This is a genomic window from Pseudomonas sp. SA195, assembly GCF_054131565.1.
In genome coordinates this window covers 336,397-567,082 of sequence record NZ_CP096392.1, presented here as the reverse complement: position 1 = coordinate 567,082, position 230,686 = coordinate 336,397, and the positions used below count along the sequence as shown (strand labels likewise).

Sequence of the window (230,686 nt, the reverse complement as noted above, 5' to 3'; positions counted from 1 at the left end):
GCAAAACGGGTCGAGGCGTTGACCATCACCGAGGCGGAATCGACCTCGGTAATGAAACGCCGCGCGTCGCTGAAATGCTCGGTGACGATGGCGTCGGTGTGCTGCGAGCCGAAGCGGTTGATGTGTTCGATGGCCTCGTCCAACGACGAGACGATGCGGATCGCCAGGATGGGCGCGTTGTATTCGGTGGCCCAGTCCTGCTCGCTCGCCTCCAGCACGTCGGCGCCGAGCAATTGCCGGGTATTCGGGCAGCCACGCAGTTCGACGCCCTTGTCACGGTAGATCGCCGCCAGCGGCGGCAGCACACGAGGCGCGATCGCGGCGTGTACCAGCAGCGTCTCCATGGTATTGCAGGGCGCGTAGCGCTGGGTCTTGGCGTTGTCGGCGACGCGGATCGCCTTGTCCAGGTCGGCGGCCTGGTCGATGAACACATGGCAGATGCCGTCCAGGTGCTTGATCACTGGCACTTTGGCGTCTCGACTGATGCGCTCGATCAGCCCCTTGCCGCCCCGAGGCACGATGACATCGACGAATTCAGGCATGGTGATGAGGGCTCCGACCGCGGCACGATCGGTGGTCTCGACGACCTGCACCGCGGCAGCCGGCAATCCGGCCTCGGCCAGGCCCTGCTGAATGCAACGCGCGATCGCCTGATTCGAATGGATGGCCTCGGAGCCGCCACGCAGGATGGTGGCATTGCCTGACTTGAGGCACAGGCTGGCGGCATCGATGGTCACGTTCGGCCGCGATTCGTAGATGATGCCAACCACGCCGAGCGGGACGCGCATCTTGCCAACCTGGATGCCGGAGGGCAGGTAGCGCATGTCGCGAATTTCACCGATCGGGTCTGGCAAGGCTGCAACCTGGCGCAGGCCTTCGATCATATCGTCGATGCGAGCCGGGGACAGCGCGAGGCGATCGAGCATGGCCTCATCCAGACCGTTCGCGCGCCCTGCCTCGAGATCCCGCCGGTTGGCATCGACCAGGGCTTCACGCGCCGCGTCGAGCGCCGTGGCCGCTGCTTGCAAAGCACGATTCTTCTGCGCAGTAGTGGCACGTGCAAGCACACGCGACGCCTCGCGCGCGGCGCGACCGAGGCGGTTCATGTAATCGAGTACGGACTCGGTCATGGTCTAGCTGGCCTGGCTCAAGGGAAAGCCGCGGATTATAGCCACCATCAAGGCCCGCGCCCAGCGGCGTCCGGCGAAAGGCAGTATCCGCCCTGCCAGCCACGCCTGCTCGGCGCCGCTATGATGCCCGTTTGAAACCTGGCTGCCGGAAGCCCGGTCGAAACCCTCTCGGTCGAAGGAAACCACAAATGCCCGAATGGCTTGCGCCACTGATCAATTGGCTCGCCGACAATCCGCAATGGCTTGGCCTGAGCCTGTTCCTCGTCGCGTGCCTTGAATGCCTGGCCATCGTCGGGCTGCTGATGCCCGGCACGGTGCTGGTGTTCGCCATTGCGGTCCTGGCCGGTAGCGGCGTGCTGACGCTGGGGGAAACCTTGCTGCTTGGGTACGCCGGCGGGCTGCTGGGTGACCTGCTGTCCTATGCGCTGGGCAGGCGCTACCACCAGAACATCCGCAGCATACGGGCGCTACGCAACCACCCGGAGTGGCTGACACGGGCGGAGGTGTATTTCCAACGCTACGGCATCGCGAGCCTATTGGTTGGTCGCTTCATTGGCCCTTTGCGGCCCATGCTGCCGCTTACCGCCGGCATGCTCGACATGCCCTTCGGCCGTTTTCTGTTGGTCAGCCTGGTCGCCGCAGCGGGTTGGTCCATGGCCTACCTGTTGCCGGGCTGGACTGCCGGTGCCGCTGTGCGCTTGCCGCTACCGGAAGGCTTCTGGGGCGAAGCGGGCATCGTCTTGGCCGGGCTGCTCCTACTGATCGGGGCCGTGGTGCACTGCAGCCTGCACCGGGTGCGCTGGGTAACTCCGCTGGCGGCGCTGCTGAGCGCGGCCTTGTTGATGGGTCTTTTCATCGGCTGGCCCTACCTGGAAGCCTTTGACGAGGGGCTGATGGCCGTGGTGCAGGGCGAGCGCAGCCCGGTCTTCGACCGCTTCATGGTGATCGTAACCCGCGCCGGCGACTTCAAGACTCAGCTATGGGCCGCGGTGCTGCTTGGTCTACTGCTGCTCGCGACGCGACAGTGGCGTGCTGCTGTCTTCAGCATCGCCACGCTGCTCGGCACGGCGCTGGCAAATGGCGCGCTAAAGGCCACCTTCGCCCGGGTGCGCCCGGAGATCCTGCTCGAGCCGCTGCACACGTACAGCTTTCCCAGCGGGCATAGCTCGGCGGCGTTCGCCTTCTTTCTCACCCTTGGGGTGCTTGCCGGGCGAGGCCAACCGCCGCGCCTGCGGCTGGCCTGGGTACTGCTGGCGACGCTGCCTGCAACAGCGATTGCCTTGTCACGCGTGTACCTGGGCGTGCACTGGCCGTCCGACGTCATTGCCGGCGCCGTGCTGGCCTCGACCTTCTGCGCCTTGAGCCTGACCCTGACCCAGTGGCGCTCGCCGATGAGTGCCCTGTCGCCGCGGATCTGGTGGCTGATCCTGCCTTCGACGCTCGGCCTGATCGGAGCGTTCGCGCTCTGGGCACTGCCTGGCGCGATGCTGCTCTACCGCTATCAATGAGTGCCGCTAGGCTTCCTCATCCTGCAATTGCTCGAGCCACCCCTGAATGCGCTCCAACAACGCATCGGTGGTATCGAGCTGAAGCAGCTCGACCTTCTGGTCCGGTTGGAAGGGCAGCAGGTAAGCCAGTTGATGCCCCAGAGAACGCTGCCCGTGCGCCATCCCACCCATGCCCAGCGTCCGCACCAAGGGGTGTTGCCCGAGCGCTTCCAGCAACACGGCAAGATCGGCATGCTCCGCCTCGAGCGGCGGGTCTTCAGGCTCGTCGCGCCAGGCGACATCCGCCACGATAAGCTGGTCGCGCTGCACCTCGGCCGGGCCCACGTCGAAGCGCCGACCGCCTTCGACGCGAATGCCGAGCAGGCCGTTGGGCTGTTGTTGCCAGTCGCGAATGAGCGCTTCGCAGCCGACCTGGGCATAGGCGCGGGCGGCATCGCCTACTTCACTCCCATCGACGATGCGCACGACGCCAAACCCGTGCCCGGCCTTCATGCAGCGGCTGACCATGTCCAGGTAGCGTGCCTCGAAAATCTGCAAATCCAGCGTACAGCCGGGAAACAGCACGGTATCGAGTGGAAACAGCGGCAGCTTCATGCGTTCTCCTTACAACAGCAGCGTGACGACCAGCGGCAACAGGACCGCGGTCATTACGCCCATCAGACTCATCGCCAGGGCGGCGAACGCCCCACTCTCGTCACTTTCCTGCAGCGCCTGGGCCGTGCCGACGGCATGCGCGGTCAACCCCAGCGCCATACCCCGCGCAGCCGGATTGCTCACCCGGCACATACGCAACAAGGTCGGACCGAAAATCGCCCCGAGGATACCGGTGATCATGACGAACACCGCCGCCAGCGCGACGATGCCGCCGATCTGGTCGGCCACCAGCATGGCGATTGGCGACGTCACCGACTTGGGCGCGAGCGTCATCAGGATCACCCGATCCGCACCGAAGCCCCAGGCAAGCGCCATCCCCAGCGCCGTCGCAACCGAACCGGCAATCAGCAGTGTCAACATGATCGGTGCGAACAGTTCGTGGATGCGCCGCAGGTTCAGGTACAGCGGCACGGCCAGCGCGACCGTCGCCGGGCCTAGCAACACGGTCAACATTTGTGCGCTCGCCCGGTACTCGGTGTAACTCAGGCCACACAGCACCAAGATGCCAATCACCATCAACATCGAAACCAGCACGGGTTGCAGGAACACCCAGCGCGTGCGCTCGTAGGCCGCGAACGCCAGCTGGAACGCCGCCAAGGTGATCGCCACGCCAAACAGCGGATGATGGATCACCGCCTCCCAGGCCGCTTGCCATTGCAACGGAATCATGCGCGGCCCGCCTTGCGTTGCTGGCGGCGGACCAGCGTCTGCATCAACCAGCCTGTGAAAACCAGCGACACGACCAGCGACACGACGAGCACCCCGACGATTGCCCAGAAGTCATCGAGGATCGCCTCGGTGTACGCCATCACACCGACCGCCGGCGGCACCAGCAACAGCGGCAGGTAGCGCAGCAGGCTGCTCGCGGCAAGCTGCAGCGACTCGCCCGCCTCGCCGCGCGTCAAGAGCGCGAGAAACAGCAAAACCAGCCCGATGATCGGGCCCGGCAACATGGGCAACAGCAGCACATTCAACGCTGTGCCAAGCAGCTGGAACAGCACCAGCCAGGTTAAACCGCGTAGCAGCATGCAAGCCTCCAGGTAACGAAGCGCGATTATAAGCATCCGCTCGCCGAACACCCCGCTCAAACGCAGCGACGGCCTATGCCACGCCATTCGCGATGCCCATGCTTGGTTGCCTTGCCGCGACGTGCGTGCTGATCTAGCAGAACACCTGTACGACCACCCCGGAGGCCGCATGCCGCAAGTACCCGCCGCAACGCTCAAGGACTACATTGGCAAGGAGCTCGGGCGCTCCGAATGGTTCACCGTCGACCAGGCTCGCGTCGACCAATTTGCCGAATGCACGGGCGATCACCAGTTCATCCATATCGACCCGGAGAAGGCGGCGCAGACGCCCTTCGGTGGCACAATCGCGCACGGCTTCCTGTCGCTGTCCTTGATACCGATGCTCATGGGTGACCTACTGGTCACGCCTGAAGGCACGCGGATGGGGGTCAACTACGGGCTCGACAGCCTGCGATTCATCCAGCCAGTGCGCGTGGGCTCGCGCGTGCGCCTGGCGGTGACACTGCTCGACGCCTACGAAAAGAACCCCGGCCAATGGCTGCTCAAGGCACGCGTCGTGATGGAGATCGATGGCGCCGACAAGCCGGCCTACATCGCCGAAACGCTCGCGCTGTGCATCACCTGATCCCACAAGCCGCGCCTTGCAGGGGCTGGCGAGCTTTGGGGCATACTGCGCCCATCTTTCTCGCTGGATCGTCGTATGCGCCGCCTGCTTCCCATGACCCTGATTTCCCTGCTGGCCGGCTGTGGTGACGGCGAACCACTGCTGCCGGCCGATGGCGTGCTCCCCGACGGTGGTCGCTACCGCGGCGAGATCGTCGACGGCCTGCTACAGGGCGAAGGCCGAATTGACTACCCCAACGGCAGCTATTACCAGGGCCACTTCGTAGAGGGCCGCTGGTCCGGCCCCGGCATCTGGCAGGCCGCCAACGGCGACCGCTACGAGGGCGAGTTCAAGGTCGGTTTGTTCGATGGCCAAGGCCGCTTCAGCTACGCCTCCGGTGGCGTCTACGAAGGCATGTTCCGCGCAGGGACCTTCAACGGCAAGGGTCGCTACAACGAACCGGGGCTGAGCTACGAAGGTGAGTTCAAGAATGATCTCTACCATGGCATCGGCACCCTGAGCACCGATGATGGCGTGGTCTACCACGGCGCTTTCATCGAAGGCCAACCCCATGGCGAAGGCAGCCGTAGCGACGCCTCCGGCACGCTCAGCGGGACGTTTATCGACGGCCAAGCAACTGGCGCGGGCGAGTTCACTGGCAGCACAGGCGAGCGCTACGCCGGCCACTTCGACAAGGATCTGTTCCACGGCCGAGGTCGTTATGAGGATGGCGAAGGCAACAGCTGGGAAGGCGTCTTCGAGCGCGGCGCCCTGACAGGCGAGGGGCGCTATGTCAGCGCGAACGGAACGCGCTACGACGGCGGCTTCCAGGTCTGGCAGTATCACGGGAAGGGCCGCCTCGAGCGAGCTGACGGCAGCCGCTACGACGGCGGTTTCAGGCACGGCCAGTTCGACGGCGAGGGTACGTTGACCGAAGCGGACGGGCGCGTACAGCAAGGGCTTTGGAGAGACGGCCGCCTGCGACGCGACGGCGAGGGCAACCGCCTACCCGACCCGCTGGAGCTCGGCCTGCTTGCCCAGGGCCAACTGCTGCAGAAGGCATTGAGCGCGGTGCCGCCCTCCACACCCGCAGCGGAGCTCTACAGCCTGACCTTTGCTGGCGATGGCCAGCAGAGCGTATTCCTGCGTGAGGTTGACTATGTCGACCAATTGCTCGCCGAGCGCTTCGCCGCGCACGGCCAGATCAGCCTGGCCAACCACCGCGACCACCTCGCCGATCGTCCGCTGGCTACGCATGAGAACCTGGCCCGCGCGATCGAGACCCTGGCCGAGCGCAGCGGCCCGGAGGACTTGCTGTTCATCTACTTCACCAGCCACGGATCGGCCGACCACCAGCTCGCCGTCGACCAGCCACGCTTGGCCCTCGAAGACCTGCCGGCCAGCGAACTGGCGGAACTACTGGCGCCCCTGCAGGGGCGCCACAAGATCCTTGTCATCTCGGCGTGCTATTCGGGCGGATTTATCGAACCGCTGAAAAGCCCGGATACATTGATACTCACCGCGGCGCGCGCCGACCGCGTGTCGTTCGGGTGCAGCGAAGAAGCGGACTTCACCTACTTCGGCCGCGCACTGTTCGCCGAGGCGCTGCAGCAAACCCGCGACATCGTCGAAGCGTTCACGCTGGCGAAGGCCAGGGTTGCCGAACGGGAACAGGCCGACCACTATCAAGCTTCGGAACCGCAGATTTGGGCGCCGCCCAAGGTCGTCGAGCACTGGCGCCAGTTGCAACCCAGGCAGCCGGCAGTAGCCGACTGACCACCACAGGAAGCAGTCACAGGAAACCTCACCATGTATTTGACGCCCCAGCGCATTTTGCTTGCCGGCGCCACCGGACTGACCGGCGAGCACCTGCTCGACCGCCTGCTCAACGAGCCCACCGTCGACTGCGTTCTGGCGCCCACGCGTAAACCGCTCGCCGAACACCCTCGCCTGCAAAACCCGATCGGTCCGCTGCAGTCGCAGCTTGGCCAGCTGGAGGGGCAGTTCGATACAGCCTTTTGCTGCCTGGGCAGCACCTTAAAAGAAGCCGGCAGCGAAGAAGCCTTCAAGGCCATCGACCACGATCTGGTGATCGCCTTTGCCCGTCGTGCCCGCGAACTCGGCGCCCGTCATCTACTGGTGATCAGTTCGCTCGGCGCCAATCCGGACAGCCCAATCTTCTACCTCAAGGTCAAGGGCGAAATGGAAGCCTCGCTGCGCGCGCAAGGTTGGCCCCAACTGACCCTTGCGCGCCCGGCCCAACTGCTCGGCCCTCGCATGGAAGTCCGCCCGATGGAGCGGCTGACCGCCCCGCTGTCCTACCTGCTGCCCGGCAAATACCGCGGTATCTCTGCCTGCACGCTTGCCCGCTCACTCTGGCGCCTCGCGCTGGAAGAGGGCGAAGGCACACGCGTGGTCGAATCGGATGAGCTGAGGCGGTTGGGGAAATAGACCCGTTCCGGAGCCGAGCGGCTGGAGGAGCGGTACAACGCTGAGCGTATCCCTGCGTTAGGCAGCGCCGCTCGCCCAACGCGCCATACGAGCCGGCTGTGCTTCATTAAGGCGCGGGCATAGCCTGGGGCCCGGCCTTCAGCCCTTGATGAAATGCTCGCGATAATGCCGCAGCTCGGCGATCGACTCACGGATGTCGTCCAGCGCCAGGTGGGTTCCGCCTTTCTTGAAACTGGCCAGCACGTCCGGCGCCCAGCGCGCGGCGAGCTCCTTCAGGGTCGAGACATCAAGATTGCGGTAGTGGAAATACGCTTCCAGCCTCGGCATGCGCCGGTAGAGGAAACGGCGGTCCTGGCAGATGCTGTTGCCGCAGATGGGGGACTTGCCCTTGGGCACCCATTGCTCGAGGAAGGCCAGCGTCTGCGCCTCGGCTTCCTCCGTAGAAATGCGGCTTTCACGCACCCGCTGGGTCAGGCCCGAACCGCCGTGCTGGCGAGTATTCCATTCATCCATCCCGGCTAGCACTTCGTCACTCTGGTGAATCGCGATGACCGGGCCTTCGGCCAGCACGTTGAGCTGGCTGTCGGTGACGATGGTGGCCATTTCGATGATGACGTCGTTGTCCGGGTCGAGGCCGGTCATTTCGAGGTCGATCCAGATCAGGTTCTGCGGGCTCTGCATGGTGTGCTCCTTGGCTGTGTCTCGCAGTTTAGCCGTTCGCACCCGGAGCGTCAGGTGCCCCTGTCCGCCCGGGCTGCCAGACCAGCAAACGCGAATGGCGCAAGTCATTGACCTGCAGCACCTCCTCGGCCGGCACGCCCGGTACCTCGAAGCTATTGCTGATCAGCAGCGCGCCCGGGTGCATTTCCGCGCAGGCCTTTTCCCACAGGCGCGGCATTGGCGCCGGCGAGAGAAAGCAATAGACCGCATCGTATTCGCCGAGCGGCTCCTGCCATAGGCTGCGAAACCGTACCCGGCAGTTGCGCCGTGCCAGGCACCGCAGCCAGCAGATCAGGAAGGGAAGCGGCGCGGTCTCGACCCCAACGAAACGCGCCGCCGGGTAGGTCCCGGCCAGCCGCAGCAGGCTGCCGCCGACACCGCAGCCGAGGTCGACGAAGGCAAAGCTTTCCGGCAGCCGCGCCAGACGCTCGGACAACACCTGCTCAGTCGCCGGCCCGGTGAGGTAGAGCGGCACGCGCTCAACCAGCGCATTCCAGTTGAGTAGCAGCAGCACCGCGAAGCCGAGCAGCAAGACCCAGGGCGGCAAGGCGTGAGCCTGCATCAGAACCAACGCAGGGACGAAGACGAAGTTGATCGGCAACCACCATCCCGATAGCCCCAGGCGGCGGCCAACCAGCGCGGCCAGCACGCCCTGTACCAAGGCGGCCATCAGCAGGGTGACATGCATGCCGAACAAGCGTGCGGCAGTGAACAGCAGCAACCAGCAGACCACGGCCGCAACCAGATGACTGGCCAACGCCACGAGTGCAGGGATTCGAACGGGAGCCTGATTCGCCATGGACCTTAACAACCAAGAACGCGACGCCTGAGTCTAAACCGCTGTGACTGCCGCTGCGCAAACCACCAGATATCAGCCCGCCTCGGCATCCACCGGGCGACGCGCCCCGCAGGCCGCCACGATCAGCATGCTAGACTCGCATCCCTTTCCACCCTGGGCTTCACATACATGGCCAAACGCCAACTCAACCGCCGACAAAGCTGGCGCATCGAGAAAATCCAGGAGGAGCGCGCCGCTCGCGCGGCACGGCGCGAGTCCCGCGCCATCGATGAACTCGAAGGGGGCGACCTCGGCCCGGAGCAGACCGGCCTGGTCATCGCGCATTTTGGCGTCCAGGTGGAAGTCGAAGCCCAGGACGGCGACCAGCGCGGCCAGGTGTTTCGCTGCCACCTGCGCGCAAACCTGCCCGCGCTTGTGACTGGCGATCAGGTCGTCTGGCGGCCAGGCAATCAAGGCATCGGTGTGATCGTCGCGCAGTTGCCGCGCCATTCGGAGCTGTGCCGGCCCGACACTCGCGGCCAGCTCAAGCCGGTCGCGGCGAATGTCGACCTGATCGTAATCGTCTTCGCGCCGCTACCCGAACCCCACGCCAACCTCATCGACCGCTACTTGGTCGCCGCCGAACATGCCGGTATCGCGCCGCTGCTTCTGCTCAACAAGGCTGACCTGATCGATGCGCACAACCAGCCCGCGCTCGACGCGCTGCTTTCGGTGTACCGCACACTCGGTTATCCGCTGTTGGAAGTGTCTGCCCACGACGGGGCGGGCATGGACGCGCTCCGGCAGCGGCTCGACGGGCAGGTCAGCGTGTTTGTCGGGCAGTCGGGAGTGGGCAAGTCGTCGCTGGTCAACAGCCTGCTACCCGGCGTGGATACTCGCGTCGGTGCGCTGTCAGAGATGACCGGCAAAGGTACGCATACCACCACGACGGCTCGCCTGTTTCATTTCCCTGGCGGTGGCGAGCTGATCGACTCACCGGGCATTCGCGAGTTCGGCCTCGGCCATGTCAGCCGTGCGGACGTCGAAGCCGGGTTCATCGAGTTTCAGGATCTACTGGGACGCTGCCGCTTCCGTGACTGCAAGCACGACCGCGAACCGGGCTGCGCCCTGCTCAAGGCACTCGAGGAAGGCCGGATACAGCCGCAGCGCATGCAAAGCTATCGGCACATCATCAGCGGGTTGCAAGCACCCGAGTATTGATCGACCTCGGCCGCCTCACTCGCCAGGCTGGTCGAACTTCAAGACGCCGCCCTCGAAAATATTCAGGCGCTCGCGTAACTGCTCCGGTTGCAGCGGGTCGCTACCCGCCGCGGGCGCAAGCGCACCGGGCACGGCCGGCGGCGCGGGATTGGGCGCTGCGCCCGCCGGCGGTGCAGCCTCGTCGGTGGCTTCGGACTGCTCACCTTCGATGTTGCGCTGCGCCTTCTTGGTCAACACGAGGATGTCGATGCGGCGGTTGACCGGATTCAGCGGATCTTCGCGATCGAACAGCGCCGACGACGCGTAACCGACCACACGAGCGATCTGGTCTTCCGGATAGCCTCCGGCGACTAACGCACGCCGCGCCGCGTTGGCACGCCCGGCCGACAGCTCCCAGTTGCCGAACTCGCCCCGCCCGGAATACGGTTTGGCGTCGGTATGGCCGCTGACGCTGATCTTGTTCGGCACGGCGCGAATGGTGTCTGCCATCGCCAGCAGGATGTCTTCGAAATAGGGCTGCAGTTGGGCGCTGCCGAGCGCGAACATCGGGCGGTTCTCAGCATCCATGATCTGGATGCGCAGCCCGTCCTGGGTGATCTCGAACAGGATCTGATCCTTGAAGCGCGTCAGTTCCGGATTTTCGTCAACTTTGTTCTGCAACTCCTGCAGCAGCAGTTCCAGGCGTTCCTTGTCGAGCTGCTCGGCCAGGTTCTCGACCTGATCTGGATTGATGCTCGCCTCGGTCTGCTGCGGCTGCTCGTCGACCTGCTCGTTGAGCGTACGGTCCGGGGCAGGCGTGGGCGTACCGCCCAGGTCGATCACGTAGGGGCTAGCACTCTCGGTAAAGCCAATGGGGTCCTGGAAGTAACCGGAGATTGCGCGCTTCTGCTCGGGCGTGGCCGAACTCATCAGCCACATCACCAGGAAGAACGCCATCATGGCCGTCGCGAAATCGGCGAAGGCGATCTTCCAGGCACCGCCATGGTGACCGGCAGCGGATTTCTTGACCCGCTTGACGATGATTGGTTGGTTGTTGTCCATCGCTGTTCTTAACTACCGCGCATGGCTTGTTCGAGTTCGGAAAAGCTCGGCCGATGGGCCGGCAGGAGCACCTTGCGGCCAAACTCGACGGCCAGTGTCGGCGGCATCCCCGACGCGGAAGCAACCAGGGTTGCCTTGATGCTTTCGTAGAGGTTCAGCTCTTCCTTGGCGTCGTGTTCGAGGGCGGCGGAAAGCGGGCCGAAAAAGCCGTATGACGCGAGAATCCCGAGGAAGGTACCGACCAGCGCGGTCGCAACCTTTTCGCCGATCTCAGCGTTGGTCGCCGACGCCAGGATCGACATCGTGATCACGATCCCGAGCACCGCCGCGACGATACCCATCGCCGGAAGGCCGTCGGCGATCTTTGCCACGGCATGCGAGGGGTGCTCCAGTTCTTCCTTGAGGCCGGTAAGCTCCATGTCGAACAGGCCTTCAAGTTCGTGCGGGGCCATGTTGCCGGACGACATGATGCGCAAGTAATCGCAGACGAAGGCAGTCATGCGCTCGTCCTTGATGACGGAGGGGTATTTGCTGAAGATCGGACTGGCCTTGGGGTCCTCGAGGTCGGCCTCGATGGCCATCATGCCCTCGCGCCGGCTCTTGTTGAGGATCTCGTAGAGCATCCCGAGCACTTCGAGATAGAACTTATGGGTGAAGCGATGCCCGAACATCTGCAGCGATTTCTTGAACACGATCTTGGTCGTGCTGCCTGGGTTGGCCTGCAGAAAGCCGCCAAGGGCCGCGCCGCCGATGATCATGACCTCGAAGGGGTGAATGAGTGCCCCTAGCTTGCCGCCGGACAGGATGAATCCGCCAAGCACACTGGCGAATACCACGATGATGCCGATAATTTTTGCCATAGATAGGTACGTCTAAAACCTGGTCACGGAGGGGTGCCTGAACGCGCAGCAGATTGCCGCACAGGGCGCCGGGCGGGCAGATCGAAAGAATTGTTCGGGTTATCGGAACTTTTGCGCCAGACTAAAGGCCATCCCGATGAAATGCTAGTTCGGCGACCTCATGACCACGACCCCGCTACCCCGCACGCTGCCGGCCTGGATCAAGGCGCTAGACGCTGTCGTGCTGCCTGCCGATGCCAATGCCTACGCCCAGGTTCAACGCGGCCTGCGTGACAGCAGCAAATCAATGCGGCAGATATCCGAGTTGATCCAGGAAAGCCCGGTGCTGGCGCTGAACGTTATCCGCGAAGCGAACCAGGATGCCGCCGCGGCGAACAAGCCCGCCGAAAGCCTGGAAATCGCCTTGAGCCGCATCGGGCTCAAGCGTGCCGAGGCGTTGTTCCAGCGCGTTCCCGCAGCCAAACCCAAGGACATCCCCGCGCCGCTGCGGCAGCTGTTGCTGATTAGCCAGCACGCAAGCCAGCAGGCCAACGGGCTGTTCGCCGCTCGCCTCGCCCGACTGTGGCAGGAAATCCACTGGAACAGCCTGCTGTTTCTCTCGCCGATCTGGGCGCTTGTCGCAGCCCAGCCAGCGCTGCTCGACGCCTGGGAGCAGCGCGTGTTGGTCGGTGGCGAACCAGCACCTAAGGTCGAGCAGGAACTGCTCGGCGTGCCGCTGCTGGATCTGTGCGTCGCCGTGGCCGAACACTGGGCGCTGCCGGGTTGGATCGCCCTCGGCTACCGGCTGCTGCGCGAGAACCGGCGCCTGTTGATCAAGGCTCTGCACATCGCGCGCGACAACGAACACCCACTGCACCAGCAGCAGATGCTCGACGCCGACGCCGAGCTTCGGCGCTGGCTGACACTGCCCAGCAACACCATCGTGCTCGCGAACGGGCTCGCCCTGTCGTCGCACCACAGCTGGAATGGCATCCATAGCCTGCGCTGGCAACGCCTCGCAGGGCTTTACCTACAGGTGCCGCTGGGCGAATTGCAGCAACTGGTCCACCAGCAGGCCACGACCAGCGCCCAGGCAATCGGCCCTACCGATCTCTGGCACCCAGCGCAGGGGCTACTCTGGCCCTGGGAAAGCCGCTTCCAACAAGCACGCAAGGTCGAGTCTGCCCCCTCCCCTGCGCAGGCGCAGCAATGGCGCGATCTGTGCCGCGAGCTGCTGGCCGATCGGTCACCCTACAGCAACGTGCTGCAATTGAGCGCGACGGCCGGGCGGGCGCTCACGGCGGCAGGGTTGTCACGCGTGTTGGTGATGCTGGTCGATCGTCGCCAACACCGACTCATCGCCCAGCACGCCAACGGCCTTCCGCAGGCTGCGGTCCACGCCACCTTCGATCCCGAGCAGAGCCAGGTGCTGCGGCGCTTGCTGGAAAAGCCCGCCCTGCTCCGCCTGAACCCAGCCAACGTCGCGCAGTTCTCCGCCATGCTGCCGGGAACGCTCAAGAGCCTGTTTCCCGGTGAGCACGTGCTGCTTCGCTCGGTCGGCCTGGACGGGCGCGTGGTGATGCTGGTCGTCGCCGACCAGGCCAACGCCCCCTTGAGCGACAGCTCGGTGCAGGCCTTCGGCAAAACCGTGCAATGCATCGAGCGGGCCCTGGCCACGTTCAGCAAGCGCGGCCGCTAGCTTTTTCGCTAGACTGCGTGCTTTCAGATCAGCCGAGGCTCGACGTGTCCGCCTTCTCAAATCTGCCCCTGGTGATCGAACCGGCCGAGCTGGCCGACCGCCTCGATGCGCCCGAACTCATCCTGGTCGACCTGACCAGCGCTGGGCGCTATGCCGAGGGCCACATCCCCGGCGCCCGCTTCGTCGACCCCAAGCAGACTCAGCTCGGCCAGCCGCCCGCACCCGGCCGTGCACCGACTCGGACTCAGCTCGAGGCGCTGTTCAGCACCCTGGGCCATCGGGCCGATGCGGTCTACGTGCTATATGACGACGAAGGCGGCGGCTGGGCGGGGCGTTTCATCTGGCTGCTCGATGTCATCGGGCATCGCCGTTACCACTATCTCGACGGCGGCCTGCATGCCTGGCTGGCGGAGGGCCGGCCGCTCTCTCGTGAAATTCCCGCGCCGGGCAGTAGCCCCGTCGAGCTGACGCTGGACGACGCGCCGACTGCCAGCCGCGAATACATCGAAAGCCGCCTTGGCGCCGACGACGTGGTGATCTGGGACGCGCGATCGCCGCAGGAATACCGGGGCGAGAAGGTACTGGCGGCACGCGCTGGTCATATCCCCGGCGCCGTCAATTTCGAATGGACGGCGGGCATGGACCCCGCGCGCGCCATGCGCATCCGCGAGGACATCGCCGAGCAGTTGCTGGCGCTCGGCATCAGCCCCGATAAAGAAGTCATCACGCACTGCCAGACGCACCACCGGTCAGGCTTTACCTACCTGGTGGCGAAGGCGCTCGGCTACCCACGAGTCAAAGGATACGCCGGCTCCTGGGGCGAATGGGGCAACCTGCCCGACACCCCGATTCAGCAATGAAAAGGTCACCCATGATAGATCGCTTGTTCGTCATCAGCCAATACCTGCTTCCGCATCACCTGGTCTCCCGCGTCGCCGGCTGCCTCGCCGAATGCCGCCTGCCCTGGGTGAAGAACACCTTCATCAAGGCATTCATCCGTCACTTCGGGGTGCCCATGCATGAGGCGCAAGTCGAGGAACCCACGGAGTACGAGCATTTCAACGCCTTCTTCACCCGCGCGCTGAAAGACGGCGCCCGCCCGCTCGACCCGACACCCGGCGCCATCCTCAACCCTTGCGATGGTGCCATCAGCCAGCTCGGCACGATCGAGCAGGGCCGGATCTTCCAAGCCAAAGGCCACAGCTACAGCGTGATGGAACTGCTCGGCGGAGATCACGAACGCGCGGCGCCCTTCATGGGCGGCAGTTTCGCCACGGTTTACCTCTCACCAAAGGACTATCACCGTGTGCACATGCCGGTCGCGGGCACGCTGCGCGAGATGGTCTACGTGCCCGGGCGGATTTTCTCGGTCAATACCGTCACCACCGAAGGCGTGCCAGAACTGTTCGCGCGCAATGAGCGCGTGGTCTGCCTTTTCGATACCGAGCATGGCCCGATGGCAATGGTGCTCGTCGGCGCCATGATCGTCGCCAGCATCGAAACGGTCTGGGCTGGGCTGGTCACCCCGCCTAAGCGCAGCCTTAAAACGGTGCGCTACGACGAGACCGCTCGCGCGCCCATCCAATTGGCCAAGGGCGCCGAAATGGGTCGCTTTAAACTGGGCTCGACGGTCATTCTCCTGTTCGGCCCCGAGCAAGTCAGCTGGGCCACGGAACTGACGGCCCTGAGCCCTGTTCGCATGGGAGAGAGCCTGGGCCAGGTGACTACCGCCGCAGGCCTGATGGCAGACGAGCCAGCGTAACCCTGATCGGCACCAACGGTCAGTTGCGACTGACCCGACCGGACAGGTCCGCTATGATGCAGCGCATGATTGCACAATGACACTACAGGACAGGCTTGAGCACAGGAGTGCTGCTAAAGTTTCAAGAGGCCTGACGCCACAGGCCAAATCGCGGAGTTTGTAGCGTGGAAAACCACAGCCAACCACTGCTGTTGCGCGTGCCGAAGCCTGATCGGCAGGGGTTGTCGTTCTGCGAGCCCACGGTGCGCGACCTCAAGCGCTGGCTGGGGGGCCTGCCCAAGGCGAACCTCGGCGAAACCGCGCGCCTGCTCTACCAGGCCATGCTGGAACTCAACCAGCTACGCACCTCGAATCAGGGTCGCCTGCAGCTGCTCGAGGTCCTCCGCCCGGAAATCCATTACGTTTGCCGTCAACTCGAACGCTACTACCTGAACCAGCCCATCGTGCTCAGCGAACGGCCGCGCAAGGTCGCCAGCCTCTGCCAGGCGCTGCAAAACCACCTGGCGATCGGCTACAAACTGATTGCCGTCGACCTGGCGTCGCAGACCGGTCGCGATCGATTGCCATTGCTGACCATTGCACTTCAACGCGCCATCCATACGCTCTGCGCGATCCTGGTCCGCTCCACCCAGCTGTACAACCCGACGCCCGATGGGCTATGGCTCGAACTACATCAGCTGTACGCCATCGCCGTAGAGCAAGGCGTACACCGCACCGTCGTACGCGATGACCTGGCGTACCAGACCGAAGGGCTGAGCGCCGAACAGAGCTACATCGTCGCCCTGATGATGGGCAGCGCGCGCTGCAACCAGATGCGCCAGCAGAATATCGCTCGCCTCGCCGAGGTGATGGAGCCCTGGAGCCGGCTCGTGCGGCTACAGCCGGTCCAGCAAGGACCGACGCTATTTGCCGTCTCCACCCGCACCGACGCACCACCGCGCTATCGCTCGATGTTCAGCACCGACGAGCTGCCCTATTTGCTGGGCATCGACCCGCAGCAACTGGTCGAATCCCTGCGCAAGCATTTGCATGCCACCCCGGACACCCGCCCGCCGCCCGGCCTGGTGATCCCGGATGGGCTCAGCCTCGACCTCATGCAGCATGTCAGCGCGGCCTGGGGTGATGTCTCGGAGCGCAGCTTCCAGCGGACCTCCGCGCAGGGGCACGTCGACCTCTGCATTGGCATGACGGCCCTGCACTACTTCCTCTCTGGCCGGCGCCTGTTCGCTGACCTGCTCAAGCGCCCCGAATCCACGCGTTCGGCCGTCTTCAAGCTGAACAACGCCGCGCCGGACGTCTGGTCTACCGCTTTCGACGCGACGTCCAGCTCGGGCATGGAGCTGCTGCCGACCGAGCACATCGAGTTCGTCTCAACCACCGAGACCCGCTCCGATTCGGAAGACCAACCCGCCGAGTGCCCGTACCCTACTTACCGGGTCCAGCTCGTCAACCACAGCCCTGGCGGCTTCTGCCTGTCCTGGCCAGACGACGTGCCCGCGCAGCTTCAGACCGGTGAATTGCTTGGCCTGCAGGACGGCAACAGCCAGGCCTGGAGCATCGCGGTGGTCCGCTGGATCCGCCAGGTCCGTGGGAGCGGGCCGCAAATGGGCGTCGAGCTCATCGCGCCGTACGCCCAGCCGTGCGGCGTGCGCCTGCTGCGCAAGGTCGACCAGGGCAGCGAGTATCTTCGCGCCCTGCTGCTACCGGAAATTCGAGTCATCTCTAGGTCCGCGGCGCTGATCGTCCCGCGGCTGCCGTTTCAGGAGGGCCAGAAGGTTCAGGTCAACCAGAACGGCGAAGAGCATCGCGCCATGCTCGGCCATCGCCAGGCGAGTTCGAACAGCTACAACCAGTTCGAGTACCAGCTCATCGGTGCCTCCACGGACGCTCAGGAGACCCCGGTCACAGCCCGGGGAAGCCAGCCTGCTAGCGGGATTGAAGATTTTGACTCGCTCTGGAAGTCGCTGTAGATTGCGGCTCACCGTTTTCTAGCCCTACGCGCCGCCCGGGGCGCGTTCTAAAGCTGCAGTCCATGGCCCCGCAAAAAAAGACCATCCGCCTGCTGATCCTTGAAGATTCGCAGAATGAAGCCGAGCGACTCGTCAGCCTGTTCCGCAATGCCGGCCAGGCGACGCGGGTTCATCGACTCACGTCTAGCGAAGACCTGGTCGATGCGCTCCAGCAGACCTGGGACCTGTTGATCACTGCGCCTGCCAGCGAGAACCTGGACCCCAGCGAAGCCATCGCCGCGGTGCGCAAGCACGGCAAGGACATCCCGATCATTCAACTGATCGAGGGCAACGATGCCGAAGCTATCACCGAAGCCTTGATGCTCGGTGCCCAGCGCGCACTCCCCCAGGGTGAGGACGAGTGGCTGGTACTGGTCGCCAATCGCGAACTGGGCCACCTGGACGAACGCCGCGCACGCCGGTCCGCCGAACTGGCCCTGCGCGAGGCGGAGAAGCGCTGCCAGCTGCTACTGGAAAGCTCGGTCGACGCCATCGCCTATGTTCACGACGGCATGCACATCTACGCCAACCGCGCCTACCTCGAGCTGTTCGGCTACGAGGATGTCGAGGAGCTGGAAGGCATGCCGATGATCGACCTCATTGCTTCCTGCGACCAGGCCGACTTCAAAAGCTTCCTGAAGAACTACCAGAGCATGCAGGGCAGCGCCGAGCTGAACTGCGGCGGCGTGCGTGCCGATGGCGGTAACTTCAAGGCCAGCATGCATTTCTCCCCCGCCAGCTACGATGGCGAACCCTGCATCCAGGTCGTGATTCGTGCCGAAGGCGACAATGCCGAACTGGAGAAACTGCGCGAGATCAGCAGCCAGGACTTGGTCACCGGGCTGCACAACCGCAACCATTTTCTCGAGCTGCTCGACAGTGCCGTGGAACGCGCGGTCAATGCCGGCCAGCGGGGCAGCCTCGCCTACCTGCGCGTCGATCGTTTCGCCAGCCTGCAAGCCGACATTGGCCTGGGCAACTCCGATCGCGTGCTCGCCGAACTTGCGCAGATGCTGCGTACCCAGTTCGAAGGCAAGGCGCAACTCGCCCGCTTCGGCGACGACGCCTTCGCCGTGCTGGTTGCGGACGCCACGCCGGGCCAGTTGGAACAGCCTTTGGCCGCCTTGTTGCGCAAGGTCGAAAGCCACCTGTTCGAAATCGATGGCCGCACCGTCCAGGCAACGCTGAGCATCGGTGTCGCCGCGCTGGACGAGCAAACCGCCAAGGCGCGCGAAGTGATCGATCGAGCCCATCGCTGCGCCGAAGAGCTGACCGACGGCAACGCACTGAACATCTACAATCCAGCCGACGAACTGGCGGCCGCGGCCAACCGTGGCGAGGTGATCGCCATGGTCCAGCAGGCGCTGGAACAGAACAGTTTCCGCTTGCTGTTCCAGCCCGTCATCAGCCTGCGCGGCGACAGCCATGAGCACTACGAGGTGCTGCTGCGCCTACTCGACCCACAGGGCGTCGAGGTGCCACCCGGCGAGTTTCTCGGCGCTGCGAAAGAGGCCGGCCTGGCCGCCCGCATCGACCGCTGGGTCCTGCTCAACTCGATCAAGCTGCTCGCCGAGCATCGCAGCAAGGGACATAGCACTCGCCTGTTCCTTCATCTGTCGAGCTCCAGCCTGCAGGACGCCACACTTCTGCCCTGGCTGAGCGTGGCCCTTAAAGCTTCACGCCTGCCGCCGGACTCGCTGGTGTTCCAGATCGACGAAAACGATGCGGTGGCCTATCTCAAGCAGGCCAAGGCACTCGGGCAGGGGCTGGTCGCGCTCGGCTGCCGCTTGGCCTTGAGCCAGTTTGGCTGCGTGCTCAACCCGTTCAATGCACTCAAGCACCTCAACATCGACTTCGTGAAGATCGATGGTTCCTACACCCAGGACCTGAGCCACCAGGAGAACCAGGAAGCGCTGAAGGCGTTGCTGGCCGAACTGCACGAGCAAGGCAAGCAGACCGTGGTTCCGTTCGTCGACAGCGCCACCGTGCTTGCCACGCTCTGGCAGGCGGGCGTTGGCTACATCCAGGGGCAGTACCTGCAAGGCCCCAGCCAGTCGATGGACTACAACTTCTCGTCCGACGACGAATAAGCGCAACGCGCAAACGAAAAGGGCGCCAACCAGGCGCCCTTCTCGTCACTCAGTCCAGCCCTTCGCGGTCTCGGAAACCCAGCAGATACAAGATACCGTCCAGACCAAGAGTCGAGATGGCCTGCTTGGCGGACTGTTTGACCAGCGGCTTGGCCCGGAAAGCGACCCCCAGGCCAGCCAGGCCAAGCATGGGCAGGTCGTTGGCCCCGTCGCCCACCGCGATGGTCTGCTCGAGCCGCAGGCCCTCACGCTCGGCCAGATCACGCAGCAAGTCAGCCTTGCGCTGGGCGTCGACAATCGGCTCCTGCGCAACACCGGTCAGCTTGCCATCGACGACCTCCAGTTCATTCGCGTAGACATAGTCGATACCCAACCGAGCTTGCAACTGGCGAGCAAAGTAGGTGAACCCACCGGAGAGGATCGCCGTCTTGTAGCCCAACCGCTTGAGCTCGGCGAACAACACTTCAGCCCCCTCGGTCAGGCGCAGCCCGGCGCCGACCTCAGCCAGCGCGCTTTCCGGCAAGCCCTTAAGCAGGGCGAGACGCTCCCGGAAGCTCGCGCGAAAATCCAGTTCGCCACGCATCGCACGCTCGGTAATCTCAGATACCTGCTCGCCAACCCCAGCCACTTTGGCCAGCTCGTCGATGACTTCGGCCTCGATGAGCGTCGAGTCCATGTCGAAGACAGCCAGCCGGCGGTTGCGGCGAAACACCGAGTCCCGCTGGAAGGCGATGTCGACGTTGAGCTCCTGGGCCACGCTCAGGAATTCGGCACGCAGCGCCGCGGTGTCGGCAGGCTCGCCGCGCACGGAAAACTCGATGCAGCCCTTACTCGCGTCTGCTGGCACGTCCAGCGCCTGGCGACCGGAGAGCCGGTCGATGTGATCGATGTTCAAGCCGTACTTGGCCGTGATCGAGCTCACCCGCTGCAACTGCTCGGCAGTGACCTTACGCGTCAACAGCGTAACGATGTGGCGAGGCTTGCCCTGGCCGGCCACCCAGTGCCGATAGTCGTCCTCTGCAACCGGGGTGAAACGCACCTGCTGATCCAGCTTGTAGCCGGTAAAAAGCACGTCCTTGAGCACCGATGAGGCTCGCTCGGTATCGGGAATCTCGACCAGGATGCCGAACGAGAGGGTGTCATGGATCACCGCCTGGCCGATGTCGAGAATATTAACGCCGCCCTGGGCGAGCACGCCGGTGATTGCCGCGGTCAGGCCCGGGCGGTCTTCCCCGGTGATGTTGATCAGGACGATTTCGCGCAAGGCGCAGCTCCCATGGCAAAGAAGGCCGGCATTCTACAACAGCTCAACGGCGCGCCGACCCACCCGCACGGCAAGGCGTTGCAATTCGTCAGCTATGGACACGAGACCTTCAGCCCCCACCTCGGTTTCCGTATACTGCGCGGCACTTTCCTCAAGAGTAGAGCCGCGCTCTGTGAACCGGCCCGCATCCGTCAAACCCGACAACTTCTTCCTGCTGATCTACCGGGCCTTGCGCCAGCGACGTGTTCCGCTGGTGCTGCGTGTGGCCAGCCATACGCTTCTGCTGGTTGCCCTGGCGCTGATCATCTATGCCTGGGTCATGGGCATGCAGTTCAAACACGCCATGGAACAGCAGGCCGACGCCCTCGGCCAGAGCCTGATGACGCAAACGGCTGCCTCGGCGACCGACCTGCTCGTCGCGAATGACATCCTCAGCCTCAACGTACTGCTGAGCAACCTGGTAAAGAACCCACTGGTAGCGCACGCGGCGATCTATAGCGTCGACAACAAGGTGCTCGCCGAATCCGGGGCGAGGCCCCAGCGCAACCTGCTCGGCGACGAGGAAGGGCTCTACTCGACACCGATCAGCTTCCAGGAGGTGATTGCCGGCCATCTGCGCATCAACCTCGACATGTCCCAGTTCCAGCAGCCGATGACCATCAGCCTGCAGAGCATGGGTTTGCTGAGCCTGATACTTCTTGCCCTGACGCTGACCCTGAGCATGCGCCTGGGGCGGCAGCTTTCGCTACCGCTGATGCAGCTTCGCCTGTGGCTGAGGGATCCGGACGACCCCGCGCCCGGTGCCGGCCGACAGGACGAGATCGGCGACTTGGCGCGTCAGCTACAGGCGCGGCTGGTACCGGAAGCACCCGAGCCGGAGATCGAGCTGGACGAAAGCCTGCAGGATCTCTACTCCGCCCATTTCGACGTCCCGTCGAACGCATCGAGCGTCGATTCCGAGACGCTCGAACACGACGACATCGCCGTTGCCTTCGATCACGAGGACCGCACGCCAGCGCTCTCCGACGACGAGGTGTTCGACCCGTTCGACGACTCACCGCCGCTCGGTGTGGATCATCCGACGCCGCAACCGGCGACGACAGTCGCCCCCGCAACGCCTGCTGGCAAGAGCGGCGTGTTGGCCATTCAGCTAGGCGCCCAGGAGCAGCTGCGCCGCTTGCCGCGTGAACGGCTGACCGACTTGCTGCAGCGCTACAGTGTTTGCCTGCAACAAGCCGCCACGCTCTATCAAGCCGAACTGCACACACTGGCCGATGGCAGCAGCCTGATGCTTTTCCACAGTCAGGACGACGAGCAGAACTACCTGACGCACGCACTGTGCTGTGGCGAGCTGATGCGTGCGCTGGGCCACGCCCTGCAGATCGAGGTCGCAGACAGCGGCATCACGCTGCATCTCCAATTAGGCCTGACCCAGGGCGATCAGCTCTACGACCTGAGCCAGGGCGACCTGTTGCTCAGCGCGCCAGCGCAGGCCGCGCTGGCCCTGTCACAGCACAGCCGCAACCTGCTGTTGGTCGAGCGCACCATCGGCGAGGACGAGTTGATCTGTCAGCGCGCACGTATCCGCCCGATCGCCAGCCCCGAGGGCGCCTGCTGCGTAGAACGTCTACTGGAACCCTATCCTTCGCTGCTGGAGCGCCAACTGGCGCGCATGCATGAGCTGCGCAGCCGGCCCTGAGCGGCCACCCTTGAATGGTAAGGAAAAGCGCTGCGGGTTCGCCGCAGCGCGTGGATCAGAAGCGGAACACTTCCAGATCGGTCCGAATCGGCTCCACCGCCGGAATGGTCGGCGGGCTCGATTGGGTCTTGCTTGGCGCCTTGGCTGGGCTGCGCTTGGCCGGAACCTTGGCCACCAGCATCGGCTCGACAGCAACCGCCATCAGCTCGCTCAGACGTTGCAGCAGCAGGCTTTGTGCATGAACCTGATCGGCGGTGGTGCCGGCATGCTCCTCCTGCAGGCGAACCAGGCGGCTGCCGAGGCGCTTGCCTTGCTTATCCAAGAGACGCCACTGCGCTTCCAGCACAGCCGGGTGCTGCGGGCCTGAATCCAGGCGGGTGATTTCCAGCTCGATCTGCACGTCCGGCGCAAACCCTTTGCTGCCTGGGCTCAGCTCCAGACTCTGGGTCTTGAGCTGCCACGCCAATTGGCGCAACAACAACTGATCGATGTCGCCTTTCAGGCTTCCGGCCCAGCGCGCACGCTGCGCATCCTCGGCCAGGCTGCCATCAGGCAAACGCTGCAATAGCGCATCGCGCTGCAAATAGTCGGCGAGCGTTACCGGCCCCAGCAGTACCGACGGGCCCTCGGCCTTGGACGGCACTTCCACGGCACCGTTATCCAGACGATACATGGGGACCGGTTGCTGGGTGATGCAACCGGCGAGGCTGGCGCAGGCCAGCAGCATGAAGGTTGTGGAGCGCAGCACGTTCGTTCTCTACCTCACACCGCAAGGGCAACGCGCTCGAACGCGGTAATCGCTCAGAGCGCCTCGCGTAACCGCGGTGCATGACATTGCCACCGGCTGCTAAGCCGAGGGCAGGTGAATTTCGAAGGACGGTATCTTCCGTGAAACCGCGGCCAGAAGCCAGCCTCCCGCCAAAGCCGGATCAGCCTGCCGACTCGACCTGCAGGGCATCGACACGCTGGAAACCGCGCGGCAGCTTATTCCCACGCCGCCCACGCTCGCCCTTGTAGTGCTCCAGGTCGTCTGCCCGCAGCGACAACGTGCGCTTGCCCGCCTGGAGAACCAGAGTGGCGCCTTCCGGCAGGATGGCCAGATCGGTGAGGTATTCCTCACGGCTCGCCACTCGATCACCCGGAATACCGATGATCTTGTTGCCCTTGCCTTTACCCAGCTGCGGTAGATCGCGCACGGGGAACACCAGTAGGCGGCCTTCGGTGGTCACGGCAGCAAGCCAATCCTGGTCACGGCTGCGCAACGGCCGGGGCGCAACGACCCGGGCACCAGCAGGCAGCGACAGCAACGCCTTGCCGGCCTTGTTCTTGGCCTGCAGGTCTTCCCCTCTGACGACGAAACCGTAGCCGGCATCGGACGCGATAACGTATAGCGCCTCGTCATCCGGCAACAGCACGCATTCGAAACTGGCGCCGGGCGGCGGCGTCAGACGGCCGGTCAAGGGCTCGCCTTGCCCCCGCGCGGAAGGCAGCGAATGAGCCGCGAGGGAATAGCTGCGGCCGGTCGAATCGATGAACACGGCGTACTGGTTCGACCGCCCCACAGCTGCGGCGCGGAACCCGTCGCCGGCCTTGTAGGACAAGCCCGTGGCATCGATGTCGTGACCCTTGGCGCAACGCGCCCAGCCCTTTTCCGAAATGACCACCGTCACGGGCTCGGATGGCAGCAGCTCGTTCTCCGACAGGGCGCGCGCTTCGGCACGGGCGACGATTGGCGAGCGGCGGTCGTCGCCATAGGTTTCGGCGTCTTCCAGCAACTCCTTGCGCACCAGCTTCTTCAATTTGGTTTCGCTGCCGAGCAGCGCCAGCAATTTCTCACGCTCCTTGGCCAGCTCGTCCTGCTCGCCGCGGATCTTCATTTCCTCCAGCCGCGCCAGCTGACGCAGACGGGTATCGAGGATGTAGTCGGCCTGCAGCTCCGACAGTTCGAAGCGCGCCATCAGCACCGGCTTGGGTTGGTCCTCGGTGCGGATGATATGGATGACCTCGTCGAGGTTGAGGAAAGCGACGAGCAAGCCCTCCAACAGGTGCAGGCGCTTCTCGACCTTATCCAGGCGGAACTGCAAGCGACGGCGGACCGTGCCGATGCGGTAGGTCAGCCACTCGCTGAGCAGAACCTGCAGGCTTTTCACCTGCGGCCGGCCATCGAGACCGATGACGTTGGTGTTGACTCGGTAGCTGGATTCCAGCTCGGTCGTCGCGAACAGGTGCTGCATCAGCTCGTCGGCATCGACCCGGTTGGATCGCGGAATGATGACAATCCGGCAGGGATTCTCGTGGTCGGACTCATCGCGAAGGTCCGCGACCATCGGCAGCTTTTTCGCCTGCATCTGCGCGGCAATCTGTTCGAGCACCTTGGAGCCGGACACCTGATGCGGCAGCGCGGTGACGACAATGTCACCGTCCTCGACGCGGTACACGGCGCGCATGCGCACGGAGCCGCGTCCGGTTTCGTAGAGTTTGAGCAGGTCCGCCCGCGGCGTGACAATTTCCGCCTCGGTCGGATAGTCCGGGCCCTGGATGTGTTCGCAGAGCTGCTCGACCGTCGCTTTGGGCTCGTCAAGCAACCGCACGCAGGCGGCAGCGACTTCGCGCAGGTTGTGGGGCGGTACATCGGTGGCCATGCCCACCGCAATGCCCGTAGTGCCATTGAGTAGAAGGTTCGGCAGGCGCGCCGGCAAGGTAACCGGCTCATCGAGCGTGCCATCGAAGTTCGGACCCCAGTCGACCGTCCCCTGCCCCAGCTCGGACAGCAACACCTCGGAATAGCGCGACAGCCGCGCCTCGGTATAACGCATGGCGGCAAACGACTTGGGATCATCCGGTGCACCCCAGTTGCCCTGCCCGTCGACCAACGTGTAGCGATAGCTGAACGGCTGCGCCATCAGAACCATGGCCTCGTAACAAGCCGAGTCGCCATGCGGGTGGTATTTACCGAGCACGTCACCCACGGTGCGCGCGGATTTCTTGTGCTTGGAGTCGGCGTTCAGGCCGAGCTCGCTCATCGCATAGACGATGCGCCGTTGTACCGGTTTGAGCCCGTCGCCAATGTGCGGCAGCGCGCGGTCCATGATCACGTACATCGAGTAGTTCAGGTACGCCTGCTCGGTGAAGTCGGCAAGCGAGCGGCGCTCCACGCCGTCCAGGCTCAGGTCTAGGGTTTCGCTCATGGTCGATCCGTGGCGTGTTGGCGCAGCACCAGGGTGCCGGCGCGCTGTGTGAATTCAAGTTGTTTGAGAGCGCTCATGCCCAGCAGGACCTGGTCACCCTCGAAGCCCGGCGCGACGATCGCGCGTACGCGCTGTAGGCGAATCTCGCCCAGGCTCAGGCTCGCAAGCTCGGTGCGGTAACCAGTGGTCTGGCCGTTGGCGGTTTGCAAGGCGACCGGCGCACCACGCGGCAGGCCGAGGCGCTCGGCGGTGCTCATCGGGATGGCGACGTCGGTGGCTCCGGTGTCCAGCAGGAAAGTCACCGCCTCGCCATTGATGAGCCCGTCGACGACGAAATGCCCTTGGACGTTGCCTTCAAGGTGGACCTCGATCTCCTGACCGTTGACCACCGACACCGGCTCACGGTTGGGGTTGTAACGGCCCTGCTCCCACTCAGCGAAAAACCGGGTCGCCAGGAACAGCCCCGCGCCCCAGGCCAGCACCAGCATGACGCGGCCAGCCCGACGGCCGGCGGGCTGGCTCACTGCTTGGCACCCCAGCCACCCTTTGGCGCGGCGAGGCGCCACACGATCGGGCGCTGCTCGCCATCGGCGCGGGTGAGCTGGTTGTTGTCGATGCCGATCCAGGCGCTTTCCTCGTCGATCCACAGCGCCTCGGCATTGCCGAACGGCGTGTCGTAGCGACGGGTATCGGCAAGTGCCGTCTGGGCATAGGACCAACAGCGCTCGACAGCCCCGGTATCCAGCCGACGCCGGCAGATCTGGTGCGGCACCGGCTCGAGCGTGTACAGCTTGCCATTATGAAAGGCCAGGCCGGAGAACCTCAGCGGCTGCTCGTCTTCTTCCATGGCGGATGGCGGCGCTTCCCGACCGCCCTCTGACATCAGGACGCAACCGCCCGTGCATTGCCAGCTGCTCTGATTGTGGTGCATCACCAAGAGGCCGCGCCGGCTGTGCTCGGCCGCCAGCCACAGACGACTCGCCTCCGGGTCGACCGTGATGCCCTCGAACATGGCGTTGAATCGCAGCAGCATGCCGCTGGCGCGCGCCTGGCGGATCAGGCTGTCCGGCAGTTTCAGCCACTCTGCGGTGCCGGCTGGGTTGACCCTGAGCACCGCCGCATAGGCCTCGCTGACGAGATAGCGGTTACCGAGCCGGTCGCAACTCAGCCCCTCGAAATCCATCTTACCGCCGCGGACCAAGCCGGTAATCAGCGACCGCATGCGCGTGCCCCACGATAAGCCTGTATCCGGCGGCGGCGGCAACTCGAAGCGCTCGGCTTCGGCGCGCCAGATGCTTTCACCGGAGTCGAGGCGATACAGCCCGGTATCGTCCCGGTCCGAAATCGCCCAGAACGCATCGCCGCACCAAGCCATACCGGACAGGTGCCCGGCGTCCATTCCCTCGACAGCGTGCTCGCTGACGAGCGTGAGCTCCGTCGGCAGCTCAGCCGCCAAGGCCGGTGCCACCAGTGCCATGCAGAGCGCGAGGCGTGCCACCCAGCCCGCCGTCACAGCAGGACCTCCGCCAAATTGCCCTTGGACTCGAGCCAGGTCTTGCGATCGCCTGCGCGTTTCTTGGCCAGCAGCATGTCCATTACCTCGCGCGTACCGTCGAAGTCGTCCAGCGTCAGTTGCACCAGGCGGCGGGTATTGGGGTCCATGGTGGTTTCGCGCAACTGCGGCGGGTTCATCTCGCCCAGGCCCTTGAAACGCGTGACCTGCGGTTTGCCGCGGCGCTTTTCTGCCGCCAGCCGATCGAGGATGCCGTCGCGCTCGGCCTCGTCCAGGGCGTAGAAGATGTCCTTGCCCAGGTCGATGCGATACAGCGGCGGCATCGCGACATAAACATGCCCGGCGTCGACCAGCGGCCGGAAGTGCCGCACGAACAGCGCACAAAGCAGCGTGGCGATGTGCAACCCATCGGAGTCGGCATCGGCGAGGATGCAGATCTTGCCGTAGCGCAACTGCGCCAGGTCGGTCGCGCCCGGATCGACTCCGATCGCCACCGCAATGTCGTGGACTTCTTGGCTGGCCAACACCTCGCCGCCGTCGACTTCCCATGTGTTCAGGATCTTTCCGCGCAGCGGCATGATCGCCTGGAATTCCTTGTCGCGCGCCTGCTTGGCCGAGCCTCCGGCCGAGTCCCCTTCGACCAGGAACAGCTCAGCACGCATCGGATCCTGCCCGGCGCAATCGGCCAGTTTGCCGGGCAGCGCCGGCCCCTGGGTGATGCGCTTGCGCTCGACTTTCTTGCTCGCCTTCAGGCGGCGCCCGGCATTGCTGATGGCCAGTTCCGCCAGTTGCAGGCCGAGCTCAGGGTGGGCGTTGAGCCACAGGCTGAAGGCATCCTTGACGACGCCCGAGACGAACGCGGCGGCCTCACGCGAGGACAGCCGCTCCTTGGTCTGGCCGGAGAACTGCGGTTCCTGCATCTTTGCCGATAGCACGAAGGCGATCCGCTCCCAGACGTCCTCGGGCGCGAGCTTTACGCCCCGTGGCAGCAGATTGCGAAACTCGCAGAATTCACGCATGGCATCGAGCAAGCCCTGGCGCAGGCCGTTGACGTGGGTGCCGCCCTGCGCCGTCGGGATTAGGTTGACGTAGCTCTCCTGTACGCTGTCGCCGCCCTCGGGCAACCACAACAGCGCCCAATCGACCGCCTCCTTGTTGCCCGCCAGGCTGCCGCAGAAGGGCTCGTCGGGAAGACGCGCGAATTCGCTGACCGCATCGACCAGATACGAGCGCAGGCCATCCTCGTAGTGCCACTCAACCTTCTCGCCGGTGCTCCTGTCCTCGAAGCTGACCTTAAGCCCCGGGCAGAGCACGGCCTTGGCCTTGAGGACATGTTTGAGCCGGCTGATGGAAAACTTGGCAGAATCGAAGTACTTCGGGTCGGCCCAGAACTTCACGCTGGTGCCAGTGTTGCGCTTGCCAACGGTGCCGATGATGTCCAAGTCGCTGGCCTTGAAGCCATCGGTAAAGGCCATCCGGTACTCGTTGCCATCGCGCTTGACGGTGACTTCGACGCGCGTCGATAGGGCGTTGACCACCGAAATGCCGACGCCATGCAGGCCGCCCGAAAACTGGTAGTTCTTGTTGGAGAACTTACCCCCGGCATGCAGCTTGGTGAGGATCAGTTCGACGCCCGACACACCCTCCTCGGGATGGATATCGACCGGCATGCCGCGGCCATCGTCGATGACCTGCAGGGAATTGTCCTCGTGCAGGATCACCTGCACAGAGCTGGCGTGGCCCGCCAGTGCCTCGTCGACACTGTTGTCGATGACTTCCTGCGCCAGGTGATTGGGGCGTGAGGTATCGGTGTACATCCCCGGACGCTTGCGCACCGGGTCAAGACCGGAGAGGACTTCAATGGCTTCTGCGGTATACGACATGGGCGTCTCGTGATGTCCTTATGAGTCGGAAAGGGCGAGGTCGGCAAAGCACGCCGGATCGAAGCCGGCAAAGGCGAGCAACGCAGGAATACGATCGGCAAACCCCTGAAAACCGTGGTCTCCGCCGGCCTGGATGCGCAGCGCGCAACCCCGGTAGAAATCCACGGCGTGCCGATAGTCGAGGGTTTCGTCTCCGGTCTGAAGCCAGACCTGGTAACGCTCCGCATCGGCCGGCGGCTGCACCTCCAGCTCCGCTAGCGCAGTAACGTGATCCTGGGTCAGCTGCCAGACCTCGCCGGTGTAGAGGTTGGTTTGCGGCCCTAGGTAGCCATCGAAGCGCCGATGCGGGTTGACGGCCGGGTTGATCAGCAGTGCCTTCAGGCCATGGCGCTCGGCAAGGTGGGTCGCATAGTAGCCGCCAAGCGAGCTGCCGACCAGCAACGGGCTGCCCAGCTCGTCGATGGCCGCCTCCAATTGCGCAATGGCTTCACGCGGATGGTGATGAAGCGCAGGGACCCTGAGCTGCTCGCTCGCTGCCAGCTGCAGCAGCGCCTGCGCCAGCTGACGCGCCTTTTGCGACAGCGGCGAGCTATTGAGGCCGTGCATGTAGAGGATGGTAGGTCGCTCGCGAGTCATGCTGGTTCGCTGATTGCCAAAGGACGGGAAAGGCTACAAGGCGAGACGCGAGGGCTGCAAGCGGCCCGATAATCGGCTTGGCATTCGCACCCGCGATGCGGGTGCGCCTGCAGCGCCTAGTAACCCTTGACGCTGTAATCGACTTCGAAATCGATGCCAACCACCCGCGACACGCCCGTCTCCAAACGACCATCAGCGTGCAGCCGCAGCCAGCGATAGCCGGGCGCCAGAGTGTCCACGTCGAAATCTGGGCTGCCCGGCGTGAATTGCACGCCTGTCGAGGGCGTCGCCAGCAGGCGCACGTCTTCGCGGGTGGCGTCGAAGGCCTGATGGATGTGCCCCCACAGCAGGGCCTTCACACCGGGGTGCCGATCAACCACGGCGAACAGCTCGTCGCGATTGCGCAGCCCAATCTTGTCCATCCACTGACTGCCGATGGTGACCGGATGGTGATGCAGGCAGATCAGGTGATGGCGATCAGGTGCCTCGCTCAGGGCGCGGTCCAGCAGGGCCAGTTGCTCCGCGCGCAGCATGCCGTAAACCGAGCCGGGCACCAGGGTGTCGAGCATGATTACGCGCCAGGCGCCGATATCCAGTACGGGGCGCATAAGATCCGTGTCGCGGCTGGCCTCGCACATCGCGTCGAGTTCGTCATGGTTGCCAGGGCACCAGCGGACCGGCGCCTGGATGCGCTCGGACAGGGTGCGAAAACGTTCATAAGATGCCAGCGAGCCATCCTGCGACAGGTCGCCGGTCGCCAGGATCAGGTCGACTTGCTTCTGCTCGGCGAGCACCAGGTCAACGACGCGCTGCAAACTGTCGGCCGTATCCATGCCCAGCAGCTTGCCGCCGGGGTTGCCGAACAAGTGGCTGTCGGTCAACTGCACCAGCAGTACCGAGTCTTTTTCAGCAATAAGGGGCGCAGCAACCACGACCCGTCTCCTTTGGCGAATTCGCGGAAGAATTATGGTGGCTCGCCGTGACGGGGGTAAACCGTGCGATGCGGGCATGCATCACAGATCAGCTTGCAAACGAGAATCATGGCACGTGGCCATCAACTAACCGATCACAGAACGTCGGTCAGAGAACAGGCTCCAACTCGTGTCCGCAGGCCAGGCAATGGCCGAGCCACTCACCGAGAAACAGGTTGAGCTGGTTCTTCTCATCAGGTTGGTGCATCTGCGCGTTGGGGTAGCTATAGATGCCCCGGAAGCGACGAGCGTTTTGCGCACTGACCACCTCCGCCATGCGCGCGTCGTGATAAACGCGGACTTCCATCTGCGGCACCGGCAGCCAGGGAAGGCAGTCCTGCTGGCTGATCTGCACGGTAGTGGTGTAGGGGCAGCATTCCAGGACCCGAAGCGCCAGCACGCCGATCAGCCGATCCCCCTGGCTCATGGCAATACGCCGCGTATCGGCCTGGCTGCGCATGTCGGGCAACAGGCGCATCAGTCGCAGGTAGTTCGCCTCGCAGGCGGACTGCAATTCGCGCAGATCCACCCGATATCGCTCGCGGGTTCGCCTCATGTCCACGCCCCCCTGATTTCGTCCCGGTTCAACGCCAGCCACTGCAAGGCGATGATGGTCGCGGCATTATCGATCCGACCATCGCGCAACGCATCGAGCGCGGCGCTTAGCGGCCAGACCGCCGCCCGGATATCTTCACCTTCTTCTTCGAGCCCGAAGATGCCGCCGGCATCGGTACTGTCGCAACGCCCTACGTACAGATGAATACGCTCGGTGCTGCCGCCAGGCGACGGGTAGTAGGCGGAAACTGGCCAGAGTTCGCCTATTTCAAGGCCGGCCTCCTCAATGGCTTCACGGCGGGCCACTTCTTCGGGCTGCTCGTCCTTGTCGATCAGCCCGGCCACGGTTTCCACCAGCCAGGGGTTGTCTCCCCTGGCCATGGCTCCGACGCGAAACTGCTCCACCAGGACGACTTCGTCGCGCTGCGGATCGTAAGGCAACACACATACCGCATCGTGGCGGACGAACAGCTCGCGCTCGATTTCCGCACCCATGCCGCCGCGGAACAGGCGATGGCGCAGTTTGAAACGATCCAGATTGTAGAAACCGCTAAAGCAGCGCTCGCGTCCGAGGATCTCGACGTCGCCTGCTTCAGCTTTGAAAATATCGTTCATGTACGACTCACATTTCGGTTTTGATCCTGCGCGCCCGGCCCAGGAGAAAGCTGCAACCGTCACACTGTGAGCGGTCTCTGATCTTCATGCTAGCGTGCCCTTGCATCAGGCGCAGCCCTCTGCAGACCACTCGCATGCTGAAAAATGCCCGAGCGGGCGCTGGCGAACTTCAAGGCCTGACCACACTCGAAACCGCACCTTACGACTCTGAGCCATAAGATCACATCATGTCGCTTCGTAACGCCCTGCCCCTTCTCACGCTCGGCCTGCTGCTGGGCGGTTGTCAGCATATCTTCACGCCCCCGCAAGCCGAGGTTCGCCAGGTGCTCAGCGAGCAGCGCCCCGAGGGATGCCCTCCGTCGGACGACAGTTGCCCGCTGGTCAACATCGATACCCAAATCTTCGCCGACGAGCCGGCGCTGAACACGCTCATCGATAATCGCCTCCGGCAGATGACGATCAACACGCCGGACGCCACCCTGCCCGCCTCGCTGGAGACCTACCAACAGCAGTTCTTGCAACACGCAGAGGCTGGATGGAGCAGCTACCTGCAGGCCAAGCTGATCGACCAGCACAACGCGCTACTGGTCGTCGAGCTGTCGAGCTATCTCTATACGGGTGGCGCGCACGGCATGCCCGGTCGCGGTTTCATCAACTACGACCGTGAGCGGGACCGAGAGGTGAAATTGGCCGACGTGCTGCTGCCGGGCAAGGAAGGCGCCTACTGGCGTGTCGCGGCGCTAGCTCATCAGCAGTGGCTGCTCGCCAATGAGCACGATGCTGCGTTCAGCCGGCAATGGCCGTTCCAGCAGACCACAAATGTCGCCCTTCTCAAGGATCGGGTAATGCTCAAATACGATGTCTACAGCATCGCGCCTTATTCGAGCGGCCACCCGATCCTTGATATTCCCTATGCGGAACTCGAGGGCATCCTGAAACCGGCCTATCTGCCCTAACCCGGAAGCGAAAAGGCCGCCCATTTCGGGGCGGCCTTTCTAGCCGGTCACACCTGCTTGTAGATCAGCGACCCCTGATCCTTGAAACGCTCGGCCTGCTCGGCGAACCCGGCCTCGATGGCCTTCTGCTCGTCGGTCAGACCGTTTTCGGCGGCATACTCGCGCACCTCCTGAGTGATCTTCATCGAGCAGAACTTCGGCCCGCACATCGAACAGAAGTGCGCGACCTTCGCCGATTCCTTCGGCAGCGTTTCATCGTGGAAGGCACGTGCAGTGTCCGGGTCGAGGCCGAGGTTGAACTGGTCTTCCCATCGGAACTCGAAGCGCGCCTTGGACAGGGCATTGTCCCGAATCTGCGCGCCGGGGTGCCCCTTGGCAAGATCCGCTGCGTGAGCGGCGATCTTGTAGGTGATGATGCCGGTCTTGACGTCATCCTTGTTCGGCAGCCCCAGGTGCTCCTTCGGCGTGACGTAGCAGAGCATGGCGCAGCCGAACCAGCCGATCATCGCGGCGCCAATGCCGCTGGTGATGTGATCGTAACCGGGGGCGATGTCGGTGGTGAGCGGGCCGAGGGTGTAGAACGGCGCTTCGTCGCAGCACTCCAGCTGCTTGTCCATGTTCTCCTTGATCAGGTGCATCGGCACGTGGCCGGGGCCTTCGATCATGCACTGCACGTCGTGCTTCCAGGCGATCTTAGTCAGCTCACCGAGGGTTTCCAGCTCGCCGAATTGCGCGGCATCGTTGGCATCGGCGATCGAGCCCGGGCGCAGGCCGTCACCCAGCGAGAAGCTGACGTCGTAGGCCTTCATGATTTCGCAGATGTCGTCGAAGTGGGTGTAGAGGAAGTTTTCTTTGTGATGCGCCAGGCACCACTTGGCCATGATCGATCCGCCGCGGCTGACGATGCCGGTTACGCGCTTGGCGGTCAGCGGGACGTAGCGCAGCAAGACGCCGGCGTGGATGGTGAAGTAGTCCACGCCCTGCTCGGCCTGCTCGATCAGGGTGTCGCGGAACAGCTCCCAGGTCAGGTCCTCGGCGATGCCATTGACCTTTTCCAGCGCCTGATAGATCGGCACCGTGCCGATCGGCACCGGCGAGTTACGGATGATCCATTCGCGGGTCTCGTGGATGTGCTTGCCGGTGGAGAGGTCCATCACGGTGTCCGAGCCCCAGCGGATGCCCCAGGTCAGCTTGGCCACTTCTTCTTCGATGGACGAGCCAAGCGCCGAGTTGCCGATGTTTCCGTTGATCTTCACCAGGAAGTTGCGGCCGATGATCATCGGCTCCAGCTCCACATGGTTGATGTTGGCGGGGATGATGGCGCGGCCGCGGGCCACTTCCTGGCGGACGAACTCGGGGGTGATCTCCTTCGGGATGGCTGCACCAAAGCTCTGCCCGGCATGCTGCTCGGACAGCAACCCCGCTTCGCGCGCCTCGGCGAGCTTCATGTTCTCGCGAATGGCTACGTATTCCATCTCGGGCGTGATGATGCCCTTCTTCGCGTAGTGCATCTGGCTGACGTTGTGCCCGGCCTTGGCGCGGCGCGGGTTGCGCACGTGAGCGAAGCGCATGGCTGAAAGCTCGGCATCGTTGAGGCGACGCTGGCCGAATTCGGAGGTCAGCCCCGGCAAACGTTCAGTGTCACCGCGCGCTTCGATCCAGGCGCTGCGCACGTCAGCCAAGCCTTTGCGCACGTCAATCTGCACATTGGGATCGGTGTAGGGGCCAGAGGTGTCGTAGACGGTTACCGGCGGATTGATTTCGCCACCAAAGGCGGTCGGCGTCACGTCCAGGCTGATCTCGCGCATCGGCACGCGGATGTCCGGGCGCGAGCCATGAACATAAATTTTCTGCGAGCGTGGAAAAGGCTGGATCGATTGCTGGTCGACCTGGGCCGACTCGCTGAGGTTTTGTTGTTCTGCACGCATCAGGCTAGCTCCTAGAAAATTGTCGGAGCGAACCTGAACACACGGCGGATCAAGGGCATCGGGGCACCGCCATGGCGGTGAGAGACTCGCCGGATCACGGACGAGGACATCTTGTTCCCTACGCAGGCCTTAACCTGATCAGGTTCAACGGGATCCGGAACTTTCCGATCTCAGCCTTCGCTTCAAGGCACCCCGACAAGAACGGGCCCGAGTCTAATCAAGAGCGACGGGGAAAGCCACGTTGGCGGCCACACCGCACGACCGCCGGGTCATATTTTCAATGCGGCAACCCCTGTCGCCCCCTTGCCGAACATGTGCCGTCAGGCTGCTTGACCGGCCACCAGACCGCGCATAGCCTTGCCCATCACTTCGCTTCAGGGAAAGACGCACATGCTGCGTAGACTCACGCTGGCACTCGCCGTGACCGCCGCCTCGTCAGGGCTGGCGCTGGCCCAGAACGCACCGCCTGTTTCCGCCCGAACCGACCTGCTCAGCGTCTATCGCCAAGCCGTGGAGAACAACGCCGACCTGGCCGCGGCGCGTGCACAATTCAACGCCGCACAGGAAATCGTGCCCCAGGCACGCGCCGGGCTGCTGCCGAACCTCAGTGCCAATGCCGAAACCAGCAGCACCCGCACCGACGTCGATACGAGTGCCGGGGCGCGCTCGCTCGAGCGCAGCGGCACGGTCTACCAGGCTACGCTAAGCCAACCGATCTTTCGCGCTGACCGCTGGTTTCAACTCCAAGCCGCCGAGGCAGTCAGCGAGCAGGCCGCCATCGAGTATTCCATCGCCGAACAGGACTTGATCCGTTTGACCGCGCAGGCCTACTTCGCCGTGCTGCGCGCGCAGGACACTTTGGCCGCAGCGAAGGCTGAGGAATCAGCCTTTCAACGCCAACTCGACCAGGCAGACGAACGCTTCGACGTGGGGCTTTCCGACCGTACCGATGTGCTTGAGGCACAGGCTGGTTTCGACACCGCCCGCGCGAATCGCCTGCTTGCACAACGCCAGGTGGACGATGCGTTTCAAGCGCTGACCACGCTGACCAATCGCCAATACCTGGCACTTGAAGGCATTGAGCACAGCCTGCCAGTGATGCCGCCCGTACCCAACGACGCCAGCGCATGGGTCGACACGGCCGCACGGCAGAACCTCGATCTGCAAGCGGTCAACCAGGCCGTCGTCGCGGCCGAGGAGACCTTGCGTCAGCGCCGCGCCGGCCACGCGCCGACGGTCGATGCCGTCGCGCAGTACAGCCGCGGCGACAACGACACCCTGGGATTCACCAATACCGGCAGCCCACGTTATACCGGTGACGTCGAGCAGCGCAGCATCGGCCTGCGCTTGAACATTCCGCTTTATAGCGGTGGGCTGACCAGTTCCCAGAGCCGTGAGGCCTATCATCAGCTCTCGCAAACCGAGCAACAGCGCGAGAGCCTACGCCGCCAGGTGGTCGAATCGACGCGCAACCTGCATCGCGCGGTGAACACGGATGTGGAGCAGGTGCAGGCGCGCCGGCAGTCGATCATCTCCAACCAGAGCGCGCTGGAAGCCACCGACATCGGCTATCAGGTCGGCACGCGAAACATCGTCGACGTGCTCGACACCCAGCGCCGGTTGTTCGCGGCGGTTCGCGACTACAACAATGCCCGCTACGACTACATCCTCGACAGCCTGCGCTTGAAACAGGCAGCTGGCACACTCAACCCGGGCGACCTCGAGGACTTGCAACAGTACCTGAAGCCGGACTACGACCCGGACAGCGACTTTCTCCCGCCCGACCTGTCCGAAAACGTCGGCCGCCCGGTACGGATCGACTAATCGACGATAGCGGGCTTGCCCGCCTTGCCCAGCTTGGCTGCCGGCACAAGCTGGGAGTCCAGGCCCGCCAGCAAGCGATCCAGTGCACCCTGATTGTTACGCAACACCTTGAGGCCGGCTGCGCGCGCCTGCTCCGTCCGCTCCTCGTCCCTCCAGAAGGCGTCGACCAGCGCCGCCAGCTCGTGCGCACTGTTGACCTCGCCCAGCGCACCGGCCTCACGCATTTGTGCGGCGATGTCGAGGAAGTTGAACAGGTGCGGGCCCGTCACCACCGGCTTACCCAGCGCGGCGGGCTCGAGCAGGTTGTGCCCACCGGTCGGTACCAGGCTACCGCCGACGAACGCCACATCCGCCAGGGCAAAGAGAAACAACAGTTCGCCCATGGTGTCACCCAGCAGCACCTGCGTCTCACCGTAAGGGGCCTCGCCCTGCGAGCGGCGAACCGTGTTGAAACCCTGTTTGCGGCAAAGCTCGAACACCGAGGCGAAACGCTCCGGATGGCGCGGCACCAGGATCAGCAAAGCGTGCGGATGCTCGGCCAGGAGCTGGCGATGAGCCGCGAGTAGGATTTCATCTTCCCCAGTGTGCGTGCTCGCACCGATCCAAACCGGTCGCACCTGGGCATCCCATTGCTGGCGAAGCTGCGCGGCGCGCACGGGCAGCGCCGGGTCAATGCTGAGGTCGAACTTGATCGATCCCGTCACCTCGACCACAGCGTCGGGGGCACCGAGCTTCCGAAAGCGTGCGGCTTCGGCTTCGGTCTGTACCGCAATCAGGCTCAGCTCGTCCAGCATCGGCGCGGTCAACCGCCCAAGCCGCGCGTAGCCGCGCGCCGAACGCTCCGACAGGCGGGCATTAGCCAGCACCACAGGAATGCCGCGACGTGCGCATTGATGAAGGTGGTTGGGCCAGAGTTCGGTTTCCATCACGACTGCGAGCCGCGGCTTTAACCGATCTAGCAAGCGCGCCGCCGCCCAGGGCAGGTCGTACGGCAGGTAGCAATGCTGCACCGTGTCGCCAAAGAGCGCACGGATCCGCTCCGAACCGGTCGGCGTCATGCAGGTGACTGTGATAGGGAGATGCGGATGACGCGCTTGCAGGGCGCGAATCATCGGCGCTGCGGCGATGCTCTCGCCAACCGACACCGCATGAACCCAGATGCCACCCGGCTGGTAGGCCGGCATATTCAGCGCGAGGCGTTCGCCGATCCGTTTCGAATAGGCCGGAGCCCGGCGAGCACGCCACAGCAGGCGAACCAGGATGACGGGCAGAGCAAGGTGGAACAGGAGCGTATAGAAGGTACGATTCATGACCGCGGAGCTTAGCAAGGCGTCGTGGCGCCGGCCACCGCGTACGAGCGCAGCGCGCCTATCGCTCGGGTGGTGAGAACTTCACGCGCCGCCAACAGCCGAATGAACGGCGCCCGCAGCCAACCGGAGACGTTATGACTGGCTACATCTACCTCGCCATTGCCATCACGGCCGAAGTGATCGCAACCACCTCGATGAAGGCGCTGGCCGGGTTCAGCCGCCCGCTGCCACTGATCCTAGTGATAGCCGGCTACAGCCTGTCGTTCTGGATGCTCAGCCTGGTGGTCAAGACCATTCCGGTGGGGATCGCCTATGCGATCTGGGCCGGGCTGGGCATCGTGCTGGTGAGCCTGGCTGCCGCCTTCATCTACAAGCAAACACTCGACCTGCCGGCAGTGCTCGGCATGGCGCTGATCGTCGCCGGCGTGGTGGTTATCCAGTTATTCTCCAGCAGCACCGGACACTAGCGTTCCGCTGCATGGCCTTCGGCTCGGCTCGAATGCCTCACGCAAGCAGGCGCTATACTGCGCGCCCGATCATTGAACGAGGCGCGTCCATGTCCGAGTCCCTGAGCACCGATATCCTGATCGTCGGCGGTGGCGTTGCCGGCTTGTGGCTGAACGCTCGCTTGCGCCGGCTGGGCTATTCAACGCTGCTGGTGGACCGGGGTGTGCTGGGCGGGGGGCAGAGCGTCAAGTCTCAGGGCATCATTCACGGCGGCACCAAGTACGCGTTGAGCGGCGCGCTGACTGGCGCCTCGGAGGCAATCTCCGACATGCCGCGACGCTGGCGCGAAGCGCTTGAAGGCCTGGGCGGGCTGGATCTGAGCGGCGTTCGCCTGCTATCCGATGCTCATTATTTGTGGTCACCCGGTACCCTGACAGGCAATCTCACCAGCTTCTTCGCCAGCAAGGCCGTACGCTCGCGGGTCGGCCAGGTCAAAGGCGATGAACTGCCCGCCGCACTGCAGCACCCGCGCTTCAAGGGCAAGGTTTACCGGCTCAGCGAACTGGTGTTGGATGTTCCGAGCCTGATCCAGCGCCTGGCGCAGCTTGCCGGCGACGGTCTGCTCAAAGCCGAACACATTGAACCGCTGAAGGAGCATGGCGAACTGACCGGGTTGATGGTCGATGGTCGCGCTATTCGCGCACAGCGCATCGTGCTGACCGCCGGTGCAGGCAACGCCGAGTTGCTAGCCGCACTAGAACTCGAGCAGCCCGCGATGCAAAAGCGGCCGCTGCACATGGTCATTGTCAAAGGGGCCGCGCTGAAGCCGCTCTATGCGCATTGCCTCGGTGGCGGCACCAAGCCGCGCATCACCGTGACCAGCCACCCGGCCGAGGATGGTGAGTGGGTGTGGTACCTGGGCGGTGATCTGGCCGAAGCGGCAGGGGTTGCCCGAGACGAAGCCGCGCAGATTGCGGCAGCACAAAAGGAACTGGCTGAGCTGCTGCCCTGGATCGATCTGTCGGCAGCGAAATGGGCCACCTTGCGCATCGACCGCGCCGAGCCGGCTCAGTCCTCACTCGCGCGGCCGGACAACGCTTTTCTCGCCGAGTCGGGCCGGTTGCTGGTCGGCTGGCCGACGAAGCTTGCACTGTCCCCGGATTTCGCCGATCGCGTCGAGGCCGCGCTTGCGCGAGACGGTATCGAACCGCAACCCCATCCAGCCTTGCCCGCGTTGCCGCGCCCTGAAATCACCAAGCCGTTCTGGGACGGGCTCCTCTGATGACTGCGACCCTGCATCCGTACTATCGCCCGCTCGGCAGCACCGGACTGAACGTCTCTCCGCTGGGCCTGGGCACCGTCAAGCTCGGCCGCGATCAAGGCGTGAAATACCCCAGCGGCTTTCGCATTCCAGACGACGCCCAGGCGCGCCAGTTGCTGGCGCTGGCGCGTGACCTTGGCATCAACCTGATCGACACGGCGCCGGCCTATGGTGTCAGCGAGGAGCGGCTCGGCCCGCTGCTTGCCGGCCAACGCGAGGAATGGGTAATCGTGAGCAAGGCCGGCGAGGAGTTTATCGATGGCCAGTCCCAATTCGACTTCTCACCGGCGCATACACGGCTGTCCGTCGAGCGCAGCCTGACACGATTACGTACCGACCGCATCGAGCTGGTGCTGGTGCATTCGAACGGCAACGACGTAGACATCCTTCGCCACAGCGGGGTGTACGAGACCCTCGCTGACCTCAAGCGCGAAGGCAAGATTCTCGCTTATGGCCTATCCGGCAAGACGGTCGAGGGCGGGCTGTTGGCGCTCGAGCAGGGCGACTGCGCCATGGTTACCTACAATCTCAACGAGCAGGCCGAGCGCCCAGTCATCGACTACGCGCAGGCACACGCCAAGGGCATCCTGGTAAAAAAGGCCCTTGCCAGCGGCCACGCCTGCCTGACGTCGGGCGACGATCCGGTGCGGCTGAGCTTCGAGCAGTTATTCGCGCATCCCGGTGTCGCAGCGGCGATCGTCGGCACCATCAACCCGAAACACTTGTCCGATAACGTGCAAACCGCTGCATCCGTACTAGCCAGACAACAATAAGCACGGCCGAACGAGCCAGGTGAGCAACGCGGAAGACAGGCATCCCCACCGGCTATCAGCCGGCGGCCCCGATGCCCTGTTCCCACCCGATCACCCGGCCTGAACAGCCGCCACTGCCAGGAGGAGCCGAATGCCGCGCGTACTGATCCGCAAGAACCCCACCGCATTCAAGACGCTCCCGTTGCTCGTCGAGGCCAGCCCGGAAGGGTTGCGCTACCAAAGCCTCGGCCGACCGCTCAACTTTGGGGAAATGCTGGAACGGCGGCGCCCCGTCGCCGTCGACGACCCCGCACGTTTCAGCGTCGAACTGGCCAACCTGGGCGTCTCGGTACGCCTGACGCTCGTCTGGCAAGGCAAGGAATACTGGGTATTGGTTCGCCAGCAGCGCGCGGACCGCGGCGATGTGGTCCTTAAACTGATTTCTGGCTACGTACCAGCCCACGAACTGGCCCTGCCGCTACTGACTGCGATTCAGGAGGTTGCGGAGGAATGTCTGCTGGAAACGCCAGAAGGTTGGCTGGCCGGGCGCTTCGGCGACACCTGGCTGCCGGCCCCGTACCTCGGCGCGCTGCATTATCGTGAGGCGGTGCACTTCAACCTTGCGTCACTGTCCGGCTCGGCACGCCCGGTTCAGTGCGGCCAGATGACATTGATGGAGCGCCCGCGCGCCTACGTGCACCTGCCGACCGCGTCACTTCAGCTGGTTTACGACATGCGCCTCGAACTGCCCAAGGAAACCCGCGAGCTGAGCCTGTTCCACGTCGATGAACGCCTCGAAGATGGCAAGCTCGTGGCGCGCCTAGAGCGCCGTCGCCCCGATCTCTATTTGGTGCCATTACAGGATGGGCGGCCGACGCCAGCGCTCTTTACCTTGCTACGGGGCCAGCCGGTACCGGCGGCAACGCGAGGCCTCTGGCTATCGGAAAGCTTCGCCGGGCAGGATGACTGGGTGGTGCGCGCCGAGCGCACGAGCTGGCGCGACTGGGTCAACTCGCTCGCCGCGCCAAGGTGAGCGCCGAGCAGTGTCAGCGCGTGCGGATCTTCTCGACGATTGCCGTGGTGGAACTGTTCTCGACCAGGCCCAAAACCCGCACCTCACCGCCATAGGCCGTGACCAGATCGGCCCCAACGACCTGATCGATGCCGTAATCGCCGCCCTTGACCAACACGTCAGGGCGCACTTTAGCAAGCAGGTTCTCGGGCGTGTCTTCGGCAAAGCAAACCACCCAGTCCACCGCGCCAAGCCCCGCCAGAACTGCCATGCGTCGATCCACGGAATTGATCGGGCGCCCGGGCCCCTTCAGGCGGCTGACCGATCCGTCGTCGTTAACCGCGACGACCAGGCGATCACCCTGAGCACGCGCTTGCTCCAGGTAGGTCACGTGACCGGCATGCAAAATGTCGAAGCAGCCATTGGTGAACACGATTTTTTCGCCGTCGGCGCGTGCATCCTCGATAGCGGTCAGCAATTGCTCCAGCGTCATCACACCCCGTTCGGAACCTTCCTCGCGCTGCACCGCGCGACGCAGCTCGGGGGTACTGATGCATGCTGTGCCCAGCTTGCCAACCACAATGCCCGCGGCCAGGTTGGCGAGCGCCACAGCCTGAGGCAACTCCTCACCCGCCGCCAGCGCCGCGGCCAAGGTGGAAATCACCGTATCGCCCGCGCCGGTAACATCGAACACCTCCCGGGCGCGAGCCGGCAGGTGCAATGGTGAATGATCGGGGCGCAGCAGCGTCATGCCGTGCTCTCCGCGCGTAACCAGCAGAGCGCCCAGCTCGAGCGCATGCATGAGCTCCGCGCCCTTGGCGACCAGCTCCGCCTCATCGGCACAAGGCCCGACGATCGCCTCGAACTCGCCGAGGTTGGGCGTGATGACCGACGCCCCCCGGTATATCTCGAAATCCTTGCCCTTCGGGTCGGCGAGCACCGGGATGCCACGCGCTCGCGCTGCCTTGATCAGCGCCTGATGATTACGCAGCGCACCCTTGCCGTAGTCAGACAGGATCAATACTTTGACGCCGTCGAGCAGCCGCTCAACCTCCGCCAGTAGCGCGCCGGCATCCGTGGCGAAGGGCTCCTCGAAGTCCATCCGCAACAACTGCTGATGACGGCTCATGACACGAAGTTTGATGATGGTGGGCTGATCTTCGATCGATTGAAAATGCGCCCGGACGCCCGCTGCCGCCAGACTGTCATGCAGACTCTGCCGCGCCTCGTCCACTCCGGTTACGCCCACCAACGACGCCGGCGCTCCCAACGCCGCAATGTTGAGCGCCACATTGGCCGCGCCACCCGGCCGATCCTCGACCTGATCAACCCGAACCACCGGCACCGGCGCCTCCGGCGATATCCGTGAGGTACCGCCATGCCAGTATCGATCGAGCATGACATCGCCAACCACCAGAACAGCGGCTTGGTCGAAACGGGGCATGGAGAGTTTCATGGGGGCTCCGGGTCAGAATCAGCGTCAGATTTTAAAGGATATAGCAGCGGCCGACTTGCTGGGAGACGCGGCTGCGAACGTTCCGCACCTCACCATCACTGGTTTGACTAGGGTGTAACGCTTGTTTCCTGAAAATCGGTGGCATGCAACCGAGCATATGCGCCATTGGCCTCAAGCAACTCGCTGTGGGTGCCTCGCTCCACGATACGGCCATCTTCCATCACTAAAATGAGATCTGCCTTTTCGATGGTGCTCAAACGATGAGCAATCACCAGCGTAGTCCGGCCTTTCACGACATGATCAAGCGCGCCCTGAATGTGGCGCTCCGATTCGGTATCGAGCGCAGAGGTCGCCTCATCGAGAATTAGCACCGGCGCATCTTTGAGCAAAGCACGAGCAATCGCTAGTCGCTGACGTTGTCCACCTGACAGCAGTACACCATTCTCGCCAACTAGCGTGTCGTACCCCTCCGGCATTTTCTCGATGAACTCATTTGCATAGGCATCGGCAGCAGCACGCTGGATGTCGTCGAGCGGCGCGCCGGCTAGGTCGCCGTATGCGATGTTGTTGGCGACGGTGTCGTTGAAGAGCGTGACATGCTGCGTAACGAGCGCAATGTGGCGACGCAAGTTACGCAATTGATACTGCTCGATTTCTAGCCCATCCAAAAGAATCTGGCCGTACTCGTGGTGATAGAAGCGTGGAATGAGGTTGGCCAGGGTCGATTTGCCGCTTCCTGAACGGCCAACCAGCGCAACCATTTGACCCGGCTCGACCTTAAACGAAACATCCGAAAGCACCGGCTTCTCTGAGCCCGGATACACAAAGCTCAGACCGCGCACTTCGAGCCGGCCGCTAATACGCTCTCGGCTTGCAGTGCCATCGTCACGTTCGGGCGCTTCGTCCAGCTGCTCGAAGATGCTTTCCGCCCCCGCTACGCCTTTCTGAATTGTGGAGCTGACTTCTGACAACTGCCGAATTGGTTTGGGAAGTAGCCCCGCCAGCGTGATATAGGCAACGAGATCACCAGCCGAAGCGTCCCCCCGGAGCAACAGCACCAGGAACATCAGCATAGCCATGGCGCTGTAGATCACCAATTGCAGGCTGGGTGTATAGATAGCATTCGTCTTGACCATGCGAAGCTGCTTGGCAGTGTTCTCCTGGCTGGCGCCAAGAAACCTACCTTGCTCATAGCTCTCGCCGCCAAAACTGCGCACCACGCGATAACCCTGAATGGTTTCGGATGCAACATGGGTCACATCGCCCATCGCCGTCTGGATCTTCTTGCTCTGCTTGCGGAATTTCTTGCTGGCGCTGGCAACCATAACTCCAATCACCGGCAGGATAGCTACCATCACCAACGTTAGCTTCCAGTTCATCCAAAGCAGCGTGGCGAAGAGAAACACTACCGTCATTCCTTCCCGAACAACTACCTTAATGGCATCGGTAGCGGCCCCGGTGACCATGGTCACGTTGTAGGTGATTCGAGAAATGAGATGCCCTGAATTATTACTGTCGAAATACCGATTGGGCAGTGTAAGCAGGTTATTGAACAACGCCACCCGCAGATCATGAACCAGCCCCAGCGAGACCTTTGCGAGAAAATAATTACCGAGGAACGACCCAGCCCCTTGTATCAAAGCGATCAGCACGATCAGCATCGGCACCGCCTGAAGCAGCTTCAGCTCGGCCAGCCAAGCGTAGTCCTGCAGCCGAGGAACCTCGGCGAAAAGGCTAGCGTCCGGGTTATTCAATCCGTCGACAAAAAACTTCAGCATGTAGCCCAGCATCGGCTGGGTAGAAGCGAAGAGCAAAAAGCCCAGAAGGCTAATGGCGAAGAGGCCCCAATATGGCGCCACGTAGCGCAGCAATCGTAGATAAACCTTAAAACTAGATTGCTGGGTAGAATTGGCCATTCGGCGAGCCCTATGAACAGCTAGAGGAAAAGATGCGGATTGTATCAGCGGACGAACTTGAATACTGGCTGGCCCATGGGCAGGTCATTGAAAGAGACGCACGCGGGCCCAAGGTTATCGCGCTTGCCGAAGGAGACCTGCTTAAGATTTTCCACACTCGCAAACATCCATTGCTGGCTCGTTATTCACCACCCGCTCAGGTATTCGCAGGGAATTGCGCGCGCTTACTTGAGCTTGGTGTGGCAGCCCCGGTTGTTACTGAGACTTTCTGGCTAAACCGGTCGGTCGGATTGAGCGGTTGCCTGTACGAACCCCTGCCAGGCCGCTCACTGGATGCTTTGATTCAGCAGCCGGGCTTTCTGGCGGCCACCTTAGCGCCCTTGGCCGATTTCATCCTGGATTTGCATCGGAAAGGTATCTACTTCAGGTCGCTGCATCTCGGCAACATTCTCGAGGTCGAGAGCGAGCGTTTCGGACTTATTGATGTGCTGGACCTGCAGTTCCGGCGCGCGCCGCTGAACAGGCGGCACGTGGAACGCAATTTCATACATTTGCGCAGCTACCTGCAGCGTCGGAAAATCGAGTTTCCATTTGACCAACTTCTTGAGATCTATGCTCAGCGGGCTGGCATGAAGGACTTCAGTCTTTCCTAACGCGTGGAGCCTGAAACACTGAGCGGAACATTGGCGCCAGCAGCTCGCTACCGCGCAAGCTTAGGTGGTCGTCATCATAGTAGAGCGGTTTATCGTCAATCGCGCCGGGGCAATATCCAGCCTTACACAACAACGGGACCGGGTCGAGCAGCTGCACTTTACAGGCATCGCGTGCCTCGTCCTGGACGCCCCGAACGAACCCGTGGCGTTCGTCATATCGCTGCATCTCGATACCTATTTCACGTTTACGGCCGATGAGAATGTCGCGGGCCAAAGCGTTAGGTACGTTGACCGGCATTTCTGGAACAGGCCTGACAACGTAAAGCGGACGGGTTTTGGCAATGCTGCAAACAGTTTCCAAATATTGCTGGCGAAACTCCTGCAGATACGCCTCGGCAGGCTCATTGTAGAGATGGCTGAAGTAGTACTCGGGTCGTCCGCCCAGTGGGTCTGCCTCCCCTGGCGAGTCGCCAAATACGTAAGCAGAGGTACGTAAAACGAGAATTGCTGGGACTTGAGGGTGAATGCCCGGCAAATCCTTGGCCACCCAGTCCTGCACCGCCTGGCATGCCTTCCCCGTATCGCCGTCCTTGCGGGCACCAAACACTACCAAACAGCCGGCATGACCACGGAATAGCACGCTTCCCTCTCCGTTGGCGCTAGCGGCCGCCTGAACGACGTCTGCCACAGCACCGGCATGGCTATCACCAATCAAAACGGCCCGAACCGGACCGGAGCCGAACACACATGTTTCGTCACCTTCTGTGCAGGCTGTCAGACGTTCTGGATGACTGCTTTTTTCCTGCTCCATCCGCGCGACAGCCTCAGGAAGGCGATAAGGGAAGTCGTGTTTACGGATGACCTGTGCCGCGACGGAGGTCGCCATAACAAGCGCTACAAGCGTAACAATCGACCTGGGCCGTCCATACACCCCCAGATGATGCCTACCCGGCTCCTCGATGAAACGGAACGAAAGATGGCCCATCACACAAGCACAGGCGATGCCTGCCAGCACCCAGCCAACCGAGTCACTTCGCTCGAAATAGGCAAGGATCACTACTACAGGCCAATGCCAAAGGTATATCGAATAAGATCTGTCGCCGATCCATTGCATTGGGTAGAAGGTAAGTGCTCCACAATGAGAATTGGCGGCAATAATTAGAACCGCCGCTCCCACCGGCAGCAGGGACCAGGGCAAAGGCCATGACAGGCTTGAGTCGAACTGCAGCACGGAGGCGCCAAGCATAAATAGGCCCAGCCAGCAAAGCGCTGGCCGTGAAGTGGAAGCCCGCGCGCTCGTGCTCCAAGCGTAGACCAGCCCCCCGGCAGCCATTTGCCATGCACGGCTCGAAAGGGTGAAAAAGGCCTTCTCCGGTTCGTTGAAGCTAAGCCAGGCAGACCAGCACAACGACCCGAAAAAAATCATCAAGACAGCAAGCATCAACCATCTGATGCCGAACATGCGCGAGACTGCCAGGAGAATGAGCGGGTAAAGAAGATAAAACTGCCATTCGACCGATAGCGACCAGGTGTGCAACAGCCACTTCTGCTCTGAAGCTGCGTCGAAGTAACCGGCTTCTCCGAGATACCGGAGATTGGAAGAAAAGAGGACGCTGTCTCGTGCATGTTTTCCGAGCGTCTGGTACTCCGATGGCATGAGTAGAAACCACCCCAGCACTAGAACACCAATGGCCACCACGAGCAAAGCGGGGATGATGCGGCGGGCACGAGCAAGATAGAACGAAAGTATTGAAAAGTTCGACTCACTCACGCCACGCACGATGATTCCTGTCATCAGGAACCCGGAGATAACGAAGAACACGTCGACTCCGATGAACCCACCTGCGGCCCAACTAAATCCGAAGTGATATAGCACTACAGCCAGCACAGCCAGAGCGCGTAGCCCGTTGATATCGCTCCGAAAGCCGCTCCGCAAAGCCATCACATCTGATGTCCAAATGGGCCGCGAACGAATGCCGCTCCGTGGGAAGATCTCACTGGCATTTCCCTCACTCCCGGGAATTCAAAATGAAACGCTGGGGAGAGAAACGCAAGGTGAGCAACAATGGCAACCAGAAAGCAAACCACTCGATAGTTGGCCGAATCAGCGGAAGCCGACCATTGGTGGAGAGGCAACCTATACCGAATACAAACCAGAATATAAAAATGCCCGTGGCTGCCGGCAAAGCATCCCTGCGTACGAACACCGCCCAGAGCAGCGCCACTGCTAACGCCCCACCTAAAAGACCGCCAACACGAACAATCTCGATAAAGCTGGAGTGGGAATGCGTAACTACGACCCCCGGGCGGATCATGATATCGGCATCTCTACCGAATCCCTGGCCGATTAAAATGTCGCTTTCGATCTGGCTGAAGGCGGCGGACCAGATATCCATCCTGTAGTTGGGTTGCGCGAAACGCTCGGCGAGCGGGCCGGCAAGATCGAACAGCACCAAGCCAACGGCTGCAAAGAATATAAGGCTGGCCCATAGCACCAGATCTTCCCGAGCTCGCCGATAAAGAGACATCAAGGCCAGAACGCCCCCCAAGGCAACGAGTGGGCCACGGCTTTTCGTCAGCAGGATCATTACGAAACACAGAAGCATCAGAATGACGAGTAACACCTGCTTGCCACGCGCGGATACCGGGAATCGCCACCAAGCGATAAGCACCGTCAAACCTAAAACGATCGCAGAAGAAATAGGGTTATCGTCGCCCCATCCCGCCATTTTTTCAAACGAGAAACGCCCCAGCGCTAAGTTAGCTGAATTGTCTAACCGGCCGAACAAGGCTATGGCATAAACCACCGCTGCAGCAGCGCCTACGACCAGCAACCAGTTCAGCACGTGATCTACAGTAATATCCTGTCGCGCCGCTGCATCTATCACCAAAAGCAAGCACATCAGATACATCGAGTACTTCAATGCATCATCTATCGTCGATGTACCAGACCAGAGCGACGTGGCAGACATGTAAATAAGGAAGGCGCCTAGGGTGATCAACTCAACGGACTTAAGCCGATAAAGTTCGAGCAAGCGAGGTACGAGAAGCAACCCTGGTATACCGACCAGCAGATAAAACAGGGTTTTTTGGCCGCTTGAATCCAGAAAATAGAAAGCTGCCAGGTATAGAAAAAGCCCGGCAATCGCCCAGCGATCCAACCCGGTACAAAGTATTTTCTTGACACGTCCAATTTTGGGTGAGGATGGCAGATAAGGCTGTTCAGTCATCTCGGAGCAGTTCCCGCTGCGGGCAAGCGATGGGGCAAAAAATGAGTCTCAACGTCCAGCCCCGCAAGCAGACGCTCAAGGTGCTCGACTGTACTTGTAAGACCTGCGATTCCATTGGCGAGATGATATTCAGCGAAGGCTCGAGCCTTGAGAGCAGAGGCGTTTGGCTCAAGGGCGCGAACGCGTTCCGATAGTAGCTCAATGTTCTCGATGCGCGGCCCGAAGTAGGCAGCCTGAGAGAAGATGTCCTTTTGCGCCCCGACGGCGACGTAAAGAACCGGGCGCCCGGCCAACGCCGCCTCGATCACCGCGTTCGACATGATGTTCACCACGACTCTTGATCTCGCCAGCGCCTGCGCCAGTGAAACCTCGGCAGACAAGACCTCGACATGATCTAGCTCTGACGCAGCCTTACGCCAGAAGACGCCCCGACTACGTGGGTGCAATTTAACCATCACGTGATAATCGGGATTCCCGCGCGACCATTCGCGCAGCAACGCATAGGTCTTCTGAAAGTCAGGCTGCTTCTCTTTATCCGGCCCGACACCCAGAACCAACAGCGCCTTTAGCGTAGGGTCTGCCGCAGGCAGGTCGTAGGCCTGATCAACCATGTGTGATCCGGATAAAACGACTCGTGTATCACCGAATCGAAGCCGCCGCGCCTTGAGGGCGTCCAGCGAGCTTCGTCCGAACGCGAAGTAGTAGTCATAGTCGTTCATCCCGAGGCGCCGTGAAGCCTCGACCGTCGTGGCGTGAGCTAGGTGGACAAGGAGGCGTTTTCGACGATTCAAGGAAAGCCTGAGGAACGGACTGTACAAGCTGCCGTTGCGGTCATTCAACAAAATGCTCGGCTGATACCGCTCGACTAGCCACTCGGCATAAGCTGCGTAGCCGAAGTAGCGCATTGGTACAGGTTCCGGAGGTCTGACCAGCTTCCGGTCAGCCAATATCTCAGCGGCAATAGGCAGTGCGGTCTCGGTCAAGTCATGCCCGCGGCCTCGAAGGGCTTCCATGAAGCGCTGCTTTCGTCTGTAACTTATTACCTTTTGTGAGGATTGCAGCAGCAGAAACCGACATGGCTCGGTTACGACCGTCGGACTCAGCAACTGCTGGGCCCGGACGCCAAACAGCCAATCGATCAATGCGTCACGCGCGAAACGAAGCGCGCTGCCCAAAGGCCCGTGCCGCTCGCGCAGCAGATACCAACGATATCGGTCTAAAGCCTTGGCTTTGGCCCGCCAGCAAGAACCTTCAGTCTCATTCGACACCGGGTAACCTCAGCGAAAGGCCTGAACGAAAGGCAATGTCCAGAAACATTGCCGCGCGCTTGAATCAGAAAAACGCGTCGTCAGCGCGTGCTTCAGGGCGGCTGTTTTTCCATCGCCGCCGCCGGAGCTGAGTGCAACTAAAGCAGCGGCCAGAGATCGATAATCGCCTAGAGGAAAAAGCTGACCTCCTTGCTCTACTACTTCTCGCCCGCCACCGCAATCGGTACAAACCACTGGCAAGTCTGCGGCCATTGCTTCAAGCAGCACCATGCCGAAGGGCTCGTGGTCTGACGTCAGTGCAAAAACGTCGAACGCCCTGAAATATCGGCGGCCATTATCTATTTGGCCAAGGAAGCGAATCCGTTCCGTTAAGCCAAGTTCTGCCGCGAGCGCTTTCAACGCCGACTCAAGCGGGCCGCTGCCCATGACGGCCAGCAGGCAGCCCGAGGGAAGCTCAGGCAAGGCCTGCGCAAAGCCGCGAATAAGCGTCGCCTGATCCTTGTCGCGATGGAGCCGGCCAACGTTCCCTACGATCCAGGGATCAGCGGGTAGGCCCAAATAAGCCCGAGCTGATGAGCGGTCTACCAGCTCGGCTTGCACTGCGGGAAGGTTGATGCGGTTGTAGAGCGTCTGGATGCGGTCGCCTGGCCAGCCGGGTAAACATGCCCTAATGTCATCGCGAACAGCGTCGGAAACGCCCAGCAATAATAGGCGCTTGCGAAAGCGGTTGATGAATAGACGTCGAGAAAGCCGATCATAATCGCCAAATGCATGATGCACGCTGATAACGGGCAACGAGGTACCAAGCAGAGCGACGTAGGTCGGCTTTGACCGATGAGTTATACAAAAAACAAAATGGTGGCTTAAAGCGATGCGTCTAATCTTTCGGACCGCAGCCAGCTTCAGGCCACGTACCGCTTTGCTGTCGTACCCTAGAAACAACACCTCATCGGAGGCCGAACCGCGCGTAACCTCGTCGCTCGGAGCTCCGGTCAGGTAGACGGTACACACTTTATAGGGCGTGCCTGCAAAAAGTGCGGCGTACTGACGTGCGCAATCCAGAAACGGGCCCTCGTAGCCGTGACAGAGCTGCAGCACCCATTTTTCAGAAGCTGTCATACCAGCCCTTTTCGTCCTTGACCACGAGGATATCTTCCATGATCAAGTACTGCAGGTCGGAGCCATAGAACATATCTAACGCATCAGTGGGCGAGCAAACCATAGGCTCGCCGCGACGATTCAGGGAGGTATTCAGCGAAACACCATTGCCCGTCAGCTTTTCCAATTCGAGCATCAAATCATACCAGCGTGGATTGTGTCGGCGCTCCAGAACCTGCGCACGCGACGTGCCGTCCTCGTGCACCACTTCCCCTACACGCTCTTTCCAGCCTTCGTTGACTTCGAACGTGAACGTCATGAAAGGGCTAGGATGGTCGACCTTCAGCATCTGCGATGCCACGGTGTCGAGCATCGATGGACAGAATGGTCGCCAGCGCTCACGGAACTTGATCTGCTCGTTAATACGATCGGCTACGCCTGGGACACTTGGACACCCGATGATTGACCGGCCGCCAAGCGCTCGTGGGCCAAATTCCATACGCCCCTGGAACCAGGCTACAGGGTTGCCGTCGACCATGATCTTTGCAATACGCTCTGCGGTGTCGGTTATACGTTTAAATGCAGGCTTGTTCGGATGCCGAGCGCACGCGGCGATGACATCTTCATTCGTGTAAGACGGCCCGAGATAGACGTGCTCCATCTTCTCGACAGGGACGCCATGTTGATGAGAAACATACGCGGCGGCACCAACTGCTGTGCCAGCGTCCCCGGACGCGGGTTGCACGAAAAGCTCCTCGACCTCATCCCGAGCAATGATTTTCTGGTTGAGTTTGACGTTCAATGCGCAGCCGCCAGCAAATGCAATTTTTCCGGTCTGCTTGATGATGTCCCCAAGATAGTAATCCATCATCTGCAATGCGAGCTTTTCAAACAGTGCTTGCATGGCAGCGGCATAGTGGATGTAAGGATCATCGGCCACATCGCCTTCTCGCTTTGGGCCCAGCCATTCGATCAACTTGGGTGAGAAGTAAAAGCCCTTTCCCTTTTCCTTGTATCGGCGGAAGCCGATAACGTTGGCGTATTCGGTATTGATGGTCAGCTCACCATTCTCGAATTTGGCCAACCGGGAGAAATCGTATTTAGCCGCGTCACCATAAGGCGCCATGCCCATGACTTTGAACTCGCCATCGAGCATCTCGAAACCGAGAAATTCCGTAATCGCGCCGTAAAGCCCACCTAGGGAGTCTGGATCGTAGAATTCCTTGATCTTGTGAATCTTGCCGTTTTCGCCATAGCCGAAAAAGGTTGTCGCATATTCACCTTTCCCATCTATACCAAGGATGGCAGTTTTTCCCTGGAAACCCGAGCAGTGATAAGCACTTGACGCATGCGCAAGATGGTGCTCGACCGATTGGATCTTAACTTTCTTCAAGTCGAACCCGAGCTGTTGCAGGCACCACTCGATGCGTTTTTTGTACCGGTGATAGCGCCGATTACCCATCAGGATGGCGTCGAGCGCACGGTCCGGCGCGTACCAGTAACGCTTGGCATAATGCCAGCGCGCCTTCTCAAAGATGCTGATCGGAGCGAAGGGAATAGCAACCACGTCGACATCGGACGGCTTGATACCCGCTTGCTCTAGACAGAACTTGGCGGACTCGTAGGGCATGCGATTCTTGGCATGCTTATCTCGTACAAAGCGCTCTTCTTCTACGGCTGCAATTAGCTTGCCGTTGATATACAGGGCTGCGGAAGGATCATGACTGAGTGCGCCAGAAAGGCCGAGTATCGTCAATGCCACGGTAGTGCCTCTTAATTTTCTATATGGGTGCCGGGCACCGCGGGTAAGCGTTGGTCAAGCAGCCGATGCAGCGCGCTATCAGAAGGCCAATTGCGAAGGAAGCGTGCCCGGTCGCGGGCGTAAGCCCGAGAGAAACTTGCATCGCCTCGATGCTGCCGAACGGAGTCCAAATCAATCAACATCCAGCGCCCTTTTTCCCAGAAAATATTGTGCCCCTTCAAATCCCCATGACTGATTCGCTCACGAATCAACGCAGCGAACAATCTATCGAGAGCGAGCAATTCACATTCTGGTGGAGCCCCGTCCAAGTGGGGCTGGAAGCGGGCAATTATATCGTCTCCAGTCAGTAGTTCGGTAACCAACCACGCTCGGCCACGCATCCATAGCCAACGCTGCTCTTTCATCGCGAGCGGCCGCGGTGTGGGAACTCCTAGAAAGTTGAGCCGATTACCCTCTACCCAACTATGCCAAGCACGGCTGGGCCGCCAGAAACGTTTCAGCCAATGCACCGGGCTTTTGATGTTGTATCGTTTGATCAGTACAGCCCGCTCACAGAGCTCGACACGCGCAACCGTCGCACTCCCGCCATTTTTGTAGAGCTGACCCGACTCGATCAGTTGATCTGGATCGGGTTCGAGCTCACTCAGCAGGTCAGCTTCTTCACGTCGTGCCGCCAGTGCTCTAAAAGGCCCGATGCTGACTTGAAACAGGCTGCAGTCGCGCACTGTCTTTTTAAGATAGTCATCTAGCCGCCAGGAGCGTCGTATTCTTGTTTCACGAAGCAGCGTTTCAAGGGGCAGTGCATGCGTGTTGTTGGCCATTAGATAAGGAACGAGCATGTCTTCCAGAAACGGCTCAAGCGCAGCAGGCAGCTGTGCAAAGAAAACCCCTAGATTCTTTAGAACAAGATTTCGCGATAGCGGTTTTCCTGGCTCTTGCGCTTTCACACCCCCGCCATCGACCACATGCAGAATACCTTGAGAGACGATAAAGTTTTCGAGGTGGAGGTCGTCCTGCCAGAGGCCGCGCAAGTGCATCTCTGCGATCAACGTGAGCGCGTTACTGAGAACTGAGTGTTGACCTACAGAAAGCGGAGCTTCGGCCTCCACTGCCCGCCAGCTATCCCATAGGCTCTGAGAACCTTCGAGGAAATCGAATAGCAACCATCCTCCCTGGCCGGCAACACAACCACTCGAGAGCAGCGCTGGTGTCGGCATCTGCTGGTTGACTAAAAGCGCGGCGCCGTCACGCTCTCGGATGAAGTTTTTCTCGGCCTTGCCGCCGACCATCAGCTTTGCCAACACCAGCCGGCCGTCAAAGTTTGCGCGACAAACGTACCGCTGCGCAGGAAGCACACGTAGCCAACGTTCAACTTCAAGCACGCATGTTTCGCCCAAATCGACAGTTAACGGCAGTCCAGGCTCGCGTCCTGCGCTTGCTAGATCAGAGAGCTTCATGCGCGATACCGACAGCTGTTGCGCAAAGCCGTCTTTCCAATGCGCGCGTGCCAGCAAACCATCGCCCGCTCTGAACCGAATATCGAGCCAGGGTGATCGAACGCTGGGTCTTCGATCATGATGAAGATGGTCATTCTCGCCCCAGAAAATAAGACGTTATCTGGCGGATTCGTTGCTTATCTTTGCTATTCAGCCTACTGCGCTGAACATATTGAAGATAGAAGCGCAAACGTTGAGTTCTTGTCAGCTGGTACTTCGCGACCTTGTCCAGGCACGCCAGGTCCTTGACAATCCGACGGGTCAGAAAAGGCCCATGCCAGAACGAGCCCGTGGGGCAGTCGATGAGAAACAGCCGCTGCTGCTCATCCACCAGCAGATTTCGCCATTTGAGGTCGTTATGCGCGAATCGGTGCAGGTGAAGCATTCGCGTCGCCTCGGCGATCTGCCGGCTGACAACGTTGACCCATTGCCTGTCGCCGAGACGCGGGTCGTTCGATGACGCCAGCTGCGCCAGATCTTGCGTGCCGGGTAACTCCCGGGTGATCAAGGCACCACGCCCAAACGAAGCGCCGTTTCGCTCCAGGCCATAAGCAACAAGCGGGGCGGTAGGAATACCCCAGCGTTTAAAAAGCTTCAGGTTCTGCCATTCAGCTTTGACGCGTGGCCTTCCGAGATAGCGACGCAAGCCTTTGCCTGCACCTGTATAACGTTTGACATAGTAATGAATGCCGCCGCGCTCGATACGGATAACCTCTGATAGCGGGTCGCCGCTTATACGCTCGCCAGTGAGCGCGAATACTGCGTCCAGGCTGCCGAAATCCCTGGCCAACTCTTCGTCCTGAGCTGACTCCAATACCCAACAACCGGCCATCAGTACTGACGCTCAAATCGATCAAGCACCTTCGGGATGCGCCAGATAGGCACAAATGGCCGCCAGCAGTACCGACCCGCAATCTTTACGCTGACCAGCGGGGCGATTACTTCATTCCGAGGATCGAAACCCGGCCGCCATACGAACGCCTTGTTGCGCCGCGTTATGGTGACCGTTGGAAGCCCGATGAGCGAGGCGAGATGACCACCGCCCGAGTCATTACTAATAACCGCCTGCCGACTCGCCAGATGATTCAACAACTCACCGACGGTTGGAAAAGACCGCACCGGGAAAGACGTTACATGAGTAGCGATTTTCTCTTTTTCTGCGGGCAGGCACAGAAAGTCTACCTCCCAGCCTCTACTCCGAAGCCGTTGACCTAACCAGACAAAGCCGCGCAATGAATAATTTTTGCGAGGCTCCGGCGTTGTCGGGAATATCGAGACGGACCGGGACCCACCCCGTTCACGTGCAACCTTGACTTCAACTTGCCTATCACAGCCAAGCCCGAACGCACTTTTGGCGTAGTCATCAACCCACTGGGCCATGTTCTTACCCGTCCGTGAGTCAAGACAGAACGGACGGGACGCATCGGGATAGACCTGGCCGCACACCTCAGTATTTTGGGGGCTCAACCCTAGAGTCTTAGGCAGTTTTTTTGCTGAGACGATCGCAACATTACGGCTGGCGATCGCCTTATCACCAGCCGAAACACGGTTAAGCCATCCGACGTAGCTGATTACCAGATCGAACGCAGAGGCCAGGTCTATAAGATCCACCGCATCGCTTGTACGGATGTCCATCCACGGAAAATGAGGCTGAGTGGATTGGGCAAGCGAAGAAAACAAGGTGACCTGAGCGCCATTACTACAAAAAATCCAAGCGAGGCGTATATAAAGCGTGACGTCGCCCAGGGCCGGGCATGGAACGATTGCTACTTGCCGACCTGCAAATGACTCGACTGAGCATGACCCCTGGGGGTGGACTCGACTCACAATGCCCCTCCATAACGCAGTTTGCGGCCGTACAGGCGCTGCGCCTTACGCTCAAGACGGGACAACAATGCGGCCTCCTCCTTAAGGATGATGCGCAATGGTTGACGAAAGTAAGCGCTTATAAAACGCAGCTTATCCCGCTCAGTCAACCCGATAGCCAAAGACGAGAAGTACAACCCCGCCAGATCCTTGTCGCGCCAGCGCCGCGGTGTTTCGCTACGAACCTGCGCACGATGCAGATCAATCACTGAAAGTCTGAAATCCTGCGCCTTGACGGGCTTGTCCGTATGCAACAAAAAGTGGCAGATATAGCAGTCGCGATGATTGACACCGGCGCGATGCATCGTGCCGGTCATGTGAGCAACTTCTGCGATCAGCGCTCGTTTGAGCACGGGGTCCGGAGGATTTTCCAGCCAGCCAGCCGAGTAGTCTTCAAGGCTGACCGTAGGTGCCAATTCCTCGGTGATGATGAACGAATGCTGGCTGGCCGGGTTGCTGCCGCGCTCACCGTAGGCTACGGCGGTCATGGTCGGTACGCCGACCTGATGCAGGCGCTCCAGCGCGCGCCACTCCTGCCCGGCACCGAGTACCGGCAGCTTGGCGGTGCTCAGATTCTTGAAAATCTCGCCCCAGCCTATGCCACGATGGATTTTGACGAAGTAACCGCGGCCGTCCACCTCGGTGCGCAGGGTGCGCCGCGCTTCGAGCTCGCGATAGACCTGCCCGTCCAGCCGTTCCACCGCCTCGAAGGGGTCACGGCCGGCCCAGCGCGAGCGGAAGGGCTCACCAAGAACAAGCTTCATGCGCGCTCCGCCAGAATCACGTCAGCCGCGCGCTCGGGCATGCTGTAGAGGTCGGCCGTATCCGCATAGGCCAGAGCGTTGCGCGCCCAGCGGCTACGCTGCACGTCGTCGGCGAGCATGTCGGCGAGCGTCCGGTCGAGACTGGCCTGCTGGTAGGGGCTGGGCACCACCTGGCCAGCGTCAGCATCGGCGATGTAGTGGGCGTATCCGCAGACATCCGTGACCAGTACAGGAAGGCCAGCGACGAGCGCCTCCAGCAGCACGGTGCCGGTGTTTTCGTTGTAGGCGGGATGGATCAGCAGATCCGCCCCAAGCAGAAACCGCGGTATATCGCTGCGCCCCTTTAAAAACTCCACCTGGCTGGCAATCCCCAACGTACGTGCCTGTAGCTGGAACGGCTTGGGGTCGTCCTGACCAATGACGAACAGACGGGTCCGCCGCTTCAGCTCGCGTGGCAATGCCGCCAAGGCCTTGAGGCTGCGGTCGACGCCCTTGGTCTTAAAGCCTGAGCCAATCTGCACCAGCAGCAACTCGTCGCTGCCCAGTTCGAACTCGTCGCGAAATGCTTGGCGCATCGCCGAAGCATTCGCTGGCGCGCGCCGGTCTTGGGCAATACCGGGCGGCAAGAGGTGAAAGCGTTCCAGCGGGGTCGCGTAGTGCTTGATGAACAGCGGCTGCTGGACCTCGGAAATCATCAATATCTCGGTATTGGACCGCGGCTCGAACACCGCACGCTCGTATTCAGCGAAATGCTTATAGCGGCCCCACCGCCGATAGATCGGGTTACGCAGCGTCTGCGCCTTGTCTTCGAAACAGGGGTCGGCGGCGTAATACACGTCAAGCCCGGGCATCTTGTTGAAACCGATCACCCGATCCACCGGCCTCTGGGCCAGATCCGCCTCGACCCATGCGGTGAAGCGCTCGTTGCGGGTGTGGTTGAACAGCGCTTTGACCGGCGCGATCAATACGTCGAAACCGTCCGGCTGATCGCCTTCCCAGATCATTGCATAGACGCGAATCTGGTGGCCGCGACGCTGGCATTCCAGCGCGATACGCATGAAGTCGCGCTGCAATCCGCCAAAAGGAAAATACTTGTAGAGAATGAAAGCCAGCTGCATCAGGCTGTCTCCGACGACCGCAACAGGGCCTTGAGTTCGCTGGCGACGCGCTCAGCTGGCAGCGCGTCGAAGCAGGGTTTGTGGCGGTCACCCTTGCCGGCGTTCGGCCCGGGTGCGCAAAGGTGGACCTGAGATCGCCCGTAGGCGCCGACGCGGCCCGGCAGGGTCGGGCCGTAGAGCGAGAGGCTCGGTACGTCTAGCGCTGCAGCGAGGTGGCCGAGGCCCGTGTCCACCGCGACGCACGCTCGGGCTCCGGCAATGACTTTGGCAATGCCCCCCAGGTTGAGCCGCGGCAATACCGAAACACCGGGCAGCCCGTCGGCAATTTGCTCGGCTCGGGCCTGTTCCTCGGCGTTGCCCCAGGGCAACCGGATGGCCCAGCCGAACTCGACCATGCGCTCGGCCAGCTCGCGCCAGTTACGCTCAGGCCAATGCTTGCTCGACCAAGTGGTGCCATGCAGGAACAACAGGTACGGCTGCTCGCCGGGACAGGCGAGCTGGCTACGATCCAAACCGTAGTCGCCGATCGTCTGGGGTGATGCATAGCCCAGAGCCTGGGCAAAAAGTTGACGGACGCGCTCGAGGGCGTGCTGGTCGCGCGGTACGGCGTAGCGACGATCGTAGAAACGTGCGGCCATCGGCTCGCGTGCAGAGTCCCGATCCAGGCCCGCGACCGGCGCCGCGACGTGGCGCGTCAGAAACGCGCTCTTGATTAACCCTTGGGCGTCGATCACCAGGTCGTAACGGGCTTCCCCCAAGCGCGCCTTGAAGCGCTTCCACTCACCCGAGCGCCAGGTGCGCAGCGGGTGTTGGCGCCAGCGGCGAATGGCAACCGGAATGACCTGAGCCACAGCTGGGTGCCAGGCCGGGATCTCGGCGAACCCCTCCTCCACCACCCAATCGAACTGGATGCCCGGCAATGCGCGCGCGGCATCGGTCAGCGCCGGAAGGGTGTGAACCACATCGCCCAGCGAAGAGGTCTTGACCAGCAGCACCCTCACTCAGCGCACCTCGACCGACTGCGGCGTCAGGCGCTCCAGCGCCTCGATGACTGCACGGGGCTTGAGGTCGCGCATGCAGTTATTGTGACCAAAACGGCAGGTGCGTTCGAAACAGGGGCTGCAATCGAGCCCGAGGCGTACGATTTCGACGTGGTCGGACAGCGGCGGGGTAAACGCAGGGGAAGTCGAACCGTAGACGGTAACCAGAGGTCGTCCCAGCGCCGCGGCCACGTGCATCAGCCCGGAATCGTTGGAAACCACCGCATCGGCGCAAGAAAGCAGGTCGATGGCTTCGGCCAGACTCGTTTCACCCGCGAGGTTCTGAGCCTCCTCGCGCAACCCAGGAATCAGTCCCGTCAGAATTTCCTCGCCCACGGCGTGGTCATTCTTCGAACCGAACAGCCATACCTGCCAACCTTCGCGAATTCTCGCCTCGGCGACCTTGGCAAAGTACTCGGCCGGCCAGCGCTTGGACTCACCGAACTCGGCACCAGGGCAGAGGGCCAGCACCGGTCGATCGAGCGCCAGGCCGAACCGCACCAAGGCTGCGTCACGACTCTGCTCGACGATTTTCAGCGAGGGCTTGGGATAAGGCTTGGGCAGTTCGGCGCCGGGTTCGTAGGCCAGCGCCATGAACCGCTCGATCATCAGCGGATAGCGCTGCTTGTCCAACTTACGGATATCGTTGAGCAGGCCGAAGCGCATTTCGCCGCGCCAGCCAGTCCGCTTCGGGATGCCTGCGAAAAATGGCACCAGCGCCGATTTGAGCGAGTTGGGTAAAAGAATGGCCTGATCATATTGGCCACGCAGGCCTTGTGCGATGCTGCGCCGCGTCGCCATATCGAGCACGCCATGCCCGACAGGAAAGCTCAGCGCCTCACGAACCTCGGGCATCCGTTCAAGGATCGGCCGGCTCCACTCCGGCGCCAGCACGTCGATCTGGCAATCGGCGTAGCGCTGTTTCAGGCAGGCGAACAACGTCTGCGCCATTACCATGTCGCCGACCCAACTGGGACCCACGATGAGGATATTCATAATCAAAGCCGCTTGAGGCAAAAGGCTGGAGGTTGCACAGAGAAGCGTCTCGCCAGCCCCCAGCCCAGGGCCTTCAACCTACCAGCGTCCGCCAGGCGGCGTGCGCGTCGGTCTTGCCGGAGACGAGATCGAAATACGCCTTCTGGACGCGCTCGGTCACTGGGCCACGGCGGCCGATGCCGATGCTGCGGCCATCGACTTCGCGAATCGGCGTGACTTCGGCAGCCGTGCCGGTGAAGAAGGCCTCGTCGGCGATGTAGACCTCATCGCGGGTGATACGCTTCTCGACCACTTTGATACCCAGCTCGTCGGCCAGGGTCAGCACAGTGGCGCGGGTGATGCCGTTGAGGCACGCAGTGACCTCGGGGGTATAGATCACGCCATCCTTGATGATGAAGATGTTTTCGCCCGAGCCCTCGGCCACGTAGCCTTCCGGGTCGAGCATCAAGGCTTCGTCAGCGCCGCCAGAGATGGCTTCCTGCAGGGCCAGCATCGAGTTGATGTAGGCACCGTTGGACTTGGCGCGGGTCATGCTGATGTTGACGTGGTGACGGGTAAAGGAGCTGGTGCGAACCTTGATGCCCTTTTCCAGCGCCTCGTCGCCCATGTAGGCGCCCCAGTGCCAGGCTGCGACGATCACGTGCACTTTCAGGCCGCTGGCGCGCAGGCCCATGCCTTCAGATCCGTAGAAGACCATCGGACGGATGTAGGCGCTTTCCAGGTTATTTTCGCGAACGGCGGCGCGGGTGGCCTCGTTAATTTCTTCCTTCGAATACGGCATCTTCATGTTCATGATGTGCGCCGAATCGAACAGGCGATCGGTGTGCGCCTGCAGACGGAAGATTGCGGTGCCGGCCGGCGTGTCGTAGGCGCGCACGCCTTCGAAAACGCCCATGCCGTAATGCAGGGTGTGAGTCAGCACATGGGTGGTCGCGTCGCGCCACTGAACCAGCTCACCGTCATACCAGATCACGCCATCACGATCGGCCATCGACATTGTTGCCACCTCGGAATTCGATAAATGCTGTTTGCAGACGAGTCAGGCAAGCCCCAGTTCGCGCCAGATACGCATCACGGCACGTCGCTCGTCATGAAATTGGTCCCCACTCACCACGCCAGGCAGGTTTTGCAGTGATTGCCGGTGGGCCGCTGCACGGTAGGCCTTGTAGGCATCTTGCAACAGCCGCACCTCATCGCCGGTCATCAATCCGGCCTGCTCCAACCCATCGAGAATGCGGATGTTATCGGTATAGCGCAGCAGTTGCGGATGCTGGTGCGACCACGCCAAAGCCGCGTATTGCACCATAAATTCGATATCGACGATACCACCGGCATCCTGCTTGAGGTTGAACTCGCCGTCGGGCAGGAAGGCGCTGTCGGCCGTGCCGGCCTGGGTGGAACGGGTGCCGAGATTGTCGCGCATCTTGGCACGCATCTCGCTGACCTCACTGCGCAGCTGTTCCAGATCACGGGGCTGCCCCAGAACCGAAGCACGGACCTTTTCGAAATCTGCCCCTAACTGAGGGCACCCGACGAGCACCCTGGCACGCACCAACGCCTGATGCTCCCAGGTCCATGCCTCCCCGCTCTGGTAACGCTCAAAAGCGCCCAACGAGCTGACCAGCAACCCGGCGGCACCGGACGGCCGCAGTCGCATGTCAACCTCGTAAAGCTGGCCGGAGGTGGTCTGGGTAGTCAGCAGGTGAATGATGCGTTGCCCCAGGCGAGTAAAGAATTGCGCCCCATCGATGGGCTTGCCGCCATCGGTTTCGGCATTCGGATCACCGTCGTGAATGAAGACCAAGTCCAGATCCGAGCCGTGACCGAACTCAAGACCACCGACCTTGCCGTAGCCGACGATGACGAAGGCCGGATCACAAAGCGAACCGTCGCTACGCCGCGGCTGGCCGTGACGCGCGACCGTATGCCGCCAGGCCAGCGCCAGCACTTCTTCGAGAATCGCTTCTGCCAGCCAAGTCAGATAGTCGCTAACTTTCATCAAGGGCAGCGTGCCGGCGATCTCCGAGGCGGCGACGCGCAGCCGATGCGCCAACTTGAAGTGGCGCAGGGCTTCCATTTGCTGTTCGAGATCGTCTTCAGGAATTCGCGCCAACCGCTCACGCAGTTCGGACGCCAATTCAGGCGCCTGCGGCGGGCTGAACAGGCGCCCCGCGTTGAGCAACTCATCCAGCAACAGCGGGAAGCGAGTGATCTGCTCGGCGATCCACGGGCTGCCCGCGCAAAGCTCGAGCAGCCGCTGCAAGGCGCCAGGATTTTCGGTCAGCAGCACGAGATAAGCCGAACGCCGTGCCACCGCCTCGACCAGTGGCATGACGCGCTCGAGTACCAGGTCCGGGTCGTCCTGCTCTACCGCTTGTGCGAGCAGCCGTGGGATGAAGGCGTCCAGCCGTTCGCGGCCAAGCCGCTGCATGGTACGCACCTGATTTCCGCTGCGCAGCGCGGCAAGGCGCTGACAGGCGCCCTGGCCGTCGCGAAAACCGGCATCGGTCAACTGGCGGCAGGCGTGCTCCTCATCCCAATCCTGCTCCCAAAGCGGCAGCCACTCGCCACCGACGAGCGTTTCGCCCTCGGCTTTCTCGTCCTCATCCGGATCGGCAATCACTTGCTGGAAATGCCACGCCACGCGCCCACGCCAATGAAGCAATTTCTCGTGGAATGCCTCCCAGTGATCGAAGCCCATGATGAAAGCGACACGATCGCAGTCGATCGCGCTGTCCGGCAGCATTTGCGTCTGACGGTCATCGATGGCCTGCAGCGCATGCTCGGTATAGCGCAGAAATTCATAGGCCTCGCGAAGTTCGTCGACCGCCGGCGCAGGCAGATAGCCCTGGCCCGCAAGCGTAGTCAGCACCTTTAGCAGCGGCCGCTGCTGAAGGCTCAGGTCACGGCCGCCATGGATCAATTGGAAAGCCTGCGCGATAAACTCCACTTCGCGAATACCACCGGAGCCCAGCTTGATGTTGGCCGCCATGCCCTTGCGCCGGACTTCTTGCTGTATCAGCTGTTTCATGGTGCGCAGCGCGTCGATCGCCGAGAAGTCGAGATAGCGCCGGTAGACGAAGGGGTGGAGCATTTCGAGCAGCACCTTGCCTGCCGACTGATCGCCACCCACTACGCGCGCCTTGATCATGGCGTAGCGTTCCCAGTCGCGCCCTTGATCCTGGTAGTACTGCTCCAGCGCATTGAAGCTCAGCACCAGCGAGCCGGACGAGCCATAGGGCCGCAGGCGCATGTCGACGCGAAAAACGAAACCGTCGAGTGTCGGCGCATCGAGCGCCTTGATCAGTCGCTGACCGAGGCGGATGAAGAATTCCTGGTTATCCAGTGAGCGTTTAGCGCCAACGGTTTCGCCACCTTCTGGATAGCCGAATATCAGATCGATATCCGAAGAGAGATTGAGCTCGCGGGCGCCGAGCTTGCCCATGCCGAGGATGACCATGTGCTGCGGCTCGCTGCTACGCCGCCCGGTCGGCACGCCGAACTGCTCGCAGTGACGCGTATAGAGCCAGGCGTAGGCCAGGTCGATGCAGGCGTCGGCCAGATCCGAAAGGTCGCCGCAGGTTTCGGCCAGGTCAGCCTGGCGCGTCAGGTCACGCCAGACGATACGCACCTGCTGGCGGTTGCGGAAACGCCGCAGCCGTCGCGCCAGCTCGTCCTCGTCGCTGCAATCGGCCAGCGCTTCAGCGAGCGACGCCCGCATCTCGCCACTCTTCAGCGAACGCTCCAACAACCCGGATGAGGCCAGCCCCAGCAGCATCGAAGGATCTCGACTAACCTGTTCGCTGACGAAATCACTGGCGGCGCAGACCCGCCCGAACGCCTCGCGCCGTGGCTCGGGCCAAGCGATGAACGCATCCACCTCCTGCGCCGATGAGTCGCGCAGCGCATCGAGGAACGTCTCCTCGGCACGACTGACCAAAGAATGGAGCGAGGTGGGCAGCGCAACCAGCGGTGGCAGACTCATAGGGCTCCTTAGCGAACGATTGGCTACAAGACAGCGAAAGTATCGAGCCAGAGCCCTGGAACCCAAGCCAGCCAAGCCAGCGGGGTCGCTGCGCATGTAGTTTTACTACGAATGATTGTTACAGGGGGCTGAATCAAGAGCGGTTTTGTAGTAAAACTACAGGGCCCGGCTCTACCCCCGGCATCATATCCAAGAACATATACGCACCGGCCCACAAAGCCGGCAGCGAAGTCAGGCAACCGATTCTGGAAGCCTTTCCGCCCTGGAGCAAGCCATGCAAGATCTCGATCCCGTCGAAACCCAGGAATGGCTGGACGCCCTCGAGTCAGTCCTCGACCGAGAAGGTGAAGACCGCGCCCATTACCTCATGACCCGGATGGGGGAACTGGCCACCCGTAGTGGTACTCCCCTGCCCTACGGCATCACCACCCCGTATCGCAACACCATCCCTGTCACGCGCGAAGCCAAGATGCCCGGCGACCTGTTCATGGAGCGACGCATTCGCTCCCTGGTCCGCTGGAACGCGCTGGCGATGGTGATGCGCGCGAACATGAAGGACCCGGACCTGGGTGGACACATTTCCACCTTTGCCTCCAGCGCGACGCTCTATGACATCGGCTTCAACTACTTCTTCCAGGCTCCAACCGAAGAACACGGCGGCGACCTGATCTATTACCAGGGTCACGCCTCGCCCGGCATCTACGCTCGCGCCTTCCTCGAAGGTCGCCTGACCGAAGACCAGATGCTCAACTTCCGCCAGGAAGTCGATGGCCAAGGCCTGTCGAGCTACCCGCACCCGCACCTGATGCCGGACTTCTGGCAGTTCCCGACCGTATCCATGGGTCTGGGTCCGATCACCGCGATCTACCAGGCGCGTTTCATGAAGTACCTGGAAAACCGCGGCTTCATTCCGAAGGGCAAGCAGCGCGTCTGGTGCTTTATCGGTGACGGCGAGTGCGACGAGCCCGAAACCCTCGGTGCCATCTCCCTGGCCGGCCGCGAGAACCTCGACAACCTGGTGTTCGTCATCAACTGCAACTTGCAGCGCCTGGACGGCCCGGTTCGAGGCAACAGCAAGATCATCCAGGAACTGGAAGGCGTGTTCAAAGGCGCGAACTGGAACGTCAACAAGGTCGTTTGGGGCCGCCTGTGGGATCCGCTATTCGCTGCCGACGAAGACGGTCGCATGCAGCGTCGCATGGACCAGGCCATCGACGGCGAATACCAGAACTACAAGGCCAAAGATGGCGCTTATGTGCGCAAGCATTTCTTCGGTGCCGATCCGGAGCTGCTCAAGCGCGTCGAGAGCATGTCCGACGAAGAAGTCTGGAAGCTCAACCGTGGCGGCCACGACCCCTACAAGGTTTATGCGGCCTATCACCAGGCGGTCAACCACAAGGGCCAGCCGACGGTCATCCTGGCCAAGACCATCAAGGGCTACGGCACCGGTGCCGGTGAGGCGAAGAACATCGCCCACAACACCAAGAAAGTCGATATCGACAGCCTGAAGAAATTCCGCGATCGCTTCGATATCCCGGTCAACGATTCTCAGCTGGAAGAGCTGCCGTTCTACCGTCCGGCCGAAGACAGCGCCGAGATGAAGTACCTGCGCAAGTGCCGTGAAAAGCTCGGCGGCTCGTTGCCGCAGCGTCGGCCGAAGAGCTTCAGCATCCCGACGCCGCCGCTGGAAACCCTCAAGGCGGTACTCGACGGCTCCGGCGAGCGCGAGATTTCCACCACCATGGCCTTCGGCCGGATTCTCTCGCAGCTGGTCAAGGACAAGGACCTGGGCAAGCGCATTGTCCCGATCCTCGCCGACGAGGCGCGTACCTTCGGCATGGAAGGCATGTTCCGCCAGCTGGGCATCTACTCGCCTGTCGGGCAGCTGTACGAGCCGGTCGACCGCGATCAGGTGATGTACTACCGCGAGGAAAAGGACGGCCAGATCCTGCAGGAAGGCCTCAACGAAGCCGGCGCGTTCTCCTCGTTCATCGCGGCAGGTACCGCCTACAGCAACTACAACCAGCCCATGCTGCCGGTCTACATCTTCTACTCGATGTTCGGCTTCCAGCGCATCGGCGACCTGGCCTGGGCGGCGGGCGATGCCCAGACCCGCGGCTTCCTGCTGGGCGGTACCTCAGGGCGCACCACGCTCAACGGCGAAGGCCTGCAGCACGAAGACGGCCACAGCCACATTCTGGCCAGCACCATCCCCAACTGCCGCAGCTATGACCCCACCTACGGCTACGAGCTGGCGGTGATCATGCATCACGGTATGCACGAGATGATGGAGCAGCAGAAAAGCGTCTACTACTACATCACCGTGATGAACGAGAACTACCAGCAGCCGGCCATGCCCCAAGGGGTCGAGGACGGCATCATCAAGGGCATGTACCTGCTCGAGGAAGCCAAGGGCGACTTCAAGCACCGCGTGCAGCTGCTGGGCTCGGGCACCATCCTGCGTGAAGTGCGCGCGGCGGTGGACATCCTCGCCAAGATGGGCGTCGGCGCCGATGTCTGGAGCGTCACCAGCTTCAACGAACTGCGCCGTGATGGCCTGGCCGTGGACCGCTGGAACCGCCTGCACCCGACCGAAGAACCCCGCAAGAGCTACGTCGAGCAGTGCCTGGAAGGCCGTGAAGGTCCGGTAGTGGCCTCGACCGACTACATGAAACTGTTCGCTGATCAGATCCGTCAGTGGGTGCCTTCGCGCGAATATCAGGTGCTGGGCACCGACGGCTTCGGCCGCAGCGACTCGCGCGCCAAGCTGCGTGATTTCTTCGAAGTCGACCGTCGCTGGGTGGCCGTCGCCGCGCTGCAGGCTCTCGCCGATCGCGGCGCCATCGAACGCAAGGTCGTGGCCAATGCCATCACCGAGTTCGGTATCGACCCCGAGAAGCGCAATCCGCTGGATTGCTGATGCGTGCGCACAGGAGAACCTATTGTGAGTGAAACCATACGCGTACCCGACATCGGCAGCGGTGAGGGTGAAGTAATCGAGTTGTTCGTCAAGGTCGGCGACCGTATCGAGGCCGACCAGAGCATCCTGACGCTTGAATCCGACAAGGCCAGCATGGAAATTCCGGCGCCCAAGGCGGGCGTCGTGAAGGCCTTGAAGGTCAAGCTCGGCGACCGCCTGAAGGAAGGTGACGAGCTACTTGAGCTGGAAAGTGAAGACGGCCAGAGCAGCGAGGCACCGGCGCAAGCCGCTGCCGAGCCAGCCGGCGCAGCAACCGGTGGGCCAGCTGATGAAGCTGAAGTCCCAACGCCTCCGGGCGACGAGAATCCATCAGCATCCGCTGACGAAGGCGAGTCGCAGGAGATCAAGGTTCCGGACATCGGCTCCTCCGGCAAAGCCAGCGTGATCGAAGTTTCAGTGAAGCCCGGCGACACCATTGCCGCCGAGCAAGCGCTGATCACCCTCGAGTCCGACAAGGCCAGCATGGAGATCCCCTCGCCCGCCGCAGGCGTGGTCGAGAGCATCTCGGTCAAGGTGGGGGATGAAGTCGGTACCGGCGATCTGATCCTGATCCTCAAGGGCGAAGCAGCAAGCAAACCGGCAGCAGCCAGCAGCGCGCCGCAAAGCCAACCGAAGGAAAAGCTCACCGAACAGGCCGCCGAAGCACCGGCCGAAGCGGCTGGCGAATCCGTCGAAGAGGTTCGTATTCCAGACATCGGCTCCAGCGGCAGCGCCAAGGTCATTGAAGTCATGATCAAGGCCGGCGACAGCGTTGAAGCCGATCAGTCGCTGATCACCCTCGAGTCCGACAAGGCCAGCATGGAAATCCCGGCGCCAAAAGCAGGCGTCGTGGAGTCGTTGTCGATCAAGGTGGGTGACGATGCCAAGACTGGCGATCTGATCCTGACCCTGAAGGTCAAAGGCGCAGCGCCAGCGAAAAAGGCCGAGCCCAAGCCGCAGGAAGCCGCACCGCAGCAAAAGGCCGTCGCGCCCAACAAGCAGGGCGTTCCGGAAGCCAAGGCAACGGCGACCCCCGCTCCGGCCGTAAGCGGCCCGAGCAAGGCCGGCACCAAGGTGCATGCGGGCCCAGCCGTGCGTATGACCGCACGTGAGTTCGGTGTCGAGCTGGCTGACGTTCAAGGCACTGGCCCGAAGGGGCGCATCCTCAAGGAAGACGTCCAGGCCTACGTCAAGAACATGATGCACAAAGCCAAGCAGGCGCCAGCCGCCGGCGCGGCGGGCGGCTCGGGTATCCCAGCGGTTCCGGAAGTGGACTTCAGCAAATTCGGTGAAGTCGAAGAAGTCCCGATGACACGCCTGATGCAGGTCGGCGCCGCCAACCTGCATCGCAGCTGGCTCAACGTGCCGCACGTGACCCAGTTCGAGTCCTCGGACATCACCGAGCTGGAAGCCTTCCGCGTTTCGCAGAAGGCGGTCGCGGAGAAAGCCGGCGTCAAGCTGACCGTACTGCCGCTGCTGCTCAAGGCGTGCGCGCATCTGCTCAAGGAGCTGCCGGAGTTCAACGCCTCGCTTGCGCCAAGCGGCAAGGCCGTGATCCGCAAGAAGTACGTCCACATCGGCTTCGCCGTGGATACACCGGACGGCTTGCTGGTTCCGGTCATCAAGAACGTCGACCAGAAGAGCCTGCTGCAGCTGGCCGCGGAAGCGGCGGAACTCGCCGAGAAGGCACGCACCAAGAAGCTGTCACCGGATGCCATGCAGGGCGCCTGCTTCACGATCTCCAGCCTCGGCCACATTGGCGGTACCGGCTTCACGCCGATCGTCAATGCGCCGGAAGTGGCGATCCTCGGCGTTTCCAAGGCGACCATGCAACCGGTATGGGATGGCAAGGCGTTCCAGCCTCGCCTGATGCTGCCGCTGTCGCTGTCCTACGATCACCGCGTCATCAACGGGGCCGCAGCCGCGCGCTTCACCAAGCGCCTGTCCGAGCTGCTCGCGGACATCCGCACGATGTTGCTGTGAGTCGTTGACCATGAAAAAACCCGCTTCGGCGGGTTTTTTCATGCTGGGGCGATGCGTGTCGTCAGCCCTTTTGCATATTGCGCAGCAGGAACGACAAGGCTTTGGCCAGCTCCTCGGCGCCCTGAGGGTCGCGCAGGATGGTCAGCCAAGGCTCTCCGTCGCTGGAATTACCGAAGGTGCAGACCAGCCCCTGGGTCGGGCATCGGTATTGCAGGTAAGGGTCGACACCAAAGACGCTCAGGCTACGGTTTCGGACGGCCAGATTGCCGGAGGCATCACGACGCTCTTCGCGAATGCGCAGCTCGCCGGGCTGCCCCACGTCTAGCCGGTAATCGAGGTCATGCGGATCAGGTTGGCCGACTTGATAAGACGCCCGCAGGCCATAGGTTTTCAGCAACGCATTGGTATGCGCGAGCAAGGCCTGGCGCTCATTGGATGTCAGGTAAAGCGACTTCAGCTCAGCGAGGTATCGAGCAGGTTCGTCAGACCCCAGGGTGTTGGTTTCCGCCGCTTTTAGCTGCTCGCCGGCGACGAGCAGGAGCGAGACCATCAGGAAGTTCAGTAGCCGACTTGTCAGTCCCTGCTGCATGATGCACCCTTGTGATAATTAATGTTATTTAGCCATCGCTTTGCCAGGAAACGCGCCTAGATTGGGCCTGGCAGAGCGATTCCCGCAGCATACTGGAAGCAAACCGCTCGATGAAAATACATACCGATGCCGCCAGCCGTCTGGCGACCGAGGTTGTGACGCAGTTGCCAGTGCCTTCCAGGCTCGGCATGCTGCGCTTCGAGCGCCTAAATGAATCCAGCTGGGCGCTGCTTTACCTGGACCCCGCCTGCGAGCGCTACCTAGGCCAACCGGCCCAAGAGCTGTGCTCTCTGATCGACTCACCCTACGCCAGCCTGATGGAACCCCAGGCCCGGCTGCAGCTGCACGACATCATCCAGACACAACTGGCCGACCTCGGTCATTACTCGGTCCGCTACTGCATTCACGCCGCGAACGGCATGCTGGATTTGCTCGAAATTGGTGAGCTCTGCCAGCAATATGGCCGCGAAGTCGTGTGTGGCTACCTGATCGTTGAGCAACACAGCGCCGTCTCGCCTGCGCTCGAGATCGAGAACGCAAAGCTTAGATCATCCCTGGAGTTCTACCAGCAGGCCCAGGACGAACACCTTGAGCACTTGATCCGCTCACGCGCCCAACAGAGCTTGATCGTGCGGCTGGCACGCCACCGTTACAGCTCGCCCGACCCACAGCTCGAGGCCGCCCAACTGATCACCCGAGCAGCGAGCGAAGCCTATGGCATCGCACGCGCAGCAATCTGGCATGTCAATGGCAGCCAGCTCGAAGCGATCGCCGCGTATCGGCGCGATACCAACAGCCACGAATACCCAGGCACGCTCGATACCACGACGTGCCCCCGGTATCTGGAGGCGCTCCATGCCAGTCGCGCCATCGACGTTCAAAATGTCGTAGACGACCCGCGTACTCAGGAGCTGGTGGAGCACTTCTTCAAGCCCCGCGGCATTACCTCCATCCTCGACGCGACCATCCGTGTCGGCGGTGAAGTGATCGGTGTGCTCTGCCTGGCGCATTCAGGGTGCGCCCGAGCCTGGCACACCGACGAGGTGGCGTTCGCTGGCGAGCTGGCCGACCAATATGCGCAGGTACTGGCCAATCAACAGCGACTAAGCGCCACTCACACGCTGCATTTGTTCCAGCGGGCGGTGGAACAGAGTGCCAGCGCATTCATCCTGGTCGACCGTGACGGTGTGGTGGACTACGTCAACCCCAGCTTCACCTCCATTACGCAGTTCTCCGCCGAGGAGGTACGCGGCCGGCGGCTGGCAGACCTGACCGCCCTGGAGAACCTCAGCGAGCTGCTCTTCGACACCTCATCCGCGCTGGCCAACAACAACAGCTGGCAAGGTGAGTTCCGCAGCCGCCGCAAGAATCTCGAGCCCTACTGGGGGCAGTTGTCGATCTCCAAAGTCTTCGGCGAAAGTGGTGAGCTCACGCACTACATCGGCATTTATGAAGACATAACGCATAGCAAACTGGCGCAGCAGCATATCGAGCGCCTGGCCTACACCGACAACCTGACCAACCTCGGAAACCGCCCCTTCTTCATACGCAGCATTGAAGAACGCTTCGCGCGCAATGCGAGCCCCAGGCTGTGCTTGCTGCTGGTGGACATTGACAATTTCAAGCGCATCAACGACAGCCTGGGTCACCAGACCGGCGACAAACTCCTGACCAGCCTGGCCCGTCGCCTGCGCAACAGCCTGAACCGTGACAGCGTCCTGGCGCGCTTTGCCAGCAACGAGTTCGCCCTGCTGCTCGACGACATGGATCTCGACGAAGGCCATCGGCTGGCGAATCAAGTCCTGCGCATCCTCGACAAACCGCTCTTCGTCGATAAGCAGCTGATCACCGTCAGCGCCTCACTGGGCCTGGCGTGCGCGCCGCTTCACGGACGCGACCCGGAAACGCTGATGAAGCATGCAGGTCAGGCGCTGCACAAGGCCAAGGCCAACGGCAAGAACCAAGTCCAGGTCTTTACCGAAGCGTTGCATGCCGAGGCGAATTACAAGCTGTTCGTCGAGAACAACCTGCGGCGTGCGTTGGTGCAAAACGAACTGGAGATCTTCTACCAACCCAAGCTCTGCCTGAGAACCGGCCGCCTACAGGGGCTCGAGGCACTGCTGCGTTGGCATCATCCGGAAAAGGGCATGATCCGCCCGGACCAATTCATTAGCGTTGCTGAGGAAACCGGGCTGATCATCCCGATCGGCAAATGGGTGGCGCGCGAAGCCTGCCGCATGAGCAAGCAGCTGGCCGCGCTGGGCAATGGCACCCCGCACATGGCGATCAATCTCTCGCCCAAGCAGTTCTCCGACCCCGAGCTGGTCGACTCCATCGCCCGCGTGCTGGCAGAGGAAGGTCTACCGCCTGAAATGCTCGAACTCGAACTCACCGAGAGCCTGCTGCTGGAAGCCACTGACGAGACCCGCCAGCAACTGATCGGCCTCAAGGCGCTGGGCGTCACGCTGGCGATGGACGACTTTGGGACCGGCTATTCGTCACTCAGCTACTTGAAGAAATTCCCGATCGACGTGATCAAGATCGATCGCAGCTTCATCAAGGACATCCCTGGCAACCAGGACGACATGGAAATCACTTCCGCCGTGATCGCCATGGCCCGCAACCTGCGCCTGAAAGTCGTGGCCGAAGGAGTCGAAACGCCCGAACAGCTCGCCTTCCTACGCCAGCACCGCTGCGATATCGGCCAAGGTTACCTGTTCGATCGGCCAATTCCCGGCAATACCCTGCTCGCCAGTCTCGGTCGCTATCCACGCTGGGCCTAACCGCTCGTTCATAGAAAAGCGCTTTGGTTTATCGCGCCGTTGGCCTAGGCTTTCAGGCAGCCTTTGGACTTTCGGATCGAGGAACCCACATGACCCTGCGCTCGCAAATTCTCGTTCACAAGCAGGCGCTGCCCGACCAGACCCAGGCGCTGCCCGGCCGCGCCACGCCGATTCCAGTGCCCGATGCGCACTTCGTCAATGGCCATCCGCTGCAGCCACCCTTCCCAGCGCACCTGCAGCAAGCGATTTTCGCCATGGGTTGCTTCTGGGGGGCAGAGCGCCGCTTCTGGGAGCTACCCGGTGTCTGGACCACAGCGGTTGGTTACGCCGGCGGCGTAACGCCGAACCCCACCTATGAAGAGGTTTGCTCCGGGCTTACTGGGCATACCGAGGCCGTGCTGGTCGTCTTCGACCCGCAGCAGGTCAGCTACGCCACGCTGCTCAAGCGTTTCTGGGAAGCACACAACCCGACTCAGGGCATGCGTCAGGGTAACGACATCGGCACTCAATATCGCTCGGCCATCTACTGCCTCGATGATGACCAGTTACAGCAGGCACGCACGAGCGAAGCCGCATTCCAGACAGCGCTGAATGCACAAGGCTTCGGTAGCATCACCACGGAGATCGAAGACGCGCCGACCTTCTACTATGCCGAGGCCTACCATCAGCAATACCTTGCCAAGAACCCGGGCGGCTATTGTGGTCTGGGTGGCACAGGCGTCTGCATGCCAGCCTGAACGGTGCGCGTCGACGCCATGGCGTCGACGCGCTAGCTAGTACCATCGGGTTAAGCATTTGGCCGCAACGGCGGCACAAAAAAGAAACCCCGCGTAAGCGGGGCCTTTGCAGACTGAATCCTGACATCCGTGATCTACGCCATCCTGGCGTCGGTCCACTGAGCGTTCCTGTTGTTTGACTGCGCTTCCATACGCCCCTGTCCTGGCAAGCAGACTACTCAGCGCTCCATGGAACCTGTAGTAGCCAACTGCACCACGCTTTGTAAGCAATTGCTTACAAACGAACCGTCCATGCTTCAAGTTTGTAAGCAATTGCCCATAGCGTAGGCTGCTTTATGACCGGGCGTGATGGCGCATTGTTCCCTTCGATGGCGAATTAATTTCAATTTGCCTCTACAGGTTAAGTCGTTAGAACTGCTCCGCCTGCAGAAAATAGAGTGATTCGCTGCCTGCTTTCACCGACGCTGCCAAGGAATGAATCCGCGGCAGCAGGCGTGCAAAGTAGAAGCGTGCCGTGCCGAGCTTGCTGACATAAAAATCATCATGGTCCTTGCCCTGCGCTGCGGCGGCCATTTGCGCCCACATGAAGGCGTAGGCCGTGTAGCCAAACACCTGCAAATACTCGACCGACGCAGCGCCGATTTCGCTGGGGTTGTTGCGTGCGCCGTCGAGCACGAATTCAGTGAGATCGTCGAGGACACCAAGCGAGGCTTCGAGCGGGGTCACGAACTCAGCCATCTCGCTGCCGGCCGAACGGCAGAAGCGTCGGATGTCATCACCAAACACCCTGTACAGGTCTCCGCCACTGCCAACGACCTTGCGCCCGACCAGATCCAGCGCCTGGATGCCGTTGGTGCCCTCATAGATCTGCGTAATGCGGCAGTCGCGAACGAGCTGCTCCTGGCCCCACTCACGAATGAAACCGTGTCCACCAAATACCTGCTGGCCGTGAATGGTCGATTCCAACCCCATGTCAGTGAGAAAGGCCTTGGCCACGGGCGTCAGCAGCGCGACCAGCGCCTCGGCTCGCGCACGGGCGTCGACATCCTCACTGAACTTCGCGGTGTCGAGCTGCATCGCGACGTAGGTGGAGAAGGCGCGCCCTCCTTCGTTAAGCGCTTTCATGGTCAGCAGCATGCGTCGCACGTCAGGGTGCACGATGATCGGATCGGCGGCCTTGTCCTGCGCGACCGGGCCGGTCGGCGCACGGCTCTGGATGCGCTCGCGGGCATATTCGATCGCGCTCTGGTAGGAACGCTCACCGGTTGACAGCCCTTGAATTCCTACGCCCAGGCGCTCGTAGTTCATCATGGTGAACATGGCCGCCAGGCCCTTGTTCGGCTCGCCAACCATCCAGCCGGTGGCGCCGTCGAAGTTCATCACGCAGGTGGCTGAGGCCTGAATGCCCATCTTGTGCTCGATCGAGCCGCAGGCCAGGCTGTTGCGCTCGCCCAGCGAACCGTCTTCATTCACCATCACCTTTGGCACCAGGAACAGCGAGATGCCTCGGGAGCCCGCCGGTGCGTCCGGCAGTTTTGCCAGCACCAGGTGGATGATGTTCTCGGTCAGGTCGTGCTCCCCACCGGTGATGAAGATCTTGGTACCGGTGACCTTGTAGCTGCCATCGGCCTGCGGCTCGGCCTTGGTGCGGATGATGCCGAGGTCCGTGCCGGCATGCGGCTCGGTCAGGCACATCGAGCCGGCCCAGACACCCGCGTACATATTCGGCAGATATCTTTGTTTCAGCGCTTCGCTGGCATGTGCGTAGATCGACAGGCAAGCGCCGGAGGTGAGCATCGGATAAAGACCGAAGGCAAGGCTGGCAGAGTTCATCATCTCTTCGACCTGCGCCGAGATCGCCTTCGGCATGCCCATGCCGCCGTAAGCCGGATCGCCGCCAACGCCGACCCAGCCACCTTCGGCATACAGTCGGTAGGCTTCGGGGTAGCCCGCCGGGGTGGTCACCGCGCCGTCCTGCCAATGGCAGCCTTCTTCGTCGCCGCTGCGGTTGAGCGGGGCGATAGTGCCGGCCGTGATCTTGCCCGCCTCTTCGAGGATTGCGTCGGCGGTCTCGGCGTCGACCACTTCGGCCAGCGCGGGCATGGCGCGCCAGTGGCTCGGGGCGTCGAACACTTCGTTGAGGACGAACCGCATGTCGCGAAGGGGTGCCTTGTAGTCAGCCATGGGAAACCTCGCTGGGACTGTCACCGACCGGTGTGGCCGTTTGCTAGACAGCGAGTCTAGCCGACGCCTCGAGAGGGCCGAAGCGTCTGTTTGTGACTAGCGGGTTCCGCCGACGAGCCGACGTCAGGCATGGAAAAAGCCCGCATGAAGCGGGCCTTTAGGCAGGGCGTGATCAGGCGCTGAAGTGTTCTGCGGGCAGCTTCATCAGGCTCTCGCTGCCGGCGTCTATCGCTGCCAGGTGCGCGCCGGTGCGCGGCAGCAGGCGCTTGAAGTAGAAGTCGCAGGTGGCCAGCTTGGCTTCGTAGAAACCGGGCGCCTCCGTGCCCTGCTCCAGCTTTCGTTGCGCGACAAGGGCCATGCGCAGCCAGAGGTAGCCAAGCACGAAGTAGCCGCAGTACATGAGGTAGTCGAGCGCGGCCGCGCCGATTTCGTCAGGGTTCTTCATCGCCGCCATGCCGATGCGGGCAGTAACTTCGCCCAGCTGCTTGTTCAGCCGTGCCAGTTCGGCAACCTGAGCGCCGAGAGCCGCGTGGCCTGCGTTCGCTTCGCAAAATTTATGGATTTGCTTGGTAAAGCCCAACATCAGCTTGCCCTGGCTACCAAGCACCTTGCGCCCGAGCAGGTCGAGCGCCTGGATGCCGTTGGTGCCCTCGTAGATCGGCGCGATCCGCGCGTCGCGCATCAGCTGCTCCATACCCCATTCGCGGATATAGCCGTGCCCCCCGAAGACCTGCATGCCGTGGTTGGTGACCTCCAGGCCGGTTTCGGTCATGAAGGCCTTGCAGATCGGCGTGAGGAAAGCGAGCAGGCCTTCCGCCTCCTGGCGCTTGGCCTCCTCCGGGCTGTGCAACTGATCGAGCAGTTGTGCGGTGAAATAGGCGAGCGCGCGGTTGCCCTCGTTGAACGCCTTCATGGTCAGCAGCATGCGACGCACATCGGGGTGCACGATGATCGGATCGGCAGGCCTGTCCGGCGCCTTGGGGCCGGTCAGCGAACGCATCTGCAGACGTTCGTTGGCGTATTTCACCGCGCCCTGGTAGCTCGCCTCACCATTGCAAAGACCCTGCATGCCGGTGCCCAGCCGCGCGTGGTTCATCATGGTGAACATGCAGTTCAGCCCCTTGTTCACCTCGCCAATGAGAAAACCCTTTGCGCCATCGAAGTTCATCACGCAAGTGGCCGACGCCTTGATACCCATCTTGTGCTCGATCGAACCGCAGGTGACACCGTTGCGCTCGCCGATGCCGTCACCGGCAGGCATGAATTTGGGCACGATGAACAACGAAATGCCCTTGGTGCCAGCCGGCGCATCGGGCAGCTTGGCCAACACCAGGTGCACGATGTTCTCGCTCAGGTCGTGCTCGCCGGCGGAGATGAATATCTTGGTGCCGCTGACGGCATAGCTGCCGTCGGCCTGCGGCACGGCGCGGGTCTTGATAATGCCGAGGTCGGTGCCGCAGTGGGGCTCGGTCAGGCACATGGTTCCGGTCCAGCGGCCTTCGGTCATCTTGGTCAGGTAGGTCTGCTTCTGCTCGTCACTGCCGTGCGCACCGATGGCCGCCATGGCGCCGTGAGTCAGGCCTGGGTACATGCCGAACGAGGTATTGGCCGAACCGACCATCTCACCGATGACCAGCCCCAATGAATGCGGCAAGCCCTGCCCGCCGTAGGCCGGGTCAGACGCCAAGCCCATCCAGCCGCCTTCGGCATATCGGCCGAAGGCTTCCTTGAAGCCCTTCGGTGTGGTGACTACCGTGTCCGCGTGATGGCAGCCCTCTTCGTCGCCGCTGCGATTGAGCGGCGCCAGCACCTGTTCGCAGAACTTCGCGCCTTCCTCGAGGATGGCGCTGACCATATCAGGCGTGGCGTCATGAGCGCCTATGGCGACGTAGCTGCTGGCGAAGTCGAAGACCTCGTCGATCAGAAAGCGCATGTCGCGCAGGGGGGCCTTGTAGTCGGGCATGGGTTTCTCCAGGACGGTTCGCATACATCGTGGCGCCACGCTACGTCTGGAGCCCTGTCACGCCAATGACCGTGCAGGCGCTGAATGCGACGTCATAACCGCTAGCTGTCAGCTGCAGCCCGCTTGGCGGTACGTACGGCACCGCGGCGGTTTTCACCGTGACAGCGAACGCAGTTGCGGCCAGCGCCCTTGGCGCTATAAAGGGCCTGATCGGCCTGCTTGATGACCTCATCGGGACTGCGCTGCGTCGCAAGCCGCTCGGCAACCCCGATGCTGACGGTGACCGATACCGGAGTTGTCGATGCACCCGTGCGGCGCTGACGCCCCTGTTCGGCATCCCTGGGCCGTCGAGCCTTGTCCCGCAACTGCAGCGGATAGTCCTGTACCGACTGCCGTACGGCCTCAAGATGTGGTAGGCAATGGTCGAGATCGCGCCCGGGAAACACCAGCGCGAATTCCTCGCCGCCGTAGCGATAGGCGCGCCCTCCACCGCCGACACGCCGCAGCCGGCTTGCCACCAGCCGCAGCACCTCGTCGCCGACGTCATGCCCATGGGTATCGTTGAACGCCTTGAAACGGTCCACGTCGACCATCGCGATGACGTATTGCCGCCCAAGTCGCTGCAGCCGCTCGTTCAGGGCGCGACGGCCCGGCAGGCCGGTCAACTCATCCCTGAAGGCCATCTGGTACGCCTCCTGCGCAATCGCGACGACCAGCGCAAGCATCATCAAGCTACACAGGATATTGAGCGCACCGGGCCGGCTGAATACCTGCGGCAGCATTAGCAACAAACCAAGCAACGCAACCCAATGCGCGGCGTGCGACGGGCGAGGCCAGCGAACGTACTGCGCCAGAATGCCCAGCCAGGCCGCCAGGAAAACCGGGTAGGCCAGTTGGATCAACTGCAGCCAGTCCGTCTGTAGCGCAGGCCAGCGAACCGTTACCAACCAGTCGTGCAGGACCTCGGGGAAGCGGCGAGCAAGCGCCAGCGCCGACACCGATACAGCGAACAGCACGGCGAGGCGCGCCAGCCCGTCCTGCAGCAGGTGCGTCCGCTCGCGCCATAGGGCGAACAACCCGTACAGCGCAGGCAACAGCAAGCTGCAGAGGTGGAAGGTCAGCGCCGCGCCTGGTAGCAACGTACCCGTCAAGCGGTAGTGGTCGGCCTGAGTGTCGAGCAAAAAATAAACAAGGTAGATGACAGCCAGCAGGAAAACTTCACGTATTCGCCCATAGGCAATGCAGAACGCACCTCCGAGCAACAGCAGGACGGTCGGCAGCACATTGAATAGCGACGTGAAGAACTCGTTCAGGTTCGGCTGGCGCGCAGCCACGCACCCACCGGCGAGCAAACCCAGCGGTGCATAGAAGTGGCTAAGACGTGGAGGGCTCAGGCGAGGCAAGACGGCTCCGGTAATGCCGCGACGTTGGTTGGTAGCATTTTGCCTACTCTTTGTGACGTCCACACCCAGCACGATGGAATTCGCCTGACCGTTGATCTCGCAGGCATAAAAAAAACCGCTGCCGAAGCAGCGGTCTCGTCAACGCTCAAGCGCCTCAGTAAGCGAGCTCGAAGTGCGCCTCGTCCATGTCCATCAAATTGTCGGCACCGGACAGCATGGCTTCGACATGTGTCCGGGTGCGCGGCAGGATGCGCTGGAAATAGAAGCGAGCCGTCTGCACCTTGGCGGCGTAGAACCCGTCGGCGTCTTCGCTGGCCGCGATCTTGGCACTCGCCAGGCGAGCCATGTCGGCCCAGAAATAGGCCAGGCAGGCATAACCGCAGTACATCAAGTAGTCGACCGACGCGGCGCCCACTTCTTCGCGGTTTTTCATGGCAGCCATGCCGACCTTCATGGTGACGTCGCCCCACTCCTTGTTCAGCTTGGCCAGCGGCTCGACGAACGATTTGATCGCCTCGTTACCCTCGTTGGCCTGGCAGAACTTGTGCACGACCTTAGTAAAGCCTTTCAGCGCCTCGCCTTGCGTCATCAGTACCTTGCGGCCGAGCAGGTCCAGCGCCTGAATGCCGGTGGTGCCTTCGTAGAGGCAGGAGATGCGGCTGTCGCGCACATTCTGCTCCATGCCCCACTCGGCGATGAAGCCATGGCCGCCGTAGATCTGCACGCCATGGTTGGCCGCCTCGAAGCCGACTTCGGTCATGAACGCCTTCGCGATCGGCGTCAGGAACGCCAGCATCGCATCGGCGGCCTTGCGCTGCTCTTCGTCCTGGCTGCGCTGGACGATATCGACCTGCTTGGCAGCGAAGTAGAGCATTGCACGGTTGCCTTCGGCGAAGGCCTTCATGGTCAGCAGCATACGGCGCACATCAGGGTGAACGATGATCGGATCCGCTGCCTTTTCCGGCGCCTTGGGCCCGGTCAGCGAACGCATCTGCAGACGCTCACGCGCATAGCGGATACCGCCCTGGAAGCCGATCTCGGCATGCGCCAGACCCTGCAGGGCAGTGCCCAGACGAGCAGTGTTCATGAAGGTGAACATGCAGTTCAGGCCCTTGTTCGGCGGGCCGATCAGGAAGCCGGTTGCGCCGTCGAAATTCATCACGCAGGTCGCGTTGCCGTGGATGCCCATCTTGTGCTCGATGGAGCCGCAGCTCACGCCGTTGCGCTCGCCCACGCCGCCTTCGGCGTTCGGCAGGAACTTCGGGACGATGAACAGGGAGATGCCCTTGGTGCCTTCCGGCGCATCAGGCAGCCGGGCCAGGACGATATGGACGATGTTGTCGGCCATGTCGTGCTCGCCAGCGGAGATGAAGATTTTGGTACCAGACACTTTGTAGCTGCCATCGGCCTGGGGCTCGGCCTTGGTACGCAGCATGCCGAGATCGGTGCCGCAGTGCGGTTCGGTCAGGCACATGGTACCGGTCCACTCGCCGGACACTAGCTTGGTCAGGTAGGTCTGCTGCTGCTCGGGGGTACCGTGCTCGTGCAGGGTGTTCATCGCGCCGTGGGACAGGCCCGGGTACATGCCCCACGACCAGTTGGCTTCGCCGACCATTTCGCTGATGGCCATGCCCAGCGATTCCGGCAGGCCCTGCCCGCCATGCTCGACGTCATGGGCCAGGCTCGGCCAGCCGCCTTCGACGAATTGCTGATAAGCCTCTTTGAAGCCGGTCGGCGTCTTCACACCGCTTTCGCTCCAGGTACAACCTTCGGTATCGCCTACGCGGTTGAGGGGAGCGATGACCTGTTCGCAAAACTTGGCGCCTTCGTCGAGAATGGCGTTGACCATGTCCGGGGTCGCGTCTTCACAACCCGGCAGACTCTGATAATGCGCCTCGTAGCCGAGCAGTTCGTCACGTACGAAGCGGATATCGCGCAAGGGGGCCTTGTAGTCAGGCATAGCGTAAACCTCAGCGGTAGGTTCAGGTGACTGGCAGATCAGCCACGCTCGATTTTGGAGTGGACCTCCGGCACGCCCGGCAGGTCAAACAGGCGTTTGAAACATACGTTTAGGCCTAGGCGATGTCAAGCAGCGACCCTCATGCCGTTCGTCGGCATGATTCGTTCAATATAGGCTTGGATGCCGGGGCTGAGAGCGCCCCGTGAAACCGGTCATGACGACCGGTAGGGTTAGGCAGTGGTGTTGACTAGGGTGCCGAGCACTTCATCGGCAGTCTGCAGCATCCGAACGCCGGCGCGCGCCTGATACTCCCCCACCTTCAGCTGCACCAGCTCCTCGGTCAGCTCGACAGTCTCGGCGACCGCTTGGGAATTTTCACTGATAGGCAGCTCGGCTATGGCTGTTGCGGCACCGTCGACGCGCTGTTGACCGGCTTGGAAGGCTGACAGGCCCGCGCCCAGCAAGTTGCTCGTAGTGATCTGCATGGAATCAATCTCGCTGATCGGGATGGGCTTCATTGAAGCAAAGCCATCATCATGACGCCAGTTCTACGTCGTTATAAGCCGCGACTCTTTATTACCTTGACCACGTCTATTCAGGAGAAGCGCCATATCCAGATAACCTGCCACCTCAGCGGGGCCCGCCACCGGTAGACGCGGCACGATCCCCAGGCAGGGTGCCGCCAGCCGCTCGGCGAGGGTCTGGAGGTTCTCCTGCAGGCGTGACGTGTCCGGATCGACAACGTTAGCCACCCAGCCGGCCAGCTTTAGCCCGTCATGCTCGATGGCTTCGGCGCTGAGCAGCGCATGGTTAATGCAGCCAAGGCGAACGCCGACCACCATGATCACTGGCAACTCGAGCGCGCGGGCAAGATCGGCGAGCGTTTCGACCCCATCCAGAGGGACGCGCCAGCCGCCGGCACCTTCAACCAGCGTAAAGTGTGCTTCCAGCGCCAATACCTGGCGGACCGGTTCGAGCAGCGCATTCACGCTCAGTTCGACGCCCGCCTCGCGCGCCGCTAGGTGCGGCGCGATGGCAGGCTCGAAAGCGAGCGGATTGACCTGCTCATAGCGCAGCGGCAGCGTGCTTTCGCCGAGCAGGGCCAGGGCATCGCTGTTGCGCAGGCCGTTTGCCGTCCGCTCACACCCGGACGCGACCGGTTTGGCTGCTGCCGTACTCAGCCCGGCAATGCGCGCAGCATGCAGCAAGCCCGCCGCGATGGTGGTCTTGCCCACCTCCGTATCGGTGCCAGTCACGAAATAAGCCTGATTCATCTACTGCTCCTTGCGCATCACACCGTAGACGACCTGGTAAGTCGCGGGCAGGCCCGCGGGTTGCCGGAAACGCTCATAGGCTTCGACCAACGCACGGATGCGTGCACGCCCAGTCAGGCCGCCTGGGCGCCCAGGGTTGAGATTGTGCGCGCCGAGCGCCTTGAGTTCGTGCGTGAGCTGGCGCAGCTCGGCGAAGTGCAGCACGCGCGGCTCGACGACGAGGCATTCGACCCGAAGCGGCGCTTCGCCACAAAGCTGCCGATACTGCTCGACATGGCGGAACCGGTTGACGTGTGCGAAGCCGTCAACGGCCTGCCAGCTGTCGCGCAATTCCTGCAGGGTGCCGCTGCACAGGCTACTGAACGCCAGCACTCCGCCAGGGCGCAGCACACGCGCCGCCTCGCGCAGCACCGCCTGAAAGTCGGCACACCATTGCAGCGCCAAACTGGAGAAGATCAAATCCGCCGACGCCTCGCGCAGCGGCAGGCACTCGGCATCGCCTGCGATGAAGTGCTTCGCGCCACCCAGCCGCCGCGCATGGCGCAACATGCCTTCAGCAATATCGACGGCAAACCCTTCGCATGCAGGGAAGCGCTCGGCCAGGCCGCGGGAGAAATGGCCGGTTCCGCAACCCAGGTCGACCCAACGCTGCACCTGCAGGTCACTCGGCAAGCGTTGCAACAGCCCATCGCCAACGGCACGTTGCAACGCCGCGACGGCATCGTAACTGCCGGCAGCCCGTGAAAAAGAAGCGGCGACCTGATGCTTATCGGGTAGCCCCGTCGATACGGCTTCCCGCTCGGTCATGGCCCGGCGCCTTGGATCACGCTAAGCATCAGGCTTGCAACTTCATCGGCACGCTCCAGCGGCGCGGCATGGCTGGCGTCGGCGATCAATTCGGCCCGGGCGCCCGGCATCCAACGCCGTACAGCATCGCAGGCGCTGGCCGGCACCAGCGCATCGTGGCTGGCGAACAGGTGCAGCTGGGGGCCGAAGTAGCCATGCAGGGCGTCGCGCCCATCCAGTTGGGCCAGCAATTGCAAACCCGCATCCAGCACCTCGACGGGCGATTGCGCCTGGCTGACCTGAAGCTGGCGCGCCAGGGTGCGTGGATCGAACCCGCCACGGCTGCAGAGCATGCGGAACCGCTTGAGGGTCTCCTCCGGGTCGAGGCGAAAGGCTTCGTGGAAGGTATCGAAGATCTCGGCATCCATCGCCTCCGGCCATTGCGACCGGGCGCGAAAGCAGGGATTGCTGGCCACGGTAACGAGCCCGCGACAAGTGTCGATGCGGCGCGCGGCCAGTTGAGTCGCGAGCATGCCTCCCAGCGACCAGCCACCGAGCCAGCTGTCGGTGGGCAACCTGGCGTCCAGCTCATCGAGCCAAGCGTTGGGATCGGCCAGATCGGGCAGCGGCTCGACCGAAACATCAAGGTCCGATGCCTGTTCGCCCAAGGCATCGCAGAGCGGCTGTAACGCCGCCGGACCGAATGCCCATCCGGGCAGCAAAATCAGCTGATCACGCATCCGCTTGTGGCTCCTCGGCCGTGGGATTCCAGCATTCGGCCAGGACATCCAGCAGTCGTTCCACCTGCGCCTCGGTGTGCGACGCGCTGAAGGTCACCCGCAACCGAGCACTGCCAACCGGCACCGTAGGCGGGCGAATCGCGCCGACCAGGACGCCGCGTTCGCGCAGCGCCGCAGACAGCGCCAGGGCGCGCTCGCTGCTGCCGACGAGAATCGGCTGGATGGGCGTCGGGCTGTCCATGAGCGTCAGGCCGATCTCGGCCGCGCCCTGACGGAAGCGCGCGATCAGTTTATTCAGATGATCTCGGCGCCAGCCCTCGGTGCGCAGCAGCTCCAGGCTTTTAAGGGTGGCGCAGGCAACCGCCGGTGGCTGGCTGGTCGTATAGATGTACGGCCGGGCGAACTGGATCAAGGTCTCGATCAGCTCGTCGCTGCCCGCGACGAAGGCGCCAGCGGTGCCGAAGGCCTTGCCGAGCGTGCCGACCAGTACCGGCACCTCAGCCATCCCCAGTCCGAAATGCTCGACGATGCCGCCACCGGTTTTGCCCAACGGACCGAAGCCATGGGCGTCATCGACCATGACCCAGGCGCCTCGGGCGTTTGCGGTGGCGCACAGCGTCGGCAGGTCGGCCAGGTCGCCATCCATGCTGAATACGCCGTCGGTGACCACCAGGGTATTGCCGGTCGCCTTGTCCAGGCGCTTGGCCAGGCTGTCCGCATCGTTGTGCAGGTAACGGGAGAAGCGCGCACCGCTGAGCAGGCCGGCGTCGAGCAGCGAAGCGTGGTTGATGCGGTCTTCGAGCACCGTATCGCCCTGCCCCACCAGCGCCGTGACGGCGGCCAGATTGGCCATATAGCCAGTGGAGAACAACAAGGCGCGCGGGCGGCCGGTGAAGGCAGCCAAGGCCTCTTCGAGCTGGTGGTGCGGCGTACTGTGCCCCATGACCAAGTGCGAGGCACCGCCGCCGACGCCCCAGCGTTCGGCACCCTGCTGCATGGCGCGGATCACGTCAGGGTGGCTGGCCAGCCCGAGATAGTCATTGGAGCAGAACGCTAACAACTGTTCGCCATCGACCGTCACCTCCGGCTGCTGCGGTGTTTCCAGCAACGGGCGATGGCGATAGAGATGGGCGGCGCGGCGCTCGGAGAGACGTGAAGCGAGATCGAACGGCATGGCAGAGGAGCTTATGTAGGAGCCAGCTTGCTGGCGAACCTGTAGCCGCAGGAGCTTCGCGGCCACAGGGGTCGTGCTAATCAGGCCGACGCGGCGTCGTAAAACAGCTTGCTGTCGCGCTGCTCGACCAGCGCCTGCTCGATGGCGGCCTGGTGCACTTCGTCGTCATGCTCTTCGCGCGCTTCGGGTTGAATGCCCAGGCGCTTGAACAGCAGCATGTCCTTGTCAGCTTGCGGGTTGCCGGTGGTCAGCAGCTTTTCGCCGTAGAAGATCGAGTTGGCACCGGCGAGGAAGGCCAGGGCCTGCATCTGCTCGTTCATCTGCTCGCGCCCGGCAGACAGGCGAACGTGGGACTTGGGCATCATGATCCGCGCCACGGCGAGCATGCGAATGAAATCGAAGGGATCGACGTCCTGTTCCTCGGCCAGTGGCGTGCCCTTGACCTTGACCAGCATGTTGATCGGCACCGACTCCGGGTGCTCGGGCAGGTTGGCCAGCTGAATCAGCAGGCCGGCACGGTCGTTCAGCGACTCGCCCATGCCGAGGATGCCACCGGAGCAGATCTTCATCCCCGCATCGCGGACGTAGCTCAGCGTCTCCAGACGGTCGGCGTAGGTGCGGGTGGTGATGATGTTGCCGTAGAACTCCGGCGAGGTATCGAGGTTGTGGTTGTAGTAATCCAGGCCTGCAGCGGCCAGCGCCTTGGTCTGCTCCTGATCGAGCTTGCCAAGCGTCATACAGGTTTCCAATCCCATGGCTTTCACGCCCTCGACCATCTTCAGGACGTAAGGCATGTCCTTGGCGGAGGGGTGCTTCCAGGCGGCACCCATGCAGAAGCGCGTCGAGCCGATGGCCTTGGCTTCGGCAGCCGCATCGAGCACCTTCTGCACTTCCATCAGCTTTTCTTTATCGAGACCGGTGTTGTAGTGACCTGATTGCGGACAGTATTTGCAGTCTTCGGGGCAGGCACCGGTTTTGATCGACAGCAATGTCGAAACCTGAACGCGGTTGGCATCGAAGTGCTGGCGGTGCACGCCTTGAGCCTGGAAGATCAGGTCATTGAAAGGTTGCTCGAAGAGCGCCTTGACTTCGGCGAGGCTCCAGTCGTGACGGGTAACGGAAGCGGTGGTGGCGCTCATAAGCAATCCTTGTAATTAATAGCGGCTCGGCGGCCTGGCACGGATGCGAAATGGTTAGCCAAGCGCGGAAAGCTGTCAACCAGGAAAGGAAGCATGGTTTACCAATGGTTAAAAATTAATCACTCATGCGCGCTTTGTGACGGCGCCTGCGAGTTCGGCCAGTCGGTGTGCGGCCCTTGCGAGGGCGACCTGCCCTGGCTAAATGGGTGCTGCAGTATCTGCGCGCTGCCGCTGCCCGCCTCGGGGATGGTCTGCGGTGAGTGCCAGAAGCGGCCGCCCAGTTTCGATCACGTCGTCGTACCGTGGCGTTTCGCCTTTCCGGTCGATGCGCTGATCAGCCGCTTCAAGCACCGCGCGCAATGGCCGCTTGGCCGGGTACTGGCCGAGCAACTTGCCCGTCACTTGCATCACGCGTTCGATGAGGGCCTGCCTCGCCCACACGCACTGGTTACCGTTCCGCTAGCCCGAAAACGCCTGCGCCAGCGCGGCTTCAACCAGGCCGGCATGCTGGCCGATTGGCTGGGGCGCGCGCTGGCCCTGCCGGTCGAGCACGACACCCTCAGCCGAACGCTCGACACCGCCTCACAACAGCAACTGGACGCGGCCAGCCGACGGCGCAATCTGCGCCAGGCGTTCGCGCTCACTGCGCCGGATGCCCTGACCGGGCGGCACCTGGCGATCGTCGATGACGTACTGACCACCGGCGCCACCGCCGAGGCGCTGGCCAGAGTGCTCAAGCGCGCCGGCGCAGCGAGGGTGGATGTCTATTGCCTGGCCCGTACACCGAAACCCGGCGAATAGCCTTCGCGGTTGTGCATGCACGCCAGTGCAATACACTGGCTGCCCGCCTACGGAGCCGACCATGAGCCACCCCTTCGACACACTGACCCCTGACCTTGTGCTCGATGCGGTGGAGAGCACCGGGCTGCTCAGCGATGCGCGCGTATTGGCGCTCAACAGCTACGAAAATCGGGTTTACCAAGTGGGCATCGAGGAAGAATCGCCGCTCGTGGCGAAGTTCTACCGGCCGGGCCGCTGGAGCGATGCCGCGATCCTTGAAGAGCATCGGTTCAGCCAGGAATTGGCCGAGCGCGAAATTCCTGTCGTCGCCCCGCTTGCGCGCGACGGCCACACCCTCTTCGGACATGCCGGCTTTCGCTTCGCGCTTTTTCCCCGCCGTGGCGGGCGTGCACCGGAGCCGGGCAATCTAGACCAGCTATACCGGCTCGGCCAACTGCTGGGCCGCATGCACGCCGTGAGCGTGAGCCAGCCCTTCCAGTATCGAGAGACGCTGGATGCCCAACATTTCGGTCACGCCTCGCTGGCCACGCTGCTGGACGGTGGCTTCGTACCCAAATCGCTGCTACCTGCCTACGAGTCGGTCGCCCGGGACCTGTTGAAGCGCGTCGACGACGTATTCGCCCGAACCGATTTTCAGCCGATCCGGCTGCATGGCGACTGCCACCCCGGCAACATCCTGGCGCGGGACGATGCCTTCCATCTCGTCGACCTGGACGATTGCCGAATGGGCCCCTCGGTACAAGACATCTGGATGATGCTCGCCGGCGAGCGTCACGAGCGCATGGCGCAACTGTCTGAACTCGTCGACGGCTACAGCGAATTCCATGATTTCACCCCGCGCGAGTTGCCGCTGATCGAGGCCTTGCGTGCCCTGCGCCTGATGCACTACAGCGCCTGGCTCGCCCGCCGCTGGGATGACCCGGCATTCCCGATGAGCTTTCCCTGGTTCGGCACCGAACGGTACTGGGGCGACCAAGTACTGATCCTGCGCGAGCAAATCGCAGCGCTGCAGGAAGAGCCGCTGAAGCTGTTTTGAGCTAGAGAGCCAAGCCCAGAACCCGGACTGGCCTCGTAGGGTGGATCACACGTCATCGATCCACCACTGGCGTCACGTTGAACGTAAGCGCGACATTCACCCCGGCCTAGCTCACCCTGTAGGAACCAGCTTGCTGGCGATCAGGACAACCCAGCGACTCCCAGCCTCGATAGCCTCTGATCGCAAGCAAGCTCGCTCCTACCAAAGGCGAGAGGCGCGGCCCGGATTCCGGCTTCACCCAAGCGAATCGCTTGCTGAAGCACGCTCAGCCGTTACTTCTCTTGCACCAGCCAATCGAGCCGCCAGCCGCCCTCGGTCTGGCCGAGCAGCTTGGCCAGCCAGGGCAACAGTTCGCGCAGTTCCTCTTCCAGCCCCCACGGCGGATTGCTGATCGCGAGACCAGAGCCGTTCAATCGCAGCGCCTCGTCGGTAGGATGGACGAACAGCTCAGCGCGCAGCAGCTTCGGCGCACCACTGCGTGACAGGTCCTGATAGAACCGCTTGAGCTGACGCTCATCCTTGATCGGGTACCAGATCACGCCGATTGTCTGGCGCATGCGGCCCAATGCCTCTTCGAGCGCCTGGACGCAGCGGCTCAGCTCATCAGCTTTTTCGAACGGCGGATCGATCAGGAGCACAACACGTTTCTCGGCCGTCGGCATCAGAGCCCGGGGCACGTGCCAGCCTTCGCCAAGGTGCACGGCGACGCGACGGTCGCCGGCCATGTTGTCCTTCAGTAGGCGGCCATCCTCGGGGTGCTTTTCGTTGAGGTGCAGCCGGTCCTGCGGGCGGGTCAGGCGTCGTGCCAACTCCGGCGAGCCAGGGTAGTAGCGCAGTTCGCCATCGCGGTTGAGTGCGCGGACCGTCTCGAGGTAGCCCGCCACCGAAGCCGGCACGTCATCGGCCTGCCACAGGCGCGCGATGCCTTGCAGCCATTCGCCGGTGCGGCTGGCCTGGTCGCCAGCCAGGTCATACAGACCGACGCCGGCATGGCTATCGAGGTAGGCGAGCGGCGCCTCCTTGCGTGACAACAGGGCGAACAGGCGGGACAACACGAGGTGTTTGACGACATCGGCATGGTTGCCGGCATGAAAGGCGTGGCGGTAGTTCATCGGGTACTCCTGAAGAGCGCACAGTCTAACCGTGCGGCGCCCCGATTCGCAGGGGCGCGCGGCACGCCCCGATGCCGAACCTCGACCGGCGGCTGCTACAGTGTGGGGCCCGCCCAAGCAGCCCGAGGAACCTCGATGGACATCCGCGACCTTTTCCAGATCAGCCTGCCGCTCATCCAGGCGCCCATGGCCGGTTCGCAGAACCATGAGCTCGCGGCGGCCGTCTCCAATGCCGGCGGACTGGGCTCGATTCCAGCGGGCATGCTCGATGCGAACCTGCTCGACGCCGAACTGACCGCCATGGGCGCCCTCACCCGCAAGCCCTACAACGTCAATTTCTTCTGCCATCGCACGCGCCCCGCCGACCCGGCGCGCAACCAGGCTTGGCTCGACCTGCTGGTGCCCTATCTGGCGGCGCATGGCATCGAGCCGACGAGCATCCCGGATGGCGCCACGCGCCGCCCCTTCGACGCGGCGATGGCCGAGGTGGTGGAGCGGCACCGGCCGGCGGTGGTCAGCTTTCACTTCGGGCTGCCCGACGAGGCATTGCTACAGCGCGTCAGGGCGACCGGAGCCAAGGTGCTGTCCAGCGCCACCACGCTCGAAGAAGGCCGCTGGCTGCAGGCGAAAGGCGTCGATGCGGTGATTGCGCAGGGGCTGGAGGCCGGCGGCCACCGCGGGCTGTTCCTGAGCGATGACCTCGACGGCCAGGTCGGCACCTTCGCGCTGCTACCCCAGTTGGTCGCCGCGCTGGACCTGCCCGTGATCGCGGCCGGCGGGATCGCCGATGCGCAGGGCGTCGCGGCCGCGCAAGCGCTGGGCGCTGCCGGCGTGCAGATTGGCACGGCTTACCTGCTGTGCGACGAGAGCCGCGCCAGCCCCCTGCACCGCCAGGCACTGCAGAGCCCTGGCGTCGAGCAGACGGTGCTGACCACACTGTTTTCCGGTCGTCCGGCGCGCGGCATCGTCAATCGCCTGATCCGCGAACTCGGCCCCCGCCCGGCCGCGGTGCCCGCCTTCCCGCTGGCCGGCAATGCCATCGCACGCCTGCGCAGCCAGGCCGAGCCCGCCGGCGTGAACGATTTCTCGCCCCTTTGGGCCGGGCAGAACGCCAGCGGCTGTCGGGCCATTGGCGCAGCGCGCCTGACCGCTGAACTGGCTGCGGGGTGGCGACTCTGAAGATGCCCGCCAGGCGTCGGCGCCGGACTCGACTGGCGCGCCGCAGGGCGTAGACTGTGCTCACCTGCAGATGGAAGGACCGGTATGAGCCTGTTGACCAACGCACTCGTTTTTCTCGCCACCCTGGCCGGCATGGAAGTCTTCGCCTGGTGGGCACACAAGTACGTGATGCACGGCTGGGGCTGGGGTTGGCACAAGTCGCACCACGAGCCGCGCAGCGGCTGGTTCGAGAAGAACGACCTCTATGCGGTGGTGTTCGCTGGCGTGGCGATCGGGCTGATCGCCCTCGGCACGGCAGGTTATCACCCGCTGGAATGGATCGGCGCCGGGATGACGGCCTACGGCTTTCTCTATTTCGTCGCCCATGACGGGCTGGTCCATCACCGCTGGCCGCTGCGCTACGTGCCGCGCAACGGCTACCTCAAGCGGCTGTATCAGGCGCACCGTCTGCACCACGCGGTCGAAGGCAAGGAGCGCTGCGTGTCCTTCGGCTTTCTCTACGCGCCGCCGCTGCCGGTGCTCAAGCGCCAGTTGCGCGAGCTGCACGACGGGCCGCTGCGCAAGGCGAGCGCTAGCGAGGACGTCTCCAGAGATCGTCAGGACGCGGCCTGACCTGCATCCGCCGCGAGGCCAGCGCCAGCACTCCGCCCCCCAGCAGGAACTGCAGCTTCTGCCCTTTGCTCGTCGACACCCGCGCATCCCAGGCCGCCGCGCCGCGCGCTTTCACCTCGACGCCGATCTGCCGGTAGACGCCATGGGCGGTGGCGATCGACCAGGCCGAGCGTAGCGGTAGGTCGCGCAAGCCCTGAGACGCCGACTGATAATAGGGCTCGGCCAGATCCACCAGGCGCGCCGCCAGCGTCGCCAACGCGGCACGATGCTGAGGCAGCGCGACCTCGGCCTCTGGAATACCCACCTCCGCCAGCCACTCGGCCGGCAGGTAGACGCGGCCGATCTGCGCATCCTCGACGATATCGCGGGCAATGTTGGTCAGCTGAAAGGCCAAGCCCAGATCACAGGCGCGATCCAGCGTCGGCTCCGCCTCGGCGCCCATCACCCGCGCCATCATCAGGCCCACCACGCCGGCAACGCGGTAGCAGTACAGCAGGGTGTCGTCGAGGGTCTGGTAGCGGTAGCCCTGCACATCCATGCGAAAACCCGCCAGATGCTCCAGCGGATGGGCCTTGGGAATCCGGTGCCGCTGGATCACCTGCTGGAAGGCGGCGAACGCCGGATCGGCCATCGGCTCGCCAGCGTAGGCGCGCTCGGTGAGGTCCACCAGCTCAGCCAGTCTCGCTTCGCCGGTGGCGCGGTCGCCTTCGACCTGACCGTGGCCCAGCGTCTGCCCGTCGATCACGTCGTCGCAATGACGGCACCAGGCGTAGAGCATCACCGCGCTCTGGCGGGTGCGCTCGTCGAACAGCTTTGCCGCGGCGGCGAAGCTCTTGGAGCCGACATTGATCGCCTGAGTGGAGTGATCGATGACCTGATCGTTCATCCGGCCTGCCCCTTCAACATGAAGTCCTCCAGCATCAGCCCGGCGGTGGCCTTGGCCGAACCGACGACGCCCGGCACGCCGGCACCCGGGTGAGTGCCGGCGCCGACGATATAGAGGTTGGGAATCACGTCGTCGCGGTTGTGCGGGCGGAACCAGGCGCTCTGGGTGAGGATCGGCTCCAGCGAAAACGCCGACCCGAGATGGGCGTTGAGCTCCTCGCGAAAATCCTGCGGCGTGAAGATCCGGTGAGTCACGAGATCGCCACGCAGCCCCGGCATGTAGTGCCGCTCCAGGTACTCGAAGATGCGGTCGCGGTACTTTGGCCCCTCCTCCGCCCAGTCGATATCCGCCGTGCCCAGGTGCGGCACCGGCGCCAGCACGTAATGGCTGGCGCAGCCTTCCGGCGCCAGCGAAGGATCGGTGACGCAGGGCGCGTGCAGGTAGAGGGAAAAGTCGTCTGCCAGCGTCTCGCGCTTGAAGATCTCGTCGATCAGCTCGCGGTAACGCGGGCCGAAGCACACCGTGTGATGCTGCAGGTGCTCATGACGGCGCTTGAGGCCGAAATGAATGACGAACAGCGACATCGAGAAACGCTTGCCGGAAAGCCGTTTGGCCTCATCGCGACCACGCTCCTCATGCCCGAGCAGCTGCTTGTAGGTGTTGACCACATCCGCGTTGGAAGCCACCGCATCGGTGTCGAAGCGGCGACCGTCACCGGTGATCACGGCCTTCGCGCGTCCAGCCTCCAGCTCGATCCGCGCGACCTCGGCGTTCAGCTCCAGCCTGCCGCCCAGATCCTCGAACAGCCGGACCATCCCCTGCACCAGCGCCCCGGTGCCGCCGCGGGGAAACCAGACACCGCCCTGGCGCTCCAGGGCATGGATCAGCGCGTAGATGGACGAGGTCTCGAACGGATTGCCGCCGACCAGCAGCGAGTGAAAGGAGAGCGCCTGGCGCAGACGGTCGTTCTCCACGAACTTGGCCACCATGCTGTACACGTTGCGCCAGGCCTGCAGCTTGGCCAGCTGCGGCGCGACGCCGATCATGCTGCGAAACGACAGGAAGGGCACGGTGCCGAGCTTGACGTAGCCCTCCTCGTACACCGCCCGCGAATAGGCGAGAAAGCGCTGATAGCCGGCGACATCCTTCGGGTTCAGGGCATGGATTTGCCGGTCCAGCTCGGCCTGATCATTGACGTAGTCGAAGCTGTAGCCGTCCTCCCAGCACAGCCGGTAGAAGGGGCTGACCGGCAGCAGCTCGACGTAGTCGGCCATGCGCTTGCCGGTGCCAGTGAAAAGCTCATCGAGCGCCGGTGGGTCTGTAATGACGGTTGGGCCGGCGTCGAAGGTGAACCCCTGATCCTGATACACATAGGCGCGTCCACCCGGCTTGTCGCGCTTCTCCAACAACGTTGTCTGGATGCCTGCGCGCTGCAAACGAATCGCCAACGCCAAGCCGCCGAAACCGGCGCCGATCACCACCGCCCGCCTGGGCGCACTGCCTGTTGCCTGGTTCATCGTGTTTCCTTGTGCAGATCGCTGGCGGCCAGCGCGCGTAGCGCTTCGCCCACCGGCACGGGAGGTTTGCCCGAGACGATGCGCAATCGGTCCCAGACGGTCAGGTCGGCTGCGTAAAAGCGCTGAATCAGCGGCTCTCGCAGGCGGTAAAAGCGCTGCATCACCGCCCAGCGACGATCCGCTGTGCCGGCCATGAACAGCATGCGATTGAGCTGGCGAAAAAAGCCGCGCCGCCGCCATTGCAGCGTTGAATAGTCGCGAACCGAGGTAAACAGACTGCCTGCATCCCAGCGATCGAGCCGTACGAGATGGTCGGCCAGGCGCACCGCATCGGGTAGCGAATAGCCCGTCGTTGGGTGAAACAAGGCCGCCGAGAGCCCGCTTTGCGGTACGCCTCTCGCCTCTTCCCAAAAACCCGCGATATCGCCAGACAGCACGATAGGCAGCACGCCTTGCTCTTCGCGCAGTACCTCGCGGATTGCCCAACCGCGGCTCTGCGCGTAGCGCACGATATTTTCACGCAGCGTATCGGGCGCCACCTGATCGCCGTCGGCGTAGTAGGTGTCCTCGATCAGCAGGCTGTCGGTACTGAGCGGCAATACGTAGATGAAGCGATAGCCGTCGTGCTGGGAGACGCTGGCATCCATGATGATGGGCGCCAGCAGGCCATGGGGCTGCTGTAGGCGCAGCTCCTGGCCAAGAAACTTCTGGAAGCCCAGCGCAAGCCGCGCGCTGCGACGCACGCCGCGCCCGTCGATCACAGCGCCCGCCGCTAGCGTCTGCCCGCTGGCCAGCCGCACGCGCCGCGGCTCCACCGCCACCACCTCGCAGCCCAGAAGAACCCGCTGACCCAACTCGTCCAGCAGATGTTGATGAAAGCGCGAGGAGAAAATGCTTGCGTAACCACTGCCCAGCTGACGCCGTAACTCGGGAAAGATCACCTCGTAACCCGGCCAACGATGCGCCACCAGCGGTGCCAGCCAGGCGTGCTGCTCGGCCATGAGGTCATGCTCATGGAACGACCAGGTGTGATTGCCGCCGAGGGTCTCGCCCTGTTCGAGGATGAGCACGCGCAGATCCGGCCGCTCCTGCCGTAGGCGAAGGGCGAGCAGACCGTTGGCCAGGCCGCCGCCAACCAGGATCAGGTCCGCGTCAGCCATGCTCGGGCCTCCGAACAGGAAGCGATTCGACGGCAAGCGCCGCCTCGATCAATTCGGCGGCACGTGGCGCACCGCCAGCCGCCCGCACTTCTGAGCCGAGGCTGCCCGCGCGCTGGGAGAACCCCGGTTCGCGCAATAACCGGCGTAGGGCCACGACGATGCGTCGTCGGCTGGCCAGCCGTGGATCCAGTTTGAGCCCGACGCCGGCATGCACCACTCGCGCCGCCACGCCGGGCTGATCGAACGCGATCGGTAGCGCCAGGCTCGGCACACCCGCCTCCAGCGCATCCAGCACGGTGTTCAGCCCCGCATGGGTAATCAGCGCATCAGCGCGAGCCAGCACGGCGCGTTGCGGCGCGAAGTCCGTGACCCACCCTGCACCGGCCTTGAGCAAGCGGCTCTCCTGCGCGCTCCCCAGCCGGCCGCAATGAGCGATGAGCAGTTGCACGTCGAGCTCTCGAGCGGCTTCGGCGATCCGCTCGAACAACGCAAAACGGTCGCCTTGTAACGTGCCCAGGGAGGCGAATACGAAGGGGCGGCCATGACTAACCGGCACATCCAATGCGGGCTCGTCGGCCAGCGACGAACGCAGCGGGCCAACGCCATGAAAGTGAGCGGGAAGTGCGGTACGCGGAAAATCGAAGCCGGGCGTGGTCTGGCTCAGTTGCAGCATCGGCGACAGGCACTGGTCCAGGCGCTGACGCGGCGGCAGGCCGAAAGCCGCGGCGTAGCGCGCGATGACCCGTGCGTGCGGCTGCATGGCACGGTCGTACACATTGCTGCTGTGCAGGTTCAGCTGCTCGCCCCAAGGGGTGGACCGATAACGCCACGGCATCACGGGCAGCGGCACCAGCGCTTCCCGGTTGACCGGCAATGCGCAGGCCACCGAGACGAAGGGCAACCCGAGGTGTTCGGCAAGCAGCCCACCTGCTGGCTCCATCTGGTCGGCCAGCAGCGCCTCGGCGCCGATGGAACGCAAGAGCGCCGGTGCGTCGCGGCAGTACATCTCGGTTGCCTCGGCCATGTCGGCGATTACCCGGCGAATCCCCCAAGGCCCTCCGGGGCGCGCGGCGCGGTTGACGATAGCCGCCAGCGAGCCCGGCGGATGCGAGCCGGCGCCCACCTGGGCAAAGCCGACCTGCGGGTGGCGCAGCGCCTGAGCGACATCCGCCTGCTGCACGAAGGTAACCCGATGGCCTCGGCCGATTAACTGCGCGGCGATGGCCTCCATTGCACGCAGATGGCTATGGAATGGCGGCGCGACAACCGCGAAATGCGTCATTGAGAAACCCTCGACCAGAGACCCACTGCGGACAGCCCGCGCATCAGAGGGCGGTCGGGTCGAAAGCCGGCAGCAGCGGCGCCTGCGCCAGCGCCACCAGGTCGGGCGAACCGGTGCAGAAACAGGCGATTCGCAGCTGCTCGATCATGATCTGGAAATGCTCGACCACCGCTTCCGGCCCGACCAGCGCCGCATCCAGCACGCCAGCCGCCTGGCCGACGAGGTCGGCACCGAGGCGGATCGCCTTGGCCACATCGATGCCATCGCGGATGCCGCCCGACGCGATCAGGTAGGCGTCCGGGCACGCGTGCCGTACGCCAGCAATCGCCTGGGCACTGGGGATTCCCCAACCGGTGAACGCTTTGGCGATCGCCCGCTGACGGGGGCTTTGCGTGCGCTCCGATTCGACCGCGGCCCAACTGGTCCCACCGGCCCCGGCGACATCGATCACCGATACGCCGGCCTGGAGCAGGCGCAGGGCGACGGCTGGCGAGATACCGGCCCCGACTTCCTTGGCGATCAGCGGCACTGGCAGGCGCAGCGCCAGCGCCTCGATTGCGGCGAGCACACCGCGCCAGTCACGATCACCACCCACCTGCACGGCCTCCTGCAAGGGATTGAGATGAATGATCAGCGCGTCGGCTTCGATCATGTCGACGGCGCGCTGCGCTTCGTCGATGCCATAGCCGGCGACCAGCTGCGCGGCGCCGAAGTTGGCTAGCAGCGGCACCGAAGGGGCGAGCTGCCGCAACTGTCGGGTCAGGCCCTGGTCCGCGCCGGTTTCCAAGGCAATGCGCTGCGAGCCGACCCCGAGCGCTATGCCCAAGGCTTCGGCGGCTTCGGCCAGGTGGCGATTGATTTGGGACGCGCGCGCTGCACCGCCAGTCATCGAGCTTATAAGCAGCGGCGCAGAGAGTGTCCGGCCGAACAACACGGCACGAATATCGACGTCCTCGAGACGCAACTCCGGCGCCGCGCAGTGCTCGAACGTCAGGGCGGCGAAGCCCGAGTCCACTGTGGAACAGGCGCGGCGCGGGTCGAGAACGATGTCCAGGTGATCATTCTTACGTTCCGCAATAGTTTCTTTGCTCATGCAGCGCCTCGTTCGATGACCTTATGTGGACGGGTGTGGTCATTAAAAGTGCCAAGACTTATACACGCTGTACAGGTATTGTCACGATATCTAATGAAAAACGATACAGGAGGTCGTCATGGCCATCGCTTTGCCGAACACGCAACACGACTTCGAGCGGACAGTCAGTGAGCTGCGTGCACAGGTCGATGAACGCCTTGGCCAGTGGCTGCCGCTTGCACCCCAACAGGATGCGATCGCTACTGCCATGCGCGACGGCACCCTGGCACCGGGCAAGCGAGTCCGCCCGCTGCTGCTCCTGTTGACCCTGAAAGACTTGCAGCCGGGCGCTCCCGCCTCGGACGCCGGGCTCGACCTGGCTTGTGCGTTGGAAATGGTTCACGCCGCCTCCCTGTTTCTCGATGACATGCCCTGCATGGACAACGCCGAGTTGCGCCGAGGTCGCCCGACCATCCACCGCCAATACGGTGAAGACGTCGCTGTGCTCGGCTCCGTCGCGCTGCTGAGCCAAGCCTTTGGCATCGCCGCCTCGGCTGGTGCCTTGCCCGCCTCGACCCGCAACCAGCTGGTTCGCCTGCTGGCTCAGGCCACCGGCGCCCAGGGCTTGGTGCGCGGCCAATATCACGACCTGCGCGAAGGCCAGCGTTCTCGTCCGTTGGAAGCCATCGCGCACACCAACCGCCTGAAGACCTGCCCGCTGTTCACCGCAGCCGTCGAATCCGCTGCTCTGATGGCCGATGCCAGCGCCAGCTGTACGCGCCACCTCACGGGGTTCGCCACTGAGCTGGGCCTCGCCTTCCAACTGCTCGACGATCTGGCTGATGGACTCAGCTCCCAGCAGAGCGGCAAGGATTCGGGCAAGGACGCGGGCAAGAGCACTGTGGTCGCGCTACTCGGACCGGAAGCGGCCCGCCAGCAGATCGAAGAGCACCTGGCACGCGGCGATCAGCATCTGGTCGAGGCGGGCATCGGCGAGGGCCACCTCGCTCAACTACTCGATTTCTTCGCGACACGGGCACGCTGAGGCCCCGCCGAGCAAGCTGCAGAAAGCGCGACTGTGCCGCTCCATCACCCGAATGTATGGTGCTAGGCAGTCCGCTTGACGCGTCCTTAGACTCGAGCGCATGTACACGGAGGATTTTCCATGCCCGAGACTTTGCTCTGCCCGCGCAACCTGGCCTTCGAACTCTACGAAGTGCTCGATGCCGAGTCGTTGACCCAACGAGAGCGCTTCGCCGACCACAGCCGCGAAACATTTGACGCCGCGCTCGACACGGCACGCAGCATCGCCGCGGAATTGTTCGCTCCGCACAACCGCAAGGCCGACGAAAACGAGCCTGAATATCGGGACGGCGAAGCATTGTTGATCCCTGAAGTGAAGCCCGCCGTCGACGCGTTCATCGAAGCCGGCTTCCACAACGCCTCGCGCGGTTTCGACGAAGGCGGCATGCAGCTACCGAACCTGCTATCCCGGGCGTGCTTTGCGCATTTCCAGGCGGCCAACATCGGCACCTCGTCTTACCCGATGCTGTCGATGGGCGCCGCGCATCTGATCGAGGTGTTCGGCAGCGATGAGCAGAAACAGCGCTTTCTGCAGCCGATGATCGAAGGCCGCTTCTTCGGCACCATGGCGCTGACCGAACCGCATGCGGGCTCGTCCCTGTCGGACCTGCGCACCCGTGCCGAGCCGGCCGGCGACGGCAGCTACCGGCTGAAGGGCAACAAGATATTCATCTCCGGCGGCGACCACGGGCTGTCGGAAAACATCGTGCACATGGTGCTGGCCAAGCTGCCGGACGCACCGCCCGGCGTGAAAGGCATCAGCCTGTTCATCGTGCCCAAGTTCCTGGTCAACGACGACGGCAGTATCGGCAAGCGCAATGACGTGGTGCTTGCCGGTCTGTTCCATAAGATGGGCTGGCGCGGCACAACCAGCACGGCGCTGAATTTCGGCGATCACGGCGAATGCGTCGGTTACCTCGTCGGCGAGCCCCACAAAGGCCTGTCGTACATGTTTCAGATGATGAACGACGCGCGGATCGGCGTGGGTATGGGCGCCATCATGCTCGGCTACGCCGGCTACCTGTATTCGCTCGATTATGCCCGCGAACGTCCGCAGGGCCGCCTGCCGGACGGCAAGGACCCGACCTCGGCACAGGTGCCGATCATCGAGCACACCGATGTACGGCGCATGCTGCTGACGCAAAAGGCCTATGTCGAAGGCGCGTTCGATCTGGGGCTGTACGCAGCCCGCCTGGTCGACGAAGAGCAGACGGCGACAACCGAAGAGGCGCGCAAGACGGCACACGAGCTGCTCGACCTGCTCACCCCCATCGTCAAGTCCTGGCCGTCTGAGTTCTGTCTCAAGGCCAACGAGCTAGCCATTCAAATTCTCGGCGGCCACGGCTATACCCGCGAATACCCGGTGGAACAGTACTACCGCGACAATCGCCTGAACCCAATCCACGAGGGCACCCACGGCATTCAGTCGCTGGACCTGCTCGGCCGCAAGCTGATGCAGAACGGCGGCGCCGCGCTGCGCCAACTGCTTGGCCTGATTCAAGGCACGTGCGGGCGCGCTCGGGAGTTCGGCTCGCTCGACGCGCTGCGCCAGCCGCTGGAGACACTGGTGGCGCGCCTGACCGAAGTGACCCAGGCGCTGCTTGGCGACCTCATGGCGGGCAAGGTCAACTTGGCCCTGGCCAATTCGGCGTTGTACCTGAAGGTGTTTGGCCATGCGGTGATCGGCTGGCGCTGGCTGGAACAGGCGATACATACCGAACAGGGACTGGCGAAGGGCAACGCGGCCGACGAGGACTTCTACCGAGGCAAGTTACAGGCCGCGCGCTACTTCCTGACGTGGGAAGTGCCGGGCTGCCATCACGAACTGGCGCTACTGGCCGAGCGCGACGACACCTGCCTGGCGATGCAGGCGTCGTGGTTCTGATCCCCTCCGCGCGGATCGGCTGACCGGAAGCCAGCCGATCCGACACGCCTGTCGCTGCGTCAGGCATTTTTGACAGCGCGTCAAATCAGCGGGTTAGAATCGCTGGCATGCAGCCTGCATAGACTGCCAGCTAGCACTAACCCGGAGCGCGCGTTTGGATATTGGCCATATCAACCAACTGTTTTTCATCGGTGCCCTGTTGGTGGCGGCCAGCATCCTGATGAGCTCGTTGTCGACACGCCTTGGCGTGCCGATCCTGGTCATCTTTCTCGCCGTCGGTATGCTCGCCGGTGTCGACGGCATCGGCGGCATCGTTTTCGACGACTACTCGCTCGCCTTTCTTATCAGCAACCTGGCGCTGGCCATCATCCTGCTCGACGGGGGTATGCGGACCCGCGCGGCGACCTTCCGCGTTGCACTCTGGCCGGCGTTCTCGCTGGCCACCGCTGGCGTCGTGGTCACCTCCGGCCTCACCGGCCTCGCCGCCGCCTGGCTTTTCGACATACCGCTGATGCAGGGCTTGCTGATCGGCGCGATCGTCGGCTCGACCGATGCGGCGGTGGTGTTCAACCTCCTTAACGGTCGCGGGCTGAATGAACGCGTCGGCTCGACGCTGGAGATCGAATCGGGCAGCAACGATCCGATGGCGATGTTCCTCACCGTCGCACTGATCGACATGATCGCCTCGGGCCAGACGGGCTTCGGCTGGGGCTTCTTCCTCAACCTGGTACAGCAGTTCGGCATCGGCACCCTGCTGGGCCTCGGCGGCGGCTGGCTGCTGTTGCAATTGATCAACCGCCTCTCGGTCGCCGACGGCCTCTATCCGCTGCTGGCCGTGGCCGGCGGCATCATGATCTACGCGCTATCAGGTGCCATTGGCGGCAGCGGCATCCTCGCGGTCTACGTCTGCGGCCTGCTGTTGGGCAACCGGCCGATTCGCAACCGCCACGGCATCCTGCACATGTTCGATGGCCTCGCCTGGCTCAGCCAGATCGGCATGTTCCTCGTGCTCGGCCTATTGCTCACACCCAGCAACCTGTTGCCCATCGCCCTCCCTGCGCTGGCGCTGTCGCTGTGGATGATCCTCTTCGCTCGTCCACTCGCCGTGTTCATCGGTCTGTTGCCGTTTCGCAGTTTCCAATTGCGCGAGCGCCTGTTCATCTCCTGGATCGGCTTGCGCGGCGCAGTGCCGGTGATTCTCGCCGTGTTTCCGCTGATGGCCGGGCTGGAGAATGCACAGCTGTTCTTCAACGTGGCGTTCTTCATCGTGCTGGTGTCGCTGCTGCTTCAGGGAACCACGCTGACCTGGGCCGCGAAGAAGGCCAAAGTCGAGGTGCCGCCCTCGCCTATGCCGATATCCCGCGCCGGCCTGCAGATCCATACCACCAGCCAGTGGGAACTGTTCATCTACCGACTCAACGCCAAAAAATGGTGCGTTGGCGCGGCATTGCGTGAGCTGAAGATGCCAGCCGGTACGCGCATCGCGGCACTCTTTCGAGGCCGTGCGCTATTGCACCCTTCCGGCAGCACCCGCCTGCAGGTGGATGACATTCTTTGTGTGATCGGTCATGAAGAAGATCTGCCGGCCCTCGGCAAGCTGTTCAGCGAGGCGCCAGAACGCGGCCGGGACATGCGCTTCTTTGGTGATTTCATCCTTGAAAGCGAAGCCGAGATGAGCGCACTGGCCGCGCTTTATGGCCTCAAGCTCGGCGACATCGATGGCCGAATGCAGATCGGCCAATTCATTGCAGAACGTGTCGGCGGTAAACCCGTCACCGGCGACCAGATCGAGTGGAACGGCCTTATTTGGACCATCGCCGCCATGGAGCACGGCCAGGTGCGCAAGGTCGGCCTGAAGTTTCCGGAGGGCAACAAGCCCGGCCCTTCGCTGCACTTCTGACGCGGCGAGCAAACGGGCCCCGCCAGCACCGAGCGGGGCTTCCGATCTATGGACTCGCCTCGCCCTGTCGCAGCCCTTAGACTCGCACTCTTTTTTCATACCTCGATGCGACCCATGGCTCCCTTGCGCACCTTTCTCCTGGCGACCCTGCTCGCCCTCGTTCCCGTATCGGGCTTCGCCCAATCCGTACCCGGCCTGACCGGCAGCCAACCTGCCGAAGAAGAAGCCAAGCCGGCCCAACCGAGCGCCAGCGAGCGCGCCAAGGGCTTCGAGGAACAGGCCGCGGCGGCCACGAAGCGACTGGCTTCAGTGAAGGCCGAGCTGGCCAACGCGCCCAAGGAGATCAGCGAATCGCAGCGCGATCTGGCGAAACTCAAGGCCAGCGACGCGACGGACCTGGCCGGCAACCTGGCCAAATTGAAAGTACCCGCGCTTGAACAACGGCTGGACGAACGCGTCGCCGAACTGTCCGCGTGGCAGGCCGCACTGACGGCCGCCAACAGCATGATCATCAGCGCCCAGACCCGCCCCGAGCGAGCCCAGGCCGATATCGCCAAGTTCCAGACTCGCATCGACGAAATCAACAATCTGCTCAAGGGCGGCCGCGAAAACGGTAAGCCAATGAGCGACGAGCGCCGGGCCCTGTTGAACGTCGAAAAGGAATCGCTCATCGCACAGATCGAGCTGCGCCGAAGCGAGCTTGCCGGCAACAGCCTCTTGCTCGACCTTGGCGTAGCGCGACGCGATTTGCTCTCCGAGCGTATCGCCCGTGCCGAACGCGAGACCATGGCGCTGCAGACTGCAATCAACAACAAGCGCCGGGAGGAATCCGAACAAACGGTCGCCCAGTATTCGTTGAAAGCCGAGAAGGCGGGGTCGGACAAGCTGCTACCCGCCGAAACCGAGGAGAACCGCAAGCTATCGGGCTACCTGCTGCGGGCTACGGAGCGCCTTAACGACCTCACCCAGCAAAACCTGCAGACCCGGCAACAACTCGACACCCTCAACCAGGCAGATCAGGCACTCGAAGAACAGATCGCTGTGCTCGAAGGCAGCCTACTGTTATCGAAGATCCTGTACCAGCAGAAACAAGCCCTGCCGCAACTGAGCCTAGACAAGGATCTCGCCGACGAGATTGCGGACATTCGCCTGTATCAGTTCGAACTCAACCAGCGCCGCGAAACGGCCGGCGACATTGCGGGCTATGTCGAGGAGCGACTGGCCAGCCAACCAGCAGGCGAGGTCACACCGGAGCTGCGCAGCGCCCTCACTGAGCTCGTGCGCACCCGCAGCGAATTGCTCGACCGGCTCAATCATTCGCTCAATGCGCTGCTCAGTGAATCCATCACCCTGCAACTCAACCAACGGCAACTGCAGACCAAGGCCGCGGCCTTGCGTGAGACGTTGGACGAGCAGATGTTCTGGATCCCAAGCAACAAACCGCTCGACCTGGACTGGTTCAAAAGCGTCCCGACCCTGCTCGATCGTCAGCTGCGTGCAATGCCCTGGAGCTCGGTATTCGAAGCGCTCGGCGCAGGTTTGTTGGAGCGCCCCCTGTTCTTCGTCCCGCTTCTGCTGCTAATTGGCCTGTTGCTGTGGCGCCGCGAAGCGATCAACGCCAAGCTCGACTCGCTCAGTGCAGACATCGGGCATTTCCGCAACGACAGCCAGCTGCACACCCCTCTGGCCCTATTGCTGAACCTGTTGCTGGCGCTGCCTGGCGCACTGTTCCTCGCCCTGTGCGGCTACCTGCTTCAGATGGACGGCCGGGGGCAGAACATCAGCCTTGGCGCGGCTTTCTACCAGATGGGGCAAGCCTGGCTGGTGTTCTACAGTGCCTACCGGATGCTCTCACCCAACCGCGTCGCGGAAACGCACTTCGGCTGGTTCCGCCCGCAGGTCACCTTCCTGCGCAACGAGATTCGCCGCCTGGGTCTGGTCGTCATGGCGCTGGTCGCGGTCGTGGCCATTGCAGAACATCAACCTGGGAGCCTCGTTGATGACGTGATCGGGATCGTCGTGGTGCTGGTGTGTTTCGCCATGATGAGCTGGCGCCTGACCCGGCTGTTGTTGAAAGGCCCATCGAGCCACAACGCACCGCCCTTCCGTCGTTTTATCGGGCTGCTGTTCAGCATCCTGCCGCTGGCATTGATCGTGGTGGTGGGCTTCGGCTACTACTACACGGCGCTCAAGCTGACCGGCCGCCTGATCGACACCCTCTACTTGTTGCTGGCCTGGATCGTCATCGAGGCCACGCTGATCCGCGGCCTGACCGTCGCGGCGCGGCGGCTCGCCTATCAACGCGCCCTGGCCAAACGTGAGGCCCAGGCCGAAGAGACGTTGGATACCAGCGAGTCCGCCGGCGAGGCCGGGCTGGATATCGAGCAGGTCAATCAACAGTCCCTGCGTCTGACCCGCCTGGCGATGTTCGGCTTGTTCTTCGTGGTGCTCTACTGGGTCTGGTCGGATCTGATCAGCGTCGTGTCCTACCTGGATAACGTGGTGCTCTACGAATTCGTCAGTGGCTCGGGCGATACGGCTGCAACCAACGCCATCACGCTGAACAACCTGCTCGGCGCGCTGCTGATCGTCGCCATCACGATTGCCGTGGCGCGCAACCTGCCCGGCTTGCTGGAAGTGGTGGTGCTATCCAAAATGCGCCTCGCGCAGGGCAGTGCCTATGCCACAACGACACTGCTGTCGTACTTTCTGGCCGGCATCGGCATCGTCTCCACCCTGTCGACGCTCGGCGTCAGCTGGGACAAGCTTCAATGGCTGGTCGCGGCACTCTCGGTCGGCCTCGGTTTCGGCATGCAGGAAATCTTCGCCAACTTCATTTCCGGCCTGATCATCCTGTTCGAGCGGCCGGTGCGCATCGGCGACGTGGTGACCATCGGCAACCTCTCCGGCACGGTAAGCCGCATCCGCATCCGCGCCACTACCATCACTGATTTCGATCGCAAGGACATCATCGTCCCAAACAAGACCTTCATCACTGGCCAGTTAGTGAACTGGTCCCTGAGCGATACCGTTACGCGCGTGACGATTAGAGTTGGCGTGGCCTACGGCTCGGATCTTGAGCGCGTGAAAGCGCTGCTTTACAAGGCCGCGCAGGACAACCCTCGAGTGCTGAAAGACCCGGAGCCGCAGGTTTTTTTCCTCACATTCGGCGAGAGTACACTCGACCACGAACTGCGCATCCATGTGCGAGATCTGGGCGACCGCAACCCGGCGACCGACGAAATCAATCGCTACATCGATCGCGAGTTCAACAAGGCCGGCATCAACATTGCGTTCCGCCAGGTGGACGTGTTCCTGAAAAACCTCGACGGCAAAGTACTGCAGCTCGGCGCCACCCCCCGGCCAGCTACGCCGCCCGCCGACGGTCAGGCCTGAGGAACGTCACCCTCGCGGCGGCCTCCAAATTCATGCGCCCATAATTGGGCGCTATTGCTCATAACGCCGGAGCCCTCGTGAAGACGCTCACCGAACTCGACTTCGACAACCGCTTCGCCCGCCTGGGCGATGCGTTCTCCACCGAGGTGACACCGCACCCGCTGGACAACCCGCGATTGGTCGTCTCGAGCGAGGCAGCCATGGCTCTGCTCGATCTCGATCCGGAGCAGGCCGCCGAGCCGTTGTTTACGGAGCTTTTCGCCGGCCACAAGCTCTGGAGCACCGCCGAGCCGCGCGCCATGGTCTATTCCGGCCACCAGTTCGGCAGCTACAACCCGCGTCTCGGCGATGGCCGTGGCCTGCTGCTTGGCGAGGTGCGCAATGAGGCCGGTAAGCATTGGGACCTGCACCTGAAGGGCGCAGGCTTGACGCCCTATTCACGGATGGGCGACGGGCGCGCCGTGTTGCGTTCCTCGATTCGCGAATTCCTGGCCAGCGAGCACCTGCATGCCCTGGGCATTCCCAGTTCCCGGGCGCTGTGCGTCACCGCCTCGGACACGCCCGTCTACCGCGAGCGCCCGGAACAGGGCGCGATGCTGCTTCGCCTGGCCCCGAGCCATGTGCGGTTCGGCCATTTCGAGTTCTTCTACTACACCCGTCAGCACGAGGAACTGCGGCTCCTGCTCGACCACGTGATCGCCTGCCACTTCGCTGATTGCCTGGAGCACCCGGAACCCTACCAGGCTTTTTTTCAGCAGGTACTCGAGCGCACCGCCGCGCTGGTCGCCCGGTGGCAGGCCTACGGCTTCTGCCACGGCGTGATGAACACGGACAACATGTCGATCCTTGGCATCACCTTCGACTTCGGGCCCTACGCCTTTCTTGACGATTTCGACGCGCGCTTCATCTGCAACCACTCCGACCACGCCGGCCGCTATTCCTACGAGAACCAGGTACCCATCGCGCATTGGAACCTCGCCGCCCTTGCCCAGGCGCTGACGCCTTTCATCGACGTCGAGCAATTGCGCCATACGATGGAATTATTCCTGCCGGCATACGAACGGGAATGGCTCGACCTGATGCGAAAGCGCCTGGGCTTCGAGATGGCCGATGACGGCGACAAGGCGCTGATTCAACGCTTGCTGCAACTGATGCAGGGCAGCGCCATCGACTACACCCGGTTCTTTCGTGAACTGGGCGACCGGCCGGCGGAGCAGTCGCTGGCCCGCCTGCGCGAGGATTTCATCGACATCCGCGCCTTCGACGACTGGGCCGCCGATTACCGCGCCCGAAGCAATCGCGAGAACGGGGATTCCGAGGCGCGCCGGACACGCATGCATGCCGTCAACCCGAAATTCATCCTGCGAAACTACCTCGCCCAGGAAGCGATCGCAGCGGCCGAAGCCGGCGACTACGCGCCGGTACGCGACCTGCATGCCGTGCTCAGTCACCCTTTTGACGAGCAGCCCGGCCGTGAGCGTTACGCCGAGCGCCCGCCGGAGTGGGGCAAGCACCTGGAAATCAGTTGCTCATCCTGACGGGACGCCTGCGCAAATTGCTGCGCAGCACGGCCGCTGTAGCGACCCGACGCGACGTGCAATGCCCCGCCTCGACTGGCCTGGCGATCACCTGCGCAACAACTTGCACAGCTCAAGGCAGAATGTTGCTCAGCAAAATGTGAGCAGTCGCGCATCAGCGTGATCATGAACTCGCGGAAATTATCTAACTTATTGTTTACAAATGATTTTTTTGGACTGGCACGCCGCTTGTATTCCTGTTGAGGCCAATCCGGCATTCAACAAGGCAAGGAGAGCGTTCATGCCAACACCCGCGTATCTGTCCCTCGAAGGCACCAAGCAAGGCCTGATCACCGCAGGCACTTTCACCGAGGACTCGGTCGGCAATATCTTCCAGGAAGGACACGAAGACCAGATCCTGGTGCAGGCCTTCCAGCACCAGGTCATCATCCCGCGCGACCCGCAGTCGGGTCAGCCCACCGGCCAGCGCGTGCACAAGCCGCTAATGATCACTAAGGTGTTCGACAAGTCGTCGCCGCTGATCTTCAACGCCCTGACCTCCGGCGAGCGTCTGAACAAGTGCCGCCTGGAGTGGTACCGCACCTCGTCCACCGGTACCCAGGAGCACTACTTCACCATCGAACTGGAAGATGCGGTCATCGTCGATGTGCAGTCGCGCATGCCCAACTGCCAGGACCCGAACATGTCCCACTTCACCCACCTGGAAGACGTCTACTTCACCTACCGCAAGATCGTCTGGACCCACGAAGTCTCCGGCACCTCCGGCTCCGACGACTGGCGTGCCCCGATCGCCAGCTAAGACCAAGGCGACGCGCGGCACCCAAGGCTTCGGTCCGGCACGCCCGGCCGAAGCCTTTTTGCGAAGCAGTAGTACAAATCCGAACCGCGGCACCGCAATGCGCGACCCAGCGCACCGCACGACGGCCAGCGCGTGGTACATCAGAGCCCCTCGCGCGCCCTGGCGCACCCAAGGACGGAACCAGGAGGAACACGGATGTTCGCCCCCGCCAACCAACCTCATTTTTCTCTGCAGGTCGAAGGCTTAGCGCACGACCTGCAGGTGCTCGCCTTTACCGGTCGCGACGCCATCAGCGAGCCCTACCGCTTCGAGCTGGAGCTGGTCAGCGAGCGCCCCGACCTGGACCTCGAGGATCTGCTGCAGCGCTCGGCCTACCTCTCGTTCGACACCGAGGGCGCTGGCGTACACGGGCACATCCACCAGGCCGCACAAGGCGAATCCGGCAAGCGCCTGACGCGCTATCACGTAGTCCTCATGCCGCGCCTCGCCAACCTGGCCCGCCGCACCAACCAGCGCATCTTCCAGCACCGCTCGGTGCCGCAGATCGTTACTCAGGTGCTGGAGGCGCACGGCATTCTCGCCGGCGACGGTCATCGGTTCGATCTGGGGCCGGTGGTCTATCCCGAACGCGAATACTGCGTGCAGTACGACGAAAGCGACCTGCACTTCGTCCAGCGCCTCTGCGAAGAAGAAGGCATTCACTATCACTTCCAGCACAGCCCCAGCGGGCATGTGCTGGTTTTCGGCGACGACCAAACGGTCTTCCCGACGCTCAAGCCAGTCGCCTACCAACAGGACAGCGGGCTGGTCGCCGACGAAACCGTCATCAAGCATTTCGGCGTCCGCTTCGAAACCCGCACAGGCCGCATCACCCGCCGCGACTATGATTTCGAGAAGCCCCGCCTGACGCTCGAAACGACGGCGCAAGGCAACAGCCAGCCGGACCTCGAGGACTACGACTACCCGGGCCGGTTCACCGACCGCGAGCGCGGCAAGCAGCTGTCCCGACGCGCCGTGGAACGCCACCGCCACGACTTCGAACAGGCCGAGGGCGACGGCGACCACCCTCGGCTCGCCAGCGGCCACTTCCTCCCGCTCCAGGCGCACCCCCGCAGCGACTGGAACCAGCTCTGGCTGCTCACCGAGGTGCTGCACGAAGGCAAGCAACCGCAGGTGCTGGAAGAGTCGATCACCAGTGATATGGCGCTACGCCGGTCGGCAGCCTCGTCCCATCGGGGAGAAGGGGAAACAGACGACTCGTTCCAGCAGGGCTACCGCAACCGCTTCACCGCAACGCCGTGGGCCGTCCCCTATCGCCCCTCCCTGCGCCATCACAAGCGCCGCATTCTGGGCAGCCAGACCGCGGTGGTCACCGGCCCTGCAGGCGAGGAGATCCACTGCGACAAGTACGGCCGGGTCAAGGTCCAGTTTTTCTGGGACAGGGAAGGCCAAGCCGACGACAAGACCAGTTGCTGGTTGCGCGTCAGCTCAAGCTGGGCCGGCGACCGCTACGGCGCCATCGCCATCCCGCGTGTCGGCATGGAGGTGCTGGTCACCTTCCTCGAAGGCGACCCCGACAAGCCGCTGGTCACCGGTTGCCTGCACCACGCCGAACACGTCGTGCCCTACGACCTGCCGGCGAACAAGACCCGCTCCGTCTTCAAGACGCTCAGCTCGCCCGGTGGTGGCGGGTATAACGAACTGCGCATCGAAGACCGCAAGGGCGCCGAACAGATATACATCCACGCCCAGCGCGACTGGGACGAGAACATCGAGCACGACCAGAAGATCCGCGTCGGCCACGAGCGCCACGACACCGTCGAGGCCAACAGCTACAGCGAATACCGCGCCGAAGAACACCGCACCACCCACGGCGACCGCAAGACCGACATCCGCGCCAACGACCACCTCATCGTGGGCAACAGCCAACACCTGAAGATCGGCACCGGCCAGTTCGTCGAGGCCGGCAACGAAATCCACCTCTCCAGCGGCCTCAAGGTCGTCCTCGAAGCCGGCAGCGAACTGACCTTCAAGGCCGCAGGTAGCTTTATCAAGCTCGACGCCAGCGGCGTGACGCTGGTGGGACCGGTGATCCGGGTGAATTCGGGTGGTAGTCCGGGTAGCGGCACTGGAGCGGCGCCGATATTGCCGGGCGCGGTGAAATCGGCGGATGCAGATAAAGCCGGTGGGCTGTTGATTCAAGCACAAAAGCAGGCCTTGCAGCGCAAGCAACCTCTGTGTGCCATCTGCGAAGCTGCAAAGCAGGAGGCCGCTCATGTCGACCCATGATTCGCTTAGTTTGCCCTCGGACTTGCCCTGGGACTCGCCGGCTTACTTGCTACTCGACGGTATTAGCGTTAAAAACCTGCCCAAGCGGCTCTACGAATGGGCCGAGTCGCCAGACTTCGACGTCGTTTATCTGGAAACACCATGGGCTGAGTTGAGCGATGTCTCGCCTTGCCTTGTACGTCTTGGCGGGGAGCACGACACGGCACTGGCTGCATTTGAAAGAAACAGCCACGAAGAATGGGGCTTCCTGCTGTTCAGTCATGCCGATAGGGATGCGCTGCTAAAACACCTGCGCTGGTTGGTCTGCGTCAGTCATCCATCGGGAGAAAAGTTGCTGCTGCGTTTGGCCGACCCAGCCGTCATGCATGCCCTACTGAACCAAGCTACACAAGATAACGATGCAACGTTTTTTGGCCCGATCGAGCAAATCGTCGCTGCTGATCGCACCGAAAGCGCCTGGCATCGACATCAGCGGCCTAGCTCAACGTTCATCACACAACAGGATCGCCCCTATCAACTGTCCGATAAGCAATTGGACAGCCTTGGTGATGTGGCTTTTCGCGGCATCCTGATCAGCCTCGACGGGCACATGCGCGACTATTTCCCCCATTACCAATCCACACTGAACCCAACCCGGCGTTGGCAACATTTGCGCGCCCTGGCGGAACGCGCCTACAGCTTGGGTTTCAACAGCGAATACGACATCACGCTCTACGCCAATATCTTCGGACTGCTGGGCGCCGACGCGCTGGATAGGCACCCGGACATTGCCAGCCTGGTGAACCAATTTTCCTCGCTCGCACCCACTCAGCGGATCGAACAGGCAGCGGATCTGGCCTATGCGCGCGCCTCGTCAGCGAAAAGGACTTCCTGATGACTGCAAAGAACCCCAACTTGGCCGACAAGACCAAGAGCGACGCCAAAAGCCCCATCGGGGCCTGTCCGCTGATGAAGAACAAGGTGCAGCTATTGCCCCTGCGTTACGGCCTGGTTGAGCGTCTAGACCCGTCGGCGGCCCTGAGCCTGCCGTATCGACTCAAATCGAGGCCGCTGGGCATCCGCCTGATTCGTGATGGCTGGTTGTACGTGATCGAAAACGAAACCGGCTACCTGCACGAATACCGCGTCGAAAAAGGTCTCGTAAGCAAATTCGTTTGGACGGGTACAGAGGCTGCAAAGGATAAGAGGCAGGGGCAGCTGGCGGAAAACAGCCTGGTTTTCGCACGTGGCAGTACGCTGCATGTGAGCTTTTCAGACGTTCAGTGGACAGCCTTCAAGTGCTCACAGATGTTGAAGAGCCGTAAGGAACGCGAGCACTTCATGCAACGGGTGGATCTTTCCAGGGCGACTTGTGCTGATGGCGGAGAGCATCTGCTCACCAGCCAGCAGGCTGAGAAGTGGTTGGCCGAAGTGGCAGAGCAGCCGTCTGGCAGCACACCGCCTCCGGGTACCAATCCGCACGAAGGCCAAGACTACGTTTGGGAAAGCGCCCCGCTGTATAAAAAAACCACCATCGGCCTGGTCAAGAAACAACTGCTCCCCATCTACGAACATGACCACCTTTACCTGGTATTCAAGGACAGCCTGGGCGTCATGCAGGATCTGGCGGAGGAACAGGACGCCGTGGTTGGCTGGATCGAAAAATGGATTCAGCAGAGCCGCAACGACCTCAAGTACAGCATCGGCAGTTACATCGAAACCCTGATGGTGGTGAACGACGATACGGCCAAGCGTGCCGGCACCCGTGGTGCTCTGTTCGAAAAAACCACGCCCGCGCAGCGCCAGACGATTTACGACTACCTCAACGCCCGCAATGACCTCAAAGGCATTCAAAGCAGCAGCCCGGCGACAGCTCATTACCCAGGGCGAGGGTTCGATGCCAAGACGCGAGCTGCTAGGGCGGATGTCGCGGCCAAGAAGCAGACTATGCAGAAGGCATTAGGTGAAGATCTCTACGCCGAGCTGGAAGATGATATCGAAGCACTAGAAGACCAGTCTGATGCCACGCTGGAAGGCAAAGGCCTGGGCGCGCGAGGCATCCATGACCTCGTGCGCCACAAGGAGATGCGGCAATACCTCGAACAGGAGCGTGCTCACCTAAAACGTTGGAATGCGCGCCTAGACCGCATCACAGAGGATCGCGTCAAGCTGTTCACCGCAACCGAATATCACCGCAGCGCCTGGTACTTCGACACTCAAGTGCCGGACCAGCTGATGAAAGCTCTGATTATTGAGCAAAATTGCGTGCGCGACCTGTGTCGTACCGAAGACAGCCTCAAGGCGGTCGGCGAATACTTCCACAAATATCCCTATTACATACTGCCTGCCTTCGCCAGCCGGCTGGATTTGAATTTCCTGACGGGCAAATCAGGGGACCTAATCAAATGGCTCGACGATGCACGCAACCTGAAAAGCAGCCTCGGCGATGCCCAGGTTCGCCTGCAGGAAATCCACACCCTGCTGGGCAACCATTGGACCAACAGCCTTGACCTCAATGCGGCAGCCCAAGCGGCCAGCCACGCCGCCAACGCTGCCTATTCCCCAGCCGTAGCGCTGCGCCTGCAGGATTGGCTGGCGGGCGTGCAAAGCAAGCTGAACAGCCCGGACCTGAAAGCCCACCTGGATAAGCTCGGCGCCTACAGCAACCGAGCGCACCGCCTTGGCAACTTGGCAGCGCTGAAGGCGCACGGCGCCAACTTGCAGGTGGCCACCGAACAGGATGTCAGCCTGTTCAAGTCGCGCCTGACGACCCTGATCCAGCTGATGGATAGCGAAGATCAATTGAAGGCCCAGCGTGACCAAGCCAAGACCGACAGCAAGCGGAGCACGATAAGCGAGGCCGAACGGCAAAACGCCAAGGTGCAGAGGCAGCAACTCAATCAGCAATTGGCCATCAATCGCCAGCAGCGCATGGCGCTGGTCAATCAGATCCAGGACAGCGTGATCGTTACCAGCACCGTCCAGGTCGGCTTTGTCGGCGTCAAACTTAAATTGGATGCCTCCCAGCAAAGCCTGCTTAACGAAGAAATCCGCCGACTGCGCTTGGGCCCGCTGGGCGCCTACGGCGAGGCGGGGGGGCATATGGCCGCAGTTAAAAGCAGTGCGTTGCCGTTACTGGCACTGTTTCTTCAGGCGCGGAATTTGGGGGATGCGTGGGATACGTGGATTTCACACGCACAAAAAGGCTCTGCTACAGCAAAAGATAAGATTATTTTTGCTGGAGCCATATCGGCCCCAATAGCATCAGCCTTTTCGGTCTATCAAAATGCACATATCGCACTGGTGGATAGAGCTTTTAAATCTATCGTGGCTAGTTCAGCTGGAAAAGGAGGGATGCAATTCGCCGTAAAGCTGGGCAAGTTGGGACTCGGTCTGGGGGTGGTGATTTCTCCATTAGCCCTGCTGGCCTCTGCGGGTACGTCTTGGAGCAACTGGAATAAATGGCTGGATGCTACGCGCACGGGCACGGCTAGCGAGCAGGCCGGTGCTCTGATGGCTCTGGCCGGCGATACGAGCAGTACCGCAGTCAACGTGGCAATCACGGCCAAGGCATTCGCCGAATTCGGCGGCCTGATGATGGAGGCCTCACGCGCCGCCCCAGGTCAGCGTGTCGCGGTTATGGGCAGTGCCTGGGCCACGCGCGGTGTGCGCTTCCTGAGTTTTTCCGCACGCCTGACGCCTTGGGGCCTGGCCGCCACCGCTTTGCAGTTTGGAGGCGAGGCGCTTTACAACTATGCCAATCTCGATGATCAACAGCGCTGGATGCAGGGCTGCTGCTGGGGCCTGGACAGTCAGGGGTGGGACTGGCCCACCCATGCGCAAAAGCTGGCCGAAGCCACCATGCGCCCGCAGGTCAGCGATAAAGGCACGCTCAAGCGCCCGCTGGATGGCGAGCCGATTCGGCGCCTGGTGCTCAGCCTGCCCGGTATTAGCCTGGCCAGCTTGCGTCAGCACCCGTTGCGTCTGACCGCCGAGTGGGACTACCAACGAGGTTGGCCCGCGCAGGATGTTGGTGCACAGGTGTGCAATTCCCTGACCCTACTCAGTGATAACCCGCTGACCCTGGCCCTCGATATTTCGCCTGACTGGGTCGGCGCACAGTCGCACTTACGCTTGCGCCTGGCCGTCCAACCCGAGCTGGCCAACAAGCCGCTCAAACACGACGATGCTTACCTGTACTATGCCGTACCGTTGCACCCGAGTGCCGCGCGCGAGCCGATCAAAGGCTGGACCGCAGTTGGCCCAACGCGCATAGCCCCTCAGTGGCTCGCCATCACCCCGGAGTTCCTGCATGCCTCAGGATAAATATGACCGCCTGCCCCATACGGGAGATTTCGAGCGCGAAAATGGTACTGAAGTCTTCTACCTGTCGCCCAAGCCAGTGCCCACTGGAATGCCGGCGCTCAGTGGTCAGCAATTACAACAGGAGAGTAATGAGATATTTTTGGATATAGGAGCAGGTCAGGCTAACGTTGAATTTGCCGCACGTTCCTACTTTGGCTCAATCATGACTTTGGTCATTTTTTTTTCCTTATTCAATATTTTTTCGGCATCAACATCTTTTTATTATGGATGGCCTTTTTGGATATCCCTACTAGAGAATGCCGTGAATCCTTATATGTGGGGGTTCACCGGATTTATTGTCTCTCTAGCTATATTCAACATGTTCCGCATCATCCGCAATATCAGCGCCCGTTCTCCCATTCGCTTCAACCGCCAGCGCCGTGAAGTCGCTCTGGTGTTTCGAGGTGAGGAGCCCGTTTATGTCCCCTGGGAAGAGGTGATCGCCTGCGTCTCCGCCAGCCGCATTATCACTCAGTATGCGGTGATGCCCAGCTTTGCCCTGATGCTCGGCCTGCGTAACGCCGAAACAGGTGTCGTCTATTGGGTCACCATTCCCGGTGGCAACCTGGGCTTGGTAGTTAGCGAATGGGAGGCCATTCGGGTCTATATGGAGCAAGGGCCTGCAGCGCTGCCAACGCCCTTGTTGTCGGATGAGGAATTCCAAGAAGGCACCGTGGCCTACTTCCAAATGTGCCGTCAGGTATATCGCAAGGAACACTGGTGGATACGCTATGCCTTCGGCTTTCTGCTGATCCAATTTTGCAGTGGCTGGACCTTGCCCTGCCATATCGCCCAATGGGTCAAGCGCCGCCCTAAAGCCGTGTTCCCCCAGGAAGTGTTGGACTGGTCGAAGCCCCTGCCCCTCGACCAATACGCCAAGCCCAGCCAGGCCTTGCTCGAGGAAAGCGCAGCCGTGCGCAAGGCCTACGCCCAGGGCCGAACCATGCTCGATTACTACCAGGCAAAATTCAGCGAAGAGCCAGAGGTCCCCGTGGCAGCTACGGAGTAAGCGCCGGGGCTACGCGTATGGCCCCGAACCGCCAGATCTTCCCGGCAGGACTTGAAGTTCCTCGCCCCTCACTCCGGCACCTCCACACACACATGAATCGCATCGTGCCGCCAGTACTCCACGTCGCAATCAATCAGTCGATCGTGCTGGTCGCGGTTGAGCCGGGTGATGCGTAGGGCTGGGCTGCCGGGGGCGGTGCGCAGGGTTGAGGCGGCTTCGGGGTGTAGGGCGGTGGGGACCATGTCGAAGCGGACGCGGCCGTAATGGATGCCGTATTCGCTGGCATAGAGCTCAGTCAGCGAGCGGGTCAGGTCGAAGTCGAGGATGCCCGGGAAATAGCTGGGGTTCAGGTAGTGTTCGACGTAGAGCACCAGACGACCGTCGATGCGCCGCGCTCGGCGGATCTGGACGACGCCGGACAACGCCGGCAATCCCAGGCGCGCGCAGATGTCTGCGGCGGCGGGCACCAACCGCGCCGATAAGACTTCGGTCGCCGGAATTCGCCCTTGCTCGTTAACCATGGCGTGGAAATGGCTACGCACCAGCGGGTTGTAGGCGATCCGAGGCGGCGAGACGAACCAGCCGCGGCGATCCTCACGGTAGATCAGCCCCTGTGACTCGAGTTGGCCCAGGGCTTCTCGCAGGGTGATGCGCGTGGTGGCGAAGAGCTCGCTGAGCTTGCGCTCGGACGGCAGTTGCCCGCTGGGCGGCAGCAAGCCATGGGCGATCTGCTCCTGCAGTGATCGACAGATCGCCGTAACCGCCCGAGGTGCCTCGTCGCGCATCAATATCTCCTCCGCTGGGCTAGTCCAGTACTGGAACAGAGCCTCTGCTCTCGTTATCTCGACCGTAAACACCGTTCAGGCTAGGCAAGCCAAATGACCGCCGCATGACATTGGCACAGAAAAACGCAGCCCGCCGCGGTTACTTCGAACCGTTCAAGCGTATCGGCGAATTTCATCAGCCCACGCCAGGCAAGGTTTTCAGCCTGAGCTAGGCTTGCTACGGCACTCCTGTCGCGGTGTCGCTCCACCGGGCGGCGGCGGAGGCAACGACATCAAATTGTCATTTGCATCCCCTAGATTGGCTCGAAATCGTGCTGATGTAGACCAACGACCTGCGAAAGGAGCTTCTGATGAAACGACTGCTGCTGGCATCACTGCTGGGATCGGCGATTGCCCTGGCGACATCGGCGAACGCCGCACAAACGGACCTGAAAGGCCTCGAAGAGGCGGCGCGCGCAGAAGGTGAGGTCAACAGCGTCGGCATGCCGGACAGCTGGGCCAACTGGAAAGACACCTGGCAGGATCTGCAGAACAAATACGGCCTCAAGCACATGGATACCGACATGAGCTCGGCCCAGGAGATCGCCAAGTTCGCTGCGGAAAAGGATAACGCCACGGCCGACATCGGCGACGTCGGTGCCGCGTTCGGGCCCATCGCTGTTCAGCAGGGCGTGACGCAAGCCTACAAGCCGAGCACTTGGGACCAAGTCCCCGACTGGGCCAAGGACAAGGACGGCCACTGGCTGCTGGCCTACACCGGCTCGATTGCCTTTATCGTTAACAAGCAGCTAGTCAAGGAGGCACCGACGTCCTGGGCCGAGCTCAAGAACGGCAAGTACAAGGTCGCCATCGGTGACGTCAGCGCCGCCGCCCAGGCCGTGAACGGTGTGCTGGCAGCCGCCATCGCCAACGGCGGTGACGAGACGAACATCCAGCCGGGCCTGGACTATTTTGCCGAGATCGCCAAGCAGGGCCGCCTGTCCCTGTCGAACCCGACGATCCAGACGCTGGAGCGCGGCGAAGTGGAAGTCGGTGTGGTTTGGGACTTCAACGGCCTGTCCTACCGCGACCAGATCGACCCGAGCCGCTTCGAAGTGCTGATTCCCTCTGATGGTTCGGTGATTTCCGGCTACACGACCATCATCAACAAGTGGGCCAAGCACCCCAACGCCGCCAAGCTGGCGCGTGAGTACATCCTGTCCGACGCCGGGCAGATCAACCTTGCCAAGGGCAACGCAAGGCCAATTCGTGCCGAGCATCTGACCCTGCCGGCCGAGGTGCAGGCGAAACTGCTGCCCAACGAGCAGTACGCCAAGGTCCGGCCCATCAAGGACGCAGAGGCTTGGGAAGCCACCTCCAAGGCTCTGCCGCAGCAGTGGCAGGAAAACGTGATCATCGAGATGGAATGACCGGAGGCGGGAAGCCAGCGGCACCAAGGAACAGGTCAGCTCGCGAGTGCGCTCGAAGAGCGGCACTCGCGAGCGATGACCCGAAAGCGTTCTCTCTACAGCAGGCAACCGGCAGGAAACGCAAGCATGGGCAAAGCCATCCTCGTCATCCTTGACGGCCTCAGCTACGAGGTGGCCGAGCACGCCCTCGGGCACCTGCAGGCCTATTGCATGGCCGGGCGCGGCGCCCTGTACCGGCTGCAGTGCGAACTGCCGGCCCTGTCCCGGCCGTTGTACGAGTGCATCCTGACCGGCGTGCCACCCATCGAGAGCGGCATCGTGCATAACGATGTGGTGCGGCTGTCCAACGAGCGCAGCGTTTTCCACTACGCTCGCAAGGCGGGGCTGACCACGGCGGCTGCGGCCTATCACTGGGTCAGCGAGCTCTATAACCGCGCGCCGTTCCACGCCGCGCGCGACCGTCACAGCGAGACCCCCGAGCTGCCGATCCAGCACGGGCATTTTTACTACGAAGACCATTACCCCGACTCACACCTGCTTGCCGACGCGGAAGGTCTGCGGCTGCGGCATCGCCCCGACTTCCTGCTGGTGCACCCGATGAACATCGACGACGCCGGCCACAGGCACGGCCTGGATTCGTCTCAGTACCGCAACGCGGCGCGCCGTGCCGACGTTCTGTTAGCGGAGTACCTGCAGCGTTGGCTGGATGACGGCTATCAGGTGCTGGTCACAGCCGACCACGGTATGAACAACGATCGCTCCCACAATGGCCTGCTGCCGGAGGAGCGCGAAGTGCCGCTGTTCGTTCTCGGCTCGGCATTCAGCCTCGATACCGCCGCGCGCCCGAAACAGACCGAGCTGTGCGGCACGCTGTGCGAGCTGCTTGGCGTAGCGCATGACAAGCCCGCGTGCCGGGAGCTGCTGAAATGACCGCGCCACTGGAGAACAACCTCAAGACCGCGGCCATACGCGACCATGCCGCTCCGGCCGCGGTGGGTCGCAGACCTGCTCGTGGCAAACAGCTGGCGCTGCTCTGCCTGCTGCCCTTCGCGCTGTTCTTCTTCGCCTTCCAGATCGCCCCGCTGCTGTGGGTGACGGTCAACAGCCTGAACACGCCCGAGGGCTGGGGACTGGCCAATTTTCAGAAGATCTTCGGCTCGAAGTTCTACCTGCAAGCGATCAAGCACAGCCTGCAGATCGCCTTCTGGTCGAGCCTGTTCGGCATCGTCATCGCGATTCTGGGGAGTTACTCGTTGCGTCAGGTCGACTCCAAACTGCGCGACTTCGTCATGGCTTTTTCCAACATGACCAGCAACTTCGCGGGCGTACCCTTGGCCTTTGCGTTCGTCATCCTGCTCGGCTTCAACGGGGCGCTGACCATCCTGCTCAAGCAGGCCGGGATCATCGAGGACTTCAACCTCTACTCCAAGACCGGCCTGATCGTGCTCTACACCTATTTCCAGATTCCGCTGGGCGTGTTGCTGCTCTATCCCGCGTTCGACGCGCTGCGCGAAGACTGGCGCGAGTCGGCATCCTTGCTGGGCGCGGGAACCTGGAGCTACTGGCGCTACATCGGCCTGCCGGTGCTGACGCCCGCGTTGCTCGGTACTTTCGTCATCCTGCTGGCCAACGCGCTGGGCGCCTATGCCACCGTCTATTACCTCACCACGGGCAACTTCAACGTCTTGCCGATCCGCATCGCGGCGATGATTTCCGGGGATATCTCGCTGGATCCGCACATGGCCAGTGCGCTGGCGATGGTGCTGGTCGGGCTGATGGCAGTGATTACCGTGGCGCACCAGCTGCTGCTGAAGAGGAGCTACCATGCGAGCCGCTGAAGCCCGGCGCGGCCAGCTCTACCACCGCATCGTGGTGTGGTTGCTGTTCCTGATCCTGCTGCTGCCATTGGCAGCGACCTTTTTCTATTCGATCGCCAGCAGTTGGTCAGCGACCATCCTGCCGGACGGCCTGACCCTCGACTGGTACCTGCAGCTGTGGAGCGACGAACGCTTCCTGCGCGCCTTCGGTCAGTCCCTGCTGGTCTGCTTTGGTGCCCTGGCGCTGGCGCTGGTGCTGATCCTGCCGCTGCTGTTCGTGGTGCACTACCACTTTCCGAAACTCGACGGTCTGATGAACATCCTGATCCTGCTGCCCTTCGCGGTACCGCCGGTGGTGTCCTCGGTCGGGCTGCTGCAGCTGTACGGCTCCGGGCCGCTGGCGATGGTCGGTACGCCGTGGATACTGATCGGCGCCTACTTCACCATCACCCTGCCCTTCATGTACCGCGCGATCAGCAACAACCTGCAGGCAATCAACCTGCGCGACTTGATGGACGCCGCCCACCTGCTCGGCGCCAGTACCTGGAAGGCAGCGTTCCTGGTAGTGCTGCCGAACCTGCGCAAGGGCCTGATGGTGTCGCTGTTCCTGTCGTTCTCGTTTCTGTTCGGTGAGTTCGTCTTTGCCAATCTTTTGGTGGGCACGCGCTACGAGACCCTGCAGGTTTACCTGAACAACATGAAAAACAGCAGCGGTCACTTCAATAGCGCGCTGGTGATCTCCTACTTCTTCTTCGTACTGGTGTTTACCTGGGCGGCGACCCGGTTGAATCGAGAGCGTACCGCCTGAGCGCGTAGGTCGTTTGGTAAGGCTGTGCGGCCGAGCCTGACGTGCGTGTCTCGCCAGGTCGAGCTTCTTCAAACCGATCCATGCCACCGCAGCGGCACTTCGAGACAGGAACCCTCATGAGCTACCTTTCCATTCGCGGCCTGCACAAATCCTTTGGTGAGACCCAGGTCTTCAGCGACATCCACTGCGAGATCACCAAGGGTGAGCTGATCACTCTGCTCGGCCCGTCCGGTTGCGGCAAATCCACCCTGCTGCGCTGCATCGCCGGGCTGACCGAGGTAGACGGCGGGCTGATTCTGCTCGATGGCGAGGATCTGGTGCCGCTGGCGCCGCAAAAGCGCCAGATCGGCATGGTATTCCAGAGCTACGCGCTGTTCCCCAACATGACCGTGGAGCAGAACGTCGCCTTCGGCCTGCGCATGCAGAAAATCGCCCGGGACGACAGCGCGCGACGGGTCGCCGAGGTGCTGGAGATGGTCGAGCTCAACGATTACGCGCGGCGCTACCCCAGCCAACTCTCAGGCGGCCAATGTCAGCGTGTCGCTCTGGCGCGCTCGTTGGTCACGCGCCCTCGCCTGCTGTTGCTCGATGAGCCGCTATCGGCGTTGGACGCCCGCATCCGCAAGCACCTTCGCGAACAGATCCGCACGATCCAGCAGGAGCTGGGACTGACGACCATTTTCGTCACCCATGACCAGGAAGAGGCGCTGACGCTTTCCGACCGCATCCTGCTGATGAATGCCGGCCGCATCGTCCAGAGCGCCGATGCCGAAACCCTCTACACCGCACCGGTGGACGCCTTCGCCGCCGGTTTCATCGGCAACTACAACCTGCTCTCCGCCGAAGTCGCCACCCGCCTGCTGCAACGTCCGGTCAATGTACAGGTGGCGATTCGGCCTGAAGCCATCGCCTTGCTCAACACAACCGAAGGCAACACCGGCATTGCAGCCGTGATCAAGAGCCATAGCCTGCTCGGCAACGTGATCCGTTACCGCGTCGAAGCGCGCGACGTCGAACTCTTGGTCGACGTGCTCAACCGCTCCTCGGCCGATCTCTATCCCCAGGGTCGTCAGGTAAGCCTTACCATCGACGCTTGCGCAATTCACGAGGTGGCTTGATGGCCCTGGCAATTTTCGACCTGGACGAAACCCTGATCGACGGCGACTGCGCCAGTCTTTGGTCCCATGAAATGGCCAAGATCGGCTGGGTGGATGGGGAATCCTTCCTGCGCAAGGATGCCGAGCTGATGGCCGAGTACGCCTTCGGTCGGCTGGCGATGGAGGACTACATGACGTTCAGCCTGGCGCCGCTGGTCGGCCGCACGGCCGAAGAGGTCGACCACATCGTTGGGCCCTTCGTCGAGGACGTGATCGAGCCGCTGATCTACAGCGACGCCATGCGCCATATCGCCGAACATCGCAAAGCCGGCGACCGCATTCTGGTGATTTCCGCGTCGGCGGAGTTCCTCGTCGGCGCGGTTGCCGAGCGGCTCGGAATCAACGAGGTTTTGGCCATCCAGCTGGAAGAGCAGCACGGCTTCTACAGCGGCAACACCCGTGGCGTGCTGACCTACCGTGAAGGCAAGGTGACGCGGTTACGCGAGTGGGCCGAAGCGGCAGGCGAGTCGCTGGACGGCGCGCACTTCTACTCCGACTCGATCAACGACCTGCCGCTGCTCGAACAGGTGGCGCATCCGCACGTGGTCAATCCCGATCCGCTGCTGCGCGAACAGGCCGAGGCCCGGGGCTGGCCGGTGCTCAGCTGGGCCTGAGTCGCGACCGGGGCTGCATCAGCCCCCAGCTGTCAACGGCAGCGACACCCGGAAGGTCGATCCCTGACCTTCTTCACTTTCAACCGCAATGCAGCCCTGGTGCGCCCGGACGATCTGCTCGGCAATAAACAGGCCCAAGCCTAGGCCCGCGCTGCGTTCGCTGCCCTCGGCGCGTTCGAACTGGCAGAAGATACGTTCAAGGCTCTTCTGGCTGATGCCGATGCCCTGGTCCTGCACTTCGATCCAGGCCTGTTCGCCCTGTTGGCCCACTGAGACCTGTACCGGTTTACCTGCGCCGTAGCGCATGGCGTTGGTGAGTAGGTTAGCCAGCACCTGCTCGATACGAAATTCGTCCCATATGCCAACCACCGGTTCGGGGCGTTGGAATATCAGTGCGCAGCCGCTCGCTTCCATCTGGGGGGCGAAATTTTCGACCACGTTGGCGACAAGATGGCACAGGTCGACGCGCGTGGGTTGGATCGACAATTTCCCGGTACGAATGCGTGACACATCGAGCATGTCGTCGATCAGTCGAATCAGGCTTTGCACCTGCCGCTCGTCCTTGTCGACCATCTGCCGCAGCCGTTCTTCGCTGAACGCCGCAAAGTTGTTGCGGGCCAGCTGCAACTTGCGCAGCTGCACCTCGAGGATAAGCGTGTTCAGCGGTGTCTTCAGTTCGTGCGAGACGATGGACATGAAGTCGTCGCGCATGCGCACGGCGTCTTCAAGTTCTGCCTTGGTGCTGCGCAGCTCGTCGAGCAGCACTTCCTGCTCCCGGCGGCTCTGTTCGAGCGCCTCGAGCTGACGGGCCATGCGCTTGCGGTTGCGGTACAAGTCGACGAACACGCTGACCTTGCTGCGCACCGCGTGGGTGTCGAGCGGCTTCTGCATGAAGTCGACCGCACCGCTTTCGTAACCTTTGAACGCGTAATTCAGCTCCCGACCCGCGGCGCTGACGAACACGATGGGGATCTGTTTCGTGCGTTCGGTGCCGCGCATGAGTTCGGCCAGCTGGAAACCGTCCATGCCGGGCATCTGCACGTCGAGAATGGCCAGCGCGAACTCATGGCGCAGCAGTAACTCCAGCGCCTGCTCGGCCGACTCGGCCTGGTGCACACGCAAGCCCGGCGCCTTGAGCAGGGCGTCGAGTGCCAGGAGGTTCTCCGGCAGGTCATCGACGATCAGCAGGTTCGCTTCGTCCATTCGGTCAGGCATGGGTCACTCCAGTTCGCGCAACAGTCGATGGATATCGCGCAAGGGCAAAATGAAATCCGGCGCAAAGCGCTGGAGTGCTGCACGGGGCATGGTAACGACTTCGGCTTCGTCAGGGTCTTGAACGATGGTCAAGCCGCCTGCCTGGGCAATGGCCTCGAGCCCGGCGGCGCCATCCTCGTTGGCGCCGGTCAGCAGGATACCCGCCAACCGTTCACCCCAGGCATCGGCTGCCGACTCGAAGAGCACATCGATCGAGGGCCGGGAAAAATGCATCGCGTCGTCTTGGCTGAGCGAAAGGCTCAGGTCGGGCTCGACCAACAGGTGGTAGCCCGGTGCGGCGAAATACAACGTACCGCCGCGCACGGGTGCCTTGTCCGAGGCTTCCTGAACGGCCAGCTCCGTCTTGCGCCGGAAGATTTCGACCAGCTGCGTGGGCCCGATTGGCGGCACGTGCTGGACCACCAGCAGCGGCAGGCGAAAGCGACGAGGCAAGCCGGCGACGAGCACGCTGAGCGCCGCCAGCCCGCCAGCCGATGTGCCGATCACCACGGCATCGATCGGCCGGCGGCGCAGCGCGTCGAGAACCTCGACTGAAGTAGACGTCATGATTTACGGAACACCCGTTCCTGCTTGTCGAACGCCTCGAAGCGATCGGCGTACCCGGAAAACTCCACCGTTTCCTTGCTGCCGAGCCCGAGAAATCCACGATGGCAAAGTGATTCGTGAAACAGACCGAAAGCTCGATCCTGCAGCGGCTTGTTGAAATAGATCAGCACGTTGCGACAGGAGATCAGTTGCGTCTCGGCGAAGACACTGTCGGTCGCGAGGCTATGGTCGGCGAAAGTTACCTTTTCTTTCAACGACTTATCCATGATCGCCGCATCATAGGCGGCGGTGTAGTAATCGCTGAGACTGCCTTTGCCGCCGGCTCGCTGGTAGTTGTCGGTGTACTGGCGCATGTGCTCGATGTTGAAGATGCCCTTGCGTGCCTGATCCAGCGAGCGCGGGTTGATATCCGTGGCGTAGAGGATGGTGCGTTCGAGCAGTCCTTCCTCCTTGAGCATGATCGCCATCGAATAGACTTCCTCGCCCGTGCTACAGCCTGCGATCCAGATTTTTAGCGACGGATAGGTACGCAGCACGGGCACGACCTGCTCGCGCAGGCTCAGGTAGTAACCCGGGTCGCGGAACATCTCGCTCACGGGAATGGTGAGGTACTGCAGCAGCTCCATGAACGCCTGCGGATCGTAGAGGATGCGCCGCTGCAGAGCCGACACGTTTTCACATTGCATCTGCTTGAGCGCTAATAGCACGCGGCGCTTGAGCGAGGCGCTGGAATAGTCGCGAAAATCGTAGCTGTAGCGCAGGTAGATCGCCTCGATCAGCAGCTTCAGCTCAATGGCCAGCATGCGGTCCGGCATGTCACAGCAGCTCCACTTTTGGCAACCACACCCGGATCAGCGAAAACAGGCGGTCCAGGTCGATGGGCTTGGCCAGATAATCATTGGCACCAGCGCGCAGGCAGCGGTCCTGGTCGTCCTTCATGGCCTTGGCGGTGACAGCGATGATCGGCAGTTTGGCCAGGCGCGGATCCTTGCGGATTTCCTGCATGGCGGTAAAGCCATCCATCTCCGGCATCATGATGTCCATCAACACCAGATCGATGTCATCTACGTTTCGCAGTTGGGCGATGGCTTCATGGCCGTTGCGGGCAATCTCGATCAATGCGCCCTTCTGCTCGAGCGCGCTGGTCAAGGCGAAGACGTTACGCACATCGTCATCGACGACAAGGATCTTGCGGCCCTCGAAGGCCTTCTCGCGGCTGCGCACGCTCTTGAGCATCTTCTGCCGCTCGGGCGGCATGTCTGACTCGACCTTGTGCAGGAACAGCGTGACCTCATCGAGCAGGCGCTCGGGCGAGCGAGCGCCCTTGATGATGATCGAGCGCGAATATTTCATCAGCGCGGCTTCCTCATCGCGCGTGAGGTTGCGCCCGGTGTAAACGATCACCGGCGGGAACGAGCAAATCTCCTCGTGAGCCATGCGTTCGAGCAGTTCGTGGCCATCCATGTCGGGCAGCTTGAGGTCGATGATCATGCAGTCGAAGACGGTATGACGCAGTAGCTCCAGCGCCTTCTCGCCGAATTCAACCGCAGTGATCTCGACGTCCACGTCCTCGATCAGCCGTGACACGCTCTCTCGCTGACGGGCATCGTCCTCGACCAGCAGGATGCGCTTGACCTTCTGTGCCAGCTTGGCTTCGAGCCGACCGAAGACTTCCTTCAGGTCCTCGCGGGTAGTTGGTTTGGTCGCATAGCCGATTGCGCCCATCTGCAGCGCAGCCTCTTTGCGATCCTCAACCGACACGATGTGAACCGGGATGTGCCGTGTGACGGGGTTCTCCTTGAGCCGCTCGAGCACGGTCAGCCCGGAATGATCCGGGAGGCGCATGTCGAGCAGGATCGCGTCAGGGCGGTACTGAACCGCAGTATCGAAGCCGTGATCAGCATTCTGTGCGATCAGGCAGCTGTACTTCAGCTCATGAGCCAAGTCGCGAAGAATGCCGGCGAACTGCGGCTCATCTTCGATCACCAGCACCGACCGCTCGCTGAACGGAAAGGCATCACGATCATCTGGCACGGTCGATAGCGAAGGCGCCTGTGCAGGTGCCACGGGCGTGGCGGCAACGGGTTCGGCCACCGCGATGTCGGCAGCAAGGGGCTGGACTTGCTGGCGAGAAGGCGGCAGCGGCGCCGCTTCCGCCGGTTCAATCTCCTCGGGCGGGGTGTAGTGCTCAGGCACGACAAGCGTGAAGACGCTGCCCTTGCCCGGCTCGCTGCTGACCTCGATGGTGCCGCCCAGCAGGTGCGCCAGCTCGCGTGAAATGGACAACCCGAGACCGGTGCCGCCATAGCGGCGGTTGGTGGTGCCGTCGGCCTGGCGGAACGCCTCGAAGATCACCTCGTGCTGGTCCGCCGGGATACCAATGCCGGAATCCTGTACGGCAAAGGCGATTCGTTGCTCGTCGTGGCGCGCGACCTTGAGCGTGACCGAACCCTTCTCGGTGAACTTGAATGCGTTCGACAGCAGGTTTTTGACGATCTGCTCCAAGCGCTGGCGGTCGGTGTAGAGGCTGGACGGCAGGTCGTCCGTCAGCTCTACGTTGAACTGCAGCGACTTCTCCAGGGCCTGCGCCAGGAACAGGCTCTTCAGCCCGTCCATCATCCGCGACAGGATCAGCAATTCAGGCCGCACGTCGAGCTTCCCGGCCTCGACCTTGGAAATGTCGAGGATGTCGTTGATCAGGTTGAGCAGGTCGTTACCGGCCGAGTAAATCGAGCGCGCGAACTGCACCTGGTCGTCGTGGAGGTTTCCGTCCGGGTTGTCTGCCAGCAGCTTGGCGAGAATCAGCGAACTGTTGAGCGGCGTGCGCAGCTCGTGGGACATGTTGGCAAGGAATTCGGATTTGTACCGGCTGGCGCGCTGCAGTTCTTCAGCACGCTCTTCGAGCATCTCCTGCACTTCCTGCAGCCGATGGTTCTTCAGGTCCATTTCGTCGCGCTGGCGGGCAAGCTCCTCGGTGTGCTCGGCGAGCTGCTCGTTGGTCTGCTCCAGTTCGGCCTGCTGCTCCTCCATGTGCGCCTGCGACTCGCGCAGTGCGTTGGATTGCTCCTCAAGCTCCTCATTCGCGGCACGCAACTCTTCCTGCTGCACCTGCAATTCTTCGTTGAGTTGCTGGGTCTCAGCCAGCATGCGCTGCAGGCGCTGGCGATAGCGCGCCGCCTCGATGGCCGAGCCCATGTTGTCGCTGATGCGCCTGAGCAGCTCGCTATCCTCTTCGCGCAATGGGCGCAAAAAGCCGATCTCGAGCACGCCGTTGAGCATGCCGCTGTCCTCGACCGGAACGATGAGAACCGCTCCGGCATCCGTCTCGCCCAGCGCCGAGCTGACTTTCAGGTAACCGGTCGGCACCCGCTCCAGCATCATCGGCCGGCGTTCGAGGGCGACCTGCCCGACCAGCCCCTCACCAAATTCGAGGTTGCGAGCGGCATGCAATTTGTCGCTGTCCCACGCGAACTCCGCGACACGCTGAAGTTTGCCTTCCTGAGCGACGTAAAGCGCGCCGACCGAGGCGCCGAGATAGCGCGAAAGGAAATTGAGGATGTTCTGGCCCAGCGCTGGCAGCGTCTGCTCACCGATGATGGCTTCGCTGAGCTGGGTTTGCCCGGCGCGATACCAGGCCTGCTTTTCAAGGGCAGCGGCATGCGCCCGCTGCTGCTCCAGCGACTCGGCATAACTGTCTGACAAGCTGTACAGATCGCGCCTGCCGAAATAGGCCAACAGGCCGCTAAACAACAGACTGAGCGCCAGGAAACCACCGATCAGCGCGGTAGTGACCATTTCCGTCGTATCCGTTCGATCGGCACGTATCTGGCGCTCGTACGCGATGAACTCGTTGAGTAACCGCCTCTGCTCTTCCTTGAGCTGCAGGCCGCGCTTGCTGCGAACGTAGTCGACCACGGACTCATTTTGCGCACGGCGGGAGATCGCCTCTTCGGCAAAGGTCACCCACTGATCGTGGAGCATGCCCACCCGCTCGGCTCTGTTGAGTTGAACAGGATCCTCGTTGGCGTAGCTCTTCAGGTTCTGCAGCTGCTCAGCGAAGACCGGGAGCTCGTTCTGATAGGGCTCGAGAAAGACCTCTTCGCCTGCGATCAGATAGCCGCGCATCGAGGCTTCCATGTCGGCGACGACCTTCAGCATGTCATGCGCATACGCTACGCCAGCGACTGACCGCTCGACCCACTGCCCGACGTTCAGCAGGTAGTACACGATGGCACAGAAGAAAAATGCGCTGAGGAAACCGAACCCCAGCGGGACGGCCACGTTGCGATTGAGGATGCGCCGAAACTCGTTCTGATCGATGAAGGTGTCGCCCATCTGGTTTCCTTTCCGGACCGCCCTATGGCTGTCGCCCACGGCAAAAAGGCCGGCGGACCCGAGGTCCATTGCCGATCCCGACATGTTCTGGTTTTTTCGCGTGATTTAGGCCGCACACGCAAGGTGACCCGGCACTCTACACCGGCTCGCTGTTCAGCACAAAAAGCCCGGCTGAATGGCCGGGCTTAGATACAACGAAGGTGTGCGCTATCGGCGGGCGATCACCCAGACCGCGTGAATGATGCCGGGGATGTAGCCCAGCAACGTCAGCAGGATATTCAGCCAGAACGCGCCGCCCAGACCGACCTGCAGGAACACGCCCAGCGGTGGCAGCAGAATCGCGATGATGATTCGGATCAGGTCCATGTTTTACGTTCCCCCTCGCATGCGGTAATGCCATATGGCTCTGTCAAATCGACCTGCGCCGCTGAAAGGGGTTCCTTGCCACGCCAGCCCCGCTGCACTAGTCGGGGTTGCGCGGGTCGTCGCGCCGGGGCTTGCGCTTGCGCTGGATGTTGATCCACGAAAGCACTGCCAGGGCGATCATCAGGCCGGCCAGGTTGAAGGCACCCGCCAGCAGGTAGCCCAGCCCGGCGATCGAGCAGGCGACCAACCCGACCCAGCTCACGTAGCCCATCACCGTGCGGACGGGGTTTTGTTGCGGCGCCATTAGGCCGTCCTCCCTCGCATGCGCTCGAGCTCCTTGGCATCGTGGCTGCAAAACAGCGTGACTTCATCCTTGCGCTCCAGCGAGAGCGTCCAGAGCCGGTGCTGATTGGCCAGCCGTGCCGTGCGGTCGACTTCCATCATGCGCTGATAGAAGCGAAGCCCAGGCGTGCAGTGGCGCTCGGTCTGGCCAACTTCCTCTCGATAGAAGTAGGCATCGCCGGCATGCAACAGCCAGCCATTGCCCGTGTCCAGGGCCACGCCTGCGTGCCCGTGTGTATGGCCAGTGAGCGGAATCAGCATGATTTCTGGCGGCAGGCCGCGTAACGCCCGGACAGCCTGAAAGCCGAACCAGATGTCACCGCCTGGCTCGTAGAACTGCCAGTGACGCACCGCATCCCACTGGCTGGGCCGGTAGCGTCGGTGGCCGAGAAAGCTCCGCGTCGAGCGCGCCGCGTCCATCTCACGCTGCAGCACATGTACCTGTGCCTCGGGAAAGTCCTCCAGCCCGCCAGCATGGTCGAAATCGAGATGGGTCAGCACGATGTGGCGCACGTCAGCCGGATCGAAGCCGAGCTGTCGAACCTGTTCCAAAGCGGTATAGCGGCGTTCGAACTGGATGTTGTTGAAGGCAATGAAAAAGTGGCTGAGCCGTTTGCGAGGCTCCAGCACGTCGCAGGTGCCGAACCCGGTATCGACCAGCACCAGCCCGTGGGCGTCGGTTTCGACGAGCAGGCAGTGGCAGACCAGGCTGGCGGTCAGCCCCTGGCTGAAGCCGTCGAACAGCTTGCCGCCGACCGGGCACATGCAACCGCAATTGAGGTGATGAACGCGCATGATGGACTCCTCGCGGCCGCAACCCCGACGGCCGCCGACCGAATTGTCGTTCTGTACTCATTGTGAGGCCCGGGCCCGCTACAGAGTTCAGGCCTTCGGCCCGTCGGGCCATGCCCCACGACTCGACTATGCTCAAGGGACGCACGCGACTCGTGTCGCTCACCCGCTCGCCGGAGGGCCCTTACCGATGCGCTGCCCCTTCCGCCCGCATACCTGGCTGCTGCTCCTGCTGTTGATCTTCAGCGGGACAGCCCTCAGCGCAGCGCCCGTAACCGTGTTGCGAATCGACGGCGCAATCGGCCCGGCCAGCGTGGATTACCTGACCAGGGCGCTGGAGCGCGCCCAGCTCGACGAAGCGCAGTTGGTCGTGCTCGAGCTCGACACGCCCGGTGGGCTCGACGGCGCCATGCGCGAGATGATCAAGGCCGTGCTTGCCAGCCCGGTCCCCATTGCCACCTACGTCACCCCCAGCGGCTCACGCGCGGCCAGTGCCGGGACCTACCTGCTCTATGCCAGCCATGTCGCGGCCATGGCGCCAGGCACCAACCTTGGCGCGGCGACACCCGTCCAGCTCGGCGGCACGCCTGGCAAGGCATCCGACAGCCCGGATGCCGACGCCAAGGACGAAGACGGCGCCATGGCACGCAAGCAGGTCAACGACGCCGCGGCGTACATCCGCGGGCTGGCGCAGCTGCGCGGACGCAATGCCGACTGGGCCGAGCAGGCGGTGCGGGAGTCGGTCAGCCTGTCGGCGCGCGAAGCCCTGGAGCGTGACGTCATCGATTACATTGCCACCGACCTCCCCGACCTCATGACGCAACTGGACGGCAAGACGCTGCAGACCCGCACCGGCGAACGGACGCTCGAAACGGCCCAGGCGAGCCTGGAACGGCACGACCCGGACTGGCGGGTACGCCTGCTGGCCGTGATCACCAACCCCAGCGTCGCCCTGATCCTGATGATGATCGGCATCTATGGGCTGATCTTCGAATTCACCAATCCCGGCAGCGGCGGAGGCGGCGTCATTGGCGGGATCTGCCTGCTGCTTGCGTTCTACTCACTGCAACTGCTGCCGGTCAATTACGCCGGCGTGGCGCTGATCCTGCTAGGGCTCGCGTTCATGATCGCCGAAGCCTTCGTACCCAGTTTCGGCGTGCTGGGCCTGGGCGGCATCGCGGCGTTCGTGGCCGGCGCGGTGATCCTGATCGACACCGAGGTCCCCGGCTTTGGCATCCCGCTGGCCTTGATCGGCACGCTCGCCGTGGCCAGTGCATTGCTGCTCTTTCTGATTGTCAGCATGGCGCTGAAGGCGCGTCGGCAGCGCCTGGTCAGCGGCGACGCGAGCCTGGTCGGCAGCCTCGCTCAGGTCACCGGCATTCGCGCCGACGACTCGGCCTGCGGCTGGATCCAACTGCAGGGGGAACACTGGCAAGTGCACAGCCCGACGCCGCTGCGGCCGGGCCAACAAGTGCGCGTCGTGGGCAGGCGCGGGCTGCAACTGGACGTCACGGCGGCCGACGAGCCGCCTCCTGAAACGAGGTGATCCATGGGCTTTGAAATGAGCTTCATCGCGGTACTGGTGCTGCTGATCGCGATTCTCGCATCGGCTTTTCGCATCCTGCGCGAATACGAACGCGGCGTCGTGTTCCAGCTGGGGCGCTTCTGGAGGGTCAAGGGCCCGGGGTTGATTCTGGTGATTCCCGGTCTGCAGCAAATGGTACGGGTCGACCTTCGCACCCTGGTGCTGGACGTCCCCACGCAGGACGTGATCTCGCGTGACAACGTCTCGGTGAAGGTCAACGCGGTGGTCTACTACCGCGTCCTGGATGCCGAAAAGGCCATCATCCAGGTCGAGGACTATCATTCGGCGACCAGTCAGCTGGCCCAGACGACTTTGCGTGCCGTGCTCGGCAAGCATGACCTGGACGACATGCTCGCCGAGCGAGAACAACTCAACAACGACATCCAGCAGGTGCTCGACGCGCAGACCGATGCCTGGGGTATCAAGGTCGCCAACGTGGAGATCAAGCATGTGGACCTCGACGAGTCCATGATCCGCGCCATCGCCCGCCAGGCCGAAGCGGAACGCGAGCGGCGGGCCAAGGTCATTCATGCAGAGGGCGAACTGCAGGCGTCGGAAAAACTCATGCAGGCCGCCGAGATGCTCGGTCGCCAGCCCGGCGCGATGCAGCTGCGCTACATGCAGACGCTGAGCAATATCGCCGGCGACAAGAACTCCACCATCGTCTTCCCGCTGCCCATGGAGCTGCTGCAGGGCCTGGGCAATCTCAACAAGAAATCCGAATAGAAGGTTCTATGCCGCCGCGTCTCGTCGCTTCAACCGTCCGTCTGTCGCTGCTCGCCGTGCTGGCGATCGCCCTGGCCGCCTGCGCGGCCTTCAGCCCGCGTGATCCGCTGAACGTGCAGGTTGCAGGCGTCGAGCCACTGCCCGGCGAAGGGCTGGAACTGCGCATGGCGGTCAAGCTCAGGGTGCAGAATCCCAACGACATGGCGCTGGAATACAACGGCGTGGCGCTGGATCTGGAGGTCAACGGCCGACGCCTGGCCAGTGGCGTCAGCGATGCCAGCGGCAGTGTGCCGCGTTTCGGCGAGACGGTGCTGCGCGTGCCGGTCACCATCTCCGCCTTCTCGGCCGCACGCCAGGCACTGGGCCTGGCCGAGCACATTGGCCTGGACGAGGTGCCCTACGTGCTACGCGGTAAGTTGGCTGGAGGGCTGTTCGGCACCCAGCGCTTCGTCGAGCGCGGCACCCTGGATCTCCAAGGCGCGCTGCCCAATCCCTATCGGCGATAGTGCCGGGGCGTCCAACGGACTTCTGTACGGTGGGTTGCCTGAACTTCGAATGGTCGATACGCCCGATCGCGAGCGAGCCCACTCCTACGAAGAGCACGAGAAGTCGGTTAAATCACGATTGCTATACCCAGCCGCGTCCGTAGGAGCCAGCCTGCTGGCGATCCGTGCCTCACGCCTACCGCAGAACCAGGCGCTGGCGTGCCGTCGCCTCGGCCCAGACGCTGTCGCTCAATCCACACGGCACTGCCCCGCCCGGCATCGGTGCGCTTCGTGGCTCGGGTCTTCCTGCATGAGCTTGCGGGTGACGCCGTTGGTCCAGCCAAAGCCGTCCTGCAGGGGGTATTCGCCGCCGCCGGCATGCTCGACGCAAGGCCTGAGCACGTATTTCTCGACCAGCTTGCTCTCGCGCTCGTAGAGGTGCGAAACGATGCTCAGCCAGCGCTCCTCGATCTGCAACGCCAGGGCGTCGTGACCGTAGCGCTGCAGGCCACGAATCGCCATCCACTGCAGCGGGGCCCAGCCGTTGGGGCGGTCCCATTGCTCGCCACTGCCGCTCACCTCGGTGGTGGACAGGCCACCCGGCGCCAGCAGACGGTCACGCACCACATCCGCGACCCGCGCCGCCTGCTGGTCGCTGGCCAACCTGACGAACAGCGGCGTGACGGTCGCCGCCGTGAGGTTGTCGCGCGCGGCCTGCAGCGTCCAGTCGTAGTCGAAGTAAGCGCCGCGCTCGTCGTGCCACAGGTAGCGGTCGATCGCCGCCAGTCGCGCCTCGGCGTGCGCCCGAAAGGTCTTGACGCAGCCTTGCCAGCCCTTGACCTCACTGAGCTGGGCAATCTTGAGCTCCAGGTAGTACAGAAAGCTGTTCAGGTCGACCGGAATGATGTTGGTGGTGCGAATGCTCGACAACCGGGTCGGGTCGCCCAGCCAGCGCGAGCTGAAATCCCAGCCGGATTCGGCACCCGCGCGCAGGTCGCGATAGACCTCGTGCGCCGGCCGGCTGGATGAGCGCGCCGTTTCGATGTCCTCCAGGTAGGACTCCTCGCGCGGGGTGTCGCGCTCGTCCCAGTAGCGGTTGAGCACGCTGCCATCGTCCAAGCAAACGCAGCGCCGGTGCGTCTCGCCAGGGCGTAGTCGGTCGGCCCCTTCGGTCCAGAAAGCGTGCTCCTTGAGCAGTTGTGGCAGGTAATCACTGGCACGGTGTACGCCGCTTTCCTCGAACAGGTCGGTCATCAGGGCGAAAACGGGGGGTTGCGAGCGGCTCAGGTAGTAGGAGCGATTGCCGTTGGGCACGTGCCCGTAGGTGTCGATCAGGTAGGCGAAGTTGTCCGCCATGGCGCGTAGCAGCTCGCAATGCCCGCTTTCATCGAGGCCCAGCATGGTGAAGTAGGAGTCCCAGTAGTACATCTCGGTGAAGCGGCCGCCCGGCACCACGTAATCGTGCGGCAGCGGCAGCAATGAGGAATGCGGTGGGTGAAGCTTGGGATGACGAGTCAGCACCGGCCAGAGCCGGTCGATGTGCTCGGCCAGGGAGTCGTTGGGGTTGGCGACGAATTCCTTGGGCGGCATTTCGAACACGCTGAAGTGGTCATTCACGAAGGCGACCAGATCGAAATCCGGCTCATGACAGCGCGCCCGATAGTTGTCGAGAATCCGTTCGGGGTCGATGCGCGGCGCGCAGTCGACGAAGGTTTTGCTGTCCTCGAAGACGCGCCCGGTCTGCACCGCGACGAAAAGTTCCTGGTAGCGATCGGCCGGGGTCAGGGTATCGGCAGCCGATACGCTGTGGGTGTCGTAGTCGAAGAGGCCTTTGCGGGTGTCGGTCATTGTTCGCTGTAGTTCCATAGCAAGCCGCCGTCGACCACGAGGGTCGCGCCGGTGATGTAGTCGGCATCGTCAGAGGCGAGAAAGGCCACCGCACCGGCCACATCGCGCGGCTGGCCGAGCCGATTGGCGGGAATGTTCTGCAGCAGCGCGCCGAGTTTGTCCGGCTGGTTCATCAGGTCGCGGTTGATCGGCGTCTCGATGGCGCCCGGCGCGATGTTGTTGACGGTAATGCCCAGCGGCGCGAGCTCGATGGCGATGTTGCGCATCAGCATCTTCAAGCCGCCCTTGCTTGCGCAGTAGGCGGTGAAATTGGGATGCGGCAGCTCTTCGTGCACCGAACTGTTGTTGATGATGCGGCCTCGGTGCCCGCAGTCGCGTACATGGCGGGCAAAGGACTGAGCGAGAAAGAAAGGTCCGCGCAGGTTGATGTCGAGCACCTGGTCATAGTCCTCTTCGCTGGCGTCCAGGAATGACGCATGCGTCTGCACGCCCGCGTTGTTGACCAGAATGTCGAGGCGCCCCATCTGCTCGACGGCCTGCTCGACCAGACGCCGGCAATCGGCGACGACGCCGACGTCCGCCGGAATGAAGCAGGCGCGGCGGCCCAAACCCTGGATCTGCGCGAGCGTCTCGTCCGACAGCGCATTCGCTTGGCGGCTGTTGAGGACCAGGTCCGCGCCCTCCTCGGCCAGCCGCAAGGCGATGCCGCGGCCGATCCCCTGCGTACTGCCCGTGACCAGCGCAACCTTGTTCTCGAGCTTCATTCGGCACCTCGTCATGGGTCGATTACCTGTTCTGACGGGTCGCTGGCCGTTGCGTTCACGCCTGGGTTTTTACAGATGCTTCAGGGACTGTCCGGGCGGTCAGCCAGGCAGACAAGCGCAGGCGGCAGGCGCACAATGGCCGGCTTTCCAACTGCCTTCGTTTCAGGACATCCATGGCCACCGCCGATCTGCGCAAGGGTTACCTGCTGGGTCTGACGACCTTCAGCATCTGGGGCCTGTTTCCGCTGTACTTCAAATCCATCGAGCAGTACGCGGCACTTGAGATCGTCACCCAGCGGGCGATCTGGTCTGCGCTGTTCGGCACCTTGGTGCTGATGATCTGGCGCCACCGCGGCTGGTGGCAGGAACTGCTCGCCCATCCCAAGCGAATCGGCGTGCTGATGATTTCCAGCGTACTGATCGCCAGCAATTGGCTGATCTACGTCTGGGCGGTCAACCACGAGCACATGCTCGAGGCGAGCCTCGGCTACTACATCAATCCGCTGGTCAACGTGCTGCTCGGGCTGATCGTTCTGCGTGAACGGCTGCGCCCGTTGCAATGGCTCGCGGTCGGCATGGCGGCAGCCGGCGTCTCGCTGCAGCTGATCACCCTCGGCGACTTCCCCTGGGTGTCGATCGCCCTGGCGCTGAGTTTCGGCAGCTATGGCCTGCTGCGCAAACAGGCGCCGGTTGCGGCACTGCCCGGTTTGGTAGTGGAAACTTGGCTGCTACTACCGGTCGCCCTTGGCTGGTTGTTTTTCTTTGGCAGCGGGCCCAGCACCGAATGGGACTTTTGGACGACGCCCGAGTCACTCTGGCTGGTGGCGGCCGGCCCGGTAACGTTAGTCCCGCTGCTGTGCTTCAACGCCGCCGCCCGGCACCTGCCCTACTCGACGCTGGGCTTTCTGCAGTACATCACCCCGACCCTGCTGCTGATCCTGGCCGTTTGGATGTTCAACGAACCCTTCCCGGCCGACCGCCAGGTGGCGTTCATTTGCATCTGGGCCGGCCTGGCCGTCTACAGCTACGACATCTGGCGGACGCTGCGCAAAAGCCCTGCGCGCTAAGGCGAGTCAGCCCGCCGGCTGCAGTTTGAGCTCCACCATCAGGTCATCGGCCAGCGTTTCCAGGTGGCCCTGAAGCTCGTCCAGTGACAGCTCGGCGGGCACAGCGAGCAGCGCGTCGGCGTGGAACAGCAGCTCGTTGGTCATCGGCGCCGGCAACACGTCGGTGTCCAGGCTTTCGAGATTGACGCCGTGGCTGGCCAACAGCCGTGTGATGTCGCGGACGATGCCGGTGCGGTCGTTACCCACCAACTGCAGCTGAATCATCCGCCAGCTACGCTCGGGCGCATCCCCGCTGGCCGCGACCAACACTCGGATGCCCTGCTGCTCCAGGCCGTGTAGCGCCTCGATCAGCCCAGCGTGCGCCGCAACCGGCACCGCCACCCGCAGGATGCCGGCAAACTGCCCGGCCATCCGCGACATGCGGCTCTCCAGCCAGTTGCCGCCGTGCTCGCTGATGCACTTGGCGACGCGCTCGACCAGCCCGGGCTGATCCTCGGCAATGACAGTAAGTACGAGATGGTCCATCGGTGGCTCCTCTTCGTGTAGGCCCGGCGATCGACCGAGCCACTCAAGTATGGCCGGCAAGCCTCTGGGCCGCCCGCGCCAGGCAAACGACAAACTACCGCGTTCGGCGCCCGGATGCCCGCCTGATCCGCCTCGGCAATGCGCTGATGGACGCAAATCGGCTGTCAATTCGGCGGACTGATTTTCCAAACGGCTTCATGTAGTATCCGGCGACCCGAACTACAAGAAACCAATCGTCCGTTTCGGATTGATGAATCAAGTGAGGCGAGAGATGACTGAGCGCGTTGAAGTGGGTGGCCTGCAGGTTGCCAAAGTCCTTTACGATTTCGTGAACAACGAGGCGATTCCCGGCACTGGCGTGGATGCTGATGCCTTCTGGGCCGGCGCTTCCAGCGTCATCCACGACCTGGCGCCGAAGAACCGCGCGCTGCTGGCCAAGCGTGACGACCTGCAAGCACAGATCGATTCCTGGCACCAGGCCCGCGCCGGCCAAGCCCATGACCCGGTGGCCTATAAGGCCTTCCTGCAAGACATCGGCTACCTGCTGCCGGAAGCCGACGATTTCCAGGCCACCACCCAGAACGTCGATGAGGAAATCGCCCGCATGGCCGGCCCCCAGCTGGTCGTGCCGATCATGAATGCGCGCTTCGCCCTGAACGCGGCCAATGCCCGCTGGGGCTCGCTGTATGACGCGCTTTATGGCACCGATGCCATTACCGAAGAAGGCGGCGCGACCAAAGGCCCAGGCTATAACGAGGTTCGCGGCAACAAGGTCATCGCCTACGCACGCGCTTTTCTCGACGAAGCCGCGCCGCTGGAAACCGGCTCGCACGCCGACGCCATCGGCTACCGCATCGAAGGCGGTAAGCTTGCCGTCGCCCTGAAGGACGGCAGCAGCACCGGCCTGCAAAATCCCGCCCAGCTGCGTGGCTTCCAGGGCGATGCTCAGGCGCCAATCGCGGTCCTGCTCAAGCACAACGGCATCCACTTCGAAATCCAGATCGACCCCACCAGCCCCATCGGCCAGACCGATGCCGCTGGCGTGAAGGACGTGCTGATGGAATCGGCCCTGACCACCATCATGGACTGCGAAGACTCCATCGCCGCGGTCGACGCTGACGATAAGACCCTGGTCTACCGCAACTGGCTCGGCCTGATGAAGGGCGACCTGGTCGAGGAGCTGGATAAGGGCGGCAAGCGCATCACCCGCGCCATGAACCCGGACCGCGTCTACACCCAGGCCGACGGCAACGGCGACCTGACCCTGCACGGCCGCTCGCTGCTGTTCATCCGTAACGTTGGCCACCTGATGACCAACGACGCCATCCTCGACAAGGAAGGCAACGAAGTGCCAGAAGGCATCATGGACGGCCTGTTCACCGGCCTAGCCGCGATGCACAACCTCAAGGGCAACACCACCCGCGCCAACAGCCGCACCGGCTCCATGTACATCGTCAAACCAAAGATGCACGGTCCGGAAGAAGTGGCGTTCGCCACCGAGCTGTTCGGCCGCGTCGAGGACGTGCTCGGTCTGCCGCGCAATACGCTGAAGGTCGGCATCATGGACGAGGAGCGCCGCACCACGGTCAACCTCAAGGCCTGTATCAAGGAAGCGCGCGAGCGCGTGGTGTTCATCAACACCGGCTTCCTCGACCGCACCGGTGATGAGATCCACACCTCCATGGAAGCCGGCCCGGTCGTCCGCAAGGCGGCGATGAAGGCTGAAAAGTGGATCGCCTCCTACGAGAACAACAACGTCGACGTCGGCCTGGCTTGCGGCCTGCAAGGCAAGGCTCAGATCGGCAAGGGCATGTGGGCGATGCCCGACCTGATGGCGAGCATGCTCGAGCAGAAGATCGGCCATCCCATGGCTGGCGCCAACACCGCGTGGGTTCCGTCGCCGACCGCGGCCACGCTGCATGCGATGCACTACCACAAGGTCGATGTCTTCACCCGCCAGGCCGAACTGGCCAAGCGCGAGAAGGCGTCGGTCGACGACATCCTTACCATCCCGTTGGCGCCGAGCACCGACTGGAGCGAGGAAGAAAAGCGCAACGAGCTGGACAACAACGCCCAGGGCATCCTCGGCTACGTGGTCCGCTGGATTGACGCCGGCGTCGGTTGCTCCAAGGTGCCGGACATCAACGACATCGCGCTGATGGAAGACCGCGCCACCCTGCGCATTTCCAGCCAGCACATGGCCAACTGGCTGCGCCATGGCGTGGTCACCAAAGACCAGGTCGTCGAAAGCCTCAAGCGCATGGCGCCGGTGGTCGACCGCCAGAACGCCGGTGACCCCACCTACCGCCCACTGGCGCCGGACTTCGACAACAACGTCGCCTTCCAGGCCGCGCTGGAGCTGGTTCTAGAGGGCACCAAGCAGCCCAACGGCTACACCGAGCCGGTCCTGCATCGCCGCCGCCGTGAGTTCAAGGCCAAGAACGGCCTGTAACGCGATCGAAGCCCAGAAAGCCGCCCTTCGGGGCGGTTTTTCTTTGTCTTCGTTTTTCGAGTCCGACGCTCGCCTGCCCGCCCTGGCCTGCTGGCGACTAGACTTACGTCCAATGTGCCACGCCTGACCTGCGGCCCACCATTGGCCGCAAAAAATGGAAGCCAACCATGAGCAAAGCCGATGCGTTCGCCGCTGCAGGCAAGACTGCCGTGCTGCAGAACATCCACGGGACCATGGAATTCCTGCGCAAGTATCCGCCGTTCAATCAGATGGAGCCGGGGCACCTGGCCTATCTGGTGGAGAACTGCCAGCTGCGCTTCTACAGCGCTGGCGACTGCATCATTTCGCCCGATGACGGCGTCGTTGAGCACTTCTATATCGTCAAGCAGGGGCGGGTTCACGGCCAGCGCCCGCACACCAGTAAACGCGGCACCGACACTACATTCGAAGTGATCGTCGGCGAATGCTTTCCGATGGCCGCGTTGATGGGCGAGCGCGCCACCCGCACCGGCCATTTCGCCGCTGAAGACACCTTCTGCTACCTGTTGAACAAGCCGGCGTTCGTCAAGCTCGTCTCCAAATCGGCCTCGTTCCGCGATTTCGCCATGCGCGGCGTCAGCAGCCTGCTGGACCTGGTCAATCAACAGGCGCAGATGCGCGCAGTCGAGAGCTTGGGTGAGCAGTATTCCCTGGAAACACGGGTCGGCGAGCTTGCGTTGCCCCATCCGGTTTCGTGCCAGCCGACGATGCCGCTCGCCGAGGCGGTCGGGCTGATGCATGAAAACAATGTCGGCAGCGTCGTCATCACGGACGAGGCGTTGCATCCCCAGGGCATCTTCACGCTTCGCGATCTACGCCGGGTGATCGGCACCGGCACGACCGACCTGACGGCTCCGATCGCCGGCTTCATGACACACGATCCCTTTCACCTGCCGCCGGACGCGACGGCCTTCGATGCGGCCATCGCGATGACCGAACGTCACATCGCGCATGTCTGCGTGGTCGAGGACGGGCTGCTGCGCGGTGTGATATCCGAACGTGATCTGTTCTCGTTGCAACGGGTCGACCTGGTACATCTGGCGCAGGCGATTTCGCACGCCGATCGCGTCGAAACGCTGGTGATCATTCGCAGCCGCATCCTGCAACTGGTCGACAACATGCTGGCGCACGGCGCCTCGTCGACACAGATCACCCACATCATCACCCTGCTCAACGACCACTCGGTCTGCCGGGTGATCGAGTTGGCCATCGCCGAGCTGGGGCACCCCGGCGTGCCTTTCACCTGGCTGTGCTTCGGCAGCGAAGGCCGCCGCGAGCAGACGCTGCACACTGATCAGGACAACGGCATCCTTTTCGAAGCCGAGGACGCTGCCGAAGCTGCCCATATTCGTGGCCGGCTGTTACCGCTGGCCGAACGCATCAATCGGGATCTGGCGACCTGCGGCTTCACCCTGTGCAAAGGCAACATCATGGCCAGCAACCCGGAGCTGTGCCTGTCGCGCCAGGAATGGCGTCGCCGCTTCGGCACCTTCATCCGCGAAGCGACACCTGAAAACCTGCTTGGCAGCACCATCTTTTTTGACCTGCGCGCAGTGTGGGGCCCCTGCGAAGGCTATGAGCAGCTTCGGGCCTTTCTGTTGAGCGAGATCGCGGATAACCGGCTCTTTCAGCGCATGCTCGCTGAGAACGCGCTGCGCCATCGCCCGCCCGTTGGGCGGTTCCGAGATTTCGTGGTGTCGCGAAAGGGGGATAGCAAGGCGACGCTCGACCTCAAAGTGCAGGGCCTGACTCCATTCGTAGATGGCGCGCGCCTGCTCGCGTTGAGTCACGGCGTAACCACCTGCAACACGCTCGATCGTCTGCGCCAGCTGGTAGCCAGCGGCGTGATCGATGATAAGGATGGCGCGGCCTATGAAGAGGCCTACCATTTCATTCAGCAAACCCGCATGCAGCAGCATCAGCAGCAGGCTCGTCAGGGGCAGCCCTATTCCAACCGTCTCGACCCGGATACGCTCAACCATCTGGATCGCCGCATCCTGCGTGAATCCTTCCGCCAGGCCCAGCGCCTACAGAGCAGCCTAGCGCTTCGCTATCAGTTATGAATATGCCCTGGTTCAAGTTGAATGGTCCGGCCCTGGACCTCGAACAGCTGCAGCGCCGCGACTCGCTGCCTGTGCCCGCTCCGCTCGGCACCTGCGCGCTATGCGAGCAGCGGCTGGTCGTGCTCGACCTGGAAACCAGCGGGCTTGACCTGCGCAAGGACATCGTCCTGTCCATTGGTGCGGTGGTAATCGAGGAAGGCGGCATCGACCTGGGCAATCAGTTCGAATCCACCCTGCTGCGCCCGTCGCAGAAGGTCAGCGAAAGCGTGCTGATCCACGGTATCGCCCCAAGCGAGCTCGAGGCGGGCGATGACCCGGCGGAGGCTCTGCTCGACTTCATGGAGTTCGTCGGTGAGAGTCCGATCCTGGCCTTCCACGCCCCGTTCGACCAACGCATGCTGACCCGGGCATTGAAGAAAACCCTGGGCTACAAGCTGCGCCACCCCTTTCTCGACGTGGCCGAACTGGCGCCGATGCTCTGCCCGGACAACCGCCCGCGGCAGAACGGGCTGGATGACTGGTGTGCGCATTTCGGCCTGCACGTGATGCAGCGCCACCACGCCAGCGCGGATGCCCTGGCGACGGCCGAACTGGCACTTATCCTCTTCAGCAAGGCGCACCGGCAAGGTGTCGACAGCCTGCAGACCTTGACCCAGCGCCTGGCCAACTGGCGGCAACGGCAGCAGGCGAACTTCATGTAGGCCTAGCCGGCGCGGCTCGACTTTCTCCTCCCCGGAAACGAAAACGGCGCCCACCCTAGTCAGGATGAGCGCCGCAATCGCGCGTGGGCTGACGCCCACGCAACCGTCGCTACGTTACTGGCCGGTTTCGCAGAGCGCCCTATACAAGGGGCCCGCTGCATCCAATGTGGTCAGGCTGTCGGCCTTCGCCTCGCCAGCATCATTGAGCTGAAACATCGCGTGCTCAGTGCAGATCGCTTGGTAGGGCGCACTCTTCACTGTCGATATCAAGTGCTCCTTCTCGAAGCGATACAGGACGAACCGCGCCACACGCCCCTGCGGCGTGTCCTGAATCTGGGCGTTGGCCTTGTCCAGCACCGTGTACGCCATCGGCATGGGGTAGGCCAATGTCCACGGCCGCCACAGCATACTGCCGTCTTCGCTGGATACCACGACCGCGCCTTCCGGTAGCCGTGCTTGCTTGGCGTCGAACCAGCTGTACTCGTAATAGACGGTATAGCCGAGCATGCCCAGGCCGGCAAAGACTGGAATGATCCACTTCGGCAGCCGCTTTCGAGTCAGAGAGCGCAACAGCAATGCGATCCCTGCCCCCGCCACAGCGGCGACAATTGCAGCGATGAGATGCCAGATCATAAAAACAGCTTCCTTAAAAAAGTCGGGCTTCCAGATGGAAGCCCGACTTTACTTCGGTGTCAGGCCAGGCCTGACGGTTGGCGCATTATCAGTTAGTGATCAAGCGCAGCACCAGCACCCTTGGGCGTACGGACGCTCTCGACCAGGTCCTGAATCTCCTGCGGCGGAGCCTGGGTAGCCATCGAGACGGCGTAGGCGACCGCGAAGTTCAGGATGGCGCCCACGGCACCGAAGGCCTGCGGGGAGATGCCCATCCACCACTGATCCGGCGTGTTGGCGAGGCTGTTGGTGCCAGGGATGAAGAACCAGCCCAGGTACAGGAAGATGTACACGGCGGTACTCACCACACCGACCAACATACCGGCGACGGCGCCTGCGCTGTTCACGCGCTTGGAGAAGATACCCATCATCAGCGCCGGGAACAGGCTCGCTGCCGCGAGACCGAACGCCAGGGCCACGACCTGGGCCGCAAAGCCCGGTGGGTTGAGGCCCAGATATGTCGCGAGCAGGATGGCGGCGGTCATGGAGATCCGCGCGGCCAGCATTTCATTCTTCTCGCTGATCTTCGGATTGATGAGTGTCTTGATCAGGTCGTGACTGATGGCCGAGGAAATCGCCAACAGCAGACCCGCGGCAGTGGACAGTGCAGCAGCGATCGCACCCGCAGCGATCAGACCGATGACCCAGCCCGGCAGGTTGGCGATTTCCGGGTTGGCCAGAACGATGATGTCATTGTTCACGGTCAGCTCGTTGCCGTTCCAGCCACGCTCTTGAGCGGTCGGAGTGAAGGTAGCGTTCGTGTCGTTGTACATCTGCACCCGACCATCGCTGTTCTTGTCTTCCCACTTGATCAGGCCGGTACGCTCCCACGTCTGCACCCATTCCGGACGATCTTCGTAGCGGATCGCTTCGGCGGTGGGGCCTTCTGGGTAAATGGTCTGGACCAGGTTCAGGCGCGCCATGGAGGCAACGGCCGGAGCGGTCAGGTACAGCAGGGCGATGAAGATCAGCGTCCAGCCGGCAGACCAACGGGCGTCAGCCACCTTCGGTACGGTGAAGAAGCGGATGATGACGTGCGGCAGACCAGCGGTACCGATCATCAGCGACAGGGTGAACAGGAACATGTTCAGCTTGTTGTCGATGTCAGCGGTGTAGGCCGTGAAACCAAGATCAGTGACAACCTGGTTCAGCTTCTCGAGCAGCGGCATACCGGACTCGGTGTGCGTGCCGAACATGCCGAACATCGGGATCGGGTTGCCGGTCAGTTGCATGGCGATGAACACCGCCGGGATGGTGTAGGCAATGATCAGTACGATGTACTGAGCCACCTGGGTGTAGGTGATACCCTTCATCCCGCCGAACACGGCGTAGGCGAACACGATCGCGGCGGCAATCCAGATACCGGCGGAATTGCTCACTTCCAGGAAGCGAGAGAACGCCACACCCGCACCGGCCATTTGGCCGATTACGTAGGTCACGGAAATCAGGATCAGGCAGACAACAGCAACCAGGCGTGCGCCACGACTGTAGAAACGGTCGCCGATGAAGTCCGGTACGGTGAACTTGCCGAACTTGCGCAGGTAAGGCGCAAGCAGCATGGCCAGCAGCACGTAGCCACCAGTCCAGCCCATGAGGTAGACGGAGGTGGCATAACCGCCGGAGGCGATGATACCGGCCATGGAAATGAAGGACGCTGCGGACATCCAGTCGGCTGCGGTCGCCATCCCGTTGGTCACGGGGTGAACGCCACCACCGGCGACGTAGAACTCTTTAGTCGATCCAGCGCGAGCCCAGACCGCGATCCCGATATAGAGCAGGAACGAGGCGCCCACGAACAGCATATTGATCCAATACTGGCTCATTCTGGTTACTCCTCAACCCCGAATTCCTTGTCCAATTTGTTCAGCCGCCACGCGTAGTGGAAGATGATCAAAATGAACGTAATGATGGAACCCTGTTGAGCGAACCAGAACCCCAGGTCAGTCCCCCCGACCGGGATACCCGCCAGCAAAGGGCGCAGAAGAATGGCGAAGCCATAAGAGACAAGAGCCCATACCACCAGGCTCCACGTGATAAGGCGAACATTCGCCTTCCAGTACGCAGCAGCATTTGTTTTGTCGTCGCCGTCGGCCATGACGTTCTCCGTCTTATTGTTATTACAGAGTGATGGAAACCACAGCCTGAATTTAGCAAGGTTGCGCACTCGAAAGTAAGCCCCGACTTTAGTCTGACAAGCGCTCTGGATCGCATGCCGAGCGGCCTTGCAGAGCCCTGCGAAGGCCCGCTTCTTGGCCGGCCCGAACGCGCTTGGAACGCCAAGCCAGGCGCGACTTGGCGGTCACGCCCCGAACCGTTGGCCAGGCAGTAGCGGCCTGGCCTCGAAAAGGCGCAGGTGTCGATGATCCATAAATAGAAAACATGTCGAATCAGCGGCGGCAACGCAATTCGGGATAACACTTCACAGAGCACGTTAATTTAATATCGTGACAATTAAACTTTACACCTAAATATTTGAATAAATTACAAGCCACTCAAACTAAACGATGCTTTTTCGTAAAACACCATTCACGTATAAGCGCGCGCGGGCCGATGACTAATTGGAGCCAATGAACCACCCGCACAAAGGTGCAAGTGGTTTCAAACTGCCAATAAGCTCAGCAGGCGGGGCGGCCCGCGGTGTATTTCTGGGCGGGATCGATTGCGGCTTCGAGGTCTCGGATAGCCGTGGCGCCGATCAGCAGCGGGTAGCGGAAGTGGCTGCGATCGGTCAGGTTGACTTCGGCTTCGCGTAGCTGATCGCCAATGCATAGCTGCATCTCGACCACTGGCCGCTCGGCCACGTCGGGGCCGCGCTCGGCATCGGTGTCATCATCGGGATCGGCCTTTTCCTCGGCGCGCGTCTTGATCTCGGCAATGCGTGCCAGCCGGTGCTCGAACAGGGTGTCGTCCGCACCTTCGACGGCCAAGCGAAATCTCACCCAGTCTTCGCCATCACGCTCGAATCGCTCGATGTCCCGCGCCGACAGGGAGGCAGTCATCGCGCCGGTATCCATCTTGGCCTTGAGTGTCTTGCCAAGGTCTTCGATCTTGACCTGTTCATATCGACCGAACAGGGTTGGCTCAGCGGCCATGGCGGGAAGGGTCAACGCACTCAACAGCAACAACAAACGGGACAAAATCGCCTCCTGATTCAGTATTGACCTTCCGTGGGACCGACCGTCGCCACCATCCGTTCCGCCCGCGCTGCCGGGGTTCAGGCGGCACGCCTCGAGACCACCCGCCTGTTAGACTGCGCGTCACTTTTTTACGCAGACCACGACCGTGCCCAGTACAGCCTTCGCCACTCTTCCCCTCAGCCCCGCCACGCTGGCCAATCTGGATGCGCTCGGCTACGCCGAGATGACGCCAATTCAGGCGCAAAGCCTGCCGGTCATGCTCAAGGGCATGGACCTCATCGCGCAGGCCAAGACCGGCAGCGGCAAGACGGCCGCCTTCGGGATCGCATTGCTGGAGCCGCTCAACCCGCGCTATTTCGGCTGCCAGGCACTGGTGCTGTGCCCGACGCGTGAGCTGGCTGATCAGGTCGCCAAGGAACTGCGCCGGCTGGCACGTGCGGCAGACAACATCAAGATTCTCACCCTTTGCGGCGGCGTCTCTATCGGCCCGCAGATCGGCTCGCTGGAACACGGCGCCCACGTGATCGTCGGCACACCGGGGCGCGTCCAGGAACACTTGAAAAAGGGCTCCCTCAAACTCGACGGCCTTAACAAGCTGGTCCTAGACGAAGCCGACCGCATGCTCGACATGGGGTTCTATGACGCCATTGCCGAGATCATCGGGCAGACCCCAAGCAAGCGGCAGACACTGCTGTTTTCGGCGACCTACCCCGCCGGGATCAAGCAGCTGGCATCGACCTTCATGCGAGACCCACAGCAGGTCAAGGTCGAAGCCCTGCATGACGATGCGCAGATCGAGCAGCGCTTCTACGAAATCGATCCCGTGGATCGCATGCAAGCGGTCATTCGTGTCCTTGCGAGCTTCCGCCCGGAGACCTGCGTAGCCTTCTGCTTTACCAAACAGCAATGCCAGGAACTGGTTGATGCCCTTACGGCAAAAGGCATCTCGGCCATGGCATTGAACGGCGACCTGGAACAGCGCGACCGCGACCAGGTGCTCGCCATGTTTGCCAACCGCAGCCTTTCGGTATTGGTCGCCACCGATGTGGCCGCCCGGGGCCTCGATATCGACGCGCTGGATATGGTGATCAACGTCGAGTTGGCACGCGATTCAGAGATTCACATTCACCGCGTGGGGCGTACCGGTCGGGCCGGCAAGAAAGGCATCGCTATCAGCCTCGTCGCCCCGGCCGAAGCCCACCGCGCCCAGGCCATCGAGGATCGACAAAAGGCACCGCTCAACTGGCAGCCGTTGAGCGAACTGAAAGCCCAGCCAGGGGAGCCGCTGCAGCCGCCCATGGTTACGCTGTGCATCGGCGCCGGCCGCAAGGACAAGCTGAGGCCCGGCGACATCCTCGGTGCGCTGACGGGCGATGCGGGAATTCCCGGCAACCAGGTCGGCAAGATTGCGATCTTCGATTTCCAAGCGTTCGTTGCCGTCGAGCGAGCGGTCGCCAAGCAGGCTTTGAATCGCCTCAATGCGGGCAAGATCAAGGGACGCTCGCTGAAAGTTCGCACGCTTTAAGTCAGTCGAGAATTAACGAGCCTGCCGGGTCCTCGTGCAGGCTCGCTGCGAAACGGATTGCCCGTTCCGTAGAGCGGTTCGCCTCGTTCTAGGCATCGAAGCGAGCGGCGAGCCGGACGACATCCTTGTCGCTCGGTTCGCCAAAGCGTGGGTTACAGAGAGCCGCGCGCCCAGGGACCCCAGATCGCGAAGGTGATGCCCGGGGTCTGGATGTTGACGAACAGGAAGTGCCCGGTCGGGTCGAAGCAGGCACCGCAGAATTCGCGGTTGCGGTAGTCGCCACCGGAGACCTTCTTGCCCGCCGCAGCGGCCTGGACGTCATCGAAGACCACATTGTTCTTGGCAAAAATGTAGGCCTCGCCCGCGTCTGTCAGGCCCAGCAGTCGTTCACCGAAACCGTACATATCCTGCACGCCGCCACCGTCTTCGCAGAGCAGCACGCCGCCTCGCGGGCTGACTGTGACGTTATCCGGGTTATTGGCAATCTCCGCGTCGGTCGAGGCGAAGATGCAGGTCAGGCGATCGGTCGCCAGATCATGCACCCACACCGCGCCGCGCCCGTAGCCAGCGCGGCCCTGAGCGTCGGTGCCGGCGCTGGTGTCGACGATGTAGAGCTTGCCTTCACTGAACCAGATGCCTTCGCCGCGGCTCATGCTCAGCCCGCCAGAACGACGCGACTGGGCGAACGGGCCGCTGCCTTCGGGCTGCGGTTCGAGGTCCGGGTTCGCGATTTCGACCCACTCGAGCTGGTAGCTGTCACCCTGGCTGGGTGCGTGCAGGTCGACCAGGTCGCGGTTGCGTACCCGCGCGGCCTGGAGAATACCGCCAGCGGCCAGCGAACCTGGCTGCTGGCTGGCATCGGTGGGGATATAGCGGTAGTAGCCCGCGCGGTTGCGGGCATCTTCGGTCAGGTAAACATAGCTGTTGCGCGGGTCGACGGCGACCGCTTCGTGGGCGAAGCGCCCCATTTGCACGATCGGCTGGCCGGTGGTCAGCGCCGGGTCAGCGGTAACTTCGAAGACATAGCCGTGCGCACGACCACCCACGCTGCTGTAGTCGGCTGTGGTTTCCTCGCAAGACAGCCAGGTACCCCAGGGCGTGACGCCACCCGCACAATTGGTGCGAGTGCCACCCAGGCTGGGCACGGTGCGCACCGGCTGGTCGATGCCGCGAGAGAAATACAGGTTGGTAGTGCCGCCGGCCGGGCGCTGGCCATTCGACAAGGTGACACCGTCATAGATGCCGTTGGCTTCGATCAGGTTGCCGGTGCCGGCTTCATGGTTGCGTACCAGCACGATTTCCGGGCCTTTGGCGCCGCGGCGCACGCCGATGACCCCCATCCCGTCGTGAGAGGTGGGTACTGGTTGGCCGTTCTCCATCATGTCGCCGGTCCAGGAGAAGCTCTTGTACTGGAAACCGTCTGGCAGCTGCAGCAGTTGAAGGCCTGTAGACAGGTCCCGCGTCGGGCGCAGCGGGCCGTAGCTGCTGCGCACGACGCCAGCGTTGCGGCCCTGGGCATTGCGCGCGGCGAAGGCCTGCAACGTACCGAGGAACGGGGTGGTAGCGACTACAGCGGCAACGGCGCCACCCTTGAGCAGATTGCGGCGGCTGGCATCATGTTCACGGTTCATGCGGTGTCCTCTGTTTATAAGTTTGGTGGGAGGGGCGGCATGAATGAAGCCAGTCAAATACGGCTATTCGATGAACATGCGGTTTCGTTCCGGTGATACGGGACCAACGGTCGGTATAAGCTTTGCTGCGTTCGTCGTGACGCCGTCATCTGAACCGCGTCCAATCCGTTTCTCCATCAGCCGCCCGGACCCTCCCATGCGTTCACCCTCGCTCAGCCACTCCCTGCGGCGCCTCTGGGCACAGGACAAGTTCGGCTACAGCCTGCGGGTCGCCATCGCGCTCGCCTCGAGCATGGGCCTCAGCTGGTATATGGCCGAGCCATCGATGGTCATTCCGCTGTTCCTGGGGATCATCGCAAGCGCCCTGGCGGAAACCGACGACAGCTGGCTGGGCCGGTTGTCCGCGCTGCTGGTAACACTGTTCTGCTTCAGTATCGCGGCCGTGTCGGTGAAATTGCTGTTCCCCTACCCTTTGCTGTTCGCCGCCGCCATGGCTGGGGCCACGTTCTGCCTGGTGATGCTGGGCGCGCTCGGTGAGCGCTATGCGACCATCGCGCAGGCAACGCTCATCCTCTCCATCTACAGCATGATCGCCGCCGACCAGCGCGGCGGCGAGGTGCTTCACCCCTGGCGAGATCCGCTGCTGCTGCTCGCTGGGGCAGCCTGGTACGGTCTGCTATCGATCGCCTGGAACGCTCTTTTCGCCCATCAGCCGGTGCAGCACAGCCTGGCCCGTCTCTATCGCGAGCTGGGCCAGTACTTCAAGTTGAAGGCCGCGCTGTTCGAGCCGGTGCGCCAGCTGGATGTAGAAGAGCGGCGCCTGGAGCTTGCCCGGCAGAACGGCCGTGTCGTCAGTGCGCTGAACGCGACGAAGGAAACCTTGCTGCACCGCCTGGGTAACGGCCGCCCGGGCGTGCGCATCAACCACTACCTGAAGCTGTACTTCCTCGCACAAGACCTTCACGAGCGGGTCAGCTCGTCGCACTATCCCTATCAGGCTCTGGCCGAGGCGTTCTTTCACAGTGACGTGCTGTTTCGCTGCGGCCGCCTGCTGCGCCTGCAAAGCGTCGCCTGTGCCGAGCTGGCCGGGGCCGTCCAGCTGCGTCAGCCTTTTCGTTACAGCGAGGCGAATGCCCAGGCGCTGGCGGATCTGGAGGCCTCCCTCGAGCACCTGCGCTTGCAGAGCAACCCGGCCTGGCGCGGGCTGCTGCGGTCGCTACGTGCGCTTTCCGGCAACCTCGCCAACATGCAGCGCCAGCTGGCGAGCGCGAGCAATCCCGATGCGCTCGAAGGTGAGCAGGACAGCAGCCTGCTCGATCGCGACCCACAATCGCTGCGCGACGCGCTCGGCCGTATCCGCCTGCAATTGACGCCCACCTCACTGCTGTTTCGCCACGCCCTGCGCATGAGCGTCGCCCTGCTGGCTGGCTATGCGGTGCTGCACACCATCCACCCGGAACAGGGCTACTGGGTGCTGCTGACGACCGTTTTCGTCTGCCAGCCGAACTACGGCGCGACGCGGATCAAGCTGGTGCAGCGCATTACCGGAACGGCACTTGGGCTGGGCGTCGGCTGGGCGCTGTTCGATCTCTTCCCCAGCCAGCAAGTGCAAGCGCTGTTCGCGGTGATCGCCGGCGTGGTGTTCTTCGCCACGCGCAGCAGCCGCTACACCTTGGCAACCGCGGCGATCACTCTGTTGGTGCTGTTCTGCTTCAATCAGGTTGGCGACGGGTATGGCCTGTTCTGGCCGCGCCTGATCGATACGCTATTGGGTAGCCTGATCGCCGCCGCAGCGGTGTTTCTCATCCTGCCGGATTGGCAAGGGCGACGGCTCAACCAGGTGGTGGCGAACACGCTCGCCCGCAGTGCCGACTACCTGCGGCAGATCATGGCGCAGTACGAGAGCGGCAAGCGCGACGACCTCGCGTACCGCCTGGCCCGGCGTAATGCGCACAACGCCGATGCGGCGCTGTCGACCACACTGGCGAACATGTTGCTCGAGCCTGGCCATTTTAGGAAGGAGGCCGAAACCGGCTTCCGGTTCCTGATCCTCTCGCACACGTTGCTCAATTACCTCTCGGGCCTGGGCGCCCATCGCGAAAGCCTGCCGGACGATGCCCGCGACGAGCTGCTCGAGGATGCCGCGGCGCGCCTGGCCGGTAGCCTGGATGAACTGGCGAAGGCGCTGCAGGAGAACCAGACGGTCGCCGTCTACAGCGAGGCGGAGGAAGCGCTGGCCCAACAATTGGAGCAAGCGCCGGAAGAGATGGATGACGCACACCGGTTGTTGCAGACGCAACTCGGCCTCATCTGCCGACAACTCGCACCCTTGCGAGGTATGGTCGCCCACCTTCTACGCCAAGCGCCGCCGTAGCGTCAAGGCAGCTGTGCCGGCACCGGAAGGCCGTGGCGAGCGAAAATCGCCGCGTAAGTGCCGTCTTCAAGCATCTCGCCCATCTCATGGTTGAACGCCTCGATGATCTGCGCCTGATATGGATGGTTTTTGCGCACCACGAGCGACAGGTCCAGCGCGAGATATTCGCCGGGGAGAAAACTCAGCTGATCGCTGACATCCGCCAGTTCGCGATCGAAATGAAACTGCGCAGTGCGTTCATCCTCGAGGGTCAAATCCACGCGGCCCGCCACGAGCATGCGCGCCGCCTGCAGGAAGTTGGTGGTGTAGCCGATGCTCAGTCGAGCGTTGTGGGTCAGCTCCTCACCGTAGGCATAGCCGCGGTTCAGAGCGATAGCGTAGCCCTCCAGGCTGTGGAGTCCGTCCGCCGGGACGTCGTCCTCGGCACGCTGTACCCATCGCATGCGGTTGGTCAGGAAGGGGCGGGATACGGCTGTGAAACGAGCGCGGCTTTCGGACGGCCACCCATTGATAAGGTCGTAACTCCCGCTTTCCAGACCCCGCAATGCCCGCTCCCATGGCACTTCGGTATAGCGCACCTCATAACCGGCCCGCCCCAGTGCAGTCGTGATCAAATCCACGGACAGGCCGGAATGAAGCAGCCTCTGATCCGTATACGGCGGCCAGGCATTGCCCGCCAAACGCAGCACCTCGGCAGTTACCGAGGTGCTGCCCAGCAATGCAATGAGCAACAGCACCTGCATTTTTACCCTCACGCCGAAACCTCATGGCAAATGGCCGCTCTCATGAGCAAAGCACATGAAGCGGCGTTGAAGCAGTCGATCCGCTAGCCGGCTCGCGCCGTTGCTGCAGTTGTACTGAGCCCGGAGTACCATGCCGCGTTTTCCAGACCTGACCGAGGTGGCCGTGTTGCAAACGGATGTGGTGATCATAGGCGCGGGCGCGGCAGGTCTGATGTGCGCGTTCACGGCGGCCGCCCGTGGGCGCGGGGTGCTGCTGCTCGACCACGCGAACAAGGCCGGCAAGAAAATTCTCATGTCCGGCGGCGGTCGCTGCAATTTCACCAACCTCTACACCGAGCCGGCCAATTTCCTTTCCGGCAACTCGCACTTCTGCAAGTCCGCGCTGGCCCGTTACACCCAATGGGACTTCATCGACCTGGTCAGCCGCCACGGCATCCCGTATCACGAAAAGAAACTCGGCCAGCTGTTCTGCGACAACAAGGCCAGCGACATCCTCGGCATGCTGCTCGATGAGTGTCGCCAGGCCGATGTCGACCTGCGCCTGGATACAGCGGTGACCGGCATCGAGCAGGCTGCGGACGGGTTCCATCTGCAGAGCGACGTCGGCGAAGTTGCTTGCCAGTCGCTGGTGATCGCCACCGGTGGATTGTCGATCCCGACGTTGGGGGCGACTGGCTTCGGGTATCAGGTGGCGCGGCAGTTTGGCCACAACGTGCTGCCGACCCGTGCCGGGCTGGTTCCTTTCACGATCACCGAACCGCAGCTCAAAGCCATGTGCGAAGCGCTGTCCGGGACCTCCGTTGAGGACTGCCTGGTAAGCTGCAACGGTCAGAGCTTTCGCGAGAACATCCTTTTCACCCACCGCGGTCTCTCTGGCCCAGCCATCCTGCAGGTGTCGTCCTATTGGCGGCCGGGCGATACCGTGGAAATCAACCTCCTGCCCCACCTCGACCTGCCCACCTGGCTCGACTCGCAGCGCCAGGAGCGGCCGAACACTGAGCTGAAGACGCTGCTGGGCGAATTGTTCACGCGCAAGATGGCCACACTGCTGGCCGAATACTGGTTTGAGTCGCGGCCGCTGAAGCAGTACACCAAGGCGGAGCTCGACGCCGTTGCCGGTCAGCTCGCCTGCTGGCAATTGGTGCCGGCAGGCACGGAGGGTTACCGCACCGCGGAAGTTACGCTGGGCGGGGTGGACACACGTGAGGTGTCGTCGAAAACAATGGAATCGCAAAAAGCGGCTGGGCTGTATTTCGTAGGCGAGGTGCTGGACGTAACCGGGCACCTCGGCGGCTTCAACTTTCAATGGGCATGGGCGTCGGGCTACGCAGCTGCGCAACACGTCTGAACCTGCTGAAGCCGAATAAGCGCCCGGCCTATTCGTTGGACAGGTTGGACGGCGGCGAAACCTCGCGCGGGCCGGCCGGGTCGGTCGCGGTGTTCTGGAATTCCTGCTGGTTGCGCTCGTTGTTCTCCATTGCGGAACGCTCGTCGTCCGGTGAACAGGCCGCTAGAGCCGCAGCAATGGGTAGCGCCAGTGCGGCAGCATATAAACGCTTAGTCATCTAAATCCTCCTCGGATTGAGGTGCGGCGGCTGCGACACCTCATGCGGTGAGCGGTTACTGGGCTGCGCCCGTTCCGGTACCGGTGGTGTTCGGCGCAGTACCTGCCCCAGACTGGGTGCCTAAGCCACTGCCGTTGTCGGCGGGAGCGGTCTCCACATCACCCGCCGCTTCCGTGCCTGCGTTGATCCCCGTGGTGCTACCGGTGCTGGTTTCCGGGCTGGCGTTGGCGCCGGAGCCGGTGGTACCGGAATTGCTTGGCGGGGTGCCAGTGGCCGGAGCGGCGGGCTGCTCGGTGGTCGGCTGCGGCGGTGTCGCCTCACGCTCACGTTCTTCGTCCGGGCCGCAACCAACAAGTAGCAGGCCTAGAAGAGGGGCAGACAAGTAAGCAAGACGCATGGAAACCTCCAACAGAAATAATCGAGCCGGCGTCTGAGCCGGCAGCGTTCGGATCGATCGATCCTCTGTGAAAGTTGACCGTGCGACAGTGTTTGAGTGCCCGCCCTGCTGGCGCCGTCCGCCCGACGGTCCCTCGGGGCTAGGGCAGCACCTCTTCCACGCCACGACGCTCGTTCAGCGATCCGAAGCGCACCTGCAGCTCGCCGGCGGTGCAGGGCTGGGCGAACAGATAGCCCTGCGCATAGCCGCAACGCTCCTCGCCAAGAAACCTGAGCTGCGCGACCTGTTCCACGCCTTCGGCCACCACGGTCAACCCGAGGCTATGGCCGAGGCCGATAATGGCTCGGCTGATCACCGCAGCGTCCGCATCGTCCGGGACGCCGGCGATGAAGCTGCGATCGACCTTGAGGATGTGCAGCGGGAAGCGTTTGAGATAGCCGAGCGAGCAATAACCGGTACCGAAGTCGTCCAGCGCCAGACGCACGCCGAGGTCGGCGATGCCATGCAGCGCGGCGAGCATTTCGTCGCACTGCTGCATCAGCAGCGTCTCGGTGATCTCCAGTACGAGATGGGCCGGTGACAGCCCGGTCTCCTCCAAGACCCGGGCGAGGCGGCGCGTGAAGTCCGGCTGCTGCAACTGGCGAGTCGACAAATTGACCGAGCAGTGCAGGTCGGGCTGCCCTTCGGCCTGCCAGCGGCGCACCTGTGTACAGGCCTCGCGGAGCACCCACTCGCCCACCCGAACGATCTCGCGCGACTCTTCAAGGATCGGGATGAACTCTTGCGGGCCCACCAGTCGCCCGTCATGGCACCAGCGCAGCAGGGCTTCGACACCTGCCAGGTATGGCCGACCGTCCACGATGCGGCAAATCGGCTGGTAATGCAGCGCGAACTCGCCCCGTGCGAGCGCGGGGGCCAGGGCGCTTTCCAGTTCGAGTCGGCGCTGCGCGGTGCTCTGCAGACCGTCGTGATAGAGCGCGAACTGGTCTTTGCCGGCACCCTTGGCGCGATAAAGCGCAAGGTCCGCAGCCTGCAGAGCGTCCAGCGGCTTGCCGTCGCGCTGCAGCGGCGCGATGCCAATGCTCGCACTCAATGAGAGGGTGCGTTCGCCAATCATCAAAGGGCGACGCAAGGCGTTGAGCATTCGCTGAGCGACCCGCTCGGCATCGCTTGCGCAGGCCAGGTCGCCAAGCAATGCGACGAACTCGTCGCCGCCGAATCGCGCCAGATGGTCGCCCGGGCGAATGCAACAGGCCAGCCGCTTGGCCACTTCCACCAGCACCTGATCGCCGACGCGATGGCCAAGGCTGTCGTTGATCAATTTGAAACGATCCAGATCGACGAACAGTAATGCCGATGCCCGGGTGCCACCGCGCTGCTGCAGTGCCTTGAGCAGCTCGTCCAGGTGTAGCCGATTGGCCAGGCCGGTGAGTGAATCATGTCGAGCGGCGTGCTGCAGGCAGCTCTCGGCGACCTTGCGCGCGCTGATATTGGTCTGCGAGCCAGCCATGCGCCGCCCACTGCGTGCCGATTGCTCGACCACGCCGCGCACCAGCACCCAGAGGTAATCGCCGCACTGGGTGCGGATGCGGTATTCGTGGGCCAGCGCGTTGGTCCAGCCATTCAGGTGCGCGCTGATGGACTCCCGCAGGCCGGCCAGGTCGTCGGGGTGGACGCGAGAGAACCAGCTATCGCTGGTGTATTTCGCCGCTGCCGGTATACCGAGCATGGCCGTCCAACGCTCGGACAGGTAGAGCTGGTCATCGTCGATGTGCCAGTCCCAGATGCCGTCTTCGGTGCCGCGCAGGGCTCGCGCCAGCCGCGCCTCGCTGTCTTCGAGCGTTTTGCGCTGCGCCATGGTGTAGGTGTCGATCGCCAGAATCATGTCGAAGAAGACGACCTTGAGCAGGCTGTCGAACGCTTCACGCCCGGGCGCGTCGCCGATCAGCGACGCGGCCATTTCGCCTAGGTAGAGTCGATAGGCGCCCATATACCATTCGAGGTCTACCCCGACGCGCTGGTGCACCAGCCCGACAAGCAGGCGGTCGTCCACGTAGCTGCGCTCGTAGGGCCCACTCCAAAGCCGATGGTAATACTCCTGCTGCTTGCGCTTGAGACGAGCCAGGCGCTGTGGGTCGGACAGCAACCCGGCCGGCACGTCGAATCGGCCCATGTGTTCGTATAGCCGCTCGATAAACTGCTGATGCGCCTGTTCAACCGCCGCTGCGTGGCCGTTGAGGCGCTGCGTGTCGGCTTCGTTCCATTGCAGAAAGCGCTTGCGCGTTTCTATGGTCTCGGCATCGAGACCCATGCGATCGAGCACCGCCTTTATTTTGTTGTCCATGGCCACCCCGTCGAACCGCTGCTACCGCCTGTAGGCGACCAGCCATGTGACCAGACACCAACAGATAGCACTAAGCCATTAAGCGTGGCAGCACGGCGGGACTGGATTATTGATACAGGTCAGCGGGATGTAGCGAGGTCGGCGAGCGCCGAAATCAGGCGGGGCAACTGCAACAATCGGGCGGGTCAAGCGAGACCCGCCCAGGCATTCACGCCGCGTTGCGTGCGTTGAACTCTTTCTTCAGGCGGGTCTTGAGCTCAGCCATCTGCTGGCCCATCTCTTCGAGCTTGCTCTTGTCGAACAACTCGCGCGCCTGCGGGAACATTTCCTCTTCCTCTTCCTCGATGTGGTGTTCGAGCAGCTCCTTGCACACTTTCACGCGGCCCGTGAATTCGTAGCTCGCCGGATCGGTTGCTTTCAGGTCAGGCAAGACCAGCGCATCGACGGTCCGATGCTCTTCCTTGGCCTCGTGAAACATCCGCAGCTCCTCCTTGCCGCCGGCTTCCTTGTAGGCCGGGTAGAGAATCTGTTCTTCGATCTGGGTGTGGATGGAGACTTCCATTTCCAGCTTCTGCAGCAGCTCGGTACGCGTCTTGACGGCGCGTTCGGTGCTGTCGCTCAGGCGGGACAGGATGTCTTTGAGGGTCTCGTGGTCTTCGATCAACAGGTCGATGGCATTCATGCGGGCTTCCTCATCATTCATCAGGGGTGCTGCCCAGGCTCTACGGACTGGTGCATGCGTTGCTGCCGACGGCAGCGTCAAGCGGATGCGAGGCCCACCGGGTGAGCCTCGCAGGCAAGTCAGGCGTAATCGTAGGTGGGCAGGCCGGTGCGGCTCTGGCTCTGAAGACGCGCGATAGCGGGCGACATGCCGGCTTCGAGGGCGAGGTCACGGCGGATCGAGCTGACCACCCATTCGAGCTGGATGTTGGTCTGCGTCTGCCCTCGGGACAGGGCGCGCCTGATGATGTCCCGATCGTCGTTGCGCAGCGTGAGCAACAACCCGCCATCCGGGCGGGGCTTGGTGACTACTTCGAATTCGGGGAACGCGGCAGCGAGAACTTTATCAGCGGCAATCATTATTGTTACTCCGGTTATGTTTCCAGCGTACGGTGCTGGAGCACCGTTCGTGCCAACCGGAGCGAATAGCCGAGGCCACTAAAATCAGTGACTTACGTCACATAATGGCAATATGTTTGCATGCAAAACGCATGAAGAAGCCGGATACGGCATGCATTCTGCTTTGCCCTGACGAAGGCTCTGGGATGCGGGCTGGCCGCAACCGAAACGGCTGAAGCATCCGGCATGGGATGTCCAGGCCGGCGCCGCGAGCCCTTCAGAGCCCTGTGCCAGCCAACGCTCGCTTTCGCCATACGCTGGCCAGCCAGGGCTGCTGGTCGCGCGGTAGGCCGGCGGGCCGGTAGTAATGTTCCAACTCGATGAACCCCGCTGCGATCATGCAGCGCTGCCAAGCTGGCCAGTCGTACCAGGCACCGTAGCGCGCACCGCTCCACCCCTCTTGATTCTCGCCGCGCGGGTTCGAGGCGAAGAGCACGCCCTCAGGTCGCAGTGCCGCATGCAGGTTGCTCAAGACCGCACTCAATTCTCGGCTTGGCACATGGAACAGGACCGCGTTGGCGAAAATCCCATCGAACGATGCCGCGGGCAGGTCCAGCGCCAGGAACTGCTGGTGAAGCACTTCGCAACCGGTCGCCTCTCGGGCCATACGAACGAACGGCTCCGCGCCGTCGAGCCCGACCGCAACGTGCCCTAGCGCCGTGAAGGTCTTCAGGTCGCGCCCCGGCCCGCATCCCAGATCGAGAATGCGATACGGTGGCTCGCCACGGATATGCCGCAATAACGCCTCGATGTTCTGGCTGACATCGTGATCGCGCGTGCCCTCGCGAAACGCGTCGGCGTTGGCACGGTAGTCATCGAGCGTACGTTCGGTGATTTCCCGGGTGCTCGGTTCTGGCATGTTTCAATCCTCAAAAACGGCATTGCCTGGCAATTCTCAACGAGCGATTGACGGATGGTCGACGACCCTGAACTTGCATGGGGCTGGGAAGCTCAAACCCCTCGCCTAGAGGTTCGCGTAGTATCGTCAGCGATCCGCCTCTGAAACACGCCGAGTAAAGCTCCAATGAGCCACGTTGCCAAAGTCGTCCTGCTCGTTGAAGACGAGCCCCACATTCGCGCCCTGTTGGCCGATTACCTCGCCAGTGAAGGCTATCAGGTGCTGGAAGCGGCAGACGCCACCGAAGCCTTCGATATCCTTGCGACCAAGCCGCAGCTCGACCTGCTGGTGACCGACTTCCGGCTGCCCGGCGGCGTGTCAGGCGTGATGATCGCCGAACCGGCGCTCAAGCTGCGTCCGGACATGAAGCTGATCTTTATCAGCGGCTACCCGATCGAGATCTACGAGTCGGGTAGCGAAATCGCCCTCTCCGCGCCGATCCTGGCCAAGCCCTTTTCGCTCGACACCTTGCGCGATCAGATCCGCCAGCTGCTCGCCTGACCCGCCTATCCCCATAACGCAACGAGCCCGCACAGGGCGGGCTCGTCGTTGTTAGCGCGATGAATCAGCGAACCTTGGGGTCCAGCTCGCCGCTGGCATAACGCTGGAACATACCTTCCAAGGAGATCGGCTTGATCTTCGAGGCATTGCCGGCGGTGCCGAAGGCCTCGTAACGCGCGATGCAGATGTCGCGCATTGCAGTTACGGTCTTCGCCAGGTACTTGCGCGGGTCGAACTCGCTGGGGTTCTTGGCCATGAATTCACGAATCGCGCCGGTGGACGCCAGGCGCAGATCGGTGTCGATATTGACCTTGCGCACGCCGTACTTGATGCCTTCGACGATCTCTTCGACCGGCACGCCGTAGGTTTCTTTAATGTCCCCACCGTACTCGTTGATGATTTTCAGCCACTCCTGCGGGACCGAGGAGGAGCCGTGCATCACCAGGTGGGTATCGGGGATGCGCTGGTGGATTTCCTTGATGCGCTGGATCGACAGGGTGTCGCCGGTCGGCGGCTTGGTGAACTTGTAGGCGCCGTGGCTGGTGCCGATGGCGATCGCCAGGGCATCGACCTTGGTCTTTTTCACGAAGTCGGCCGCCTCTTCCGGATCGGTCAGCAGCTGGCTGTGATCCAGGGTGCCTTCGGCGCCGACGCCGTCTTCTTCGCCGGCCATGCCGGTTTCCAGCGAACCCAGGCAACCCAGTTCGCCTTCTACCGACACACCACAGGCGTGGGCGAAGGCAACGGTCTGCTGGGTCACGCGGACGTTGTATTCGTAGTCCGACGGCGTCTTGCCGTCTTCCTTCAGCGAGCCGTCCATCATCACCGAGCTGAAGCCCAGCTGGATCGAGCGCTGGCAGATGTCCGGGCTGGTGCCGTGGTCCTGGTGCATAACGACAGGGATATGCGGGAATTCTTCCACCGCGGCGAGGATCAGGTGGCGCAGGAACGGCGCGCCAGCGTATTTGCGAGCGCCGGCCGAAGCCTGGACGATCACCGGGGAGTCGGTCTTGTCGGCCGCTTCCATGATGGCTCGCATCTGCTCGAGGTTGTTCACGTTGAAAGCCGGCACGCCATAGCCGAATTCGGCGGCGTGGTCGAGCATCTGGCGCATGCTGATGAGTGCCATGGTTTCCTTTCTCCCGGTTAGGGTCGATTAATCATCTGTAGCCTGCCGCAGCGGCTGGCGGTATTCAAACACCGCGCAACGTGGCGCGGCATTGTAGTGGCGAACGGGGTAAAAGCCATCCGCTAAAAAACAGGGTTCGGGTAGCGGCCGCCAATCAGAGGGTAATCAGCGAAGCGCTGCAGCCGTGGGCCAGCAGCTTGTCGTCGGCGATCCGGTAGACCAGCGCTTCGTTACCTTTGTCGTGGAAGGCCACTACGCCATCGCTATAGAAAGCACCGCGGGTGGCTGGTTCCTTGCGCAGGGTATGAACCTCTTCGCTGCTACCGATCTTCAGGTCTACCACCTGCCGACCGTCGTCGGCATAACGCCAGGCAATGTTCTGCGCGCTCTGGCATTTCCAGCGAACAAAGGGCGCATCGGGACCAGACTGCCAGTAGCCACAACCGCCAAGCAGCACGGCAGCTGTGATGGGAATGAACAGGCCTTTCATTGCTTCTCCTTGCCTTGGCCGCCTCGGTTCAGGGGCAGTCCTGTACGTCGGCGGTGGTGCCAGCGGTAGGGTCGCCGGTGCTTTGCATCTCTACCCGCTGATCGTTCTGCGCCGTGGGGCTCTGGGCAGGCGGCGGGTCGAACACTTCGCAGGCCGAATCCGGACCGTTTCCCGCACACCCGGCCAAGCCGAGCAGGCATACCGCAATCGCGACGTGACGCATGGTGAGTCTCCATTCCTTGTCTGAACAGAACAGAGACAGCACCGACTGCGTAGGGTTGCCTTTTGCCGTTGCGCTTGTATGGCTAGAAATCAGCCGGCGCGCTGCTCGAGCACTTCAACCGCTGGCAAAACCTTGCCCTCGACGAACTCAAGGAAGGCGCCACCACCGGTGGAGATATAGGAGATCTGCTCGCCCACGCCGTACTTGTCGATCGCCGCCAGGGTGTCGCCGCCGCCGGCAATGGAGAACGCCGGACTTTCGGCGATGGCCTGCGCCAGGACCTTGGTGCCATTGCCGAACTGGTCGAATTCGAACACGCCGACCGGGCCGTTCCACAGAATGGTCTTGGACGACTTCAACAGCTCGGCGAAGTTGGCCGCGGTCTGCGGGCCGATGTCCAGGATCATGTCGTCGTCGGCCACATCGCCCACCGCCTTGACGGTGGCTTCGGCATCTTCGGCGAAGGCCTTCGCGACCACCACATCCACCGGCAACGGCACGCTGACCTTGGCCGCGATGGCCTTGGCGGTGTCGACCAGATCGGCTTCATACAGCGACTTGCCTACCGGGAAGCCGGCCGCTGCGAGAAAGGTATTGGCGATGCCACCGCCCACGATCAGTTGATCGCAGACCTGGCTCAGGCTGTTGAGCACGTCCAGCTTGGTGGACACCTTGGAGCCGGCGACGATGGCCGCCATGGGCTTGGCCGGGCTCTTCAGCGCCTTGCCCAACGCGTCGAGCTCAGCGGCCAGCAGCGGGCCGGCACAGGCGACCTTGGCGAACTTGGCAACGCCATGGGTCGAGCCCTGGGCGCGGTGGGCGGTGCCGAAAGCATCCATGACGAAAACGTCGCAGAGCGCCGCGTACTGCTGCGCCAGCTCGTCGGTGTTTTTCTTTTCGCCCTTGTTGAAGCGCACGTTTTCCAGCAGCACCAGCTCGCCCGCTTTCACGTCGACGCCGTCCAAATAGTCTTTGACCAATGGCACTTCACGACCGAGGGCTTTGGCCAGGTAGTCAGCGACCGGCTTGAGGCTATCTTCTTCGCTGTAGACGCCCTCATCCGGGCGGCCGAGGTGCGAGCAGACCAGCACCGCAGCGCCCTTCTCCAGCGCCAGCTTGATGGTCGGCAGCGAGGCCAGGATGCGCGCATCACTTTTTACCGCGCCATCCTTGACCGGCACGTTGAGGTCCTCGCGGATCAGCACGCGCTTACCCTGGAGGTCGAGGTCGGTCATCTTCAAAACGGTCATGTGATCTTCCTTAAGTTCAAGAACGGCGAAACGTCGAGCCGGTTACCACCGCCGGTTAGTGGCGGTTGGCGACACGCAAGTAGTGATCGGCCACGTCGAGCATGCGGTTGGCGAATCCCCACTCGTTGTCGAACCAGGCCAGCAGGTTCACCAGCCGCGGGCCGGAGGCGCGCGTCAGGCTGCCATCGACAATCGCCGAATGCGGGTCGTGGTTGAAATCACAACTGGCGTGCGGCAATTCGGTGTAGCCCACCAGGCCGTGCAAGGGTCCGGATTCGGCGGCTTCGCGCAGGATTCGATTGACGCTGTGCGCATCCGTGTCACGCGAGGTCTGCACGGTGATGTCCAGGCAGGACACGTTCACCGTCGGCACCCGCACCGCTTTGGCCTGAATCCGCCCGGAGAGTTCCGGCAGCAGCCGTTCGATGCCACGCGCAAGGCCGGTGGACACCGGTATCACCGACTGGAAGGCCGAGCGGGTGCGGCGAAGATCATCGTGATGATAGGCGTCGATCACCGGCTGATCGTTCATGGCCGAGTGAATCGTGGTGATCGAGACGTAGTCCAGGCCGATGGAATCGTTGAGCAGCTTGAGCAGCGGCACGCCGCAGTTGGTGGTGCAAGAGGCGTTGGACACCAGCCGCTCATTGCCTTTCAGCTGGCCGTGGTTGATGCCCATGACGACGGTGGCGTCGACATCCGCTGCGCCGCTCATGGGCTGGGAAAAGAGCACGCGTGGCACACCGGCCTCAAGGAAACGCTGACCGCCTGCACGGGTGTTATAGGCGCCGGAGCACTCAAGGACGAGGTCGACATCCAGCGCCCGCCAGTCGATGGCCTCAGGCGTAGATTCGCGCAGCACTTTTACGCAATCGCCGTTCAGGTGCAGGCAATCGCCGTCGACACCCACGTCGCCGGGAAAGCGGCCATGGGTGGAGTCGAAACGGGTGAGGTATTCGATGCTGGCCATGTCGGCCAGGTCGTTGAGGGCAACGATCTGAAAATCGAAAGCGGCGTCGCGCTCATAGAAGGCACGCAGCACACAGCGACCGATGCGGCCGTAACCGTTGAGGGCGACGCGATAGGGACGGGCATTGGCCATTGGATTCATCGATCCTGGCGGTGGAAACCGCGTTGCGGGTCTTCCACTCTACGGAAGGTGGCGTGACGTAGGTGGATGGCCGAAGCCATCCACCGCTGCGCGGTATCAGTCTTCCAGCAGCTCTCCGGCTACCGCGAGGATGTTATCGACGGTGAAGCCGAACTCCTCGAACAGCTGGCCGGCCGGGGCCGATTCGCCGTAGGTGGTCATGCCGATAATCTGCCCTTCGAGGCCGACGTACTTGTACCAGTAGTCTGCATGGGCCGCCTCGATGGCGATGCGCGCACCCACTTCCACCGGCAGAACCTGCTGCTTGTAGGCGGCGTCCTGGCTGTCGAACACGCTGGTGCACGGCATCGAGACGACGCGCACCTTACGGCCTTGTTCGGTCAGCTTGTCCGCGGCCTGCACCGCCAGGCTGACTTCCGAACCGGTCGCGATCAGGATCAGCTCCGGCTCGCCGGTGCAGTTCTTCAGGATGTAGCCGCCGCGGGCGATCGCCGCTTCGGTTTCGTTGTCACGCACGTGGAACGGCAGGTTCTGACGCGAGAAGATCAGCGCGCTCGGGCCGTCCTTGCGCTCGACCGCATGCTTCCAGGCGACGGCAGATTCGACGGTATCCGCCGGGCGCCAGGTGTCCAGGTTCGGCGTGGTGCGTAGGCTGGTCAGCTGCTCGATCGGCTGGTGGGTCGGGCCGTCTTCGCCCAGACCGATGGAATCGTGGGTAAAGACGTAGATGACACGTTGCTTCATCAACGCCGACATGCGCACGGCGTTACGGGCGTATTCCATGAACATCAGGAAGGTCGCGCCGTAGGGGATTAGGCCGCCATGCAGGGCGACGCCGTTCATGATCGCGGCCATGCCGAACTCGCGCACGCCGTAGTACATGTAGTTGCCCGATGCATCCTCGGCAACCACCGGCTTGCAGCCTTTCCACAGGGTCAGGTTGGAGCCGGCCAGGTCCGCCGAACCGCCGAGCAGCTCCGGCAGCAGCGGGCCGAAGGCGTTCAGGCAATTCTGGCTGGCTTTGCGGCTGGCGATGGTCTCGCCCTTGGTAGCGACTTCACGGATGAACTCGCTGGCCTTTTCCGCGAAATCGGCTGGCAGCTCGCCGGCCATGCGGCGTTTGAATTCAGCGGCCAGTGCCGGGAATTCGGTTTCGTAGGCAGCGAAGCGCTTGTTCCACTCGTTTTCCGCATCGGCGCCCTTCTGCTTGGCGTCCCACTCGGCGTAGATATCAGCCGGAATCTCGAACGGGCCATGCGTCCAGCCCAGCGCTTCGCGGGTCAGAGCGATCTCGGCGTCACCCAGGGCGGCGCCGTGGGATTCTTCCTTGCCCTGCTTGTTCGGCGAGCCGAAGCCGATGATGGTCTTGCAGCAGATCAGGGTCGGGCGGTCGCTCTTGCGCGCGGTTTCCAGGGCGATCTGGATCTCGTCGGCGTCATGGCCGTTGACGTTGCGGATCACCTGCCAACCGTAGGACTCGAAGCGGCGTGGGGAGTCGTCAGTGAACCAGCCGTGCACTTCGCCGTCGATGGAGATGCCGTTGTCATCGTAGAAAGCGATCAGCTTGTTCAGCGAGAGGGTGCCGGCCAGCGAGCAGACCTCGTGGCTGATGCCTTCCATCATGCAGCCGTCGCCCATGAAGACGTAGGTGAAGTGGTCGACGATGTCGTGGCCTGGACGGTTGAACTGCGCAGCCATGACCTTCTCAGCCAGGGCAAAGCCCACGGCGTTGGCCAGCCCCTGGCCCAGCGGGCCGGTAGTGGTCTCGACGCCGGCGGTGTAGCCGAACTCCGGGTGACCCGGGGTCTTGCTGTGCAGCTGGCGGAAGTTCTTCAGGTCATCGATGGACAGGTCGTAGCCGGTCAGGTGCAGCAGGGAATAGATCAGCATCGAGCCGTGACCGTTGGACAGCACGAAGCGGTCGCGGTCGGCCCACTGCGGGTTGGTCGGGCTGTGCTTCAAGTGGTCGCGCCAGAGTACTTCGGCGATGTCCGCCATGCCCATCGGGGCACCCGGGTGGCCGCTGTTGGCTTTCTGCACAGCATCCATGCTGAGGGCGCGGATGGCATTGGCTCGCTCACGACGGCTGGGCATCGCTGAATCTCCTGCGGGGGTGTACTGAGAAAAAGGCGGCCATTTTCCCCTACCGGGCGGAGTGGGGCAATGACTGAATGATTGCCTCGTCGCGCTCAATCGAGCAGGCGCACACCGCGGTTGTCGGGGTCCGGCAAGTGCTGCAGCAGATGCTCCTTCATGCGCGTCAGGGTCAGCGGCGTCTCGCCACTGGCCGGCCAAACGAGGTAGTAGCTGTCACCAGAGCGCACCGCCTGGTCGAACGGCAGCATCAGCGAGCCCTTTTGCAGTTCGGCATCGACTAACGCGAGATCGCCGATGGAGATTCCGTGGCCCTGCGCGGCGGCGGAGATGCCCAGCTCCAGGGTGTCAAACAGCTTGCCCTGCTGCCAGGCGACCGCATCGACCCAGCCAATCCGCTGCAGCCAGCGGCGCCAGTCCCGGCAGTCACGTGACGGATGGATCAGCTCGGCAGTGCTCAGGCGCGCCTGCGTCCACGGCGGCCCGCCCTGATACGCGGGCGAGCAGACCGGCACCAGCCATTCATCGAACAGCTTGACGCGATTCCAGTCCGCGGGGAAACCACCGTGGCCGAGCAGGATCGCGCAATCGAAAGGCTCGTTGTGGAAGTCCACCGCATCGAGGTCCATCCAGGCGCTGGTGAGCTGAACGCGATCCTGCGGGTGGTGCAGATGGAAGTCGTCCAGCACGCCGAGCAACCATCGCATGGTCAGCGTGGACGGCGCCTTCAAGCGCAAGGCGTCACGCTGGCGTGTCACGGCAATGCAGGCGTTCTCCAGGGTGCGAAACCCCGCCTTGAGCTCCTGCGCCAGCACCCGACCGGTATCGGTCAGCGCGAGCCGGGAACCGCGCCGCTCGAATAGCTGGCAACCAAGGCTTTCCTCCAGGGTCTTGACGTGCCGGCTTACCGCGCTCTGGGTGATGCAGAGGCTCTCGGCGGCTTGAGTGAACGAGCCGAAGCGCGCCGCAACTTCGAAGGCGCGCAGCGCATACAGCGGCGGCATGCGCACCGTCATGCCGGGTAAAGACCGCATGAGTAAAACTCATCGGAGCTGGCCGTTTTTTCCATTTTGCAACCCCCTAGACCCCACCAATACTCGCCGGCAACCGGGCCAGCATTGCAATGGCACGGACGCCATAACAAGGCCCAAGCCGCACATAACACTAGGGAAGGATGACATGCCCACTCGTGAGTTTGACCAACTTTTATCTGCCAGCATCCGCCATGGAGGGCTCAGTCAAGCGCAGATGGCGCAAATCCTCGAGTTCAAGCTGTTCGGCAACGCCAAGGGCTTCCTGTTGCTGGAGGAGACCGAGATCGGTGAAATTCCGCCGACGCCGGCCTCGCGCAATGCCCTGAACAAGCCAGACAGCCGCAGCGAACGCCTGCTGCTGCAAGCCACTGCCTTGCTGGGCGAGCCGATCGGCTATGTGCAGGAATCGGGCGGCGCCATCGTCAACAACTTTTTCCCGCAACAGACCCAATCACGCGCAGCCACCTCGGACAGTTTCGATACCGAGCTGGACCTGCACACCGAGAACGCTTTCCACGCGGTACAGCCCGACTACCTCCTGCTGCTCTGCCTGCGCCAGGATCCAGCCGCTGAGGCCATTACCTACATCGCCTCGGCCGATCGCATCGTCGAGCGCCTGTCCTACGAAGACCAGGCATTCTTTCTCAACGAACCCTACAACTTCCTCTCGGATTACGGCCCCAGCGAGAAGAACCAGCGCATCGATATCGACAAGCACCAGACCGTGCTTTACGGCGACCCGGATGCGCCGTTCATGCGATTCGACCCGCACTTCATGGTTGCCTACAGCGACCGCGCCCAGCAGGCCCTGGAACGCCTCCGCACCGTCGCGTGGGATGTGGTCGAGCCGGTACGCCTGCGGCGCGGCGATCTGCTGATCATCGACAACCGCCGCACCGCCCACGCACGCAGCCCATTCACTGCGAACTTCGATGGCAACGACCGCTGGATGCAGCGCACCTTCGCCAGCTGCAACCAGCGGTTCTACACCGAGCGACTGGGCAAGCAGTCGCGCATCTTCGAACTGGTAACCGAACTATGAATGCTACCTACCTCGCCTTTGCCGCCGCCGTCATTCTCTTAATCGCCTCGCCCGGGCCGGTGGTCGCGCTCGTCATCGCCGATGCCCGACGCAGCTGGCCGGCCTGGACAATTCTCGGCGGAGTGCTGTCAGCGCAGGTGTTGATGGTCGCGGCGCTGGTGCTCATCTACCTGGCGCTCGATCTGCAGCCGGTGATTCTTGAATGGGGCCAGGTCATCGGCGGGCTCTATCTGATCTGGCTCGGCGCGGACGGCCTCTGCGGCGGCGGCACAACGAATGATCAGGCGCCGCGCTCGCAGGCCCACTACTTCTGGCGCGCCATGGCGGTGGGGTTGTCCAACCCCAAGGACATCCTGTTCTTCCTCGCCTTCCTGCCCGGTTTCATCCTGCCCGCGCAACCCTTCGCCCCGCAGGCGGTAACGTTGATCGCCATCTGGGCACTGGTGGACATCTCGGTGTTGGTGACCTACAGCCTCGTCTCACGCCAGCTGGCCAGCCGTGAAGGACTGCAGCGGGCACTGGAGCTGCTGCCAAGCTTCTTCCTGCTTGGGCTGGGCCTGGTGTCATGCGGGATGGGTATCAACAGCTTGATCAGCTAATCGCGCACGCCAATATCAAAACTTTTTGATATTGGCGTTGCTGGACGAAAAACGACCGACTAGACTGCGCAGCCTATGAGCCTGCGTATTCCTCGGATGTCCTTCGATCACAGCGACCAGCTCGCCGCCCTGTGCAAGGCCGGCGGCGATCCGCTGCGGCTGAACATTCTGCGCGCACTTACCAGCGACTCGTTCGGCGTGCTCGAACTGGCGCAGATCTTCGCCACAGGCCAGTCAGGCATCAGCCATCACCTCAAAGTACTGACCCAGGCCGGCCTGCTCGCGACGCGCCGCGAAGGCAACGCGATCTTCTACCGGCGCGCCCTGCCGTTGGCCGAAACCCTCGGCGGCCGGCTTCACGCTGCGTTGCTTGAAGAGGTCGACCAGTTGGCCCTGCCCGCCGACGTGCAGGCACGCATCGGCGCCGTGCATGCCCAGCGCAACGCCGCCAGCGCCGACTTTTTCACGCGCATGGCGGGCAGCTTCCAGGCGCGCCAGGACATGATCGCCGGCCTGCCGCAATACCGTGACAGCGTGGTGGCCCTGCTCGATGCGCTGAACTTCCCTGCAAACGCGACGGCACTCGAAGTGGGGCCGGGAGATGGCAGTTTCCTACCCGAACTGGCGCACCGCTTCGCTCACGTGCTGGCAGTCGACAACAGCCCGGCGATGCTCGAACTGGCACGTGCCCGTTGTGAGCAGGCGGCGCTTGGCAATGTCGAACTGAAGCTGGCCGATGCGCTGCAGGACGACTGCCCGCCGGCCGACTGCGTGGTGCTGAACATGGTGCTTCATCACCTAGCGGCGCCGGGCGAGGCACTCAAACAATTGGCACGGCTGGTGAACGCGGGCGGCAGCCTGTTGGTCACCGAACTGTGCAGCCACAACCAGAGTTGGGCCAGGGAGGCCTGCGGCGATCTCTGGTTGGGCTTCGAACAGGATGATCTGGCCCGTTGGGCCGATGCCGCGGGGCTCACGCCCGGCGAGAGCCTCTACATTGGCTTGAAGAACGGTTTTCAGATCCAGGCCCGGTACTTTTCCCGGCCCGCCACTGACAGCCGACTCACCCACCGGTAATAGGAAACCGATAGATGAGCGAATACTCGATTTTCACCTCCGAGTCCGTGTCCGAAGGGCACCCGGACAAGATTGCCGACCAGATCTCCGATGCGGTGCTGGACGCCATCATCGCCGAGGACAAGCATGCCCGCGTGGCCTGCGAAACGCTGGTAAAGACGGGTGTAGCCATCGTCGCCGGTGAAGTGACTACAAGCGCCTGGGTCGACCTCGAGCAGCTGGTGCGCGATGTCATCATCGACATCGGCTACAACAGCTCGGACGTCGGTTTCGACGGCGCCACCTGCGGCATCATCAACATCATCGGCAAGCAGTCGGTGGACATTGCCCAAGGCGTCGACCGCAGCAAGCCGGAAGACCAGGGCGCGGGCGACCAGGGCCTGATGTTCGGCTACGCCAGCAACGAAACCGACGTGCTGATGCCCGCCCCGATCCGCTTCTCCCACGCGCTGGTCGAGCGCCAGGCCGAGGCCCGCAAGAACGGCCTGCTGCCGTGGCTGCGCCCGGACGCCAAGAGCCAGGTCACCTGCCGCTACGAAGGCGGCAAGGTCGTCGGCATCGACGCCATCGTGCTGTCGACCCAGCACAATCCCGAGGTCAAGCATTCGGACCTCAAGGACGCGGTGATGGAGCTGATCGTCAAGCACGTGATCCCGGCCGAACTGCTGCACAAGGACACGCAGTTCCACATCAACCCGACCGGCCAGTTCATCATCGGCGGCCCGGTAGGTGACTGCGGCCTGACCGGACGCAAGATCATCGTCGACACCTACGGCGGCATGGCCCGTCACGGTGGCGGCGCTTTCTCCGGCAAGGACCCGTCCAAGGTCGATCGTTCGGCCGCTTACGCCGGTCGTTACGTAGCCAAGAACATCGTCGCCGCAGGCCTGGCCGAGCGTTGCGAAATCCAGGTCTCCTACGCCATTGGCGTGGCCCAACCGACCTCGATCTCGATCAACACCTTCGGCACCGGCAAGCTCAGCGACGAGAAGATCGTTGCGCTGGTGCGCGAGCATTTCGACCTGCGCCCCTACGCGATCACCACCATGCTCGATCTCCTGCACCCGATGTACAAGGCCACCGCGGCATACGGCCACTTCGGTCGCGACCCCTACCAAATGACGGTCGGTGACGACACCTTTACCGCCTTCACGTGGGAGAAGACCGACAAGGCCGACGCCCTGCGCGCGGCGGCCAACCTGTAACGTACCCGCCAGCGGCAAACGAAAGCCCCGCCAGCGTTGCTGAGCGGGGCTTTCTCCGTCTCAGGTTGACGCTAGTTCTTCAACCGATAACCCGTCTTGAAGATCCAACCGATCAATACCAGGCACAGCGCAAGGAAGCCCAGCGTCATGGCCAAGCTGATGCCAACGTTGACGTCGGAAACCCCGTAGAAGCTCCAGCGGAACCCGCTGATGAGGTACACCACCGGATTGAACAGCGTGACGTTCTGCCAGAACGGCGGCAGCATCTCGATGGAGTAGAAACTGCCGCCCAGGAAGGCCAGTGGCATGACGATCAGCGATGGCACGATCTGAAGCTTCTCCCAGCCGTCCGCCCAGATGCCGATGATGAAGCCGAACAGGCAGAAGGTCACCGCCGTCAGCAACAGGAACAACGCCATGACGAACGGGTGAGCGATCTCGTAGTCGACGAACAGCCGCGCCGTCAGCAGTATCACGATGCCGAGAATGATCGACTTGGTCGCCGCCGCGCCGACATAGCCGATGACGATCTCGAGATAGGACACCGGCGCCGATAGCACTTCGTAGATCGTCCCCGAATAGCGCGGCATGTAGATGCCGAACGAGGCGTTGGAGATGCTCTCGGTGAGCAGCGCCATCATGATCAGCCCGGGAATGATGAAAGCGCCGTACGGAATGCCATGCATGGCCTCCATGCGCGAGCCGATGGCCGAGCCGAACACCACGAAATACAGCGACGTGGAAATGACCGGCGTGGCGATGCTCTGCAGCAGCGTGCGCCAGGTGCGGGCCAGTTCGAACAGGTAAATAGCGCGGATTGCGTGCAGGTTCATGTGCGGCTGCCCTTGACCAAGCTGACGAAGATTTCCTCCAGCGAGCTCTGGCTCGACTGCAGGTCCTTGAAATCGATGCCGTGCTCGGCAAGGCGCTTGAGCAGGTCGGCAATGCCGGTGTCTTCATGCTGCGCATCGAAGGTGAACACGAGCTGGTTGCCGGCATCGACCAGTTCCAGCGGATAGCCGGCCAGCTCCGTGGGGATCGCCGAGAGGGGGCGTTGCAGGTGCAGCGTCAGCTGTTTCTTGCCGAGCTTCTGCATCAGCCGGTGCTTGTCCTCGACCAGAATGATCTCGCCCTTGCTGATCACCCCGATGCGGTCGGCCATCTCCTCGGCTTCCTCGATGTAGTGCGTGGTGAGGATGATGGTGACGCCGCGCTCACGCAGGCCACGGACCATCTCCCACATGTCGCGGCGCAGCTCGACGTCCACGCCCGCGGTCGGTTCGTCGAGAAAGAGGATGCTCGGTTCGTGCGACAGCGCCTTGGCGATCATCACGCGGCGCTTCATGCCGCCGGACAGCTCGATGATCCGCGCCTTGCGCTTGTCCCACAGCGAAAGGTCGCGCAGCAACTTCTCCAGATAGGCGTCGTCCGGCGCCTTGCCGAACAGCCCACGCGAGAAACGCACCGTGGCCCAGACGCTCTCGAAGCCTTCGTTGAATAGCTCCTGCGGCACAAGGCCGATCTTCGAACGCGCATCTCGGTAGTCCTTGACGATATCGAAGCCGCCAACCTTCACCTGCCCACCGCCCGGATTGACGATGCCGCAGATGATGCTGATGAGCGTCGTCTTGCCGGCGCCGTTGGGGCCCAGCAAGGCGAATATCTCACCCTGGCGGATCTCCAGGTCGATCTGTTTGAGCGCCGGATGGCCCGACGCATAGGTCTTGCTCAGCTTCTCGATGGATATCACGGGCTGCACGGGTCGATAACTCCACGACGATGGGCGGGTGATTGTAAAGCGAGTTCGTTACGCGTGCTGTCCTACGCACTGCCTTCGCAGCTTCGCGGCGTTTCGTCTGTCGATTGGCCGGGATGCCTGTGTATCTGGCCCGAACGCGCACGCATGGTTCACCCCGCTGGCGCGACGGCAACCAGACCCTGCACAGCCCAACGTGCGCCAGTGCATAGCGAGCCTACGTGCTGGTGGGCAAAATGCGGCCTTCCCTCTTGAGCAAGGATGCTCCTATGCAACGCCTGAGCGCGTTATCGCTGTGCTTCGCCGCCACGTTTTCCTTCGCCGGCTGCCCTGACTGGTCGCCTGAACAGGCGCGGACGGAAACCGCCGCCCTCCATCAACAGCTGGCCGAGTGGAACGACGCTTACCACCGTCGTGGCGTGGCGCTGGTCGACGATGAAGTCTACGACCAAGCCAGCCAGCGTCTCGAACACTGGCGCGCCTGCTTCCCGGACAGCACCCCAGCCCTGCCCGACCCGCTGGACACTGCGTCGGGCGAGGTGCGCCATCCGGTGGCGCAGACCGGCCTGGCGAAGCTGGCCGACAGCACCGCCGTCACGCGCTGGATGTCCTCGCGCAACGACTTGTGGATCCAACCAAAGGTCGACGGTGTGGCGGTGACCCTGCATTACCGCCAGGGCGCGCTGATCCGCTTGATCAGCCGAGGTGATGGCCGCCACGGGCAGGACTGGACCCGGGTCGCCCGGCACCTGCCCGCCGTGCCTGAGCGCATCGCCCAAACTGGCGAGCTGGTCCTGCAGGGCGAGCTCTACTGGCGACTCGATAGTCATGTCCAAGCAAGCGCAGGCGGTGTTGGCGCGCGAGGAAAAGTAGCCGGTGCCATGGCACGCGATACGTTGACCAACGACGAGGCCGCGCAGATCGGCCTGTTCGTCTGGGACTGGCCAACCGGCCCCGAGGCCATGCAGGCCCGGCTCGACGGGCTCGCCGCGATGGGCTTCGGCGAGAGCACCGCGCTGACCCACTCCGTCGCGACTCCAGAGCAGGCCGCCCACTGGCGCGACACCTGGTATCGCCAACCGCTGCCCTTCGCCACCGACGGCGTGGTGCTGCGCCAGGGCCGTCGCCCCGACGCCACGCGCTGGCAAGCCGAACCACCGCATTGGGCCGCGGCCTGGAAATACCCGCTGCGCACCGCGCTGGCCGACGTCCGCGAGGTGACGTTCAGCATCGGCCGCAGCGGGCGCATCACTCCGATCCTTGAGCTGGATCCGCTGCTATTGGATGGGCGCCGTATCAGCCGCGTCAGCCTAGGCTCGGTCGAGCGGTGGCGGCAGGCGGACATCTTGCCCGGCGACCAGATCACGCTGGGACTCGCCGGCCATGCCATCCCACGGTTCGAACGCGTTGCCTGGCGCGCACGACACAGGTCGGCCATCCAGGCGCCGACCGCTTCCAGCTACCATGCCGACAGTTGCTGGCACGCGACGCCCGGTTGCGAGCAGCAATTCCTGGCCCGGCTCGTCTGGCTAAGCGGCAAGAAGGGTCTCAACCTGCCGCACCTAGGCCCAGGCACCTGGAAACGCCTGATCGAAACCGGTGCGCTGACTGACCTGCACGGCTGGCTTTCACTCGATGAAGTTCGCCTGCGCCAGCTGCCGGGTATCGGCGAAAGCACGGCGCGCGAACTGATCGCGAGTTTCCGCTTGGCCCGCACGCGGCCCTTTTCTGCCTGGCTACGCGCCCTCGGCCTGCCGCCGGGCTATATACCGGCGGACGATACGAGCTGGGCGGCGCTGGCGGCGCGCAGCCAGGCGCAGTGGCAAGCAGAGCCAGGCATTGGTGCACGACGAGCACAACAGCTGCATGCATTTTTCGCTTCTCGCGACGTCCAGGCCCTGCAACAAGCCCTGCAGGCCGAGGGCATCGCCGGCTTCCAAGGGCACTAAGCCGGCCTGCTCCAGTCTCAAAGCAAGAACAATAAGAACGGAGCGTGCATGTTTGTCAGGCGATACATCCTGTTTCCACTGGTACTTGCCAGCTTGGCGCGGTTGGCGACGGCCGCGCCGGACCCGGTCGATCCCTGCAGCGACTCGAGGCGGATGATTGGCGAGCAGATCACCGAGGCGCGGCTGAAGGGCGACAACGCCAGGCGCACTGCGCTGGAAGAGCAGTTGCAGGCGCTCGCGACACAATGCCGAGGCGTGACACCGGTGCAACCCAACCATCTGGCCATCGAACGAGCGACGCGCCTGGCTGAGCAGCGCGAAGCCCAGCTGCGCGAAGCGTTGGGCAGCGGCGATCCGACGCGGATCGAGTTGAGCAAGCGCCGCCTCGACCACGCGCGGCGGCAGCTGGAAGCCGCCAAGCGCTAAACCATCAGTAGTTTCGAAATTCCTTGTGGCAGGCTTCGCAGGCGTCTTCGACCTGCTGGAAGGCCGGCGCGACAGCTTTGGGCGTCAGTGAGCCCGAGGTCGTGGCCGTCACCAGCGCTGCTGTGCGCGCTTCGAGCGCCCGGGCCAGTTCGTTGAAGCGCGCCTGCTGCTGCCAGACTTCGTCACGCGCGTCACTCCCGGCTTCCTTGACCTCGGGGTAGAACTGCCAGGGCTGGCGCGACAACTCGTCGAGTTTCGCCGCGCCGCTGGCGAAGCCCTGCGAATCGAACGCCAGACGGCCGCGCAGCATGCCACCCAGGTCCTCCTTGACGTCGAGCATTTGCTGGTAGATGGCCTTGCGCTTGCCGAGCGGGGAGTTTGGGTCGATACGGTCGCACCCGGTCAGGGCGAACAGCACCACCAGCGAAACGAGGAGCAGCGACTTCATGGCCGATCTACCAGTAACAGGACGGGCCGCGATTATCCCTGCTGCCGGAGGTTTCGCCAAACCGCTCTACTGCGACCATTGACCGCCGGCGTTTTCGCAATCGATCTTCGCCTGCGCACGATCGCTGGCGGCGTAATTGTAGGTCACGATGTGGGCGTGCTCCGGCACGGTGGACGGCGCGGGCGTCGTCGTCGCCTGGCTGCCCTGAGCACGCGGATTGGCCAATGTCTCGGGCGTCATCGGAGCAGTACAGATACCAAAGGCACCCGCCGGACAACTGTCCCGGATCTCATTGCGGGTATTTTTGATCGCTTCGTTATCTTGGCAAACCCAGTCGATCGAGTTGTCTTCCACCCCCTGATACTCGAAGCACTTCTCTGTCACTACCGGTGGCGGCACAGCCCCGGAAGTGTCGACAGTGACGTAGCAGGAATTGGCCGCCGCCGGCAGGCTCAGCATGGCGGCAACGGCTAGCAGGACAGCACGGAACGCGATGTTCATGGTTGGCAGCTCCTGAAGGACAATCGCCCGGCGAGGTTCACCGAACCTTAAGGGTTCGACGACAGGCAGCGGGTTGAGTTCGTCCGCTCGTCCCGTGGGCAGCCGCACCAAATCGGTGCCCCGCACGGTCCACACATGACTGTCACCCGAAACGGCTTGGGGTCCGCATGCTGGAACTGTCCGCCATATTCATCAGCCTCACTGCGCTGCTCGCCTATCTCAACTACCGCTTCATCGGGCTGCCTCCGACCATCGGCGTCATGGCGACAGCCCTGGTGTTCTCGGTATTGCTGCACGGCCTGGCGATGCTCGGCTTGCCGGCCTTCGAACAGCGGATCGAGGCACTGGTCGGGCGGATCGACTTCAATCACCTGCTGATGGACGGGATGTTGTCCTTCCTGCTGTTCGCCGGTGCGCTGCACATCAATCTCGCCGACCTGCGCGCGCGGCGCTGGGCCATTGGCCTGCTGGCGACCGTCGGCGTGCTGTTCTCGACGGCCGTGATTGGCTTCGGTAGCTGGTGGCTGCTGGACCTTTTCGGCCTGCAACCACCATTGATCTACTGCCTGCTGTTCGGTGCGCTGATCTCGCCGACCGACCCTATCGCGGTACTCGGCATCATGCGTTCAGCAGGCGCACCCAAGGCGCTGGAAACCACCATTGTGGGCGAATCGCTATTCAACGACGGCGTCGCGGTGGTCGTCTTCACCGTGCTCCTTGGCGTGCTGGCCCGCGGTGAAGCGCCGGGAGCGGGCGAAGCGGTGTGGTTGTTCGTCGAGGAAGCGGGCGGCGGCATGCTCTTCGGCGCCTTGCTCGGCGCAATGACCTTCGCCCTGCTCAAGAGCATCGACCAATACCAGGTGGAAGTCCTGCTGACGCTCGCACTGGTGCTCGGCGGCTATACCCTGGCGACGCACCTGCATGTGTCCGGCCCAATCGCGATGGTGGTGGCAGGCCTGATAATCGGTAACCAGGGGCGCCGCCACGCCATGTCGGCCCACACCCGGGAGAACCTCGACAATTTCTGGGAACTGCTGGACGAGATCCTTAACGCGGTGCTCTTCGTGCTGATCGGCATGGAGCTGGTGCTGCTGCCGTTCAGCGCGCAGTATCTGTTGATCGCACTGTGCGTGACCTTGCTGATCCTCGGCACACGCCTGGTCGCGGTCGGCCCGCCCGCCCTGCTGCTGCGCCAGATGGGCCGTGCCTTGCCGAACGGTACAGTGCGCATCCTGACCTGGGGTGGTTTGCGCGGCGGTATTTCAGTCGCGCTGGTGCTCGCGTTGCCAGCCAGCGAGGAGCGCAACCTGCTGCTCAACATCACTTACCTGGTGGTGCTGTTCTCGATTCTGGTGCAGGGCCTGAGCATCGGTCGCCTAGTTCGCCGGATATGCACTCAGCAGAGCGCCGAACGGCACTGAGCCGGTCACGCCCAGGCTTGGGATTGCACGCCTGCGCGGCTATACTCGCCAGGCTTCACACAGCCGACACCGTTCGGCCGTGCCCGCCACCTGTCCGAGGGGCGCTGCAGCAGGGCAGAAACCTGTTCCGGATCTCAAAAGCCACGCGGCTGAGCTGTCGCGACAGCAGATCCATCAGGTTTCACCTGTCAGGCTCGGTCAGGGCGTTAACCATACGCACCAACGGCGCCCATTCGCATAAACGAATGGAGAACTGTTCAATGAGCGCTGTCATGACGCCTGCCGGTTTCAACGATTTCAAGGTTGCCGACATTTCCCTGGCCGACTGGGGCCGCCGCGAAATCATCATCGCCGAATCGGAAATGCCGGCACTGATGGGCCTGCGGAAAAAGTACGCCGGTGAGCAACCGCTCAAGGGCGCGAAGATCCTCGGCTGCATCCACATGACCATCCAGACCGCTGTACTTATCGAGACGCTGACGGCGCTAGGTGCCGAAGTGCGCTGGTCCTCGTGCAACATTTTCTCGACTCAGGATCAGGCCGCTGCCGCCATCGCAGCTGCCGGCATCCCTGTGTTCGCCTGGAAGGGCGAGACCGAAGAAGAATACGAGTGGTGCATCGAGCAGACCATCCTCAAGGACGGCCAGCCGTGGGACGCCAACATGATCCTCGACGACGGCGGCGACCTGACCCAGATCCTTCACGACAAGTACCCGCAGGTGCTCGAACGCGTCCATGGCGTGACCGAAGAAACCACCACTGGCGTGCATCGCCTGCAGGACATGCTCAAGAAAGGCACCCTGAAAATCCCGGCGATCAACGTCAACGACTCGGTCACCAAGAGCAAGAACGACAACAAGTACGGCTGCCGCCACAGCCTCAACGACGCCATCAAGCGTGCCACCGACCACCTGTTGTCGGGCAAGCAGGCGTTGGTCATCGGCTATGGCGACGTGGGCAAGGGCTCGGCCGCTTCGCTGCGCCAGGAAGGCATGATCGTCAAGGTCAGCGAAGTCGATCCGATCTGCGCCATGCAGGCGTGCATGGACGGCTATGAGGTCGTCTCGCCGTACCTGGACGGTGCCAACGACGGCACCGATGCCAGTATCGACAAGGCACTGCTCGGCAAGATCGACCTGATCGTCACCACCACCGGCAACGCCAATGTCTGTGACGCCGGCATGCTCAAGGCCCTGAAGAAGCGCGCCGTGGTCTGCAACATCGGCCATTTCGACAACGAGATCGACACCGCTTTCATGCGCCAGAACTGGGGCTGGGAAGAGGTCAAGCCGCAGGTGCACAAGATCCACCGCACCGGCAAGCACGTCGATCCTGCCAATGATGACTACCTGATCCTGCTCGCCGAAGGTCGCCTGGTTAACCTGGGCAACGCCACTGGCCACCCGAGCCGAATCATGGACGGCTCTTTCGCCAACCAGGTGCTGGCACAGATCCACCTGTACAACGAGAAGTTCGCCGACCTGCCGGTGACTGAGAAGACCAAGAACGTAACCGTCATGGTCCTGCCGAAAAAGCTCGACGAGGAAGTCGCGCTCGAGATGGTCAAGGGCTTCGGCGGCGTCGTGACCCGGCTGACACCGAAGCAGGCCGAGTACATCGGCGTCGAGGTCGAAGGCCCGTTCAAGCCGGACAGCTACCGCTACTAAGAACCGCTGAAGGCCGAAAGGCTGGAGGCGGGACGACATGCCGCGCGCTCGTCCCGCCTCCAGCCGCCAGCCTTTATCGATAAGAGGAAGTTTCGGGCAGCAAGCTGTCCGACAGCCCTGGATTCGCCATGAGCAAACCCCAATCGAAACCCTCCATCAGCTTCGAATTCTTCCCCACCAAGACCGAAGCCGGACACGAAAAACTGCTGGCCACCGCGCGCCAGCTGGCTGAATACCAGCCGGATTTCTTCTCCTGCACCTATGGTGCCGGCGGCTCGACACGTGATCGAACGCTGAACACCGTGCTGCAGCTCGACGGCGAAATAAAGGTACCGACCGCGCCGCACCTGTCCTGTGTCGGCGACAGCAAGGCCGAGCTACGCACGTTGCTGGCGACCTACCGCGACGCCGGCATCCGCCGTATCGTCGCCCTGCGCGGCGACCTGCCGTCAGGCATGGGCATGGCCAGCGGCGAGCTGCGCTACGCCAACGAGCTGGTGGAATTCATCCGCACCGAAACCGGCGATCACTTCCACATCGAAGTCGCCGCCTATCCGGAAGTGCATCCGCAGGCGCGCAGCTTCGAAGACGATCTGGCCAACTTCGTACGCAAGGCCAACGCCGGTGCCGACAGCGCCATCACTCAGTATTTCTTCAACGCCGACTGCTACTTCTACTTCGTCGAGCGGGTGCAGAAGCTGGGTGTGGATACACCGGTCATCCCCGGCATCATGCCGATCACCAATTACAGCAAGCTGGCGCGTTTCTCCGACGCCTGCGGCGCGGAGATCCCGCGCTGGGTCCGCAAGCAGCTGGAAGCCTATGGCGATGACATCCCGAGCATCCAGGCATTCGGCACCGAGGTGATCTCCGAGATGTGCCAGAAGTTGCTTGAGGGTGGCGCGCCGGGCCTGCACTTCTACACCCTGAACCAGGCGGAGCCGAGCCTGGCGGTGTGGAATAACCTCGGCCTGTCGCGCTGAAAGCCGGACCAGCTCCACAGAAATAGGCGCTGGTCAATGAACCTGCGAACTGCCACACTGTCGTACCAATGCGGGGTAGACAGCCTCTGTTATACTCCGCGCTTCCGCCAGGCTTACGCCCGGATGCCGATGTCTCGTGACGCGGCAGGACCGGACGGGATCGCACGCCAGTCGCGATTCGAGCCAGGCATGACCATCCCAGGGCGTCGCCCTAACAAGACAGGATTTCTCATGTCCTTTGCTTCCCTCGGTCTCTCCGAGGCTTTGGCCGGTGCCGTCGAGGCCGCCGGTTACACCCAGCCTACACCGGTGCAACAGCGGGCGATTCCCGCCGTGTTGCAAGGACGCGACCTGATGGTCGCCGCACAGACGGGCACCGGGAAAACCGGTGGCTTCGCGCTTCCCGTCCTCGAAATTCTATTCCCGGGCGGCCACCCCGACCGCGAGCACCGCCATGCCGCGCGTCAACCGCGCGTGCTGGTGCTGACGCCAACGCGCGAACTTGCCGCCCAGGTCCACGACAGCTTCAAGGTGTATGCCCGCGACCTGCCGTTCAAGAGTGCTTGCATCTTCGGCGGCGTCGGCATGAACCCGCAGATCCAGGCGATCGCCAAGGGGCTCGACGTACTCGTCGCTTGCCCGGGCCGCCTGCTCGACCTGGCCGGCCAGAACGCGGTCGACCTGTCGAAGGTCGAGATCCTTGTCCTGGACGAAGCCGACCGCATGCTCGACATGGGCTTCATCCACGACGTCAAGAAGGTCCTTGCCCGGCTTCCGGCGAAGCGCCAGAACCTGCTGTTTTCGGCGACCTTCTCTAAAGACATCACCGATCTGGCGAACAAGCTGCTGCATGATCCCGAACGCATCGAGGTGACGCCGCCGAACACCACGGTCGAGCGCATCGAGCAGCGAGTGTTCCGCCTGCCGGCAAGCCACAAGCGTGCCCTGCTGGCGCACCTGATTACTCAGGGTGCCTGGGAGCAAGTGCTGGTCTTCACCCGTACCAAGCACGGCGCCAACCGCCTCGCCGAATATCTGGACAAGCATGGCCTGCCGGCTGCCGCGATCCATGGCAACAAGAGCCAGAACGCGCGCACCAAGGCGCTGGCCGACTTCAAGGCCAACCAGGTGCGTATCCTGGTCGCTACCGATATCGCCGCTCGCGGGCTGGACATCGATCAGTTGCCCCATGTCGTCAACTTCGAGCTGCCCAACGTCGAAGAAGACTATGTACACCGCATCGGCCGAACTGGCCGCGCCGGACGCAGCGGTGAAGCAATTTCCCTGGTCGCACCCGACGAAGAAAAGCTGCTCAAGGGCATCGAACGGATGACCAAGCAGAAGATTCCAGACGGCGATCTGATGGGCTTCGATGCCGAAAGCATCGAGGCGGAAAAGCCTGAAGTTCGCGAACCTCGCCAACCCCGACAGCCGCGCAGCGCCGAGCGCAAGCCGCGGGCGAAAGCAGCTGATGCACAGGCGCCTGCCGAGCAGCAAGAGCGCACGCGCAACCGCCGCAGCCGCAACAAGCCACGGGGTGGTCGCGCACAAGGTGCCGAGCAGAGCGCTGCTGCGACCGTCAGCCGTCCGCCGCGGATGCCGAACGATCGTGACCCGGAAACCTTCCTCGATGATGAGGTCGATAATTTTGGCAACCGCGTCGACTACGTCAGCCCTTATCAGAACCAGCCAGGCCGCGGGCGCCGCTCCGGCGGCGGCAGCCCAGGCAATGGGCAACCGCGTGCCAACTCAGGGCAGCAGCGCAGCGGTGGCGGCGGTGGCGGTGGCGGTGCGGCAGCTGGCCAAGGGAAGGGCAAACGCAATGGCCAGTCGGCGCGTGGCGGCCAACCCCGCCGCAACAAGAACGAAGTGCGTCGTGAAGAGCTCGGGGGCGCGCGCCGAGACATGGCGGCCGAGAAGCCGAAGGAAAAGCAGCCGGTGATCATTCACAAGGAGTCGAAGATCGACCGACTGCCGAGCATCGATCAGCTCGAACAACTTCCGACACGGCCGCGTGGCGAGAAACCAGCCTTGCTGACCCGCAACCGCTGACCGCGCTGCAATAACGAAAACGCCGCCTCTGGTTGACCAGGGCGGCGTTTTTATTTGGTTCGAGAAAAGACGCTCGCGTCAGCCTTCTCCGGGCAAGGGTTGCGCCTGAGCATCCCAGCCACCCCCAAGCGCCTTGAACAGATCCACTTCGCTGGTCATCTGGGCGAGGCGATCGGCGATGAACTGCTGTTTGACCTCGAATAGCTGGCGCTGCGCATCCAGCAGGGTCAGGTAGCTGTCCACACCGGTGCGATAGCGGCGCTCGGCGAGGCGATAGTAATCCTCACTGGTTCCCAGCAGGTCGCGCTGGGCCTGCACCTGGCGCGTGTAGGTCGACTGCGCGGCCAAGCCGTCGGACACCTCACGAAACGCCGTTTGAATCGCCGACTCGTACTGCGCGACCTGGATGTTGCGGCTGATTTCGGCATAGTCGAGATTGGCGCGCAACTGGCCCGCATTGAAGATCGGTACGCTGATGCTCGGCGAGAAATTCCAGTAGCGGGAGCCGCCTTCGAACAGGCCAGAAAGCTCGCTGCTCGCCGTGCCCGCCGCGCCGGTGAGGCTGATACTGGGGAAGAACGCCGCCCGCGCCGCACCGATGTTGGCGTTGGCTGCCCGTAGCTGGTATTCGGCCTGGATAATGTCCGGCCGCTTGCGCAGCAGGTCCGATGGCAGTCCGACTGGCAGCGGCGCCAGTTGATCGCGTTCGAGATCACCCGGTGCCGGCAGGTTTGCAGGCAGGTTCTGCCCCAGCAGCAACACCAGGGCGTTGCGGTCTTGCGCGACCTGGCGTGTGTAGCGCTCGATGCTTACGCGCGCCGTGTCGACCGCGCTGCGCGCCTGGCTTAGCTCGAGCGCGGACGCGACGCCCACATCGAAGCTGTGCTGCGTCAGCGACAGGCTTTCCTCATAGGTATCGAGCGTGTCTCGGCTTACCTGCAGCAGCGCCTGGTCGGCCTGCAGCGTCAGCCAGGCGTTGGCCACACTGGCGATCAGGCTGATCTGCGTGCTGCGCTGCGCTGCGGCTGTGGCGAAGAATTGCTGCAGCGCCTGCTCACGCAGGCTGCCAAGCCGGCCGAACAGGTCGAGCTCCCAGGAAACGCCCAGCGTGGCACTGTACTGGCTGCTGATCGCGCTCTGCCCAGACTGATTGAGATCGCCTGGCGTGCGTGTACGGCTGCCGGCCCCGTCAGCGGAAACGGCCGGAAGCAGATCAGCGCGCTGGACCCGATATAGCGCACGATAGGCTTCGACGTTGAGCGCGGCGGCACGCAGGTCCCGGTTGTTTTCCAGCGCCACGCCGATCAGCTGGCGCAAGGCCGGATCGCGAAAGAACGCTTCCCAGCCCAGCGACAAGGCCTCGCCCCGGGCAGCGCTCTCGGTCCCTTCGTAGGCCTCTCCGGTTGGCCAAGCCTGACTAACGGGCGTGTCCGGGCGCTGGTAATCCGGGATCAGCGAACAGCCACTCAACGTGGCCAGCAAGGCCAGGGCAATTACTGACTTGTTCATTGTGCATCTCCCTTCGGCGCTTCGGTGGCGTCGTTGTTGCGCTCACCCAGCGAAGACACCAGAACATAGAACAACGGCACCCAGAAAATCACCAGCAAGGTTGCGGTGAGCATGCCGCCAATGACGCCCGTGCCGATGGCGTGCGAGCTGCCTGCGCCCGCACCGCTGGCCAAAGCGAGTGGAACCACGCCTAGCGTGAAAGCCAATGAGGTCATAACGATCGGCCGCAGGCGCATGCGGCAGGCCTGGATCGCCGCATCGAACCGGTTCATCCCCTGCTCATGAAGTTCCTTGGCGAATTCCACGATCAGGATGGCGTTTTTCGCCGTCAAACCGATAGTGGTCAGTAGGCCTACCTGGAAGAACACGTCATTGGACAGGCCGCGCCCAAGCGTCGCCAGCAGCGCACCGATCACCCCGAGCGGCACCACGAGCATGACCGCGAAGGGAATCGACCAGCTTTCGTACAAGGCCGCCAGGCAAAGGAATACCACCAGCAGCGACAAGGCATACAGCGCCGGCGCCTGATCACCGGAGAGACGCTCCTCGTAGGACAGACCGGTCCACGAGATGCCGACACCCTGCGGCAATTTCTGGGCTATCTCTTCCACCGCAGCCATGGCGTCACCGGAGCTGTAGCCCGGCGCGGCTTGGCCTAGGATCTCCATCGCCGATACGCCGTTGTAGCGCGACAGTTTGGGCGAGCCATATACCCACTCGCCGCTGGCGAAGGCGCTGAAGGGCACCATCTCGCCGGCATCGTTACGCACGAACCACTTGTCCAGGTCTTCTGGATTCATCCGCGAGCTGGCCTCGCCCTGCATGTAGACGCGCTTGACGCGGCCGCGATCGATGAAGTCGTTGACATAGCTCGAACCCCAGCCGATCGACAGCGTCTGGTTGATCGCGCTCAGCGATACGCCGAGTACGCGAGCTTTTTCGTCGTCGATCTGCAGCTGATACTGCGGCTCGTCATTCAATCCGTTGGGGCGGACGCCAGTCAGCGCCGGGTGTTCGGCCGCCAGCCCGAGGAACTGATTACGGGCGTTCATCAGCGTCTCATGACCAACGCCTGCCCGGTCCTGAAGGAAGAAATTGAAGCCCGTCGCGTTACCCAGCTCCATCACCGCCGGCGGCGCAAAAGCGAACACCATGGCGTCGCGGAATGCACCGAAGCGGGCCTGCGCGCGCTGCGCCAGCGAAGCGACGTCCTCGCCCTCACCGGTGCGCTCATCCCACGGCTTCAGACCAACGAAGGCCAGGCCTGAGTTCTGCCCGCGACCGGCGAAGTTGAAGCCGGTAACGGTGAAGACCGAGTTGACCACGTCAGACTCCTCTTCAAGCAGATATTTGCGCATCGCGTCGATCGTCTGCTGAGTACGCTCGGCGGTCGAGCCGGCGGGTGTCTGGACCTGAACGAACAGCACACCCTGGTCCTCGTCGGGCAGGAAGGACGCGGGCAGACGTGTGAACAGCACCGCCATGATCGCAACGATCACCACGTACAACAGCAAGAACGGAATCTTGCGCTTGAGCACGCTGCGCACGCCGTTCTCGTAGCCGCCCACGCCGCGTTCGAAGGTTCGGTTGAACCAGCCGAAGAAGCCACGTTTTGCATGATGCTGACCCTTGGGGATCGGCTTGAGCAAGGTCGCGCAAAGCGCCGGAGTGAAGATCAGCGCGACCAGCACCGACAGCGTCATCGCCGAGGCGATGGTGATCGCGAACTGGCGGTAGATCACGCCGGTCGAACCGCCGAAGAAGGCCATCGGCACGAAGACAGCCGACAGCACCAGGCCAATACCAACCAGCGCACCCTGGATCTGCGACATCGACTTACGCGTCGCTTCGCGCGGTGACAGCCCCTCCTCGGCCATCACCCGCTCGACGTTTTCCACCACGACGATGGCATCGTCCACGAGCAAGCCAATCGCCAGGACCATCGCGAACATGGTGAGTGTATTGACGCTGAAACCGAATGCCGCGAGCACGCCGAACGTCCCGAGCAGGACAACCGGCACGGCAAGTGTCGGAATCAGCGTCGCACGGAAATTCTGCAGGAACAGGTACATCACCAGGAAAACCAGCGCGATGGCTTCGAACAGGGTGTGCACCACGCCGGTGATCGACGCCGATACCACGGGAGAAGTGTCGTACGGATAGACCACTTCCATCCCTGCAGGGAAGAACGGCTTGAGCTCGTCGATGGTGGCGCGCACCGCCTTGGCGGTATCGAGGGCATTCGCCCCGGTCGCTAGTTTGATCGCCATTGCCGACGCCGGCATCCCGTTGTACAGCGCGCTGATCGCTGCGCTCTGCTCGGCCAACTCGACCCGCGCCACGTCACCCAAGCGGACCTGAGAGCCATCGCTGTTGACCTTGAGCAGGATGTTGCGGAACTGCTCAGGTGTCTGCAGCCGCGTCTTGCCGATGATGGTCGCGCTCAGTTGCTGGCCCGGCACCGCCGGCAAGCCCCCGAACTGGCCGGCCGAAATCTGGACGTTCTGCGCCTCGATCGCATCGCCGACATCACTTGGCGTCAGCGCAAAATTGTTGAGCTTGGCCGGATCGAGCCAGATCCGCATCGCATACTGCGAGCCAAACACCTGAAAGTCACCGACCCCGGCAGTCCGCGAGATCGGGTCCTGGATATTGGAGACGATGTAATCGGAGAGGTCGCCGCGGGTCAGGCTGCCATCGGTCGAAACCACGCCGATGACCATCAGGAAGTTACGCACCGCCTTGGTCACACGGATGCCCTGCTGCTGCACTTCCTGCGGCAGCAACGGCGTCGCCAGTTGCAGCTTGTTCTGCACCTGGACCTGAGCGATATCCGGGTCGGTGCCCTGCTCGAAGGTTACGGTGATTGTCATGCTGCCGTCGGAGTTGCTTTCCGAAGACATGTAACGCAGGCCGTCGATCCCGTTGAGCTGCTGCTCGATGACCTGGACTACGGTGTCCTGCACCGTTTGCGCCGACGCGCCCGGGTAGTTGACAGAAATGCCGACCGCAGGCGGCGCAATGCTGGGGTATTGCTGGACCGGTAGCGACAGGATCGACAGGGTGCCAGCCAGCATGATGACCAGCGCGAGCACCCAGGCAAAGATGGGCCGGTCGATAAAGAATTTGGACATTGACGATGGATCCTCGGCTCGACCTTACTGGGCTTGCGGCTGGGTGGGGGTCACGTTCGTCGCCGGAACCGGCTTGACCTGAACACCCGGACGGATGAATTGCAGCCCTTCAGTGATCAGGCGATCGCCCGGCTGGAGACCATCAGTGACCAACCAGCGATTGCCGACGGTACGCGCGGCCGCGATCTTGCGAACCTCCACCTTGTCGTCAGCACCGACGACCATGGCTGTCGCCTCGCCGGTTGGCGTGCGCGTGACACCCTGCTGGGGCGCGAGGATCGCCTCGCTCTTCACGCCCGCGACCAGTTGCGCATGAACGAACATGCCTGGCATCAGTATCTTGTCTGGATTGGGGAAGACGGCACGCAACACCACCGAACCGGTACCCGAGTCCACCGAGACTTCGGAGAACTCCAGCTTGCCCTCGTGCGGGTAGGTGCTACCGTCTTCGAGAGTCAGGGTTGCCTTGGCAGCATTCTCACCGGCTCGCTCCAGGCGGCCCTCGGACAGGTCGCGTCGCAGGTTGAGCAAGTCCCGTGCGGGCTGGGTGACATCAACGTAAATCGGATCGAGCTGTTGGATGATCGCCAGCTCCTGCGTCTGGCCCGCGCTGACCAACGCACCTTCGGTGACGGCTGAGCGACCGATGCGGCCGGAGATCGGGGCCAGCACCTTGGTGTAGCGCACGTTGATGCGAGCGCGCTCAAGCTCGGCTTCGGCCTGCAGACTGGCCGCGCGCGCCTCGTCATGGGCCTGTTGGCTCACCGCCTGCTCCTTGACCAACAGCGCGTAGCGATCGGCCAGCGATTTGGCCGAAGCCAGGCTGGCCTGGGCACTCTTAAAAGTTGCCTGGTAGAGCGAATCGTCGATCTGGTAAAGCTGCTGACCCGCTTTCACGTCGCTGCCTTCAGTAAACAGGCGCTTCTGGATGATGCCGTCGACCTGCGGTCGCACCTCCGCAATGCGGTAGGCCTGCGCCCGACCAGGCAATTCCGTGGTCAGCGCGTAGGGTTCCGCCTTCAGCGTCACGATGCCGACCTGGGGCGCCTGTTGCGGTTGCTCCGCAGCCGGCGGCGCCGCTTCGTCCTGGCATCCGGCAATGAGCACAGCAGCGGCGAATAAGGGACCCAGGGCAGCACGGGCTGGCTTGAACGGCATGGAAAGTGACCTCGTAGATCAGACAGGACCCAGCAGGACGCGCGCTGGGCAGACTCGAACAGTGGAATGCGGCGAATATACTTACATTCAAGACTGTTTGTAAACAGCGAATGTGCGGTCGACGGGACCGGCGCTTGCCTATGCGCTGGGTCGATGACGCACTGCACCAACCGCTCTGACCAGCGCATCGCAGCTTGGCCCGGAAAGCAGAACGCCGGCTTCCGCCGGCGTTCGTGTGTCGCGGTGCGTTACTGACGCACGCCTTCAACCGAGATGATCAGATCGACGCTTTGGGACGCTGGCCCGAGGTCCATTTTGATGTCGAAATCTTTCAGTTGGAGGGTCGTGGTGCCTTCAAAACCGGCGCGATAGCCGCCCCACGGATCCTTCCCTTCACCAATGAACTTGGCGGCGATGACGACCGGCTTGGTCACACCATTGAGCGTCAGGTCTCCAGTGATATCCGCAGTGCCTTCCCCGGTGGACTTGACCGAAGTGGACTTGAAGGTCGCGGTCGGATGCTTGGATACGTTGAGGAAGTCATCGCTGCGCAGGTGCTTGTCACGCTCGGCATGGTTCGAATCCACGCTGGCGGTCTGCAGGGTCACCTCGACCTTGCTCGCCTCCGGTTGGTCGGCATCGAAGCTGAAGGTACCGCTGAAATCGTTGAACCGGCCCCACAGCCAGCTGTAGCCGAGGTGGCTGATTTTGAAATTGACGAAGGCGTGCTGGCCCTTTTGGTCGATGGTGTAATCAGCCGCCATGGCTTGGCCGGCGAACAAGGCCGTACCCAGGGCGAGCGCGGCGAAGGTCTTCTTCAACATGGGAGTCTCCTTTGGTCGTTAAGAGGCATCGGCGCGGCCGAACATTCGTTTGAGCGTTGCGTCGCGATCGATGAAGTGGTGTTTGAGTGCCGCCAGCGCATGCACCCCGGAAAAGATGATCAGGGCCCAGGCGAGGTATTCATGGATCAGCCCGGCAACGTCTTCCTGATCGGGTATCGCCGTGACCAGCGCCGGAACCTCGAACCAGCCAAATACGCTGATCGGCCGGCCGTCGGCAGTGGAGATGAGATAACCGGAAATCATCACGCCAAAAAGGCCGACATACAGCAATGCATGCCCCGCCTTGGTCGCCAGGCGTGTCACCCGGCCATGGCTGGCCAGCGGCACCGGGCCATGATTGGCGAAGCGCCAAGCTACGCGTACCACCATCAGCGCTAACAGCAGTAAGCCAATACTCTTGTGGATGTCCGGCGCAGTTCTGTACCAGCTGCTGTAGTAGTTCAGCCCGACCATCCAGAAACCGAGCGCGAACAACCCGATCACCGTGACGGCCACAAGCCAATGCAGGGCGATACTGACCGCACCGTAGTTACTGGGACTGTTGCGCAACTGCATCGCTTGCATTCCAAAACCTTGAGGAGCGCTAAGCCTACCGGCTAACCGATCGAAATGAATCGCATTTTTTCGTTGCAAACTATCAGCGCAGCGGATAGATCGGCCGATGAAATGCGTCCGGCGCTTTCTGCTAGGCTGCGGCCCTTTGAACGCGGAGGATGAGCCATGAGCCTGAACGATAGCTGGATGCGGCGTGACCTCGACGTTCTCTGGCATCCGTGCACCCAGATGAAAGATCACGAGCAGCTGCCGCTGATCCCGATCAGGCGTGGCCAGGGCGTCTGGCTCGAGGATTTCGATGGTAAACGCTACCTCGATGCCGTCAGCTCCTGGTGGGTCAACGTGTTCGGTCACGCCAACCCACGAATCAACCAGCGCATCAAGGATCAGGTCGATCAGCTGGAGCACGTAATGCTCGCCGGGTTCAGTCATCAACCGGTGGTGGAACTGTCCGAGCGCCTGGTCGCGCTCACGCCCCAGGGCCTGTCTCGCGTGTTCTATACCGACAACGGTTCCACAGGCATCGAAGTCGCGCTGAAGATGAGCTTTCACTACTGGCGCAACAGCGGCCAACCGGACAAGCAACGCTTCGTGACCCTGACCAACAGCTACCACGGCGAGACCGTCGCGGCGATGTCCGTGGGCGACGTGGCTCTATTCACTGACACCTACAAGCCCCTGCTGCTCGACACCTTCAAGGTGCCCAGTCCGGACTGCTACCTGCGACCGGAAGGCATGAGTTGGGAAGACCACTCACGCGCCATGTTCGAGCACATGGAACAGACACTCGCCGAGAACCATACGCAGATCGCGGCGGTGATCGTCGAGCCGCTGATCCAGGGTGCCGGCGGCATGCGCATGTACCACCCTGTTTATCTCAAGCTGCTTCGCGACGCGTGCGACCGCTATGGCGTACACCTCATTCATGACGAGATCGCGGTCGGCTTCGGGCGCACCGGCACCTTGTTCGCCTGCGAGCAAGCCGGAATTGCGCCGGACTTCCTCTGCTTATCCAAGGCGCTGACCGGGGGCTATCTGCCGATGGCTGCGGTGCTCACCACGGACCAGATCTACCAAGCGTTCTATGACGATTACGCGACGCTCCGCGCCTTCCTGCATTCGCACACCTATACCGGTAACCCGCTCGCCTGCGCAGCCGCCCTGGCCACGCTCGATATCTTCGAGCAAGACAATGTGATTGAGGCAAACAAAGCGCTCGCTGTACGATTGACGCGCTCGACCGCACATCTGGCCGACCACCCGCATGTCGCCGAGGTTCGCCAGACGGGCATGGCGCTGGCTATTGAAATGGTGCAGGACAAGGCCAGCCGGGCCCCTTATCCCTGGCAGGAGCGACGCGGACTGAAGGTCTACCAGCATGCGTTGCAGCGCGGCGCGCTGCTGCGGCCATTGGGAGGCGTGGTGTATTTCCTTCCGCCCTACACCATCACCGAGGACGAGATCGACTTCCTCGCCGAGGTGGCCAGCGAGGGCATCGATATCGCCACACGCGCCGCGGTGCAGGTCGCTGTGCCGGCCGATGCACCCGCGTCGTTTCGCGATCCCGGCTGAGTCGGGATCGCGAGCTTCTGACGTCGCGGCAAGCGCGATAGACTAGCCGCCCGTTACCCTGCCCGGCCAACCCGATGCGCATTTCTCGTTTCTTTATTGACGCCCCGTTAGCATTGGGTGTCTTGGTGTTGCCCGAAGCGTCTGCGCATTACATCGGCCGCGTACTTCGCCTCGGTGTTGGCGCGGCCGTCCAGCTCTTCGACGGGAGCGGTATGGAGTTCCGCGGCGAACTCGTCGAGGTGAGCAAAAAGCAGGTCAGCGTGGCGCTGCACGACCGCTTCGACGGCCAGCCTGAGTCTCCGTTGCAGGTGCACCTTGGCCAAGGCTTGTCGCGCGGGGAGCGAATGGACTGGGCGATTCAGAAAGCCACCGAGCTGGGCGCGGCGCAGATCACGCCTATCGTCAGCGAGCGGTGCGAGGTGCGCCTCAAGGACGAACGGGCCGACAAGAGGCTGGCGCATTGGAGGCAGATTGCGATCAGCGCCTGCGAACAGTGTGGGCGGTCGGTCATTCCAGTGATCAATTCACCGCAACCACTGACGGAGTGGCTAACTGTCGAAGCGGATCTCAAACTGGTGCTGCACCCGATAGCAGAACCGCTATCGCGGCATCCGGCCCCAGCGTCGCTGGCGTTCCTGATTGGGCCCGAGGGCGGGCTTAACGATCAGGAGATCAGCGAGGCGATTCGAGCTGGCTTCCACCCGGCCCGACTGGGCCCGCGAGTGCTGCGCACCGAGACCGCGCCGGTGGCGGCGCTGAGCGTGGCGCAGCACCTTTGGGGTGATTTTCAGGCCTAGGCTGCCAGCTCAGCAGGTCAAATCAGCCCGGCGTCTGCGAGCTTCTGCTCGAATGCCACGAGATCCGGTATACGCGCTTGAACATCGCCGAGATCCACAGCATCCAGTTCGAGCGGGTTCAGCGACACATCCGCACGCGCCAGCTCAGAGTCGAGCTTGATAGAACGTGGAATGCCCTGCACCAGCAGTGCGATGAACTTGACGTGCTCGCGTCCACCCAGCGCGTTGAGCACCGCGACCCGCGCCCGCGTGCCGGTTTCGGCCTGGCCACCGGATGCCGCCTCGAACGAGAGCAGCGGTAACCTCAGATCCCGCCAAGGCACCTGGCCTAAAAACCAGGAAGGCATGCCTTGCACCGCCTGCGGTGCCCGGTAACCGATAATCTCGGCAACCGCCACGTTGGGTAGCAGCAGGGTCCGGTCGGACAGCGGCACCAGGAGCCCGGTAAGGTTGGCGGGTGTTTCCTGAGTAGCAATGGTTTGGCTCATGGGTGATCCACTTGCGAAGCGGCAACCGGCTCGTTGGCCAGCAGCACGAGATGATTGACGAGTGCCTGGGCAAGTTCGCGCGGGTCCCCGCTGAGCGAGCTATATCCGCCCTCGCGAAGGCTGTCGGGCATGCTCGAACAGACGCAGGTCTCGGCCCGCTGGGTCCATACCCGGCCGCCCTGACGCAGAACATAGGCCGCTGCGGCGTTGCCATCGCTGCCCATGCCGCTAAACGCGATCACGCCACAGCGCCGGCCGAACTGTTGGGCCAGATTGAGCATCATCTGGTCGATCGATGGGCTGTAAGGCTCAGGCCACGCCCGCCCAGTAAGCTGCATCGAGCCGTCCTTGTCGAAGCTCATTTCCTGGGCGATGGGCGCGATCACCACCTCGCCGCAGCGAATCAGGTCCTTGTCGCGGCATTGTCCGACCTGCCACTGACTATGCCTGCCAACAGCTTGGGACAGCGCGGTCTGGAAACTGGCCTCGATATGCTGCGCGTAGACGAAGCCCACCGGCAGACCGGCCGGTAGCACGTCGAGGAACGCCTTGACCGCCTCCGGACCACCCAGCGAAGCTGCCAACAGCCAGATTTCACGTGCCGGGGCGCCAGCCGGCTGCTGATGACTCGCAAGCACGGCAGGCAATTCGAGGGAACTGGGTCGCTGCTCATCATTGCGCAGCACGTCCAGGCGCGGCCCGACCGCACAGGAGGGGTCGCCCACCAGTCGTTTGAGCTTGCCGAACAGCCGCCGCTCCCAGCGCGGGTAATGCTCTGAATGACGCTCAGGTGCTCGGCCCTCGCCGAACAAAACCGGGCAAGCGTCCCGCTCGAGAAGCGAATTGACCAGAGGCGACTCTTCCGTCTGGGCCAAGTCGACGAGCCACAAGTCAGCTTCGATGGCCGCCAGGTCATCTTCCTGCAGGCGCGCTGGATCGTTGTTCAGGACCACCTGATAGCCATTGGCGGTCAGTGCCTGCTGCAGCACATGGCGCTGCAGCGAAGTGTCGGCAATCACACCGATGCGCGCGGCGACGACCTCACTCATGACGTTTGACCAGTTGCTGGATCGTTTCGAGCAGCAACGACTCCTGGTACGGCTTGCCGAGGTATTCATTCACGCCAATCGACATGGCCCGGTCCCTGTGCTTCTCACCTGTACGCGAGGTGATCATGATGATCGGCAAATCCTGAAGGCGTTCGTCGTGGCGCACCAGGGTCGCCACCTCGAAGCCATCCATCCGCGGCATTTCGATGTCCAGCAGCATGACGTCCGGCTTGCGTTCCTGTAGTTGCGTGATGGCGTCGACCCCATCCTTCGCGGTGAGCACGTTCATGCCGTTTCGCTCGAGCAGACGGCTGGTGACCTTACGCACGGTGACCGAGTCGTCGACGACCATAACCAATGTTGGCCGGTCGACCTCGACCTCGGCCTCCTCATCCATACCAACAAGCCGCATCGGCTGCAGCTGGGTCTGCAGCTGCGCATGCAGGACCCGAATGGTGGCGAGCAGATCGAGAATGACAACGACACGACCGTCACCGAGGATGGTCGCACCGGAGATGCCCGGCACGGTAGCGAACTGCGGGCCCAGGCTCTTCACCACGATTTCACGTGAGCCGGCCAGGCTGTCGACCTGAACGGCGACACTGTGCTCGTTCGAGCGCACCAGAATTACCGGTAACGGCAGGCTTTGTCCGACCAGCTTCGGTCGCTGGCCGTTGTTCAGCAATTCGCCGAGATACCGCAGCTCATAGGTTTGCCCGGCGTATTCGAACCTTGAAGCACCTGGCTGGTAATAGGCCTCGAGTTCATAAGGCGACACCCGCACGATGCCCTCGATGGTGTTCAGCGGAATGGCGTAAAGGTCTTCGCCCGAATAGACCATCAGTGCGCGGTTTACCGAGACGGTAAACGGCAAGCGGATCAGGAAACGGGTGCCTTTGCCCAGGCTCGACTCGATGCTCATCGAACCGCCGAGCTGCTTGACCTCCGAATGCACCACGTCCATGCCCACGCCACGCCCGGAGATCTGAGTGACCTTTTCGGCGGTGGAGAATCCGGCTTCAAGGATGAACTGCAGTACCTCATGATCGGACAGCTCGCTACCCGATGCCATCAGGCCCCGCTCGATCGCTTTACGGCGAACCGCTTCAAGATTGATGCCGGCACCGTCGTCACTCAGCGTGAGCACGATGTCGCCACCCTCACGGGTCAAGTCCAGGCGGATGTTCCCCTGCTCGGGCTTTCCAGCGGCGAGCCGCTTGGCGCCCGACTCGATGCCGTGGTCAACCGCATTACGCAGCATGTGTTCCAAGGGCGCGACGATGCGTTCCAGGACGCTGCGGTCCATTTCGCCCGTCGCATTGCCGACATGAAACTCGACTTGCTTGCCGAGCTCACCGGCGACCTGGCGAACGATCCGGCGAAGACGCGGAACCAGTCGGTCGAACGGCACCATGCGAGTCCGCATGAGGCCTTCCTGCAGTTCGGTGTTGACCCGAGCCTGCTGCAACAGCAGGGTTTCTGCATCTCGGTTTCGTGCCGCTAGTGTTTCCTTGAGGTCCAACAGGTCGGACGCGGATTCGAACAGCGCGCGAGACAGCTGCTGAAGCTGGGAATGACGGTCCATCTCCAGGGGGTCGAAGTCGTCGTAACCTGCGCGCTCAGCCTCGGCCTGGTAGCGGCTCAGGATCTGCGCCTGGGTTTCGGTATCCAGGCGCCGCAGCTGGTCACGAACCCGCTCGATGGTGGCTTCCATCTCACCGAGCGTGAAGCCAACGTCACTGACCTGTTGTTCGACCCGACCACGGAAAATGGACGTCTCGCCCGCCAGGTTGACCAGCCCTTCGAGCAGGTCTGCTGGTACTTTGACCAATTCTTGCGGCGCACGCCGCGAGGCTGCTTCGGCGGCGGCTTGCTCGGCGCGGCGGATGAACGGCAGCACCTTTGCAGGGGTATTGCTGCTCGGCACATGTGTGCTGGCAGCGACGATCGGTGTATCGAGCGACACAATGGTCGCCGGACTTGGCTCGGGTACTTCGTCCTGCTCGACAATCGGCGCTTCAGGCATGTCGCTATCCAGCCGCTGGCGCAAGGCATCGACATCTTTTAGCAGGGCGTCATAACCGCTCTGAGCGTCCAGATAGACGCTCTCCGGTAATGGCGCGCCCTGCAGCTGGGCTTCGCTGAGCCGTTGCTCCAGCTCATGGGCCATATCGCCCAGTGCGACCTGGCCGGCCAAGCGGGCCCCACCCTTGAGCGTATGAAGGATGCGCATGATATCGGCCAATGATTCGACCGCTTCCGGCGATGCATCCCAGCGATTCAGCGCGGCTTCCATTTCCTCGAGCAAGTCATCCGCTTCCTCGATGAAGATGTCCAGAATCTCGGCCTCGGCCGACTCCTGCGATGCATCTGTGGCGGCCTTGAGCGCGACGCTGCTCGGCATGCTCAGCTGCTCGTCCGGATTGACGCGGAAGCGCCTGATGGTTTCGATCAGATCCAACCCGGTGGGCAGCGCCTGATAGGAGCGCACCGCGTCGAGCATCGCCGCGAGCCGGTCATGGCAGTTTTGCAGCAAGGCGAACAGGGTAGGACTGGCGCGATAGCTACCGGCGCACAGGCCTTCGTAGAGGTATTCGAGCTCATGGGCTAGATCACCGATCTCGCGGATGTCTGCCATCCGCGCGCCGCCCTTGAGCGTGTGCAGATCACGCTGCAACGCCTCTACCTCAAGGCTGTTCTCGACATTCCCCATCCAGCGCTGCAGCGACTGGCCAGCACGCTCAATGATGTCAAACCCCTCTTCGAGGAAAATCTCGACCAGCTCCGGGTCGCGATCATTCCAAGCAGAGGGCGTTTCTACGGATTCCGAGGAAGCGACATCGGCTAAATATTCATCGGCAACGTCCAGAGCTTCCGGCAGCTCGGGCTCAGCAACCGCCTCAATGGGGGCGTCTGCCTGCAACAAGGGGTTGATCTCGTCGACAGGCGCATCGCCCATCTCTGAATCGTCGGGCACCAACGGGGCAGCCGAGGGCTCGACTAGCCAGCTGTTATCATCGGACATGCTGAGGTCCGGCAAGTCCAGCTCCGCCTCTTCTGCCGCGATGAATTCAGGCTCATCGTCAACACTGGCCTCTTCGAACGCGCCTAAGCCAAGCTGTTCAGCTTCTTCGGTTGGGGCCTGCGGGCTGCCCGCATCGTCACGTCCGGCGGGCTCATCGAAGCTCAGTGAGCCGCCCTGGCGAAACGACTGAATACTCGCGATGAGCGCGAGGGCCTGGCTCATCGGCGTGTTCGCCTGCAACTGCTCGAGTTGCACGGCCAGTTGGTCATGGCTGCGATGGAGCAACGCTGCCAGCTCGTCCGAGTGTACGTAGCGGCCGTCGGAAAGGCCTTCGTAAAGAGTTTCCAGCTCGTGGGCAAGGTCGCCGATGGGGCGAATCTCAGCCATTCGCGCGCCACCTTTAAGGGTATGCAGGTCGCGCAGCAGCGCAGAGAGCGCCCGTTGATTGGTCGGTTCCGCAAGCCAGCGATCCAGTGCGCCACCCGCGCTTTCCAGCAAATCAACCGCCTCGTCGAGGAATATTTCAACCATTTCCTGGTCTTGCTCGTCACGTATGTCGAGCATTTCCTCTGCCTGCGGGGTCGTGTCCAGCCAGGCTTCGGCTTCGGCTTCGGCTTCGGCTTCGGCTTCGGCTTCGGCTTCGGCTTCGGCTTCGAAAGTATGCTCGGGCAGCGCTGCTGTATCGACGGCGGCTGTCTCTGGGCCCTGTTCAGGCTCAGACACCGCCAGGCCGAGCGCTATTGGCTCGACCGCTTCGGCGAGAAGCGCCTCCAGCCGCGCCACCAATTCCGGGCGGGCAGACACCTGTAGGCCAGCCGCGACCTGATCCATCATGCCCACAAGGGCCTCGTGCCCTTCTTCAACATCATCGAAGAAGCGGCCACTTACAGCTAGGCGGCCATCCTGAACCACGGCATAGAGGTCCAATAAAACCCGGCAGAGCGCATCGATCTGAGGTAGATCCGCCATCTGGGCTCCATGCCCGAGCGCGGTGAGCTCTTCGAGCAGCGCGCTCAATTCTTGCCGCTCGGCCGGATGCTCACGCCAGCTATGCAGAAGGTCCTCAGCATCGAGCAGGATGTTCATGCTTTCGGACAGGAACAAGGCAATCATCCCAGGATCACGGCTTTCACCCTGGTCGTTCTCGCCTCGCGCATTGGCCTCGGCCAGTCGCGACTGGTGCAATTCGTGCACCTGCGCGATGAACGCCTCGGCACCTGGAATCGGAGCCAGCGGGTCACGGTCCAAGTTCTCCAGACCAAGCCGCAGCAGCTGTTCGGCCGAATGCAGCAGCTCGGCCTCAACCAGGTCCATATCGATCAGGTTGGCCTTGAATTCCTTGACCATTCTTTCCAGAGGCGTCGCGATCTCGGCGACTGGCAGGATACCCGCCATGTGCGCACTGCCCTTCAAGGTGTGCAGCGCACGCTGGAGCGAGTCGGAGACCGGCTGGGGTAAGCGCTGGGCGCAGTCGGCTAGGAAGTCGACCAAGGTCGTCAGGTGTGCCTCGGCCTCGTTGCGAAATATCTCGAGCAGCTGAGGATCGAGCGCATCCGACGAGTCGGTGTCGCTCGGCTCAGGTTCTGTCCTCTCGGCAACGCTGCTCTTGCCCCCCTGAGGACCTGGATCCAGAGGTTGGCCCTTGGCCAATGCATGAGCATCGGCAGCTAGGCGATCCACATCATCACGCTGACGCTGAGCCTTGGCCGCGAACTCCTCGACCAGCGAAGGCATCAGATCCACGACGTCACCGACCAGCTTTTTCACCGGCGCGCTCGCCTCGATACTGCGATCGATCACGCGGTTCAGTAGATTCTCGACCGACCAGGCAAGCTCGCCAATAATCAGGGCGCGGACCATACGGCCGCTGCCCTTCAATGTATGGAATGCGCGCCGGACTTCACTCAGCGAATCCTTGTCCGCTACATCAGCGATCCAGTTCGGCAGGTACTCGCCGATGGTTTCGAGCACCTCGGCCGCTTCCTCGATGAATACTTCGAGCAGGTCGTCATCGACTGCCTCCTCGTCAGCTGGCGGCGGCAAAAGGCTAGGAGGTACGTCGCGCGCCGGTGGGTTGATTGCGACCACCGGCGCGGCCATGACGTCTTCGATGCTGCGCACAGCTGCCTGTTCGGCAGGCTGTTCCTGACGCTGGGGCAAATCGACTTCGGGCATGCCCAACTCGATCATTTCCGCCTCGGACCACTCCAGCGGGTCGGCCTGAGCCTCCTCTAACTCATGAGCAGCTTCGACACCGAAGGATGCCGCCTCATCAGAGCCGGGTGCGGATACTGACGGCTCGAGCGTCCACTCGGTATCGCTCAGAGAGCTGGGTTCCGCCTGGTTGCCGTCTTCAGGCTCAACCTCTTCGGGTTCGATTTCCTCCAGCGTCCAGCCTGGCAACCCGCTATTCGCGGGCTCGCTCGCTTGATCCTCCGAAGGCTCGTCGGCAAGCTCGCTGAGGTTAAAGGCGTCGGGCTGCTCAGCGGCGATGGCCTGCTCTTGCTCTGATGCGGGCTCGGGCTCGGGCTCGGGCTCGGGCTCGGGCTCGGGCTCGGGCTCGGGCTCGGGCTCGGACAGCATGCCCTCCAACAGCGGCTCCGCGGGCAATACTTCGATCTCTTCCAACGGATCGCCGACTACCAGTTCTTCTTCCAGCACGGTGGGCGCTTGGTCGAGGATGGAGGGCACTTCTACGAGCGGATAGCCCAGCGCCTGGAGGCTTTCTTCGGCCACGTCGAGAATCAGATCGCCCTGGGTCCCGCAGTCTTCACTCAGTCGCTCGAGGTAGTACTCGACGCTGGTGATAGCGTCGGCGAGCGTGTCCAGACTCTGCCAGTCGGGAATCGCTTGAGGCGTCAGGAGCTGCTCCTGGATGTAGCGGTTGCAGGCGTCAAGCAAAGCAGCCGCGCGCGACAGAGGGATCATCGCCAGACCACCACGGGATTGCGTCAGCAGGTCCGGGACGCGGGCCAGATGCTGATGATTCCACTGCGATGCAATGAACTCGATGATCGCGTCCTTGGCCTGTTCGAGGCCAGTACGTGCTTCTCGAATCACGAGCTGATGGATTTGCGCCACATCAGTGGTGGGCAAATGGCTGTCTTCACTGCGCTCGTCATCGGTACCGCCGACCATGCCAGCCAGGGTGGCCTCGACGTACAGGAGCGCGCCAGCCACGTCCATCAGCGCCGCGTCGTTGGGTTCGCGAACACCGCTGGTCAGCGATTCGATGACCGCAATCTGATCGAGAATGATCTTCCGCGGTTGGCCGAAGCCGAGCACAGCCAATGTATCGGCAATTTGCTTGAGTGGTGCCTGCATTGCACCCAGCTCGGCCAATCCGAGGCGATCGCTGCGCACGAACAGGTCGAGGCTATCCTTGACGCGTACCAGCTCCTCGCACAGGGCCGCAACGACCGAACGCATCGCGCTGCGATCAGGCCCTGCGAGCTGTGCACGCTCTTCATCGACGACATTGCTGTCCGGGAGTGCTTCGTCGAGGCTGTACTGGGCCTTGAGGGACTGGATGCGCGCGGACTGCGCCGGAGCCTTGGCGATGTAGAAAAGTAGATTCTTTACCAGCTCGTCGGGAGCTGGTTGATTGATGCCGCCTGCGCCTTGCTCGACGAGGCGTTTGAGTTCCTTGTCCACCTGGCGCAACAGCGTCTTGATCGAGGTGCCATTGGCAACGCCGCCGCTGGCGAGGCCTTCGACGACACCGGACGCGACCTGCCACAGTGCGCCGAGCGGTGCGTCCTTGCAGAGCATTTCCAGACGCGCAAATACACGGGCCATGTAGCCCAGGTTCGTTGGAAGGTCCTGATTGCGAATCACGCCGACGAGCGCGACCTGAAGCATTTGCCTCAGCTTGCGCAACAAGGCGGGCAGGTCCGCCGTCTGCCGCTGGGCAAGATACTCACTGGATAAGGCCGCCGGGCGGCTCGACATGTTCGGTGAGAACAAGCTGGTCTCTGACAGCAGCTTTTCACCACGCGCTGCGCGCAGGTCGTTTAGCAGCGGCAACACGACCATCGGTAGATCGCGGCGAGCGGTCTGGATACGATCCAGATAGACCGGCATTTGCAGGATGGCCTGCATGAGCACTTCGAGCGCCTCAGTCTGACTGGAGACCCGACCCTCCATCAGCGCGCGGGCAAGCTGCTCCATCTCTTCGGCCAACAGGGCGGCGCCGAAGAACTCAACCATCTGCAGCGTGCCATGCACCTGATGCACATAGGTCAGGCAGAACTGCATCCGCGTCGAGTCCTGCGGGTTTTCGACGAACGCTTCCAGCGCCTGGCGCGCTTGCTTCAGCGTTTCGGCGATTTCGCCTTTCACCCACTCCAGGGCGACATAATCGTGCCGATCACCCATAGCGACTCCGCTCATAAACTTTTCCGGGTAAAGGCCAGAACCTGTTTGTCAGCCACCGGCTCGAGGTCCGGGTGCTGCCATTCAACCACCTCGCCCACGCCAATCACCAGCAACCCTCCGGGCGCGAGGCGCTCGGCCAGGCGGGTGAGGATTTCGCGGCGTCGCCAGCGACGAAAATAGATCAACAGGTTTTGGCAAAAAATGACGTCCATGTTGGACATTGGCGCGCTCGCCAACTCCAGCACGTTGAGCCTGGCAAAGCACACGCGTGCCGCCAGACTGGGTACCACTTGGTAACGATCCGCTTCCAATGGTTGGAAGTATCGCGCCCGCCATTCTTCGCAGACATGCTCGAGCCGGCGGCTGGCGTAGATACCGTCACGCGAACGGCCGAGCGCGCTGAGACTGATGTCGGTCCCGATCACTCCCACCGGAACATTGCCTTGTTCATGAAGGGCTTCGGCCGCAGTGATCGCCAATGAATAGGTTTCTTCACCGCTTGAACAGCCCACGCTCCACAGCGACCAAGGACGCGAGGTGTCTCGCTGCTCACGGCGCGCTCGCAAGTACGCCGAAAGAAAGGAGAACGAAGGGGCATGACGGAAAAACCGTGTTTCCTGCACCGTCAGACGATCCATCAAAGCCGACCACTCCACGGCTCCCCGCGGCCCGGACACGACCTGCTGGTAGTAGCTGGTGTAGTCGGTCGCCCCTATTTCTCGCATGCGACTGGTGAGATTGACTTGCAGGAACGCCCGACGCTCTTCCGAAACGATCATTCCGGAACGAGCCTCGAGCAGTGCCTGCCAGTCATGAAACTCCGCTGGCGACATATCGGCCAAGGGTCTCAATGACCAATCAACGCTTGGCTGCATGTCCCGCCCCTTACTCATGAACGTTCACGGCAGCTGCTGCCAGCTGCCGCGTTCTCGGTCAGGCCTGGTCCTGCGTTTCCGGCAGGGTGAAGCCGGACACCGACTGGCGCATCTCATTGGCCATCTTCGCCAGGTTACCAATGCTCTTGGCCGTAGCGGTGGTGCCGGACGAGGTTTGCGAGGTGATCTCCTGGATCACGTTCATGGTGTTGGAAATATGACCTGCGGACGAGGCCTGCTGACGAGCGGCGTTGGAAATGTTTTGGATAAGCGCGGCGAGGCTCTTGGAAACCTTTTCAATTTCTTCCAGAGCGACTCCAGCATCTTGCGCCAGGCGCGCACCGCGAACCACTTCAGAGGTGGTCTGCTCCATCGAGATAACCGCCTCGTTGGTATCGGTCTGAATCGTCTTAACCAGCGCCTCGATCTGCTTAGTCGCCGCTGAAGAGCGCTCAGCCAGACGCTGAACTTCGTCCGCAACCACCGCGAAGCCCCGGCCTGCATCGCCCGCCATGGAGGCCTGGATCGCAGCGTTCAATGCGAGAATGTTGGTCTGGTCGGCAATGTCATTAATCAGGCTAACGATGTCACCGATCTCCTGGGACGATTCACCGAGACGCTTGATTCGCTTAGAGGTGTCCTGGATCTGCTCACGGATGTTATCCATGCCAGTGATGGTGTTGTGCACAACCTCGTTGCCCTTGTTGGCAATGGCTACCGAGCGTTCTGCTACCGCGGACGACTCCGCGGCGTTGGCCGATACCTGATCAATCGACACTGCCATTTCATTGATCGCCGCAGACGCTCCGGCGATTTCCTGGGCCTGATGCTCCGACGCCTCGGCCAGGTGCATGGCGGTCGCCTGGGTTTCCTGCGCCGCGCCGGACACCTGAACGGCGGTCTGGTTAATGGTTTCGACCAGGTCGCGCAGTTGGTCAATCGAGTAGTTGATCGAGTCCGCAATCGCACCGGTGAAGTCTTCGGTTACCGTCGCAGCCACGGTGAGGTCACCGTCTGCCAGGTCGCCAATTTCGTCGAGCAGACGCAGAATGGCAGTCTGGTTACGTTCGTTTTTCTCGGCGGTTTCAGCCAGACGACGACGGGTTTCGACGACCATCACCGAACCGATCAACAGAATGGAGGCGAGTGCCAGCGCACCGAGCACATAGCCGGCCAGGGTATACATGTAACGGGCATCGGCCATGCCCTGCAGACCCAGGGTAAGAGTAGAGGTCTTGTCGAGAAGGGTCTGCGAGACCTCAAAGATGTTGTTGGAAGACTCGCGAACCTGGAACAACTCCGGCGACGTTTCGAGGATTTCATCCACCGAGCCAGAGACGAACTGGAACAGTTCGGAAATTTCGGCGAGGCGGTCGAGCGCTTCGGCATCGCTGACACGCGTGATGCCCATGGCTTCGTTGCCTTCGAGCATCGCCGTCAGTACGCGGCCGAAGAGGCTCGCGTCGCGGCCGAACATATCAGCGGCCTGAACCGAATCCTGGTCACCGGACAGCACCTTGTTCACCGAACCCAGAATACGTTCAGCCAGCAGCGATTGACGCTGAGCAACCGACACCTGCGCAGCGGGCGCGCCACTCTCGAGAAGAATATCGACGACCTCCTCGTATTCGACCTGCAACTGCGGAATCGTTTCGGCCAGTGTGGCGGCAACCTGGTGGAGGGACAGTACAGTCTGCTCGCTTGCAAGAATCGCATCGGTGTTCTGACGCAAGGTATCCCAGTCCTGCTGCACCGCGGCCACTTCCGCCTGGAGCGCCTCGGGCACTGCCGGCAGGCCGATCTGCTCATCACCCTGCGATAGATAGCCCCAGCGCTGACTGAAGTCGTTGCGTGCCTCTTTCAGCGACTCGAACGCATCGGGCGTACCGGACGCAGCTTCCACCGCGTTCTTGGCGATACGCTGCGACAGAACTCGCAGCTCACCTGCGTGTCCTAAGTATTCGTTATCGTAATCGGCCTGGGTATTGATATAGGCGAAGTTGGCGAACAACAGCACCATCGACACGATCAGAAGACCAAACAGACCGGCGATCAGGGTGTTACTACGCACCCCTGCCAGCAATTCATTCGCGTTGAATTTTTTCATTGTTCCGGCCCCCGCCTGGACCCCACCGTTCGTTTCCTTTCCAACAACTAAAAGGCCGGCATCTGCCGACCCGCCTATATATCAGTACGCCACGTCTAGAAATGCCTGGTGGGCAGCCAGCGCATGCGGACTGAACACCAGCCAGGGCTGCTCACGCTGGAATACACCGTGGATGAACGGCTGAATCGACGCCTCAACCGGCGGCAACTGCTCGGAAAATGCATCCACGGGAAAATGCTGCATGCCGAAAACCTCATCGACCGTGAGTCCGGCGAATACCTCTTGATGCTCGACGACCAGAACCCGGCGCTGCTTGCGCAGAGCAGACAACTCCAGCCCGAAATAGCCACACAGATCCATGATCGGCAACAGGCGCCCACGCACGTTCGCCACACCTTTGACCCACGCCTTTACCCCTGGAAGCAAGGTATGCCTTGGCTCATGCAGGATTTCTCCCACTTCGCCCATCGGCGCAACAAACAGGCGACCACCCATTCGAAAGCCGATGCCTGCCCACGTCTGGATGGCCTCTTGCTGAGACGGCAGTCCAGCCGCAAGTGCACGGCATCGCGCATCAATTTCGAGAAGGCGCTGAAACGGTGTTGGCGCATCAGACATGCTGGCCAGATCCCTTTGTCCGGATTACAGAGCCGCCGGATTCAACCGGCGAGAACGGCGTTAAGGGTCTTCAGCAGCGTAGCCTCATCGACCGGCTTGGTCAGGTAATCTTTGGCACCCTGCCGCTTGCCCCAGACCTTATCGGTTTCCTGATCCTTGGTGGTCACAATGATCACCGGGATGTGACTTGTTTCCGCATCTTTGGTCAGTTGCCGGGTGGCTTGAAAGCCGTTGAGCCCCGGCATGACGATATCCATCAAAACGGCATCGGGCTTTTCCTGGCGTGCCAACGCGACGCCATCTGCACCATTCTCTGCCTTGAGAACGACATGGCCATGCTTTTCCAGCATGGCCGTCAGCTTGTACATCTCGGTCGGCGAGTCATCAACAATCAGAACGCGAGCCATGATTTCTCCGTGGGAAAGGCTTCAGCGGCACAGAGGCCGAACTTCAGGATACTTGCTCCAAAGGTGCGAAATCAGGCACGTGAGCCTTGATTGCACCGAGCAATTCTTCTTTGCTGAAAGGCTTAGTGAGGTACTGGTCTGACCCCACGATCCGCCCCTTGGCCTTGTCGAACAGGCCATCCTTGGACGACAGCATAATGACCGGCGTCGACTTGAAAGAACTGTTGTTCTTGATCAACGCACAGGTCTGATAGCCATCGAGCCTGGGCATCATGATATCGACGAAAATGATGCGCGGGTGCGTGTCTGCGATCTTGGCGAGCGCATCGAAGCCATCCACCGCTGTGATCACATCACAACCTACTTTCTTCAGCAGCGTTTCGGCCGTGCGACGAATCGTTTTCGAGTCGTCGATCACCATGACCTTCAAGCCCTCGGAGTGCTGTTCCATTTCGCCCTACCATCGCCTCGGTGAGTCGTAGTTTATCGTTATGCCAGTGCGCCGGAGGCCCTGTCATCGATGGGCTGCACCCAATCGCCGGACCTTTTTAGCACACTCCTTCATGCGCAAGCTATCTGCCGCCAGAGCGCCGGGATTTTCCTTGACCCAACGCACATCCACGGCCAATCTGCCCCCACATTTCAAGCCTTCGGCAGCCTTCGCTGCCCTTTTGCGGAGACCATCACATGACTGTTCGCGTCGGGATCATCATGGACCCAATCGCGCAGATCGCCTTCAAGAAGGACAGCTCGCTGGCCATGTTGCTGGCCGCCCAGGCGCGCAACTGGACGCTGTTCTACATGGAGCAGCGCGACCTATATCAGATCGCCGGCGAGGCTCGTGCCCGCATGCGACCGCTCAAGGTATTCAACGACCCAGAACATTGGTTCGAGGTCGAGGATGAAATCGATACCGCGCTGGGCGATCTCGACGTCATCCTCATGCGCAAGGACCCGCCCTTCAACGGCGAGTACATCTATTCGACCTACTTACTGGAGCTTGCCGAGCAAACTGGCACACTGGTGGTGAACCGGCCGCAAACCCTGCGTGACTGCAATGAAAAGTTCTTCGCCACTCAGTTTCCGCAATGCACTCCGCCAACGGTAGTCAGTCGTCGGCCGGACATTTTGCGGGACTTCGCCCGAGAACAGCGTGACATCATTCTCAAACCGCTGGACGAAATGGGCGGCGCGTCGATCTTTCGTCACCGCGAAGGCGACCCTAACCTGTCGGTTATCCTCGAGGTACTGACTCGTCACGGCCAACAACAGATCATGGCGCAGCGTTATATCCCGGCAATCAAGGACGGCGACAAGCGCATCTTGATGATCGACGGCGAGCCCGTACCCTACTGCCTTGCGCGGATACCGGCCGCTGGCGAGACCCGTGGGAACCTCGCTGCAGGCGGGCGCGGCGTGGCGCAGCCGCTGTCGGATCGAGATCGTGAGATCGCTGCCCTGGTCGGCCCCGAACTGCGCAAACGGGGCCTGCTGTTCGTCGGGCTGGATGTCATCGGCGACTACCTCACGGAGATCAACATCACTAGCCCAACCTGCATCCGGGAGATCGACAATGCGTTCGACACCCGAATCGGCGAACAGCTGATGGACGCGATCGACCAGAAACTTCAGGCACGCGTGCAATAGGCTCAACAGGCGGCCATTCGCCCAGGCCGCCTCCGCTCATCGCAAGATTCGCTCGACGGCCGCCGACACGGCAAAGCTGCCGGCTGGTTCATAGACTTTTGCAGTCCTGCTGGGCAGACTGCGCGCACTTCGAGCCGACAGTAACGCGATGAACGCAGCGACACGTCAACCGACCCCAGCCACCTCGAGCGTCCGCCCCGCGGATCGCCTCGGCTTCACGCTGTTCGTGGCAGCGGTGGCCCATGCCGCGCTGATTCTGGGGCTCGGATTCAGCCTGGCGGACCCCACACAGGTGAGCAAGTCGCTAGAGATCACGATCTCCACGTTCAAAAGTGAGAAAAAGCCCGAAGAGGCCGACTTCCTGGCCCAGGATAACCAGCAGGGCAGCGGCACCCTGGAGCACAAGGCCACACCGAAGACCGACGAGCAGGCGCCTTTTCAGGACACCCAGATTCGCAAAGTCACTCCAGCTGCATCACCGCCACCGAGCAACCGCAGCGAATCAGCAAAAACCGCCGTCGCGACACGCTCGCCACAACCGGACAAGACGCCCGAAAAGCCGCAGAAAAACAAGCCTCAGCCCGAGTCGCAACCCGCGCCAGTTTTCGACAGCTCGCAACTGAGCGAGGAGATAGCCAGCCTTGAGGCTGAACTCGCCCAGGAACGTCAGGAATATGCCAAGCGTCCACGCGTAAGCCGACAAAACAGTGCTGCGACCATGCGCGACATCAGCGCGTGGTATCGCGATGAATGGCGTAAGAAGGTCGAGCGTATCGGCAACCTCAACTACCCGGACGAGGCCCGGAGGCAGCGCATCTATGGCAGCCTGCGCATGCTGGTCGTGGTCGACCGCAATGGTACGGTGCAGGAATTGCGTGTGTTGGAATCGTCCGGCCAGGCGGTACTCGACGAGGCGGCGATGCGCATCGTCAGGCTGGCTGCGCCCTTCGCGCCCTTCTCTGGAGAGCTGGCTAAGACGTTCGACCAGGTCGAGATTATCCGAACCTGGCGCTTCGAGCGCGGCGACCGGCTGTCCAGCCGCTGACGGTATCGACCAGCCTGCCGTGGCTTCACGCCCGTGCCTGCAACGCTTAAGCTAGCGGGCATGAAAGCGACCTCCCCCAGCTATCTCAAGCATCACTTCCTGATTGCCATGCCCCACATGGCCGATCCCAACTTCGCCCAGGCGCTCATTTATATCGTCGACCACACCCCGGAGGGTGCCATGGGGCTGGTCGTCAATCGTCCTAGCGGACTGACATTGACCGACGTACTCGAGCAACTACGCCCCGACGACCCGATCACGGGGATCAGCCAGCAGCTAGTGATCCTCACCGGCGGACCGGTACAGACCGATCGTGGGTTCGTCTTGCACCCGGCGGGCTCGCAGTTCCAGGCCACGCTCGACCTGGGGTCGCTCGGCATGACCACCTCGCAAGACGTGCTGTTCGCCATCGCCGACGGTCATGGGCCCCGACAGCACCTGGTCGCACTTGGCTACGCAGGCTGGGAGGCCGGGCAACTGGAGTCCGAACTGGCTAGCAATGTCTGGCTGAGCTGCCCGGCGCAGGCGCACATTCTCTTCGACCTGCCGTTCGAACAGCGACTGAGCGCGGCGGCCGCCTCGCTGGGTGTCGACCTCAATCTGCTCAGCAGCCAGGTCGGTCACTCATGAGCACTCTGCGGCTACTGCTGGGCTTCGACTATGGCACCCGGCAGATTGGTGTCGCGGTCGGCCAGGCCGTCACCGGCCAGGCGCGCGAATTGTGCGTACTCAAGGCCCAGAATGGCGTGCCCGACTGGAGCCAGGTCGAGGGCCTTATCCGCGAATGGCAGCCGGACGCATTGATCGTTGGCTTGCCGCTGAACATGGACGGCAGCGCCAGCGAGATGAGCGGACGCGCTGAGAAGTTCGCACGCCGCCTGAATGGGCGTTTCAATCTGCCGGTACACACCCACGACGAGCGCCTGACTACCTACGAAGCCAAGGGCGAGCGTCTTCGCCAGGGGCAGAACGGAGGCTACCGAGAGCGACCGGTCGATGCCCTGGCCGCGGCGCTGTTATTAGAAGGCTGGTTGAACGCCCAGCAGACCGCATGATGCGGCCCCAGGAGAAACCATGACCCTGCCCAACCCCGACCATCTGCTCCCCGAGATGGCTGCAACCCTCGGTCAGCATCTCGAGCGCCGAGGCATTAACGAGCCGCGCTTCATCGGCATACGCACGGGCGGTGTATGGGTGGCCCAATCACTCCTTCACCATCGTGGTCAGCAGGAGCCGCTGGGCATTCTGGACGTTTCGTTCTACCGCGATGATTTCACCCAGAACGGGCTGCACCCCCAGGTCAGACCGTCCGAGCTGCCATTCGAAATCGAAGGCCAGCATCTGGTGCTGGTCGACGACGTGCTGATGAGCGGACGCACCATCCGTGCCGCACTGAACGAGCTGTTCGACTATGGCCGCCCCGCCAGCGTGACACTCGTTTGTCTGCTCGATCTCAACGCTCGCGAGCTGCCGATCCGCCCTGATGTGGTGGGCGCGACCCTGTCATTGGCCCCCGAACAGCGCGTCAAGCTGCTGGGCCCCGCTCCGCTTACCCTCGAATACCAGACCCTCGCTTCCGCTAACTGAGATTCCGCGATGACGCCTACCGACGCCAAGCGCCCGCTGCAGCTGAACGATCATGGTCAGCTGCGCCACTTCCTCTCCCTGGACGGGCTGCCCCGCGAACTGCTTACCGAAATCCTCGACACCGCCGACTCCTTTCTCGAAATCGGTGCCCGCGCGGTCAAAAAGGTCCCGCTATTGCGTGGCAAGACTGTCTGCAATGTGTTCTTCGAGAACTCCACGCGCACCCGCACCACGTTCGAACTGGCCGCCAAGCGCTTGTCCGCGGATGTCATCACGCTAAATGTTTCCACCTCCTCGACCAGCAAGGGCGAGACGCTGACAGACACCTTACGCAACCTGGAGGCGATGGCTGCGGACATGTTCGTGGTGCGTCACGCCGCGTCAGGCGCTGCACACTTCATCGCCGAACATGTTTGCCCCGACGTGGCGGTGATCAACGGTGGGGATGGGCGCCATGCACACCCCACTCAAGGCATGCTCGACATGTTGACGATTCGCCGCCACAAAGGTGACTTCGATAAGCTATCAGTAGCGATCGTCGGAGACATCCTTCACTCACGCGTGGCGCGCTCCAACATGCTGGCTCTCAAGACGCTCGGCTGTCCGGATATCCGCGTCATCGGCCCCAAGACGCTACTGCCAATCGGCCTGGAGCAATATGGCGTGCGGGTGTTCAACGATATGAGCGAAGGGCTACGGGACGTGGACGTCGTGATCATGCTCCGCCTGCAGCGTGAACGCATGCAGGGCGGCCTGCTGCCCAGCGAAGGCGAGTTCTACCGCCTCTACGGCTTGACCGCCGCACGCATGGCCCTCGCCAAACCGGACGCCATCGTCATGCATCCCGGGCCCATCAACCGGGGCGTGGAGATCGAATCGGCCGTGGCCGACGGCATCCAGTCGGTGATCCTCAACCAGGTCACCTATGGCATCGCCATTCGCATGGCCGTGCTGTCGATGGCCATGAGCGGCCAAACCGCACAACGTCAGCTGGACAATGAACATGCCGCCGGGGAGCTGAACTGATGCCAACATCCATCCTCGGTGCCCGCCTGATCGATCCGGCCAGCGGTCGCGACGAAGTGACCGACATCCATTGCCTGGACGGCAAAGTGGTCGCGATCGGCGCGCCCCCTGCCGGGTTCGAGCCTGCCCATGCGCTCGATGCCAGAGGGCTGGTCGCCGCGCCCGGCCTGGTCGATCTGTCAGTCGCGTTACGTGAGCCGGGCTACAGCCGCAAGGGCAATATCGCCAGCGAGACACTTGCCGCCACCGCCGGCGGGATCACCAGCCTGTGCTGCCCGCCGCAGACGCGACCCGTATTGGACACGGCCGCAGTGGCCGAACTCATCCTCGACCGTGCCCGCCTGTCCGGCCATGCGAAAGTCTACCCGATCGGTGCCCTGACCCGCGAGCTGGCCGGCGAGCAGCTCGCCGAGCTGGTTGCTCTGCGTGACGCAGGCTGCGTGGCCTTCGGCAACGGATTGGCCAACTTTTCCAGCCAGCGCAACCTCAGCCGCGCGCTGGAATATGCCGCCACGTTCGACTTGACCGTAGTAATGCATTCGCAGGATGCCGACCTGGCCAACGGCGGCCTCGCCCATGATGGCCCGCCTGCCTCATTCCTCGGGCTAGCCGGGATACCGGAGACCGCCGAGACCATCGCACTGGCACGCAACCTGTTGCTGGTCGAGCAGGCCGGCGTACGCGCCCACTTCACTCAGCTGACCACCGCACGCGGCGCGCAGATGATCGCTGAGGCCCAGGCCCGCGGCCTGCCGGTCACGGCCGACGTCGCGATGTATCAACTGATCCTCACGGACGAGGCGCTACATGGTTTTTCCAGCCTGTATCACGTCCAGCCGCCCCTGCGCAGCGCCAAGGATCGTGAAGGGCTTCGCGAGGCGGTTCGCTCGGGTGTTATTGGGGCGATCAGCAGCCATCACCAGCCTCACGAGGCGGACGCGAAAGAAGCACCCTTCGGTGAGACGGAGCCGGGCATCAGCAGCGTGGATATCCATCTACCGCTGGCTATGACCCTGGTCGAAGACGGGTTGCTGGACCTGCCGACTCTGCTGGCACGCTTGACCAATGGCCCCGCCGCCGCGCTTAGGCTGTCCGCTGGCCGCCTGGCCGTTGGCGACGCAGCGGACGTGGTCCTGTTCGACCCAGCGAGCTCGACCCTGGCCGGCGATGCCTGGCATTCCAAGGGGCGAAACTGCCCATTCCTCGGCCATTGCCTACCCGGTGCAGTGCGTTACACGCTGGTCGACGGTCGGATCGCCTTCAATAGCTAAGACAAAGACGGCGGCGACGTGGAGACGGGGCCGCCGTCTTCAATCAACGGTTCTCCAGGTTGCGCATGGAGACCTGACTGTTCAACGTCCAAAAATCGTACAGCACGCCGACGAAGAACAAGCCGCCCGTACACAGGTAAATCAGACCGGTGATCCATTTTCCCTGGTACATCCGGTGCACGCCGAATACACCGAGGAACGTCAGGAGAATCCAGGCCACGGTGTAGTTGATCGGGCCAGACTGGAAACGCAGATCCGCTTCGCGATCCATCGACGGAATTAGAAAGAGGTCGATGATCCAACCTACAAAAAACAGGCCCAGGGTAAAGAACCAAATCGTGCCGGTAATTGGTTTGCCGTAATAGAAACGGTGCGATCCGAGAAAACCGAATATCCAGAGAAGATAGCCGATCAGCGTGCTATGGGTGTTCTGACGCATCCGAACCTCGACATGTGTGGGCCAGCCATCAGCTTATCTGAAATTCTCCTCCACTCGCGCCGCCGGACGGGCATTGCCGAACCGCGCAATGGTGATACTGTACATCCAAACAGTATCAAAGGCCTTCAGCATGCAACTGATCGAAAAACTCAGCGTTCTGGCTGATGCCGCCAAATATGATGTCTCTTGCGCCAGCAGCGGCGCGCCAAAGCGCAGTTCCAAGGGCAAGGACGGGTTAGGCGCCACGAATGGCATGGGCATCTGCCACAGCTTCACGCCAGATGGCCGCTGCGTGTCGCTGCTGAAGATCTTGCTGACTAACTTCTGTCTCTACGACTGCCAATATTGCGTCAACCGCCGCTCCAGCGACGTGCCCCGTGCACGCTTTACGCCGGAAGAGGTGGTCGCTCTGACGATGGACTTTTACCGTCGCAATTGCATCAGCGGCCTGTTTCTCAGTTCCGGGATCATCCGCTCGGCGGATTACACCATGGAGCAACTGGTGCGCGTCGCCAAGCTGCTACGCGAAGAGCACGAGTTCCGTGGATACATCCACCTCAAGACGATCCCCGACGCCGATCCGCTGCTGGTCGCCGAAGCCGGGCGCTATGCCGATCGACTCAGCGTGAATATCGAATTGCCGACCGAGACCAGCCTCATCCGCCTGGCCCCGGAGAAGCAGGTCGCAAGCATTCGCCAGACAATGCAGCGGATTCACCAGGGCGAAACCGAGGCCTCGAGCGAGCGCCGCGCCCCCCGGTTCACGCCAGCCGGGCAGAGCACGCAGATGATTGTCGGTGCGGACGATACCGACGACAGCACCATCCTCGGCACTGCGCAGTCGCTCTATGGCAGCTACCGGCTGAAACGGGTCTACTACTCGGCGTTCAGCCCGATCCCGCACAGCCCCTCCAGCGTTCCGGCCGAGCCTCCGCCGCTGCTCCGGGAGCATCGCCTTTACCAAGCGGACTTCCTCATGCGGGGCTATGGCTTCACTGCCGGCGAACTGTTCAGCGGGCCCGGCAACCTCGCACTCGATATTGACCCCAAGCTCGCCTGGGCGCTGGCACACCGCGAGCAGTTCCCGGTGGACCTGAACCGCGCGGAGGAGCAGATGATCGCCCGCGTCCCCGGGATCGGCATGCTTAGCGCCAGACGGTTGGTCGACCTGCGCCGGCAGAAGCGCATCCGCTTCGAGGATCTGACCCGCCTGCGCTGCGCCTTGGAAAAGGCCAAGCCCTTCGTCATCACCCAGGATTACCGGCCACGCCTGGCCGGCCAGGAATCCGCAGCCCTACGCCAACATTTGCGCGACGCGCCCGCGCAGATGGCGCTCTGGTGATGTTCACCGCACGGTTCGATGGCAGCTTCGAGGATTGGCGCCGCTGCGCACGGGCGCTGTTGCATAGCGCGATAGAGCCTCATGAGGTGAGTTGGGCGACGAGCGACTCCTCGCCCGGACTCTTTGAGACACCTCCGCCGCCGCTGGCGACGTCCGGCCAAGGTATTCGCATCCCTAAGTCCCTACTGGCCGAACTCGAAATGGCGGCGTGCTTTCGCATGCACGACCGCTGGGCACTGCTCTACCGAGTGCTATGGCGCGTCGCGCAGGGCGACGCTGCTGGGCGGCTCGTTGGCGACGTCGATGGCAGTGAGCTGCACGCTCGTATCAAAGCGGTGCGCCGCGAAGCACACCACTTGCATGCATTCCTAAGGTTCATGCCACGCGAGGAGCCGGACGGGCCTGAGCATGTGGCGTGGTTCGAACCTGCGCATGATGTCTTGCCCTGGGCAGCGGAGCATTTCACCCATCGCATGGGCCGCCTCACCTGGCTGATCGCGAGCCCGGAGGATGGTGTGTGCTGGGACGGCGCGCAGCTGCACTACAACCGCCCCTGCCCGCCCTCCTGGCGTGCGCTCGCGCAAGGCGCGTCCGACCCGGGCGGCGCAATGTGGAAAACCTATTATGAGAGCACCTTCAACCCCGCCCGCCTCAACCGCAGCGTGATGGAAAGCAACCTGCCGGTGCGGTTCTGGAAGCATCTTCCCGAAGGCGAATTGATACCCCAACTGATGAGCCGCGCAAGGGCCGGGGCGCAGCGTGACGGCCAGGCCGAGCGCGTCGCCAGCAAAGCCGGCAAGCGCATCGGGCAGGCGCGGAAGGAAAACGATTAGCGGAAGCTGCGGCCCGGATCGTCGTCGCTGACTTCGAGCGTGAGCCCTTGGGACACGCTGGTCAGGTGCTCGCCATCCGTCTCTGAGCCGAGCTTGATCATCAGGCGCAGGTCGTTTGAAGAGTCGGCGTGGGCCAAGGCATCTTCGTAGGTGATCTCGCCCTGCACGTAGAGGTTGTAGAGCGCCTGATCGAAGGTCTGCATGCCCAGGTCGGTAGAGCGCTTCATCAGACTCTTGAGTTCATGTACCTCGCCTTTGCGGATGAGGTCGGCGGCCAGTGGCGTGTTGATCAGCACTTCGATGACCGCGCGACGCCCCTTGCCGTCGGGCGTCGGGATCAACTGCTGGGCGACGATAGCCTTGAGGTTCAACGACAGATCCATCCAGACCTGCTGCTGCCGGTCGGCGGGGAAGAAGTTGATGATGCGATCCAGCGCCTGGTTGGCGTTGTTGGCGTGCAGCGTGGCCAGGCAGAGGTGCCCGGTTTCGGCGAACGCGACGGCGTAGTCCATGGTTTCGCGAGTCCGCACCTCGCCGATCAGAATTACATCCGGTGCCTGGCGCAGGGTGTTCTTCAGGGCCACGTCGAACGAATCGGTGTCGATGCCGACCTCGCGCTGAGTCACGATGCAGCTCTGGTGCTGATGGATGAACTCGATCGGGTCCTCGATGGAAATGATGTGCCCGCTGGAGTTCTTGTTGCGGTAGCCAATCATCGCCGCGAGGGACGTCGACTTGCCGGTACCGGTCGCGCCGACGAAGAGCACCAGGCCGCGCTTGGTCATCGCCAGCTTTTTCAGCACCTCGGGCAGCTTGAGGTCTTCAATGGTAGGAATGTTGGTTTCGATACGCCGAAGCACCATGCCCGCCAGGTTGCGTTGATAGAAGGCACTGACGCGGAAACGACCGATGCCGCGCGCACTGATGGCGAAGTTGCATTCGTGGTTTTCAGCGAACTCGCGCCGCTGCTGCTCGTTCATCACGGCATGCACGGTTTCGCGCGTCATCTCCGGCGACATGGGCGTCTTGTTGACGGGCAGGATCTTGCCATTGACCTTCATCGACGGCGGCACGCCCGCTGTAATGAAGAGGTCGGAGCCACCCTTTTCCACCATCAGGCGCAACAGTTTCTCGAATTCCATCGTCGTTCTCGTATTCGTCGGGCGAAACCGCGTTCAGGCAAATCGGCGTGCCAGCCCACAACGCTGGCGCGCCAGGGTCAGAAGTTTTCCGGCTGCTTGGCCTTTTCCCGGGCGCTGTCGCGCGAGATCACGCCTTTGGCCAGCAAGCCCTTGAGGCATGAGTCCAGCGTCTGCATGCCCAGCGAGCCGCCGGTCTGGATGGCGGAATACATTTGCGCCACCTTGTCTTCGCGAATCAGGTTCCGGATCGCCGGGGTCCCGATCATGATCTCGTGCGCTGCCACTCGGCCGCCCCCGACCTTCTTCAGCAGCGTCTGGGAAATGACTGCCTGCAGGGATTCGGAGAGCATCGAGCGCACCATGGATTTCTCCTCGGCCGGGAACACGTCGACTACGCGGTCGATCGTCTTGGCGGCGGAGGTGGTGTGTAGGGTGCCAAAGACCAGGTGCCCGGTTTCCGCGGCAGTCAGCGCCAGGCGGATGGTTTCAAGGTCACGCATCTCGCCCACGAGGATGATGTCCGGGTCTTCACGCAGGGCCGAGCGCAGGGCTTCGGAGAAGCCCAACGTGTCACGGTGCACTTCACGCTGGTTGACCAAGCACTTCTTGGACTCGTGGACGAATTCGATCGGGTCCTCGATGGTGAGGATATGGTGGTACTTGGTGTTGTTCAGATAGTCGAGCATCGCAGCCAAGGTGGTCGATTTGCCCGAACCGGTCGGCCCGGTTACCAGCACCAGCCCGCGCGGCACGTCGGTAATCTTGCGGAAAACCTCGCCCATGTTCAGGTCTTCCATGGTCAGCACCTTGGAAGGAATGGTCCGGAACACCGCACCGGCGCCGCGGTTCTGGTTGAAGGCGTTGACCCGGAAGCGGGCCACGCCGGGCACCTCGAACGAAAAGTCGGTCTCAAGGAATTCTTCGAAATCCTTGCGCTGCTTGTCGTTCATGATGTCGTAGATCAGCGCGTGTACCTGCTTGTGGTCCATCGCGGGGAGGTTGATCCGGCGGACGTCGCCATCGACGCGGATCATCGGCGGAAGGCCGGAAGACAGGTGCAAATCCGACGCACCCTGCTTGGCACTGAAGGCCAGCAGCTCTGTGATATCCATGGGACTCCCCAATTACAAGCAAGCAGGTAGAATGCCGCGCAGACCCTAGGCTGGCGGGCGCAGGTAATGTCCACGATAGCGAACAATATTGCAAAGGTCGCAGCGCGCATCCGTGAGGCGGCGCAAGCTGTGGCTCGCAATCCTGACGAGGTGCACCTGTTGGCGGTCAGCAAGACCCAACCCGCCGAGGCGATTCGCCAGGCGCATGCCGCAGGGCTTCGCGATTTTGGTGAGAACTATTTGCAGGAAGCCTTGGAGAAACAGGCCGTGCTGGGCGATTTGCCGCTGGCCTGGCATTTCATTGGGCCCATCCAGTCGAACAAGACCAAATCGATCGCCGAGCACTTCGACTGGGTGCATTCGGTTGACCGCCTGAAAGTCGCCCAGCGCCTGTCCGACCAGCGCCCTGCGGACAAACCGCCGCTCAATGTCTGCCTGCAGGTCAACGTCAGCGGAGAGGCCAGCAAGTCGGGCTGTGAGCCGCACGAAGTGGCGGAACTGGCCAGCCGCATCGCCGAACTGCCGCACCTGCGTCTCCGCGGCCTGATGACCATTCCGGCGCCGACCGACGACCCGGCCGAGCAACATGCCGCTTTCGCCCGCCTGCGCAGCCTGCAAGCCAACCTCGCGCTTGATCTCGACAGCCTCTCGATGGGCATGAGCCAGGATCTGGAGGCCGCCATCGCCGAAGGCGCCACCTGGGTCCGTATCGGCACTGCCCTGTTCGGTGCTCGCGACTACAGCACCCCCGCATGAATAAAGGAAACCACGCATGACCACATCCCGTATCGCCTTCATCGGCGGCGGCAACATGGCGGCCAGTCTGATTGGTGGACTGCGCGCCCAGGGCACTCCTGCCGAGGCCCTTTCCGCTAGTGACCCCGGCGAAGACAAGCGCAAGGCACTGGCGGGCGAATACGGCATCGCCACCTTCGCGGACAACGCGGCGGCGATCGATCAGGCCGATGTGGTGGTGCTGGCAGTCAAGCCACAGGTGATGCAGGAGGTCTGCCGAGCCCTGGCCGGATCGCTGCGTGCCAACCAACTGATCGTCTCGATCGCCGCGGGCATCACGTGCGCCAGCCTGCAAGCTTGGCTCGGCGAACAGCCCCCTCGTGCCATCGTGCGCTGCATGCCCAATACCCCGTCGCTGCTGCGCCAGGGCGTCAGCGGGCTCTTTGCCAACACTCAGGTCAACGACAGGCAACGGCAACAGGCCGAGCAGCTGCTCAGTGCGGTGGGCGTCGCCCTTTGGCTGGATCATGAGGGCATGATTGATGCCGTCACCGCGGTGTCCGGCAGTGGCCCGGCCTACTTCTTCCTCTTGATCGAGGCCATGACGGCCGCCGGCGAACGTCTGGGCCTACCTCGTGATACCGCGGCACAACTGACACTGCAGACCGCACTGGGGGCTGCACGCATGGCTTGCGATAGCAACGTCGAGGCCGCTGAATTGAGACGCCGAGTCACCTCACCGAACGGAACCACCGAAGCGGCAATCAAAGCCTTTCAGGCGGGGGGCTTCGAGCAGCTGGTACAGCAGGCGCTGGGCGCCGCCGCCAAACGCTCGGCTGAACTCGCCGAACAACTGGGCCAATAAGGAGCATTCATGTCGCAACTCTCGCAAGCCCTGATCCTGATCGTTCAAACGCTCGGCAGCCTCTATCTGCTGATCGTACTGCTGCGGTTCATCCTGCAGCTGGTTCGGGCTGATTTTTACAACCCGCTGAGCCAGTTCATCGTCCGCGCCACGCACCCGCTGCTGAAGCCGCTGCGGCGCGTCATTCCAAGCGTCGGCGGCCTCGACCTCTCATCGCTGGTGCTGGCAGTTATCGTGCAGATGCTGCTGATGGCAGCCGTGCTGATGATCGCCTACGGCACCATCGGCAACGTACTACAGCTGCTGGTATGGGCCATCATTGGCGTGACCGGCCTGTTCCTTAATATCTTCTTCTATGCACTCATCATCAGCGTAATCCTGTCGTGGGTCGCGCCAGGCAGCCACAACCCGGGCGCTCAGCTGGTAAGCCAGGTTTGCGAGCCGGCACTAGCACCCTTCCGGCGCCTGTTGCCAAACCTGGGTGGGCTGGATATTTCACCGATCTTCGCGCTTCTTGCGATCAAGCTGCTGGACATGCTGGTAATCAACAATCTGGCGGTAAGCACCCATATGCCCAATATCTTGCGCGCGCTGATCTGACCGGCGACCGCCCATTCGCTTCATCAGGCCTTTGGGCGGTAGATCACAGCCATGCGATTGACGGCATCCCGGCGACTGGGATAATCGCCCGATCATGCCTTTCAGGACCCCCTCATGGAACGACTCGACCGGCAAGTGGACGCCTATGTCTCCTGGAAGCGCGACCTCATTCGGGAAATCACCCGCTATCGCAGCTGGCTGACGCACAATCGGCTCAATTCAGAGGCCGTCGATTCCCGGCTCGACCGGGCGCTGAAGTTGCTGCGGACCGATCACATCACCCTGGCCTTCGTCGGCGAGTTCTCACGCGGCAAGACCGAGCTGATCAACAGCTTGTTCTTTTCTGAATACGGCCAACGCATCCTGCCCTCGCGCGCCGGGCGTACCACCATGTGCCCGACGGAACTCTTCTTCGACCCGCGCGCCGCTCAATCCTATATTCGCCTGCTGCCGATCGAGTCACGCCTGGAGGAGTCCAGCATCGCGCAGTACAAGCGCACCCCTCAGGCCTGGCTGAACCTACCCCTGCATGCCGACGACCCGCAGCGAATGGTGGAGGCCTTCGCCCAGGTGGCCTCGACCAAATCGGTCACGGCCGACCAAGCGCTGAAACTCGGCTTCCAAGCCGACACGCTGGAGGCTTCCAGCGTCGAGGGCGAGGTACTGGTGCCCGCGTGGCGCCATGCCCTGGTCAATTTTGACCACCCGCTTTTGCGCCAAGGTCTGCGCGTACTGGACACCCCGGGGCTGAACGCCCTAGGCAGCGAACCAGAGCTGACCCTGTCGATGCTGCCTAGCGCCCAGGCAGTGATTTTCCTGCTCTCGGCCGATGCTGGCGTGACGGCCAGCGACATGGAGATATGGCAGCAACACATCCGTCAACTCGACGACGGCAACCGCAATCGGTTGTTCGCCGTGCTCAACAAGATCGACGTGTTATGGGACGACGTCGCCGGCGATAGCTTCGTGCAGGCAGCAATCGACCGCATGCAGGCCAGCACCGCCAAACAGCTGGGCTTGCCCGTCGAGGGCGTGCTGCCGCTGTCGGCAAAACAAGCCTTGCTAGGCAAGATCCGCGGCGACAACGCCCTACTCGAGCGCAGCCGGCTGGTCGCTCTCGAGCAATTGCTGTGTGAGCGCATCCTCGCCCAGAAGGAGCATCTGCTGGAGCAGCAGGTGGTTCGCCAGGTCATCGCCTTGCTGCAAGGCAGCCAGCAGATCCTGACGCAGCGGCTGAGCAAGGTACGCGAGCAATGCGAGCTGCTGGACAATCACCGCCAAGACAACGGCCAGATGCTGCTGGAGCTGACCGCTCGCACCCGGCACGATCACAACCAACACCACAAGCGCCTGCTGCAGCTCAAGACCAACCAGCGCCTGTTGCAGCGCCAGGGCGAGCTCTTGCGCTCAACGATCCGCGCGGAGCGGCTGGACGAGCACCTGACCCGCCTGCGTCGCAGCCTGACTGGCAGCCTGACCACGCTCGGCATCAACCTCAGCATCCTGCATTTCTTCCGCTCGGTGGAACAGGACCTGGGCGCGCTTGAGCAGGAGGCCGCCCTGGCCAACAAGATGGTCGCGGCCATCTATCGTCGGCACAACGAGGAAAACCCGCTGCACGGCGCGGACGCCCCGCTGTTTCGGCTCGCACCCTACCAATTGGAACTCAAGGCCCTTCAGGGCAAGGCGGATCAGTTCCGCCTGCAGCTCAAGACATTGCTCACCGAGCAGGGCACCCTGACCCGGCGCTTTTTTGCCACGCTCGTGCAAGAAGTGGTTGCCATGCACCAGCGCCTGCGGCAGGAGGCCGAGCACTGGGCCGCAGAGGCCCTGCTGCCCTTGATGCAGCACTCGCTGGAACACAAGCAGCAACTCGAAGCCCACATGCTGCGCCTCAAGAGTCTGGCGCAAGACAGCCAGCAAAGCAGCCAGCGTGGTCGACTACTGACCCGCTACAGCGTCGAACTCGAACAGCAACTGACCCAAGCCGGGGACATCCTGCGCATTCTCAGGCGCCCGGCACCGATTCGCCGGCAAGGCAAGGTCGTCGCCATCGGTGCGGCCAGCGTCGGCTGATCCAGGGCTGCGATTGGGCGTGAATTGACGCGCGCTTGGCATTAGACTCTGCCGCCTTGTCCCACTACGAGCCAGGGTCGATGCCCATAGCTATTCCAGCCGATTCCGTTGGCCTGGTACGTCCGAAGATCGAGCATTTTTCCGAACCGCTGGCACTGGCCTGCGGCCGCACGCTGCACGACTACCAGCTCATCTACGAAACCTATGGCCAGTTGAACGCAGCGCGCAGCAACGCCGTGCTGATCTGCCACGCGCTCTCCGGGCACCACCACGCCGCCGGCTACCATGACGCCGAGGACCGCAAACCAGGCTGGTGGGACAGCTGCATCGGCCCCGGCAAGGCCATCGACACCAACCGCTTCTTTGTCGTCAGCCTGAACAACCTTGGCGGCTGCAACGGCTCCACCGGCCCCTGCAGCCTCAACCCCCTTACCGGCAACCCTTACGGTGCTGATTTTCCGGTGGTCACGGTCGAGGATTGGGTAAACAGCCAAGCGCGTCTGGCCGATGTGCTTGGCATCGATCAATGGGCAGCGGTGGTCGGTGGCAGCCTCGGTGGCATGCAGGCCCTGCAATGGACAATGAGCTACCCGGAGCGGGTGCGCAATTGTGTGGCCATTGCCTCGGCGCCGAAGCTGTCGGCACAGAACATCGCCTTCAACGAAGTGGCGCGCCAGGCGATCCTTTCCGACCCGGAGTTCCACGGCGGGCATTTCCAGGAACAGGGCGTGATCCCAAAGCGCGGCCTGATGCTGGCGCGGATGGTCGGCCACATTACCTACCTGTCCGACGACGCCATGGGAACCAAGTTCGGCCGCGGCTTGAAGAGCGAGAAGCTCAACTACGACTTCAACAGTGTCGAGTTCCAGGTCGAAAGCTACCTGCGTTACCAGGGCGAGGAATTCTCCACCCGCTTCGACGCCAATACCTACCTGTTGATGACCAAGGCGCTGGATTACTTCGACCCGGCAGCAGCGCACTACGACGACCTTGCCCGTGCGCTATCGGTAGCACAGTCGGACTTCTGCATCATGTCGTTCACCACCGACTGGCGTTTCTCGCCGGAACGCTCACGGGAAATAGTCGATGCACTGATGGCTGCCCGCAAGAACGTTTCCTACCTGGAAATCGACGCGCCCCAGGGTCACGATGCCTTCCTAATCCCCATCCCTCGCTATCTGCAGGCCTTCCGCGGATACATGAACCGCATCGCCGTATAAGGAACCAACATGCGCGCCGACCTGGACATCATCCAAGACTGGATACCAGAGGGCAGCCGGGTACTCGACCTCGGCTGCGGCAAAGGCGACCTGCTGGCTTGGCTGCAGCAGAATAAAAAGGTCAGCGGCTATGGCCTGGAAATCGACCCTGACAACATCGCAGCCTGCATCGACAAGGGCGTCAACGTCATCGAGCAGGACCTGGACAAGGGCCTTGGAAACTTCGCCAGCAACAGCTTCGATATGGTCGTCATGACCCAGGCACTGCAGGCCGTTCACTACCCGCACGAATTGCTGCGCGAAATGCTACGCGTCGGCCGCGAGTGCATCATCACCTTTCCGAATTTCGGCCACTGGCGCTGCCGCTGGTACCTCGCCAGCAAGGGCCGCATGCCGGTTTCGGAGTTTCTGCCGTACACGTGGTACAACACGCCGAACATCCACTTCTGCACCTTCGAGGACTTCGAGCGGCTGAGCCACGAGCTCGGCGCCCGAGTGCTCGAGCGCCTGGCCGTGGATCGCCATCACAAGCACGGCCTGGCCAGTCGCATCTGGCCAAACCTGATCGGCGAAATCGGTATCTACCGGCTAACCGGCCAGGGCCGCTGACCGTTACCCAAAGGAGGATTCATCGTGACACGCAGCCTGATCGTTCTTCTTGCCCTGATATTTGCCCTACCCGCCTTGGCCGAACGCAAGCACAGCGTCGGCGAGCATGAGGTGCATTACATCGCCTTCAATTCCAGCTTCCTGCAGCCTGAGATAGCCGCCGCGGCCGGCCTGGTGCGCAGCCGTGCCCAGGGCGTGGTCAATGTCTCGGTACTCAAGTCAGGCCAGCCGGTCGCCGCGCAGGTCAGCGGTAGCGTCAAGGACCTGCTCGGAAAGGATTACCCACTGACCTTCAAGCAACACAAAGAGGGTGACGCTGCGATCTATTATCTGGCGCAGTTCCCGTTCGAATCTCGCGAAACACTGCGATTCAACCTAAACGTGCTGCCATCCGGTAGCGCCCCGATCAATTTCGACTTCACTCAAGAATTCTTTCCGGACGAATGATGACCTTCGACGAATTGGTGCTGGCCAGCCACAACGCCGGCAAGCTGAAGGAACTACAGGCCATGCTGGGCGACGCTGTCCGCGTGCGGTCGGTCGGCGAATTCAGCGATGTGGAACCCGAAGAAACCGGCCTTTCGTTCATCGAGAACGCCATCCTCAAGGCGCGCAATGCTGCGCGCGTTTCCGGGCTGCCGGCACTTGCCGACGATTCGGGCCTGGCGGTCGACTATCTCGGCGGCGCACCGGGCATCTACTCGGCGCGCTACGCCGATGGCCAGGGTGACGCTGCCAACAATGCCAAACTGCTCGAGGCGCTGCGCGACGTCCCGGACGCCGAGCGCGGCGCCCAGTTCGTCTGCGCGCTGGCTCTGGTCCGGCATGCCAACGACCCGCTGCCGATCATCTGCGAAGGCCTTTGGCATGGGCGCATTCTGCAGGCGCCGCGTGGTGAGCACGGCTTCGGCTACGACCCACTGTTCTGGGTGCCCGAACAAAACTGCGCCAGCGCCGAAATGCTCCCCGCCGACAAAAACCGCCTCAGCCACCGTGCACGCGCCATGGCGCAACTGAGGGCGAGGCTGGGGCTCGCATGAGCCAGGCTGGCAATGGGCAGCCGGACGCTAACAGCAGATGTACGGATAGCCTCGAGCTGCCTCCCCTGGCCGCTTACGTCCATATCCCCTGGTGCGTTCGCAAGTGTCCCTACTGCGACTTCAACTCCCATGCCGCCGGACCTCGGCTGCCCGAAGACGAATATGTCGAGGCGCTGATTAACGACCTCAAGCGGGATACCGAACTCGTACAGGGCCGCCAAGTGACCTCGGTGTTCTTCGGCGGCGGTACGCCGAGCCTGTTTTCGGCTAGGGCCTTGGGTCGCATACTTGACGCGCTCGATCAGCGAGTGGGTTTCGTCGATGACATCGAGATCACGCTCGAAGCCAATCCCGGCACCTTTGAGCAAGCCAAGTTTCGCGATTACCGACAGCTCGGCATAAACCGCTTGTCGATCGGCGTGCAGAGTTTTCAAGCGGACAAGCTGGAAGCGCTTGGCCGCATCCATGACGGCGAGGAGGCGATCCGCGCCGCGGGCATGGCACGAGCGGCGGGCTTCGACAACTTCAACCTGGACCTCATGCACGGCTTGCCTGGGCAGACCCTGGACGACGCGCTGCACGACTTGCAGACCGCCATCGCGCAACAACCGACGCATCTGTCTTGGTATCAACTGACGGTCGAACCGAACACCGAGTTCTGGACCCGTCCACCAAAGCTGCCAGAAGACGAAACGCTTTGGGACATCCAGGAGGCTGGCCAGGCGTTGCTCGCCGCGCACGGCTATCGCCAGTACGAAACCTCTGCGCATGCACAGCCGGGCCGCCAGGCGCGACACAACCTGAATTATTGGACTTTTGGCGATTTTCTCGGCCTCGGCGCCGGCGCCCACGGCAAGGCCACAATCGCGGGCGGCGCCATTCGTCGCAACTGGAAAACCCGGCGCCCCGCAGACTATCTCGATCCCGCCACAGCCTTCTGTGCCGGCGACCGAACCTTGGACGATGGTGAGCTGCCCTTCGAATTTCTGATGAATGTGCTGCGCCTCACCGACGGCGTACCCGCGACACTGTTCACTCAGCGCACCGGACTGGCGATCGAAACACTGGCCGCCGGGCGGCGCGAAGCCGAAGCCCGCGGCCTGCTGGAGCGCGATCCGCAACGGTTGGTCGCCACGCCTAAAGGCCAGCTTTTTCTCAACGACCTGCTGCAGCTATTCCTGCCCTAAGGACCTCCGCATGGATCTCGTACTCGACCTCATCGCCACCCTGTCGCGTTGGAGCCGAAGCCACCTGTTCGACATCTCGCTGGCAATCATGGCGACCCTGTTCGTCCTGTTCGGACCGGCACTCAACGCTTGGGTGCAAAAGAACATCGGCGGGCTGAATTTCATCCTGCGCACCCTGGCGTTCGTAGTCTTCTGCGCCTTGGTCTATGGCCTTGGCATCATTTATCTCACGCCGTGGCTGGCCAAAGGCCTGGCGCAGTTCAACAACTACACGCTCGCACCGGTGCTCCTGCTGGTGCTGTTCATCATCGGTGTTGTCGCCGACCGGAACTGAGGCAAACAAACCGCCCTGCCGGGCGGTTCTCATCGGACGTCAGTTACCACGCCTCAACGCAGCCGGGGAGAAATCCCGCGGGCTCAGCCGAACATCAAAGTCATACATTTGCTCGTTGTTATCCAACCCGTCGACGAAGTAGTTACCGTCCTTGAGGTGGTACAGCGTCTCGACGGTGCTGTTGAACATCGGCACCTCGTAATAGCTGATTGGATGGCTTTCCTGCAGGCCGATCAGCTCGCCGTTCTCGTCGTACAGGTCCACCGCCAGGATCGACCAGCTGTCTTCGTCAATGTAGAAGCGACGCTTGTCGTAGGGATGATCGAAGCCTTTACGCAGGGTGGCGTCGACGACCCAGACACGGTGCAGCTCATAGCGCAGCAGTTCCGGATTCAAGGTGCGAGCGCGGACGATGTCTTCATACGGAATGCCCTTCTGATGAATGGCATAGCTGTTGTACGGCACCAGCATTTCGCGCTTGGCCACCAGCGTCCACTCGTAGCGATCCGGCGCGCCATTGAAGGAGTCGACCACGTCGGCGGTCGCCAGGCCGCTGGTATCGGGCTGTAGCGAGTCGTAGGCCAGCGATGGCAGGCGGCGGACACGACGGTCCGACGGGCTATAGCGCCATGCTTTGCGCACGGCCAGCACCTGATCGAGTGGATCCTGCACGACCAGCGAGGTGCCGGAGAGCTTGGCCGGTGCGGTGACGCGGTACTTGTAGTACAGCGAGGTGTTGTCCAGGTCAGCCTGGGTGATGCCATCGCGGTTGTAGACGTAGTAGATGTGTCGGTCGCGGCGGATATACGTGGGGTTGCCGTTGATCACCACGGCTTGGTTGTTGACGAAATGGGTCTGGTCGCCCTTGTAGTGCAGGACATGGTTCCAGATCACTTCCATGCCGTCTTGCGGGATGGGGAACGGAATGCCCGCCGAGGCGCCACGGATACCGTTGCCGTTGGCGATCAGCTCGGCATCGACTGCATTCTGCCGGGTTGCGTCGTAGATGCGCTGAGGGTTCGCGGCACTGCGACGCGACGGGAAGACGCGCAGGTAGAAGTCGGAGTTACGCTCGACCAGGGCGCGAAGGCCCTCGGGCAGCAGTGCGGCGTATTCGGCGACGTTGCTGTTGTCGACACGATAAAGCATGGCGTCATCGGCGAAGGGATCAGGGTGATGCATGCCGGCGCTGTAGCCTTCCGGCGGCTGTACCCCGCCGGTCCAGGCCGGAATGGTCCCGGCCGCGTTACCGGCGCGCTCGCCGCCGAGCGGCGTCAGATCCTGACCGAGGCGCGCGGCCTCGCTTTCATTGACCTTGGCCTGGGCTTGGCTGGCGCATACCGCCAACAGCAGAACTCCGAGTTTTCTGAACATCTGTATCGCTCCTTTGCAGCTGGATTGGCAGGCTGCAGGTCACCGTCCCGCCAGGAGGCAGGGCGCGTCATCGTTGTAGTTGTGTGCCGGAAGGTTGCCATCCTGGCGAGCCGTCGTGTGTGGTGTCGTCCCTGGGCCGCTTCGTGCGGCTCTATCGGGCGCCTGGTTGGCGCCCGTTTGTAGTGTGTCGCTTCAGTCGATGCGCTCGAACTTGATGTCCCATACGCCATGCCCCAGACGCTCGCCGCGGCGTTCGAACTTGGTCACTGGTCGCTCCGCGGGGCGCTCGACACAGTGCCCATCGGCAGCCAGATTGCGATAGCCAGGCGCGACGTTCATGACGTCGAGCATGTGTTCGGCATAGGGTTCCCAGTCGGTCGCCATGTGCAGGACGCCGCCGACCTTGAGCTTCTGCCGGACCAGCTCGGCAAACGCCGGCTGGACGATACGCCGCTTGTGGTGGCGACTCTTGTGCCATGGATCGGGGAAGAACAGCAGAACCCGATCCAGGCTCGCATCGGGGACGCATTCACGCAGCACTTCAAGGGCATCGCAACTGTAGACACGGACATTATTTAGGTTTTGTGACACAAGTCCGTTTAACAGCGCACCGACGCCCGGCGTATGTACCTCGACGCCGATGAAGTCCTGCTCGGGCGCCGCGGCTGCCATTTCCAGCGTCGAATGGCCCATACCGAAGCCAATTTCGAAAGTACGCGGCGCGGTGCGGCCGAAAACCTCGTCGAAGTCTCGCAGACCATCGGCCAGTTCGAGGCCGAAGCGTGGCCAACCCTGGTCGAGGCCGCGTTGCTGGCCTTCGGTCATGCGACCGGCACGCATCACGAAGCTCTTGATGGTGCGCATGCGTCGCTGGCCATCGGCCGGTGGGGAAGTATCGATCATCGAGTGAAACCTGCAGGATGCTGTACCGCCCGCGCTCGAATGGCGCAGGCGGAGGGTGGGGCTCAGCGAATCAGGCCGTCCATGGGCGAGGACGCGCTGGCGTAGAGCTTCTTCGGCATGCGGCCGGCCAGATAGGCCAGGCGCCCCGCCTCGATCGCGTGCTTCATGGCCTGCGCCATCAGCACAGGTTGTTGAGCATGGGCGATGGCGCTGTTCATGAGTACCGCCTCGCAGCCCAGCTCCATGGCGATGGTTGCGTCCGAGGCGGTACCGACGCCGGCATCGACCAGCACCGGAACCTTCGCCTCTTCGAGAATGATGCGAAGGTTGTAGGGATTGCAGATGCCCAGTCCGGTGCCGATCAGGCCAGCCAGCGGCATCACGGCAATGCAACCCATGTCGGCAAGTTGGCGCGCGATGATTGGGTCGTCGCTGGTGTACACCATGACGTCGAAGCCTTCCTTGACCAATACCTCGGCGGCCTTGAGTGTCTCGATGACGTTGGGGAACAAGGTCTTCTGGTCAGCCAGCACTTCGAGCTTGACCAGTTTGTGCCCGTCGAGCAGCTCGCGCGCCAGGCGGCAGGTGCGCACCGCGTCCTCGGCGTCATAGCAACCAGCCGTGTTCGGCAAGATGGTGTAGCGCTCAGGCGAGATGACGTCGAGCAGGTTCGGCTCGCCCGGATTCTGGCCGATGTTGGTTCGGCGCACGGCCACGGTGACGATCTCGGCACCCGAGGCCTCGATGGCCGCGCGCGTTTCGTCGAGGTCCTTGTACTTGCCAGTACCGACCAGCAGCCGCGACTGATAGGTGCGACCGGCCAGCGTGAAGGGTTTGTCTTGGGGAACTGGGCTCATGGTGCCCTCCTGTTCAGGCGTGATGCGGTGAAAAAGGCACGCGTCACGGGCGCACCGGGATCGAAAAGGGTCAGCCCGTTAGCCGCCGCCGATGGCGTGGACGATCTCGACCTTATCGCCTTCGGCCAACAGCGTAGCGGCGTGCTGGCTGCGCGGAACGATGTCGCGGTTCAGTTCGACCGCCAAGCGCCGCCCGACCAGGTCCAGGCGTTGCAACAGGTCGGCGACCGATTGGCCGTCAGGAAGCTCATGGCGCTCGCCGTTCAACTCGATGAGCATAGTGATAGCCACCATTGCAAAGGGGCCCGCATTCTAGCCCGATCGACCCAGGCCACCAAGGCGATGCGCGCGGCCATTCGTCCCGCCTTCAGGCACGCATATTCCAGGCACTGAGTAGCAGGCACAGCCAGCCAGCCAGAAAAGCCGCGCCGCCGATCGGCGTAATGATGCCCAGCTTGCTGACGCCGGTCAGGGTGAGCAGATACAGGCTGCCGGAAAACAACAACACACCGAGCACGAACAGCCCACCCACGGCGTTCAACAGGCGTCCGGGCATGTGCAGCGAGAACAGCGCCACGGCCAGCAGTGCCAGGGCGTGGTAGATCTGATACTGCACACCGGTCTGGAATACGGTCAGCATCTCGGGCGTTAAGCGGTTTTTGAGACCGTGAGCGGCAAAGGCGCCGAGGGCGACGCCGGTCAGGCCGAACACGCCAGCGAAGAGAATGAACAGACGAATCATGGGCGGGTTTCCAGTCTGACCTTTCGAGGCCGTTATAATGCCGGCTCTTTCCGGCCGCGACCACGACCCATGCTTCGAGCCCTGATGCGCCGCCTGACCAAACTGCTGCTATGGCTGATCGCCCTTTCGGTACTGCTGGTGCTGGTGCTGCGCTGGGTGCCGCCGCCATTCACTGCGCTGATGATCGAACGCAAGATCGAGTCCTTGGCCAGCGGGGACAGCATCGACCTGCAACGCACCTGGCGCCCCTGGAAGGAGCTGCCGGACCACCTGAAGATGTCCGTTGTGGCTGCCGAGGACCAGAAGTTCGCCACGCATTGGGGCTTCGACATCGATGCCATCCGCGCCGCCTTCGCGCACAACGAGCGCGGCGGCTCGCTGCGTGGGGCCAGCACGCTCAGCCAGCAGGTGGCCAAGAACCTGTTTCTCTGGTCCGGCCGCAGTTGGGTCCGCAAAGGGTTGGAAGCCTGGTTCACCGGGCTGATCGAGCTGCTCTGGCCAAAACAGCGCATCCTCGAGGTCTATCTGAACAGTGTCGAATGGGGCAACGGGATCTTCGGCGCGGAAGCGGCCGCCCGGCATCACTTTGATGTGGGCGCGCCCTATCTGTCCGCGCAACAATCCAGCCAGTTGGCCGCGGTCCTGCCCAATCCACGCGAGTGGAATGCCGGTAGGCCCGGCCCGCACGTACGTAGCCGCGCGGCCTGGATCCGCCGCCAGGTCAACCAGTTGGGCGGCAGCCACTACCTCAACTCGCTCAGGCCAGGGGCGTTCTGAACCGCCTGGCGCGGCCTGACGGAGCGCTATGGCAGTTCGCCATCCCGACGGGTAAGCTCGGGCCCAGATGAACGTGGCGGCGGTTCCGACCGTCCATTAGCTCAATGGCTCCGCGCAGAGCTTCTCAGCATTCGCCACCGAGGCACGACAGCGACCCATGAGCGAAACCGCAAGCGACGCCCGCACCCTCGGCAAGGTGCGCCAGTTCTTCCAGTGGCGTAACAGCATCGCCTGGGTGGTGCTGGGCGTGACCCTGCTGGTTCAACTGATGATCTTCAATCACTTGCAGCTCGATGAAGAACGCGCGGCCGAGCGGCAGTTCGATTTCTTGGTGGAGAAGACCAGCGAGGCCATCGGCAAGCGGCTGATCGACCATGAGCAGATCCTGCTCGGCGCGGCCGGCCTGTTCGACGCCACCGACGAAGTGACCCGCGCCCAATGGCGTACCTACAACGAACGCCTGAGCCTGGCCGAGCACTATCCGGGTATCCAGGGCGTGGGGTTCGCCCAAGCGGTCCGCCCCCAGGAGCTTGCCGAGCATGAGCGACAGGTAAAGGCCGAGGGTTACCCGGACTACCAGGTCCATCCAATTCACACCGGGGCCACGCTGCATACACCGGTCGTGTACCTTGAGCCGTTTCGCGCGCGAAATCTCGCTGCCTTCGGCTATGACATGTTCTCCGAGCCGGTCCGCCAGCAAGCCATGCGCAGGGCCGCCGAAACTGGCCGGCCGCGGCTGACCGGCAAGGTCACACTGCGCCAGGAAACCCATGGCAAGGTCCAGGCCGGCGTGCTGATGTACGTGCCGATCTACCAGCGAGGCGTTTCGGCCGACACCGCCGAGGCGCGCCTGCAAGCGCTGCGCGGGTTCGTCTACAGCCCCTACCGGATGGACGACCTGATGTACGGCATCCTGGGCGCCGCCGACACCAATCTCAGCCTGCAGATCTACGCCGGGACCAACAAAACGCCCGATCAGCTGATCTTCGCCAGTCTCGACCGGACCGGGGCGCAACCCGCTGAGTACCAGAAGGTCGTGCAACTCGACCTGTATGGCCAGACCTGGACCTTGCACATCGAGAGCCTTCCCGAATTCGAGGCCTTCTATCACTCCAATGATGCCCTGGTGCTGGGCGGTTGCCTTGGCCTGAGCCTTTTGCTCTTTTTCCTGACATCTTCGCTGGCCCTCGGTCGTAGCCGCGCCGAGGCCCTAGCCCGCGAGATGACCGACCACATTCGCGAAAACCGGCGTGCCCTGCAGCTGAGCGAGGAGCGCCTGAGCCTGGCGCTCAAAGGCAGCAATGACGGCGTCTGGGACCTCCACCTCGCGGCAGGAACCTTCTACGCCTCGCCTCGCGCCTGGCACATGTTGGGCTACCGCCCCGGCGAACTGCAGGCTGACCTCAAACTCTGGGAGCGGGTCATGGTGCCGGAAGACCTGCCACGCGCCAGGGCACAGCTGGCGCAGACGATGCTGTCCGACGTCGACCACTTCACCACTGAATTGCGCTTCCAGCACAAGGCCGGCCATGCCCTTCCGGTGTTGGTGCGCGGCTATATCCAGCGCAACCAGGACGGCCAGGCACTGCGCATCAGCGGCACCAGCATGGACCTGACCGAGCACAAGCGCATCGAGCAGATGAAGGACGAGTTCGTCTCCACCGTGAGCCATGAATTGCGTACGCCGCTGACGTCGATCAGCGGTGCGCTGGGCCTCGTCACGGGCGGCGCCATGGGTGAGGTGCCGCCACCGATGCTACAGATGCTCGACATCGCCCACCGCAACAGCTTGCGCCTGGGCCATCTAATCAACGACTTGCTGGACATGGAAAAGATCGCCGCCGGCAAGATGACCTTCGACATGCGCGAGCATTCCCTGCGCCGCTTGCTGGAAGAGGCACTGGCCAGCAACCAGGCGTTCGCTACGCATCTGGGTGTCGACTGCGTACTGGATGACGCCCCGGATCTGCGCGTATGGGTCGACGGCCTGCGCCTGCAGCAGGTGCTCAGCAATTTCTTATCCAACGCCATCAAGTACACCCCTGAGGGCGGCCAAGTAACCCTGCACTGCAGCCAGACGGAAGGCGGTCAGGTGCGCATCAATGTCACTGACCAGGGGCCCGGAATACCCGAAGGCTTTCAGAACCGCATCTTCGAGAAATTCGCACAGGCCGACGCATCTGACAGCAGGCAAAAAGGCGGCACCGGGCTGGGCTTGGCGATCACCAAGGAATTCATCGAGCGCATGGGTGGCCGTGTCGGTTTCGACACCCAGGTGGGACACGGCACGACGTTCTGGTGCGAACTGCCGATCATCGAGACCAGCACGACCGGTCCCGATCAGGGGCAACTGCGCTTGCTGGTCGTGGAGGACGAACCCGACACCGGCCGCCTGCTACACCTGATGTTGCGCGACGCGGGCTATGCGGTCGATCGCGCTCAGAGCCTGCATGCGGCTCGCAACAAGCTGGCCGAGGCCCGCTACGAAGCGATGACCCTTGACCTACACCTGCCAGACGGCAGCGGGCGCGAGCTAATCGAGGACGTCCGAGCCAACCCGCAGACGCGGGACCTGCCGATCATCGTGGTGTCCGCGGCCACTCATTTCGATGGAGAGGCCGACTACGACAAGGTCACCTGGCTGCATAAACCGATCAGTGCCGCCCAACTGCTGATCACCCTGACCGAAAGCCTGGAACAGACACGCCCGCCCCGCTAAGCGAACTGAACGAACGGCAAAGAAAAAGGCGCTGCAGAGCGGGTCTGCAGCGCCTTTGTCAGTTACCTCGCCTATCAGGCCTGAATAGACCCCTTCAGCTTGTTCATCGCATTCTTTTCTAGCTGACGGATCCGCTCGGCGGATACGCCGTACTTGGCCGCCAGGTCATGCAGCGTGGCCTTGTTATCACTCAA

At 62.6% G+C, this 230,686-nt stretch carries 195 protein-coding genes and 2 riboswitches (2 of these 197 running past the window's edge); of the genes, 86 read left to right on the top strand and 109 right to left on the bottom strand.

The window, feature by feature from the left end:
• A protein-coding gene (locus tag M1D78_RS02515; RefSeq protein WP_437422134.1) for a glutamate-5-semialdehyde dehydrogenase crosses the window boundary here: on the bottom strand, positions 1 to 1,130 show its 5' portion. Its footprint begins 136 nt before the window's first position; only the first 1,130 of its 1,266 coding nucleotides appear in the window; it begins with the start codon at positions 1,128 to 1,130; its stop codon lies off the left edge, out of view.
• A gap of 188 nt (positions 1,131 to 1,318) precedes the next feature.
• Here M1D78_RS02515 and M1D78_RS02510 point away from each other — a divergent pair, with 188 nt between their 5' ends.
• Complete coding sequence (locus M1D78_RS02510) at positions 1,319 to 2,638, top strand: bifunctional DedA family/phosphatase PAP2 family protein (RefSeq protein WP_437422135.1); 1,320 nt, start codon at positions 1,319 to 1,321, stop codon at positions 2,636 to 2,638.
• 6 nt (positions 2,639 to 2,644) lie between these two features.
• On the opposite strand, the gene M1D78_RS02505 is transcribed toward M1D78_RS02510, so the two are convergent.
• From M1D78_RS02505 to M1D78_RS02495, 3 genes are read right to left on the bottom strand one after another with little or no spacing between them, the layout of a single operon-like run.
• Entirely contained in the window at positions 2,645 to 3,232 is a 588-nt protein-coding gene (locus tag M1D78_RS02505; RefSeq protein WP_437422136.1) for an LON peptidase substrate-binding domain-containing protein, read from the bottom strand.
• A 9-nt stretch (positions 3,233 to 3,241) separates the two neighbouring features.
• On the bottom strand, positions 3,242 to 3,961 hold the full coding sequence (locus M1D78_RS02500; protein ID WP_437422137.1) for an LrgB family protein: 720 nt from the start codon (positions 3,959 to 3,961) through the stop codon (positions 3,242 to 3,244).
• Positions 3,958 to 4,320, bottom strand: a complete 363-nt coding sequence (locus M1D78_RS02495; protein WP_437422138.1) for a CidA/LrgA family protein — start codon at positions 4,318 to 4,320, stop codon at positions 3,958 to 3,960. Before M1D78_RS02495 ends, M1D78_RS02500 begins: the two co-directional genes overlap by 4 nt.
• Positions 4,321 to 4,489: 169 nt before the next feature.
• On the opposite strand from M1D78_RS02495, the gene M1D78_RS02490 reads away from it, so the two are divergent.
• The 3 genes from M1D78_RS02490 (at position 4,490) to M1D78_RS02480 (ending at position 7,375) form a co-directional block, all read left to right on the top strand.
• Entirely contained in the window at positions 4,490 to 4,945 is a 456-nt protein-coding gene (locus M1D78_RS02490) for a MaoC family dehydratase (RefSeq protein WP_437422139.1), read from the top strand.
• 75 nt (positions 4,946 to 5,020) lie between these two features.
• Entirely contained in the window at positions 5,021 to 6,700 is a 1,680-nt protein-coding gene (locus tag M1D78_RS02485; protein ID WP_437422140.1) for a C13 family peptidase, read from the top strand.
• Positions 6,701 to 6,733: 33 nt separating this feature from the next.
• Positions 6,734 to 7,375: a Rossmann-fold NAD(P)-binding domain-containing protein gene (locus M1D78_RS02480; protein WP_437422141.1), complete on the top strand. Its 642-nt coding sequence runs from the start codon at positions 6,734 to 6,736 to the stop codon at positions 7,373 to 7,375.
• 138 nt (positions 7,376 to 7,513) lie between these two features.
• Here the strand turns inward: M1D78_RS02480 and orn are convergent, their stop codons facing one another.
• The gene (gene orn / locus M1D78_RS02475; RefSeq protein WP_437422142.1) at positions 7,514 to 8,056 is read right to left on the bottom strand and encodes an oligoribonuclease; all 543 of its coding nucleotides are present in this window, start codon (positions 8,054 to 8,056) and stop codon (positions 7,514 to 7,516) included.
• A 28-nt stretch (positions 8,057 to 8,084) separates the two neighbouring features.
• Complete coding sequence (locus M1D78_RS02470; protein WP_437422143.1) at positions 8,085 to 8,894, bottom strand: class I SAM-dependent methyltransferase; 810 nt, start codon at positions 8,892 to 8,894, stop codon at positions 8,085 to 8,087.
• 168 nt (positions 8,895 to 9,062) lie between these two features.
• Between M1D78_RS02470 and rsgA the strand changes: the two genes are divergently transcribed.
• A complete protein-coding gene (gene rsgA, locus M1D78_RS02465; RefSeq protein WP_437422144.1) occupies positions 9,063 to 10,094 on the top strand; it encodes a small ribosomal subunit biogenesis GTPase RsgA in 1,032 nt (343 codons plus the stop codon).
• 15 nt (positions 10,095 to 10,109) lie between these two features.
• Here the strand turns inward: rsgA and motB are convergent, their stop codons facing one another.
• Both motB and motA read right to left on the bottom strand, forming a co-directional pair.
• Entirely contained in the window at positions 10,110 to 11,135 is a 1,026-nt protein-coding gene (motB, locus tag M1D78_RS02460; RefSeq protein WP_437422145.1) for a flagellar motor protein MotB, read from the bottom strand.
• Between the two features lie 8 nt (positions 11,136 to 11,143).
• A complete protein-coding gene (motA, locus tag M1D78_RS02455; RefSeq protein ID WP_437422146.1) occupies positions 11,144 to 11,995 on the bottom strand; it encodes a flagellar motor stator protein MotA in 852 nt (283 codons plus the stop codon).
• Between the two features lie 160 nt (positions 11,996 to 12,155).
• Between motA and M1D78_RS02450 the strand changes: the two genes are divergently transcribed.
• From M1D78_RS02450 to M1D78_RS02430, 5 genes are all read left to right on the top strand, one after another.
• Positions 12,156 to 13,673: an HDOD domain-containing protein gene (locus M1D78_RS02450; RefSeq protein ID WP_437422147.1), complete on the top strand. Its 1,518-nt coding sequence runs from the start codon at positions 12,156 to 12,158 to the stop codon at positions 13,671 to 13,673.
• Positions 13,674 to 13,717: 44 nt separating this feature from the next.
• Positions 13,718 to 14,533 carry a rhodanese-like domain-containing protein gene (locus M1D78_RS02445; RefSeq protein WP_437422148.1) on the top strand — a complete coding sequence of 272 codons (816 nt, stop codon included), beginning with the start codon at positions 13,718 to 13,720 and terminating at the stop codon, positions 14,531 to 14,533.
• A gap of 11 nt (positions 14,534 to 14,544) precedes the next feature.
• Entirely contained in the window at positions 14,545 to 15,435 is an 891-nt protein-coding gene (gene asd / locus M1D78_RS02440) for an archaetidylserine decarboxylase (RefSeq protein WP_437422149.1), read from the top strand.
• 164 nt (positions 15,436 to 15,599) lie between these two features.
• Complete coding sequence (locus M1D78_RS02435; protein WP_437422150.1) at positions 15,600 to 17,405, top strand: molecular chaperone; 1,806 nt, start codon at positions 15,600 to 15,602, stop codon at positions 17,403 to 17,405.
• 62 nt (positions 17,406 to 17,467) lie between these two features.
• Positions 17,468 to 19,534: an EAL domain-containing protein gene (locus tag M1D78_RS02430; RefSeq protein ID WP_437422151.1), complete on the top strand. Its 2,067-nt coding sequence runs from the start codon at positions 17,468 to 17,470 to the stop codon at positions 19,532 to 19,534.
• A gap of 49 nt (positions 19,535 to 19,583) precedes the next feature.
• Here the strand turns inward: M1D78_RS02430 and serB are convergent, their stop codons facing one another.
• Complete coding sequence (serB, locus tag M1D78_RS02425) at positions 19,584 to 20,798, bottom strand: phosphoserine phosphatase SerB (protein ID WP_437422152.1); 1,215 nt, start codon at positions 20,796 to 20,798, stop codon at positions 19,584 to 19,586.
• A 172-nt stretch (positions 20,799 to 20,970) separates the two neighbouring features.
• On the opposite strand from serB, the gene M1D78_RS02420 reads away from it, so the two are divergent.
• Positions 20,971 to 22,497 (top strand): AhpA/YtjB family protein, encoded by a 1,527-nt coding sequence (locus tag M1D78_RS02420; RefSeq protein ID WP_437422153.1) that lies wholly within the window; start codon positions 20,971 to 20,973, stop codon positions 22,495 to 22,497.
• A 55-nt stretch (positions 22,498 to 22,552) separates the two neighbouring features.
• On the opposite strand, the gene M1D78_RS02415 is transcribed toward M1D78_RS02420, so the two are convergent.
• From M1D78_RS02415 to M1D78_RS02375, 9 genes are all read right to left on the bottom strand, one after another.
• Entirely contained in the window at positions 22,553 to 23,224 is a 672-nt protein-coding gene (locus M1D78_RS02415) for a PqiC family protein (RefSeq protein WP_437422507.1), read from the bottom strand.
• Positions 23,225 to 23,426: 202 nt separating this feature from the next.
• Entirely contained in the window at positions 23,427 to 25,685 is a 2,259-nt protein-coding gene (parC, locus tag M1D78_RS02410; RefSeq protein ID WP_437422154.1) for a DNA topoisomerase IV subunit A, read from the bottom strand.
• Positions 25,682 to 26,209, bottom strand: a complete 528-nt coding sequence (locus M1D78_RS02405) for a retropepsin-like aspartic protease family protein (RefSeq protein ID WP_437422155.1) — start codon at positions 26,207 to 26,209, stop codon at positions 25,682 to 25,684. The genes parC and M1D78_RS02405 overlap by 4 nt, the downstream gene beginning before the upstream one ends.
• Positions 26,206 to 27,162 carry an esterase-like activity of phytase family protein gene (locus tag M1D78_RS02400; protein WP_437422508.1) on the bottom strand — a complete coding sequence of 319 codons (957 nt, stop codon included), beginning with the start codon at positions 27,160 to 27,162 and terminating at the stop codon, positions 26,206 to 26,208. The genes M1D78_RS02405 and M1D78_RS02400 overlap by 4 nt, the downstream gene beginning before the upstream one ends.
• A gap of 32 nt (positions 27,163 to 27,194) precedes the next feature.
• The gene (parE, locus tag M1D78_RS02395; protein WP_437422156.1) at positions 27,195 to 29,081 is read right to left on the bottom strand and encodes a DNA topoisomerase IV subunit B; all 1,887 of its coding nucleotides are present in this window, start codon (positions 29,079 to 29,081) and stop codon (positions 27,195 to 27,197) included.
• Between the two features lie 18 nt (positions 29,082 to 29,099).
• A complete protein-coding gene (locus tag M1D78_RS02390; protein ID WP_437422157.1) occupies positions 29,100 to 29,717 on the bottom strand; it encodes a YqiA/YcfP family alpha/beta fold hydrolase in 618 nt (205 codons plus the stop codon).
• Positions 29,718 to 29,833: 116 nt separating this feature from the next.
• Entirely contained in the window at positions 29,834 to 30,649 is an 816-nt protein-coding gene (cpdA, locus tag M1D78_RS02385; RefSeq protein WP_437422158.1) for a 3',5'-cyclic-AMP phosphodiesterase, read from the bottom strand.
• A 148-nt stretch (positions 30,650 to 30,797) separates the two neighbouring features.
• Entirely contained in the window at positions 30,798 to 31,244 is a 447-nt protein-coding gene (locus tag M1D78_RS02380) for a DUF1249 domain-containing protein (RefSeq protein WP_437422159.1), read from the bottom strand.
• Positions 31,241 to 31,858, bottom strand: a complete 618-nt coding sequence (locus M1D78_RS02375; protein ID WP_437422509.1) for an NUDIX domain-containing protein — start codon at positions 31,856 to 31,858, stop codon at positions 31,241 to 31,243. Before M1D78_RS02375 ends, M1D78_RS02380 begins: the two co-directional genes overlap by 4 nt.
• A 227-nt stretch (positions 31,859 to 32,085) precedes the next feature.
• Between M1D78_RS02375 and M1D78_RS02370 the strand changes: the two genes are divergently transcribed.
• Positions 32,086 to 32,814 carry an RsiV family protein gene (locus M1D78_RS02370; protein WP_437422160.1) on the top strand — a complete coding sequence of 243 codons (729 nt, stop codon included), beginning with the start codon at positions 32,086 to 32,088 and terminating at the stop codon, positions 32,812 to 32,814.
• Positions 32,815 to 32,861: 47 nt separating this feature from the next.
• Here the strand turns inward: M1D78_RS02370 and thiC are convergent, their stop codons facing one another.
• Positions 32,862 to 34,742, bottom strand: a complete 1,881-nt coding sequence (gene thiC / locus M1D78_RS02365; protein WP_437422161.1) for a phosphomethylpyrimidine synthase ThiC — start codon at positions 34,740 to 34,742, stop codon at positions 32,862 to 32,864.
• Positions 34,743 to 34,840: 98 nt separating this feature from the next.
• Positions 34,841 to 34,947, bottom strand: a riboswitch (TPP riboswitch).
• A 185-nt stretch (positions 34,948 to 35,132) separates the two neighbouring features.
• Here thiC and M1D78_RS02360 point away from each other — a divergent pair.
• Positions 35,133 to 36,566 carry a TolC family outer membrane protein gene (locus tag M1D78_RS02360; RefSeq protein WP_437422162.1) on the top strand — a complete coding sequence of 478 codons (1,434 nt, stop codon included), beginning with the start codon at positions 35,133 to 35,135 and terminating at the stop codon, positions 36,564 to 36,566.
• Here M1D78_RS02360 and waaA read toward each other — a convergent pair.
• Positions 36,563 to 37,876, bottom strand: coding sequence for a lipid IV(A) 3-deoxy-D-manno-octulosonic acid transferase (gene waaA / locus M1D78_RS02355; protein WP_437422163.1), 1,314 nt, complete (start codon positions 37,874 to 37,876; stop codon positions 36,563 to 36,565). The genes M1D78_RS02360 and waaA overlap by 4 nt on opposite strands.
• 134 nt (positions 37,877 to 38,010) lie before the next feature.
• Here waaA and M1D78_RS02350 point away from each other — a divergent pair, with 134 nt between their 5' ends.
• The 4 genes from M1D78_RS02350 to M1D78_RS02335 all read left to right on the top strand — a co-directional run bounded on the left by M1D78_RS02350 (position 38,011) and on the right by M1D78_RS02335 (position 41,429).
• Positions 38,011 to 38,343 (top strand): DMT family transporter, encoded by a 333-nt coding sequence (locus M1D78_RS02350; protein WP_437422164.1) that lies wholly within the window; start codon positions 38,011 to 38,013, stop codon positions 38,341 to 38,343.
• Between the two features lie 89 nt (positions 38,344 to 38,432).
• Entirely contained in the window at positions 38,433 to 39,605 is a 1,173-nt protein-coding gene (locus M1D78_RS02345; RefSeq protein WP_437422165.1) for an FAD-dependent oxidoreductase, read from the top strand.
• Positions 39,602 to 40,417, top strand: a complete 816-nt coding sequence (locus M1D78_RS02340) for an aldo/keto reductase (RefSeq protein WP_457933569.1) — start codon at positions 39,602 to 39,604, stop codon at positions 40,415 to 40,417. The genes M1D78_RS02345 and M1D78_RS02340 overlap by 4 nt, the downstream gene beginning before the upstream one ends.
• Positions 40,418 to 40,547: 130 nt before the next feature.
• Positions 40,548 to 41,429 (top strand): metal ABC transporter ATPase, encoded by an 882-nt coding sequence (locus M1D78_RS02335; RefSeq protein ID WP_437422167.1) that lies wholly within the window; start codon positions 40,548 to 40,550, stop codon positions 41,427 to 41,429.
• A gap of 13 nt (positions 41,430 to 41,442) precedes the next feature.
• On the opposite strand, the gene hldE is transcribed toward M1D78_RS02335, so the two are convergent.
• Complete coding sequence (hldE, locus tag M1D78_RS02330; RefSeq protein WP_437422168.1) at positions 41,443 to 42,864, bottom strand: bifunctional D-glycero-beta-D-manno-heptose-7-phosphate kinase/D-glycero-beta-D-manno-heptose 1-phosphate adenylyltransferase HldE; 1,422 nt, start codon at positions 42,862 to 42,864, stop codon at positions 41,443 to 41,445.
• Between the two features lie 107 nt (positions 42,865 to 42,971).
• Positions 42,972 to 44,780: a lipid A export permease/ATP-binding protein MsbA gene (gene msbA, locus M1D78_RS02325; RefSeq protein ID WP_437422169.1), complete on the bottom strand. Its 1,809-nt coding sequence runs from the start codon at positions 44,778 to 44,780 to the stop codon at positions 42,972 to 42,974.
• Between the two features lie 32 nt (positions 44,781 to 44,812).
• Between msbA and M1D78_RS02320 the strand changes: the two genes are divergently transcribed.
• Positions 44,813 to 45,433: a BUD32 family EKC/KEOPS complex subunit gene (locus tag M1D78_RS02320; protein ID WP_437422170.1), complete on the top strand. Its 621-nt coding sequence runs from the start codon at positions 44,813 to 44,815 to the stop codon at positions 45,431 to 45,433.
• Here M1D78_RS02320 and M1D78_RS02315 read toward each other — a convergent pair.
• The 14 genes from M1D78_RS02315 to glnE form a co-directional block, all read right to left on the bottom strand.
• Positions 45,420 to 47,375 (bottom strand): acyltransferase family protein, encoded by a 1,956-nt coding sequence (locus M1D78_RS02315; RefSeq protein WP_437422171.1) that lies wholly within the window; start codon positions 47,373 to 47,375, stop codon positions 45,420 to 45,422. The two genes, M1D78_RS02320 and M1D78_RS02315, sit on opposite strands and share 14 nt — an antisense overlap.
• Positions 47,376 to 47,442: 67 nt before the next feature.
• The gene (locus M1D78_RS02310) at positions 47,443 to 48,663 is read right to left on the bottom strand and encodes an O-antigen ligase family protein (protein WP_437422172.1); all 1,221 of its coding nucleotides are present in this window, start codon (positions 48,661 to 48,663) and stop codon (positions 47,443 to 47,445) included.
• Entirely contained in the window at positions 48,660 to 49,931 is a 1,272-nt protein-coding gene (locus M1D78_RS02305; RefSeq protein WP_437422173.1) for a glycosyltransferase family protein, read from the bottom strand. The genes M1D78_RS02310 and M1D78_RS02305 overlap by 4 nt, the downstream gene beginning before the upstream one ends.
• 9 nt (positions 49,932 to 49,940) lie before the next feature.
• Positions 49,941 to 51,050, bottom strand: a complete 1,110-nt coding sequence (locus M1D78_RS02300) for a glycosyltransferase (RefSeq protein WP_437422174.1) — start codon at positions 51,048 to 51,050, stop codon at positions 49,941 to 49,943.
• Complete coding sequence (locus tag M1D78_RS02295; protein ID WP_437422175.1) at positions 51,037 to 52,791, bottom strand: carbamoyltransferase family protein; 1,755 nt, start codon at positions 52,789 to 52,791, stop codon at positions 51,037 to 51,039. Before M1D78_RS02295 ends, M1D78_RS02300 begins: the two co-directional genes overlap by 14 nt.
• Before the next feature lie 11 nt (positions 52,792 to 52,802).
• Complete coding sequence (locus tag M1D78_RS02290) at positions 52,803 to 54,248, bottom strand: lipopolysaccharide kinase InaA family protein (RefSeq protein ID WP_437422176.1); 1,446 nt, start codon at positions 54,246 to 54,248, stop codon at positions 52,803 to 52,805.
• Positions 54,249 to 54,378: 130 nt separating this feature from the next.
• The gene (locus tag M1D78_RS02285; protein WP_437422177.1) at positions 54,379 to 55,119 is read right to left on the bottom strand and encodes a lipopolysaccharide kinase InaA family protein; all 741 of its coding nucleotides are present in this window, start codon (positions 55,117 to 55,119) and stop codon (positions 54,379 to 54,381) included.
• Positions 55,119 to 56,114: a glycosyltransferase family 9 protein gene (locus M1D78_RS02280; RefSeq protein ID WP_437422178.1), complete on the bottom strand. Its 996-nt coding sequence runs from the start codon at positions 56,112 to 56,114 to the stop codon at positions 55,119 to 55,121. Before M1D78_RS02280 ends, M1D78_RS02285 begins: the two co-directional genes overlap by 1 nt.
• The gene (gene rfaP, locus M1D78_RS02275; RefSeq protein WP_437422179.1) at positions 56,111 to 56,917 is read right to left on the bottom strand and encodes a lipopolysaccharide core heptose(I) kinase RfaP; all 807 of its coding nucleotides are present in this window, start codon (positions 56,915 to 56,917) and stop codon (positions 56,111 to 56,113) included. Before rfaP ends, M1D78_RS02280 begins: the two co-directional genes overlap by 4 nt.
• Complete coding sequence (locus M1D78_RS02270) at positions 56,914 to 58,035, bottom strand: glycosyltransferase family 4 protein (RefSeq protein ID WP_437422180.1); 1,122 nt, start codon at positions 58,033 to 58,035, stop codon at positions 56,914 to 56,916. The genes rfaP and M1D78_RS02270 overlap by 4 nt, the downstream gene beginning before the upstream one ends.
• A complete protein-coding gene (waaC, locus tag M1D78_RS02265) occupies positions 58,035 to 59,036 on the bottom strand; it encodes a lipopolysaccharide heptosyltransferase I (protein ID WP_437422181.1) in 1,002 nt (333 codons plus the stop codon). Before waaC ends, M1D78_RS02270 begins: the two co-directional genes overlap by 1 nt.
• Positions 59,037 to 60,071, bottom strand: a complete 1,035-nt coding sequence (gene waaF, locus M1D78_RS02260; RefSeq protein ID WP_437422182.1) for a lipopolysaccharide heptosyltransferase II — start codon at positions 60,069 to 60,071, stop codon at positions 59,037 to 59,039.
• A 73-nt stretch (positions 60,072 to 60,144) separates the two neighbouring features.
• Positions 60,145 to 61,068 (bottom strand): branched-chain-amino-acid transaminase, encoded by a 924-nt coding sequence (gene ilvE, locus M1D78_RS02255; RefSeq protein ID WP_437422183.1) that lies wholly within the window; start codon positions 61,066 to 61,068, stop codon positions 60,145 to 60,147.
• A gap of 42 nt (positions 61,069 to 61,110) precedes the next feature.
• Positions 61,111 to 64,056 carry a bifunctional [glutamate--ammonia ligase]-adenylyl-L-tyrosine phosphorylase/[glutamate--ammonia-ligase] adenylyltransferase gene (gene glnE / locus M1D78_RS02250; RefSeq protein WP_437422184.1) on the bottom strand — a complete coding sequence of 982 codons (2,946 nt, stop codon included), beginning with the start codon at positions 64,054 to 64,056 and terminating at the stop codon, positions 61,111 to 61,113.
• A 274-nt stretch (positions 64,057 to 64,330) separates the two neighbouring features.
• On the opposite strand from glnE, the gene aceE reads away from it, so the two are divergent.
• Entirely contained in the window at positions 64,331 to 66,976 is a 2,646-nt protein-coding gene (gene aceE / locus M1D78_RS02245) for a pyruvate dehydrogenase (acetyl-transferring), homodimeric type (protein WP_437422185.1), read from the top strand.
• Between the two features lie 24 nt (positions 66,977 to 67,000).
• Positions 67,001 to 68,998, top strand: a complete 1,998-nt coding sequence (aceF, locus tag M1D78_RS02240; protein ID WP_437422186.1) for a dihydrolipoyllysine-residue acetyltransferase — start codon at positions 67,001 to 67,003, stop codon at positions 68,996 to 68,998.
• A 61-nt stretch (positions 68,999 to 69,059) separates the two neighbouring features.
• On the opposite strand, the gene M1D78_RS02235 is transcribed toward aceF, so the two are convergent.
• Entirely contained in the window at positions 69,060 to 69,548 is a 489-nt protein-coding gene (locus tag M1D78_RS02235; RefSeq protein WP_437422510.1) for a hypothetical protein, read from the bottom strand.
• 149 nt (positions 69,549 to 69,697) lie between these two features.
• On the opposite strand from M1D78_RS02235, the gene M1D78_RS02230 reads away from it, so the two are divergent.
• Both M1D78_RS02230 and msrA read left to right on the top strand, forming a co-directional pair.
• The gene (locus tag M1D78_RS02230) at positions 69,698 to 72,370 is read left to right on the top strand and encodes a sensor domain-containing protein (protein WP_437422187.1); all 2,673 of its coding nucleotides are present in this window, start codon (positions 69,698 to 69,700) and stop codon (positions 72,368 to 72,370) included.
• Between the two features lie 89 nt (positions 72,371 to 72,459).
• The gene (msrA, locus tag M1D78_RS02225) at positions 72,460 to 73,107 is read left to right on the top strand and encodes a peptide-methionine (S)-S-oxide reductase MsrA (protein ID WP_437422188.1); all 648 of its coding nucleotides are present in this window, start codon (positions 72,460 to 72,462) and stop codon (positions 73,105 to 73,107) included.
• Positions 73,108 to 73,515: 408 nt separating this feature from the next.
• On the opposite strand, the gene M1D78_RS02220 is transcribed toward msrA, so the two are convergent.
• From M1D78_RS02220 to bioB, 10 genes are all read right to left on the bottom strand, one after another.
• Positions 73,516 to 75,291: an acyl-CoA dehydrogenase C-terminal domain-containing protein gene (locus tag M1D78_RS02220; RefSeq protein ID WP_437422189.1), complete on the bottom strand. Its 1,776-nt coding sequence runs from the start codon at positions 75,289 to 75,291 to the stop codon at positions 73,516 to 73,518.
• A gap of 172 nt (positions 75,292 to 75,463) precedes the next feature.
• Positions 75,464 to 77,254, bottom strand: a complete 1,791-nt coding sequence (locus M1D78_RS02215; RefSeq protein WP_437422190.1) for an acyl-CoA dehydrogenase C-terminal domain-containing protein — start codon at positions 77,252 to 77,254, stop codon at positions 75,464 to 75,466.
• A 101-nt stretch (positions 77,255 to 77,355) separates the two neighbouring features.
• Positions 77,356 to 78,657, bottom strand: a complete 1,302-nt coding sequence (locus tag M1D78_RS02210; RefSeq protein WP_437422191.1) for a GGDEF domain-containing protein — start codon at positions 78,655 to 78,657, stop codon at positions 77,356 to 77,358.
• Positions 78,658 to 78,811: 154 nt separating this feature from the next.
• Positions 78,812 to 80,617 (bottom strand): phenylacyl-CoA dehydrogenase, encoded by a 1,806-nt coding sequence (locus tag M1D78_RS02205; RefSeq protein WP_437422192.1) that lies wholly within the window; start codon positions 80,615 to 80,617, stop codon positions 78,812 to 78,814.
• 230 nt (positions 80,618 to 80,847) lie between these two features.
• Entirely contained in the window at positions 80,848 to 81,102 is a 255-nt protein-coding gene (locus M1D78_RS02200; protein WP_437422193.1) for a hypothetical protein, read from the bottom strand.
• A 63-nt stretch (positions 81,103 to 81,165) separates the two neighbouring features.
• Positions 81,166 to 81,891 carry a dethiobiotin synthase gene (bioD, locus tag M1D78_RS02195; protein ID WP_437422194.1) on the bottom strand — a complete coding sequence of 242 codons (726 nt, stop codon included), beginning with the start codon at positions 81,889 to 81,891 and terminating at the stop codon, positions 81,166 to 81,168.
• Positions 81,892 to 82,698: a malonyl-ACP O-methyltransferase BioC gene (bioC, locus tag M1D78_RS02190; protein WP_437422195.1), complete on the bottom strand. Its 807-nt coding sequence runs from the start codon at positions 82,696 to 82,698 to the stop codon at positions 81,892 to 81,894. It lies immediately after the preceding gene.
• On the bottom strand, positions 82,695 to 83,417 hold the full coding sequence (locus M1D78_RS02185) for an alpha/beta fold hydrolase (protein ID WP_437422196.1): 723 nt from the start codon (positions 83,415 to 83,417) through the stop codon (positions 82,695 to 82,697). The genes bioC and M1D78_RS02185 overlap by 4 nt, the downstream gene beginning before the upstream one ends.
• Entirely contained in the window at positions 83,410 to 84,591 is a 1,182-nt protein-coding gene (bioF, locus tag M1D78_RS02180; protein WP_437422197.1) for an 8-amino-7-oxononanoate synthase, read from the bottom strand. Before bioF ends, M1D78_RS02185 begins: the two co-directional genes overlap by 8 nt.
• Positions 84,592 to 84,671: 80 nt before the next feature.
• Positions 84,672 to 85,730, bottom strand: coding sequence for a biotin synthase BioB (gene bioB / locus M1D78_RS02175; RefSeq protein WP_437422198.1), 1,059 nt, complete (start codon positions 85,728 to 85,730; stop codon positions 84,672 to 84,674).
• A gap of 93 nt (positions 85,731 to 85,823) precedes the next feature.
• Between bioB and M1D78_RS02170 the strand changes: the two genes are divergently transcribed.
• Both M1D78_RS02170 and M1D78_RS02165 read left to right on the top strand, forming a co-directional pair.
• Positions 85,824 to 86,531, top strand: a complete 708-nt coding sequence (locus tag M1D78_RS02170) for a ComF family protein (RefSeq protein ID WP_437422199.1) — start codon at positions 85,824 to 85,826, stop codon at positions 86,529 to 86,531.
• 61 nt (positions 86,532 to 86,592) lie between these two features.
• Positions 86,593 to 87,567 (top strand): serine/threonine protein kinase, encoded by a 975-nt coding sequence (locus tag M1D78_RS02165; protein ID WP_437422200.1) that lies wholly within the window; start codon positions 86,593 to 86,595, stop codon positions 87,565 to 87,567.
• A 272-nt stretch (positions 87,568 to 87,839) separates the two neighbouring features.
• Here M1D78_RS02165 and M1D78_RS02160 read toward each other — a convergent pair whose 3' ends face one another.
• The gene (locus M1D78_RS02160; RefSeq protein WP_437422201.1) at positions 87,840 to 88,679 is read right to left on the bottom strand and encodes a 23S rRNA (adenine(2030)-N(6))-methyltransferase RlmJ; all 840 of its coding nucleotides are present in this window, start codon (positions 88,677 to 88,679) and stop codon (positions 87,840 to 87,842) included.
• 135 nt (positions 88,680 to 88,814) lie between these two features.
• Between M1D78_RS02160 and M1D78_RS02155 the strand changes: the two genes are divergently transcribed.
• On the top strand, positions 88,815 to 89,858 hold the full coding sequence (locus M1D78_RS02155) for an NAD(P)H-dependent flavin oxidoreductase (RefSeq protein ID WP_437422202.1): 1,044 nt from the start codon (positions 88,815 to 88,817) through the stop codon (positions 89,856 to 89,858).
• 84 nt (positions 89,859 to 89,942) lie between these two features.
• Positions 89,943 to 90,470, top strand: a complete 528-nt coding sequence (locus M1D78_RS02150; RefSeq protein WP_437422203.1) for a sterol desaturase family protein — start codon at positions 89,943 to 89,945, stop codon at positions 90,468 to 90,470.
• Here the strand turns inward: M1D78_RS02150 and M1D78_RS02145 are convergent.
• The 5 genes from M1D78_RS02145 to fni are packed head-to-tail and all read right to left on the bottom strand — an operon-like array spanning position 90,430 to position 96,408.
• Positions 90,430 to 91,356 carry a phytoene/squalene synthase family protein gene (locus tag M1D78_RS02145; protein ID WP_437422204.1) on the bottom strand — a complete coding sequence of 309 codons (927 nt, stop codon included), beginning with the start codon at positions 91,354 to 91,356 and terminating at the stop codon, positions 90,430 to 90,432. The genes M1D78_RS02150 and M1D78_RS02145 overlap by 41 nt on opposite strands.
• Positions 91,353 to 92,873, bottom strand: coding sequence for a phytoene desaturase (locus tag M1D78_RS02140; RefSeq protein ID WP_437422205.1), 1,521 nt, complete (start codon positions 92,871 to 92,873; stop codon positions 91,353 to 91,355). Before M1D78_RS02140 ends, M1D78_RS02145 begins: the two co-directional genes overlap by 4 nt.
• Complete coding sequence (crtY, locus tag M1D78_RS02135; RefSeq protein WP_437422206.1) at positions 92,870 to 94,033, bottom strand: lycopene beta-cyclase CrtY; 1,164 nt, start codon at positions 94,031 to 94,033, stop codon at positions 92,870 to 92,872. The genes M1D78_RS02140 and crtY overlap by 4 nt, the downstream gene beginning before the upstream one ends.
• Positions 94,026 to 95,315 (bottom strand): glycosyltransferase, encoded by a 1,290-nt coding sequence (locus M1D78_RS02130; protein WP_437422207.1) that lies wholly within the window; start codon positions 95,313 to 95,315, stop codon positions 94,026 to 94,028. Before M1D78_RS02130 ends, crtY begins: the two co-directional genes overlap by 8 nt.
• A 43-nt stretch (positions 95,316 to 95,358) precedes the next feature.
• Positions 95,359 to 96,408, bottom strand: a complete 1,050-nt coding sequence (fni, locus tag M1D78_RS02125) for a type 2 isopentenyl-diphosphate Delta-isomerase (protein WP_437422208.1) — start codon at positions 96,406 to 96,408, stop codon at positions 95,359 to 95,361.
• A gap of 118 nt (positions 96,409 to 96,526) precedes the next feature.
• Here fni and M1D78_RS02120 point away from each other — a divergent pair, with 118 nt between their 5' ends.
• The 10 genes from M1D78_RS02120 (at position 96,527) to M1D78_RS02075 (ending at position 114,630) form a co-directional block, all read left to right on the top strand.
• Complete coding sequence (locus M1D78_RS02120; RefSeq protein WP_437422209.1) at positions 96,527 to 97,432, top strand: polyprenyl synthetase family protein; 906 nt, start codon at positions 96,527 to 96,529, stop codon at positions 97,430 to 97,432.
• A gap of 120 nt (positions 97,433 to 97,552) precedes the next feature.
• Positions 97,553 to 99,355, top strand: a complete 1,803-nt coding sequence (locus M1D78_RS02115) for an acyl-CoA dehydrogenase (RefSeq protein WP_437422210.1) — start codon at positions 97,553 to 97,555, stop codon at positions 99,353 to 99,355.
• 154 nt (positions 99,356 to 99,509) lie between these two features.
• Positions 99,510 to 101,255, top strand: coding sequence for a potassium/proton antiporter (locus M1D78_RS02110; protein ID WP_437422211.1), 1,746 nt, complete (start codon positions 99,510 to 99,512; stop codon positions 101,253 to 101,255).
• A gap of 114 nt (positions 101,256 to 101,369) precedes the next feature.
• On the top strand, positions 101,370 to 104,651 hold the full coding sequence (gene mscK, locus M1D78_RS02105) for a mechanosensitive channel MscK (protein WP_437422212.1): 3,282 nt from the start codon (positions 101,370 to 101,372) through the stop codon (positions 104,649 to 104,651).
• A gap of 77 nt (positions 104,652 to 104,728) precedes the next feature.
• Positions 104,729 to 106,189 carry a protein adenylyltransferase SelO gene (gene selO / locus M1D78_RS02100; protein WP_437422213.1) on the top strand — a complete coding sequence of 487 codons (1,461 nt, stop codon included), beginning with the start codon at positions 104,729 to 104,731 and terminating at the stop codon, positions 106,187 to 106,189.
• A gap of 280 nt (positions 106,190 to 106,469) precedes the next feature.
• The gene (locus M1D78_RS02095) at positions 106,470 to 106,988 is read left to right on the top strand and encodes an Hcp family type VI secretion system effector (protein WP_217476091.1); all 519 of its coding nucleotides are present in this window, start codon (positions 106,470 to 106,472) and stop codon (positions 106,986 to 106,988) included.
• 195 nt (positions 106,989 to 107,183) lie between these two features.
• Positions 107,184 to 109,277 carry a type VI secretion system Vgr family protein gene (gene tssI / locus M1D78_RS02090; protein ID WP_437422214.1) on the top strand — a complete coding sequence of 698 codons (2,094 nt, stop codon included), beginning with the start codon at positions 107,184 to 107,186 and terminating at the stop codon, positions 109,275 to 109,277.
• The gene (locus M1D78_RS02085) at positions 109,264 to 110,151 is read left to right on the top strand and encodes a DUF4123 domain-containing protein (RefSeq protein WP_437422215.1); all 888 of its coding nucleotides are present in this window, start codon (positions 109,264 to 109,266) and stop codon (positions 110,149 to 110,151) included. The genes tssI and M1D78_RS02085 overlap by 14 nt, the downstream gene beginning before the upstream one ends.
• Positions 110,151 to 113,582 (top strand): toxin VasX, encoded by a 3,432-nt coding sequence (locus M1D78_RS02080; protein ID WP_457933348.1) that lies wholly within the window; start codon positions 110,151 to 110,153, stop codon positions 113,580 to 113,582. Before M1D78_RS02085 ends, M1D78_RS02080 begins: the two co-directional genes overlap by 1 nt.
• A complete protein-coding gene (locus M1D78_RS02075) occupies positions 113,569 to 114,630 on the top strand; it encodes a DUF6708 domain-containing protein (RefSeq protein WP_437422216.1) in 1,062 nt (353 codons plus the stop codon). Before M1D78_RS02080 ends, M1D78_RS02075 begins: the two co-directional genes overlap by 14 nt.
• 68 nt (positions 114,631 to 114,698) lie before the next feature.
• Here M1D78_RS02075 and M1D78_RS02070 read toward each other — a convergent pair whose 3' ends face one another.
• A complete protein-coding gene (locus M1D78_RS02070) occupies positions 114,699 to 115,415 on the bottom strand; it encodes a UTRA domain-containing protein (protein WP_437422217.1) in 717 nt (238 codons plus the stop codon).
• 350 nt (positions 115,416 to 115,765) lie between these two features.
• On the opposite strand from M1D78_RS02070, the gene M1D78_RS02065 reads away from it, so the two are divergent.
• The 6 genes from M1D78_RS02065 (at position 115,766) to M1D78_RS02040 (ending at position 121,220) form a co-directional block, all read left to right on the top strand.
• The gene (locus M1D78_RS02065) at positions 115,766 to 116,824 is read left to right on the top strand and encodes an ABC transporter substrate-binding protein (RefSeq protein ID WP_437422218.1); all 1,059 of its coding nucleotides are present in this window, start codon (positions 115,766 to 115,768) and stop codon (positions 116,822 to 116,824) included.
• 126 nt (positions 116,825 to 116,950) lie between these two features.
• Positions 116,951 to 117,754: an alkaline phosphatase family protein gene (locus M1D78_RS02060; RefSeq protein ID WP_437422219.1), complete on the top strand. Its 804-nt coding sequence runs from the start codon at positions 116,951 to 116,953 to the stop codon at positions 117,752 to 117,754.
• Positions 117,751 to 118,662: an ABC transporter permease gene (locus tag M1D78_RS02055; protein WP_437422220.1), complete on the top strand. Its 912-nt coding sequence runs from the start codon at positions 117,751 to 117,753 to the stop codon at positions 118,660 to 118,662. The genes M1D78_RS02060 and M1D78_RS02055 overlap by 4 nt, the downstream gene beginning before the upstream one ends.
• Entirely contained in the window at positions 118,649 to 119,449 is an 801-nt protein-coding gene (locus M1D78_RS02050; protein WP_437422221.1) for an ABC transporter permease, read from the top strand. The genes M1D78_RS02055 and M1D78_RS02050 overlap by 14 nt, the downstream gene beginning before the upstream one ends.
• A gap of 116 nt (positions 119,450 to 119,565) precedes the next feature.
• On the top strand, positions 119,566 to 120,567 hold the full coding sequence (locus M1D78_RS02045) for an ABC transporter ATP-binding protein (protein WP_437422222.1): 1,002 nt from the start codon (positions 119,566 to 119,568) through the stop codon (positions 120,565 to 120,567).
• A complete protein-coding gene (locus M1D78_RS02040) occupies positions 120,567 to 121,220 on the top strand; it encodes an HAD family hydrolase (RefSeq protein ID WP_437422223.1) in 654 nt (217 codons plus the stop codon). The genes M1D78_RS02045 and M1D78_RS02040 overlap by 1 nt, the downstream gene beginning before the upstream one ends.
• An 18-nt stretch (positions 121,221 to 121,238) precedes the next feature.
• Here M1D78_RS02040 and M1D78_RS02035 read toward each other — a convergent pair whose 3' ends face one another.
• The 7 genes from M1D78_RS02035 to M1D78_RS02005 form a co-directional block, all read right to left on the bottom strand.
• Positions 121,239 to 122,435 carry a hybrid sensor histidine kinase/response regulator gene (locus M1D78_RS02035; protein WP_437422224.1) on the bottom strand — a complete coding sequence of 399 codons (1,197 nt, stop codon included), beginning with the start codon at positions 122,433 to 122,435 and terminating at the stop codon, positions 121,239 to 121,241.
• Between the two features lie 3 nt (positions 122,436 to 122,438).
• On the bottom strand, positions 122,439 to 123,041 hold the full coding sequence (locus M1D78_RS02030; RefSeq protein WP_437422225.1) for a chemotaxis protein CheB: 603 nt from the start codon (positions 123,039 to 123,041) through the stop codon (positions 122,439 to 122,441).
• Complete coding sequence (locus M1D78_RS02025; protein WP_437422226.1) at positions 123,038 to 123,856, bottom strand: CheR family methyltransferase; 819 nt, start codon at positions 123,854 to 123,856, stop codon at positions 123,038 to 123,040. Before M1D78_RS02025 ends, M1D78_RS02030 begins: the two co-directional genes overlap by 4 nt.
• 1 nt (position 123,857) lies before the next feature.
• A complete protein-coding gene (locus M1D78_RS02020; RefSeq protein WP_437422227.1) occupies positions 123,858 to 127,376 on the bottom strand; it encodes a response regulator in 3,519 nt (1,172 codons plus the stop codon).
• A gap of 207 nt (positions 127,377 to 127,583) precedes the next feature.
• Positions 127,584 to 127,742, bottom strand: coding sequence for a YqaE/Pmp3 family membrane protein (locus M1D78_RS02015; protein ID WP_122163549.1), 159 nt, complete (start codon positions 127,740 to 127,742; stop codon positions 127,584 to 127,586).
• A 97-nt stretch (positions 127,743 to 127,839) separates the two neighbouring features.
• Positions 127,840 to 128,046: a hypothetical protein gene (locus M1D78_RS02010; RefSeq protein ID WP_437422228.1), complete on the bottom strand. Its 207-nt coding sequence runs from the start codon at positions 128,044 to 128,046 to the stop codon at positions 127,840 to 127,842.
• A complete protein-coding gene (locus M1D78_RS02005; RefSeq protein WP_437422229.1) occupies positions 128,046 to 128,879 on the bottom strand; it encodes an MBL fold metallo-hydrolase in 834 nt (277 codons plus the stop codon). The genes M1D78_RS02010 and M1D78_RS02005 overlap by 1 nt, the downstream gene beginning before the upstream one ends.
• Positions 128,880 to 129,066: 187 nt before the next feature.
• Between M1D78_RS02005 and M1D78_RS02000 the strand changes: the two genes are divergently transcribed.
• Genes M1D78_RS02000 through M1D78_RS01990 form a run of 3 tightly spaced genes read left to right on the top strand, consistent with a single transcriptional unit; the run spans position 129,067 to position 131,693 of the window.
• Positions 129,067 to 130,422: an NfeD family protein gene (locus tag M1D78_RS02000; protein ID WP_437422230.1), complete on the top strand. Its 1,356-nt coding sequence runs from the start codon at positions 129,067 to 129,069 to the stop codon at positions 130,420 to 130,422.
• A gap of 3 nt (positions 130,423 to 130,425) precedes the next feature.
• Complete coding sequence (locus tag M1D78_RS01995; RefSeq protein ID WP_423705916.1) at positions 130,426 to 131,187, top strand: slipin family protein; 762 nt, start codon at positions 130,426 to 130,428, stop codon at positions 131,185 to 131,187.
• Between the two features lie 8 nt (positions 131,188 to 131,195).
• Positions 131,196 to 131,693 carry an LEA/WHy family protein gene (locus tag M1D78_RS01990; protein WP_437422231.1) on the top strand — a complete coding sequence of 166 codons (498 nt, stop codon included), beginning with the start codon at positions 131,196 to 131,198 and terminating at the stop codon, positions 131,691 to 131,693.
• A gap of 228 nt (positions 131,694 to 131,921) precedes the next feature.
• Here the strand turns inward: M1D78_RS01990 and treF are convergent, their stop codons facing one another.
• The gene (treF, locus tag M1D78_RS01985) at positions 131,922 to 133,520 is read right to left on the bottom strand and encodes an alpha,alpha-trehalase TreF (protein WP_437422232.1); all 1,599 of its coding nucleotides are present in this window, start codon (positions 133,518 to 133,520) and stop codon (positions 131,922 to 131,924) included.
• Positions 133,517 to 134,284 (bottom strand): SDR family NAD(P)-dependent oxidoreductase, encoded by a 768-nt coding sequence (locus M1D78_RS01980; RefSeq protein ID WP_437422233.1) that lies wholly within the window; start codon positions 134,282 to 134,284, stop codon positions 133,517 to 133,519. The genes treF and M1D78_RS01980 overlap by 4 nt, the downstream gene beginning before the upstream one ends.
• A gap of 173 nt (positions 134,285 to 134,457) precedes the next feature.
• On the opposite strand from M1D78_RS01980, the gene rarD reads away from it, so the two are divergent.
• The gene (gene rarD / locus M1D78_RS01975) at positions 134,458 to 135,351 is read left to right on the top strand and encodes an EamA family transporter RarD (RefSeq protein WP_437422234.1); all 894 of its coding nucleotides are present in this window, start codon (positions 134,458 to 134,460) and stop codon (positions 135,349 to 135,351) included.
• A 6-nt stretch (positions 135,352 to 135,357) separates the two neighbouring features.
• Here the strand turns inward: rarD and M1D78_RS01970 are convergent, their stop codons facing one another.
• On the bottom strand, positions 135,358 to 135,876 hold the full coding sequence (locus tag M1D78_RS01970; RefSeq protein WP_437422235.1) for a glycine cleavage system transcriptional repressor: 519 nt from the start codon (positions 135,874 to 135,876) through the stop codon (positions 135,358 to 135,360).
• A gap of 271 nt (positions 135,877 to 136,147) precedes the next feature.
• Here M1D78_RS01970 and M1D78_RS01965 point away from each other — a divergent pair, with 271 nt between their 5' ends.
• The 3 genes from M1D78_RS01965 to M1D78_RS01955 all read left to right on the top strand — a co-directional run bounded on the left by M1D78_RS01965 (position 136,148) and on the right by M1D78_RS01955 (position 141,131).
• Entirely contained in the window at positions 136,148 to 138,328 is a 2,181-nt protein-coding gene (locus M1D78_RS01965) for a malate synthase G (RefSeq protein WP_437422236.1), read from the top strand.
• 167 nt (positions 138,329 to 138,495) lie between these two features.
• On the top strand, positions 138,496 to 140,430 hold the full coding sequence (locus M1D78_RS01960) for a putative nucleotidyltransferase substrate binding domain-containing protein (protein ID WP_437422237.1): 1,935 nt from the start codon (positions 138,496 to 138,498) through the stop codon (positions 140,428 to 140,430).
• A complete protein-coding gene (locus M1D78_RS01955; RefSeq protein WP_437422238.1) occupies positions 140,427 to 141,131 on the top strand; it encodes a 3'-5' exonuclease in 705 nt (234 codons plus the stop codon). Before M1D78_RS01960 ends, M1D78_RS01955 begins: the two co-directional genes overlap by 4 nt.
• A 114-nt stretch (positions 141,132 to 141,245) precedes the next feature.
• Here M1D78_RS01955 and M1D78_RS01950 read toward each other — a convergent pair whose 3' ends face one another.
• The 4 genes from M1D78_RS01950 to rloA2 form a co-directional block, all read right to left on the bottom strand.
• Entirely contained in the window at positions 141,246 to 141,764 is a 519-nt protein-coding gene (locus tag M1D78_RS01950; RefSeq protein ID WP_437422239.1) for a hypothetical protein, read from the bottom strand.
• A 92-nt stretch (positions 141,765 to 141,856) separates the two neighbouring features.
• Positions 141,857 to 143,626, bottom strand: a complete 1,770-nt coding sequence (locus tag M1D78_RS01945) for a sodium:solute symporter family protein (protein ID WP_437422240.1) — start codon at positions 143,624 to 143,626, stop codon at positions 141,857 to 141,859.
• Between the two features lie 5 nt (positions 143,627 to 143,631).
• Positions 143,632 to 143,898: a DUF4212 domain-containing protein gene (locus tag M1D78_RS01940; protein WP_437422241.1), complete on the bottom strand. Its 267-nt coding sequence runs from the start codon at positions 143,896 to 143,898 to the stop codon at positions 143,632 to 143,634.
• A gap of 520 nt (positions 143,899 to 144,418) precedes the next feature.
• A complete protein-coding gene (gene rloA2 / locus M1D78_RS01935; protein ID WP_437422242.1) occupies positions 144,419 to 144,940 on the bottom strand; it encodes a retropepsin-like aspartic peptidase RloA2 in 522 nt (173 codons plus the stop codon).
• 145 nt (positions 144,941 to 145,085) lie between these two features.
• Between rloA2 and dbpA the strand changes: the two genes are divergently transcribed.
• Positions 145,086 to 146,465, top strand: a complete 1,380-nt coding sequence (gene dbpA, locus M1D78_RS01930; RefSeq protein ID WP_437422243.1) for an ATP-dependent RNA helicase DbpA — start codon at positions 145,086 to 145,088, stop codon at positions 146,463 to 146,465.
• Between the two features lie 152 nt (positions 146,466 to 146,617).
• Here dbpA and M1D78_RS01925 read toward each other — a convergent pair whose 3' ends face one another.
• On the bottom strand, positions 146,618 to 148,096 hold the full coding sequence (locus M1D78_RS01925) for a PhoX family protein (protein ID WP_437422244.1): 1,479 nt from the start codon (positions 148,094 to 148,096) through the stop codon (positions 146,618 to 146,620).
• Between the two features lie 196 nt (positions 148,097 to 148,292).
• On the opposite strand from M1D78_RS01925, the gene yccS reads away from it, so the two are divergent.
• Complete coding sequence (gene yccS, locus M1D78_RS01920; RefSeq protein ID WP_437422245.1) at positions 148,293 to 150,470, top strand: YccS family putative transporter; 2,178 nt, start codon at positions 148,293 to 148,295, stop codon at positions 150,468 to 150,470.
• Between the two features lie 2 nt (positions 150,471 to 150,472).
• On the opposite strand, the gene M1D78_RS01915 is transcribed toward yccS, so the two are convergent.
• Entirely contained in the window at positions 150,473 to 151,213 is a 741-nt protein-coding gene (locus tag M1D78_RS01915) for a substrate-binding periplasmic protein (RefSeq protein ID WP_437422246.1), read from the bottom strand.
• Positions 151,214 to 151,376: 163 nt separating this feature from the next.
• On the opposite strand from M1D78_RS01915, the gene M1D78_RS01910 reads away from it, so the two are divergent.
• Positions 151,377 to 152,561, top strand: a complete 1,185-nt coding sequence (locus M1D78_RS01910; protein ID WP_437422512.1) for a BaiN/RdsA family NAD(P)/FAD-dependent oxidoreductase — start codon at positions 151,377 to 151,379, stop codon at positions 152,559 to 152,561.
• Positions 152,562 to 152,589: 28 nt separating this feature from the next.
• On the opposite strand, the gene M1D78_RS01905 is transcribed toward M1D78_RS01910, so the two are convergent.
• The 6 genes from M1D78_RS01905 to M1D78_RS01880 all read right to left on the bottom strand — a co-directional run bounded on the left by M1D78_RS01905 (position 152,590) and on the right by M1D78_RS01880 (position 157,497).
• Entirely contained in the window at positions 152,590 to 152,778 is a 189-nt protein-coding gene (locus tag M1D78_RS01905; RefSeq protein ID WP_437422247.1) for a hypothetical protein, read from the bottom strand.
• Positions 152,779 to 152,833: 55 nt separating this feature from the next.
• Positions 152,834 to 153,175: a hypothetical protein gene (locus M1D78_RS01900; RefSeq protein ID WP_437422248.1), complete on the bottom strand. Its 342-nt coding sequence runs from the start codon at positions 153,173 to 153,175 to the stop codon at positions 152,834 to 152,836.
• A gap of 139 nt (positions 153,176 to 153,314) precedes the next feature.
• A complete protein-coding gene (locus M1D78_RS01895; protein WP_437422249.1) occupies positions 153,315 to 155,519 on the bottom strand; it encodes a putative bifunctional diguanylate cyclase/phosphodiesterase in 2,205 nt (734 codons plus the stop codon).
• Positions 155,520 to 155,727: 208 nt separating this feature from the next.
• Positions 155,728 to 156,201 (bottom strand): hemerythrin domain-containing protein, encoded by a 474-nt coding sequence (locus M1D78_RS01890; protein WP_437422250.1) that lies wholly within the window; start codon positions 156,199 to 156,201, stop codon positions 155,728 to 155,730.
• Between the two features lie 119 nt (positions 156,202 to 156,320).
• A complete protein-coding gene (locus M1D78_RS01885) occupies positions 156,321 to 156,599 on the bottom strand; it encodes a DUF3509 domain-containing protein (protein WP_437422251.1) in 279 nt (92 codons plus the stop codon).
• Between the two features lie 256 nt (positions 156,600 to 156,855).
• Positions 156,856 to 157,497: a class I SAM-dependent methyltransferase gene (locus M1D78_RS01880; protein ID WP_437422252.1), complete on the bottom strand. Its 642-nt coding sequence runs from the start codon at positions 157,495 to 157,497 to the stop codon at positions 156,856 to 156,858.
• 165 nt (positions 157,498 to 157,662) lie between these two features.
• Between M1D78_RS01880 and M1D78_RS01875 the strand changes: the two genes are divergently transcribed.
• Complete coding sequence (locus M1D78_RS01875; RefSeq protein WP_437422253.1) at positions 157,663 to 158,037, top strand: response regulator; 375 nt, start codon at positions 157,663 to 157,665, stop codon at positions 158,035 to 158,037.
• Positions 158,038 to 158,101: 64 nt separating this feature from the next.
• Here the strand turns inward: M1D78_RS01875 and fba are convergent, their stop codons facing one another.
• The 7 genes from fba to M1D78_RS01840 form a co-directional block, all read right to left on the bottom strand.
• Entirely contained in the window at positions 158,102 to 159,166 is a 1,065-nt protein-coding gene (gene fba, locus M1D78_RS01870) for a class II fructose-bisphosphate aldolase (protein ID WP_437422254.1), read from the bottom strand.
• Positions 159,167 to 159,320: 154 nt separating this feature from the next.
• Positions 159,321 to 159,656, bottom strand: coding sequence for an MliC family protein (locus M1D78_RS01865; protein ID WP_437422255.1), 336 nt, complete (start codon positions 159,654 to 159,656; stop codon positions 159,321 to 159,323).
• Positions 159,657 to 159,684: 28 nt separating this feature from the next.
• A complete protein-coding gene (locus M1D78_RS01860) occupies positions 159,685 to 159,879 on the bottom strand; it encodes a hypothetical protein (RefSeq protein WP_437422256.1) in 195 nt (64 codons plus the stop codon).
• An 89-nt stretch (positions 159,880 to 159,968) separates the two neighbouring features.
• Positions 159,969 to 161,129: a phosphoglycerate kinase gene (locus tag M1D78_RS01855; RefSeq protein WP_437422257.1), complete on the bottom strand. Its 1,161-nt coding sequence runs from the start codon at positions 161,127 to 161,129 to the stop codon at positions 159,969 to 159,971.
• 55 nt (positions 161,130 to 161,184) lie between these two features.
• Positions 161,185 to 162,231, bottom strand: coding sequence for an erythrose-4-phosphate dehydrogenase (gene epd, locus M1D78_RS01850; protein ID WP_437422258.1), 1,047 nt, complete (start codon positions 162,229 to 162,231; stop codon positions 161,185 to 161,187).
• 105 nt (positions 162,232 to 162,336) lie between these two features.
• On the bottom strand, positions 162,337 to 164,334 hold the full coding sequence (gene tkt / locus M1D78_RS01845; protein WP_437422259.1) for a transketolase: 1,998 nt from the start codon (positions 164,332 to 164,334) through the stop codon (positions 162,337 to 162,339).
• Positions 164,335 to 164,429: 95 nt separating this feature from the next.
• On the bottom strand, positions 164,430 to 165,350 hold the full coding sequence (locus M1D78_RS01840; RefSeq protein ID WP_437422513.1) for a LysR substrate-binding domain-containing protein: 921 nt from the start codon (positions 165,348 to 165,350) through the stop codon (positions 164,430 to 164,432).
• Between the two features lie 163 nt (positions 165,351 to 165,513).
• Here M1D78_RS01840 and M1D78_RS01835 point away from each other — a divergent pair, with 163 nt between their 5' ends.
• The 4 genes from M1D78_RS01835 (at position 165,514) to metK (ending at position 169,291) form a co-directional block, all read left to right on the top strand.
• Positions 165,514 to 166,410 (top strand): TauD/TfdA family dioxygenase, encoded by an 897-nt coding sequence (locus tag M1D78_RS01835; RefSeq protein WP_437422260.1) that lies wholly within the window; start codon positions 165,514 to 165,516, stop codon positions 166,408 to 166,410.
• Entirely contained in the window at positions 166,407 to 167,009 is a 603-nt protein-coding gene (locus M1D78_RS01830) for a LysE family translocator (protein ID WP_437422261.1), read from the top strand. The genes M1D78_RS01835 and M1D78_RS01830 overlap by 4 nt, the downstream gene beginning before the upstream one ends.
• Positions 167,010 to 167,084: 75 nt before the next feature.
• Positions 167,085 to 168,086, top strand: a complete 1,002-nt coding sequence (locus M1D78_RS01825) for an ArsR/SmtB family transcription factor (protein ID WP_437422262.1) — start codon at positions 167,085 to 167,087, stop codon at positions 168,084 to 168,086.
• A gap of 14 nt (positions 168,087 to 168,100) precedes the next feature.
• Positions 168,101 to 169,291, top strand: a complete 1,191-nt coding sequence (gene metK / locus M1D78_RS01820) for a methionine adenosyltransferase (protein ID WP_437422263.1) — start codon at positions 168,101 to 168,103, stop codon at positions 169,289 to 169,291.
• A 71-nt stretch (positions 169,292 to 169,362) separates the two neighbouring features.
• On the opposite strand, the gene M1D78_RS01815 is transcribed toward metK, so the two are convergent.
• A complete protein-coding gene (locus M1D78_RS01815; RefSeq protein WP_437422264.1) occupies positions 169,363 to 170,124 on the bottom strand; it encodes an ABC transporter permease in 762 nt (253 codons plus the stop codon).
• Positions 170,121 to 171,050 carry an ABC transporter ATP-binding protein gene (locus M1D78_RS01810; protein ID WP_437422265.1) on the bottom strand — a complete coding sequence of 310 codons (930 nt, stop codon included), beginning with the start codon at positions 171,048 to 171,050 and terminating at the stop codon, positions 170,121 to 170,123. Before M1D78_RS01810 ends, M1D78_RS01815 begins: the two co-directional genes overlap by 4 nt.
• A gap of 266 nt (positions 171,051 to 171,316) precedes the next feature.
• On the opposite strand from M1D78_RS01810, the gene ligB reads away from it, so the two are divergent.
• Both ligB and M1D78_RS01800 read left to right on the top strand, forming a co-directional pair.
• Positions 171,317 to 172,996, top strand: a complete 1,680-nt coding sequence (ligB, locus tag M1D78_RS01805) for an NAD-dependent DNA ligase LigB (protein WP_437422266.1) — start codon at positions 171,317 to 171,319, stop codon at positions 172,994 to 172,996.
• 48 nt (positions 172,997 to 173,044) lie between these two features.
• Entirely contained in the window at positions 173,045 to 173,422 is a 378-nt protein-coding gene (locus M1D78_RS01800) for a DUF1090 family protein (protein ID WP_437422267.1), read from the top strand.
• 4 nt (positions 173,423 to 173,426) lie between these two features.
• Here the strand turns inward: M1D78_RS01800 and M1D78_RS01795 are convergent, their stop codons facing one another.
• Both M1D78_RS01795 and M1D78_RS01790 read right to left on the bottom strand, forming a co-directional pair.
• Positions 173,427 to 173,870 (bottom strand): c-type cytochrome, encoded by a 444-nt coding sequence (locus M1D78_RS01795; RefSeq protein WP_437422268.1) that lies wholly within the window; start codon positions 173,868 to 173,870, stop codon positions 173,427 to 173,429.
• Between the two features lie 66 nt (positions 173,871 to 173,936).
• A complete protein-coding gene (locus M1D78_RS01790) occupies positions 173,937 to 174,371 on the bottom strand; it encodes a hypothetical protein (RefSeq protein WP_437422269.1) in 435 nt (144 codons plus the stop codon).
• A gap of 167 nt (positions 174,372 to 174,538) precedes the next feature.
• Between M1D78_RS01790 and M1D78_RS01785 the strand changes: the two genes are divergently transcribed.
• From M1D78_RS01785 to M1D78_RS01770, 4 genes are all read left to right on the top strand, one after another.
• Positions 174,539 to 175,792: a cation:proton antiporter gene (locus M1D78_RS01785; RefSeq protein WP_437422270.1), complete on the top strand. Its 1,254-nt coding sequence runs from the start codon at positions 174,539 to 174,541 to the stop codon at positions 175,790 to 175,792.
• Between the two features lie 90 nt (positions 175,793 to 175,882).
• Positions 175,883 to 176,030, top strand: a riboswitch (S-adenosyl-L-homocysteine riboswitch).
• 22 nt (positions 176,031 to 176,052) lie between these two features.
• Positions 176,053 to 177,459, top strand: coding sequence for an adenosylhomocysteinase (ahcY, locus tag M1D78_RS01780; RefSeq protein WP_437422271.1), 1,407 nt, complete (start codon positions 176,053 to 176,055; stop codon positions 177,457 to 177,459).
• Between the two features lie 128 nt (positions 177,460 to 177,587).
• Positions 177,588 to 178,442, top strand: a complete 855-nt coding sequence (gene metF / locus M1D78_RS01775) for a methylenetetrahydrofolate reductase [NAD(P)H] (RefSeq protein ID WP_437422272.1) — start codon at positions 177,588 to 177,590, stop codon at positions 178,440 to 178,442.
• 231 nt (positions 178,443 to 178,673) lie between these two features.
• Positions 178,674 to 180,494 (top strand): DEAD/DEAH box helicase, encoded by a 1,821-nt coding sequence (locus M1D78_RS01770; protein ID WP_437422273.1) that lies wholly within the window; start codon positions 178,674 to 178,676, stop codon positions 180,492 to 180,494.
• A gap of 78 nt (positions 180,495 to 180,572) precedes the next feature.
• On the opposite strand, the gene adeC is transcribed toward M1D78_RS01770, so the two are convergent.
• The 5 genes from adeC to M1D78_RS01745 all read right to left on the bottom strand — a co-directional run bounded on the left by adeC (position 180,573) and on the right by M1D78_RS01745 (position 187,695).
• Positions 180,573 to 182,003 carry an AdeC/AdeK/OprM family multidrug efflux complex outer membrane factor gene (gene adeC / locus M1D78_RS01765; protein WP_437422274.1) on the bottom strand — a complete coding sequence of 477 codons (1,431 nt, stop codon included), beginning with the start codon at positions 182,001 to 182,003 and terminating at the stop codon, positions 180,573 to 180,575.
• Positions 182,000 to 185,137, bottom strand: a complete 3,138-nt coding sequence (locus tag M1D78_RS01760) for an efflux RND transporter permease subunit (RefSeq protein WP_437422275.1) — start codon at positions 185,135 to 185,137, stop codon at positions 182,000 to 182,002. The genes adeC and M1D78_RS01760 overlap by 4 nt, the downstream gene beginning before the upstream one ends.
• A gap of 24 nt (positions 185,138 to 185,161) precedes the next feature.
• Positions 185,162 to 186,295: an efflux RND transporter periplasmic adaptor subunit gene (locus M1D78_RS01755; protein ID WP_437422276.1), complete on the bottom strand. Its 1,134-nt coding sequence runs from the start codon at positions 186,293 to 186,295 to the stop codon at positions 185,162 to 185,164.
• Positions 186,296 to 186,543: 248 nt separating this feature from the next.
• Positions 186,544 to 187,119 (bottom strand): YceI family protein, encoded by a 576-nt coding sequence (locus M1D78_RS01750; protein WP_437422277.1) that lies wholly within the window; start codon positions 187,117 to 187,119, stop codon positions 186,544 to 186,546.
• A gap of 18 nt (positions 187,120 to 187,137) precedes the next feature.
• Positions 187,138 to 187,695, bottom strand: coding sequence for a cytochrome b (locus M1D78_RS01745; RefSeq protein WP_437422278.1), 558 nt, complete (start codon positions 187,693 to 187,695; stop codon positions 187,138 to 187,140).
• 165 nt (positions 187,696 to 187,860) lie between these two features.
• On the opposite strand from M1D78_RS01745, the gene M1D78_RS01740 reads away from it, so the two are divergent.
• Entirely contained in the window at positions 187,861 to 189,267 is a 1,407-nt protein-coding gene (locus M1D78_RS01740) for an adenosylmethionine--8-amino-7-oxononanoate transaminase (protein ID WP_437422279.1), read from the top strand.
• A 74-nt stretch (positions 189,268 to 189,341) separates the two neighbouring features.
• Positions 189,342 to 190,064 carry a 16S rRNA (uracil(1498)-N(3))-methyltransferase gene (locus M1D78_RS01735; protein ID WP_437422280.1) on the top strand — a complete coding sequence of 241 codons (723 nt, stop codon included), beginning with the start codon at positions 189,342 to 189,344 and terminating at the stop codon, positions 190,062 to 190,064.
• Between the two features lie 17 nt (positions 190,065 to 190,081).
• On the opposite strand, the gene M1D78_RS01730 is transcribed toward M1D78_RS01735, so the two are convergent.
• The 8 genes from M1D78_RS01730 to pilG all read right to left on the bottom strand — a co-directional run bounded on the left by M1D78_RS01730 (position 190,082) and on the right by pilG (position 203,461).
• On the bottom strand, positions 190,082 to 190,552 hold the full coding sequence (locus tag M1D78_RS01730; RefSeq protein ID WP_437422281.1) for a chemotaxis protein CheW: 471 nt from the start codon (positions 190,550 to 190,552) through the stop codon (positions 190,082 to 190,084).
• Positions 190,549 to 191,601, bottom strand: a complete 1,053-nt coding sequence (locus M1D78_RS01725; RefSeq protein WP_437422282.1) for a chemotaxis protein CheB — start codon at positions 191,599 to 191,601, stop codon at positions 190,549 to 190,551. Before M1D78_RS01725 ends, M1D78_RS01730 begins: the two co-directional genes overlap by 4 nt.
• The gene (locus tag M1D78_RS01720) at positions 191,594 to 199,003 is read right to left on the bottom strand and encodes an Hpt domain-containing protein (RefSeq protein WP_437422514.1); all 7,410 of its coding nucleotides are present in this window, start codon (positions 199,001 to 199,003) and stop codon (positions 191,594 to 191,596) included. The genes M1D78_RS01725 and M1D78_RS01720 overlap by 8 nt, the downstream gene beginning before the upstream one ends.
• A gap of 11 nt (positions 199,004 to 199,014) precedes the next feature.
• Positions 199,015 to 199,878, bottom strand: coding sequence for a CheR family methyltransferase (locus M1D78_RS01715; protein WP_437422283.1), 864 nt, complete (start codon positions 199,876 to 199,878; stop codon positions 199,015 to 199,017).
• A 58-nt stretch (positions 199,879 to 199,936) separates the two neighbouring features.
• The gene (locus M1D78_RS01710) at positions 199,937 to 201,985 is read right to left on the bottom strand and encodes a methyl-accepting chemotaxis protein (protein WP_437422284.1); all 2,049 of its coding nucleotides are present in this window, start codon (positions 201,983 to 201,985) and stop codon (positions 199,937 to 199,939) included.
• Between the two features lie 81 nt (positions 201,986 to 202,066).
• Complete coding sequence (locus M1D78_RS01705) at positions 202,067 to 202,603, bottom strand: chemotaxis protein CheW (RefSeq protein ID WP_437422285.1); 537 nt, start codon at positions 202,601 to 202,603, stop codon at positions 202,067 to 202,069.
• 41 nt (positions 202,604 to 202,644) lie between these two features.
• On the bottom strand, positions 202,645 to 203,010 hold the full coding sequence (gene pilH / locus M1D78_RS01700; protein ID WP_021206021.1) for a twitching motility response regulator PilH: 366 nt from the start codon (positions 203,008 to 203,010) through the stop codon (positions 202,645 to 202,647).
• 43 nt (positions 203,011 to 203,053) lie between these two features.
• On the bottom strand, positions 203,054 to 203,461 hold the full coding sequence (gene pilG / locus M1D78_RS01695; protein ID WP_243604198.1) for a twitching motility response regulator PilG: 408 nt from the start codon (positions 203,459 to 203,461) through the stop codon (positions 203,054 to 203,056).
• Between the two features lie 236 nt (positions 203,462 to 203,697).
• Between pilG and gshB the strand changes: the two genes are divergently transcribed.
• The 7 genes from gshB (at position 203,698) to M1D78_RS01660 (ending at position 209,586) form a co-directional block, all read left to right on the top strand.
• The gene (gshB, locus tag M1D78_RS01690) at positions 203,698 to 204,657 is read left to right on the top strand and encodes a glutathione synthase (protein WP_437422286.1); all 960 of its coding nucleotides are present in this window, start codon (positions 203,698 to 203,700) and stop codon (positions 204,655 to 204,657) included.
• Between the two features lie 148 nt (positions 204,658 to 204,805).
• Positions 204,806 to 205,702 carry an energy transducer TonB gene (locus M1D78_RS01685; RefSeq protein ID WP_437422287.1) on the top strand — a complete coding sequence of 299 codons (897 nt, stop codon included), beginning with the start codon at positions 204,806 to 204,808 and terminating at the stop codon, positions 205,700 to 205,702.
• A 60-nt stretch (positions 205,703 to 205,762) separates the two neighbouring features.
• Positions 205,763 to 206,332 carry a YqgE/AlgH family protein gene (locus M1D78_RS01680; RefSeq protein ID WP_437422288.1) on the top strand — a complete coding sequence of 190 codons (570 nt, stop codon included), beginning with the start codon at positions 205,763 to 205,765 and terminating at the stop codon, positions 206,330 to 206,332.
• The gene (ruvX, locus tag M1D78_RS01675; protein WP_437422289.1) at positions 206,329 to 206,757 is read left to right on the top strand and encodes a Holliday junction resolvase RuvX; all 429 of its coding nucleotides are present in this window, start codon (positions 206,329 to 206,331) and stop codon (positions 206,755 to 206,757) included. Before M1D78_RS01680 ends, ruvX begins: the two co-directional genes overlap by 4 nt.
• A gap of 19 nt (positions 206,758 to 206,776) precedes the next feature.
• Positions 206,777 to 207,289 (top strand): bifunctional pyr operon transcriptional regulator/uracil phosphoribosyltransferase PyrR, encoded by a 513-nt coding sequence (gene pyrR, locus M1D78_RS01670; protein WP_437422290.1) that lies wholly within the window; start codon positions 206,777 to 206,779, stop codon positions 207,287 to 207,289.
• Positions 207,290 to 207,298: 9 nt separating this feature from the next.
• Entirely contained in the window at positions 207,299 to 208,315 is a 1,017-nt protein-coding gene (locus tag M1D78_RS01665; RefSeq protein WP_437422291.1) for an aspartate carbamoyltransferase catalytic subunit, read from the top strand.
• Positions 208,315 to 209,586, top strand: coding sequence for a dihydroorotase (locus M1D78_RS01660; RefSeq protein WP_437422292.1), 1,272 nt, complete (start codon positions 208,315 to 208,317; stop codon positions 209,584 to 209,586). Before M1D78_RS01665 ends, M1D78_RS01660 begins: the two co-directional genes overlap by 1 nt.
• 43 nt (positions 209,587 to 209,629) lie before the next feature.
• On the opposite strand, the gene M1D78_RS01655 is transcribed toward M1D78_RS01660, so the two are convergent.
• Positions 209,630 to 210,025, bottom strand: coding sequence for an NINE protein (locus M1D78_RS01655; RefSeq protein ID WP_437422293.1), 396 nt, complete (start codon positions 210,023 to 210,025; stop codon positions 209,630 to 209,632).
• A 130-nt stretch (positions 210,026 to 210,155) separates the two neighbouring features.
• Between M1D78_RS01655 and M1D78_RS01650 the strand changes: the two genes are divergently transcribed.
• On the top strand, positions 210,156 to 211,367 hold the full coding sequence (locus M1D78_RS01650) for a putative DNA modification/repair radical SAM protein (protein ID WP_437422294.1): 1,212 nt from the start codon (positions 210,156 to 210,158) through the stop codon (positions 211,365 to 211,367).
• Positions 211,367 to 212,200 carry a TIGR03915 family putative DNA repair protein gene (locus tag M1D78_RS01645; protein ID WP_437422295.1) on the top strand — a complete coding sequence of 278 codons (834 nt, stop codon included), beginning with the start codon at positions 211,367 to 211,369 and terminating at the stop codon, positions 212,198 to 212,200. Before M1D78_RS01650 ends, M1D78_RS01645 begins: the two co-directional genes overlap by 1 nt.
• Here the strand turns inward: M1D78_RS01645 and M1D78_RS01640 are convergent.
• Both M1D78_RS01640 and pilT read right to left on the bottom strand, forming a co-directional pair.
• Positions 212,197 to 213,342, bottom strand: coding sequence for a PilT/PilU family type 4a pilus ATPase (locus tag M1D78_RS01640; RefSeq protein ID WP_437422296.1), 1,146 nt, complete (start codon positions 213,340 to 213,342; stop codon positions 212,197 to 212,199). The genes M1D78_RS01645 and M1D78_RS01640 overlap by 4 nt on opposite strands.
• Positions 213,343 to 213,419: 77 nt before the next feature.
• Complete coding sequence (gene pilT, locus M1D78_RS01635) at positions 213,420 to 214,454, bottom strand: type IV pilus twitching motility protein PilT (protein WP_437422297.1); 1,035 nt, start codon at positions 214,452 to 214,454, stop codon at positions 213,420 to 213,422.
• 66 nt (positions 214,455 to 214,520) lie between these two features.
• Here pilT and M1D78_RS01630 point away from each other — a divergent pair, with 66 nt between their 5' ends.
• From M1D78_RS01630 to M1D78_RS01585, 10 genes are all read left to right on the top strand, one after another.
• Positions 214,521 to 215,210 (top strand): YggS family pyridoxal phosphate-dependent enzyme, encoded by a 690-nt coding sequence (locus M1D78_RS01630; protein WP_437422298.1) that lies wholly within the window; start codon positions 214,521 to 214,523, stop codon positions 215,208 to 215,210.
• Between the two features lie 16 nt (positions 215,211 to 215,226).
• Positions 215,227 to 216,054 (top strand): pyrroline-5-carboxylate reductase, encoded by an 828-nt coding sequence (gene proC, locus M1D78_RS01625; protein WP_437422299.1) that lies wholly within the window; start codon positions 215,227 to 215,229, stop codon positions 216,052 to 216,054.
• 9 nt (positions 216,055 to 216,063) lie between these two features.
• Positions 216,064 to 216,654 carry a YggT family protein gene (locus M1D78_RS01620; protein ID WP_437422300.1) on the top strand — a complete coding sequence of 197 codons (591 nt, stop codon included), beginning with the start codon at positions 216,064 to 216,066 and terminating at the stop codon, positions 216,652 to 216,654.
• A gap of 114 nt (positions 216,655 to 216,768) precedes the next feature.
• Entirely contained in the window at positions 216,769 to 218,730 is a 1,962-nt protein-coding gene (locus tag M1D78_RS01615; protein WP_437422301.1) for a dynamin family protein, read from the top strand.
• Positions 218,731 to 218,810: 80 nt separating this feature from the next.
• Positions 218,811 to 219,950, top strand: coding sequence for a homoserine O-succinyltransferase MetX (gene metX / locus M1D78_RS01610; RefSeq protein ID WP_437422302.1), 1,140 nt, complete (start codon positions 218,811 to 218,813; stop codon positions 219,948 to 219,950).
• 9 nt (positions 219,951 to 219,959) lie between these two features.
• Complete coding sequence (gene metW / locus M1D78_RS01605) at positions 219,960 to 220,559, top strand: methionine biosynthesis protein MetW (RefSeq protein ID WP_437422303.1); 600 nt, start codon at positions 219,960 to 219,962, stop codon at positions 220,557 to 220,559.
• 24 nt (positions 220,560 to 220,583) lie between these two features.
• On the top strand, positions 220,584 to 221,006 hold the full coding sequence (locus M1D78_RS01600) for a DUF4426 domain-containing protein (protein WP_437422304.1): 423 nt from the start codon (positions 220,584 to 220,586) through the stop codon (positions 221,004 to 221,006).
• Positions 221,003 to 221,599 carry an RdgB/HAM1 family non-canonical purine NTP pyrophosphatase gene (gene rdgB, locus M1D78_RS01595; protein WP_437422305.1) on the top strand — a complete coding sequence of 199 codons (597 nt, stop codon included), beginning with the start codon at positions 221,003 to 221,005 and terminating at the stop codon, positions 221,597 to 221,599. Before M1D78_RS01600 ends, rdgB begins: the two co-directional genes overlap by 4 nt.
• On the top strand, positions 221,596 to 222,786 hold the full coding sequence (gene hemW / locus M1D78_RS01590; protein WP_437422306.1) for a radical SAM family heme chaperone HemW: 1,191 nt from the start codon (positions 221,596 to 221,598) through the stop codon (positions 222,784 to 222,786). The genes rdgB and hemW overlap by 4 nt, the downstream gene beginning before the upstream one ends.
• A 10-nt stretch (positions 222,787 to 222,796) precedes the next feature.
• Positions 222,797 to 223,120 (top strand): DUF3392 domain-containing protein, encoded by a 324-nt coding sequence (locus tag M1D78_RS01585; protein ID WP_437422307.1) that lies wholly within the window; start codon positions 222,797 to 222,799, stop codon positions 223,118 to 223,120.
• A 39-nt stretch (positions 223,121 to 223,159) separates the two neighbouring features.
• On the opposite strand, the gene M1D78_RS01580 is transcribed toward M1D78_RS01585, so the two are convergent.
• The 5 genes from M1D78_RS01580 to M1D78_RS01560 form a co-directional block, all read right to left on the bottom strand.
• Positions 223,160 to 224,494: a DUF1329 domain-containing protein gene (locus tag M1D78_RS01580; RefSeq protein ID WP_437422308.1), complete on the bottom strand. Its 1,335-nt coding sequence runs from the start codon at positions 224,492 to 224,494 to the stop codon at positions 223,160 to 223,162.
• 192 nt (positions 224,495 to 224,686) lie between these two features.
• A complete protein-coding gene (gene trmB / locus M1D78_RS01575) occupies positions 224,687 to 225,358 on the bottom strand; it encodes a tRNA (guanosine(46)-N7)-methyltransferase TrmB (RefSeq protein ID WP_457933568.1) in 672 nt (223 codons plus the stop codon).
• A 101-nt stretch (positions 225,359 to 225,459) separates the two neighbouring features.
• Positions 225,460 to 226,254, bottom strand: coding sequence for a thiazole synthase (locus M1D78_RS01570; protein WP_437422310.1), 795 nt, complete (start codon positions 226,252 to 226,254; stop codon positions 225,460 to 225,462).
• A gap of 78 nt (positions 226,255 to 226,332) precedes the next feature.
• Entirely contained in the window at positions 226,333 to 226,533 is a 201-nt protein-coding gene (gene thiS / locus M1D78_RS01565) for a sulfur carrier protein ThiS (RefSeq protein ID WP_437422311.1), read from the bottom strand.
• Positions 226,534 to 226,621: 88 nt separating this feature from the next.
• Complete coding sequence (locus M1D78_RS01560; RefSeq protein WP_437422312.1) at positions 226,622 to 226,996, bottom strand: DUF423 domain-containing protein; 375 nt, start codon at positions 226,994 to 226,996, stop codon at positions 226,622 to 226,624.
• Between the two features lie 69 nt (positions 226,997 to 227,065).
• Here M1D78_RS01560 and mtgA point away from each other — a divergent pair, with 69 nt between their 5' ends.
• Complete coding sequence (gene mtgA, locus M1D78_RS01555; RefSeq protein WP_437422313.1) at positions 227,066 to 227,773, top strand: monofunctional biosynthetic peptidoglycan transglycosylase; 708 nt, start codon at positions 227,066 to 227,068, stop codon at positions 227,771 to 227,773.
• A gap of 157 nt (positions 227,774 to 227,930) precedes the next feature.
• Positions 227,931 to 230,492 (top strand): CHASE domain-containing protein, encoded by a 2,562-nt coding sequence (locus M1D78_RS01550; RefSeq protein ID WP_437422314.1) that lies wholly within the window; start codon positions 227,931 to 227,933, stop codon positions 230,490 to 230,492.
• A 74-nt stretch (positions 230,493 to 230,566) separates the two neighbouring features.
• On the opposite strand, the gene rpoH is transcribed toward M1D78_RS01550, so the two are convergent.
• Positions 230,567 to 230,686: the end of an RNA polymerase sigma factor RpoH gene (rpoH, locus tag M1D78_RS01545; RefSeq protein ID WP_437422315.1), read on the bottom strand. It continues 735 nt past the right edge of the window; the window shows 120 of its 855 coding nt (coding positions 736-855); its start codon lies off the right edge, out of view; the stop codon is at positions 230,567 to 230,569.

Bases quoted from the DNA above. Each gene is read 5' to 3' on its own strand.
- M1D78_RS01795 (WP_437422268.1), bottom strand. From the start codon at position 173,870: ATGAAGTCGCTGCTCCTCGTTTCGCTGGTGGTGCTGTTCGCCCTGACC.
- M1D78_RS01755 (WP_437422276.1), bottom strand. From the start codon at position 186,295: ATGCCGTTCAAGCCAGCCCGTGCTGCCCTGGGTCCCTTATTCGCCGCT.
- parC (WP_437422154.1), bottom strand. From the start codon at position 25,685: ATGAGCGAAACCCTAGACCTGAGCCTGGACGGCGTGGAGCGCCGCTCG.
- M1D78_RS02050 (WP_437422221.1), top strand. From the start codon at position 118,649: ATGCGAGCCGCTGAAGCCCGGCGCGGCCAGCTCTACCACCGCATCGTG.
- M1D78_RS02505 (WP_437422136.1), bottom strand. From the start codon at position 3,232: ATGAAGCTGCCGCTGTTTCCACTCGATACCGTGCTGTTTCCCGGCTGT.
- M1D78_RS02500 (WP_437422137.1), bottom strand. From the start codon at position 3,961: ATGATTCCGTTGCAATGGCAAGCGGCCTGGGAGGCGGTGATCCATCAT.
- M1D78_RS01570 (WP_437422310.1), bottom strand. From the start codon at position 226,254: ATGAGCCCAGTTCCCCAAGACAAACCCTTCACGCTGGCCGGTCGCACC.
- M1D78_RS01970 (WP_437422235.1), bottom strand. From the start codon at position 135,876: ATGGACCATCTCGTACTTACTGTCATTGCCGAGGATCAGCCCGGGCTG.
- M1D78_RS01725 (WP_437422282.1), bottom strand. From the start codon at position 191,601: ATGAGTGAGGTCGTCGCCGCGCGCATCGGTGTGATTGCCGACACTTCG.
- tssI (WP_437422214.1), top strand. From the start codon at position 107,184: ATGTTCGCCCCCGCCAACCAACCTCATTTTTCTCTGCAGGTCGAAGGC.
- M1D78_RS02040 (WP_437422223.1), top strand. From the start codon at position 120,567: ATGGCCCTGGCAATTTTCGACCTGGACGAAACCCTGATCGACGGCGAC.
- M1D78_RS01740 (WP_437422279.1), top strand. From the start codon at position 187,861: ATGAGCCTGAACGATAGCTGGATGCGGCGTGACCTCGACGTTCTCTGG.
- M1D78_RS01945 (WP_437422240.1), bottom strand. From the start codon at position 143,626: ATGAGCCAGTATTGGATCAATATGCTGTTCGTGGGCGCCTCGTTCCTG.
- hemW (WP_437422306.1), top strand. From the start codon at position 221,596: ATGAGCCAGGCTGGCAATGGGCAGCCGGACGCTAACAGCAGATGTACG.
- ruvX (WP_437422289.1), top strand. From the start codon at position 206,329: ATGAGCACTCTGCGGCTACTGCTGGGCTTCGACTATGGCACCCGGCAG.
- M1D78_RS01705 (WP_437422285.1), bottom strand. From the start codon at position 202,603: ATGTCTGATGCGCCAACACCGTTTCAGCGCCTTCTCGAAATTGATGCG.
- bioD (WP_437422194.1), bottom strand. From the start codon at position 81,891: ATGAATCAGGCTTATTTCGTGACTGGCACCGATACGGAGGTGGGCAAG.
- treF (WP_437422232.1), bottom strand. From the start codon at position 133,520: ATGACCGACACCCGCAAAGGCCTCTTCGACTACGACACCCACAGCGTA.
- aceE (WP_437422185.1), top strand. From the start codon at position 64,331: ATGCAAGATCTCGATCCCGTCGAAACCCAGGAATGGCTGGACGCCCTC.
- M1D78_RS02025 (WP_437422226.1), bottom strand. From the start codon at position 123,856: ATGCCGGACCGCATGCTGGCCATTGAGCTGAAGCTGCTGATCGAGGCG.
- M1D78_RS02360 (WP_437422162.1), top strand. From the start codon at position 35,133: ATGCTGCGTAGACTCACGCTGGCACTCGCCGTGACCGCCGCCTCGTCA.
- M1D78_RS01790 (WP_437422269.1), bottom strand. From the start codon at position 174,371: ATGAACATCGCGTTCCGTGCTGTCCTGCTAGCCGTTGCCGCCATGCTG.
- M1D78_RS02350 (WP_437422164.1), top strand. From the start codon at position 38,011: ATGACTGGCTACATCTACCTCGCCATTGCCATCACGGCCGAAGTGATC.
- M1D78_RS02470 (WP_437422143.1), bottom strand. From the start codon at position 8,894: ATGGCGAATCAGGCTCCCGTTCGAATCCCTGCACTCGTGGCGTTGGCC.
- bioF (WP_437422197.1), bottom strand. From the start codon at position 84,591: ATGCCGTTCGATCTCGCTTCACGTCTCTCCGAGCGCCGCGCCGCCCAT.
- M1D78_RS02150 (WP_437422203.1), top strand. From the start codon at position 89,943: ATGAGCCTGTTGACCAACGCACTCGTTTTTCTCGCCACCCTGGCCGGC.
- M1D78_RS01865 (WP_437422255.1), bottom strand. From the start codon at position 159,656: ATGAAAGGCCTGTTCATTCCCATCACAGCTGCCGTGCTGCTTGGCGGT.
- ilvE (WP_437422183.1), bottom strand. From the start codon at position 61,068: ATGTCGATGGCCGATCGTGATGGCGTGATCTGGTATGACGGTGAGCTG.
- M1D78_RS01960 (WP_437422237.1), top strand. From the start codon at position 138,496: ATGAGCAAAGCCGATGCGTTCGCCGCTGCAGGCAAGACTGCCGTGCTG.
- M1D78_RS01550 (WP_437422314.1), top strand. From the start codon at position 227,931: ATGAGCGAAACCGCAAGCGACGCCCGCACCCTCGGCAAGGTGCGCCAG.
- M1D78_RS01715 (WP_437422283.1), bottom strand. From the start codon at position 199,878: ATGCAGCCAAGCGTTGATTGGTCATTGAGACCCTTGGCCGATATGTCG.
- M1D78_RS02065 (WP_437422218.1), top strand. From the start codon at position 115,766: ATGAAACGACTGCTGCTGGCATCACTGCTGGGATCGGCGATTGCCCTG.
- msbA (WP_437422169.1), bottom strand. From the start codon at position 44,780: ATGGCCAATTCTACCCAGCAATCTAGTTTTAAGGTTTATCTACGATTG.
- M1D78_RS01905 (WP_437422247.1), bottom strand. From the start codon at position 152,778: ATGACTAAGCGTTTATATGCTGCCGCACTGGCGCTACCCATTGCTGCG.
- M1D78_RS01770 (WP_437422273.1), top strand. From the start codon at position 178,674: ATGTCCTTTGCTTCCCTCGGTCTCTCCGAGGCTTTGGCCGGTGCCGTC.
- M1D78_RS02450 (WP_437422147.1), top strand. From the start codon at position 12,156: ATGACCACGACCCCGCTACCCCGCACGCTGCCGGCCTGGATCAAGGCG.
- fni (WP_437422208.1), bottom strand. From the start codon at position 96,408: ATGAGCAAAGAAACTATTGCGGAACGTAAGAATGATCACCTGGACATC.
- M1D78_RS01645 (WP_437422295.1), top strand. From the start codon at position 211,367: ATGTTCACCGCACGGTTCGATGGCAGCTTCGAGGATTGGCGCCGCTGC.
- M1D78_RS02185 (WP_437422196.1), bottom strand. From the start codon at position 83,417: ATGCGTGATCAGCTGATTTTGCTGCCCGGATGGGCATTCGGTCCGGCG.
- M1D78_RS02130 (WP_437422207.1), bottom strand. From the start codon at position 95,315: ATGACGCATTTCGCGGTTGTCGCGCCGCCATTCCATAGCCATCTGCGT.
- M1D78_RS01640 (WP_437422296.1), bottom strand. From the start codon at position 213,342: ATGGAATTCGAGAAACTGTTGCGCCTGATGGTGGAAAAGGGTGGCTCC.
- M1D78_RS02170 (WP_437422199.1), top strand. From the start codon at position 85,824: ATGGTTTACCAATGGTTAAAAATTAATCACTCATGCGCGCTTTGTGAC.
- M1D78_RS02075 (WP_437422216.1), top strand. From the start codon at position 113,569: ATGCCTCAGGATAAATATGACCGCCTGCCCCATACGGGAGATTTCGAG.
- mtgA (WP_437422313.1), top strand. From the start codon at position 227,066: ATGCTTCGAGCCCTGATGCGCCGCCTGACCAAACTGCTGCTATGGCTG.
- yccS (WP_437422245.1), top strand. From the start codon at position 148,293: ATGCGTTCACCCTCGCTCAGCCACTCCCTGCGGCGCCTCTGGGCACAG.
- ahcY (WP_437422271.1), top strand. From the start codon at position 176,053: ATGAGCGCTGTCATGACGCCTGCCGGTTTCAACGATTTCAAGGTTGCC.
- M1D78_RS02205 (WP_437422192.1), bottom strand. From the start codon at position 80,617: ATGCCTGACTACAAGGCCCCCTTGCGCGATATCCGCTTCGTACGTGAC.
- M1D78_RS02000 (WP_437422230.1), top strand. From the start codon at position 129,067: ATGCGCTGCCCCTTCCGCCCGCATACCTGGCTGCTGCTCCTGCTGTTG.
- M1D78_RS01955 (WP_437422238.1), top strand. From the start codon at position 140,427: ATGAATATGCCCTGGTTCAAGTTGAATGGTCCGGCCCTGGACCTCGAA.
- M1D78_RS01665 (WP_437422291.1), top strand. From the start codon at position 207,299: ATGACGCCTACCGACGCCAAGCGCCCGCTGCAGCTGAACGATCATGGT.
- M1D78_RS01620 (WP_437422300.1), top strand. From the start codon at position 216,064: ATGTCGCAACTCTCGCAAGCCCTGATCCTGATCGTTCAAACGCTCGGC.
- M1D78_RS02345 (WP_437422165.1), top strand. From the start codon at position 38,433: ATGTCCGAGTCCCTGAGCACCGATATCCTGATCGTCGGCGGTGGCGTT.
- ligB (WP_437422266.1), top strand. From the start codon at position 171,317: ATGCAACGCCTGAGCGCGTTATCGCTGTGCTTCGCCGCCACGTTTTCC.
- M1D78_RS02010 (WP_437422228.1), bottom strand. From the start codon at position 128,046: ATGGCGCCGCAACAAAACCCCGTCCGCACGGTGATGGGCTACGTGAGC.
- rarD (WP_437422234.1), top strand. From the start codon at position 134,458: ATGGCCACCGCCGATCTGCGCAAGGGTTACCTGCTGGGTCTGACGACC.
- pyrR (WP_437422290.1), top strand. From the start codon at position 206,777: ATGACCCTGCCCAACCCCGACCATCTGCTCCCCGAGATGGCTGCAACC.
- M1D78_RS01680 (WP_437422288.1), top strand. From the start codon at position 205,763: ATGAAAGCGACCTCCCCCAGCTATCTCAAGCATCACTTCCTGATTGCC.
- M1D78_RS01650 (WP_437422294.1), top strand. From the start codon at position 210,156: ATGCAACTGATCGAAAAACTCAGCGTTCTGGCTGATGCCGCCAAATAT.
- M1D78_RS02400 (WP_437422508.1), bottom strand. From the start codon at position 27,162: ATGGCACTGGTGGCACCGGCCTTGGCGGCTGAGCTGCCGACGGAGCTC.
- M1D78_RS02375 (WP_437422509.1), bottom strand. From the start codon at position 31,858: ATGAACGATATTTTCAAAGCTGAAGCAGGCGACGTCGAGATCCTCGGA.
- M1D78_RS02415 (WP_437422507.1), bottom strand. From the start codon at position 23,224: ATGCTGCTGGCCTGCGCCAGCCTCGCCGGTTGCATCACCCAGCAACCG.
- M1D78_RS01800 (WP_437422267.1), top strand. From the start codon at position 173,045: ATGTTTGTCAGGCGATACATCCTGTTTCCACTGGTACTTGCCAGCTTG.
- fba (WP_437422254.1), bottom strand. From the start codon at position 159,166: ATGGCACTCATCAGCATGCGCCAGATGCTCGACCACGCCGCCGAATTC.
- thiS (WP_437422311.1), bottom strand. From the start codon at position 226,533: ATGCTCATCGAGTTGAACGGCGAGCGCCATGAGCTTCCTGACGGCCAA.
- M1D78_RS02115 (WP_437422210.1), top strand. From the start codon at position 97,553: ATGCCCGAGACTTTGCTCTGCCCGCGCAACCTGGCCTTCGAACTCTAC.
- orn (WP_437422142.1), bottom strand. From the start codon at position 8,056: ATGCAGAGCCCGCAGAACCTGATCTGGATCGACCTCGAAATGACCGGC.
- M1D78_RS02085 (WP_437422215.1), top strand. From the start codon at position 109,264: ATGTCGACCCATGATTCGCTTAGTTTGCCCTCGGACTTGCCCTGGGAC.
- M1D78_RS01720 (WP_437422514.1), bottom strand. From the start codon at position 199,003: ATGGGTGATCGGCACGATTATGTCGCCCTGGAGTGGGTGAAAGGCGAA.
- metK (WP_437422263.1), top strand. From the start codon at position 168,101: ATGAGCGAATACTCGATTTTCACCTCCGAGTCCGTGTCCGAAGGGCAC.
- M1D78_RS02390 (WP_437422157.1), bottom strand. From the start codon at position 29,717: ATGACTCGCGAGCGACCTACCATCCTCTACATGCACGGCCTCAATAGC.
- M1D78_RS02335 (WP_437422167.1), top strand. From the start codon at position 40,548: ATGCCGCGCGTACTGATCCGCAAGAACCCCACCGCATTCAAGACGCTC.
- waaA (WP_437422163.1), bottom strand. From the start codon at position 37,876: ATGAATCGTACCTTCTATACGCTCCTGTTCCACCTTGCTCTGCCCGTC.
- M1D78_RS02145 (WP_437422204.1), bottom strand. From the start codon at position 91,356: ATGAACGATCAGGTCATCGATCACTCCACTCAGGCGATCAATGTCGGC.
- M1D78_RS02200 (WP_437422193.1), bottom strand. From the start codon at position 81,102: ATGCAGATCACTACGAGCAACTTGCTGGGCGCGGGCCTGTCAGCCTTC.
- M1D78_RS02215 (WP_437422190.1), bottom strand. From the start codon at position 77,254: ATGCCCGACTACAAGGCCCCCCTGCGCGACATGCGCTTTCTGATCGAC.
- thiC (WP_437422161.1), bottom strand. From the start codon at position 34,742: ATGCGTGCAGAACAACAAAACCTCAGCGAGTCGGCCCAGGTCGACCAG.
- M1D78_RS01735 (WP_437422280.1), top strand. From the start codon at position 189,342: ATGCGCATTTCTCGTTTCTTTATTGACGCCCCGTTAGCATTGGGTGTC.
- M1D78_RS01990 (WP_437422231.1), top strand. From the start codon at position 131,196: ATGCCGCCGCGTCTCGTCGCTTCAACCGTCCGTCTGTCGCTGCTCGCC.
- metF (WP_437422272.1), top strand. From the start codon at position 177,588: ATGAGCAAACCCCAATCGAAACCCTCCATCAGCTTCGAATTCTTCCCC.
- M1D78_RS01750 (WP_437422277.1), bottom strand. From the start codon at position 187,119: ATGTTGAAGAAGACCTTCGCCGCGCTCGCCCTGGGTACGGCCTTGTTC.
- glnE (WP_437422184.1), bottom strand. From the start codon at position 64,056: ATGAGTCTGCCACCGCTGGTTGCGCTGCCCACCTCGCTCCATTCTTTG.
- M1D78_RS02370 (WP_437422160.1), top strand. From the start codon at position 32,086: ATGTCGCTTCGTAACGCCCTGCCCCTTCTCACGCTCGGCCTGCTGCTG.
- M1D78_RS02380 (WP_437422159.1), bottom strand. From the start codon at position 31,244: ATGAGGCGAACCCGCGAGCGATATCGGGTGGATCTGCGCGAATTGCAG.
- M1D78_RS01885 (WP_437422251.1), bottom strand. From the start codon at position 156,599: ATGATTGCCGCTGATAAAGTTCTCGCTGCCGCGTTCCCCGAATTCGAA.
- parE (WP_437422156.1), bottom strand. From the start codon at position 29,081: ATGTCGTATACCGCAGAAGCCATTGAAGTCCTCTCCGGTCTTGACCCG.
- M1D78_RS01815 (WP_437422264.1), bottom strand. From the start codon at position 170,124: ATGAACCTGCACGCAATCCGCGCTATTTACCTGTTCGAACTGGCCCGC.
- waaF (WP_437422182.1), bottom strand. From the start codon at position 60,071: ATGAATATCCTCATCGTGGGTCCCAGTTGGGTCGGCGACATGGTAATG.
- epd (WP_437422258.1), bottom strand. From the start codon at position 162,231: ATGGCCAATGCCCGTCCCTATCGCGTCGCCCTCAACGGTTACGGCCGC.
- M1D78_RS02120 (WP_437422209.1), top strand. From the start codon at position 96,527: ATGGCCATCGCTTTGCCGAACACGCAACACGACTTCGAGCGGACAGTC.
- M1D78_RS01745 (WP_437422278.1), bottom strand. From the start codon at position 187,695: ATGCAGTTGCGCAACAGTCCCAGTAACTACGGTGCGGTCAGTATCGCC.
- M1D78_RS01730 (WP_437422281.1), bottom strand. From the start codon at position 190,552: ATGAGCCAAACCATTGCTACTCAGGAAACACCCGCCAACCTTACCGGG.
- bioB (WP_437422198.1), bottom strand. From the start codon at position 85,730: ATGAGCGCCACCACCGCTTCCGTTACCCGTCACGACTGGAGCCTCGCC.
- M1D78_RS01630 (WP_437422298.1), top strand. From the start codon at position 214,521: ATGTCCACGATAGCGAACAATATTGCAAAGGTCGCAGCGCGCATCCGT.
- M1D78_RS02310 (WP_437422172.1), bottom strand. From the start codon at position 48,663: ATGACTGAACAGCCTTATCTGCCATCCTCACCCAAAATTGGACGTGTC.
- asd (WP_437422149.1), top strand. From the start codon at position 14,545: ATGATAGATCGCTTGTTCGTCATCAGCCAATACCTGCTTCCGCATCAC.
- M1D78_RS01855 (WP_437422257.1), bottom strand. From the start codon at position 161,129: ATGACCGTTTTGAAGATGACCGACCTCGACCTCCAGGGTAAGCGCGTG.
- M1D78_RS01585 (WP_437422307.1), top strand. From the start codon at position 222,797: ATGGATCTCGTACTCGACCTCATCGCCACCCTGTCGCGTTGGAGCCGA.
- M1D78_RS02300 (WP_437422174.1), bottom strand. From the start codon at position 51,050: ATGACAGCTTCTGAAAAATGGGTGCTGCAGCTCTGTCACGGCTACGAG.
- motB (WP_437422145.1), bottom strand. From the start codon at position 11,135: ATGGACAACAACCAACCAATCATCGTCAAGCGGGTCAAGAAATCCGCT.
- M1D78_RS02005 (WP_437422229.1), bottom strand. From the start codon at position 128,879: ATGCGCGTTCATCACCTCAATTGCGGTTGCATGTGCCCGGTCGGCGGC.
- M1D78_RS01580 (WP_437422308.1), bottom strand. From the start codon at position 224,494: ATGTTCAGAAAACTCGGAGTTCTGCTGTTGGCGGTATGCGCCAGCCAA.
- proC (WP_437422299.1), top strand. From the start codon at position 215,227: ATGACCACATCCCGTATCGCCTTCATCGGCGGCGGCAACATGGCGGCC.
- M1D78_RS01660 (WP_437422292.1), top strand. From the start codon at position 208,315: ATGCCAACATCCATCCTCGGTGCCCGCCTGATCGATCCGGCCAGCGGT.
- M1D78_RS01875 (WP_437422253.1), top strand. From the start codon at position 157,663: ATGAGCCACGTTGCCAAAGTCGTCCTGCTCGTTGAAGACGAGCCCCAC.
- pilG (WP_243604198.1), bottom strand. From the start codon at position 203,461: ATGGAACAGCACTCCGAGGGCTTGAAGGTCATGGTGATCGACGACTCG.
- M1D78_RS01835 (WP_437422260.1), top strand. From the start codon at position 165,514: ATGCCCACTCGTGAGTTTGACCAACTTTTATCTGCCAGCATCCGCCAT.
- M1D78_RS02030 (WP_437422225.1), bottom strand. From the start codon at position 123,041: ATGACGTCTACTTCAGTCGAGGTTCTCGACGCGCTGCGCCGCCGGCCG.
- M1D78_RS02220 (WP_437422189.1), bottom strand. From the start codon at position 75,291: ATGGCTGACTACAAGGCACCCCTTCGCGACATGCGGTTCGTCCTCAAC.
- crtY (WP_437422206.1), bottom strand. From the start codon at position 94,033: ATGGCTGACGCGGACCTGATCCTGGTTGGCGGCGGCCTGGCCAACGGT.
- M1D78_RS01760 (WP_437422275.1), bottom strand. From the start codon at position 185,137: ATGTCCAAATTCTTTATCGACCGGCCCATCTTTGCCTGGGTGCTCGCG.
- M1D78_RS02015 (WP_122163549.1), bottom strand. From the start codon at position 127,742: ATGGACCTGATCCGAATCATCATCGCGATTCTGCTGCCACCGCTGGGC.
- M1D78_RS01965 (WP_437422236.1), top strand. From the start codon at position 136,148: ATGACTGAGCGCGTTGAAGTGGGTGGCCTGCAGGTTGCCAAAGTCCTT.
- M1D78_RS02235 (WP_437422510.1), bottom strand. From the start codon at position 69,548: ATGGTCTCGCTCCTGCTCGTCGCCGGCGAGCAGCTAAAAGCGGCGGAA.
- motA (WP_437422146.1), bottom strand. From the start codon at position 11,995: ATGGCAAAAATTATCGGCATCATCGTGGTATTCGCCAGTGTGCTTGGC.
- M1D78_RS02060 (WP_437422219.1), top strand. From the start codon at position 116,951: ATGGGCAAAGCCATCCTCGTCATCCTTGACGGCCTCAGCTACGAGGTG.
- M1D78_RS02315 (WP_437422171.1), bottom strand. From the start codon at position 47,375: ATGGCTTTGCGGAGCGGCTTTCGGAGCGATATCAACGGGCTACGCGCT.
- M1D78_RS01685 (WP_437422287.1), top strand. From the start codon at position 204,806: ATGAACGCAGCGACACGTCAACCGACCCCAGCCACCTCGAGCGTCCGC.
- M1D78_RS01995 (WP_423705916.1), top strand. From the start codon at position 130,426: ATGGGCTTTGAAATGAGCTTCATCGCGGTACTGGTGCTGCTGATCGCG.
- M1D78_RS01950 (WP_437422239.1), bottom strand. From the start codon at position 141,764: ATGATCTGGCATCTCATCGCTGCAATTGTCGCCGCTGTGGCGGGGGCA.
- mscK (WP_437422212.1), top strand. From the start codon at position 101,370: ATGGCTCCCTTGCGCACCTTTCTCCTGGCGACCCTGCTCGCCCTCGTT.
- metX (WP_437422302.1), top strand. From the start codon at position 218,811: ATGCCCATAGCTATTCCAGCCGATTCCGTTGGCCTGGTACGTCCGAAG.
- M1D78_RS01925 (WP_437422244.1), bottom strand. From the start codon at position 148,096: ATGAACCGTGAACATGATGCCAGCCGCCGCAATCTGCTCAAGGGTGGC.
- M1D78_RS02490 (WP_437422139.1), top strand. From the start codon at position 4,490: ATGCCGCAAGTACCCGCCGCAACGCTCAAGGACTACATTGGCAAGGAG.
- M1D78_RS02290 (WP_437422176.1), bottom strand. From the start codon at position 54,248: ATGAAGCTCTCTGATCTAGCAAGCGCAGGACGCGAGCCTGGACTGCCG.
- M1D78_RS02070 (WP_437422217.1), bottom strand. From the start codon at position 115,415: ATGCGCGACGAGGCACCTCGGGCGGTTACGGCGATCTGTCGATCACTG.
- M1D78_RS02285 (WP_437422177.1), bottom strand. From the start codon at position 55,119: ATGGCCGGTTGTTGGGTATTGGAGTCAGCTCAGGACGAAGAGTTGGCC.
- rsgA (WP_437422144.1), top strand. From the start codon at position 9,063: ATGGCCAAACGCCAACTCAACCGCCGACAAAGCTGGCGCATCGAGAAA.
- M1D78_RS01940 (WP_437422241.1), bottom strand. From the start codon at position 143,898: ATGGCCGACGGCGACGACAAAACAAATGCTGCTGCGTACTGGAAGGCG.
- metW (WP_437422303.1), top strand. From the start codon at position 219,960: ATGCGCGCCGACCTGGACATCATCCAAGACTGGATACCAGAGGGCAGC.
- M1D78_RS02035 (WP_437422224.1), bottom strand. From the start codon at position 122,435: ATGCCTGACCGAATGGACGAAGCGAACCTGCTGATCGTCGATGACCTG.
- gshB (WP_437422286.1), top strand. From the start codon at position 203,698: ATGACTGTTCGCGTCGGGATCATCATGGACCCAATCGCGCAGATCGCC.
- pilH (WP_021206021.1), bottom strand. From the start codon at position 203,010: ATGGCTCGCGTTCTGATTGTTGATGACTCGCCGACCGAGATGTACAAG.
- M1D78_RS02480 (WP_437422141.1), top strand. From the start codon at position 6,734: ATGTATTTGACGCCCCAGCGCATTTTGCTTGCCGGCGCCACCGGACTG.
- M1D78_RS01880 (WP_437422252.1), bottom strand. From the start codon at position 157,497: ATGCCAGAACCGAGCACCCGGGAAATCACCGAACGTACGCTCGATGAC.
- M1D78_RS02140 (WP_437422205.1), bottom strand. From the start codon at position 92,873: ATGAACCAGGCAACAGGCAGTGCGCCCAGGCGGGCGGTGGTGATCGGC.
- M1D78_RS02055 (WP_437422220.1), top strand. From the start codon at position 117,751: ATGACCGCGCCACTGGAGAACAACCTCAAGACCGCGGCCATACGCGAC.
- M1D78_RS01655 (WP_437422293.1), bottom strand. From the start codon at position 210,025: ATGCGTCAGAACACCCATAGCACGCTGATCGGCTATCTTCTCTGGATA.
- M1D78_RS01785 (WP_437422270.1), top strand. From the start codon at position 174,539: ATGCTGGAACTGTCCGCCATATTCATCAGCCTCACTGCGCTGCTCGCC.
- trmB (WP_457933568.1), bottom strand. From the start codon at position 225,358: ATGCGCACCATCAAGAGCTTCGTGATGCGTGCCGGTCGCATGACCGAA.
- M1D78_RS02485 (WP_437422140.1), top strand. From the start codon at position 5,021: ATGCGCCGCCTGCTTCCCATGACCCTGATTTCCCTGCTGGCCGGCTGT.
- M1D78_RS02230 (WP_437422187.1), top strand. From the start codon at position 69,698: ATGAAAATACATACCGATGCCGCCAGCCGTCTGGCGACCGAGGTTGTG.
- M1D78_RS02095 (WP_217476091.1), top strand. From the start codon at position 106,470: ATGCCAACACCCGCGTATCTGTCCCTCGAAGGCACCAAGCAAGGCCTG.
- M1D78_RS01890 (WP_437422250.1), bottom strand. From the start codon at position 156,201: ATGAATGCCATCGACCTGTTGATCGAAGACCACGAGACCCTCAAAGAC.
- hldE (WP_437422168.1), bottom strand. From the start codon at position 42,864: ATGAAACTCTCCATGCCCCGTTTCGACCAAGCCGCTGTTCTGGTGGTT.
- bioC (WP_437422195.1), bottom strand. From the start codon at position 82,698: ATGACCGAGCGGGAAGCCGTATCGACGGGGCTACCCGATAAGCATCAG.
- M1D78_RS01980 (WP_437422233.1), bottom strand. From the start codon at position 134,284: ATGAAGCTCGAGAACAAGGTTGCGCTGGTCACGGGCAGTACGCAGGGG.
- msrA (WP_437422188.1), top strand. From the start codon at position 72,460: ATGACCCTGCGCTCGCAAATTCTCGTTCACAAGCAGGCGCTGCCCGAC.
- M1D78_RS02165 (WP_437422200.1), top strand. From the start codon at position 86,593: ATGAGCCACCCCTTCGACACACTGACCCCTGACCTTGTGCTCGATGCG.
- M1D78_RS02430 (WP_437422151.1), top strand. From the start codon at position 17,468: ATGGCCCCGCAAAAAAAGACCATCCGCCTGCTGATCCTTGAAGATTCG.
- M1D78_RS02155 (WP_437422202.1), top strand. From the start codon at position 88,815: ATGGACATCCGCGACCTTTTCCAGATCAGCCTGCCGCTCATCCAGGCG.
- M1D78_RS01710 (WP_437422284.1), bottom strand. From the start codon at position 201,985: ATGAAAAAATTCAACGCGAATGAATTGCTGGCAGGGGTGCGTAGTAAC.
- M1D78_RS02320 (WP_437422170.1), top strand. From the start codon at position 44,813: ATGCGGATTGTATCAGCGGACGAACTTGAATACTGGCTGGCCCATGGG.
- M1D78_RS02495 (WP_437422138.1), bottom strand. From the start codon at position 4,320: ATGCTGCTACGCGGTTTAACCTGGCTGGTGCTGTTCCAGCTGCTTGGC.
- rdgB (WP_437422305.1), top strand. From the start codon at position 221,003: ATGATGACCTTCGACGAATTGGTGCTGGCCAGCCACAACGCCGGCAAG.
- M1D78_RS02160 (WP_437422201.1), bottom strand. From the start codon at position 88,679: ATGAACTACCGCCACGCCTTTCATGCCGGCAACCATGCCGATGTCGTC.
- adeC (WP_437422274.1), bottom strand. From the start codon at position 182,003: ATGAACAAGTCAGTAATTGCCCTGGCCTTGCTGGCCACGTTGAGTGGC.
- M1D78_RS02080 (WP_457933348.1), top strand. From the start codon at position 110,151: ATGACTGCAAAGAACCCCAACTTGGCCGACAAGACCAAGAGCGACGCC.
- tkt (WP_437422259.1), bottom strand. From the start codon at position 164,334: ATGCCCAGCCGTCGTGAGCGAGCCAATGCCATCCGCGCCCTCAGCATG.
- M1D78_RS02270 (WP_437422180.1), bottom strand. From the start codon at position 58,035: ATGCAGCTGGCTTTCATTCTCTACAAGTATTTTCCTTTTGGCGGATTG.
- M1D78_RS01860 (WP_437422256.1), bottom strand. From the start codon at position 159,879: ATGCGTCACGTCGCGATTGCGGTATGCCTGCTCGGCTTGGCCGGGTGT.
- M1D78_RS02510 (WP_437422135.1), top strand. From the start codon at position 1,319: ATGCCCGAATGGCTTGCGCCACTGATCAATTGGCTCGCCGACAATCCG.
- rfaP (WP_437422179.1), bottom strand. From the start codon at position 56,917: ATGAAGCTTGTTCTTGGTGAGCCCTTCCGCTCGCGCTGGGCCGGCCGT.
- M1D78_RS01915 (WP_437422246.1), bottom strand. From the start codon at position 151,213: ATGCAGGTGCTGTTGCTCATTGCATTGCTGGGCAGCACCTCGGTAACT.
- M1D78_RS01840 (WP_437422513.1), bottom strand. From the start codon at position 165,350: ATGACGGTGCGCATGCCGCCGCTGTATGCGCTGCGCGCCTTCGAAGTT.
- M1D78_RS01560 (WP_437422312.1), bottom strand. From the start codon at position 226,996: ATGATTCGTCTGTTCATTCTCTTCGCTGGCGTGTTCGGCCTGACCGGC.
- M1D78_RS01900 (WP_437422248.1), bottom strand. From the start codon at position 153,175: ATGCGTCTTGCTTACTTGTCTGCCCCTCTTCTAGGCCTGCTACTTGTT.
- M1D78_RS02045 (WP_437422222.1), top strand. From the start codon at position 119,566: ATGAGCTACCTTTCCATTCGCGGCCTGCACAAATCCTTTGGTGAGACC.
- M1D78_RS01830 (WP_437422261.1), top strand. From the start codon at position 166,407: ATGAATGCTACCTACCTCGCCTTTGCCGCCGCCGTCATTCTCTTAATC.
- M1D78_RS01825 (WP_437422262.1), top strand. From the start codon at position 167,085: ATGAGCCTGCGTATTCCTCGGATGTCCTTCGATCACAGCGACCAGCTC.
- M1D78_RS01615 (WP_437422301.1), top strand. From the start codon at position 216,769: ATGGAACGACTCGACCGGCAAGTGGACGCCTATGTCTCCTGGAAGCGC.
- pilT (WP_437422297.1), bottom strand. From the start codon at position 214,454: ATGGATATCACAGAGCTGCTGGCCTTCAGTGCCAAGCAGGGTGCGTCG.
- M1D78_RS02020 (WP_437422227.1), bottom strand. From the start codon at position 127,376: ATGGGCGACACCTTCATCGATCAGAACGAGTTTCGGCGCATCCTCAAT.
- M1D78_RS01895 (WP_437422249.1), bottom strand. From the start codon at position 155,519: ATGGACAACAAAATAAAGGCGGTGCTCGATCGCATGGGTCTCGATGCC.